This window comes from Xanthomonas sontii (genome assembly GCF_040529055.1).
Taxonomy (GTDB): domain Bacteria; phylum Pseudomonadota; class Gammaproteobacteria; order Xanthomonadales; family Xanthomonadaceae; genus Xanthomonas_A; species Xanthomonas_A sontii.
The window spans coordinates 3,934,464-4,165,149 of the sequence record NZ_CP132342.1 but is presented as its reverse complement, the minus strand read 5'-3'; the positions used below and the strand labels follow the sequence as shown (position 1 = coordinate 4,165,149).

The 230,686-nt window shown below is 68.3% G+C and carries 182 protein-coding genes, 3 tRNA genes and 4 pseudogenes (2 of these 189 only partly in view); 114 read left to right on the top strand and 75 right to left on the bottom strand.

Annotated elements, in window-relative coordinates; all coding sequences use genetic code 11:
- The 18 genes from RAB70_RS17485 to RAB70_RS17395 all read right to left on the bottom strand — a co-directional run.
- Positions 1–2,772, bottom strand: the 5' portion of a protein-coding gene (locus RAB70_RS17485) for an RHS repeat-associated core domain-containing protein (protein ID WP_225851653.1). It extends 1,986 nt beyond the left edge of the window; the window shows 2,772 of its 4,758 coding nt (coding positions 1–2,772); the start codon lies at positions 2,770–2,772; its stop codon lies off the left edge, out of view.
- A gap of 724 nt (positions 2,773–3,496) precedes the next feature.
- On the bottom strand, positions 3,497–5,767 hold the full coding sequence (locus RAB70_RS17480) for a helicase-related protein (protein ID WP_148829110.1): 2,271 nt from the start codon (positions 5,765–5,767) through the stop codon (positions 3,497–3,499).
- A gap of 137 nt (positions 5,768–5,904) precedes the next feature.
- Positions 5,905–6,222 (bottom strand): methyltransferase, encoded by a 318-nt coding sequence (locus tag RAB70_RS17475; protein WP_148829111.1) that lies wholly within the window; start codon positions 6,220–6,222, stop codon positions 5,905–5,907.
- Between the two features lie 38 nt (positions 6,223–6,260).
- Positions 6,261–7,370 (bottom strand): DUF6094 domain-containing protein, encoded by a 1,110-nt coding sequence (locus tag RAB70_RS17470; protein ID WP_148829112.1) that lies wholly within the window; start codon positions 7,368–7,370, stop codon positions 6,261–6,263.
- A gap of 74 nt (positions 7,371–7,444) precedes the next feature.
- A complete protein-coding gene (locus RAB70_RS17465) occupies positions 7,445–8,116 on the bottom strand; it encodes a hypothetical protein (RefSeq protein WP_148829113.1) in 672 nt (223 codons plus the stop codon).
- A 76-nt stretch (positions 8,117–8,192) separates the two neighbouring features.
- The gene (locus RAB70_RS17460; protein ID WP_148829114.1) at positions 8,193–8,453 is read right to left on the bottom strand and encodes a hypothetical protein; all 261 of its coding nucleotides are present in this window, start codon (positions 8,451–8,453) and stop codon (positions 8,193–8,195) included.
- Between the two features lie 16 nt (positions 8,454–8,469).
- Complete coding sequence (locus RAB70_RS17455) at positions 8,470–8,877, bottom strand: hypothetical protein (protein WP_148829115.1); 408 nt, start codon at positions 8,875–8,877, stop codon at positions 8,470–8,472.
- A 93-nt stretch (positions 8,878–8,970) separates the two neighbouring features.
- Positions 8,971–9,684 (bottom strand): DUF3275 family protein, encoded by a 714-nt coding sequence (locus RAB70_RS17450; RefSeq protein WP_148829116.1) that lies wholly within the window; start codon positions 9,682–9,684, stop codon positions 8,971–8,973.
- A 63-nt stretch (positions 9,685–9,747) separates the two neighbouring features.
- Positions 9,748–10,671 carry a DUF3577 domain-containing protein gene (locus RAB70_RS17445; RefSeq protein WP_148829117.1) on the bottom strand — a complete coding sequence of 308 codons (924 nt, stop codon included), beginning with the start codon at positions 10,669–10,671 and terminating at the stop codon, positions 9,748–9,750.
- 307 nt (positions 10,672–10,978) lie between these two features.
- Entirely contained in the window at positions 10,979–12,199 is a 1,221-nt protein-coding gene (locus RAB70_RS17440; RefSeq protein WP_148829118.1) for an ISL3 family transposase, read from the bottom strand.
- Positions 12,200–12,693: 494 nt separating this feature from the next.
- On the bottom strand, positions 12,694–13,380 hold the full coding sequence (locus RAB70_RS17430; protein WP_148829120.1) for a hypothetical protein: 687 nt from the start codon (positions 13,378–13,380) through the stop codon (positions 12,694–12,696).
- Positions 13,381–13,765: 385 nt separating this feature from the next.
- Positions 13,766–14,128 (bottom strand): DUF3085 domain-containing protein, encoded by a 363-nt coding sequence (locus RAB70_RS17425; RefSeq protein ID WP_148829121.1) that lies wholly within the window; start codon positions 14,126–14,128, stop codon positions 13,766–13,768.
- 49 nt (positions 14,129–14,177) lie between these two features.
- Positions 14,178–14,975, bottom strand: coding sequence for a GTPase (locus RAB70_RS17420; RefSeq protein WP_148829122.1), 798 nt, complete (start codon positions 14,973–14,975; stop codon positions 14,178–14,180).
- A 159-nt stretch (positions 14,976–15,134) separates the two neighbouring features.
- Positions 15,135–15,527, bottom strand: coding sequence for a hypothetical protein (locus RAB70_RS17415; protein WP_148829123.1), 393 nt, complete (start codon positions 15,525–15,527; stop codon positions 15,135–15,137).
- Positions 15,528–15,546: 19 nt separating this feature from the next.
- Complete coding sequence (locus RAB70_RS17410; RefSeq protein WP_148829124.1) at positions 15,547–15,759, bottom strand: hypothetical protein; 213 nt, start codon at positions 15,757–15,759, stop codon at positions 15,547–15,549.
- 339 nt (positions 15,760–16,098) lie between these two features.
- Positions 16,099–16,377, bottom strand: a complete 279-nt coding sequence (locus RAB70_RS17405; protein WP_225851654.1) for a HigA family addiction module antitoxin — start codon at positions 16,375–16,377, stop codon at positions 16,099–16,101.
- A 19-nt stretch (positions 16,378–16,396) separates the two neighbouring features.
- On the bottom strand, positions 16,397–16,675 hold the full coding sequence (locus RAB70_RS17400; RefSeq protein ID WP_148829126.1) for a type II toxin-antitoxin system RelE/ParE family toxin: 279 nt from the start codon (positions 16,673–16,675) through the stop codon (positions 16,397–16,399).
- Between the two features lie 399 nt (positions 16,676–17,074).
- Positions 17,075–18,646: an ATP-binding protein gene (locus tag RAB70_RS17395; protein ID WP_148829127.1), complete on the bottom strand. Its 1,572-nt coding sequence runs from the start codon at positions 18,644–18,646 to the stop codon at positions 17,075–17,077.
- 458 nt (positions 18,647–19,104) lie between these two features.
- Here RAB70_RS17395 and RAB70_RS17390 point away from each other — a divergent pair, with 458 nt between their 5' ends.
- Positions 19,105–20,091 carry a hypothetical protein gene (locus RAB70_RS17390; protein ID WP_148829128.1) on the top strand — a complete coding sequence of 329 codons (987 nt, stop codon included), beginning with the start codon at positions 19,105–19,107 and terminating at the stop codon, positions 20,089–20,091.
- A 583-nt stretch (positions 20,092–20,674) separates the two neighbouring features.
- Here the strand turns inward: RAB70_RS17390 and RAB70_RS17385 are convergent.
- The 8 genes from RAB70_RS17385 to RAB70_RS17350 form a co-directional block, all read right to left on the bottom strand.
- Positions 20,675–22,135, bottom strand: coding sequence for a DNA cytosine methyltransferase (locus RAB70_RS17385; protein ID WP_148829129.1), 1,461 nt, complete (start codon positions 22,133–22,135; stop codon positions 20,675–20,677).
- A gap of 481 nt (positions 22,136–22,616) precedes the next feature.
- Positions 22,617–24,659, bottom strand: coding sequence for a DNA topoisomerase III (locus RAB70_RS17380; protein WP_148829130.1), 2,043 nt, complete (start codon positions 24,657–24,659; stop codon positions 22,617–22,619).
- A gap of 164 nt (positions 24,660–24,823) precedes the next feature.
- Positions 24,824–25,210 (bottom strand): single-stranded DNA-binding protein, encoded by a 387-nt coding sequence (locus RAB70_RS17375; RefSeq protein ID WP_148829131.1) that lies wholly within the window; start codon positions 25,208–25,210, stop codon positions 24,824–24,826.
- 88 nt (positions 25,211–25,298) lie between these two features.
- A complete protein-coding gene (locus RAB70_RS17370) occupies positions 25,299–25,853 on the bottom strand; it encodes a DUF3158 family protein (RefSeq protein WP_148829132.1) in 555 nt (184 codons plus the stop codon).
- Positions 25,850–26,692, bottom strand: a complete 843-nt coding sequence (locus tag RAB70_RS17365) for a PFL_4669 family integrating conjugative element protein (RefSeq protein WP_148829133.1) — start codon at positions 26,690–26,692, stop codon at positions 25,850–25,852. Before RAB70_RS17365 ends, RAB70_RS17370 begins: the two co-directional genes overlap by 4 nt.
- A 322-nt stretch (positions 26,693–27,014) precedes the next feature.
- The gene (locus RAB70_RS17360; RefSeq protein ID WP_148829134.1) at positions 27,015–28,256 is read right to left on the bottom strand and encodes an STY4528 family pathogenicity island replication protein; all 1,242 of its coding nucleotides are present in this window, start codon (positions 28,254–28,256) and stop codon (positions 27,015–27,017) included.
- Positions 28,257–28,260: 4 nt separating this feature from the next.
- Positions 28,261–28,821, bottom strand: a complete 561-nt coding sequence (locus tag RAB70_RS17355) for a DUF2857 domain-containing protein (RefSeq protein ID WP_148829135.1) — start codon at positions 28,819–28,821, stop codon at positions 28,261–28,263.
- A complete protein-coding gene (locus tag RAB70_RS17350; protein WP_148829136.1) occupies positions 28,818–30,437 on the bottom strand; it encodes a ParB family protein in 1,620 nt (539 codons plus the stop codon). The genes RAB70_RS17355 and RAB70_RS17350 overlap by 4 nt, the downstream gene beginning before the upstream one ends.
- A gap of 398 nt (positions 30,438–30,835) precedes the next feature.
- On the opposite strand from RAB70_RS17350, the gene RAB70_RS17345 reads away from it, so the two are divergent.
- The gene (locus tag RAB70_RS17345; protein ID WP_265529881.1) at positions 30,836–31,780 is read left to right on the top strand and encodes an IS481 family transposase; all 945 of its coding nucleotides are present in this window, start codon (positions 30,836–30,838) and stop codon (positions 31,778–31,780) included.
- Here the strand turns inward: RAB70_RS17345 and RAB70_RS17340 are convergent.
- The 3 genes and pseudogenes from RAB70_RS17340 to mobH form a co-directional block, all read right to left on the bottom strand.
- Positions 31,775–32,566, bottom strand: a pseudogene (locus RAB70_RS17340) (ParA family protein); the annotation flags it as partial. The gene RAB70_RS17345 and the pseudogene RAB70_RS17340 sit on opposite strands and share 6 nt — an antisense overlap.
- Positions 32,563–32,790, bottom strand: coding sequence for an AlpA family transcriptional regulator (locus RAB70_RS17335; protein WP_148827832.1), 228 nt, complete (start codon positions 32,788–32,790; stop codon positions 32,563–32,565). The gene RAB70_RS17335 and the pseudogene RAB70_RS17340, both read right to left, overlap by 4 nt.
- Positions 32,791–33,677: 887 nt before the next feature.
- Positions 33,678–35,549: a MobH family relaxase gene (gene mobH, locus RAB70_RS17330; protein WP_148827831.1), complete on the bottom strand. Its 1,872-nt coding sequence runs from the start codon at positions 35,547–35,549 to the stop codon at positions 33,678–33,680.
- 357 nt (positions 35,550–35,906) lie between these two features.
- Between mobH and RAB70_RS17325 the strand changes: the two genes are divergently transcribed.
- Positions 35,907–36,980 (top strand): NAD/NADP-dependent octopine/nopaline dehydrogenase family protein, encoded by a 1,074-nt coding sequence (locus RAB70_RS17325; protein WP_309252724.1) that lies wholly within the window; start codon positions 35,907–35,909, stop codon positions 36,978–36,980.
- A 71-nt stretch (positions 36,981–37,051) separates the two neighbouring features.
- On the top strand, positions 37,052–37,930 hold the full coding sequence (locus tag RAB70_RS17320) for a DMT family transporter (RefSeq protein WP_211352209.1): 879 nt from the start codon (positions 37,052–37,054) through the stop codon (positions 37,928–37,930).
- Positions 37,931–37,977: 47 nt separating this feature from the next.
- Here RAB70_RS17320 and RAB70_RS17315 read toward each other — a convergent pair whose 3' ends face one another.
- Positions 37,978–38,874 (bottom strand): LysR substrate-binding domain-containing protein, encoded by an 897-nt coding sequence (locus RAB70_RS17315; protein WP_148827828.1) that lies wholly within the window; start codon positions 38,872–38,874, stop codon positions 37,978–37,980.
- Between the two features lie 135 nt (positions 38,875–39,009).
- Here RAB70_RS17315 and RAB70_RS17310 point away from each other — a divergent pair, with 135 nt between their 5' ends.
- The 8 genes from RAB70_RS17310 to RAB70_RS17275 all read left to right on the top strand — a co-directional run bounded on the left by RAB70_RS17310 (position 39,010) and on the right by RAB70_RS17275 (position 48,339).
- Entirely contained in the window at positions 39,010–40,383 is a 1,374-nt protein-coding gene (locus tag RAB70_RS17310) for an MmgE/PrpD family protein (RefSeq protein ID WP_148827827.1), read from the top strand.
- Positions 40,383–41,555: an FAD-binding oxidoreductase gene (locus tag RAB70_RS17305; RefSeq protein ID WP_148827826.1), complete on the top strand. Its 1,173-nt coding sequence runs from the start codon at positions 40,383–40,385 to the stop codon at positions 41,553–41,555. Before RAB70_RS17310 ends, RAB70_RS17305 begins: the two co-directional genes overlap by 1 nt.
- A complete protein-coding gene (locus RAB70_RS17300; RefSeq protein ID WP_148827825.1) occupies positions 41,548–41,850 on the top strand; it encodes a (2Fe-2S)-binding protein in 303 nt (100 codons plus the stop codon). Before RAB70_RS17305 ends, RAB70_RS17300 begins: the two co-directional genes overlap by 8 nt.
- Positions 41,850–43,235: an FAD-dependent oxidoreductase gene (locus tag RAB70_RS17295; RefSeq protein WP_148827824.1), complete on the top strand. Its 1,386-nt coding sequence runs from the start codon at positions 41,850–41,852 to the stop codon at positions 43,233–43,235. Before RAB70_RS17300 ends, RAB70_RS17295 begins: the two co-directional genes overlap by 1 nt.
- A 69-nt stretch (positions 43,236–43,304) precedes the next feature.
- Positions 43,305–43,640, top strand: coding sequence for a RidA family protein (locus RAB70_RS17290; RefSeq protein ID WP_211352207.1), 336 nt, complete (start codon positions 43,305–43,307; stop codon positions 43,638–43,640).
- Between the two features lie 20 nt (positions 43,641–43,660).
- Positions 43,661–44,662: a tripartite tricarboxylate transporter substrate binding protein gene (locus tag RAB70_RS17285; RefSeq protein WP_148827822.1), complete on the top strand. Its 1,002-nt coding sequence runs from the start codon at positions 43,661–43,663 to the stop codon at positions 44,660–44,662.
- A 390-nt stretch (positions 44,663–45,052) separates the two neighbouring features.
- The gene (locus RAB70_RS17280) at positions 45,053–46,813 is read left to right on the top strand and encodes an ATP-dependent endonuclease (protein WP_211352206.1); all 1,761 of its coding nucleotides are present in this window, start codon (positions 45,053–45,055) and stop codon (positions 46,811–46,813) included.
- The gene (locus RAB70_RS17275; RefSeq protein ID WP_148827820.1) at positions 46,810–48,339 is read left to right on the top strand and encodes a UvrD-helicase domain-containing protein; all 1,530 of its coding nucleotides are present in this window, start codon (positions 46,810–46,812) and stop codon (positions 48,337–48,339) included. Before RAB70_RS17280 ends, RAB70_RS17275 begins: the two co-directional genes overlap by 4 nt.
- A 635-nt stretch (positions 48,340–48,974) precedes the next feature.
- Here RAB70_RS17275 and RAB70_RS17270 read toward each other — a convergent pair.
- Positions 48,975–49,163, bottom strand: a complete 189-nt coding sequence (locus tag RAB70_RS17270; protein ID WP_148827819.1) for a hypothetical protein — start codon at positions 49,161–49,163, stop codon at positions 48,975–48,977.
- 603 nt (positions 49,164–49,766) lie between these two features.
- Here RAB70_RS17270 and RAB70_RS17265 point away from each other — a divergent pair.
- From RAB70_RS17265 to RAB70_RS17255, 3 genes are read left to right on the top strand one after another with little or no spacing between them, the layout of a single operon-like run.
- Positions 49,767–50,000: an AbrB/MazE/SpoVT family DNA-binding domain-containing protein gene (locus RAB70_RS17265; protein WP_148827818.1), complete on the top strand. Its 234-nt coding sequence runs from the start codon at positions 49,767–49,769 to the stop codon at positions 49,998–50,000.
- Positions 50,001–50,007: 7 nt separating this feature from the next.
- Positions 50,008–50,400, top strand: a complete 393-nt coding sequence (locus tag RAB70_RS17260; protein WP_225851541.1) for a PIN domain-containing protein — start codon at positions 50,008–50,010, stop codon at positions 50,398–50,400.
- Between the two features lie 20 nt (positions 50,401–50,420).
- Positions 50,421–50,783 carry a DUF3742 family protein gene (locus RAB70_RS17255; protein WP_148827816.1) on the top strand — a complete coding sequence of 121 codons (363 nt, stop codon included), beginning with the start codon at positions 50,421–50,423 and terminating at the stop codon, positions 50,781–50,783.
- 13 nt (positions 50,784–50,796) lie between these two features.
- Here RAB70_RS17255 and RAB70_RS17250 read toward each other — a convergent pair whose 3' ends face one another.
- Complete coding sequence (locus tag RAB70_RS17250) at positions 50,797–52,311, bottom strand: conjugal transfer protein TraG N-terminal domain-containing protein (RefSeq protein ID WP_148827815.1); 1,515 nt, start codon at positions 52,309–52,311, stop codon at positions 50,797–50,799.
- 160 nt (positions 52,312–52,471) lie between these two features.
- Positions 52,472–54,124: a recombinase family protein gene (locus RAB70_RS17245; protein ID WP_170268137.1), complete on the bottom strand. Its 1,653-nt coding sequence runs from the start codon at positions 54,122–54,124 to the stop codon at positions 52,472–52,474.
- A gap of 36 nt (positions 54,125–54,160) precedes the next feature.
- Here RAB70_RS17245 and rimO point away from each other — a divergent pair, with 36 nt between their 5' ends.
- Complete coding sequence (gene rimO, locus RAB70_RS17240; RefSeq protein ID WP_148827813.1) at positions 54,161–55,567, top strand: 30S ribosomal protein S12 methylthiotransferase RimO; 1,407 nt, start codon at positions 54,161–54,163, stop codon at positions 55,565–55,567.
- Positions 55,568–55,609: 42 nt separating this feature from the next.
- Here the strand turns inward: rimO and greB are convergent, their stop codons facing one another.
- Positions 55,610–56,116, bottom strand: a complete 507-nt coding sequence (gene greB / locus RAB70_RS17235) for a transcription elongation factor GreB (RefSeq protein ID WP_017911327.1) — start codon at positions 56,114–56,116, stop codon at positions 55,610–55,612.
- 108 nt (positions 56,117–56,224) lie between these two features.
- On the opposite strand from greB, the gene RAB70_RS17230 reads away from it, so the two are divergent.
- The gene (locus tag RAB70_RS17230; RefSeq protein WP_148827812.1) at positions 56,225–57,664 is read left to right on the top strand and encodes a rhomboid family intramembrane serine protease; all 1,440 of its coding nucleotides are present in this window, start codon (positions 56,225–56,227) and stop codon (positions 57,662–57,664) included.
- Between the two features lie 66 nt (positions 57,665–57,730).
- Here RAB70_RS17230 and RAB70_RS17225 read toward each other — a convergent pair whose 3' ends face one another.
- Positions 57,731–59,011, bottom strand: coding sequence for a hypothetical protein (locus RAB70_RS17225; protein WP_148827811.1), 1,281 nt, complete (start codon positions 59,009–59,011; stop codon positions 57,731–57,733).
- Between the two features lie 262 nt (positions 59,012–59,273).
- Between RAB70_RS17225 and nudK the strand changes: the two genes are divergently transcribed.
- Positions 59,274–59,876 (top strand): GDP-mannose pyrophosphatase NudK, encoded by a 603-nt coding sequence (nudK, locus tag RAB70_RS17220; RefSeq protein WP_017909111.1) that lies wholly within the window; start codon positions 59,274–59,276, stop codon positions 59,874–59,876.
- A 129-nt stretch (positions 59,877–60,005) separates the two neighbouring features.
- On the opposite strand, the gene RAB70_RS17215 is transcribed toward nudK, so the two are convergent.
- Both RAB70_RS17215 and RAB70_RS17210 read right to left on the bottom strand, forming a co-directional pair.
- Positions 60,006–60,458, bottom strand: a complete 453-nt coding sequence (locus RAB70_RS17215) for a GFA family protein (RefSeq protein ID WP_148827810.1) — start codon at positions 60,456–60,458, stop codon at positions 60,006–60,008.
- Between the two features lie 58 nt (positions 60,459–60,516).
- Entirely contained in the window at positions 60,517–62,022 is a 1,506-nt protein-coding gene (locus tag RAB70_RS17210) for a helicase HerA-like domain-containing protein (protein WP_148827809.1), read from the bottom strand.
- A 335-nt stretch (positions 62,023–62,357) separates the two neighbouring features.
- Between RAB70_RS17210 and RAB70_RS17205 the strand changes: the two genes are divergently transcribed.
- Positions 62,358–63,956, top strand: coding sequence for a transglycosylase SLT domain-containing protein (locus tag RAB70_RS17205; RefSeq protein WP_017915164.1), 1,599 nt, complete (start codon positions 62,358–62,360; stop codon positions 63,954–63,956).
- 448 nt (positions 63,957–64,404) lie between these two features.
- On the opposite strand, the gene asd is transcribed toward RAB70_RS17205, so the two are convergent.
- Together asd and RAB70_RS17195 are read right to left on the bottom strand one after the other, a co-directional pair.
- Positions 64,405–65,250 (bottom strand): archaetidylserine decarboxylase, encoded by an 846-nt coding sequence (gene asd / locus RAB70_RS17200; protein WP_148827808.1) that lies wholly within the window; start codon positions 65,248–65,250, stop codon positions 64,405–64,407.
- Positions 65,247–65,897, bottom strand: a complete 651-nt coding sequence (locus RAB70_RS17195; protein ID WP_148827807.1) for an SCO family protein — start codon at positions 65,895–65,897, stop codon at positions 65,247–65,249. Before RAB70_RS17195 ends, asd begins: the two co-directional genes overlap by 4 nt.
- A 79-nt stretch (positions 65,898–65,976) precedes the next feature.
- Here RAB70_RS17195 and prmB point away from each other — a divergent pair, with 79 nt between their 5' ends.
- The 12 genes from prmB (at position 65,977) to RAB70_RS17135 (ending at position 84,637) form a co-directional block, all read left to right on the top strand.
- On the top strand, positions 65,977–66,903 hold the full coding sequence (prmB, locus tag RAB70_RS17190; protein WP_148827806.1) for a 50S ribosomal protein L3 N(5)-glutamine methyltransferase: 927 nt from the start codon (positions 65,977–65,979) through the stop codon (positions 66,901–66,903).
- 10 nt (positions 66,904–66,913) lie between these two features.
- A complete protein-coding gene (aroC, locus tag RAB70_RS17185; RefSeq protein ID WP_017911319.1) occupies positions 66,914–68,017 on the top strand; it encodes a chorismate synthase in 1,104 nt (367 codons plus the stop codon).
- Complete coding sequence (locus tag RAB70_RS17180) at positions 68,010–69,047, top strand: D-glycerate dehydrogenase (protein WP_148827805.1); 1,038 nt, start codon at positions 68,010–68,012, stop codon at positions 69,045–69,047. Before aroC ends, RAB70_RS17180 begins: the two co-directional genes overlap by 8 nt.
- 100 nt (positions 69,048–69,147) lie before the next feature.
- Complete coding sequence (locus tag RAB70_RS17175) at positions 69,148–70,173, top strand: aspartate-semialdehyde dehydrogenase (protein ID WP_148827804.1); 1,026 nt, start codon at positions 69,148–69,150, stop codon at positions 70,171–70,173.
- A gap of 518 nt (positions 70,174–70,691) precedes the next feature.
- Positions 70,692–72,752, top strand: coding sequence for a FimV/HubP family polar landmark protein (locus tag RAB70_RS17170; protein ID WP_408068844.1), 2,061 nt, complete (start codon positions 70,692–70,694; stop codon positions 72,750–72,752).
- A gap of 220 nt (positions 72,753–72,972) precedes the next feature.
- Positions 72,973–73,746: a tRNA pseudouridine(38-40) synthase TruA gene (truA, locus tag RAB70_RS17165; RefSeq protein ID WP_017911049.1), complete on the top strand. Its 774-nt coding sequence runs from the start codon at positions 72,973–72,975 to the stop codon at positions 73,744–73,746.
- The gene (locus RAB70_RS17160) at positions 73,743–74,405 is read left to right on the top strand and encodes a phosphoribosylanthranilate isomerase (protein WP_010342993.1); all 663 of its coding nucleotides are present in this window, start codon (positions 73,743–73,745) and stop codon (positions 74,403–74,405) included. The genes truA and RAB70_RS17160 overlap by 4 nt, the downstream gene beginning before the upstream one ends.
- Before the next feature lie 233 nt (positions 74,406–74,638).
- Positions 74,639–75,319, top strand: coding sequence for a DUF1449 family protein (locus RAB70_RS17155; RefSeq protein WP_148829985.1), 681 nt, complete (start codon positions 74,639–74,641; stop codon positions 75,317–75,319).
- The gene (locus RAB70_RS17150; RefSeq protein WP_026143208.1) at positions 75,316–77,316 is read left to right on the top strand and encodes a flotillin family protein; all 2,001 of its coding nucleotides are present in this window, start codon (positions 75,316–75,318) and stop codon (positions 77,314–77,316) included. Before RAB70_RS17155 ends, RAB70_RS17150 begins: the two co-directional genes overlap by 4 nt.
- A 122-nt stretch (positions 77,317–77,438) precedes the next feature.
- Entirely contained in the window at positions 77,439–82,787 is a 5,349-nt protein-coding gene (locus RAB70_RS17145; protein WP_148829986.1) for a DNA repair ATPase, read from the top strand.
- On the top strand, positions 82,784–83,497 hold the full coding sequence (locus tag RAB70_RS17140; RefSeq protein WP_225851725.1) for a hypothetical protein: 714 nt from the start codon (positions 82,784–82,786) through the stop codon (positions 83,495–83,497). Before RAB70_RS17145 ends, RAB70_RS17140 begins: the two co-directional genes overlap by 4 nt.
- Positions 83,498–83,539: 42 nt before the next feature.
- Positions 83,540–84,637, top strand: a complete 1,098-nt coding sequence (locus tag RAB70_RS17135) for a toxic anion resistance protein (protein WP_225851726.1) — start codon at positions 83,540–83,542, stop codon at positions 84,635–84,637.
- A gap of 163 nt (positions 84,638–84,800) precedes the next feature.
- On the opposite strand, the gene RAB70_RS17130 is transcribed toward RAB70_RS17135, so the two are convergent.
- Complete coding sequence (locus RAB70_RS17130) at positions 84,801–85,703, bottom strand: LysR family transcriptional regulator (protein ID WP_148829988.1); 903 nt, start codon at positions 85,701–85,703, stop codon at positions 84,801–84,803.
- Between the two features lie 97 nt (positions 85,704–85,800).
- Here RAB70_RS17130 and trpB point away from each other — a divergent pair, with 97 nt between their 5' ends.
- The 9 genes from trpB (at position 85,801) to RAB70_RS17085 (ending at position 96,260) form a co-directional block, all read left to right on the top strand.
- Positions 85,801–87,018: a tryptophan synthase subunit beta gene (gene trpB, locus RAB70_RS17125; protein ID WP_148829989.1), complete on the top strand. Its 1,218-nt coding sequence runs from the start codon at positions 85,801–85,803 to the stop codon at positions 87,016–87,018.
- A 145-nt stretch (positions 87,019–87,163) separates the two neighbouring features.
- Positions 87,164–87,967 carry a tryptophan synthase subunit alpha gene (gene trpA, locus RAB70_RS17120; RefSeq protein ID WP_148828916.1) on the top strand — a complete coding sequence of 268 codons (804 nt, stop codon included), beginning with the start codon at positions 87,164–87,166 and terminating at the stop codon, positions 87,965–87,967.
- Positions 87,968–88,306: 339 nt separating this feature from the next.
- Positions 88,307–89,194, top strand: coding sequence for an acetyl-CoA carboxylase, carboxyltransferase subunit beta (gene accD / locus RAB70_RS17115; protein ID WP_148828917.1), 888 nt, complete (start codon positions 88,307–88,309; stop codon positions 89,192–89,194).
- 127 nt (positions 89,195–89,321) lie between these two features.
- Complete coding sequence (glmM, locus tag RAB70_RS17110) at positions 89,322–90,665, top strand: phosphoglucosamine mutase (RefSeq protein ID WP_148828918.1); 1,344 nt, start codon at positions 89,322–89,324, stop codon at positions 90,663–90,665.
- A gap of 117 nt (positions 90,666–90,782) precedes the next feature.
- Positions 90,783–91,721, top strand: a complete 939-nt coding sequence (locus RAB70_RS17105; protein WP_148828919.1) for an isopenicillin N synthase family oxygenase — start codon at positions 90,783–90,785, stop codon at positions 91,719–91,721.
- 223 nt (positions 91,722–91,944) lie between these two features.
- On the top strand, positions 91,945–92,580 hold the full coding sequence (locus RAB70_RS17100; protein WP_017909805.1) for a methylamine utilization protein: 636 nt from the start codon (positions 91,945–91,947) through the stop codon (positions 92,578–92,580).
- Positions 92,577–94,949 (top strand): bifunctional diguanylate cyclase/phosphodiesterase, encoded by a 2,373-nt coding sequence (locus RAB70_RS17095; RefSeq protein WP_148828920.1) that lies wholly within the window; start codon positions 92,577–92,579, stop codon positions 94,947–94,949. Before RAB70_RS17100 ends, RAB70_RS17095 begins: the two co-directional genes overlap by 4 nt.
- Positions 94,946–95,815, top strand: coding sequence for a DUF3034 family protein (locus RAB70_RS17090; protein WP_043095181.1), 870 nt, complete (start codon positions 94,946–94,948; stop codon positions 95,813–95,815). Before RAB70_RS17095 ends, RAB70_RS17090 begins: the two co-directional genes overlap by 4 nt.
- 13 nt (positions 95,816–95,828) lie before the next feature.
- Positions 95,829–96,260: a group 1 truncated hemoglobin gene (locus RAB70_RS17085; protein ID WP_082028751.1), complete on the top strand. Its 432-nt coding sequence runs from the start codon at positions 95,829–95,831 to the stop codon at positions 96,258–96,260.
- Positions 96,261–96,317: 57 nt separating this feature from the next.
- Here the strand turns inward: RAB70_RS17085 and RAB70_RS17080 are convergent, their stop codons facing one another.
- Positions 96,318–97,118: an SDR family oxidoreductase gene (locus tag RAB70_RS17080; RefSeq protein WP_148828921.1), complete on the bottom strand. Its 801-nt coding sequence runs from the start codon at positions 97,116–97,118 to the stop codon at positions 96,318–96,320.
- A 112-nt stretch (positions 97,119–97,230) separates the two neighbouring features.
- On the opposite strand from RAB70_RS17080, the gene tpiA reads away from it, so the two are divergent.
- The 25 genes from tpiA (at position 97,231) to pnp (ending at position 123,368) form a co-directional block, all read left to right on the top strand.
- The gene (gene tpiA / locus RAB70_RS17075; protein ID WP_148828922.1) at positions 97,231–97,992 is read left to right on the top strand and encodes a triose-phosphate isomerase; all 762 of its coding nucleotides are present in this window, start codon (positions 97,231–97,233) and stop codon (positions 97,990–97,992) included.
- Positions 97,993–98,054: 62 nt separating this feature from the next.
- On the top strand, positions 98,055–98,489 hold the full coding sequence (secG, locus tag RAB70_RS17070) for a preprotein translocase subunit SecG (RefSeq protein ID WP_043092570.1): 435 nt from the start codon (positions 98,055–98,057) through the stop codon (positions 98,487–98,489).
- Between the two features lie 51 nt (positions 98,490–98,540).
- A tRNA-Leu gene (locus RAB70_RS17065) sits at positions 98,541–98,625 on the top strand.
- 107 nt (positions 98,626–98,732) lie between these two features.
- The gene (locus tag RAB70_RS17060) at positions 98,733–99,089 is read left to right on the top strand and encodes an NADH-quinone oxidoreductase subunit A (RefSeq protein WP_010343005.1); all 357 of its coding nucleotides are present in this window, start codon (positions 98,733–98,735) and stop codon (positions 99,087–99,089) included.
- The gene (locus RAB70_RS17055; RefSeq protein WP_010343006.1) at positions 99,080–99,634 is read left to right on the top strand and encodes an NADH-quinone oxidoreductase subunit B family protein; all 555 of its coding nucleotides are present in this window, start codon (positions 99,080–99,082) and stop codon (positions 99,632–99,634) included. Before RAB70_RS17060 ends, RAB70_RS17055 begins: the two co-directional genes overlap by 10 nt.
- A 32-nt stretch (positions 99,635–99,666) precedes the next feature.
- Positions 99,667–100,416, top strand: coding sequence for an NADH-quinone oxidoreductase subunit C (locus RAB70_RS17050; RefSeq protein ID WP_026144075.1), 750 nt, complete (start codon positions 99,667–99,669; stop codon positions 100,414–100,416).
- Positions 100,413–101,720: an NADH-quinone oxidoreductase subunit D gene (locus RAB70_RS17045; RefSeq protein ID WP_017912135.1), complete on the top strand. Its 1,308-nt coding sequence runs from the start codon at positions 100,413–100,415 to the stop codon at positions 101,718–101,720. Before RAB70_RS17050 ends, RAB70_RS17045 begins: the two co-directional genes overlap by 4 nt.
- Entirely contained in the window at positions 101,717–102,244 is a 528-nt protein-coding gene (gene nuoE, locus RAB70_RS17040; protein WP_010343009.1) for an NADH-quinone oxidoreductase subunit NuoE, read from the top strand. The genes RAB70_RS17045 and nuoE overlap by 4 nt, the downstream gene beginning before the upstream one ends.
- A gap of 5 nt (positions 102,245–102,249) precedes the next feature.
- Entirely contained in the window at positions 102,250–103,593 is a 1,344-nt protein-coding gene (gene nuoF, locus RAB70_RS17035; protein WP_148828923.1) for an NADH-quinone oxidoreductase subunit NuoF, read from the top strand.
- Positions 103,590–105,839, top strand: a complete 2,250-nt coding sequence (gene nuoG, locus RAB70_RS17030; protein ID WP_148828924.1) for an NADH-quinone oxidoreductase subunit NuoG — start codon at positions 103,590–103,592, stop codon at positions 105,837–105,839. The genes nuoF and nuoG overlap by 4 nt, the downstream gene beginning before the upstream one ends.
- Positions 105,836–106,927, top strand: a complete 1,092-nt coding sequence (gene nuoH / locus RAB70_RS17025) for an NADH-quinone oxidoreductase subunit NuoH (RefSeq protein WP_017908129.1) — start codon at positions 105,836–105,838, stop codon at positions 106,925–106,927. Before nuoG ends, nuoH begins: the two co-directional genes overlap by 4 nt.
- A gap of 3 nt (positions 106,928–106,930) precedes the next feature.
- Complete coding sequence (gene nuoI, locus RAB70_RS17020) at positions 106,931–107,419, top strand: NADH-quinone oxidoreductase subunit NuoI (RefSeq protein WP_012915532.1); 489 nt, start codon at positions 106,931–106,933, stop codon at positions 107,417–107,419.
- Between the two features lie 9 nt (positions 107,420–107,428).
- Positions 107,429–108,076, top strand: coding sequence for an NADH-quinone oxidoreductase subunit J (locus RAB70_RS17015; RefSeq protein ID WP_017908130.1), 648 nt, complete (start codon positions 107,429–107,431; stop codon positions 108,074–108,076).
- Positions 108,073–108,378, top strand: a complete 306-nt coding sequence (gene nuoK / locus RAB70_RS17010; protein ID WP_017908131.1) for an NADH-quinone oxidoreductase subunit NuoK — start codon at positions 108,073–108,075, stop codon at positions 108,376–108,378. Before RAB70_RS17015 ends, nuoK begins: the two co-directional genes overlap by 4 nt.
- Positions 108,379–108,385: 7 nt before the next feature.
- Positions 108,386–110,533 (top strand): NADH-quinone oxidoreductase subunit L, encoded by a 2,148-nt coding sequence (nuoL, locus tag RAB70_RS17005; protein WP_148828925.1) that lies wholly within the window; start codon positions 108,386–108,388, stop codon positions 110,531–110,533.
- Between the two features lie 20 nt (positions 110,534–110,553).
- Positions 110,554–112,056: an NADH-quinone oxidoreductase subunit M gene (locus tag RAB70_RS17000; protein WP_017908133.1), complete on the top strand. Its 1,503-nt coding sequence runs from the start codon at positions 110,554–110,556 to the stop codon at positions 112,054–112,056.
- A 36-nt stretch (positions 112,057–112,092) separates the two neighbouring features.
- Positions 112,093–113,568, top strand: coding sequence for an NADH-quinone oxidoreductase subunit NuoN (gene nuoN / locus RAB70_RS16995; RefSeq protein WP_026143462.1), 1,476 nt, complete (start codon positions 112,093–112,095; stop codon positions 113,566–113,568).
- A 207-nt stretch (positions 113,569–113,775) separates the two neighbouring features.
- A tRNA-Met gene (locus tag RAB70_RS16990) sits at positions 113,776–113,852 on the top strand.
- A gap of 207 nt (positions 113,853–114,059) precedes the next feature.
- Entirely contained in the window at positions 114,060–114,665 is a 606-nt protein-coding gene (rimP, locus tag RAB70_RS16985; RefSeq protein WP_017912006.1) for a ribosome maturation factor RimP, read from the top strand.
- On the top strand, positions 114,662–116,173 hold the full coding sequence (gene nusA / locus RAB70_RS16980; protein WP_017908136.1) for a transcription termination factor NusA: 1,512 nt from the start codon (positions 114,662–114,664) through the stop codon (positions 116,171–116,173). Before rimP ends, nusA begins: the two co-directional genes overlap by 4 nt.
- Before the next feature lie 95 nt (positions 116,174–116,268).
- Positions 116,269–118,977, top strand: a complete 2,709-nt coding sequence (gene infB, locus RAB70_RS16975; protein ID WP_148828926.1) for a translation initiation factor IF-2 — start codon at positions 116,269–116,271, stop codon at positions 118,975–118,977.
- 113 nt (positions 118,978–119,090) lie between these two features.
- Positions 119,091–119,504 carry a 30S ribosome-binding factor RbfA gene (gene rbfA, locus RAB70_RS16970; RefSeq protein ID WP_148828927.1) on the top strand — a complete coding sequence of 138 codons (414 nt, stop codon included), beginning with the start codon at positions 119,091–119,093 and terminating at the stop codon, positions 119,502–119,504.
- A 200-nt stretch (positions 119,505–119,704) separates the two neighbouring features.
- A complete protein-coding gene (gene truB, locus RAB70_RS16965) occupies positions 119,705–120,631 on the top strand; it encodes a tRNA pseudouridine(55) synthase TruB (RefSeq protein ID WP_148828928.1) in 927 nt (308 codons plus the stop codon).
- A gap of 203 nt (positions 120,632–120,834) precedes the next feature.
- Positions 120,835–121,095, top strand: a complete 261-nt coding sequence (rpsO, locus tag RAB70_RS16960; RefSeq protein WP_003467392.1) for a 30S ribosomal protein S15 — start codon at positions 120,835–120,837, stop codon at positions 121,093–121,095.
- Between the two features lie 164 nt (positions 121,096–121,259).
- The gene (gene pnp, locus RAB70_RS16955; RefSeq protein ID WP_148828929.1) at positions 121,260–123,368 is read left to right on the top strand and encodes a polyribonucleotide nucleotidyltransferase; all 2,109 of its coding nucleotides are present in this window, start codon (positions 121,260–121,262) and stop codon (positions 123,366–123,368) included.
- 359 nt (positions 123,369–123,727) lie between these two features.
- Here the strand turns inward: pnp and RAB70_RS16950 are convergent, their stop codons facing one another.
- Positions 123,728–125,074, bottom strand: coding sequence for an EAL domain-containing protein (locus tag RAB70_RS16950; RefSeq protein ID WP_148828930.1), 1,347 nt, complete (start codon positions 125,072–125,074; stop codon positions 123,728–123,730).
- A 108-nt stretch (positions 125,075–125,182) separates the two neighbouring features.
- The gene (locus tag RAB70_RS16945) at positions 125,183–125,503 is read right to left on the bottom strand and encodes a DUF3175 domain-containing protein (protein ID WP_017907565.1); all 321 of its coding nucleotides are present in this window, start codon (positions 125,501–125,503) and stop codon (positions 125,183–125,185) included.
- Between the two features lie 544 nt (positions 125,504–126,047).
- Between RAB70_RS16945 and RAB70_RS16940 the strand changes: the two genes are divergently transcribed.
- The 6 genes and pseudogenes from RAB70_RS16940 (at position 126,048) to RAB70_RS16920 (ending at position 135,064) form a co-directional block, all read left to right on the top strand.
- Positions 126,048–130,391, top strand: coding sequence for a DEAD/DEAH box helicase (locus RAB70_RS16940; protein ID WP_148828931.1), 4,344 nt, complete (start codon positions 126,048–126,050; stop codon positions 130,389–130,391).
- 441 nt (positions 130,392–130,832) lie between these two features.
- Entirely contained in the window at positions 130,833–132,500 is a 1,668-nt protein-coding gene (locus RAB70_RS16935) for a methyl-accepting chemotaxis protein (protein ID WP_148828932.1), read from the top strand.
- 81 nt (positions 132,501–132,581) lie between these two features.
- Positions 132,582–133,064: pseudogene (locus RAB70_RS21350) on the top strand (CHASE3 domain-containing protein); the annotation flags it as partial.
- A gap of 294 nt (positions 133,065–133,358) precedes the next feature.
- Positions 133,359–134,264, top strand: a pseudogene (locus RAB70_RS21345) (methyl-accepting chemotaxis protein); the annotation flags it as partial.
- Positions 134,265–134,275: 11 nt separating this feature from the next.
- Positions 134,276–134,797 carry a chemotaxis protein CheW gene (locus tag RAB70_RS16925; RefSeq protein WP_017907720.1) on the top strand — a complete coding sequence of 174 codons (522 nt, stop codon included), beginning with the start codon at positions 134,276–134,278 and terminating at the stop codon, positions 134,795–134,797.
- 84 nt (positions 134,798–134,881) lie between these two features.
- Positions 134,882–135,064, top strand: a complete 183-nt coding sequence (locus RAB70_RS16920; protein WP_017913346.1) for a hypothetical protein — start codon at positions 134,882–134,884, stop codon at positions 135,062–135,064.
- Between the two features lie 193 nt (positions 135,065–135,257).
- Here the strand turns inward: RAB70_RS16920 and RAB70_RS16915 are convergent.
- Positions 135,258–135,333: transfer RNA gene (locus tag RAB70_RS16915), tRNA-Ala, on the bottom strand.
- A 232-nt stretch (positions 135,334–135,565) separates the two neighbouring features.
- Between RAB70_RS16915 and RAB70_RS16910 the strand changes: the two genes are divergently transcribed.
- Entirely contained in the window at positions 135,566–135,970 is a 405-nt protein-coding gene (locus RAB70_RS16910; protein ID WP_010344215.1) for an H-NS family nucleoid-associated regulatory protein, read from the top strand.
- Positions 135,971–136,073: 103 nt separating this feature from the next.
- Here the strand turns inward: RAB70_RS16910 and rnd are convergent, their stop codons facing one another.
- Positions 136,074–137,159 (bottom strand): ribonuclease D, encoded by a 1,086-nt coding sequence (gene rnd / locus RAB70_RS16905; RefSeq protein ID WP_148828934.1) that lies wholly within the window; start codon positions 137,157–137,159, stop codon positions 136,074–136,076.
- Positions 137,160–137,310: 151 nt separating this feature from the next.
- Here rnd and RAB70_RS16900 point away from each other — a divergent pair, with 151 nt between their 5' ends.
- From RAB70_RS16900 to RAB70_RS16890, 3 genes are all read left to right on the top strand, one after another.
- Positions 137,311–139,170, top strand: a complete 1,860-nt coding sequence (locus RAB70_RS16900) for a formylglycine-generating enzyme family protein (RefSeq protein WP_148828945.1) — start codon at positions 137,311–137,313, stop codon at positions 139,168–139,170.
- Positions 139,171–139,227: 57 nt separating this feature from the next.
- A complete protein-coding gene (locus RAB70_RS16895) occupies positions 139,228–140,139 on the top strand; it encodes a M48 family metallopeptidase (protein ID WP_017909672.1) in 912 nt (303 codons plus the stop codon).
- 115 nt (positions 140,140–140,254) lie between these two features.
- Complete coding sequence (locus tag RAB70_RS16890) at positions 140,255–140,713, top strand: DUF6491 family protein (RefSeq protein ID WP_017909671.1); 459 nt, start codon at positions 140,255–140,257, stop codon at positions 140,711–140,713.
- A gap of 288 nt (positions 140,714–141,001) precedes the next feature.
- Here the strand turns inward: RAB70_RS16890 and RAB70_RS16885 are convergent, their stop codons facing one another.
- The 4 genes from RAB70_RS16885 to RAB70_RS16870 form a co-directional block, all read right to left on the bottom strand.
- Entirely contained in the window at positions 141,002–141,280 is a 279-nt protein-coding gene (locus tag RAB70_RS16885; protein WP_017912227.1) for an oxidative damage protection protein, read from the bottom strand.
- Positions 141,281–141,324: 44 nt separating this feature from the next.
- Complete coding sequence (mutY, locus tag RAB70_RS16880) at positions 141,325–142,386, bottom strand: A/G-specific adenine glycosylase (protein ID WP_148828935.1); 1,062 nt, start codon at positions 142,384–142,386, stop codon at positions 141,325–141,327.
- 162 nt (positions 142,387–142,548) lie between these two features.
- Positions 142,549–143,928, bottom strand: coding sequence for a signal recognition particle-docking protein FtsY (gene ftsY / locus RAB70_RS16875; RefSeq protein WP_148828936.1), 1,380 nt, complete (start codon positions 143,926–143,928; stop codon positions 142,549–142,551).
- Between the two features lie 410 nt (positions 143,929–144,338).
- Positions 144,339–145,046: an AraC family transcriptional regulator gene (locus RAB70_RS16870; protein ID WP_148828937.1), complete on the bottom strand. Its 708-nt coding sequence runs from the start codon at positions 145,044–145,046 to the stop codon at positions 144,339–144,341.
- Between the two features lie 172 nt (positions 145,047–145,218).
- Here RAB70_RS16870 and RAB70_RS16865 point away from each other — a divergent pair, with 172 nt between their 5' ends.
- The 19 genes from RAB70_RS16865 (at position 145,219) to RAB70_RS16775 (ending at position 181,957) form a co-directional block, all read left to right on the top strand.
- A complete protein-coding gene (locus tag RAB70_RS16865) occupies positions 145,219–146,160 on the top strand; it encodes a 4-hydroxyproline epimerase (RefSeq protein WP_148828938.1) in 942 nt (313 codons plus the stop codon).
- On the top strand, positions 146,157–147,257 hold the full coding sequence (locus tag RAB70_RS16860) for an FAD-binding oxidoreductase (RefSeq protein ID WP_148828939.1): 1,101 nt from the start codon (positions 146,157–146,159) through the stop codon (positions 147,255–147,257). Before RAB70_RS16865 ends, RAB70_RS16860 begins: the two co-directional genes overlap by 4 nt.
- Positions 147,254–147,502 (top strand): (2Fe-2S)-binding protein, encoded by a 249-nt coding sequence (locus RAB70_RS16855; RefSeq protein ID WP_170268107.1) that lies wholly within the window; start codon positions 147,254–147,256, stop codon positions 147,500–147,502. Before RAB70_RS16860 ends, RAB70_RS16855 begins: the two co-directional genes overlap by 4 nt.
- Positions 147,495–148,865, top strand: a complete 1,371-nt coding sequence (locus RAB70_RS16850; protein WP_148828940.1) for an FAD/NAD(P)-binding oxidoreductase — start codon at positions 147,495–147,497, stop codon at positions 148,863–148,865. Before RAB70_RS16855 ends, RAB70_RS16850 begins: the two co-directional genes overlap by 8 nt.
- A complete protein-coding gene (locus tag RAB70_RS16845) occupies positions 148,862–149,767 on the top strand; it encodes a dihydrodipicolinate synthase family protein (protein WP_017909351.1) in 906 nt (301 codons plus the stop codon). Before RAB70_RS16850 ends, RAB70_RS16845 begins: the two co-directional genes overlap by 4 nt.
- Position 149,768: 1 nt before the next feature.
- Positions 149,769–151,361 carry an aldehyde dehydrogenase family protein gene (locus tag RAB70_RS16840; protein WP_148828941.1) on the top strand — a complete coding sequence of 531 codons (1,593 nt, stop codon included), beginning with the start codon at positions 149,769–149,771 and terminating at the stop codon, positions 151,359–151,361.
- Entirely contained in the window at positions 151,358–152,566 is a 1,209-nt protein-coding gene (locus RAB70_RS16835) for a Xaa-Pro peptidase family protein (protein ID WP_148828942.1), read from the top strand. The genes RAB70_RS16840 and RAB70_RS16835 overlap by 4 nt, the downstream gene beginning before the upstream one ends.
- 82 nt (positions 152,567–152,648) lie before the next feature.
- Positions 152,649–154,481 carry a DUF885 family protein gene (locus RAB70_RS16830; protein ID WP_148828943.1) on the top strand — a complete coding sequence of 611 codons (1,833 nt, stop codon included), beginning with the start codon at positions 152,649–152,651 and terminating at the stop codon, positions 154,479–154,481.
- Positions 154,478–156,310 (top strand): DUF885 family protein, encoded by a 1,833-nt coding sequence (locus tag RAB70_RS16825; protein WP_148828944.1) that lies wholly within the window; start codon positions 154,478–154,480, stop codon positions 156,308–156,310. Before RAB70_RS16830 ends, RAB70_RS16825 begins: the two co-directional genes overlap by 4 nt.
- Before the next feature lie 645 nt (positions 156,311–156,955).
- On the top strand, positions 156,956–158,527 hold the full coding sequence (locus RAB70_RS16820; protein ID WP_017916460.1) for an APC family permease: 1,572 nt from the start codon (positions 156,956–156,958) through the stop codon (positions 158,525–158,527).
- A gap of 139 nt (positions 158,528–158,666) precedes the next feature.
- Positions 158,667–160,979 (top strand): S9 family peptidase, encoded by a 2,313-nt coding sequence (locus RAB70_RS16815; protein ID WP_148830331.1) that lies wholly within the window; start codon positions 158,667–158,669, stop codon positions 160,977–160,979.
- Between the two features lie 626 nt (positions 160,980–161,605).
- A complete protein-coding gene (locus RAB70_RS16810; RefSeq protein WP_148829321.1) occupies positions 161,606–161,914 on the top strand; it encodes a flagellar basal body protein in 309 nt (102 codons plus the stop codon).
- A gap of 150 nt (positions 161,915–162,064) precedes the next feature.
- Entirely contained in the window at positions 162,065–164,431 is a 2,367-nt protein-coding gene (locus RAB70_RS16805; protein ID WP_148829322.1) for a Tat pathway signal protein, read from the top strand.
- A gap of 332 nt (positions 164,432–164,763) precedes the next feature.
- Complete coding sequence (locus RAB70_RS16800; RefSeq protein ID WP_173003399.1) at positions 164,764–167,592, top strand: TonB-dependent receptor; 2,829 nt, start codon at positions 164,764–164,766, stop codon at positions 167,590–167,592.
- A 164-nt stretch (positions 167,593–167,756) separates the two neighbouring features.
- Positions 167,757–171,938, top strand: coding sequence for an Ig-like domain-containing protein (locus tag RAB70_RS16795; RefSeq protein WP_225851674.1), 4,182 nt, complete (start codon positions 167,757–167,759; stop codon positions 171,936–171,938).
- Positions 171,935–173,536 (top strand): family 43 glycosylhydrolase, encoded by a 1,602-nt coding sequence (locus tag RAB70_RS16790; RefSeq protein WP_148829323.1) that lies wholly within the window; start codon positions 171,935–171,937, stop codon positions 173,534–173,536. Before RAB70_RS16795 ends, RAB70_RS16790 begins: the two co-directional genes overlap by 4 nt.
- A gap of 432 nt (positions 173,537–173,968) precedes the next feature.
- A complete protein-coding gene (locus RAB70_RS16785) occupies positions 173,969–175,777 on the top strand; it encodes an Svx/AvrXca family virulence/avirulence protein (RefSeq protein WP_148829337.1) in 1,809 nt (602 codons plus the stop codon).
- 384 nt (positions 175,778–176,161) lie between these two features.
- Positions 176,162–178,576 carry a glycoside hydrolase family 127 protein gene (locus RAB70_RS16780; RefSeq protein WP_148829324.1) on the top strand — a complete coding sequence of 805 codons (2,415 nt, stop codon included), beginning with the start codon at positions 176,162–176,164 and terminating at the stop codon, positions 178,574–178,576.
- 504 nt (positions 178,577–179,080) lie between these two features.
- Positions 179,081–181,957: a TonB-dependent receptor gene (locus RAB70_RS16775; RefSeq protein WP_148829325.1), complete on the top strand. Its 2,877-nt coding sequence runs from the start codon at positions 179,081–179,083 to the stop codon at positions 181,955–181,957.
- Between the two features lie 330 nt (positions 181,958–182,287).
- Here RAB70_RS16775 and RAB70_RS16770 read toward each other — a convergent pair whose 3' ends face one another.
- Positions 182,288–183,310 carry an Ldh family oxidoreductase gene (locus RAB70_RS16770; protein ID WP_148829326.1) on the bottom strand — a complete coding sequence of 341 codons (1,023 nt, stop codon included), beginning with the start codon at positions 183,308–183,310 and terminating at the stop codon, positions 182,288–182,290.
- A 364-nt stretch (positions 183,311–183,674) separates the two neighbouring features.
- Between RAB70_RS16770 and RAB70_RS16765 the strand changes: the two genes are divergently transcribed.
- Positions 183,675–183,965 carry a hypothetical protein gene (locus RAB70_RS16765; protein WP_148829327.1) on the top strand — a complete coding sequence of 97 codons (291 nt, stop codon included), beginning with the start codon at positions 183,675–183,677 and terminating at the stop codon, positions 183,963–183,965.
- A 416-nt stretch (positions 183,966–184,381) separates the two neighbouring features.
- Here the strand turns inward: RAB70_RS16765 and htpG are convergent, their stop codons facing one another.
- Positions 184,382–186,286: a molecular chaperone HtpG gene (gene htpG, locus RAB70_RS16760; RefSeq protein WP_148829328.1), complete on the bottom strand. Its 1,905-nt coding sequence runs from the start codon at positions 186,284–186,286 to the stop codon at positions 184,382–184,384.
- Between the two features lie 222 nt (positions 186,287–186,508).
- On the opposite strand from htpG, the gene rsmD reads away from it, so the two are divergent.
- The 6 genes from rsmD to RAB70_RS16730 all read left to right on the top strand — a co-directional run bounded on the left by rsmD (position 186,509) and on the right by RAB70_RS16730 (position 191,354).
- Complete coding sequence (gene rsmD, locus RAB70_RS16755) at positions 186,509–187,114, top strand: 16S rRNA (guanine(966)-N(2))-methyltransferase RsmD (RefSeq protein WP_148829329.1); 606 nt, start codon at positions 186,509–186,511, stop codon at positions 187,112–187,114.
- The gene (coaD, locus tag RAB70_RS16750) at positions 187,111–187,617 is read left to right on the top strand and encodes a pantetheine-phosphate adenylyltransferase (RefSeq protein ID WP_010342036.1); all 507 of its coding nucleotides are present in this window, start codon (positions 187,111–187,113) and stop codon (positions 187,615–187,617) included. Before rsmD ends, coaD begins: the two co-directional genes overlap by 4 nt.
- A 40-nt stretch (positions 187,618–187,657) precedes the next feature.
- Positions 187,658–188,152, top strand: a complete 495-nt coding sequence (locus tag RAB70_RS16745; RefSeq protein WP_010342035.1) for a hypothetical protein — start codon at positions 187,658–187,660, stop codon at positions 188,150–188,152.
- A gap of 223 nt (positions 188,153–188,375) precedes the next feature.
- On the top strand, positions 188,376–188,660 hold the full coding sequence (locus RAB70_RS16740) for a YfhL family 4Fe-4S dicluster ferredoxin (RefSeq protein ID WP_017908325.1): 285 nt from the start codon (positions 188,376–188,378) through the stop codon (positions 188,658–188,660).
- Positions 188,657–190,414, top strand: coding sequence for a gamma-glutamyltransferase (ggt, locus tag RAB70_RS16735; RefSeq protein WP_148829330.1), 1,758 nt, complete (start codon positions 188,657–188,659; stop codon positions 190,412–190,414). The genes RAB70_RS16740 and ggt overlap by 4 nt, the downstream gene beginning before the upstream one ends.
- Positions 190,415–190,460: 46 nt before the next feature.
- Positions 190,461–191,354: an MBL fold metallo-hydrolase gene (locus tag RAB70_RS16730; protein WP_148829331.1), complete on the top strand. Its 894-nt coding sequence runs from the start codon at positions 190,461–190,463 to the stop codon at positions 191,352–191,354.
- 15 nt (positions 191,355–191,369) lie between these two features.
- Here the strand turns inward: RAB70_RS16730 and RAB70_RS16725 are convergent, their stop codons facing one another.
- From RAB70_RS16725 to RAB70_RS16705, 5 genes are read right to left on the bottom strand one after another with little or no spacing between them, the layout of a single operon-like run.
- Positions 191,370–192,803 (bottom strand): heavy metal sensor histidine kinase, encoded by a 1,434-nt coding sequence (locus RAB70_RS16725; protein ID WP_148829332.1) that lies wholly within the window; start codon positions 192,801–192,803, stop codon positions 191,370–191,372.
- Positions 192,800–193,483 (bottom strand): heavy metal response regulator transcription factor, encoded by a 684-nt coding sequence (locus RAB70_RS16720; RefSeq protein WP_148829333.1) that lies wholly within the window; start codon positions 193,481–193,483, stop codon positions 192,800–192,802. The genes RAB70_RS16725 and RAB70_RS16720 overlap by 4 nt, the downstream gene beginning before the upstream one ends.
- Complete coding sequence (locus RAB70_RS16715; protein ID WP_148829334.1) at positions 193,480–196,632, bottom strand: efflux RND transporter permease subunit; 3,153 nt, start codon at positions 196,630–196,632, stop codon at positions 193,480–193,482. The genes RAB70_RS16720 and RAB70_RS16715 overlap by 4 nt, the downstream gene beginning before the upstream one ends.
- Positions 196,629–197,831, bottom strand: a complete 1,203-nt coding sequence (locus tag RAB70_RS16710; protein WP_265529753.1) for an efflux RND transporter periplasmic adaptor subunit — start codon at positions 197,829–197,831, stop codon at positions 196,629–196,631. Before RAB70_RS16710 ends, RAB70_RS16715 begins: the two co-directional genes overlap by 4 nt.
- A 3-nt stretch (positions 197,832–197,834) precedes the next feature.
- The gene (locus RAB70_RS16705) at positions 197,835–199,322 is read right to left on the bottom strand and encodes an efflux transporter outer membrane subunit (RefSeq protein WP_265529749.1); all 1,488 of its coding nucleotides are present in this window, start codon (positions 199,320–199,322) and stop codon (positions 197,835–197,837) included.
- 187 nt (positions 199,323–199,509) lie between these two features.
- On the opposite strand from RAB70_RS16705, the gene RAB70_RS16700 reads away from it, so the two are divergent.
- Positions 199,510–201,240: a glycoside hydrolase family 9 protein gene (locus RAB70_RS16700; protein ID WP_225851736.1), complete on the top strand. Its 1,731-nt coding sequence runs from the start codon at positions 199,510–199,512 to the stop codon at positions 201,238–201,240.
- 292 nt (positions 201,241–201,532) lie between these two features.
- On the opposite strand, the gene upp is transcribed toward RAB70_RS16700, so the two are convergent.
- The 9 genes from upp to RAB70_RS16655 all read right to left on the bottom strand — a co-directional run bounded on the left by upp (position 201,533) and on the right by RAB70_RS16655 (position 211,181).
- Positions 201,533–202,165: a uracil phosphoribosyltransferase gene (gene upp, locus RAB70_RS16695; RefSeq protein ID WP_017910423.1), complete on the bottom strand. Its 633-nt coding sequence runs from the start codon at positions 202,163–202,165 to the stop codon at positions 201,533–201,535.
- A gap of 124 nt (positions 202,166–202,289) precedes the next feature.
- On the bottom strand, positions 202,290–204,455 hold the full coding sequence (locus RAB70_RS16690; protein WP_148830590.1) for a methyl-accepting chemotaxis protein: 2,166 nt from the start codon (positions 204,453–204,455) through the stop codon (positions 202,290–202,292).
- Positions 204,456–204,786: 331 nt separating this feature from the next.
- Positions 204,787–205,119, bottom strand: a complete 333-nt coding sequence (locus tag RAB70_RS16685) for a non-heme iron oxygenase ferredoxin subunit (RefSeq protein WP_148827934.1) — start codon at positions 205,117–205,119, stop codon at positions 204,787–204,789.
- The gene (locus tag RAB70_RS16680) at positions 205,116–205,652 is read right to left on the bottom strand and encodes a GNAT family N-acetyltransferase (RefSeq protein WP_148827933.1); all 537 of its coding nucleotides are present in this window, start codon (positions 205,650–205,652) and stop codon (positions 205,116–205,118) included. The genes RAB70_RS16685 and RAB70_RS16680 overlap by 4 nt, the downstream gene beginning before the upstream one ends.
- Positions 205,653–205,805: 153 nt before the next feature.
- A complete protein-coding gene (locus RAB70_RS16675; RefSeq protein WP_148827932.1) occupies positions 205,806–207,056 on the bottom strand; it encodes a cysteine desulfurase in 1,251 nt (416 codons plus the stop codon).
- Positions 207,053–208,315 carry a Fe-S cluster assembly protein SufD gene (gene sufD, locus RAB70_RS16670; RefSeq protein ID WP_148827931.1) on the bottom strand — a complete coding sequence of 421 codons (1,263 nt, stop codon included), beginning with the start codon at positions 208,313–208,315 and terminating at the stop codon, positions 207,053–207,055. The genes RAB70_RS16675 and sufD overlap by 4 nt, the downstream gene beginning before the upstream one ends.
- Positions 208,312–209,079, bottom strand: a complete 768-nt coding sequence (gene sufC, locus RAB70_RS16665; protein ID WP_017909660.1) for a Fe-S cluster assembly ATPase SufC — start codon at positions 209,077–209,079, stop codon at positions 208,312–208,314. Before sufC ends, sufD begins: the two co-directional genes overlap by 4 nt.
- 185 nt (positions 209,080–209,264) lie before the next feature.
- On the bottom strand, positions 209,265–210,707 hold the full coding sequence (sufB, locus tag RAB70_RS16660) for a Fe-S cluster assembly protein SufB (RefSeq protein ID WP_017915889.1): 1,443 nt from the start codon (positions 210,705–210,707) through the stop codon (positions 209,265–209,267).
- A 15-nt stretch (positions 210,708–210,722) separates the two neighbouring features.
- Positions 210,723–211,181: an SUF system Fe-S cluster assembly regulator gene (locus tag RAB70_RS16655; protein WP_017913833.1), complete on the bottom strand. Its 459-nt coding sequence runs from the start codon at positions 211,179–211,181 to the stop codon at positions 210,723–210,725.
- A 196-nt stretch (positions 211,182–211,377) separates the two neighbouring features.
- Here RAB70_RS16655 and RAB70_RS16650 point away from each other — a divergent pair, with 196 nt between their 5' ends.
- Together RAB70_RS16650 and RAB70_RS16645 are read left to right on the top strand one after the other, a co-directional pair.
- Positions 211,378–211,845, top strand: coding sequence for an SET domain-containing protein (locus RAB70_RS16650; RefSeq protein ID WP_010342011.1), 468 nt, complete (start codon positions 211,378–211,380; stop codon positions 211,843–211,845).
- A gap of 97 nt (positions 211,846–211,942) precedes the next feature.
- Positions 211,943–212,488: a type 1 glutamine amidotransferase domain-containing protein gene (locus RAB70_RS16645; RefSeq protein ID WP_148827930.1), complete on the top strand. Its 546-nt coding sequence runs from the start codon at positions 211,943–211,945 to the stop codon at positions 212,486–212,488.
- A 136-nt stretch (positions 212,489–212,624) separates the two neighbouring features.
- On the opposite strand, the gene RAB70_RS16640 is transcribed toward RAB70_RS16645, so the two are convergent.
- From RAB70_RS16640 to RAB70_RS16620, 5 genes are all read right to left on the bottom strand, one after another.
- Entirely contained in the window at positions 212,625–213,221 is a 597-nt protein-coding gene (locus tag RAB70_RS16640; protein WP_148827929.1) for a DUF1439 domain-containing protein, read from the bottom strand.
- Between the two features lie 89 nt (positions 213,222–213,310).
- Positions 213,311–213,610: a DUF3861 family protein gene (locus tag RAB70_RS16635; protein WP_148827928.1), complete on the bottom strand. Its 300-nt coding sequence runs from the start codon at positions 213,608–213,610 to the stop codon at positions 213,311–213,313.
- A 94-nt stretch (positions 213,611–213,704) separates the two neighbouring features.
- Complete coding sequence (locus RAB70_RS16630; protein WP_148827927.1) at positions 213,705–214,271, bottom strand: M23 family metallopeptidase; 567 nt, start codon at positions 214,269–214,271, stop codon at positions 213,705–213,707.
- 4 nt (positions 214,272–214,275) lie between these two features.
- A complete protein-coding gene (locus RAB70_RS16625; protein ID WP_148827926.1) occupies positions 214,276–214,980 on the bottom strand; it encodes a tellurite resistance TerB family protein in 705 nt (234 codons plus the stop codon).
- Between the two features lie 143 nt (positions 214,981–215,123).
- The gene (locus tag RAB70_RS16620; RefSeq protein ID WP_026143706.1) at positions 215,124–215,522 is read right to left on the bottom strand and encodes an HU family DNA-binding protein; all 399 of its coding nucleotides are present in this window, start codon (positions 215,520–215,522) and stop codon (positions 215,124–215,126) included.
- A 288-nt stretch (positions 215,523–215,810) separates the two neighbouring features.
- Between RAB70_RS16620 and RAB70_RS16615 the strand changes: the two genes are divergently transcribed.
- Together RAB70_RS16615 and RAB70_RS16610 are read left to right on the top strand one after the other, a co-directional pair.
- Entirely contained in the window at positions 215,811–216,242 is a 432-nt protein-coding gene (locus tag RAB70_RS16615; protein WP_017910837.1) for an OsmC family protein, read from the top strand.
- Between the two features lie 233 nt (positions 216,243–216,475).
- Positions 216,476–217,081, top strand: a complete 606-nt coding sequence (locus RAB70_RS16610; RefSeq protein ID WP_017916410.1) for a glycine zipper 2TM domain-containing protein — start codon at positions 216,476–216,478, stop codon at positions 217,079–217,081.
- Between the two features lie 96 nt (positions 217,082–217,177).
- Here RAB70_RS16610 and RAB70_RS16605 read toward each other — a convergent pair whose 3' ends face one another.
- Both RAB70_RS16605 and RAB70_RS16600 read right to left on the bottom strand, forming a co-directional pair.
- Positions 217,178–218,056, bottom strand: coding sequence for a PhzF family phenazine biosynthesis protein (locus RAB70_RS16605; RefSeq protein ID WP_148827925.1), 879 nt, complete (start codon positions 218,054–218,056; stop codon positions 217,178–217,180).
- 166 nt (positions 218,057–218,222) lie between these two features.
- A pseudogene (locus tag RAB70_RS16600) lies at positions 218,223–218,464 on the bottom strand (PhzF family phenazine biosynthesis protein); the annotation flags it as partial.
- 91 nt (positions 218,465–218,555) lie between these two features.
- On the opposite strand from RAB70_RS16600, the gene RAB70_RS16595 reads away from it, so the two are divergent.
- The 5 genes from RAB70_RS16595 (at position 218,556) to RAB70_RS16575 (ending at position 225,382) form a co-directional block, all read left to right on the top strand.
- Entirely contained in the window at positions 218,556–221,165 is a 2,610-nt protein-coding gene (locus tag RAB70_RS16595; protein ID WP_148827924.1) for a bifunctional aspartate kinase/diaminopimelate decarboxylase, read from the top strand.
- Positions 221,149–221,601, top strand: a complete 453-nt coding sequence (locus RAB70_RS16590) for a hypothetical protein (protein WP_148827923.1) — start codon at positions 221,149–221,151, stop codon at positions 221,599–221,601. Before RAB70_RS16595 ends, RAB70_RS16590 begins: the two co-directional genes overlap by 17 nt.
- Entirely contained in the window at positions 221,598–222,953 is a 1,356-nt protein-coding gene (gene murL, locus RAB70_RS16585) for a UDP-N-acetyl-alpha-D-muramoyl-L-alanyl-L-glutamate epimerase (protein ID WP_148827922.1), read from the top strand. Before RAB70_RS16590 ends, murL begins: the two co-directional genes overlap by 4 nt.
- On the top strand, positions 222,934–224,370 hold the full coding sequence (gene murD, locus RAB70_RS16580; RefSeq protein WP_148827921.1) for a UDP-N-acetylmuramoyl-L-alanine--D-glutamate ligase: 1,437 nt from the start codon (positions 222,934–222,936) through the stop codon (positions 224,368–224,370). The genes murL and murD overlap by 20 nt, the downstream gene beginning before the upstream one ends.
- Positions 224,371–224,578: 208 nt before the next feature.
- A complete protein-coding gene (locus RAB70_RS16575; protein ID WP_148827920.1) occupies positions 224,579–225,382 on the top strand; it encodes a dienelactone hydrolase family protein in 804 nt (267 codons plus the stop codon).
- Between the two features lie 378 nt (positions 225,383–225,760).
- Here the strand turns inward: RAB70_RS16575 and RAB70_RS16570 are convergent, their stop codons facing one another.
- The 3 genes from RAB70_RS16570 to RAB70_RS16560 form a co-directional block, all read right to left on the bottom strand.
- Positions 225,761–226,705, bottom strand: a complete 945-nt coding sequence (locus RAB70_RS16570) for an IS481 family transposase (protein ID WP_353949534.1) — start codon at positions 226,703–226,705, stop codon at positions 225,761–225,763.
- A gap of 66 nt (positions 226,706–226,771) precedes the next feature.
- Complete coding sequence (locus RAB70_RS16565; RefSeq protein ID WP_265529709.1) at positions 226,772–226,900, bottom strand: hypothetical protein; 129 nt, start codon at positions 226,898–226,900, stop codon at positions 226,772–226,774.
- Positions 226,901–226,913: 13 nt separating this feature from the next.
- Positions 226,914–227,912 (bottom strand): polyprenyl synthetase family protein, encoded by a 999-nt coding sequence (locus tag RAB70_RS16560; RefSeq protein ID WP_148829044.1) that lies wholly within the window; start codon positions 227,910–227,912, stop codon positions 226,914–226,916.
- Between the two features lie 280 nt (positions 227,913–228,192).
- Here RAB70_RS16560 and RAB70_RS16555 point away from each other — a divergent pair, with 280 nt between their 5' ends.
- From RAB70_RS16555 to RAB70_RS16545, 3 genes are all read left to right on the top strand, one after another.
- Complete coding sequence (locus RAB70_RS16555) at positions 228,193–228,720, top strand: single-stranded DNA-binding protein (RefSeq protein ID WP_048489408.1); 528 nt, start codon at positions 228,193–228,195, stop codon at positions 228,718–228,720.
- An 858-nt stretch (positions 228,721–229,578) separates the two neighbouring features.
- Entirely contained in the window at positions 229,579–230,475 is an 897-nt protein-coding gene (locus RAB70_RS16550; protein WP_148829045.1) for a hydroxypyruvate isomerase family protein, read from the top strand.
- 30 nt (positions 230,476–230,505) lie between these two features.
- Positions 230,506–230,686, top strand: the 5' portion of a protein-coding gene (locus RAB70_RS16545; protein WP_043095703.1) for a GMC oxidoreductase. Its footprint extends 1,505 nt past the window's final position; only the first 181 of its 1,686 coding nucleotides appear in the window; the start codon lies at positions 230,506–230,508; the stop codon falls past the right edge of the window.

Sequence of the window (230,686 nt, the reverse complement as noted above, 5' to 3'; positions counted from 1 at the left end):
GGTGGTGTCCAGGCCTTTGGGGTCGGTGACCTTCGTGACGTTGTCCAATGCGTCGTAGCTGAACTTGGTTTCGGCTGCGATCCCTCCCACGTCTTGCAGGGTCCGGACAAGGCGGTTGAGTCCGTCGTAGTCGTTCTGCGTCTTGTGCCCCAGCGCGTCAGTGACAGTCGTGACATTGTCATTGGAGTCGTAGCCGAAGTCCGTCGGGTTGCCCTGCGCAGTGGCCTGCGTGGCGAGTTGGCCAAGCTGGTTGTACACCCGCGAGAGTGTGCGTTTGAGGGCCCCCGATGCATCCTTGGTGTCTTCCTTGACCCGGTTCCCAGCGCTGTCCAGCGTGTAGTGAAGGGTGTTGCCGGTGTTGTCCGCAATATCCGTCAAGCGGTGTGCGGCGTCGTAGGTGAATCGCGTGAGAGCACCGTCAGGCTGCGCCACCTGTTTGACCAAGCCGTTCGGCCAGTAGTCGATCACGGTAATGCGATCGTCGCTCTCCGTACTGTCGTCAGCGCCCCTCACCTTGGTGGCGGCGAGCCATCCCCGAGGATGGTAGGTGAAGTCAGTGACCAGACCGTTGGGATTCTTGACCGACAACACGCGGCCCGCGCCGTCATAGGCAAGGTATTCGGTGACCTGGCCGAGGGCGTTCGTTGCCTTCCACAGATCACCCTTGCGGTAGAGGCATTGCGCCTGCGACTTCTCGCAGCCGCTCGCGTTTGCGGAATAGTAGGAGAAGGTTGCAGCCAACGGCTGCGAATCCTTGTCCGTCCCTATGGAAAGAAGCGCGCCCAAGTAAGGGCAGTTGCCGGACTCGTAGTTCGATTGTGTGCAGCGTTCATAGCGCACCTGGCGCACCCCAGCAGGCGGAATGGCCTGGCTACCGCAGTTGTAGCCGCTGGCTGCGGAAACGGATGGATCCATGCGGCACTCGGCCGCCACCCTGCCGGAAGTATCGTATGAGCGCTTGGACAGCAAGCTGGTTCGATACCTACCACCATCCAGCAGCGAGGTTTGCCCGCCTATTTTGCGGCCCACCTCATCCCGAAAAATGCTCACGTCGCGCCTCTTGCCCGACGTCAGGTCCCCAATGTACTCCCTGGAGTCCGTCAGTAGCCCATTGTTGTAGAAATACTCGATCTGGTTCCCATTGCGGTCCGTGGAGGATGTCAGGTTGTCAAGGGTGTCGAAATTGCGAACAGTAGTTCCACGCGCGTCTGTCGTGGATGTGATTCGGCGGCTGAGCCCTGGTCCAACTACATAATTCTGTGTTCCCGCGCCATCGACAGAGACCTCAATATTATAGTCATCGAGATATTTCGCCGATGTCACTTCCACTTGCCCGCCTTGCCCATCTAACAGCATACTGGAGGACACTCTGCCGCGAATATCGTACGAGAACTTGGCGTAGTCCGAGCCAGTCTCATCCTTGATGCCTGTTAGCAAGGAGTCCTCTTGGTAGGAGTAGGACTTGATGAATCCGGCAACACTCGCGCCCGTCAGATCGCCATTGGTGTATGTATACTCAACGGAGTTTCCGTCGGGAAGGAAAATTTGGGCCAGCAGGTCGCCAGAGTAGCCGAAGAGCAGCTCTCTCCCGGTGTCGTCCATGGCGGACAATAGTTTGGTCGTGCCTTCATCGTAAGTGAGGCGTATATTGCCGCGCGTTTCCGAGCTGCTCTTTAGAGAAATGAGTCGCCCCCTGTAGTCGAACTCTCGGACGTCGCCATACTCATCGAACACCTTCCAGCCCGCCCCGAAGTTGTTGGGATCTCTCTGTATCACTCTGCCACTGACCGAGCCAGTTGCTGTTTTACTAGATGACGATGAGAATGTGTATAGTTCAATGTATCCGTATTCGTTCAGATAACGGAGCTTGTCGGCGCCGCTCGTGCTGATCGATTCCTGAAACGTGTGGGACCAGCCACGCGCCATGTTCGGCGCCGACAGTTGCCGCAGCGAGTGGTACGAGCGAGTGAATTTTCTGCCTGAAAAGGTGAAGTCAGACTCGAAGCGCGCCTTGTCTCCAGTCGATGGATAACACGGATTGGCGTTGGCTGCACATGATGCTACTTGCATCAGGCGAGCGATAATGAGGGCGTATCTACTATCGTTTTCCGGTTGGCAAAAATCTTTATTAGCCCAGCGCGCGATGAATTTTTCTTTTTCGTACGGAATTACCTCGTAGCCAGATGGGCAGCTGAAATCCTGCTTCTTGAATATGAAGACGAATCCGTTTTGTTGACTTCCGTTGGCGCAGGTGCGTTTGTACTCCAACTTTCTATTCTTCGAGTAGCTAACGGATCCATTTAATCTCGGTGGGGGAATCACAAAGTCCTCAAAGGGCTCTGCATAGTTGCCCGTCACCTGGAAGGACCCCGTAGAGCAATTTTCTTCTCCGTCGTGCTTGGATAGATCTCTTTCGAGGAATTTGACAATAGTCTCTTCGTTGTCACACCAATCTGATCCGCATGCGTTGTCCTCGGTCATATGGCCATGCGAATACTTGATGGGCTCGAAGATCGCAGCTTTGTCTGACGCCGCATACAGCATGTTCACCAAACCGTCGGGGTCAATGGATGAACTGCGATACTTCATATACTGGAATTTAGGGTGCGATCCGTCCGAATGCATGGCATTCTCCGCCTCTTTCAGGGATTGGTACCCCAAACCTTTGTACCAATAGGTCCACGGCTTATCCTGCGCCTTGGCATCGAAACCAAGAAGTGTGCCGAGAAAGGCAATTGCGCTGCAAAGAAAAAAAGTCTTAATCCTTGACATCTTTAACCCCTGTTAGATAATTCAATTGCATGATCGATAAGGGTCGGAATAAAGTTCTGGCCCTTCATGACGCACTAAGAAAAGTGGCTCTCTGGAATCTGCTCGTTGCCACAGGCACGCGGCTGTCAAGCGCTGCTTTCACGGACAGGCTCTGCGCCGCCCCCATCCTGAGTAATAGTGGGTGGATTGGTTGTAGCGGGAATCGGCCAAGCCGAAGCCCGTCTTGTCGGCAATCGCCAGACGGCGAGCGGTGCTACGGAGGACGCAAGCGCGCCCGCGTCGTGCCTGCTGGGCCGGAGGCTCGCCGATCCACGCCCGAGGCGATGCCGCCGAGTTGAGAGTCCCCCATTCATGCAATTCGACCTCCCTGTCGATTCCCGTTCGTCCTGCGGGTGAATATGGCTACGCGGCTTTTTTCCGGCGGTGCCGCCCTACGCGTAAGCGCCGGGGGCACGGCCGACTCTATCGATGTTTCCGTCGCAAAGTGTTAAGAACATCCCATTGCCAGCGTCCCGCTGATGATCAGAAAATGACGTGACCGCGCGTTCGGTGGCTCCATATGGGACGGCGGAATCAACTTAGGTGCTTCACGTAGCTTGCGATAAGCAGATTCGACGGGTACACAGCTCGTTACTCGAACCCTGCCGCAGTAGGGAACTCGTATGCCGAGGTAGGGGATGCAAAAATGCGGCTCCCGAGGGAGCCGCCGTGAATTGCCGAACGTTCAGGCCACCAACTGGCGCGCGAGCGCCACTTCCACCGAATCACCGTCCTGGTTCAGCACGTCGAGCCCACTTTCCGGGATGTCTCCCGACGTGCTCTGCGCCACCATGATTTTTTGTGCCATCAACTGCAGGCACGCCATCTGCGATGACGCCGCGTAGCCCAGGAAGATCACCCGGATGTCCTGCTTCTGGCCGATGCGCCAGGACCGGCGCGCCGCCTGCTGCAGCGAATACACGTTGTAGCCGGACTGCATGAAGACGATCGTCGGAAAGTCCAGCAGATCGAGCCCGGTCTTCACCAGCTCCGGGTTGGTGATGAGGACATCGATGCCGCGGTCCACCTGCTCGGCGATCCAGTCCTCGCGGCGGCTGGCATCGACGGTAGCCCGCAGTACAGCGACTTTGAAGCCCTCCAGTTCGAGCAGGCGCTTCAACCGCGAAGTGGTGTCGCGCTTGCCGGTGTACGTCGTATAGACGAGCGTCTTCCGGCCCTGGTCCTTCTCCTGCCGGCAGATCTCGATCAGCTCCTGTTCCTTGGGCATGACCTCCATGTCGTGGAACTGGGACGGAACGAACGCGAGGGTGGCGCGCGTGCGGGGATGCACGACGTTCTCCGCGCGAAAGCACGTGTCCGGCCACGCCAGCAACGTGTTGAGGACCACCCCCAGCAGAGTGGTGTCGCGGCGGGCCAGTGCCTGCCGCAACTCGGTGGTGAGTCGCACGGACAGCGCCGCATAGGCGGCGGCCTGCGGCGGTGTCATCGGCACCTCTCGGAACTCTTCGTCGTACGGCGGGAGCGCATCGCTGCCGATGTCGCGCAGCTTCAGGAAGATCGTGAACGGCACGACGCAGCGCAGCACGCCCTTCGGACCGAAGCCAGGTGCCTTGACTGTGCGCACGCTGACCTTGTTGCCCTTGGCGGTCTTGTGCGCCGTGCCCGCGCTCTCGGAGTAGATGTCCTTGAGGACGCCGTGGTCGCGCATGAACGCCATGGCCGCCGAGGCCATGCTGCCGCTCTTGGAGGGGCGGTAGCCGTCTTCGATCATCCGCCCGGGCAGGGCGCGGAACAGCAGGTAGAACAGGTCATCGCCGTAGCCCCCCATCAGCGTGCCGGTGAGCTCCAGCGACTTGCGGCACTTCGATGCGAGCACACCCATGGCCTGGCCCTGGGCGCTGCCTCCGTTCTTGTACTCGTGCGCCTCGTCGGCGATGAGCAGATCGAACGTGCCGTTCGGCAGGTAGCGTTTGACGAACTCCGAAGGCTGGTAGCCGCCCTCGCCGAAGCCGAACTCCATGTTGGCCATCGCGCGTTCCATGCGCGTGGCCTGGCGGTCGGAGAACACCAGCTCCCCGTCGCCATCCATCAGGTTGATGAACTCATGGATGTTGTCGCCCAGCATCGAGGCCAGGAAGCCATCGCCGAACTTGCGCATCAGCTTCTGGGCCGTGACCTCGCCGATGGTGGGGATGCGCTTGAGCGCCCTCAGCACGGCCGAGGACTGGTCGCTGCCGGACAGGGTGCGAGGACGCATCAGCGTCCACAGGGGGGCGGCGCAGTGGCTGCACTTCCTGCGGTACTCCTCCGCTTCCAGCGCGACCGGGCTGACCGGTTCGCCGTCGAGGTCGGTGATGACCGTGCCGCAGTCCGGGCAGGCGGCCACGTGGCCGTGGCGCGTACGCCGGGCGACGAAGGTGGGCTTCCAGTGGAAGCCCATCCGCATCCGCACCCGGCCCAGCACGAAGAACTCCTGGCCGCCGGGCTGCGCGCCCAGTTGCGCGCGCAGCTTGATGAGCTTGACCAGCGTATCGGGGCCGTTGAGCACCCAGACCTTGGCGCCTGCCACGGTTTCGAGGATTTCGCGGCGCCACTTGTAGACCAGGTGTGGCGGCGACAGGACCAGCGTGCGGCGGTAGCCTTCGGCGTGCAGCACGGCCGCGGTGGCGATACCCACCGTGGTCTTGCCGCAGCCCATCTCGCCGTTGATGAACGCGGCGCGCTCGCCGCGGTCGATCAGCAGCTCGGCGGCCGCGTGGACGACTTCCGCCTGGGCGGGGAAGAGGCGGCGCTTGAGGCTCGCGATGACGCGCTCGCGGTGCGCTCTCGGCTTGCCGGCATAGACCGGCGGGTTGGCGCGATTGAGCGATTTGAGGAGCTCGTCGCCGAATTCTGAGACGAACTCGGTGAGGCTCAGGGACAGGGCGGGTTCCGCATCGAGCAGTTCGCCCTGCACGGGCTCCGCATCGGCGGTGGTTTCCAGATCTAGAGACATGGTGATGCTCCAAAGCAATGGGGCATGCACCTCCCCCATGGGGCGATGGCATGCCCCGGGGTGGGAAGAAGACTTGGCTCGTGGCCGAGGGGATCAGAAGCTGCAGGCGCTCGCGGCCTGCGGGAAACGCCTGCGGGTCAGGTCACGGCCCGTTCCTCGGGCAGTTGCACGACGGTCTTGCCGTGGTCCCCGCTGGTGATGACGATCAGCGACAGCCGCGGCGTGATCGGAAACCGCGAGGTCATCGGAGCGCCGCATTCCAGTGCCATGTCGTTGGCCTGTCGCTCGGCTTCGCCCATCTGGCCCCAGTCGCCACGCACATGGCGCTGGACATACGGCAGCGGGTCGATGAGGCCATTGCTCGCGAGCCAACGCACTTGATCGCTCATTTGCAGCGTGCCAGGGATGAACAGCGGTTGCGTGCTCGGCTTGCGCCGCTGGAACAGTGGAAACATGGTGGTTCTCCTTCTGTAGTTGATGAGAACGGCGGGGCTCAGCGGATGGTCAGTACCTCGCCCAGCGTGGGAGAGCCTGGGGTCATGTCCCAGGCCCGGATCACCGGCACGAACTTGTCGGTGAGGATGCGCGTCTCGGCGATCGAGCCGTCTTCGCGTTCTGTGAACTCGCGTTGCAGCGCCTTGTCCTTGTGCGTGTCGCCCTTGACGATCAGCACGCGGCCCGCCTTGGAGCGCACCACGCCCGAGATCGCACCGGCGGCCAGCGCCAGGGCGAGATGCCACGGAGACAAGGCACGCGCTGGCGGGCGCGGCGACTGCTGCGCGGCGCCCAGGTGCGTATCGAGCATCGGCCAGAGGCCGCGCAGCCGGCCGACTTCGTCGGCGAACTGCTCGGGCTCCATGGTCACGCGGAAGAAGTGCTCCGGTGGCGACACACTCGCGGGAACGATGTAAGGCATGAACGGCCATTCGCTGGGCAGTTCATCGGGGATCACCTCGCCGTGCCCGATCTGCAGCAGAAGGGTGCGTGCGGCGGCTGCCGCATCGCCAGCCAGGTCGCGCTGCCGGATGCGCCGGCCGAAGATCACCACCTGCTTGAACTGCGTGTCCACCGCTCGGTAGATCCGCAAGTCGGCATAGTGGCGCGTGAGCCAGCCGACCAGCTCCGCGTCCAGCACGTAGCCCGGAACGATGAAGACGAGCACGCCGTCGTATTGCAGCAGCGGCAGGGTGCGCTGGTAGAACAGCTTTTCGAGGCGGGCGCGACCCTGGCCCTGGTAGCCGATGTTGCCGTTGACGTCCTTGGTCAGGTCGCCGTAGGGCGGGTTCAGCCACAGTAGCCCGAAGGCCTGCCTGGAGATCATCGTGTCCATCAGGTCGGCATGCAGGCAGTGATCGACCAGGCCGCGGGCATGGCGCGCCCGCTCCGCGTCGAACTCGACCGCATAAGCCTGCGCGCGCTCGCGTCCGAGGGCGCGGGCGACTTCGGCGATGGCGATGCCTTCGCCTGCGCAGGGATCTAGGATGCACATCGGCCCGTTGCCGGGTACCAGTGCCTGGAGGGCTCTTTCGAGCGTGGATTCGTCGGTGGGGAAGTACCCGTTCTTGATGAAGTTGCGGGCAAGCCGCGCGAACATGAGCGCCATGGAATGCTCCTTGGGATGGATGAAGGAATGCGGTCGTGCCGGCGGTTTTGCCGCCAGCACGACCGATGCGGAACTCAGGCCACCGCGTCGAGCGACAGCTGTGGCGCCCGTCCGATGGACTGCGGCAGACGCCGCGGCTCGACGCACAGAACTCCGCTGCGGATCAGGCCGCCGAGGGCCTGGGTGAGGACCGGAACGTCGATCGCGAGCCGATGGCCTTCGAGGGGCCCCAGGGCGAAGGGGAGGGGCGCCAGCATGTCCTCGCCCCGCAGCAGATCGAGTACCGGCTCACTCCAGTGGTCAAGCAGCGGCAGCGGGCAGGTATCGCGCACGAGCGACCAGAGACGGTCCAGCGTGCAGTGGCTGTCCTTCGGCAGCACGGCCAGGGCGCTGGCGTTTGCCTTGTCAGGCCTGACGCAGCGCCGGTCGAACAGCCACACGTTGGACAGGGAGCCGAAGAGCGTTCTCCGGTAGGCGCGGGTCATGCGCTTTTCCAGGCAATCCACGTTGCCGACAAACACCGGAACGCTGCCGCCCTCGGTTGTGATGACGTGGAACTGCTGCAGTCCCTGCTCGTCGCGGCCCAGGGTCAGGCGAGCGAGAAACTGCTGGACGGCCGTGTCGCGGGCCCAGATCGAGAGGAAGACGAGACCGCCCTGCTCGTCGCCAACGCACGCGTCGGCCATGACATCGGGGCATTCGTCGATGCGGTAGAGCGGGGAAGATCGGGAATCGGTGGTGGGCATGGTGATGTCCTCGGATAGGCGGGGACAGCACTGCCCGGTGGGGCGAGTGCAGCCCCCTGGGGTGGAGTGATGGCGTTCAGGCTGGCTCGAATCGCCGGCTGTACGGGTTGAAGCGCAGCACGTCGCCGGCTGCGGTGATGGGCGTGAAGCCGTCGAGGTAGATGTTGCCCAGGTACTGCGCGCGATAGGTCAGTGCCTGCCGCGCCTGGTCCTCGGTCAGACCGTTGGCGACGAAGTGCTCCAGGAGCTCTTCATCGGCGGAGGTCTCGTCGTTGGAGAGTTGCCCTTCGACGAAAGCCAGCAACGTCCGAGAGAGCGTTGAAAGAATCGGGTCCATGTCGGTTCCTCCCGGCTCAGGACACCAGAACCGCGACGGATGGCGCGGATGCGGTAGGGGTTCGCCGCCGTGCGTGGTAGGCGCGAACGCCTGCGCGCCAGTCGGCGGACTGCTCCGGCGCGAGGTCCAGATAGGACAGCGGGCACGAGTAGTAGTACGGGTGCATGGACTCGTCCAGCGGCTTGTGGCCCCACTGGCCACCGCTGCGTTCGAGAAGATCGCAGCGGATGTAGCGCAGGGATTGGCCTGCCGCCAGGTCATGACGTACGCCTTCGGCCTTGGCGGTCATTTCGACCACGGACCACAGCACGTTGCCGCGCAGAGCGTGAGCGATGACGTTCACGCTAGCGCGCTCCGTCTCTTTCGGAGCGATCAGTTCGGCGATCAGTTCAGACCGCGATCGGGGGGAGAAATACCAGCCCATGAGGGGCCTCCTGAAGAATGGAGCCGGACGCCTCCCAAAGGAGAGGCGCACCCGGCGGTTGGATGGGAAGCACCGCGGGTGCGGTGCGGGCGATCACGCGGCCTGGGTCACCGCGGAGCGGCTCCAGACCTGTGCCTTGATGTCCAGCACGTAGCCCAGCTCGCCCAGGCGGGCGATCTGCGCACGCAAGGTGCGCCGGTCGATAGTCGAATCGAGCTTCACGCCGTCCTGCAGCGGCCAAAGCAGGCCGAACAGCGCCGCGTCCTCGTTCTCAGGCGCACCCTGCGCCTGGCTGGCTGCGCTGTGTGCGGAAGAGGGCGTCTCCACGCCGAACGGTGTGGTATCGATCAGGGGATCCGCCGATGCCTGCGACATCGCGGCGCCAATGGACGGCGTCGCGGGCTTGGCTGGCGCTGCCGGAGTCGGCTGGCGTGCGGCGGAAGCAGTGGCCTGTTCTTCATCGAGGGGATCGACGTCCTGCGTGCCAAAGCTGCGCGCCTCGTCACGGCTCAGCTTGTCGATGCCGTGGAGCGTCATGCCGTCCAGGTTGGCGCGGATCTCGAACCGCATGCCGTCGCCAACGGGATAGGACTTGGGAAAGATGTAGCGGATGACGAACTCTCCGTCGTAGCGTCCCTCGGGGTACTGTTCCAGTTCCGCATCCTTGACCGCGAAAACGCCCAGGTGCGTGGTGAGCCGTCCGACGGTGAACGGACCATTGCGGCCGCGAATCGTGCGCAGCGTCAGCTGGCCCGGAACGATGATGGGCGAGGGCGCCGGGCGCTCGCCGGGTGTGGTGGTGTCCATGGTGATGTCCTTGCGTTCGCTCGGGAGAAGATGGGCGGGGCCCCGTGAGGGGCCCTGCCGGAGTCAGAACGACTCGATCGCTTCCGGCTCTCGTTCCTGCTCCTCGCTCACGGGCTCGCGTTCGGCGGGCTCGGGGGCTTGGACGGATGTCGAGTCGGAGGTGCCCTCGGCTTGGGACGCGGAGGCGTCCTCGGCCGGCGGCGCGTCGGGAGCCGGCGCGGCCAGCGGATAGACCTTCTGCCCATCGATCTTGATGAGTCCGATGTGGACCAGGTTGGCCTCCAGGGAGGCGGCGGCCTCACCGGCGCGTTCCCCCTTGGTGCGGAGGTACGCATCGATCTTCATGTCGTTCAGGAGGAACGAGATGAGCACCTTGCGTTCGGCCTCCACGGCCTGCACGCAACGCCGTACCAGGTGGGCTGCGGATTCCGTCTTCACCTTCGCCTCGATGTACCGGTACTCGGGCTCGTCGGTCGGCCCGGCCAGCGCTGCGATGCAGCAGGCGAGGAACGGATCTCCGTCCTTCGGACGGACGTCCTCGGGCCTGTTGAGATAGCCGATGCCGCGAGTGATGAGCTCGTGGGTCGCGATACGCATGAATTCGCCGCGATCGACCAGTTCGGCCTTCAGCAGACGGCCCTTGAGGCCCGCCGCCGCTTCGCCCTTGCGCTCCCCTTCAGTGCGGATGAACGGATCGGGCCAGAGGTCGCCGATGCGGAAGCGGACCAGAGGCCGCTTCCGGCGGTCTTCCACGCCCATGTAGCTTTCGACCAGTTCCTTGGCCTTGGCGCCGGAGACCTTCAGATCGAAGGTGCGGTAGATCGGGTCCCTTGCGCGACCGATCAACGCGTCGATCTTGCATGCGAGGAAGGGCTGCGCGCGGCGACCGCCGCGGACCGGAACCTCGCGGACGTTCTTCAAGTACCCGATGCCCGAGGTGTGGAGGTCGAAGTAGGACTTCGCGTTGGATGACGATGAGGTAGTCATGGTGGTGCTCCATTGGATGAAGCGGAGACACACCGACCCCATCGTGCGGGGAGAGGTGCGTAACCCCGCGGTGGGTTGAACAGGCGGATGCATCGCCACCGGAAACCGGTGGCCGTTCGCGCGATGGATGCGATGCGAACTGGTTCGGTCACGCAGCCTGGCGGCTGCGCGCAACCTCGAAGACCGAGGGTTGCCTGGCATGTCGCCAACTTCTGTCGGCAGGCATGCGCGGAGCGTCCTGCGTTCCGCCTCGCACTGCCAGCCAGAACCCGTACCGCTGTGCGACCGCATTGAGCAAAAAAAAGGTTCATCGAGGATTTCCGGGGAATGCGGCGCGGATCTTGAGGAAGAAGTAGTCCTCGTCGCGGTAGCCGTAGGCTCTGCGTTTGATGACCTTGATGGTGTTGTTGATCCCCTCGACCACGCTGGTGTTCAGCGGATGACGGCAGCGAGCGAGGATGCCGTGCCAATAGCTCTGCAGCCGCTTGGCAAAGAGCTGCAGCGCAGCAATCCCGCTTTCCTGGGCGTGCCCGCACCACTGTTCCCAAGCGCGAATGGCCCACGCGGGCTTGCGATAGAACCAGAGTTGCTTGAGCTGATCGCGCAGCAGGTACACGCACAACAGTGGCTCGTTGGCTGCCAACAGCTCCTTGAGTCGAAGCGATTGCTCGGGCGCGAGATTGCTGCGGTTGCGCAAGAGCAGCCAGCGGCTGGATTTCAAGACTCGCCTTGCCGGCCGGTCATGGCGAAGCTGGTTGGCTTGATCTACTCGAACACGATCAATCACCTCCCGCCCGTACTTGGCCACTACGTGGAACAAGTCGTAGACCACCTCGGCCTGAGGGCAGTGCGCCTTGATCTCCAACTCGTAGGCCGTCGTCATGTCGATGGCAACGGCTTGGATGCGTTCGGCCGCCCCCGGAGGCATTTGCTCGAAGAAGGCTCTGGCGGTCTCGCGTGAGCGGCCTGGGCCGATCCATAGCACTTGCCGGGCTATCGGATCGACCACGACCGTGGCGTAGCGGTGGCCCTTGTGCAGCGCGAATTCGTCCATCGCCAGATAGCGGATACCTGACCAGTCGGGCTCGAGCACGCGGGCCTGCAAACGCATCTTGTCGATGGACTTGACCGTATGCCAGCCCAAATCGTAGAAGGCGGCCACTGCCTGCACGCTGCTGGCTCTCAAGAGCTTCTCGCATGCGTCTGCGAATCGCTGCGTCACTCGCTGGTAGCGCCCCAGCCAGTCCAGCCTCTCCAGCCGAGGCCCCCCGCAGTGCTCGCACAGCACCCGTCGACGAGGGACGTGCAAAACCACCCGGTACTCGAACAGAGGCAGATCGCGAACCCGGCGCACTGTCGTCTCGTGAACCTGCCGGCACAGCGCACCGCACTGCTCGCAATGCATGACATTGCCCACTGGCCTGAGATACAGCGACAGCGTCCGACCATCAGCCTCTGGCCACTCCACCCGGTCTAGCTCATACCCTTTCCAGCACCCCAGTGACTGAAGTGTCTTGCGATCCAGCATCTCCCCTCCCGGCAACCTTCATGACAAGGGTGCCAGCATAGGGGGACCTTCTCCAAGTCCACGGAAATATCCGAAGAACCAAAAAAAAGCCCCCGTATGGCGGGGGCTGGGGACCAGATGAGGCTCAGTGGTGAAACAGCGTGCCTGCCGGGACAGGTCGTACCGTCAGCGGGCTGGGCTCCGCCGACAACTCCAGATCGAAATTGCCGTACAGGATGCATGCAAATACGGCATTTCGGGGGGCGAACGCCCTGCAGACGGGGGCGGCGCCCAGTGTGTCGCAGGCCCGCCCCCACCAGTGCTCGAAAGCATTCACCCGCGGGTCGCAGCCAAGCGCGTACGCGATCGGAGTGAGGTATCCGCGAGAGTGCGGCGGACTGCATGCGGCATGCCAGTACACGCCGTCACCCCGCTGCAGGACGACCGGGCAGCGCTCCCGGATGGCTTCGGCGAGGACTGGGCGCAGCTCGACGCCTCGGAAGCGAAGAGGCATGTCATTCCTCTCCCCGGTCAACGAGGTCTTCCAGCAACTTCCAGATGGCGGCGCGCTGCACCTGATCGCGCTGGACCGCGTCTCGGATGCCGGCAAGTAGCCGCAGCGCTTCGCGCGCAACGATGATCCCTGCGCTGGCGAAGTCTTTGCTCGACAGGGCGCTGCGGATCAGAGGGCCTAGTTGCAGTGCGTCGCTGGACGCACTGTCCAATGCGAACTCGCGGCTCATGTAGTGGCCCGCGCCACCGAACTCGAACAGACGAAGCTTGTCGAACCGGCAGCTGCCTTCGAAGCGGATCTCACGAAGGTGGTGCCCGTCATCGAAGCACGTGGCGAGCAGGAACAGGTCCTTCAGATCGGCGGCGTCCCCGAAGTCGTCCCGCTGGATCATGGAATCCAGCGCCGTGTTGCCGTCGGCGCAGAAGTGGTCGCTGAGCACCTGCAGCACCTCACCGATCGGCGTGAGGGTGTCCGGTGATGGGATGAGGGCGAGCGACCTTGCCAGGTCGGTCAGCGTCTCGCGCAGATCGTCCCAGTTGGGGGAACTGTCGGACCGGAGGGCGATGTACGCCTCGCCGTTGCCGGGATAATCGGCATCCAGCCGGAACTCGCTGAACAGCGCACGGATGACCGGAGTAACTTGGTTGAGAACGAGGACACCGGTGGCCTCGTAGTAGTTGTTCGCCATAGCGTGGCTCCTGGAAGGATCGCGGAGCCAGCCCCTGCGGACATGGCTATCCGCGAGGTGGACTGGAATCGGGGCACACCGGCCCGTCGAGCGGGAAAAGGTGCAAAGCCCCGCGCTGGGTTGAGTGGAAAGATGCATGCGCCCCCGAGGAATCGGAGGCCGTTCGCGAAGTGATGCGAAGCGAACTGGTCCGGCCACGCAGCGGGCGCTACGCGCAACCTCGAAGACCGGGGGTTGCCGGGCATGTCGCCGACATCTGTCGGCAGGCATGCACGGAGCGTCCTGCGGATCGCGTCGGCGAGCCAGCCTCAACGCGATCGACCGGCAGCCGCATTGCCGCAAAGAAAAAGCCCCCGCTTGGCGGGGGCTGGGAGGCAGAGCGAACTCAGTGCGTGCCTTCGGAGAGAACGGCCAGCATCGTGAGCTGCTCGGGTGTGGCAGACAGTTCGAGGTCATACCCGCCGGCCAGAACCTTTGCGAACACACCATCGTCCGGGTCGATGTGCTCAGCGAAGTCGTCGCCGCCTAGTTCAACATTCGCCGTGTGCCACCAGTCATCGAACGGGTCGGTGTTCGGATTGCAGCCCACCGCGTACGCGATCAGCTTCTGGCGGCCATCGCTGGTGCGAGCACCGCGCGCGGCGAGCCAGTACACGCCGTGGTCCTTCACCAAGACGATCTTGCAGCGTTGAGCGGCGGCTTCCGCGAGCACGAGGCGCAGATCGGCGCCCTTGAAACGAAGAGACATGATGTTCTTCTGAAAAGCGAATTTGAAAAGCTAACGTTGATCCGATGCTTCACGCCGATGAGCACGTCCTCGCTGGCAGCGGTGTGACGCGGATGCGACGCCAACTGCCATCGTCGAGGCGCGATTCCAGTACGCTTCCGAGCTCTTCGAAGTACACGTCTTCGACACGGTCAATGGGCTGGCCCACGGGAAGAAACTCGATCACGTAGGCGTCTGCGCCGCGGTCGTACAGGATGCGCAGGCCGCCATCGAACTTCGCCGCCGAGACCGTGAAGGTGATGGTCGGAGGCGTCTTGCAGATGTCCGACGGCTTCGGGTCCACCCAACTGAAAACCTTGGCACCTGCATCGACGAGCATGTGCGTGATGCGGCGGAAGCCGTCAGGCGCCGGAAGCTCCTCCAGTTGTTCGATCAGTGCGGCGAGCTCGGGGCATTGTGGTTTCGGGATGGGCAGCCTGGCGTGGGCGATGCCGAGCACCATCGTTTCCGAGACGAACTCGGTGCCGTCCGCCGTCCGTTCCGTCCGCCGCTCCGGTGTATCCGCACGCAGGCCGTCGAACCGGCGCCTTGCGTACGGCTCGACCAGCACATTGGCGCCCTCGTCGGGGTCCTTGGTGACCAGCGACCGGTCCAGTACGGCGAACTCGGCGCGGCCCGTCTTAACGACGATGGCCTCGGCCGTCTTGGCGACGACCTTGCCTTCGAATGGTGTGGGATCGAAGGTGATGCCGAGGGAAGAGGGCCTCGGCACGCCGTCGAGGATGCAGTAGGTGAACCTGCGCACGTTCGAGGGGATATGTGACCGCACCAGGGCGGGCATCTGGGCGCGAAGAATGGTGGGATCCATGGAAAGCTCCTTGATGAAGCACAAGGGGCTTCCCTCAAGGGAAAGGCTCCCTTGTGGGTGGACAGAAAAACGGGCGCACAGGGCGCCCGGTGAGGAAGGCGAGGACCGCACGGCGAGCCGTGGAGGTTCCTCGTGGCCAGGACCCTGGCCGGCGTGGACTTACCAGCCCACGTAGTTCAGCAGCAGATCGGCGATGACCTGTCTGCTTTGCAGATCGAGTCCCCCGAAATCGGCGAGGCCCTCGAACCGGCATTGGCGCAGCATGGCTGCACCTTCGCGAGCGTTGTAGAAGCTCACCATGGCGGAAAGAAACATCCGCTGGCCGCTGCTCAGCACGCGCAGTGCTTCGCCGATGGCAAGCAGGTTGGGCCGCAGGTCCCACTTGCTCGTGGCCTTGCGCATCCCTTCCATCGTGCCGTCGCCGAACCACTCGGGACCGGCAATCTCGACACCGCGCTTCCAGGCTTGGAAGAACGCTTCAGGTGCAGCAGCGAAGTGGATCTGTTCGCGCACGAACAGATCGGCCACCTCCGGGGGAAGAGTCAGGTTCATGATGGAATCCTTCACGGGATCAGGGGTTGGGCAACTGGGACCATCCACCGCGCTCCAGGGCGCGCTGGGCTGCTTTTTCGCTGCGGAAGTACTCGCTCGATTCACGGGATACGGGACCGTCGAGGTCGCGCGTGCCGATGTAATGGCCGGCGGCGCTGTGCAGCACCTCCAGGGGCAGCAACTTGCCGGCGTAGTGCAGGGCCAGGTGGCCGACGACAGATGGCGTTGGCATGGGCAGATCCTTATGGATGCGCGAGGCGCCACGGCCCAGTGCGGGCAGAGGCTCCCGCAGGACGTGGATGAAAGTGCATCGACGCCACGAGGGCGCTCGTCCGCGGACCGATGCGAAGCGGACTGGTGGATCGCGCGGGATGTGTCCCGCGGCAGCCCTGAGATCCAGGCTGCTGGCATGGCGCTGACGGCGTCAGCTACACATGCGTCCAGCATCCCGCCCCGATGCCCGGCGGTGGTCCGCCAATCCGATGCGGCCGCAGACCGTATTGCGGGCAAAAAAAAGCCCCGCATCGGAATGCGGGGCTTGGGGTGGGCGGGTAGAACTTGCGGAGAGAAACTAGGCCGGTTGCAACCGCGTGATGTGGGGGTGCTCGCGGTGTTCGGCCTGCCATAGGTCGTAGGCCGCCTGTTCGGCCAGGTATTGACGGGCGCTGCCCAGGCCCGCCAGTTCGAGCCGGTGGGCGAGGTCCGCGCTGATGGCCGCCCGGCCGTTCAGCACCGTGGAGAGCTGCCCGCGGGAATAGCAGATGTGCCGGGCCAGGGCCGACACCGACAGACGGGCTGCGGGAAGCACGTCTTCGCGCAACGCTTCACCCGGATGGGGAGGATTGTGCATAGCCACGAAGGCCTCCTGCTCAGTGATAGTCAAGGTAATCGACCAACTCCACGTCGGAGCTGTCGAAGCGAAAAATCACGCGCCAGTTACCGGAGACGCTGACCGACCAGTGGCCGGCGAGCTTCCCCTTCAAGGGATGCAGCCGGTTGCCGGGACGATCCATGTCGGACGGGATTCTGGCGACGTCTAGGGATGCTAGGAGGCGCCGCAGGCGGGCGACGTGATCGGCGCGAACGCCGGACGCATCTCCTCGCTGGTGCAGTGCCCGAAGTCCCTTGTGCCGGAAGGACCGGATCACGACGGACGAAGTGTAAGGTGATGCCTTACACCCTGCAAGGGTTGCAGTTGGAGGGGCATGGGTGGTTCTCCTGTGAAGAAGGCTTTCCTGTGAACACTTGCGGAATGGACGGATCGGGTCGATTGGCCCGGCTGAGATGTGGCATCGACGCTGCCAGAGCGCCTGTCCGCGGACCGATGCGAGGCGGACTGGTGGATCGCGCGGGACGAATCCCGCTGCAGCCCTGAGATCCAGGCTGCTGGCATGGCGCTGACGGCGTCAGCTACACAGGCGTCCAGCATCCCGCCCTGATGCCGGGCAGTGGTCGTCCAATCCGATGCGGCCCTGTACCGCATTCCGGGCAAAAAAAGGCCCCGCATCGGAGTGCGGGGCCTGCGTGGCGTGGTTATGGATCGACAGCTAGGAGGAGGTGACCGATGCCAACTTGCCTTCCGCATCGAAGGCGAGCCTCACGCTGGCACCTGCCAGTTTGGCCTGGGCTTTGAAGCGCAGCGCGTCAGGAAGCAAGGCTTCGACCACATGGTGCGGCGACGAGGAACTGCCCACGGCGATGAAGGTCCGGATGGTCTCTTCATCGTCGTCTTCGAGCTCCTCGTCGTAACGATCGTCCACGGTGTAGTCGCTGACCAGGCGCGTGACGCTGCCTGCCTCCGTGGTGACGTACAGCGTGCCATCCTTGCGGAGGGCTGGGACATCGTAGAGCTTGCTGCCTTCGAGAAGCCCGACCTGCAGCGAGTTGACGAGCTCCAGCGCGACCTCCCAGTCGGCCAAGCCTGGATGCTCAACCCGATGCCGTGATGCACCGACGTTGACCGCGATCTGTTCCGCGCTGAGCGGACGTGCCAGACGAAGAAGCCAGTGACCTGCATCCAGGTTGAGTTGTTCCAGCAAATAGGCGTCCGCCGCCTGCAGGTACACCTCAGACAAAAGCACATCGCCATCATCGTCTTCGATCCGCCAGACCCCGGCTTCCGACATGGCCTCTGCGGAAGTCACCCCATCGTCACCGTAATGTTCCCAATACCGGCAAACCCCGGCTGGCTGATCTTTCCAGTTGCGAAACCAGGCACGCGGCACGAAGGGAACATCGTTGAGGAGGTCGGCGTTGGAGGAAATGACGCATGCGTCGGCATACCACTCGGCGAACTCGTGACCGGCGAGTTCGGCCTTCGCGTCCATCAAGGCTTGGCGGTAGGCTTGATTCACAGCCGCCTGGATACGAGGAATATCGCTGGTTTCGTTGAGCAGATGCTGGCGATCAGGGAGCTTGGCGACCATGTCGTCGGGAAGCAGGACCACCTGCTTCGGCGCATGCGAACTTCCTGCTTGGATAGGCAGCCCCTGAAGGAAGCATCGCCACTGGTTCGTGGCGCCATGCAGGTCGATCAATACCTTGCCCATGGACGTTTCACGCCATCGAAGATTGGGCTTTGCCAGGGGCCTGGGGACTTCGACATCATTGACGTACACGCTGACCGGGAATGCCTCGCACAGTCGCCGCATTTCCGAGCGCACCCAGTCCGGCAGAAAGACGTGGCGATCTGGTGAGCGTACGCCGTCGAGCTGGATCTGCGTGCCCTGCCAGGCGCCATCTGCCGGGAGAACCTCGATCGGCTCTCCGGCAAGGATATCGGCGGTTCGTGCGGAAAAGGTCTTGTCGCGTGACCGCACCATCAGCCGTTCGCCGAAGTACAGCGTGGCGAGCGCTCCCATGCCGAAGGCGTTCTCACGCTCTCGGATGGATGCCTTCCAGCCTGATTCGGCGATGTGGATGAGCGATTGGAGGTCTTCGATGCCGCTGCCATTGTCGTGGACGGCAATGCAGTCGTCGGTGACGTAGACACGGATCTCGCTCGCCTGGGCGCGGCGGGCGTTCTGGAGCAGTTCTCCCAGCATCGAGCGCTGGTTGAAGGCATGCCGCAGGTTGGCGATCAGGCGGTGCTGATTGGTCTGAAGTCGAATGGTCGTCATGGTTGGCTCCTTGGAGGGAGTGCGCCGTGGCGCACGCGGGCGCGAGCCGGTCCGCTCGCATTAGCGGGCGAACAGGACGTTGGCCGGTGGAAAAGAAGTGGGCAGAGTGGCCCGTGGAAGGGATGGCATCAACGCCCCGGGAGGGGGCGGCGTCCGTTGGCGTGATGCGAAGCGGACTGGCGGATAGCGCGAGAGATGGCTCTCGTCGCAGCCCTAGGATCCTGGCTGCTGGCATGGCACTGACGAGGTCGTCAGCAGCGCAAGCGGCCAGCATCCGGCCGACTGCTAGGCCCTGGAGGCAATCAATTCGATATCGCAGCCCACCTTAAAGGGGACCGCTCCAGAACGGAGTAGCAAGGGTCGACGCAGTCACTTCTGCACCGCGGATGCGATGGGCGAGGAGTACCAAGCTCTGGCCGAAGACTAGACTTGCCCCAGAACAATGGGAGTAGTGCTTCATGAATCAATTCATGGCAGACCAAATTGACCAACTTGACTTGGCCATCGATCAACTGGCGGTTCGCGAAAGGAACTTTGACCGATTCGCTCTCATGCTTGTCGACAACGTCGTGGAACTGGTTCTGCACCAGTATGCGAAGGACAGTCTCATGCGGAGGAGGACTCTCGCAGGAGAGTTGGAGCCGGAACTGAAGACGGCAGTGGCTGCGACTGGTCGCGCTTTCGACGCCAAAGTGGCCTACGCGCGCGAGACACAAATGATCGCTGCGGCCACGGCAGATAGCATTCAGTACCTGCATTCCTTCAGAAATTCTGCCTATCATCAGGGCAGTCGTCATGAGGGCATTCTGCATTCCCTCGCTGTGTTCTACTTCCGAGCGGCGTGTGCCGTGCTCAAGGCCTACAAGCCCGCCTTCTACGGTATCTACTCCGGCGACCAGATATCGCATCGCGCCGTGAAGTACCTCGGCAGGCCCGGAATTTTTGACCAGAAGGATGCTTTCGCACGAGCATTTGACCGGCTCGCTGAGGTCGCCGAAGCGCTTGGCGAGAGCCTTATCGACGATCTCCAGGCAGATATGCTCGCGACAATCGATCAGGTCGATGACGGGCTCAACTTCATCGCCGACAACGCGCCCAACCGTCCAAGCAGGGACGAAGCAGTTCGGCATTGCCAAGCTTGGCCGTTCGCATGGACCGATCAGGCCAAGGCCTTTGTGAAAAGCAAAGGATTCAAGGCCTCGAACATGGGCGAAGTCGTCGAATGGTTAGGGCACAACTACAACTGGCAGGTGAAGACTGATCCGATTGCCAGTTGGAAAAGGCGGCACGCCTCGCTGAAGAAGGAGCGGGACGCGGATGCGGCGCTGAAAAAATACTGCGACTTCATGAATCAGACCGTGTCGTTTCGTGCTGCACTGGACGAAGGCGTCTCGCAGCTTGACGGCTACATTCAAGAGCAAATCGATCTCGCCCGCGGAAAGTAAGGGCGCATGCGTCATGTGCGGTGAAGCAGCGATGTTGAGATTCCGTAGCCGCCTGTTCTCACCCCCGCATCTTCCGCGCCAACCGCTTTTCCTCGCGGCTCGGCGCCGGTCCCGGAATCCTTCGCCGCGCGTTGGTCGCCAATTCGTGTAGAAGGCGCCCGGCGTGCGCGCACGCCCACCGCTCCACCGACCGCATCGCTGATCCCTGCGAGCGGAAGTAGGCGTGTGGGTAACTGGCTGTTCTTTCATCGTGCCGGTTCACGTGCGCGATCCACCGGCCGTCGGGGAACAAAGTACTGCTAACGCTCGCGACAATGGAGCGATGACACAGCAGCCAAGTCTTGCCCCACCGGTCCGTTTCCCACGCGAAGTGTTCTGGTAGCGGCATGCGGGCCATGCTATCCGGTGGCGTCTCATCGGCTGAGACGCCGCATGAACCGTTTGGCCGGATCGGCGCTGCTCGGGCGCCCCTCGGGTCGAGCGGCCAAAGGCCCCGGGTCGGCAGCGCCATCATCGCGCACCGGCCCGGGCTCCGGCCATCGGGAACCCGCCCTGCGACGGGTCGGGGTTTTCTGACGATGGGTCAGGGTGCTCCCGACAGGGCGCGCTGCAGCCGCGCGCCGATCCACGCGACGCACGGCACGGCCATCGAGTTGCCGATGGCCTTGTAGCGCGGCCCATCCGACGCAGGCTTGCCGCGGTAGGGCACCAGCGTGTGATCGTCCGGCATGCCCTGCAGTCGCTCACACTCGCGCGGCATGAGCCGCCGCACGCGCCAGCGCGAGCCCCAGCTGCCGTCGACTGAAGGCTCGCATACGAAGTGGTCTTCGTGGGCCGCCGCCTGCAGCACCATGGGGTGGCCCTGGCCGGGCTTCCCGCCGCCAGTGGAGAGCGTGCCCGCGATCCGGCCTTGGCCGCCCTCCCAACGCAGCTCATTGCGGGAGTTCTGCGCGAACACGATCGCCGGGACGACACCGCCGTTCGCATGGGCGGAGCGGTGGCCTCCGGCCCGCAAGGTCGGGCACCGCCCGCTGAGCGCGTCGGCGCCGCACCCCTGTGCAGTGAAGGCGATGATGGGCACGCCCTTGCCCGTGCCGTCCTCGCCGCATCCTTTGCCCCCGTTCGCGGTGTCCAAGGTGTGGCTGATCGCGCCGGCCACCGACTGGACCAGTACGGTTTCGGTAGAGAGATCGAACCGTGGCGGCGCACCCATCAGGCATGCCGCGAGCTCGGTCGGCTCCAGGCCGTTGCCGAACCCTACCGAGAAGCGGACTGGGCCGTACGGCGATTTCAGCCCTGATCTCCCGCCTGCTGTTGCAGCGCAAGTTCCAGCAGCGGAGGAATCGCTTTCCCGCGGCGCGCTGCCCGTCGCAGGATGCCGCGGCAGGCCTTCTCGCTCAAAAAGTACCTCGGCGGGATCGAGGTCGCTTCGACCACTTGCCACAAGAAACACGCGCTTGCGGCGCTGGGCGAGGCCGAAGTATTGGGCGTCGAGCACGCGCCAGGCGATGCGGCGCCGGGGGCCAGACACACAACCAGCGTGCGTCCACCGCTTCCCTGGCGGTTGGAGAGCACGGCCTTCGCCGGCCAGTGCGCCCAGCAGGCAGCCGAAGGCATTGCCCCGGTCGCTGAGCACGCCGGGAACGTTCTCCCAGACGACCGTCGCGGGCGGAAGGTGGGCGCGGGAACGGACTTGGTCGATGGCATTGGCGATCTCCACATAGGCAAGGGTGAGCGCACCGCGCGGATCGGCAAGCCCCTGGCGGGCTCCCGCAGTGCTGAACGACTGGCACGGCGTGCCGCCGACCAGGACGGCGGGTGCGGCGACCTCGCGCACGCGGATGCGGCGCGCCAGCAATGTCATGTCGCCGAGGTTGGGTACATGCGGGAAGCGATGCGCGAGAACGGCGCTCGCGAAGGCATCCGTCTCGGCAAACCATGCCGGTCTGAGGCCGAGCGGCTCCCACGCGAGGCTGACGGCTTCGATGCCGCTGCAGACGCTGCCGTAATCGATGGCCTCGGTGTCGGGGTGTGTGGGTTTCATGGGGTTCTCCTGTGCGTTGGGGGGGGCGGCAGGAGGAAGGCGCCGAAGACCGCGGGGGTCTCCGGCTGGCGAGGAAGTGGCCACCCGTGGAACGCATCGCACGCAGGTCGGCGTAAGAACCCCGTGCAGCGCAGATCACCCGGCCCGTGTCGTGGCTGGAGCCGAAATTCCTTGGCACGCATCCGCGCACAAAGGGAGCCCGTTGTTGCGCCGGTGGGCGCCGGCAAGGACTGCCGTTGACCCGACGGGTCTCCGGGCGGCCCGCGCGGTGCGCAGGGCGCCGGGAGACCCGTCGGCAACGGAAACACGCGATCAGTACGGGGCCGCGGCAGCGGCGTGCGGACGAATGGGCCTTCCGCCGGCGGGCATGGCCCTGCCGGCGGGCACGCATCGCAGAAGGCGGTGCATGCTGGGGGCCTCGCGGGGCGCGAGGCGGCCGCACCTGCGGTGCGGTCGGGTGATGGGGAAAGGGGCGCCGAGACTAGCCGTGCTTGCGCGCGGGGCGCGGCTTGCGCAGCCCGTTGCGGGGGCCTGATTTGGCAGAGTCGATCGCGACGGTGCCCTTGCAGTCAGGATAGCGGGAGCAGGACCAGAAGGCTCCGGTTTTGCCGGTGCGCTGACGCGTTACGGCACCGCACAGCGGGCATGGCGGACCCGCGGGAATGCGGATCGCGAGAGTGGCCTCCCGATGTTGTTCGACCAACTGCGAAACCCATGCGGCCTGCTTCGAGACGAACGATTCGAGGTCCATCTTGCGCGCCTCGATCATGTGCAGCGCCTGCTCCCAGATTGCCGTGGTGCCGGGGTCCGCGATCGCAGAGGGAACTGCGTCGATGAGCGTCATCGCGGTCTCAGATGCGCGGACCGCGCGGCCCTTGCGCACGAGGAACCCGCGCGCGAGCAGCCCGCTGATGATGTTCGCGCGCGTCGCCTCCGTTCCGATGCCGGTCGTCTCCCTGAGCGTTTGCTTCAGGCGCGGATCGGTGACGAGCTTGGCGACGGTCTTCATCGCCTTGACGAGCTCGCCCTGGGTGTAGGGGGGCGGAGCCTTGGTGTGCAGCGACTTCAGATCGAGCGACCTGACCTGGCAGGCCATGCCTTCCCGCAGCGCCGGAAGCGCCTGGTCGCGCGGAGCTTCGCTGTCCGTCTCGGCTTCGGGAGCCTCCGTCACTGCACCGGGGAGTGATGGGGCCGAGAACGCCAGCTTCCAGCCCGCGTCGATGACCTGCTTTCCGGACGCCTGAAGCGCTTGTCCGCCGCATGCAAGGCGCACCGTCGTCCGGTCGTACGCGTGATGGGGAAGGAACTGGGCCAGGTAGTGGGCGCGGATGAGCCGGTACACGGCCATCTCCTTCTCGGACATCGCCGACAGGTTGGCGGGCTCCAGCGTCGGGATGATGGCGTGGTGGGCCGCGATCTTGGCGTCGTTCCAGGCGCGGGAACGCTGGCCCACGTCGAGGTGTTGGATGAGCGGCTGCAGCGCCGGGTCCGTCTTCAACAGGCTCTGGATGACCGTGGGAACCTCGGCGAGCATGTTCTCTGGCAGATAGCCCGCGTCGGTACGCGGATACGTCGTCGCCTTGTGTGTCTCGTACAAGGCCTGGGCGATGTCGAGCGTCTCCTGCACGTCGAGGCAGAGACGCCGTGAACATACTTCCTGCAGCGTGCTCAGGTCGAAGGGAAGCGGAGGGCCTTCCTGCACACGCTCGGTATCGATGCCCGTGACCTGCGCGTGCCCGGCCGTGCGGATGGCAGCGGCCGCATGTTGAGCCGCACTCTGCTGCACGCACCGGCCTGCATCGTCCGCGACGGCTGCAGGTGGAGCCCAGTGCGCGGAGAATGCCTGTTCACCCGCCGAGAGCGAGACTTCGATGGACCAGAACGGGACCGGAACGAATGCTGCGATCTCCCGATCGCGGTCAATGACCAGCTTGAGGGTGGGCGTCTGCACGCGGCCCACCGAAAGCACCCCGTCGAAGCCGGCCTTGCGCCCCAGCAGCGTGAAAAGGCGCGTGAGATTGATGCCGACGAGCCAGTCCGCATGGGAGCGCGCGAGAGCGCAGTGGTACAGCGGAAACGTCTCGTGCGATGCCCGCAGGGAGCCCAGCGCTTTGCGGATCGACGCATCGTTGAGCGCGGAGAGCCATAGCCGTTGTATGGGGCCGCGGTATCCGCAGTACTCGACCAACTCGCGGGCGATCATCTCGCCCTCGCGATCGGCGTCCGTGGCAATGATGAGTTCGGACGCCTGTGCCAGCAGGCGCTGGACGACCTTAAATTGCGAAGCGGTGTCGGCTTTGACCACCCACCGCCACTGCTGTGGAACGATCGGCAGCGTCTCCAGCGACCAGCGCTGATAGTGCTCGCCGTAGGCCTCCGGAGGCGCAGCCTCGATCAGGTGGCCGATGCCCCAGGTGACCTTGATGCCCGGCCCGGCCAGGCAGCCCGCTTCGCGCTGGTGTGCGCCCAGGACCCTGGCGATGTCCTTGCCTTGGGACGGCTTCTCGCACAGAACCACGCGCATGAGAGAGGCCCTCCGGGAAAATGCATGACGGTCATCGAATGGCCGTCAGCATCGCGGGCCCGCTGGGCTGGCGCAGCGAACAAGGCGCGCGCCGCACGCTCCGGGTTGCTGGGTGCCGGAGCGCCGCCTGTGGCGCCATCGCGGGTGAAGGCGCCCAGCGATGGCTATTCGTCACCGGCACCGGGCTTGGGGCTGAGCTCAATCGAATCCAGCCGGTACGGCAGGATGGCGACGCTGCGGGCGTCCACCTTGTATGTCGTGCGCGGCTGGCCTTCCTCGTCCGTCCATGCGTCGCGAATCATGCGTCCACGCACGACGACCCGCATTCCTTTGGCGAACAGCCTTGCCCAGTGCTCCGCGTCGCGGTGCCACCAGTCCACAGGCGCCCAGAAGCCTCCGCGATCTTCGTAGGCGCCATCCTTGCCGGGCGTAGGATTGTCGAAGTACACATTGAGCCGCAGCACGCGCCGCGGCTCATCGTTGCCGTTCGGATACTCGTCGAATTTCGGGGGTGAGCCGATGTTGCCTTCGCCATGGAAATGGGTGCTCATGGTCTTCTCCGTCGTGGTGGTGGGAAATGCGCCAGCGAACGTCAGCGCAGGTGGGTTGGATCGAGCCAGAGGGATGCCCGTTGCCGCGTCACGGCGTCGGGTGGCCGCCGCGCTGGCAGCCCTCAGATCTCGGTGTGCTCCGGCGCAGGTAGACGGCCTCGGCGCTGGCAATCTTGCTGGCGCAGTCCATTGCCTGCCGCCCCAGGGTGTGCAGCAGGCTCACTTGCATGTTGAGCACCACCCGCTGCACCTCCATGGCGTGCAGATCGTCGATCAAGCCTTCCGGCGTCGCGGTGCTGGCCATCATCTGTTCCCACAGCGCCACACCCATCGCGGAGCGGTCGTGCCTGCGCCAGCGCAGGAAGTTCGTCCCTGCGCCAGTGGCCTGCTGGGCCAGATGGACGGGCAGCAGCAGATAGGGGTACTGGTTCGCCTGCGCCAGCACGCGCCGCTGCGCCATGGCCGTGAGCGCGTCACGCAGCGCATGGCATTCGCTGGCCCAGGCCTCCAGAGGCCCCTTACCTTTAAAAGGCTGTAAAAGGCCTTTTAGAGAGGCCGCCTGTCGTAGTCCGCGAAAGTCCGCCTGTTCCAGCGGTGCGAAGCGCCGCGAGCCGCCACTGGCGCAGGAAGTCGGCTCCGTCATGGCGCAGTGCCTTCGCCTTCGTGACCCTCGTCGCCGTCGGGTTCCCCGGCCGAGCTGTCATGGCTCGTGGCGTCCTTGCTCTCCGGCCCTGCGGCATCACCCGGCTCGGCAGATGCGATGTCGTCGGCCGCCGCAATGGTCGTGCGGGCCAAGCCGGAACGTCGGACGATGGGCGGCGCGTAGCGGGAGCGGCGGGTTCCTTCGAGCACATCCTGCGGCAGTTCGCCGTACTTCTCCACGGCAGCCCGGGCTGCGGCGTTCTTGGCGGCGAAGTCGTCCCGGGTGCAGCCGGAATAACGGTACTGCTGCGCCAGGGAGAACAGGCTTCGCAGCGCATGGGCTCCTTCGTTGAGCCAGCGCTCCAGCGTGGAGCGATCGATGAGCGCGGTGTGGTGGGCAAGGATGAGCTTGCGCGCCAGTTCGTCGTAGTCGGCCAGCAGGTACACGGCCATGAAGCCCAGCTGCGCATTGACGAACAGAGGCAGACGGATCGGCTGCACGTTGAGGTTCTCGCCCAGCGACAGCGCGGCCGGTACGCCGGTGAGTGCGCGGTCCACCTGCTCGCGCAACTGCCGCAGGGCGATGTCGGTCTGCGACAGCTTCTCCTCGATGCGCAGCATCCACCAGTCCGAGTACGGATCGTCCTGCTCTGCGCCGCGCTTCATCTTGTTCATCACGGCGATATAGCCATTGAGCCCGACGATGCCGGCCCGGCCCTCCGCCGGTGCGCGGCCATGCCAAATCCGGGATGCGTGGTGGGTGTGCAGCGTCAGCGACATCGCGCTGCGCAGCGACCCGAGGTTGAGCTGCAGGGCAGGGGTGTTGGGAGTTTCAGCCATGGATGACTCGCGATGGATGTACGAGCCGCTAGCGTCGCCGCGGGCCGGGAAGGCTGTCCGTCAACAACCCGCAGCCCGGAGCCGCCTGATTCGATCTCGGCCGGTGTGGTGGATAGACGGAGAGGGTTACGCGATCCAGCGAGGACCGCGGTGCGCAGACCTTGTCACCGCCGCTATACCCGGGGTATAGCCCGGAGCGATCAACCCTGTTCCCGCTTTAGAAGAACGCGCGCCTGTTGTGGCGCATCGGCTGTGCGGTCGTCACTGTGCTGCTTCTATACCCAGGGTATAGCGCTGCAGTTGCCCATCGCCCTCCATCGGCTCAGCCACCGCGCAGGATGGCGCGCAGCCGCTCCAGGTGTGCCCGTGCCACCTCCGGGCTCGCCGGCTTCGGTGCCGGGGGGGGCGGTCGTGCGGGCGGACGGGGCGGCGGTGGCGGTGGAATGTCAGGCGCGGGAGACTTGGCGACGCCGGCTCCGGCCCAGGCTTTGAACTCGCCGCGCATCGCGCGCTGGATGAGCCCGAAGAGGTAGCCCGCAGGGTTGCGCACTGCACTGTCGCGGCACCGCGCGGCCCATTCGTCCACCACGGCTTGGCGCTGCTCCTGGGCCACCTGTCGCAGGGCGACCAGCGCGCCCGATTGCTGCTCGTCCTTCAAGCTGAGGAACTCCGCCGGCAGCAGCAGGCCGTCCATCGCGCGCTCGCGCCCGCGCAGTACAGTACGTTCTCCTATACGAAAACTACCAGTACGGGCCTCCTTCGGATTCCGAAGGGAGCGGTCCGGCGCGGGTTTCCGGCCTGATTCGGATTCCGAAGATGGAGGCACGGGAATCCGAAGCAGGCTCGCCGGACCTCCTTCGGAATCGCCAGTGTGCGCATCCTGTGGGTAAATTTCTCCCTGCGTCTGCGGCTTCTGCGCACCATCGGCCAACTGCGCCGTGAGCACCTGCAGGCGAGTGGGCAGAACGCCGCCGCGCAACATGGGGTCGTCAGCAACCTCCTGCAGCACATGCTGTCCCACGGATTGCACGGCTTTGCTCGCATGGGTCAGCGCCTGGCTGACCAGCCCGAGGTAATCGGCATCCAGTTGCATCGCTTCAAAAGGGGTGAGCGGTGCGTCGTGCAGAACGTAGAGGTTGCCCATGATCCGGCCGCTGCGCGGGTCGCGGCGCCGGCGCACGAGGCTGAGCCAGCGCGTCAGCCTCAGCAGCGTGAGGGCGCGCGCGACGGTCTCCGTGGACGCCACGGGACCGCAGGGCATGACAGCGAGCAGGGGGCGCAACTGATCGTAGGTGGGCAGTGCCGTCAGGCCGTCCACGTTCAACTGCATCCGGATGACCTGCCATGCATTGCGTTCGAGCGGCGTCAGCCGCCGGTCCAGGAACAACGCCCGCGGCACGGTCTCGTGGCGATTGCCGCTGAACAGAAAGCCATCCTGCGTCCCGGGTTTGCCCGCCGGTGTCGCCGTGGGTGAGTAGGCCGGCTGCGCCTGTTCGCAGGCCGCGTCGAGCACGTCCGACAGCGAACGGGGGCCGGGCGGCCGCGGCTTCCCGGGCGCTGCCATGGGCTTAGACCAGACCTTGCGCGATCCAGCCCTGTATCGCGGCCCACACCACGGACAGCGGGATGCTCATTTCCTCGGCCAGGTCCATCGCGACGTCCAGCATCGCGAGGTCGTCGTGCAGATCGATGCCCCGCTCACGGATCGCAGGCTTCCACTTGCCCCACAGCTCCGCATCCTGTGCTTCGCTCAGCACGGGGTGTCGCCCCTTGCGCTTGGGCAGCGCCAGGATCTCGCGCCGCAGCGCCACTTCCTGGTGCGAAAGGCCGAAGAACGTGCTGACCATCTCCGTGCTGGCGCCCAGGCGCAACATGCGGTCCACGGTAGAAATCTCGCGCTCCACATCCTGGGTCTGTCCGAGCAGCCGGCGCACAACCTCGGGGTTCACCGTCACCGAACACCAGGACACCGAGGCGTTGAGTAACACGCTCACCAGATCGGGGCGCTTGAGGGCCGCGAGCTCCGCATCGCCGAAGCCCATCGACCGGGCGCGGCGCAATTGCCCGTTGCGCAGGTCATGCAGCGCTTGCGCGATCACGGCCTGGTTCAGCGGGTGGGGCGCGGTCATGGCATCGCCCCGGCGCCAGGCTGGAGGTCCGATAGCCGTCGGGCGAGGCGGATCAGCCGGAACAGTTTCACGAGCCCGCTGTCGCTGAGGCGGGCGATGGCTTCGTTGCCGCGCAATAGCAGGCCCAGCGCATCGGATAGCGGCTCCGGCGCTGACGGCACGCCGGACAGCGCTTGCAGAATCGCAAGCATGGCCCTGGCGAACGGGTTGTCGGCTGGCGAGTGGGTGGTTGGCGCTGCGCACGTATAGCCAATGCCCCGCTCCGAACCCTCCACACTGTCGGCCACGCCGCCTTCGGCGGCAATTTCCCGCGCGAATTGGGCGATATGCACGCGCAACCGGTCCGGCGTATCAAGGCCCGGGTCGATGTGCCACAGGTCGGTGATGGGGTAGAGGCCTCCCGCCTGCACCGGGATGGCATGCACAACGTTGTCGGCGAAAGAGCGCGCAGGCTCGCCGTGGTGGTCCGCGACCAGCTTCTGGATCGACTGTAGGCGCTCCGTCGTGGGAGCGGGCGATGCCGTGCGCTCGTCCGTGGGGTTCGATGCGGGCCGCGTCGATTCGTCTGCGGCCGTTGCGGTCGTTTCGCGTGGAACGCTGATCGGGTCGGCAGGCAGGGCAGGGGCGCCGCCGGTCGCGGTCCCAGAGGATCGCGGCCGAGGCAGTGGCTCGTGCGTTGCGTCCCGAGGCGACGAGGCCACCGGTGGCGCGGACGGGGCACTGAGCAGCACCCGCTGCCGGCCCTCTAGCCCGGCGATGTCCAGCGCGAGCACATCGTAGTCAGCACCCAGCACCTGCGACATCTGCCCGATCAGTTCGTCACGTACCCGGTCGAAAGAGAACTCATCCGGCGCGCCATCGAATCCTGAAAGGACGTCCTGAAAGAGATCGGCGAACGCGATCGCATCGGCGGATGTTCGCTGCGCCCAGACCTGCTCGGCACCGCGCCGCAGTAGCGACAGTCGCTCTACCTGGTGCCGGCCCATTCCCGCGTAGAGCACCGACGGGATCGCGGGCAGCAGGTACTGCACGGCGTCGCGCATGCGGCTGATGTGGGGTTGCGGCACGGGGTAGCCGTCCGCTGCCAGCCGACGTGCCAGCTCCATCTGGCTGATGGGTTTGCCGCCGTTCTCGCTCTCGTACAGTTCCCGGGCCTTCTCCACGCCCAGGGCTCGTTCGATGAATGTCAGCTTCCCATGGAGCTCCCCCTCCGCCAAGTGCCCTGTCAGCGCGATGATTTCCCCCCGCTGGGGCCACGGGCGGAACAGGCAGGGAATGCGGAAGAACCGCTCGTCCTTCGTTTCTGCCCACAGTTCGCGAAGGATTGCGAGGCGCGTGTTGCCGCCGTTGCGGATCATGTAGTGGGCCGCACCCGGCCGCCGCGTGATGGCGGGCGCGGCGTCCAGGCCACGCTCGCGGATCGACGCCTTGATCTCTGGGTACAGCGGGTTGACGGTCACCCGAGGATTGAGGTCGTAGGGTCGCAACTGGTCCAGTGTGACCACCATCGGCGTGTCCGCGATCGGGTCGGTAAGGGCTTGTGCGGAGGGGCCGCTGCGCTCGAAGGTCTCCGAGAGCAGCTGGCTCGCGATGTCGTGTGGGCCTGCCTGTGTCATCGCCGCACCTGTCCGACCTTGGTGCGACGCCCATCATCGGCCCCGGCATGTCCCGTTGGAGTGCTCCCACTGCGGAGCGCTTTGGGCGCACCCAGGTGGATCGGAGGCAGGCTCGGTTTGCACAGTCGCTTCAGGCGGCCGTTCGAGAAGACCGGCACCCAGCCGTCCGCCCGCGCGAACGCGATCAGGCGCAGCAACGCCGCACTCGCAAGCCGGCGGTCACGTGGCGCTGGCATGGCTTCGTCCCGTGACATGATCGAACCGGTCGCGCCACATCGGGAACAGCTCTCCCGCGAGCGCGCGCTGGCTCTCTAGCTGTGATCTCTCAGTAGGTTGTTCATCCGGGGCATCTCTGGAAGATGGGGGTTACCAAGCCAACCCAGCCCCAGGAGCCCCGGATGAACCTGCATAAACATGCCCGTTTGAGCCCTCGCGGTCGAGCCCTGCTGGTGGATCGCATCCTTGTTCATGGGCTGCGCGTGGAAGAAGCGGCGCATGCGGCCGGTGTGAGCGTCCGAACGGCCTACAAATGGCTCAAGCGCTTCAAGGAAGAGGGGGCGCAAGGGCTGAGCGACCGCACCTCCCGGCCTCACGACTGCCCCCATGCCACGCCTCGGGGCGTGGTGGATCAGGTCATCGCGCTGCGCCGTTCACGCCACACGTATCGGCAGATCGCCGAGCAGCTGCCTGTGGCGCCGAGCACCATCGCCCGGTTGCTGCGCCGCGCCGGCCTGCACCGGCTGGCCGAGCTGGAACCGGCGCTGCCGGACAATCGCTATGAATACGCCCAACCCGGCCAACTGCTGCATCTGGACATCAAGAAGCTGGCCCGTTTCCGCCAGCCCGGCCACCGCGTGACCGATGATCGGACGGTCACCTCCCGTGGCATTGGCTGGGAGTACGTCCACCTAGCCATCGACGATCACTCGCGCGTGGCCTTCGGCACCATCGAGCCCGATGAGCGCGGTTTCAGTGCCTGCAGGGCCCTGATGCAGGCGGTTCGCTACTACCGCAGCCTGGGCGTGCGCTTGGAGCGCGTGTTGACCGACAACGGCGCCTGCTACAAATCACGCCGCTTTCGACGCCTTGTCCGACGGCTCGGCCTGCGCCATCTGCGAACCCGACCCTACACGCCACGCACCAATGGCAAGGCCGAGCGGCTGGTGCAGACCAGCCTGCGAGAATGGGCTTATGCGCGCTCCTATATCGACTCCACGCAACGCGCCAACGCCTTCTCGGGCTGGCTGCATCATTACAACTGGCATCGACCACACGCCAGCCTCGGCTACAAACCGCCCATCTCCCGAATTCCACTGAACAACGTGGTGGGTTTACACATCTAGCGCCGCCGGAGCTAGCCGGCCGCGCGGGCGGCGTGGCTCCACGCGGTGGACGGGCAGCCGGCGCAGGGCCGCCGAGGGATAGGCCTCGATGGCCGGGATCGTCGTCTCCAGGACGTGTATCCCGGACGCCTGCTGCGACATCCCGCGCAGCGCATGCTGTATCTGCCGCCCGTTGACCGACATTGTGCGTGCCCGGTTGATGAGCAGGCGCAGCGGAGGTGGCTCGATGCCGAGGTGGCGATAGGGCGCGATGTCGTCCATCAGGCTGAGGGTGCCGCGGCGCAACTCCCGCGCGGCCAGAATCTCCGGGGTGACCGGCGACAGCGAGAAGTCCGACGCCAGGATAGCCATCTCCAACGTGACGCAGCGCGCTCCCTGTGTATCGATCAGCACCACGTCATACCGGCTCTGGAACATGCCCAGCAGGTTGCGCAGCCGCAGCCTGCCGTCCGCGGCATGCAGCAGCAGGGTACCCAACTGGCCTTTCCCATCGTTGGACAGCAGAAGATCAAGTCCGCTTATCGCGGTGGAGGAAATCAGTTGCCCGGGATCCTGCTCGTTGAAGGCGAGCAGTTCGTAGATTCCGCCAGGTGCGCGACGGTCGAGGGGGAAGTAGCTCGACAGCGTGGGCTGTATGTCCAGATCGAGCAGCAGCACGCGCATGCCGGCGTCCGCAAGGAAGCCCCCGAGGTTGGCGGCCGTGGTCGTCTTGCCGACACCGCCCTTGGTGGAAACGATGGAGACCACCAGTGGTGCTGGCGTGTCGCGGGCGGTGGGCGCGCTCATGCACGCTCCCGCTGGGCCAGCCACTCATCGATCTCGTCCTCGTACCAGCCGACCGCGCGCACGCCCAGCCGCACACGCTGCGGGAACTTCTTCTCCTTCATGAGGCTGTAGATGTGCGCGCGCTTGAAGCCGGTACGCTGCTCGACCAAGGGCCGCCGCAGGACGCGTCGGCTGGTCGGCGCATCGTCCACCTGGCTGGTGGTCTGGCTGGTTGCTGACGACATGGTGGTCGTTCCTGACGCTCGCTGGCGTTGTGTGGAAGCCAGCAGTTGATCGCGGTTCGCTCGGGGCGCGCACCGCAAATGCGGTATGCGCGACAGCGCATAGTTGCTGGTGCAGCAGGCATCGCCAACGGACGCCAGGCGTGCTCGCGGTCCATCGCGTAGGGGATGGACGCGGACACTTCGGACGGGCAGAAACGCCGTGGCCGGCGGCGCTACGCTATGCGGCGCTGCTTGGAGGTGGACCAGTACGGGGGCGATTTCTTGGGATTGGCATTCTAATTTTTGTATTACGCGCATTTCCGGAAGCAGCATCCTTCGCAACTCCTTTGCGAACTCAAGCCTCTTCCCCCCCATGACGCACCGCCGGGCCGACATGATTGGCCCGATAATCAACGAATAGGTGCGTGTCCAGTTCCTTGAAGCCGCGGCATGAGCGTCGAGCTTCTTGTTTACTTCATTAATTGAACATTGTGATTGGCGGCTGGCAGGGGAATCGCTGAGTTCTGCCAAAATAGGATTTTTCTTTCCGCCCTGTAGAATTGTGAAACGCGGATGTATTGACCACCCCACGCCGGTGGGAACCTTGTAACCGTGTGCTGTCGCACTGGTCTGTCGTGTGGTCCTGCGCGTGCTGCCCGCGTTGAGAAAGGTTGCATGGGTCGCGTTGCCGATTGCTCGAAAGTAGCTGGGCCGTCTATGCCCTCCTGTTCAAGGACGAAAATGGAGGCTCCTTCCCTCCGTCCTCCGAATATGGATGTGCATTTTTGAGATCGATTCAAGCGACTCCGTGAGGAATCGGTCAAATATGGCGGGTAGGGACTCGGATGTCTTCGTTCACGCCAAGCGGTGATCCAGGAATATCTGCTCCTTCGTGTGGCCCTCGGCAATCAGTTCGCAGGCTTCGACTTTGGGGACGGCTGTGGCTCGTTCAATTCAAGCAGGTGCAGATATGGGTTGTTCGGCAGTGTCTCGGGCAACGCCGCCATCGGATCGCGCAGCAGGTAGCCGTGCAGACGGCGTGTCTTGCGGGGTCCGGTCACTTCGCACGTCCAGATGTTCAGACCGTTCGCCTGCTTGCGGTGCAGCCGCAGTCGCTCGAACTGCTTTTGCACCCACTGCCAGTCCGCAAGTTGCTCGCCTTTCGCGAGCGCCCGGACTTCGGGATGCTCCTGCGCATAGCGCTGGAACACTCCCGGGCTCACGAGGTAGGCCGTGTCAGCCACGGTATGCACCAGGGCTTTGGCATCGTTGAGGACCAACCGGCGCTGCTGCAGGCCCAGCCTTAGCCAAGCCATGAAACCATGCCCAGACACAGCATTCGCAGGCGCATCTGCTTCATGCGGAGCCGTCGCGTCGGCCTCGCCGCCAGCGCCGTCGCCTGGCTGCACGGGTTGTGGAGGGATGGCCGCATCGGGGAAAGCCTCTTGGCCGGCGGAATTGTCCAGCTGCAGTAGGTCCAGCAGCGCTGCGGTGCCATCCTGCTGCGGCGGTGTCGCTACGTGACTGGGTGCTTGAGCCGGCGCTTCCAGCGGCGGAGCGGCGGCGGACCGTGGCGCGGGGGACACTTCGGGCTCGGCCTCGGCGTTTGACGCCACCTCCTTGACCGTCCCGGCGAAGGGGGCAGGGCGGTCGCCAGCGTCCCAGATCAGGCCGGGCGGCACGCGCAGGAACGTGAAGGTGTTGGACCAGCCGCTCTCGCTCGTTACGCAGGCCCTCCAGATGGCCTTGCCGTCCGGCGCCGGCAGGGCGATGCCGTGTTCCTGCAACACATCGAAGACGGCGGTGTTGCTTGAGGGGATGCCCTCCATTCCCTGGGAGAGCAAATGCGCACGCAGCTTGTCCGAGACGGTCTTGCTCACGAGCCACAGGGCATCGTGCGTCAGCCATCCATCCGATGCCTGGGGCTGGTTGAGTTGCAACTGCTCGCGCAGCAGGAAGCGCAGGCCGTCCAGCAGCTTGCGCTGCAGCGCATGCCTCGGCGCGGCCAGCGCCCGTGCCGGGTCCCCTCCCATCGCCTGCGCCACCGATGCCTGGTCTGCCTGGACCACCAGTTCCCCGAGGACGCCTGCGTGTTCGTGCTGACCAGCGAGCACGTACAGCAGGGGCGGCCACAGGTCGGGGTAGCCGCTCAGCCAGTCCAGGATGACTCGGTCGAGAATGTGCAGGTACAGCAGGCCACTCGCCGCCCCGTGCAGGCGGTACTCGCGGCCACGTCGATAGCGGAAGCGGTAGGGTCGCCGCAGCACCCCGTGCCATGCGTGCCAGCGCGAGCCGTCGTCCAGCTCCACTTCGAGGTCCACCGCGATCTTGCCAATGTCGTGCAGCAGCGCCGCATAGGCCACGCCCGCGGTCCAGGCTTCCGCCTGGGCCGCCTGCGCCTCAGGCGTGGCGCCAGCGGGAAGCAGATGGGACTGCCGCAGCTTGAGCGCGTAGGCCACGATCTCCAATCCATGGTCCAGCAACCCTCCAGGATAGGCGTGGTGGTGGCTCTCCGACGCGGGGAACAACTGCACGAACTCGGCGTAGCGCCGGATGGGTGCGAGATACAACTGCTCGAACTGGGCACGCGACAGCGAAGTGCGTTGCCAGATGTGCTCCAGAAGCCGCTGGCGGCGTGGCGGTGCAAGCAATTCGGGGGCCGACTGATGCGCGGTCCAGCCCTGGGGCGAGGTCGCTGTGGCGGCAGCCTGTGGCGCAGCCAGCGGTGTGCGATGCGTTGTCGATGCGGCGTCACCTGCGCGCCGAAATAGACTGAACATGGAGTGCTGGATGTCTTGGGGCGGGAACAGGCGGCCCTGCCTGCGCCGCACCCGTGGAAGAGGGGAATCGCAGGGTGCGGCATGCCAATCAGAACGTCATGCCGCAATAGGGTCGTGGCCTTGCCGGTATTGCGCTGTCGCCTCGGTCAGCCGGCAGTGCATGCACTGCAACATGAGCGCGCGAGCGAATCGCTGGTGGTATCCAGTGAATGACGAACGGGATCGCCGTTGCCCCCCCTACCTTGCAGCACTTGGTGCATTTGCTAGACCGATCTGGGTCTATGGAATCGCGCTCACGGAAACTGCGTTGGCTGGCGCTTTTGATGTGGCCCGTCCAAGAGCTCACAGATGCGCGTCATGGCTAACGAAATATCTGTTTCGATCATCGGGGCGGGCCACTGCGGCTGCGCCATTGCGGCGGAAGTTCTCGGCCGCGGCGGCAAGGTGCTGCTGTACGCGCACCCGGACCACAGCGCGGCGTTGCACGCCATCCTGCGCCGGGGCTATCTCGGCGTGTCGGGAAAGATGCGCGGTCGCTTCATGCCGGTGCTCAGCAACGACTTGGGCGAAGCACTCCAGTTCTCGGACTACCTGGTGCTGGCCCTGCCATCCTTTGCGCACGACGACATGATCGCGGCGCTCTCCGCGCATGACCTGGCTCGGCACGTCGTCGTGTGCATTGCCGGAAATTTCTTCTGCCTCGCGGCCCGGCGATCGCTCAGGGCCCACGCGATATTGGAGACCAGCTCGGCGCCCTATGCGTCTCGCTTGGTCGGCGCCAACGTGAAGGTGATGGGCGTCAAATCCCAGCTGCACATTGCTTCCCTCGCGCCCATCGGCGATCAGGGTACGCTGCAGGCGCTGGCGCGTCTGTTCCCTATGCCGCTGCGGTGGTACCGGAATGTGCTGGAGGCAGGGCTGTCCTGCATCAACGCCGTGCTGCATCCGGTGCCTGCGCTGCTCAACACGGGGTGGATCGAGTCCACGGCCGGCGACTTCCATTTCTACCGCCAGGGCATGAGCGCATCGGTCGTCCGGGTGATGCAGGCGATCGATCAGGAGCGCATGCGCATCGCCAGTCGGTACGGACTCTCCGTGCGTTCCGCGGTCGAAATGATGAACGCGTACTACGGGGGACGATTCGCCAATCTGCGCGACTTCGCGCGAGAGAGCGTGGAGCACAACCAGGAGAAGATGGCTCCTTCCAGTATGCGGCACCGCTTCGTCGAGCAGGACGTGCCGCTGGTGCTGGTTCCGTGGCACGAACTGGGCCTGAAAGCCGGCGTCGATGCGCTGACGATGCGCGCGATAATCCAGATCGCATCCATCGTGCGCCGCCAGCCTCCGCCGGCCGAGGGTTATGCGCTGCGGCGGCTCGGATTGTCCGGGCTCGACCGGCGAGGCATCCTTGCCGCGGTAGCCGCTGCTTGAGCGCGGGAAGCGCCGTGTCTCCACGATCCTCAGCGCCTGAACCCCGCCGGGGCGGCCCGCGGCGGACGCCGTTGCGCGCGATCGCGTACAAGCTCGCCTCCGCGCTGGTGCTGGCGTGCATGTTCGCGCTCATCAAGTCTCTGGGCAGCCGCTATCCCATCGGGGAAATCGTCTTCGCACGAAGCGCATTCGCCCTGCTGCCGATCATCGCTGTCGTCCATGCCCGGCGCCAATGGAGCGCACTGCGAACCTCGCGCCCGCTTGCCCATCTCCGTCGATCGGTCGCGGGCGTAGCATCCCTGTTCCTGAGCTTCGGCGCGGTCTCGCTGCTGCCGTTGTCCACCGCCACTGCGCTCACGTACTCCGCGCCGCTGTTCATCACCCTGCTGTCGGTGGCCTTGCTCGGTGAGCAGGTATCCCCCGGGAGGTGGGCCGCCGTCCTGGTTGGCTTCGCTGGAATGCTGATGGTCATCCAGCCCGACCTGCGCGCCGGACTGCCTTTGGGCAAGGTCTTCGGGGTGATGGCCGCCGTCGCGACCGCAGTGGCATTGGTGGCTATCCGGCAGATGGCCGAATCGGAGTCGGCGCTCGGGATCGCGTTCTACTTCACGCTCTTTGGCACGTTGGTGGGCGTCGCCACGCTGCCGCTGCAAGCGGTAGTACCCGACACCCCCGATGCGGTGCGACTGGTATCCGTGGGGGTGCTAGGAGGGTCGGCGCAACTGCTTCTCACGATGGCCTACAGGCTGGCACCTGCCTCCGTGCTCGCGCCTTACGAATACGCCACGCTGGTGGGCGCCATCGTCGTTGGATTCGTCGCCTGGCGTGAGATGCCAGGACCCCTCGAATGGTTCGGCATCGCCGTCATCGTCGGTGCGAACGTCGCCATGACAGTGCATGAGCGGTCGCGGACGCAGAGCGATTCAATATCTGGTGAGGCGACCAAGTGAACGAACGGGCGCTCCAAGCTTCGGCGCAGCTTCGCCGTTGCGCACCATCAGTCTTGTTCCATGCGCCCGCTCAGCAGGTCCGCGAATTCGTCCACCAGGGCGTTCTCCGGCGCGCCCGAAGGCGTGATGAGCCCGTATTGGGACCGGATCGGCTCGCGCAGAGCGATGGTCACGTAGCGCGGATCGTCCATCGGGGAAGGCACCCACCGCGACACCAGCGCAATCCCGGCCCCGGCAGCGGCGAGCGCGCACGCGATGGAAGATGTCGGTGTTTCAGCGACCACCTGGGCGGCGACGCCCCTCCGGTTAAAGACGTCATCGATCTGGTAGCGGATGTAGCTGTGCTGCGAAGGAAGGATCAGGCGCTCCTCGGCCAGCTCGTGAAGGGAGATCTCCTGGGCGGCCGCCCGTCGATGTCCTCTGGGAACGATGGCCACCAACGACGCCGAGGGCAAGGCACGCACTTCGATGCCCGCATGCGAGAGCGGCAGCTCGATTACCCCGGCGTCGAACTGGCGCGTCGAGACCAGTTCGGCGATCTGTCGCGAAGGGATCGATTGCGCGAAGGTTCTGACCTGCGGCCGGTCCTGCATGAACTGCGCAAGTGCATGCGGTACCAGCCATTGCGCGAGGGCCGGCAACACCGCGACCCGCAGCGCACCCGCACGGTGGTAGCGCAGGTCTTGCGCCACCTGCGCGATGCGCTCGATGCCGCCGTAGACCTGTTCGACTTCGCGGAAGAGTGCCTGCGCTGCCGCTGTCGGCACGAGCCTGCGGCCCTTGCGCTGGTACAGCGAATAGCCCAGTCGCAGTTCCATCTGGGCGATCGTGCGGCTCACCGCGGGCTGGGTGATGTTCAACAGTTCCGCCGCGCCGACGACGCTGCCCGCGAGCATCACTGCGCGGAAGGCTTCTATGTGCCTCAAGTTGAGGTCGGTCTTCATGCATAACCTTTCGGCATTTGCAGCCCCCGAGATGGCAATAGTCGATCGAGAGCGCTCTCCATACGATCAAAGCAACGAGCAGAAATTCCTTCGCCGCAGCAGGAGCGGCGCTGCGTTACTACAGAGGAACGGAATATGCCAGAGAGTTATATGTTCAGGAGAACTGAGGCGCCGGACGGATCGGCCGGCGGCGCTGCGCATGCGCTGGCTTCATTCATCGTCAACGCACGGGATCGGCAACTGCTGCCTGCGACCCGAGAGGTCGCGTTGAATTGCGTGCTGGACGCGCTGGGGTCTGCCGGCGCTGCCATGGATGTCCCCGGTGTGGTCGCCACCTGCGACGGCGCCAAACGCCTGCTCGGGCGTGGCGCGGTGCCTATCTGGTTCTCGGGTGGCAGTGGAGCAATGGGCGCCGCGCTGCTGGCCAACAGCGCGGCCACCGCCGCGCTGGACCTAGACGACGGCTACCGGCGCGCCCGTGGCCATCCGGGTGCCGCAGTCATTCCGGCCGCCTTGGCGATGCTCACGTTGCGGCCGTCCCTTTCTGCCGACGAGGTCCTCGGCGCGGTCGTCGCGGGCTACGAGGTCGCGCTGCGCGTCGCCATGTCGCGGCTGTCGTACGCCCCCTCCGGCGCATGGTCGGCATATGGCGTCATCGCGACGCTCGGGTACCTGCAGGGCACGTCGCTGGAATGTCTGGCCCACGCACTCGCCATCGGCGCGCAGGCCTCGCCCGCGCTGCCGGCCCTTGCGGGCCTTGCCGGTTCCGACGTGAAAGAGGGCATCCCGTACGGATGCCTCGCGGGGCTGGCGGCGCTGGAGATGGCTGCGGCCGGAGCGACCGGCCCCACCGACATATTCGACATCCCGACGCTGTTCGACGCGGATGTGGCGTTGGCCGACTTCGGCCCGGCACCACTGATCGAAGGCACCTACTTCAAACCTTTCGGCTGCTGCCGCCACATCCATGGAGCTCTCGATGCGCTGCTCCTGTTGCAGCGCGAACATGGCTTCTCCGTCGAGGACATCGACGGCATGGAGGTCGCGACCTACCGGGCCACGTTCAACCTCGCGAACCGGCCCGAGCCCATCTCGCTCACCGATGCGCAGTACAGCGTCCCGTTCTGTCTCGCGGCTGCGGCGATGGGTGGCGAGAGCGCGCTGCTTCCGTTGAAGCAGCCGATGTTGAGCGACCCCAGGATCGTGCGGCTCGCACATACCGTCGTCGTGCGGCCTGACCCGGAACTCGAATCGCTGTTTCCGGAACGTTCGCCATCGCGGCTCACGGTCACGCTGCAGACCGGCGAACGCCTCGTCTCGCCCGTGGTGGACCCGCGTGGAGATCCGGCGCGCCCGATGCACAGGCCTGAACTGGTGGCGAAGTTCAGGCAGGTGACCGCGCATACGTTGGGCCCGCAGCAGGAAGAGGTCCTGCAGGGCACGCAGCAATTCGAGCAGGGCGAGACGGCGCCGTTGGTGCGAGCACTCGGACTCGACTGGACGAAGTGATGTCGGCTGTGCAATACCCCATCAAGCTGCCGGCGGGCGGCGAGCACTCGCGTGCGCAACGTCCGGTCAAGCACCGCTTCAATGTACTGGTAGTCGGCGCAGGTGCCGTCGGCATGAGCGTGGCCTATGGGCTGGCGCGGCGCGGCCTCTCGGTCTGCGTGGCCGATGAAGGTGACATTGCGTTCAAGGCGTCCCGCGGCAACTTCGGCCTGGCCTGGGTCCAGGGCAAGGGGGCGAAGTGCGACGACTACGCCCACTGGTCTATCGACGCGGCCGGCATGTGGCCGGCCTTCGCTGTCGAGCTGCAGCAGGCATCGCGGGTCGATGTCGAGCTGTCCCAGCCTGGCGGCTTCACGATCTGCACCAGCGCGCAGGAGTACGAGGCGCGCGTCCAGATGCTCACGGGCATGCAGCACAGGCTGGCAGGCAAGTTCGCGTTCGAGGCACTGTCCGGGCCGGCGACGCAGGCCCGTCTGCCGCAGGCGAGTGCGCAGATCGCCGGCTCGACCTATTGCCCATTGGACGGGCACGTCAGCCCGTTGAAACTGCTTAGGGCACTGTTCACCGCGTTCAGCGGACACCGTGGTGTTCTGTGTCCCCACACGGCCGTGCGCTCGTTGACCGCGCGGCCACAGGGAGGCTTCACTGCGCGCACCGCGACCGGGACGATCGACGCGGACAAGGTGGTCCTGGCGGCCGGGCTGGGCAGTGCAGCGTTGGCCGCCGGCCTGGGCCTGGATGCGCCGTTGCACCCCATTCGCGGGCAGTTGCTCATCACCGAGCGAACGGAGCCGTTCCTGCGCTATCCGACGTTGCATGTCCGGCAGACCGCCGATGGAACGATCCAGATCGGCGATTCCAAGGAGGACGTGGGCCTCGATACGGGCACGACGTGGGAAGTGCTCGCACGGATCGCGCAACGTGCGCTGCTTTGCTTCCCGGCGCTGGCCGGGCTGCGCATGGTTCGCGGGTGGGGAGCGCTTCGCGTGATGAGTCCGGACGGCCTCCCCATCTATGACGAGTCGCTGCAGCACCCGGGCGCGTTCCTGGTGACGTGCCACAGCGGAATCACCCTGGCCCCGCAGCACGCTGGGCCGATAGCCGAGTGGATCGCCTCCGGTGCGAGGCCGGACGGCATAGGCGGTTTCACCGCAAGGAGGTTCCATGTTTAAGCCATTGGATGGCTCTCCGCCGGCTGACCTCGTGGACATCCAGGTGGACGGCGCCACCGTGCGTGTCGCGAAAGGCAGGACGCTCGCGATTGCGCTGCTGGAAGCAGGCCATTCCATCACCCGCAGCAACCACCGCGCTGAGCCCTGTGCTCCCTTCTGCCTCATGGGCGTGTGCTTCGAGTGCCTGGTGCATCTGGATGGGCAGAGCAACGTGCAAGCCTGCCTGGTCAGGGCTGAGGCCGGTATGCGCGTGCGCCTGCCGCAAGGGGGTGCCGCTCCCATCGGAGACGCGTGATGGACTACGACTTGGTGGTGATCGGTGCCGGGCCTGCCGGCATGACCGCTGCGACGCAGGCGGCAGGGCTCGGCCTCAAAGCGCTGCTGCTCGACGAGCAGGCCCAGGCCGGAGGTCAGATCTATCGGCGCGTGAAGGAAGCGGGGCCGCAGGCCTTACGCGTGCTCGGTGACGACTATGCAGCTGGTCGCGTACTGGTGGACCGGTTGCAGGCGAGCGGAGCCGAAACGTGCTTCGGCGCGCTCGTGGTCGACGTGTCGCGTCAGTTGGAGGTGTCCTTCCAGATCGACGGAGGCATCCGCCAGGCGCGAGCGCGGCAACTGGTCGTGGCCACTGGCGCAATGGAGCGTGCATCGCCGTTCCCGGGATGGACCTTGCCCGGTGTGATGCCTGCGGGGGCCGCGCAGATCGCGCTGAAGGCCGATGCTGTCATCCCCTCCGGACGCGTGGCCGTCGCCGGGTGCGGACCTTTGTTCCTTCTCGTATCGCAGCAGCTGCTTCGCGCAGGTGCCGACGTGGTGGCCATGATCGAGACCGGGGAGCCGGGCAATGCGTGCCGCGCGCTGTCCCATCTGCCTTCCGCGCTACGGTCACATCGCGACCTGCTCAAGGGCCTCTCCATGATGGGCGGCCTCTGGTGGGCGCGTGCGCCGTGGTTCAGGGGCTGCGATGCAGTACAGGCGATCGGCGACGAGCGGGTACGTGCAGTCCACTTCCGGCACCGCGGCAAGCCGACGGAAATGGCGGTCGATACCCTGCTGGTGCATCACGGCGTAGTTCCGAACCACCAGTTGTCGCGGCTGCTGGGCCTCGCGCACCGCTGGAGCAACGAACAGTCGGCCTGGCAGGTCGAGTGCGATCTCTACGGACAGACATCCGTGCCGGGCGTCTTCGTCGCCGGCGATGGCGCCAGCATCGCCGGTGCGCTGGCGGCGGCGGACCGGGGTGCCCTGGCCGCGCTGGGTGCCGCACGAGCGCTCGGGCGCATCGGGCCGGAAGAACTGCACCGGGCCGCGGCCGCGCATGTCGCCAAGCTCCGGCGCCATACCGGCATCCGCCCGTTGCTGGACACCCTCTATCCGCCTCCCGGGTGGCTGCTGGAGCCGGCCGACGACACCATCGTCTGCCGCTGCGAGCGCGTCAGCGCGGGCAGAGTACGGGACATGGCGGACCTGGGCTGTGCAGGGCCGAACCAGACCAAGTTCATGAGCCGCTGCGGCATGGGGCCTTGCCAGGGACGCACGTGCGGCACGCCCGTGACGCAGTTGATGGCGCAGCGCCTGGGTCTACCCCCCGACGAAGTGGGGGCCTACCGGGTACGGCCGCCCCTGAAACCGCTTCCCCTCTCCGTGATCGCCAACTTCAACAACGGCGGCCGGCCTTGAGCCAGGACGCTACCTCGTCCTCACCACATGACTGCTTTCGCACTGCATCGCTTCCACACCAATCCTCGCATGAGCAAGGTGGTGGCGTTTGGCCCCCTCGTGTTCCTGAGCGGACAGACCGCCAGCGGCTCGCCTGCCACATCGTTCGATGAGCAGGTCCGGGAAGTTCTGGATCGCATCGATGTACGGCTGGCCGAGGCCGGCTCGGACAAGGGATCGCTCCTGTCTGCGACGGTATATCTGCGAAACATGGACGACTTCGCCGCAATGAACGCCGCCTGGGAGCAGTGGATTTCCCCAGGGCCGGCACCAGCGCGCTGCGCCGTGGAAGCGCGCATGGCCTCCCCACACCTGCTGATCGAGATCTCCGCCATCGCCGCCGTGTCGGCGTCCATCCACCCCTAAGATTGAAACGAGGCATCCCCATGACCGAGATTTCCCACAACACACCCATCCCCCGGCGCGCATGGCTGCGCTGGTCTGCCGGCGCGGGCATGGCATGGCTCGCTGGTGGCGTCCATGCGGCCGACTACCCTTCCAAGCCAATTCGCCTGGTCGTGCCGGCCCCGCCCGGTGGCGGTACCGACATGATGTCGCGGCTGCTCTCGAACGCACTGAACTCCACGCTGGGCTGGACGGTGGTGGTGGACAACGTGCCCGGCGCAGGGGGAAACATCGGCCTGGACAAGGCAGCCAAGGCCGCGCCTGACGGCTACACCCTGGCGATGGGCGAGTCGAGCAACCTGACCGTGAATCAGGCGCTCTACAAGAAGATGCCGTTCGACGTCGCCCGCGACCTCGCACCGGTCGCGCTCATGGCCAAGGTCCCGCTGGTGCTCGTGGTCTCCGCCAAGGGGCCCTACCGTAGCGTGGCGGACCTGGCGGGCACGGCCAAGCGCAAGGCGGTGACCTTCGCGTCGTCCGGGAACGGAACTCTGGCGCATCTCTGCGGGGAGCTCTGGAAGGGCAAGGCCGGTCTCGACTTGGTGCATGTGCCGTACCGCGGCGCCGCACCAGCCATGACCGATCTGGCGAGCGGGCAGGTGGACATGTTCGCCGCGTCGATCACCGCAGCGCTGCCCATGATCCAGGCCGGCCTGCTGCGACCGTTGGCGGTCGCCTCCCCCATGCGGGTGGCGGCGCTCCCGAACATCCGGACCATGGCCGAATCGGGCTTCCAGGGCATCGAGGCGGCCGTGATCTTCGGCGTGGTGGCGCCCGCGGGCACGCCCGAACCCGTGGTTTCCAGGCTTAACCTGGAGATCAACCGTGCGCTCAAGCAGCCGCAGTTGCGGCAGTCGCTGATTGACCAAGGGGCGATCCCTGAATCCCTGGGCGGCACCGTGCCCGTGTTTGCCAGCCTCCTCAAGGAAGAGCGGGCGAAGTGGGGGCAGGTCGTCAAGGATTCCGGTGCTTCGGTGGATTGAGCCGGCACCCCGGTGCGATCGCCCGTAGCGGTATGCCATTTCTCAGGAATGGGACTTGACGTTGCTTGAACGCGGGGCGTGCTTTGGCTATCGACGCCATCGCATACTGCCGCAGGCGCCCGCGACCGCGCTTAGTCAGGGGTGGCCAGCCGGGCCGAGGTTTAGAGCGGCCGCTTTTGTTTGAAGGCGATTTTCCGCTTTGTTTCTCGCATCAATGGGTGATCTGCCGCTTGGTTTGGGTGCTGCTAAGCTAGGCGACGACTTGTACCTAGTTTTGATTGCAGAACAACAGGGATTAGTGAACCAGAGAGGGTAGTCAAATCTTGCTTCCCATGTGCGTCAATGGAGAACGGTTTGACTAGGTGCTCACTCCCTGTTACGGAGAATGAAATGAGCAAATCTTCCCGTATCTATAAGATCATCATTCAGCGCTTCAGGGGAGTTCACTCCTTTCAATGGATGCCTGCTGCGGGAATGAATTTCATCCTGGGAGGTGGTGACGTAGGGAAAACGACTGTTCTTGATGCGATCGCGCTGTTGCTATCTCCGTCGAATACTGTGGTCATCTCCGAGGCGGACTATTGGTCACGCGACAGCGCACAGGAATTCGTCATCGAGGCTGTCATGTCACTACCCGACGCCACCGGGATCGGCACACAGAACACCTTCGCCTGGCCATGGGTGTGGAATGGAAAAGATGCGGTAGCCCCGTCGGCCGACGGGGAGGGTGACCTCCCGGCGCCTGGCGAGCCGGTGTATCGCGTGCGCGTACGGGGGACCACGGAGTTAGAGCTTGCGTGGGAGGTCATTCAACCCAACGACGAGTACGACCATTTCTCGACGGCCGTTCGTCGGCGTATCGGACTGGTCCGAATGAGCGCTGATGAGCGCAATGATCGTGATCTGCGCCTTGTCTATGGTTCCGCCCTGGATCGGTTGTTGGCCGACAATGCGTTGCGGGCTCGTATCGGCAAGGAGGTGGCAGGCCTCAACTTGCACGACTCGCTCAACGACAAGGGCAAGCAAGCGATCGAGTCGCTGGACGGGCGAATGGCTGGTGCCGCGCTTCCCAGCGACTTGAAGCTCGGACTCACGACCAGCCAGGGACTCTCCATCGGAGCACTGATCGGCTTGATGGCGACCAAAAACGGTGTGGCTTTGCCTCTGAGCAGTTGGGGTGCCGGTACAAGACGAATGGCCGCGCTTGAGATCGCATCAGCCACCGATAAGGAAGCAAGCGTCACGCTCATCGATGAAATCGAGCGTGGGCTGGAACCATACCGTCTGCGCAAACTCATCAACACCCTAGCCAATCAGCAGGGGCAGATCTTCCTCACGACGCACAGCCCCGTCGCAATTTCGTGTGCAGAGGACGCGCACCTCTGGTATCTGGACAGCCAGGGCTCCATCGGTGCGCTGCCTCGGGACAAGATCGGTCCACAGCAGAAACGCGATCCTGAAACGTTCCTGGCGCGTGTGGCCGTCATTGCTGAAGGCCCCACCGAGGTCGGCTTCCTGCAGTACCTGTTGGAGAAGGCTTTCGAGGGCAACCCGCTCGACCACGGGGTGCGCGTTTGCGATGGCCAGGGCAATGGGGCGACCTTAGAGTTGCTAGAGACACTCGCGTCTTCCGGCTTGCTGTTTGCCGGACTGGCGGATGATGAAGGCACTGCCCCGGAGCGGTGGAGGAGACTGAAAGATAAGCTTGCAGGGCGCCTGCACCAATGGCCGAGGGGCTGCACCGAGGATCATGTGATCGGGGCGGTTCCCGAAGCAAATCTACTGGAGCTGCTGAAGGACGCCGAAGGTGAACTCGACGGTTACCGACTCCGGACTTTGGCGGATCGCCTTGGAATTCAACACAAGACGACCGACGCGATAGACGAGGCGCTGAAAGCCTCTGGCCAGACCTGGCGCGCTCTGATCGTTGCGGCCGCCACCGGGAGTAAGGTTGGCGCCCCTGAAGGGCAGGACAAAGCCTGGAAGAAGCATGCCCAGCAATGGTTCAAGTCCACAGACGGCGGCAAGGAACTGGCCCAGAAGATGGTAGCTCTGGGTGCGTGGGCGGACGTCCAACCGCAGTTGCTTCCGTTGGTCAACGCGGTACTGGCAGCTGTGGGACGTCCGCCCCTACAGAAGCTCGATCTATGAGCGACCAGGCCGTTGCCAAGCTTCTCCGCTCGCCCGAGCCACTGGTGATCATCGAAGCTGCAGCAGGATGCGGAAAGACCTATCAGGGGGCGGCTTACGCGCAAGACGTAGTCGGTGGACTCGGTGATGGCCGCCTGCTCATTTTGACGCACACGCACGCCGCGTGCTCCGTTTTCGCGGAGCGTACGAAGAAGGCCGGGTCACGTGTGGAGATCAAGACCATCGATGCCCTGATTGCGCAGATCGCGCTGGCGTATCACAAGCCACTGGAATTGCCGCGTGATTTGACATCCTGGGCTTGGCAGGATGGCGGACAAGGCTTCGAGATCATGGCGAGCAAGGTTGCAACATTCCTGCGCAATCAACCCATGGTGGCTCGTGCGCTGGTGCGACGCTATCCGGTCATCGTATGTGATGAGCACCAGGACTCCAGTGTCGATCAGCACAGCGTTGTCATGTCCTTGCTATCTGCTGGAGCCACGGTCCGGATCTTTGGTGACCCCATGCAGCGGCTTTACGGGGGCAGAAGCGACAGGGCTGCACGTGAGGACCGTGTTCGCTGGGATGCCCTGAAGGCGCAGGGAGCAGGAGAGAAACTGCTTACACCTCACCGTTGGAAAACCGGCTGTCCTTTGTTGGGAGCCTGGGTCATTGAGGCGCGGGAGAGCCTGGAGCGCGGAACGCCGATCGACCTGACTGCTGGGCTACCGCCTTCCGTCAAGGTTCTTGTCGGGAACAACATGTCCCAGATGCGAGCGATCTATCAGCTGTCGGGTGAAGACAGAAAGCCTATCGACAAGATGCTGAGAGACAACCCCAATCTGATGATCCTCGCGTCGCAGAACGACTTGGTCACTGCACTTCGCGCTTTCTGGGGTCGAAAAGTTCCCATCTGGGAAGGGCATACGCGCGAGGCGTTAGGGGCGCTTGTGCGAACACTGCGCAACGATCAAGGTAGCCCGGAGGCTCTTGCTTACGGCGTCATCACCTTCATGGGTAGCGTCGCAGCAGGGTTCAGTCCATCCAGCCATGGTAATCAGCTTCTTCAGGAGATCCGCACTGGGGCGGTGCGCGCAACCAGAGGAAAGCCGGCGAACATACAAGCGGTCGCGCGATGCCTACTGAACGATCCGTCGCATAGAGGTGTGTCGGAGGCCCTCGCGAAAATCACCGCCTTGGTGAAGGACGCTGCAGCGGGCTTCGACACGGTGAAGATCGACCACAGTTCCGAGTTGCGGGATGCCGTGCGCATCGGTCAGTTCGCAGGTCCCGACGAAGGTTTTGCGGAAGTGGCACGCATGCGTTCGTATTCCCATCTATCTCCGCCTAAGAAAGTGCTCAGCAGCATCCACAAGGCGAAGGGGCTGGAATGCGAGCAAGTGATGCTGATGGCCTGTGACAAGACACAGTTCACGTCGACGCTTTACGCGAAATCCAAGATGTACGTCGCCCTCAGTAGGGCGAAGAAGTCGCTTACCTTGGTAGTTTCAACGTCCAATCCCAGTCCCTTGTTCCGGCTTCGCTGAACGCCGATCCGATGATTTCTCCGAGGTTGGGTAGATGCTCCCGGAGGAAGACCCATTCGTGGGGAACGAGATTCATGGAAGCAGCAGGTCACTCCTAGGCTCCAGCCGCAGTGTCCTTTCAACACCGGGGCGGCTGTCGTACACTAGCGTCCGATTTCCGGCTTCGGTGCTGTGTCTACCACGGCGTTGTTCGGAGACTTCCTCAGCGGATGTCTGGTGTTGTTTGCTTCCTTCTTCATGGTGTTCGAGATCTCTGTGGATTTCGAGATTCAGCGAAAGGGGAAAAAATGAGGCTAAAGGTCAAGCTGAAAAGCAATCGAAAGGGCGCGGGGTTACTGGGGGTATGCGCACTGGACACTGCAGGGAAGTCACGGCTTCGTTTTGGAAGACTTAGGCCCTAAGAGTGCCCCATCCCCCGCCAATTTTGAAAAAGCGTCCTCAGGACGCTTTTTCTTTGTGAGCGTCCCGAGGCATTTCGTCAGTCGTTTGCTGACGTTTGGGTAGTGTTTCTCAGGAGGCACGCGCAGTCCGCGCGAGCGACTCCGAACACCAGTGCAGCAGGCGATGCAACCCAGGCACGAACGATTACAACGGGCCGAAAACCGACCTCCCTTAGCCAATGCGGCTTGAAGCTGTCATCGCCCCACTGGCGAGATCTCATACTTGAACACGACGTAGACGGTGCCGTGGGTACTGTGTGCGTCGGTAAGGGCTGAGGCGCCGTTGTAGAACGCGGTCAGCCGCCCCTCTTCAGCTGAAGGCGTCGTGGTGGTCTGCATCTCGAAGACCGCTGGCTTATTTGCCGTGAGCGTGTAGCGGACCATGACGCTGAAGCGCGCCTTGCTGTGGGCGAAAGAGGAGGCGGCAATGGGCTTGATGCGGTCTTAAGCACGTCGCGTTCTACGTTGCTCGCACAGGCCACGTCCGGGCTCATGTACTGGAAGTGGGTCAGCTGAATGTTGGGTGCTGGGGTGGTGCGTCGCTCGGGCAAGTAGATGCCCATCGCCTCGCTGCAGACTGCGGCGTCCGCCTGCGTGGCACTTTCGGCCTGAACGGGTGTAACCGCGAGAAGCGTTGCAAGGCCAAGTGCTAGCGGCATGGGGAGGTCTCCTGGGATGTGTGGGAGGGCATTGGTTTTCGACGACCGCGGATCGGTTGCCCGCAGCGGGCTGGAGGCGTCAGGTGCAGTGGGCATCGCCTCTTCAGTAGTAGCAGAACGCCATCGCCGCTGGCGCCAATGAGAAGGTGCTCCGAGTAGCCGCCTTTTTGTCTTTCCGGGTAGGGCCTTTGCCCTTGATCCCCCTTCCATTCCCCTTCCCATTTGCCGCGCACGCGCCCTTTGCTGCCGGAGCCGATGATGGGACTTGCGAAGCGACGCTAAGGGGTTAGGATATACAGCATCACATGTATATCATTTGGATCAAGTCATGCAAGTCGCGAAGTGGGGCAATAGCCTGGCGGTTCGCCTGCCGGCGAACGTAGTCGAGGCGCTGGAGCTGCGGGAAGGCGATGACATTGAAATCTTCGTCGATGATCCGCGGTCGTTCGCGGTGCGGAAAAAACCTGGGCCCGAGGCCATGTTGGAGCGGCTCCGCTCCTTCCGTGGCAAGCTGCCTGCGGACTTCAAGTTCAACCGGGACGAGGCCAATGGCCGCGGGTAGGAGCAAGGTGTTCCTCGACAGCAACGTGGTGCTCTACCTGCTGTCGGAGGATGCAGCCAAGGCGGACAGCGCCGAGGCGCTGCTGAAGCGTGGCCCGGTGATCAGCGTTCAGGTGCTCAACGAGGTCACCCACGTCTGCGTGCGCAAGCTGAAGATGGGGTGGAGCGAGGTGGGCCAGTTCCTGGCGCTGGTGCGGGAGTTCTGCAGTATTGTTCCGCTCACGGTCGAGGTGCACGACCGGGCCCGCGAGTTGGCCGCGCGGCACCAGCTGTCGTTCTACGACGCCTGCATCGTGGCTGCGGCCGCAGCCGAAGGCTGCCAGACGCTCTACTCCGAGGACATGCACCATGGCCTCATCATCGAAGAGAGCCTGTCGATCCGTAATCCGTTCAACGTTTGAAGCAGCATGAGGGCACCACCATGGCTACCTCGCAATCTGGAACGCCGCTGAGCCGTAGGGCAGGGCGCGCTGCTGCGGGCGCCTGGCGCTGGCTGCTGGTTCGGAATGCGCAATTCACTGGCTGGCTGATCGGGGCCGGGGTTCCCGCCAGCGTGGCGAAAGCGGTGGGTGTCTGTGCCTTGCTGCTGGTGGTGGGTGTGCTTCTCTATGGAGCTTTCTGGCTGGGCACGATGGTCCTCGCAGTGATCGCCGCTCTGTGGCTCATTGGCCGCATTGATGGTTTCGATGCAACGCCGGAACCGGAGTGGAAGGACGGGTGGGAGGGTTACGGGCTCTACAGGGGCGAGATGCGGATCGACCCGGGCGAGCAGGAAGACAGCTAAGCGATCGCATCGCTCACTTGGACCGCAGCGCGGCATTGAGTGCCGCGTCGCTCCCCTTGCTTCCAGCCGATCTTGCGCCGTCCGTGCCTGTGGCGAGCATGCGCGCCATCGTTCCCGCCTGCACCCCGACCCATCCAAGCGCGGCAACCCACACGCCGGGCAAGACGATGAACATGCTGGCCATGACGAAGTTCAGCAGCATGTCTCCGAACGCATTGTTCAGCCCCAGCAGCGGGTCGAGGTTGCTGTGCGGACCGCTCCATCCGTAGAGAGCATCGAGGATGGTGCTGTCGATCCATCGGGCCAGCTGGAACCAGAAGTCCACGAAGAAGAGGGCGAACTGCACGCAGCTCACGGTCACCACGGCCTTGAGGTCGTACGTGCCGAACAGCAGCACGAGCGGCACGCAGATCACCATCGCCATCTTGAGGAACGACAGCACCATCGGCAGCGCCTGGCGCATCACGTCCATGGCCGGGAAGAAGCCGACTGAGCCGGCGGCAAGGCCCACGTCGGCCGCTCCCCGCGTGACGATGTTGGGCAGGGTCATATCGACCTGTCCGCCGTAGTCGGCGTAGGCCTGGCCCTGGTTCATGGTCTGCTGGCGCGGCGCCGCGATGGCCCGGATGACGGCATCGTCCGCCTGCTGGCGCGAGACGAAGCTCGCCCAGCGCCCGACACGGGCCAGGAGACCTGAATCCACCTGGGCCAGCAGCCGGCCCCGCAGGCCGCGGTCGCCATCGGTCCACCACTGACTGCAGGTAGGGTATCCGCCCCCATTCGTGACCTGTGCCAACCCCGCGTCGCGCGTGGCGTCGTACGGCCAGGAAGCGCGGGCTGTCTGGGAGTGGTAGCTGTCGTAATACCCGCTAGTCCCCAAAAAGTAGGCGGATCCGATCCACGTCACGTCGTCCATCTGGGCGTCCGAGAGTTCGGGGCGGCCCATGAAGAGCTTCGCCCTCGCGGGCCCGTAGCAGTCCCGCGTGAAGTCGGCCACCTCCTGTGCCAGGACCGGATCGTTGATGCGGGTACTGTCGATCTCCATCCGCATCTGCCGTAGATCCGTTCCGCAGGGGATGGCGGCGACTGCGGCCCCGGTCACCGCCTTGGAAATCGCGTGCATGAAGAACCACCAGACCGGCACGCGCGCACTCTGGTTGTTGAGGGTGGTGAACGCGTTCGACCAACGCGTGTCCTGGGGGACGGCCACATCGACCTTGCATTGCTTGGAGCGGCTGGCATCGAACTGGATCGTGGAGAGATCCACGTCGATGAAGGGGATGCCTGCGAACAGGATGACCACCACGGCCACCCAGACGCGGTTCTCGATCCGGGCAGCCGACAGCACGCCTTTGTTGCCCTCGTCGGCCCCTTCACCCCTGGCGCGAAGCCATTCCTGCACGACGATCGCGACGAAGGGCAGGGCGAACGCTCCGCTCGCGACGAGGATGTTCCAGATGCCGTTCTGGACGATCCAGCCCACGAGCGTGAGGTAGTACTCCAGGTAGTCGGTGGTGTAGAGCGTCATGGGGCCTCGGCGTCACTTATGACCTGCCGGGCATGATGGCGGTCGCCGACTTGGTCGGCCCGAGGGAATCGGTTTGGCTCTGGTACCGCATACCAGTTGGCGAACGATACGGCGTGGCGTGGCGTAGCAGACGCCGATGGCCTTCGTCAGGTGCGGCGCGCTATGTTGGATGCCTGGGGGGTTCGACTTCGACAGCCTGCAGGTTCGCGACATCCTCGGCTTGGAGCAGATTGCCCTCCCGGTCGACCTGGAGCAGGCGTGAGTTGCCTCCGCGTCCCACCAGTACGATGTCTATGCAGTAGTCGCGTTCGCTGGCTTCTGGATCGGGTCGTATGCCACGGGCATAGATCACTATCCGCTCGAAGGTATCTGCGACCAACTGTCTTGCGCGCAGTCGGGCCTCGACATCCTGGGCTTCAACGCCAGCGGCTAGGTCGCGCCATGCCTGATCGGCCCCTCGCAGATCCCTGCGACTGATCTTTCCAAGCTCGAGTTCCGCATCCCTCAGGGCGCTCTCGGCATCGTGCAGATCTTTTTCCAAGGCGCGCGCGCGACGGGCGAATACCTGCGGAGTTCCTTCCGATGACGTTGCCAGCATGGCATCGGTTACCTTCTCCAGTTGCGCGTTGATCTCAGCCACCTTCGCGCGCGCGGAAGCAGCCCGGGCACGAGGTGCGTCGATGCCCTCGGTTCCAAAAAGCGCCTGCAGATTGATGATGTCACTGCAGTACTTCATGAGCGCCCGCTCTATCGGCGCCACGCTGGTGCTGGCCTTGACGCTACAGCCGTCGCCGTATGATGCGTTGGAAGCACACAGGAGCCTCCTGTACCCGTCTCTGATGCGTCCATCGGGCAGGCGCTTCTTGGATGCGAGGTTCTGTCCACACATGGCGCGGCCGCAGTAGCCGCAAGTGGTGATCCCAATTCCGGTGATGACGTGAGGAAGGTCGCCTTTGACGCGCCGTCGTCCGCTCTGGGCGCGGACCCGGCACAGCTCCTCCCATTCCGGGTGGCTGAGCACTCCGGGGTAGTACCCCTCCAACAGGAACTCCTCGCCGTCGACCCTCACGGGCATGTTGCCCACCAACTGGGGCATCTTTATCAGTCGGTAGAACTGTGGGGCGTGGTTTTTGCTGGTGGTGTAGAGCTCTAGACCCTCAGCGTCGAGGACCTGCATGATGCGCAGTCCACCTGCCCCTTGGACGTACAACGCCACGGCTCTGCGCACGGCCGCGACACGCTCGGGGACTAGTTCCCAACCGTTGTTAGGCCCGCCTGGCACTTCGCGCAGCCATTCGGGATCGTGCCCCTGGCGGATCCGGCCGCGATACGTCCCGGCCTGCCATCCCTCGCACAACCAGCGTATGCTCGCCTTGACCCGCTTGCTCTTGGTGTCGCTCTCTTCGTGGGCGCGGATCATCAGCAAGAGGCTGTAGACGAGGTCCATGGGGTTCGCCTTCAGTCGCTCCCTGCTGTAAGTCTTGCCGTCGCTGGCGGTGACTACCGTGATGCCGGCATTTACAATCTGGGCCAGTTGCGCCTGGGCCTGGATCGGCTCGGCGCGCGAAAGCCGGTCGAGCCCTTCGACCACCAGCACCGATCCCGCCTCGATCCGCCCGGCCTGTACCGCCGCCAGAAACGCCCCGAGCGCTCCTGACGTCACGTGCCGCTGGTGATAGGCTGACAAGCCTTCATCCAGCATCGTGAGCTTATTGTCCAGCTGCAGACCGTGTTCTGCCGCCCATTTTGACGCGTACGCCTCCTGGCGCTCGCGGCTATGGCCGGCTGCCTGGCTTGGGTCGGAAAAGCGCATGTAGCTATAGACAAGACCACTCACAGTTCACCCCACATGACAGAAACAACTTCACAGGCGGCCCGCCAGCCGCGTATAGGTATGGTAAGCCTTGGGTGCCCGAAGGCCCTTGTCGATTCCGAACGCATCCTCACCCAACTGCGCGTGGAGGGCTATGCGATCGTGCCCAGCTACGACGCGGCCGACGTGGTGGTGGTCAATACCTGCGGCTTCATCGATTCGGCGGTGGCCGAGTCGATGGAAGCGATCGGCGAGGCCATGGCCGAGAACGGCAAGGTCATCGTCACCGGCTGCCTGGGCAAGCGGTCGGAGCAGATCCGCGCGGCCTATCCGGACGTGCTGGCGGTCTCCGGTCCGCAGGACTACCAGAGCGTGATGGAAGCGGTGCATGCGGCGCTGCCGCCGCGCCACGACCCGTTCGTGGACCTGCTGCCGCGCGCGCGGGGCGCCGAGGACGACATCGGGGTCAAGCTGACGCCGCGGCATTACGCCTACCTGAAGATCTCCGAAGGCTGCAATCACCGCTGCAGCTTCTGCATCATTCCGTCGATGCGCGGCGACCTGGTGTCGCGCCCGGTCGACGAGGTGCTGCGCGAGGCCGAGCGTTTGGTCAAGGGTGGGGTGCGCGAGTTGCTGGTGGTGTCGCAGGACACCTCGGCCTATGGCGTGGACCTGAAGTACGCCGAGCGCGAATGGCGCGGCCGCAGCTACCAGACGCGGATGAAGGCGCTGTGCGAGGGGCTGTCGGAACTGGGCGCGTGGGCGCGCCTGCACTACGTGTATCCGTACCCGCACGTGGACGACGTGATCCCGCTGATGGCCGAGGGCAAGCTGCTGCCGTACCTGGACATCCCGTTCCAGCACGCCAGCCCGCGCATCCTCAAGCTGATGAAGCGGCCGGGCGCGGTCGAGCGCACCCTGGAGCGCGTGCAGCGCTGGCGCGCGCTTTGCCCGGAGATCACCCTGCGTTCGACCTTCATCGTCGGCTTCCCCGGCGAGACCGACGCCGAGTTCGAGCAGTTGCTGGAGTTCCTGGACGCCGCGCAGCTCGACCGCGTCGGTGCCTTCGCCTATTCGCCGGTGGAAGGCGCCAGCGCCAATGCGCTGCCGGATCCGGTGCCGGAGGAACTCAAGCAGGAGCGGTTGGCGCGCTTCATGGAGCGGCAGGCGGCGATTTCCGCCGCGCGCCTGGAAGCCAAGATCGGCACGGTGCAGGAGTGCCTAGTCGACCTGCTGGAGGACGGCATCGCAGTGGCGCGCTCCAAGGCCGATGCGCCGGAGATCGACGGCCTGGTGCATATCCAGAACGGCGGCGAGCTTGGGCTGAAGCCGGGCGATCTGGTGCAGGTGGAGATCACCGACAGCGACGAGCATGACCTGTTCGGCGATGGGCTGCCGGCGCAGGCGTCGTCGGCAACGCCGCTGGATCTGCGGGTGCTCTGACGCTGCAGGCGGCGGCATGCGTGGCGCCACGGCGCCGCGCGCTCACGGCGCGGCGTAGTCCACCGCCACCACCACGAAGCTGTGGCGGCCGCCGGGCAGCTGTGCTTCCACTTCGTCGTCGACGCGCTTCTTCAGCAGCGCACGCGCCAGCGGCGAATCGATGCTGATCCAGCCGCGCGCCGCGTCGGTCTCGTCCGGGCCGACGATGCGGTAGCGGCGCAGTTCGCCGCTGTCGGCATCCTCCAGTTCGATGTGCGCGCCGAAGAACACCGCCTGCGGGTCGGACGGCGCCTCGGCGACCACGCGCAGCGCTTCCAGGCGCTTGCTCAGGTAGCGCACGCGGCGGTCGATCTCGCCCAGTTGCTTCTTGCGGTAGGTGTATTCGGCGTTCTCCGAGCGGTCGCCCTCGGCCGCGGCCGCGGCCAGCGCCTTGACCACCTCGGGCCGGCGCACCCGCCACAGTTCCTCCAGCTCGGCCTTGAGCCGGGCATGGCCTTCCGGGGTGATCAGGGCGGTGCTTTTTTCGGCAGGGGGACGCCAGCGGCTCATCGGTGCGACTGCGGTGGAGCGGGGTGGCGATGCTAGCGCGTGCCTGCCGCTTGCGCACCCGCGGACGATGGCCGAAGCTGGCGCCGCCCCGCACATGGACGTCGTTCGATGTTGATCCTGCCGCTGCACAAGCCGCTGTCGCGGGACAATTTTCCGTTGGTCACGCTGCTGCTGATCCTGCTCAACATCGCGGTGTACGCGGGCTGGCAGCGCCACGACGCGGCGCCGCTGCGGCAGGCGCAGCGCTACTACCTGGACTCCGGTCTCGGTGCGCTGGAAGCGCCGGCCTACGCGCGCCATCTGGAACGCAGCGGTCAGCGCGAGGCGCTGGCGCAACTGCAGCAGGTACCGGCGGCGGAGCGGTCGGCCTTCGTCGGCGCCGCCACCGTGCACGACGTGCGCTTCGTGCAGGCCATGCGCGACGGCAGCGCCTTCGCCGATGCCGATGCACAGCAGGCGTGGACGCCGCTGCGCGCGCGTTACGACGCGCTGCTGCAGCGCGTGTTCACCCTGCGCCATGTGCAGCGCAGTTCGGAATGGGCACCGGCGCGCATGCTCAGCGCGGCGTTCCTGCACGCCGACGCCATGCACCTGCTCGGCAACATGCTGTTCCTGCTGGCGCTGGGCACGCTGCTGGAAGGTGCGATCGGCGGCTGGCGGTTCCTGGCGGTGTACCTGCTCGGTGCGTTCGGCGCCAGCGCGGCCAGCCTGTGCTGGCGCTGGGACGAGGCAGGGGCGGGCCTTGGCGCGTCCGGTGCCATCGCCGCGCTGATGGGGGCGTTCTGCGTGGTGTGGGGACGGCGTCCGGTGCGCTTCTTCTATTGGGTGGCGGTGCTGTTCGACTACGTGCGCGCGCCGGCCATCGTGCTGCTGCCGCTGTGGCTGGGCTGGGAGCTGTACAACCTGCTGTGCAACGGCGATGCCGGCATCGGCTTCGACGCGCATGCCGGCGGACTGATGGTCGGCGCGCTGCTCGGTGCCGTGCTGGTGGCGACCGGGCAGACGCGCGAGGCGTTCCTGCGCGACGATGGCGGGGCGCCGGCCGATGACCGCTGGGAGCGTGCGCAGGCGCACCTGGGGCGGATGGAGCACGTCCAGGCCGGCGCATTGCTGGACGCGCTGGCGGCGGAGGCGCCGCAGCGCTTCGATGTGGCGCTGGCGCGCTATCGCGTGGCCGCCAATGCCGGCCAGACCGCGACAGCGCGGGCACGGGCGCTGGAGCTGTTGCGCCTGTCGGCGGCATCAGCCCAGGAAGCGCGGCAGCAGGCGGGAGTGCTGCACGCGGCCGGCGATCTGGATGCACCGATGCGTGCGGCGTTGTTCGCGCGTTGGATGGCGCTGGGAATGCTGGCCGAGGCCGAGACACTGCTGGCGCAGGATACGCTCTCGCCGCGCGAGCAGCAGGCGCAGGCCTGGTTCCGGCTGGCGCTGGGCCATGGCGAACGCCAGGCCACGGCGGAGTGGCGGCGCGTGCTGGAGGGGGTGATCGTGCGGTATCCGGACCTGCCGCAGGCGGACAAGGCGCGGTTCCTGCTCGCCAATGCCTGAGGGCGCTGCTCGGCACGCGTGGGGTGCGCAGTGCCACCCCTCGTTCGGCACGCCGCGCAGGACGCGCTAGACCGGCGCGATCGTCACCGCGCGCAACGCCGCCTGCAGCTTGCCGCGTTGCACCTCGTCGTCGCAGCGGCTCAGCGCGTGTTCCAGCAGGCCGCGCGCTTGCGCGTCCTCGCCGAAGCGTTCGGCCAGCAGCAGGGCGGCCTGCAGCGACCAGGTGCTGTGTTCCGGTGCCTTCGGCCAGGCACGCAGCGCGGCCTGCAGGCCGTCGGCGGCGAGCCGGAACTGGCCGGCCAGCTGCGCGCGTTCGGCCAGCAGCGTGGCCTGTTCCGGGAGCAGCGGCACGAAGTCGGGATCGGCATCCAGCGCCTCGCGCTGCAGGGCCAGTGCCCGCCGTTCCTGCTTCTCCTGCAGCAGCCGGTGGATGTACTGGCGGGTGTGCTCGCGGCGTTCGTCCTGGCGCGCACTGCCGCGCAGCAGGCGCTGGTACAGCTCGTGCACGCCCAGGCTCACCGCGCGGGTGCGCACTTCGCTGCGCAGTACCTGCAGCGCGTCGTCGGTATGGCCGTCGCGCACCAGCTGTTCGGCCTCGTCGAGTACGCGCTGGTCCGGGGCGTGGCGGGTGAAGCCGCTCGCGGCGTCGGCGGCAGGTTCGTAGCCCAGCACGGCGTGATACTGGTAGACCAGATAGCCCATCAGGTGGAAGGCGGCGAACAGGCCCCAGATCGTCACCACGGTGACCGCCAGGTCGGCGACCAGCGGCGGCAGGACGCGCTGCAGCCAGGCGGCGGCGCCCAGCGCGCTGGCCTGGATCACGAACAGCAGGCCGAACGCGGCCAGGTACGGCCAGCCGATGCGCAGCGCCAGGCCGATCGACACCGCCGGGTTCAGCGCGCGGCGCAGGCTGCCGTCCATCGCCAGGGAAATCAGGATGCCCGGCTGCAGCAGCACCATCGCCAGCAGCATCAGCAGGCCGCCGACCGGGCCGGTCAGCAGCAGCGCGGCGAACACCGCCACGCCGAGCAGGATCATCATCGCCAGCAGCCGCAGCACCACGCCGTCGCCGATGTCGAAGCCGCGTTCCGGCGCGTCCAGGTAGCCGTCGGCGGTGTGCCGCAGGATCTCGAAGGCGTATTTGTAGATGGCCAGGGTGGTGACGATGCCCAGGATCCAGCCGATGCCGGGCAGCATGCCCAGCAGGCTGCACAGGGTCAGCGCGATCAGCGCGTACAGCGCGCCGCCGCGCAGCGGATACAGCGCGATGGCGCGGGTGCGCGCCCAGAACGGTTCGGGTGTGCTGCGGTGTACGCGGCTCGCGCCCGCGCGACGACGGTCTTCCATGACGCCCCCTGTCTACGAAGTGTGACGATTGTGCGGGTCGGCTGCGGCGCACGCAATCGGGAGGCTGGCTGGGGCGGCGGCGCGATGCGGACGGCGGCACCGAGGGAGTGTGGTCGGTTGCGCAAAGCGCACCCCGTGCCAGCGCGCAGGGGTGCGTGCTGGCTACACTGCCCGGTCGAACGGCGGCAGAGGTGTGGCGGGTGCCGCGCCTGCGGCCTGCCGTGATCCCTTGTCCCTTGTCCCTTGTCCCTTGGAGCTTCGCTTGGACCCTTCCTTCGTTTCCGGCAACCCGCGCGTGCGCGTCACCAACATCGAAGTGCTGTCGGACAACTGGTACGTGCTGCGCAAGGTCAGCTTCGATTTCCAGCGTCACGACGGCAGCTGGCAGGCGCTCACGCGCGAGGCCTACGACCGCGGCAACGGCGCGACCATCCTGCTGTACAGCCGCGCCAAGCGCACGGTGATGCTGACCCGCCAGTTCCGTCTGCCGACCCTGCTCAACGGCAACCCCGACGGCATGCTGATCGAGGCCTGCGCCGGCCTGCTCGATCGCCACGATGCGGAGACCTGCATCCGCAAGGAGACCGAAGAGGAGACCGGCTACCGGATCGAAAACGTGCGCAAGGTGTTCGAGGCTTTCATGAGTCCGGGTTCGGTAACCGAACGGCTGTACTTCTTCGTGGGCGAGTATGTCGATCGCGACAAGGTCGGCGCCGGCGGTGGCGTGGCCGCCGAGGGCGAGGAGATCGAGGTGCTGGAGCTGGCGCTCGATGCGGCGCTGGCGATGATCGACACCGGCGAGATCGCCGACGCCAAGACCATCATGCTGTTGCAGTACGCCAAGCTGCACGGTTTGCTGGCCTAGCGTCGCTTTATCGGTTTTTGTCTCTGCGGGTGGTATCGCCAGGATCGAAGGCCGCGCCCAACCGCGAATCCAGCGTTCTGAACGCTTCGCCTGTCGATCGCCGGTGACGACGGTGTGCGGCAGGCATGCTCAGGTGTCAGCGATGACCCATTGCACGTCCGGCACCCACGCCTGCCGCCATCGGGCCGTTTTTGCCTCGGCGTCCAGCCATTGCGGGGACACCGGTGCTGCGGCCCCCAACGCCGGCGTCTTGTTCAGACAGCCGGCATTGACGGCACCGTAAAGCCGCCCCTGATGCTCGAACGTGACCGCGACCAGCACCCCGCACTGGCGGCACAGCTGGAATTGCGCGGCCTCCGCACCCTGGCGATAACGATGCACGGCCTCGGCATGCGTGGCCGTCAGTCGCAGCGTGCCGGCGGGATCGGAAACGTATGCCGCACCATGCTTCTGGCAGAAGCTGCAGTCGCAGGCGCGCGGACGGATTTCTTCGGCCGGTTGATCCGTCGAGAACGCGACGGTCAGGCAGCCGCAGTGGCAGCTTCCCTGGAGCGTTGTCGGCTTGTCTTGCCGCGACATCATTGCAAGGCGCTCATCGCGTTCCTGTGCATGCTGGAGCTTCCTTTGGCGTCGGCCGCGCTCAGCGCTTGCCGCCGAAGATACTGCCGAAGATGCCGCGCACGATCTGCTGGCCGATGCGATTGCCGATGGTGCGCGAGGTCTGCTTGGCCATCGCCTCGAGCATGCCCTGGCGGCGCTTGGTGCCGAACACCGCGTCCTTGACCGCCTGGCCGAAGCCGCTGTCCTGCGCTTCGTCCTGTTCGCGGGTGCGTGCCGGCGGCGCGGCGCTGTGGTCGGCGCTCTGCTCGACCCGGCGCGCCAGCAGTTCCGCCGCCGATTCGCGATTGACCGGCGTGTCGTAGCGCGTGCCGACCGGGCTGCCGGCGCGCACCTGCGCGCGCTCGGCGTCGGTGATCGCGCCCATGCGGCAGCGCGGCGGGGCGATCAGGGTCTGCTGCACCGGTGCCGGCACGCCCTTGTCCTGCAGCGTGGACACCAGCGCCTCGCCGGTGCCGAGCTGGGAGATGGCCTTGGCCACGTCCAGCTTGGGATTGGCCACGAAGGTTTCGGCGGCGGTGCGCACCGCCTTCTGGTCGCGCGGCGTGTAGGCGCGCAGCGCGTGCTGCACGCGGTTGCCGAGCTGGCCGAGGATGCTGTCGGGCACGTCGTCGGGGAACTGCGAGCAGAAGTACACGCCCACGCCCTTGGAGCGGATCAGCCGCACCACCTGCTCGATGCGTTGCACCAGCGCCGGCGGCGCGTCGTCGAACAGCAGGTGCGCCTCGTCGAACACGAACACCAGCTTGGGCTTGTCCAGGTCGCCCACTTCCGGCAGTTGCTCGAACAGTTCCGACAGCAGCCACAGCAGGAAGGTCGAGTACAGCCGCGGCTTGAGCACCAGTTGCGCGGCGGCGAGGATGTTGATGGTGCCGCGGCCGTCGGGCGCGGTGCGCATCAGTTCGGCAAGGTCCAGCGCCGGTTCGCCGAAGAAACCTTCGCCGCCGTCCTGGGCCAGGCGCAGCAGCGCGCGCTGGATCGCCGCCACCGATTGCGCGCTGACCAGGCCGTATTCGGTGGAGATGTCCTTGCGCTCTTCCACCACCAGCGCCAGCAGCGCGCGCAGGTCGTCCAGGTCGAGCAGCAGCAGGCCGCGGTCGTCGGCCAGCTTGAACACGATGTCGAGCACGCCGGCCTGGGTGTCGTTGAGTTCCAGCACGCGCGCCAGCAGGGTGGGGCCCATCTCGCTGACGGTGGTGCGCACCGGATGACCGAGCTGGCCGTACAGATCCCAGAACACCACCGGGTTGGCGGCCGGGGCGTAGTCGGCCACGCCGATCTCCCGGGCGCGCTGCAGCACCTTCTCGCTGCCGTCGCCGGGCATCGCCAGGCCGGCCACGTCGCCCTTGACGTCGGCCAGGAACACCGGCACGCCGATGCGCGAAAAGCCTTCGGCCAGCGTCATCAGGGTCACGGTCTTGCCGGTGCCGGTGGCGCCGGCGACCAGGCCGTGGCGGTTGCCCAGGCGCGGTTGCAGCAGCACTGCGATGTCGTCGGTCACGCCTTTGCCTAGCAGGATCGGGTCCATATCGGGGTCCGCAATGAGATGCCCGGATTCTAGAACGTACGCGGCATGGCCGAACGCGTGCGAGCCACCGCGGGCGCGCTGCGCCTGCCTGCAACTGCCGGCACTCCCTGCCAGCCGCGGTCTTTGCGAGGTGTGGTCGTTTGCGGGTGCGGCACCGGCATGGTGGACGACATCGGTGGCACGGGAGCCAGCGCGCGCGGTACTTGTGCTGCGGTGCGGGATGGCCGCCGGCGATGAACCCTGGCCCCGCCGCGGGCTGGACCCTGGCCGCCGCGACCTTGCCGCGATGCGACGGCGGGGGCTACCCTGCGGCCTTTCCGTCGCCGCGTCCCACCATGCCCCTTCCGTTCCGCTTCACCCACGCGTGGCCCGTCGCGGCTGCCGTGGCGCTGACCTGCACCGCTCCTGCCGCCCAAGCCCGCGTGTCCGCCCGCGACCAGGCCGCCATCGCCGTCCTCGACCAGCGCCTGGCCGCCGCCGAGAAGCGCTACAACGACGCCCTGGTGCTGGTCGGCAACAGCGACCCCAAGGGCACCCAGGAAAGCGACGCCGCGCTGGAGGACATCGAGGACGTGATCCAGGCCTGCATCAAGCAGCGCGGCTGCGAGGTGGGCACCTATCTGGGCGCGTACAAGCGCCTGCTGAAAGCCAAGGCCGATGCGCAGGGCCAGGCCAGCGACACCGATGCCGCCGACGACGACTCGGCGCCGCTGCAGGCCGACCCCGACCACATCAGTCCGCTCGCCGCCGATGTGCCGGAAGCCGCGCGTGCGGCGCGCCTGCTCAACGACAAGCGCCACGCCTTCGATTCGATGGTGGAGTACAACCCGGCGGTACAGGCCGGCATCCGCCGCTGGCTCACCGACATGCGGCCGGCACTGATGAGCAGCTACGAGAACTACCAGAACCTGCGCGCGATCATGTGGCCGGAATGGGAGAAGCGCGGCCTGCCGGAAGCGCTGCTGTTCGGCATCATCGCCAAGGAGTCCAACGGCCGCGTGCACGCCAATTCGCGGGTGGGTGCGGCCGGGCTGATGCAGTTCATGCCGGCCACCGGGCGCCGCTTCGGCCTTGGCCCGGACGGTACCGGCTTCGACACCCGCTACGACGCGCGCAGCGCCGCCGAGGCCAGCGCGGTCTACATCAACGAGCGCATGGCCGAGCTCAATCGCAGCGTCGAACTGGCGCTGGCCGGCTACAACGGCGGCGAAGGCCGCGCCGCGCGCGTGTTCAACCAGATGCCCGGCCGCAGTTTCTGGGACGCGTCGGTGTACAACCAGTTCCCGGCCGAGACCAAGGACTACGTGCCGATGGTGATCGCCGCGGCGTGGATCTTCCTGCACCCGCAGCAGTACGGCGTGGCCTTCCCCAAGATCAATGCGCAGCCGGCCACGCTGCGTCTGGCCAAGTCCACCACCATCTACGAACTGACCATCTGCCTGGGCAGCGACGGTACCCGCGACGGCTACATGCGCGCGCTGCGCAACCTCAATCCGCGCTACGAGCCGGACGGCTGGATCCCGGCCGGGGTGACCATCAACGCCACCACCAAGATCGTCGGCCTGTACAACCGCTACTGCGTCAGCGGCCCACGCGCCGACCTGGCGCGCGCGCTGATCACCGCCGACGTCACCTCCGCCGTGCGCAGCGGCAGCCCGGCGCCGGCCGCCGACCTTACCGGCAATGTCGCGGTGGGCGACGTCAGTCCGGTCGCCGGCGTCCCGACCACGGTGGCCACCGGCCGTCCCGCGCCGGCCAAGCCCAAGCAGAAGCAGGTGCGCAACTACCGCGTGGCCAAGGGCGACACCCTGGGCCGGATTTCCGACCGTCACGACTGCGACCTGAAGGAGCTGGCCAAGGCGAATGGCTTGCGTGCGCCGGGTTATGCGCTGAAGCCGGGGCAGTCGCTGAAGCTGGTGGGCTGCGAGAAGTAGGGCGCTGTCGCTCCGTTCTCCCTCCGGGGCCATGGCCCCCTTTTCGGGGGAAGGTGGCGCGCAGCGCCGGATGAGGGTGCGGCTGCCGCAGTGTTGGGCGTGCGGCTTTTCGGTCATCCATTGCGGGTTGGCGGTCTGTCACCGTCCATGCGTCGGGACTGAAGTCCCTCCCACAGTGGGTGCCGTTGTATCTCGCGGGTCGCTAGCTGAAGCTCCGGCCGCGAGACCCGAGCGCGGCCCATCCCTTCTCCCCCTGGGACCATGGCCCCCTTTTCGGGGGAAGGTGGCGCGCAGCGCCGGATGAGGGTGCGGCTGCCGCAGTGTTGGGTGTGCGGCTTTTTCAGACATCCATCGCGAGCTCGCGGTCTCTCTGTGCCAATGCGTCGGGACTGAAGTCCCTCCCACAGAGACACGCCCCGCAAAGGGCCGCGCCGCGGCCCTGCGCACCTCAGCGCACCAGCCGCGCCAGCGCCTGTCCCAGCCGCACCGGCGATTCCGCCTTCAGCGTCGGGTCGAACGCGGCCACGCCGGGCGGCAGCAGCACGATCACCGTGGAGCCGTAGTTGAAGCGCGCCATCTCCTCGAACCGCTGCAGGGTAATCCCCTTGCCGCGCCAGTCCTTGCGGGTGATGCGGTCGGCGTAGCGCGGGATCTCCACGCCGCTCCACACGGTTTCCACGCCGGACACCAGCAGCGCGCCGACCATCACCGAGACCATCGGGCCGAAGTCGGTGTCGAAATGGCAGACCAGGCGCTCGTTGCGCGCGAACAGGCGCGGCACGCTGCGCACCGCATCGGTGCCGACGCTGAACAGCCGCCCCGGCACGTGCACGGTTTCGCGCAGGGTGCCGGTCCAGGGCATGTGCACGCGGTGGTAGTCGCGCGGCGACAGGTACACGGTGGCGTACAGGCCGTTGGCGAACGGCGCCGCGGCGGCGTCGTCGCCGAGCAGTTCGGCGGCGGTGAACGACTGCCCCTTGGCCTGGAAGATGCGTCCGTCCTCGATCCGGCCGAGCTGGCTGATGCGGCCGTCGGCCGGCATCAGCAGCGCCTGCGGGTCGGGGTCGGCGACGCGCGCGCCCGGCTTCAGCGCGCGGGTGAAGAAGGCATTGAAGGTCGGGTAAGCGGTCGCATCCGGCTGCGCGGCCTCGCTCAGGTCCACGCCGAAGCGGCGCACCACCGTGTCGATCAGCCACTGCTTGAGCCCGGGCCGCGACGAATAGGCCAGGCGCCGCGCCAGCGAGGACAGCAGCCGGTGCGGCAGCACGTAGGTCAGGCGGGTGGTCAGGCTCATGGGGCGGTGGCCTTGGTCAGGGCCTGCAGGTCGGCGGCGATCGCCGCGGCATCGAACGGCGGGCGGATCAGCCCGGCCTGGCGGCCCTGCGGGTCGAGCACCGCGATCGCGGCGGAGTGGTCCATGCTGTAGTCGTTCGGGTTCTCGGCGTAATGCTTGCCGGGCACCTTCTGGAACACGAAGCCCAGCGCGGTGGCGAAGCGCTCCAGCTCGGGCACGTCGGCGGTGGCGGCGATGGTGTCCTTGTGGAAGGCGTGGGCGTACTCGCCCAGCCGCGGCAGGGTGTCGCGCTGCGGGTCGACCGAGACGAACAGCACGCGCGGGCGCAGCGTGTCCGGCAAGGTCTCCCATTGCTTCTGCGCGCGCGCCAGGTTGGCCAGGGTGGTCGGGCACACGTCCGGGCAGGCGGTGAAGCCCAGGAACACCAGGGTCCAGTGGCCCTTGAGCTCGCCTGGCACCAGCGGCGTGCCGTCGGTCTGGCGCAGGTGGAAGTCGGGCAGGGGCCGCGGCTGCGGGTACATGCGCACCGTGCGGGTCTCCGGCCAGGCCGGGGCGGCGCTGCCGCCGAAATACTTCTGGGCCAGCAGCAGCCCCAGGCCGGCGGCCAGGGCAACCACCAGGACGATGCCGAAGGTGCGGTTGAACATACTGATTTCCCATGCAACGAACGCTCATCATAGCGGCCGGGCCTCTATAATCGGGGGCCGAATTGCCTTGCCTGTTGCCATGACTGCCGACGCGGCCGCCGAACTCCACACGATCATCGACCTGATCCGCTACGGCACCAGCCGTTTCAACGCCGCCGGGCTGAGCTTCGGCCACAGCTACGACAACGCCCTGGACGAGGCCACGCAACTGGTGCTGCACGCGCTGCACCTGCCGCACGACCTCGGCCCGGCCTACGGCAGCGCGCGGGTCACCACGCCGGAGAAGGCGCAGGTGCTGGCGCTGTTCGAGCGCCGCATCGCCGAGCGCATCCCCGCCGCCTACCTCACCGGCGAGGCCTGGTTCGCCGGGCTCAGCTTCAAGAGCGATGCGCGCGCGCTGGTGCCGCGCTCGCCGATCGCCGAGCTGATCGAGGCCGGCTTCGAGCCGTGGCTGGCCGGTCGCCCGGTGGAGCGCGCGCTGGACCTGTGCACCGGCTCGGGCTGCATCGCCATCGCCATGGCCCACTACAATCCGAACTGGCAGGTGGACGCGGTCGACATCAGCGACGACGCGCTGAGCCTGGCCGCCGAGAACAAGGAGCGGCTGCTGGCCGACAACGTCGAACTGGTCAAGTCCGACCTGTTCGCCGGGCTGGGCGGGCGCCGCTACGAACTGATCGTCACCAATCCGCCCTACGTCACCCACGCCGAGACCGACGCGCTGCCGCCGGAATACGCGCACGAGCCGGAGCTGGGCCTGCGCGCGGGCGACGACGGCCTGGACCTGGCGCTGAAGATCCTGCGCGACGCGCCGGCGCACCTGAGCGAGGACGGCCTGTTGATCTGCGAGGTCGGCGAGTCCGAGCGTGCACTGGCGCAGTTGCTGCCGGAAGTGGACTTCGCCTGGGTCGAGTTCAAGGTCGGGCAGATGGGCATCTTCGCGGTGGAGCGCAGCGAATTGATCGCGCATCACGCGCGCATCGCCGCGCTGGCCGCGGACCGGTGACGCAAGCGACATGAGCGCGAACAGTTTCGGCAAGCTGCTGACCGTCACCACCTTCGGCGAATCGCACGGGCCGGCGATCGGCTGCGTGGTCGATGGCTGCCCCCCGGGGCTGGAACTGGACGCCAGCGAATTCGCCCACGACCTGCAGCGCCGCGCCACCGGCAAGAGCCGGCACACCTCGGCGCGACGCGAAGCCGATGCCATCGAGATCCTGTCCGGGGTCTACGAGGGCCGCACCACCGGCACTCCGATCGGCCTGCTGATCCGCAATACCGACCAGCGCAGCAAGGACTACACCGACATTGCCCGGCAGTTCCGCCCGGGCCATGCCGACTACAGCTATTGGCAGAAGTACGGCATCCGCGATCCGCGCGGCGGCGGCCGCTCCTCCGCGCGCGAAACCACCATGCGCGTGGCCGCCGGCGTCATCGCCAAGAAGTGGCTCGCGCAGCGCTACGGCGTGCGCGTGCGCGGTTACCTGTCGCAGCTCGGGCCGCTGCTGCCGCAGGGCTTCGCCTGGGACGCGGTGGAGGACAACGCGTTCTTCTGGCCGCACGCGCCGCAGGTGCCGGAGCTGGAGGCGTACATGGATGCGCTGCGCAAGTCCGGCGATTCGATCGGCGCGCGCGTGACCGTGGTCGCCGACGGCGTGCCGGCGGGCTGGGGCGAGCCGATCTACGGCAAGCTCGACGGCGAACTGGCCGCGGCGATGATGAGCATCAACGCGGTCAAGGGCGTGGAGGTCGGCGACGGCTTCGCCGCGGTGACCCAGAAGGGCACCGAGCACCGCGACCTGATCGCGCCGGACGGCTTCCAGTCCAACCACGCCGGCGGCGTGCTCGGCGGCATCGCCACCGGCCAGCCGGTCGTCGTCTCGGTGGCGTTCAAGCCCACCTCCAGCCTGCGCCTGCCCGGCGCCACGGTGGATGTGGACGGGCAGGCGGTGGACGTGATCACCACCGGCCGCCACGACCCCTGCGTCGGCATCCGCGCCACCCCGATCGCCGAGGCGATGATGGCGCTGGTGCTGATGGACCAGGCGCTGCGCCACCGCGCGCAATGCGGCGACGTCGGCACGGTGACCCCGCGCATCCCCGGCGGTGGCGATGGCTGAGTCGCGGCCGCGGGTGTGGGTCAGCCAGCCGCTGTTCGACGATGTCGTCGCACGGCTGGGCGAGTATTGCGCGCTGACCACCACCGCGGACGTGACCAGGTATTCGCCGCAGGACCTGGCGCAGGCGCTGGCGCCGCTGGACGGCGCCCTGGTCACTCTCAACGAACGCATCGGCGCCGCCGAAATCGCTGGCGCGCCGCGGTTGCGCGCCATCGCCAACGTTGGCGTCGGCTACAACAATCTGGACCTGGACGCGCTCAGCGCGGCCGGCATCGTCGCCACCAACACCCCCGACGTGCTCACCGAGACCACCGCCGATCTCGGCTTCGCCCTGCTGATGGCCGCCGCGCGCCGCGTCGGCGAGGCCGAGCGCTGGCTGCGTGCGGGGCAGTGGCAGCAGTGGTCGTTCCAGACCATGCTCGGCGCCGATGTCCACGGCAGCACCCTCGGCATCCTCGGCATGGGCCGCATCGGCCAGGCCATCGCGCGCCGCGCCGCCGGCTTCTCGATGCGCGTGCTGTACCACAACCGCAGCCGCCTGCCGGCCGAGGTGGAGCGCGCGCATCGCGCCGAGTACGTCGGCTTCGACGACCTGCTGGCGCGCGCCGACCACCTGCTGCTGGTGCTGCCGTACAGCGCGCAGTCGCATCACATCGTCGACGCCGCCGCGCTGGCGAAGATGCGGCCGACCGCGACGCTGGTGAACATCGCCCGCGGTGGCCTAGTGGATGAAGTCGCACTGGCCGACGCGCTGGCCAACGGGCGTCTGGCCGCAGCCGGACTCGACGTGTTCGAAGGCGAGCCGGCGATCCGTCCGGAGCTGCTGGCGCTGCGCAACGTGGTGCTGACCCCGCACATCGGCAGCGCCAGCGTGGCCACGCGCCGCGCGATGGTGTCGCTGGCGGTGGACAACCTGCTCGCCGCGCTGGGCATCGGCGCCGACGCCGGGCGCCCGCCCAACGCGCTGAACCTGGACGCGATCTCCGCGGCCGGCGGCGGCGCGCGGGCGATCGCGGACAAAAAACGATAGGGAGCCTGCGGCGCCGCGCGCGACGCGCACGGCAGGTTCCCCGAATCCACGTGGCAGTGCGGCTGTTCCTCCCCTTCTTTTTCTGCGGATCGAATCTTCCATGAGCAATGCAACCCGTCGTTTCAACGTCGCCGTCGTCGGCGCCACCGGTGCCGTCGGCGAGACCATGCTGAGCATCCTCGCCGAGCGCGATTTCCCCGTCGCCACGCTGTACCCGCTGGCCTCCGAGCGCTCGGCCGGCGGCCAGGTCGAGTTCAAGGGCCACAAGGTCACCGTGCTCGACCTGGCCACGTTCGACCCGAGCGGCGTGGATATCGCGCTGTTCTCGGCCGGCGGCGGCATCTCCAAGGAGTACGCGCCGAAGTTCGCCGCGGCCGGCGCGGTGGTGATCGACAACTCCTCGACCTTCCGCTACGACGACGACGTGCCGCTGGTGGTGTCGGAGGTCAATCCGCACGCGCTGAAGCAGCGTCCGCGCGGTATCGTCGCCAACCCCAATTGCTCGACCATGCAGCTGATGCCGGTGCTGGCGCCGATCCACAAGGAATACGGCATCGAGCGCATCAACGTGGCCACCTACCAGTCGGTGTCCGGCGCCGGCCGCTCGGGCATGGAGGAGCTGGGCAAGCAGACCGCGCAGTTGCTGGCGTTCCAGGACATCGAGCCGCAGAAGTTCCAGGCGCAGATCGCCTTCAACCTGATCCCGCACATCGACGACTTCCAGCCCAACGGCTACACCAAGGAAGAGATGAAGCTGGTGTGGGAGACGCAGAAGATCCTCGAGGACAGCAGCATCCTGGTGAACCCCACCGCGGTGCGCGTGCCGGTGTTCTTCGGCCATTCCGAAGCGGTCAACATCGAGACCAAGCGCAAGATCACCGTCGAGCAGGCGCGCGCGCTGCTGGGTCAGGCGCCGGGCGTGGAAGTGGTCGACGAGCACAAGGCCGGCGGCTATCCGACCCCGGTGACCCATGCCTCCGGCAAGGACCCGGTGTTCGTCGGCCGCATCCGCGAGGACTTCTCGCACCCGCGCGGCCTCAACCTGTGGGTGGTGGCCGACAACATCCGCAAGGGCGCCGCGCTCAATGCGGTGCAGCTGGCCGAGCTGGTGGCTCAGGAGGGCTGAAAGCCGGGACCCGGGACCGGGGACCCGGGTCCCGCGGTTTCATGGCGTGGCGGCGTGGCTGGCCGCGCGGCCTGATCGTGCGGCGGAGTGGAGCGAAGGCCGGGGCGCGAGCCCTGGCTTTTTGTTTGGAAAATGGAAGTCGCAGGTATCCGCGCTCGCCCCGTTGTGGGAGGGACTTCAGTCCCGACGCGAGATCCCGCACACCGCGTTATGAAGCGCGGTCCCTGTCTCGGATTTCCGAGTCTCCAGCCTCCCCACGGGGGCTTTTCCGGGCCCGGATTTTTTGGGAACTTCAGTCCCGACAGCGGCCGCACCTCGCGTCGGGACTGAAGTCCCTCCCACAGTGGCGTGCCTGGGCTTTCCTGCTGCAGTGTGTTCTTGCGTCGTGGATTTCAGCAGTGCACCAGCAACGCGGTCCCTGTCTCGGCTTTTCCGGACCCCGGGTCCCCGGTCCCGGCTTCCTATATATTGCACGCATGATTCCAAGGGGCAGGGGCGGGATGCGCCTACAACCACGTTTGTTCCGTCGCCGTCGCGGCGATGCGGTGTCCGCCGTGCGCGGGCTGCGCCATGTCTGTCGCGCTGCCACGGCGCTGTTGCTGCTGGCCTGCAGCCAGGCCGCGCTGGCCCTGGGCCTGGGCGATATCCGCGTGCTGTCCAAGCCGGGCGAGCCGTTCCTGGCCGAGATCCCGGTGATCTCCAACGAGCCGGGCGAACTGGAGCGGGCGCGGGTGGCGCTCGCCTCGCCGGCGACCTTCGCGCGGGTCGGGCTGGAGCGCCCGCAGGGCCTGGTCAGCGATCTGCAGTTCCGTTTCACCCAGACCCGCAAGGGCCGCGCGGTGATCCAGGTCAGCAGCCGCATGCCGGTCGACGTGCCGTCGCTGAGCTTCCTGATCGAGGTCGATTGGGGCCAGGGGCGGCTGATCCGCGAATACTCCGCGCTGATCGATGCGCCCAACACCGCCGCCGCGATCGATGCACCGGCGATCGATGCGCCGGCCGCGGCGCAGCCGTCCGACCGCATCGCCCGCGAAACGTCCACCGCGGCGCCAGCGCCTGCCGCCGCCGCCACGCCGGCGACGCCGAGCGCCAGGCCGGCCGCGACGCCGCGTCCGGCGCCGGCCCCCGCGGCCGCGCCCGGCGATGCGCTGGCGCCGGTGCGCGCCGGGCAGACCCTGTCGCAGATCGCTGGGCAACTGGCGCGCGGCAACGGCCATTCGCTGGACCAGACCATGGTCGCGCTGCTGCGCGCCAATCCGGACGCCTTCATCCGCGGCAATCTCAACCTGCTCAAGCAGGGCGCGGTGTTGCGCACCCCGCGCGAGGAGGACCTGGCGAGCCTGGATGCCGCCGCCGCCGAGGCGGTGGTGCGCGAGCAGGCGGTGCAATGGCGCCAGGCGCGTGCGCCGGTGCCGCAGCCGGCACAGGCGCAGCAGGACGCGGCGACGGCGCAGACTGCGCCCAAGCCGGCCGCCGCGGCGCCGGCCGCCGCCGCTGGCGCACGCCTGGAAATCGCGCCGGCGGTGCCGGCGACGCGCCGCGAGGCGGGAACCAAGTCCGGCACCGGTGCCGGCGACGAAGGAGACATGGTGGCAGCCCAACAATTGCAGCAGGTGCGCGAAGACCTCGCGGCACGCGATGCCGAGGTCCAGGAACTGCGTTCGCGGGTGGAGCAGCTCGAAAAGCTCAAGTCCCAGCAGCAGCAACTGATCGCGTTGAAGGACAGCGACCTGGCTGCGGCGCAGAAGCGCCTGGCCCAGGCCGGGAAGGCGGCGCCAGCGGCCGCGCCCGCGCAGGCGCCGGCCAATGACGGGTTCCCGCTGTGGCTGTGGGGCGGGCTGAGCCTGCTGGTGCTGGGCCTCGGTGCCTGGCTGCTGTCGCGCCGGCGCAAGCCCTCGCCGCTGCCGCCGTTGCCGCGCGACGATGACGCCGCGCTGGCGGCGAGCGCCGCGGTGCCGGTGGTCGCGCACCGTGATGTCGATGCGCCGGAACTGCCGCCGCTGGAGCCGGCCGAGCCGCTGGCCGAGGAGGAGACGGTCGCCCGCGACCACGAGGCGTTGGAAGAGTGGTCGCGCGCCGACCATCTGGACCACGCTGCCGCCGATCACGCCGATCACGCCGATCACCACACCGCGCTCGACGACGACGCCTTCGAGCGCGTGCTGGCGCAGCAGTCGCTGCGGCAGGCGCCGGCCGATGCGCCGCTGTCCGCGGACAACGACGACGACCATTCCGCTGGCGTGTCCGATGCCCATTCGGAGGCCGCACCGGCTGCCGAGGCGCCGTGGCGGCAGCCGTCGCCGGTGGTCGCAGTGCCGGGCGGCGACGCCCATGCCGACAAGGACGCCGGCGGCGGCCGGCAGGAGCCGACCTGGCATCAGCCTGCCGCGCCGGCCCCGGCCCCGGTCGAAGCACCGTCGCCGTATCCGCCGGCGGGCCGCGAGCGTCTGGAACTGGCGGTGGCGTATATGGATCTGGGCGACAACGAGACGGCACGTACCCTGCTGACCGAGGTCGCGGCCAGTGGCGATCCGGCCGCACGCGCCGAGGCGCTGCAATTGCTGGGACGGCTGGACTGATGGCAGCAGGCGGCGCGCGGCGCGCTCGCCGCGGCCGTCCGGCCTGGATCGGGACGGCCCAGCGGCATTCTGCGCATCGGCGACGGGCGCGCGCCGAGCGCGCGCTTCCGGCCGGGCAGGGGCACTGCCGCGATGGCGTTGCAGGCGCCCCGTGTTGGTCCCTGCGCGCGTCGGCCGCAGCGCGCGCCGAGGGAGACGCCGCACTGCGACGGAGGTCCGCATGCGCTACGCGCTAGGCGTGGAGTACGACGGCAGCGAGTTCCAGGGCTGGCAGCAGCTCGGCGAGAGTGGCGGCCCCAGCGTGCAGGCCACGCTGCAGGCGGCGCTGTCGTCGGTGGCCGACGCCCCGGTGAGCGTGGTCTGCGCCGGCCGCACCGATGCCGGCGTGCACGGCGAGTGCCAGGTGGTGCATTTCGATTGCGATGCGCCGCGCCCGGCGCGCGGCTGGATGCTGGGCGCCACCGCGCGGCTGCCGCCCTCGGTGTGCGTGCGCTGGTGCGTGCCGGTGGCCGACGACTTCCACGCGCGCTTCTCCGCCCGCGCACGCCGCTACCGCTACCGCCTGCTCAACCGCCAGGTGCGCCCGGCGCTGTACCGGCAGACCCTGAGCTGGGAGCGGCGGCCGCTGCAGGCCGACGCCATGCACGCGGCGGCGCAGGCGCTGCTGGGCGAGCAGGACTTCAGTGCCTTCCGCAGCGTGCAGTGCCAGGCCCTGCACGCGCGCCGCGAGCTGCAGTCGATCGCGGTGACCCGCAGCGGCGAGCTGGTCGAGATCCAGGTCCAGGCCAATGCATTCCTTCATCACATGGTGCGCAATATCGTTGGTTCCCTTGTCATGGTGGGAACGGGCGAAAAGCCGGTGTCCTGGATTGGCGAACTGCTCGCGGGACGCGACCGCCGCGTCGCTGGTCCGACGGCACCGCCGCAGGGCCTGGTGTTCGTCGGTCCCCTCTATCCCGCCCACTGGACGCTTCCGGACGAGGTCACGCTATGAATCGCACGCTGTATCGCACCCGCATCAAGTTCTGCGGCATGACCCGCGCCGGCGACATCCGCCTGGCAGGCGAGTTGGGCGTGGATTCGATCGGGTTCGTGTTCGCCCATGGCAGCCCGCGGCGGGTGGCGCCGGCCGAGGCGCGGGCCATGCGCCAGGCCGCCGCGCCGATGGTGGACGTGGTGGCGCTGTTCCGCGACAACCCCAAGGACGAGGTGCGCGAGGTGCTGCGCACGGTGCGTCCGACCCTGCTGCAGTTCCATGGCGACGAGGACGACGGCTTCTGTCGCAGCTTCAACCTGCCGTACCTGAAGGCGGTGCCGATGGGCGGCGGCGAGGTGAATGCGCGCACCCTGCAGCTGCAGTATCCGAACGCGGCCGGCTTCCTGTTCGACAGCCATGCGCCCGGCGAAAGCGGCGGTTCGGGCAAGACCTTCGACTGGTCGCGGCTGCCGACCGGCCTGCACCGGCCGTTCCTGCTCGCCGGCGGCATCAACGGCGACAACGTGTTCGACGCGATCATCGGCACCCTGCCGTGGGGCGTGGACGTGTCCAGCGGCATCGAGAGCCAGCCCGGGATCAAGGACGGCCACAAGATGCGCAAGTTCGTCGAGGAAGTGCGCCGCGCCGACTGCCACGAGTTGAACACCAACTGCTGAGCGCTGCCGGCTGGCACGCGCCGCCGGGAGCAGCCCGCTGCCGGGTCCGGGCCGGCGCCGGCCGCCGCAGGTGCCGCCGCTTCGGCCCGCGCTGCGGGCCAACCGCCGCGACTTTCACGTATCATCCGGCTCTAGAACCTGCCGGCGGTCCGCCGCGCGCCGTGCGCGCAGGCCGGCGGGATGACGCGAGCCCATGATGGGACGCGCCGTCACGGCACAGCAAGGATGAGGGGATGGCCGAGTTCCTGAACGTCGCACTGGGATTTCCGACGTTGCCGTACAGCATCCTGTTGGCATTTTCCGCGCTCTACTGGGCGCTGGCCGCCTTCGGCATCGGCGACCATGCCGCGCCGGACGGACATCTGCATGTCGACGGCGCCGACCATGGCCTGCACGGCGTGTCCGCCGTCTTCGCGCGGCTGGGCCTGGGCGGTGCGCCAGTGATGCTGGTGGTGGCGCTGCTGTCGTTCTGGGGCTGGCTCGGCACCTATTTCGTCCATCTTTTCCTGCTGCAGTCCCTGCCGGCCGGCCTGCGCTGGGGCATCGGCAGCGGCGTGGCGCTGTTGGCCCTGTTGCCTGCGCTGCCGCTGACCTCCTGGATGCTGCGGCCGCTGCGCCGGCTGTTGCTGCGGCTGCGGCCGGTGGCGCAGACGTCGTTGCTCGGCAAGGTCGGCGTCGTCGCCTCGCCGCGTGCCGACGCGGACTCCGGCTACGCCACCGTCGACGATGGCGGCGCCGGCCTGGTCCTGCAGGTGCGTGCCCAGGCCGGCCAGGTCTACCCGCGCGGCGAGCGCGTGGTGCTGGTCGAGTACGTGCAGGCGCACAACCACTATCTGATCGCCCGCGAGCAGGATCTGCCGGGTTTGCCGTTTCCACATAGCCTGATTGCGGGCGATAAGGAGATCCACCGATGAGTTTTGCGACGATGGCGCCGTTTCTGATCGGCGTCGGCATCCTGCTGGTGCTGCTGCTGGGGCTGGCCGGCCTGTTCCGCGCGTTCTACCGCAAGGTGGATCAGGGCGTAGCGCTGATCGTCAACGACATGAGCGCCACGCCCAAGGTGCACTTCACCGGCGCGTTGATCGTGCCGGTGCTGTACCGCGCCGAGCTGATGCGGATCAGCCTGATCACCCTTCAGGTCGACCGCCGCGGCAAGGAAGGGCTGATCTGCCGCGACAACATGCGCGCCGACATCGCCGTGGCGTTCTACCTGCGGGTCAACGAGACCCAGGCCGACGTGCTGCGCGTGGCCAAGGCGATCGGCGCCGACCGCGCCTCGGACAAGGACGCGGTCGACGAACTGTTCAACGCCAAGTTCTCCGAGGCGCTCAAGACGGTGGGCAAGAAGTTCGAGTTCACCGAGCTGTTCGAGAAGCGCCAGGAGTTCCGCGACGAGATCATCGCGGTGATCGGCAACGACCTCAACGGCTACGTGCTCGAGGACGTGGCGATCGACTACCTGGAGCAGACGCCCAAGGCGCTGCTGGATCCGCACAACATCCTCGACGCCGAGGGCATCCGCAAGATCACCGAGCTCACCGGCACCCAGAACGTGGTCACCAACGAGCTGGAGCAGAACGCGAAGCTGGCGATCACCAAGAAGAACGTGGAGGCGCGCGAGGCGATGCTGGCGCTGGAGCGGCAGCAGGCCGAGGCCGAGGCGCGGCAGAAGCGCGAGGTCGACACGATCCGCGCGCGCGAGCAGGCCGAGACGCTGAAGGTGCAGGAGGAGCAGCGCCAGTTGGCGGAGAACGCGCGCATCGAGGCGCAGCAGCTGATCGACATCCGCGAGCAGAACCGCCTGCGCGAGGTCGAAGTGGCCGAACAGAATCGCCAGCGCGCGGTGGCCATCGAGGTCGAGCGGGTCGCGCGTGCGCGCCAGCTGGAGCAGGTCACCACCGATCGCGAGGTGCAGCTGCAGGGCGTGGAGCGCGACAAGGTGGTCGAGAACGGCAAGATGGACGTGGCCAACATCACCCGCGAGCGCATCGCCATCGACAAGACCGTGGCGCAGGAAGAGGAGCGGATCAAGGAAGTGCGCCAGGTCGCCGAGGCCGACCGGCTCAAGCAGGTCACGATCCTGGAAGCGGAGGCCAAGGCGCAGGAATTGCTGGTGCGCCAGGTCAAGGACGCGCAGGCGCGCGAGACCGCGGCCAAGCACCGCGCGGTCGAACTGACCACCCTGGCGCAGGCCGAACACGAGGCCGCCGGCAAGCAGGCCGAAGCCAAGAAGCTGCTCGCCGACGGCATCCGCGCCGAGAAGGCCGCGCCCGGTCTGGCCGACGCGCAGGTCAAGGAAGCCTCGGCACTGGCGATCGAGAAGGTCGGTATCGCCGAGGCGCGGGTGATCGAGGCCAAGGCCGATGCCAGCCTCAAGCAGGGCAGCAACGAGGCGCGCGTGCTGGCCGAGACGCTGCAGGCCAAGGCGCAGGGCGAAGAGCAGATGGGCAAGGCCAAGGCCAGCGCCGCCGAGTCGATCGGCATGGCCGAGGCGGTGGTGGTGGAGAAGCGCCTGTTGGCCGAGGCCGACGGCCTGACCCGCAAGTTCGAGGCGATCGGCGCGCTCAGCGACAGCGCGCGCGGCCACGAGGAATTCCGGATGCTGCTCGACAACAGCCTCAAGCAGGCGCTGGCGTCGATCGAGGCCGGCAAGGAAGTGTCCAAGGAGAACGCCGAGGTCATCGCCAGCGCCCTGCGCAATGCCGACATCGACCTGGTCGGCGGCGACGGCGGCATGTTCGACAACCTCATCAAGGCGGTCTCGCTCGGCAAGTCGATCGAAGGCCTGGCCGACAAGAGCCCGATCGTGCAGGACCTGATGCAGCGCTATCTCGGCGTGCAGCGCGGCGCGGCGGCGCCGTCGCGGCTGGCGCCGGACGCGGCTGGCCAACTGCCCGTCGCCGAGCCTTGAGCGCGGCACTGGACTGACTGCGCAGGCGGCGCGCGGCCGGCGACGGTGGCGCGTCGCCGCAACCCGTGGCGGGCGCGCGGCGCGATGCGCCGATCCCCCGCAAGCCGGCAGGAGCCGCGACGATGGCAACACCCCCCCAATCCCAGACCGATCCCCAGCCCGAGGGCGAGGCGCCCAGCCAGGTCGACCAGGCGGTCGCCCAGGGCGGCGCCTACGACGTGCTGCGCAAGCGCTTGGTCGAGCAGGGTGCGCGGCTGCAGGACGCGGTCGAGGCGCTCAACCGGCAGCGCCTGCAGGAGTTCGGCGACAGCCGTCTCGAGGTGGACGGCCGCTTCCGCATCCGCACCGAGCACAATTGCGTCGGCCGCGACATCGTGCAGGTCGGGCCGGACCTACTGCTGTTCGGCTACAACGTGTTCCTCGGGCTCAAGAACCAGACCCGCGTGCAGGACGTGTTCGGGCTCTACCGGCTGGTCGAGGGCGCCGACGGCTACGACGTCAGCCCGATCGACCTGGCCGGCAGCTTCCTCGGCCAGGCCGGCTTCGTGCACGACTTCGGCGAGCTGTACGCCTACTACAAGCACGCGCGGCTGCTGCAACTGATCGTCATCGGCGGCAAGCTGCTGGCGGCGTTCCAGATCGGCGAGCGCAGCAGCGACGTGCGCGTATTCCGCTGGGCGCAGGACAGCGACGGCGCGCTCACCTACATCGATGCGCGCGGCGAACGCGACATCGCGCTGCCGCCGCCGTTCGACTTCGAATGGACCCGCGCCACCCGCGAGATGGCGGTGAACGGGCGCCATTCGCATCTGAACATCCTCGATACCCTGTTCGTGGAGACCATCGGCGGCGATCTGACCATCAAGGTCGAGAACAACACCGAGACCGGGCAGGGCATCTACAGCGAGCCGGTGGAGGATAAGACCCAGTCGCTGGACGATGCGCAGTTCGATTTCGCGCGGGTCGGCAGCCTGGTCCTGCTCAAGGTGCTGCCGTATCGCGAGACGCAGTGGCGCGGGCTGATCTACAACACGCTCAGCGGCCGCATCGTGCGCAACGACGCCATCGTGCAGGCCTGCGTGCAGCTGCCCGAGGACCACGGCATCATTTTTCCCGGCGGCTATTACCTGCAGAACGGCGATCACAAGGCGTTCGACGCGGCGATGGACGGGATGCAGTTCAAGCGCGCGATCCGCTCGCCCAACGGCGAGGACGTGCTGTACATCTTCTACGAGCGCGAGGGCGGCAAGTCCGCGCTGTTCGTCTACAACACCATCCGCCGCGCGCTGCAGAACCCGGTGTTCGGCCATGGCTATGCGTTGCTGCAGGACGGGCGCATGGTGCTGTTCCATGCCGAGGGCAGCGAGCCGACCCGGATCCATCCGATGCAGGTCTGGCAGACTCCCTTCAGCAGCGACGAGTTCGCCGCCAGGCGCCCGCCGAGCAACACCTTCCTCGGCCGCATCGGCAATGCCGAACTGGTGCGCGGCATCTCCAGCCTGTTCGGGCTGGCGCGCGCGATCGACCGCGACGAGGTCTCGGTGCAGCGCTACCAGTTGCTGGTGGAGGACGCGCGGCGCCTGTTCGACGCGCACCATTGGCTGGAGGACGCGCACTGCGGCGACCTGGCCGGCGTGCTGCGCGGCATCAGCGCCACCGGCGAGGCGGTGCTGGACGAATACGAAAAGGTGCTGTCGATCCGCCAGCAGTCCGACCAGGCGATGGCCGAGGCCACGGCCGCGCACAAGGCGCTGCTGGCGCGGTTGCAGCCGGAGAACTGGAACAGCATCCAGGAGTTCGTCGAACCGCTCAACGCCATCGCCGCGCAGCGCGGTCATCTGCTGACCATCCGCGAGTACCGCTACATCGACACCGATGCGATCGATGCGATGGGCGCGACGCTGCAGCAGGCCCACGACACGGTCGGCGCCGCCACCGGGCGTTTCCTCGGCAGCGAAAGCGCGCTGGCGCCGTTGCACGCGCGCCTGGCCGAGCTGGACGCGGCGGCGCAGGCGGCGGCGACCGCGCGCGCGCTGTCCGAGCAGGTGCAGGCGATGCAGGCGATGTCGGCCGACCTGGACCTGCTGTCGGAACTGATGGCCGGGCTCAAGGTCGACGACGCCACCGAGCGCACCCGCGTGGTCGAGGCCCTGTCCGAAGTCTATGCGCGGCTCAACCAGGCGCGCGCGCGTGCCGAGCAGCGCCGCAAGAGCCTGGGTTCGGCCGAGACCGTGGCCCAGTTCGGCGCGCAGTTCGCGCTGTTCGGCCAGGCGATCACCAGCGCGCTGGCGCTGTCCACCGATCCCGAGCGCGCCGACGAGCAACTGTCGCGGCTGATGGTGCAACTGGAGGAACTGGAGAGCCAGTTCGGCGAGCACGAGCAGTTCCTCGGCGACATCCTCAGCAAGCGCGAGGAACTGGTCGAGGCGTTCGAGACGCACAAGCAGGCCTTGCTCGACGACCGCCAGCGCAAGGCGCGCTCCTTGCTGGACGCGGCCTCGCGCATCCTCGACGGCCTGCCGCGGCGCACCGAGCGCTTCGCCAATGCCGACGAACTCAACGCCTTCTTCGCCGGCGACCCGCTGATTCTCAAGCTGCGCGAGCTGGCCGAGCGGCTGCGCGGCTACCGCGACAGCGTCAAGGCCGACGACGTCGAGGCGCGGCTGAAGGGCGTGCGCGACCAGGCGGTGCGTGCGCTGCGCGACCGCAGCGAGCTGTTCGAGGCCGGCGGCAACGTGGTGCGGCTGGGTCCGCGGCACCGCTTCAGCGTCAACACGCAAGCATTGGACCTGACCCTGCTGCCGCGCGAGGACGGACTGGCGCTGCATCTGACCGGCACCGACTACCTGGAGCCGCTGCAGGACGCCGCACTGGACGCCACCCGCGCCTACTGGCAGGTGACGCTGGATTCGGAATCGCCCACGCTTTACCGCGGCGAATACCTGGCCGGGCGCATGCTGGAAGCGGCGCTGGCGGGCGAGGAGGGGCTGAGCCTGGATGCGCTGGCGCAACTGGCGGCCACACCTGACGCGCTGGCGCGCAGCGTGCGCGACTTCGCCGCGCCGCGCTACCGCGAGGGCTACGAGCGCGGCATCCACGACCACGACGCCACGCGCATCCTGCAGGCGCTGCTGCCCTTGCAGCAGGCCGCGGGCACGCTGATGCACGCCCCGGCCGCGCGCGCGCTGGCGCTGGCGTTCTGGGCCGAACGCCAGCGCGAGGAGGAGGTGGCCGCGTGGGTCGCGCGCCAGGCCGGCGTCGATGCGATCGCGCGCCTGTTCGGCGCGCGCGACGGCCGCGACGCGCTGCAGGCCGAGATGGCGCAGGCCATGCAGCGCTTCGCCGAGGACGCGGGGCTTGCGTTCGATGCCGCCCAGGCGCGGGCGGCCGCCGCCTACCTGGCGGCCGAACTGGCGCAGGGCGAACCGACTTTCCCGTTCAGCCGGCATGCGCGGGAACTGCTCGATGCGCTGCATGCGCGGCTGGCCGAGGCCGGGCTGCGCGAGCAGTTCGAGCAAGGCCTGGAACGCGTGCGCGGCAAGCTCGGCGCCGCCTGGACGCAGGCCAGCCAGTGGGTGCAGGGCCTGTGCCACGATCCGCGCTTCGCGGTCCACGCCGGCTACGCGCCCGAGGCGGTGGCGATCGCGCTGCTGGCGCCGCGGCTGCGCAGCCGCGCCAGCGAGGTGGCGTTGATGGCCACGGTGGAGGGCCTGCTCGGCGAACATCCGCGTATCGAAGGCGGGCGCCTGCGCCTGGCCATCGACGATTTCCTGGCGCGCCTGCGCCACCACGAGCAGGTGTTCGTGCCCGGCTTCCGCCAGTACCAGGCACTGCGCCAGCAGGTCATCGCCCGCGAGCGCGAGCAGTTGCGCCTGTCCGAGTTCAAGCCGCGGCCGCTGTCCTCGTTCGTGCGCAACAAGCTGATCAATGAGGTCTACCTGGGCGTGATCGGCGACAACCTGGCCAAGCAGATGGGCACGGTCGGCGAGAACAAGCGCAGCGACCTGATGGGCATGCTGATGCTGATCTCGCCGCCCGGCTACGGCAAGACCACGCTGATGGAGTACGTCGCCAGCCGGCTCGGCCTGGTCTTCATGAAGATCAATGGTCCCGCGCTGGGCCACGCGGTGCGCTCGCTGGATCCGGCGCAGGCGCCGGACGCCACCGCGCGACAGGAATTGCTCAAGCTCAATCTCGCGCTGGAGATGGGCAACAACACCATGCTTTACGTCGACGACATCCAGCACACGCACCCGGAATTCCTGCAGAAGTTCATCTCGCTGTGCGACGGCACGCGCCGCATCGAGGGCGTGTGGAAGGGGCGCACGCGCACCTACGACATGCGCGGCAAGAAGTTCTGCGTGGTGATGGCCGGCAATCCGTACACCGAGTCCGGCGAAGTGTTCAAGATTCCGGACATGCTCGCCAACCGCGCCGACATCTACAACCTGGGCGACGTGCTCGGCGGCATGGAGGAGGCGTTCCTGCTCAGCTACATCGAGAACGCGCTCACCTCCAATCCGGTGCTCGCGCCGCTGGCCACGCGCGAGCTGGCGGACCTGTACCTGCTGGTGGATCGCGCGCGCGGCAAGGAGATCTCCAGCAACGCGCTCAGCCATGCCTACAGCGGCGCGGAGATCAACGAGATCGTGGCCACGCTGCAGCGCCTGCTGCGCGTGCGCGAGGTGGTGTACAAGGTCAACCAGCAGTACATCGCCAGCGCTGCGCAGGACGACCGCTACCGCACCGAGCCGCCGTTCCGGCTGCAGGGCAGCTACCGCAACATGAACAAGCTGGCGGAGAAGGTCTCGCCGGTGATGAACGAGGCCGAGTTGCAGCAGCTGATCTCCGACCACTACCTGGGCGAGGCGCAACTGCTGACCAGCGGCGCCGAGGAGAACCTGCTCAAGCTGGCCGAGTTGCGCGGCGCGATGGGCGCCGAGGAACAGGCGCGCTGGGACCAGATCAAGCGCGACTTCCTGCGCAACAAGGCGATGGGCGCCGACGAGGCCGATGTCGGCGGGCGCATGGTGGCGCAGCTGGCGGACATCGCAGGCGGCCTGCAGGGGCTGCGTGCCGAGCCGAGTCCGGAACCGGCACGCTGGGAGCAACTTCTTGCGCTGCTGCGGCAGGTGCTGGCCGAACGCGAGCGCGAAGCGCCGCCCGCCACGCCTGTGACCACGCCGGCCGCGCCTGCGCCGACGGACGCATCGGTCACGCCCGCGCTGCAGCCCTTGCTGGACGCACTCGCGCGCTCGCACGAGGGCCAGGCGCAGGCCGGGCAGGCGCTGACCGCGCTGGCAGAGGCGCTGAGCGCGTCGTGGCGCGAGCCGTCCGCGCCGGAAGCGGAGCCGCGCGTGCGGCGGCCGCGCACGCTGGCCGAACGCCAGCTCGACGAAGCGCTGGCGCGGCATTTCTATGGCGACGCGGGCGCCGCGCGCAGCGACGATCCCGAACCCGGCCCGGCGTGAGCGCGCGCGCCGCTCCTGCGCTGCCCGAGCCGCCGGTGTCGCCGCCCGCGGCGAACGACGCGCAGGTCGCGTCCGGCTACGCGGCGCCGCTGCTGGAGGCGGTCGCAAAGGCGCTGGCCGCGCGCGCCGCCGCGCCGGACGCCGGCGCGGCACTGGTGCAGGAGCTGGAGCGCATCCAGCACGCACTGCAGGCGCGCGATCCGCGGCGGATCCGCCGCGACAGCAGCCTGCTCGGCCGTCTGCTCGGCCGCGACCTGGAGCGCCAGGCCGAGGCCGAGACCCTGCAGGCGCAACTGGGCGTGGTCCTGTTGCGCGCCGATGCGCATGCCCAGGCGCTGCGGCACGCGGGCCAGGCATATGCCGAAAGCGCCGGCGTCGCCGAGGCCGGCGTGGCCGCGCTCGAGCGCTGGATCGCCGCGGCGCCGACGCCCGACCCGGCGTTGGCGCAGGCCTGGAACCAGCGACTCGACCACTTGCGCCGCCTCGCCGCCGCCTGGCGCCTGGAAGCGGCGCAATGGCGGTTGCTGCAACAGCAGGTCGAGGACCTGCTGCAACGCTACAGGAACATCCGCGACGTGCTGCTGCCGGCCTGGCGCCAGGCCGCCGTCACGCCGCAGGCAGCGCAGGGCAGGGACCACGTGGCCCGCGCCGCACAGGCGCAGCAACACATCCTGGCCGAACTGCAGGCCATGCGGGCTAGACTGCGCTGAGCCTGCGCCGCCGCCGCGAATCGCTATCGAAGGAGAACCATGATGACCCAGGAACACCCGCTGACGCCGCAGAGCCTGCCGCTGCAACCCGACGAAGCCGAGCTCAAGGCGCTCGGCCTGGTGCCGGACGATCGTGCGCAGATCGCGGCGCTGGCGCAGGGCCTGCGCGAACTCACGCCCGGCAGCCTGCACCTGTTCGGCACCGAGGTCGCCGCGCAGACCGCCGCGTTCTCCAGCCAGTTGCTGGACCAGGTCCGCAACCGCGACCTGGAGGCCAGCGGCGACAAGCTCGGCGAAGTGGTGCGGATCGCGCGCGCGCTCAAGCTCGACCAGCTCGGCGAGCGCTCGCGGGTGCCGCTGATCGGCGGCCTGATCGATCGCCTGCGCGCGTCCAAGGACGAACTGGTGCAGAAGTTCAGCGATACCAACCGGCAGATCGAACAACTGCTGCGCGACGTCGGCACGCAGCAGGCCAACCTCGGCCAGCGCGTGGGCGAATTCGACCGCATGCACCAGATGGTGCAGGCCGAGCGCCGCGAACTGGGCCTGCACGTCGCTGCCGGCAAGCTGCGCCTGGCCGAACTGCAGCAACAGCACCTGGCGCTGGCGGGCCAGGACGATCCGCAGGCGCGCGGCCAGCGCGCCGAGATCGACACCGCCCTGCGCCTGCTCGACAAGCGCGTCGGCGACCTGCAGGTGATGCAGCACGCGGCCGAGCAGGCGCTGCCGATGATCCGGCTGATCCAGGCCAACGCGCTGCAACTGATCGAGAAGTTCAACACCGTCCGCGACATCACCATCCCGTCGTGGAAGCGCCAGTTCGCGATCCAGCTGTCGCTGCACGAGCAGCAGAACGCGGCGGCGCTGTCCAACGCCATCGACGATGCCACCAACGACATCATGCGCCGCAACGCCGACCTGCTGCGGCAGGCCTCGGTGGACACGGCGCGCGCCAACCAACGCGCGGTGATCGACATGGACACGCTGCGCCACGTGCACGAGCAACTGATCGCCACGGTGGAGGAGGTGCGCGAGATCCACCGCGACGGTATGCAGCAGCGGCGCGCGGCCGAGGTCGAGCTGAGCCGGCTGCGCGACGACCTGCAGCGGCGCCTGGCCGCGCCGGCGCAGCCGGGCTGACGCGCGCGCCCGCCGATGGGCGCTCGACGCCCCACGCACCCATGTAGAGCGGCTTCAGCCGCGACAGACACCTCCACTCCCGCGCACGCCAGGCGTCGCGGCCAAGCGTCCTGTACAGCGCGGTTGCGCCGCGAATTGCCAGCGAACAGGCCAGGCAATACGCCTAGCCGAGATCCTCCCGCAACTCGCCGGCCAACCACCCGGCCAACGCCTCCACCCGTGGATCCTGCTGCTCCCGCCGCGCGCACAGCGCCCACTGCCCGCCGGTGTCGACGAAGCCCCACGGCGCCAGCAGGCGGCCATTGGCCAGGTCGTCGGCGACCAGCGGCTGCGGCGCGATCGCCACGCCGATCCCGGCCAGCGCCGCCTCCAGCAGGTAGTACAGGTGCTCGAAGCCGGTGCCGTAGCGCAACTGTGCCGGCGCCAGGCCTTGCGCCTCGGCCCAGGCCGGCCAGGCCTGCGGGCGCGACACCGTATGCAGCAGCGGCAGTCCCTGCAGTGCCGCCGGCGCGGCCGCGGTCAGGGCCGGTGCCTGCGGCAGGGCCGGGCTGAGTACCGGGCCGATCCGCTCCGGCGCCAGCACGCGCACCTGCCAGTCCGCCGGCCATGGCGCCTGGCCCAGCAGCAGCGCCGCATCCAGGCCGTCCAGATCGGCGGCGAAGTCGCCCTCGTGCGCGGACAGGTGCAGGGTCAGCGCCGGCAGGTCGCGCTGCAGCGCCTGCAGCCGCGGAATCATCCAGCGGGCGAGGATGCTGCCGGGGCAGCCCAGCACCAGCGCGGCCGGGCGCGATGGGCGGCGCAACTCCGCCACCGCGTCCTGCAACTGCGCGAAGGCGCTGCCGGCCGCCTCGCACAGGTGCGTGCCGGCGGCGGTCGGGCGGATGCCGCGGCCGTCGCGCTGCAGCAGCGGCAACCCCAGTTCCTGCTCCAGCAGCCGCACCTGACGGCTGACCGCGCCATGGGTGACATGCAGTTCCGCCGCCGCGGCGCCGACGCTGCGCAGCCGCGCGGCGGCCTCGAACGCACGCAGGGCGTTGAGCGAGGGCAGGCGGCGCGTGCTGGTCATGTGAGTTTTCCTGACGGATTGCGTCAGACTTTATCGGTTTTTCTGTGGGAACGTGTGCGCTAAAGTGCAGGCCTGTCCTGTTGCCCCCGGTTGCGCCATGTCCTCTGTCCCCGTCAGCGACTTCCACGCCTATCCCGACGCCGCCGGCCATTTCGGCCGCTACGGCGGCCGTTTCGTCGCCGAGACCCTGATCGGCCCGCTGCAGGAACTGGCCGCCGCCTACGACGCCGCGCGCCAGGATCCGGCCTTCATCGCCGCCTACGACAAGGACCTGACCCATTACGTCGGCCGGCCCAGCCCGATCTACCACGCCGAGCGGCTCAGCCGCGAAGTGGGCGGCGCGCAGATCCTGCTCAAGCGCGAGGACCTGAACCACACCGGCGCGCACAAGATCAACAACACCATCGGCCAGGCGCTGCTGGCCAGCCGCATGGGCAAGACCCGCATCATCGCCGAGACCGGCGCCGGCCAGCACGGCGTGGCCAGCGCCACGGTGGCCGCGCGGCTGGGGCTGGAGTGCGTGGTGTACATGGGCGCCACCGACATCGAGCGGCAGAAGATCAACGTCTACCGGATGAAGCTGCTCGGCGCCACGGTGGTGCCGGTGCATTCCGGCTCGGCCACGCTCAAGGACGCGCTCAACGAGGCGATGCGCGATTGGGTGACCAACGTGCAGGACACTTTCTACATCATCGGCACCGTCGCCGGCCCCGATCCGTATCCGCGCATGGTGCGCGACTTCAACGCCATCGTCGGCCGCGAGGCGCGCGCGCAGATGCTGGCCGACTACGGCCGCCTGCCGGATGCGATCAGCGCCTGCGTCGGCGGCGGCAGCAACGCCATCGGCCTGTTCCATGCCTTCCTCAACGACGCCTCGGTGAAGATCTACGGCGCCGAAGCCGCCGGCGACGGCATCGGCAGCGGCCGCCACGCCGCCTCGATCGCCGCCGGCCGCCCCGGCGTGCTGCACGGCAACCGCACCTACGTGATCTGCGACGACGACGGGCAGATCGTCGAGACCCACTCCGTGTCCGCCGGCCTGGACTACCCGGGCGTGGGCCCGGAGCACGCGTTCCTGGCCGACAGCGGCCGCGCCATCTACCAGGGCATCACCGACGACGAAGCGCTGGCCGCGTTCCACCTGCTGGCGCATACCGAAGGCATCCTCGCCGCGCTGGAGTCGAGCCACGCCGTTGCACAATCGATCAAGCTGGCGCGCGAATTGCCCAAGGACGCGCTGGTGCTGTGCAACCTGTCCGGCCGCGGCGACAAGGATGTGCACACCATCGCCGCGCGCGAGGGGCTGACGCTGTAACGCTTTGCCCTTCTCCTTCGGGAGAAGGTGGCGCGGAGCGCCGGATGCGGGTGCGGGCGCAGCCACGTACTCACATTCCGCACCGCTTCGCCTCTTCCCCTCACTCCAACCCCTCTCCCGGTGGGAGAGGGCGCATAGGTCCCCCATGAACCGCCTCGCCGACACCTTTGCCCGACTCGATGCCCAAGGCCGCAAGGCCCTGATCCCCTTCCTCACCGCCGGCGATCCGTCGCTGGAGGCGACCGTGCCGGCGATGCACGCGCTGGTCGAGGCCGGTGCCGACGTGATCGAACTGGGCGTGCCGTTCTCCGATCCGATGGCCGACGGCCCGACCATCCAGCGCAGCTCCGAGCGCGCGCTGGCGCGCGGCGCAGGCCTGCGCTACGTGCTGGAGACGGTCAGCGCGTTCCGCCGCGACGACGCCACCACGCCGGTGGTGCTGATGGGCTACCTCAACCCGGTGGAGATCCACGGCACCGCGCGCTTCGCCGAGGAAGCGGTGGCGGCCGGCGTGGACGGTGTGCTGCTGGTCGACCTGCCGCCGGAGGAGTCGGCCGAGACCCTGACGGTCTTCGCCGACGCCGGCCTGGACCTGATCGTGCTGGCCTCGCCGACCACCAGCGATGCGCGCATCGCGTTGTTGTGCGATGCGGCGCGCGGCTATCTGTACTACGTCAGCTTCGCCGGCGTGACCGGCGCCGACCGGCTGGATACCCGCGCCGCCGGCGATCGCCTGCGCCAGTTGCGCGCGCGCTGCCCGGTGCCGGTGGTGGCCGGCTTCGGCATCAAGGACGCCGCCAGCGCCAAGGCCATGGCGGTCGATGCCGACGGCGTGGTGGTCGGCAGCGCGCTGGTCGCGGCGCTGGCCGAGGCCGGCAGCCCGCAGGCCGCGCGCGAGGCGGCCCTGGCGTTCCTGGTGCCGCTGCGGCAGGCGCTGGACGCGGGCTGAGCCACGCCCGGTGTGTGTGCGAACGCCCGCCTTGCGCGGGCGTTCGCGTTTTGCCGCAATGCCGCAAATGTGGTGCGTGCGGATCATACGGTACATGCATCGTTGGTCGGACCGCACGCGCCGTCGCTGGCCCCCGCTTGCGTGTCGACGATGCGGGATGGCGGCGACGCTACCGCACGTCCCGCGTTGCGCGGCCGCAGCAGGCGTCCTGGCGGCAGCCGCGCCGCTACCGGCCGGCCTGGCCGCTCCATGCGCCACCGTCTGCAGGCCAGCGGGGGACCGAGTTAGACTGTCGCCCCTCTGCGGCTCTCGCGGCCGCCCAATGGATCGTCACATCGCATGAGTTGGCTCAGCAAATTGATGCCTTCGGGCATCCGCACCGACAGCACGCCCAGCAAGAAGCGCAGCGTTCCCGAAGGCTTGTGGGAGAAATGTCCCAACTGCAGCGCCGTGCTGTACCGGCCGGAACTGGAGGAGAACCTGGAGGTGTGCCCGAAGTGCGGCCACCACATGGCGATCCGCGCGCGCGCGCGCCTGGCCGCGCTGTTCGACGCCGACACCGCGCCGACCGAGATCGGTGCGCGCCTGGGTCCGACCGACGCGCTCAAGTTCAAGGACCAGAAGAAGTACGGCGAGCGCATCAAGGCCTCACAGAAGAGCACCGGCGAATACGACGCGCTGGTGGCGATGCAGGGCCTGCTCAAGGGCCAGCCGCTGGTCGCGGCTTCGTTCGATTTCGCCTTCATGGGCGGCTCGATGGGCTCGGTGGTCGGCGAGCGCTTCGCCCTGGCCGCGGAGACCGCGCTGAAGATCGGCGCACCGTTCGTGTGCTTCTCCGCCAGCGGCGGCGCACGCATGCAGGAAGGCCTGTTCTCGCTGATGCAGATGGCCAAGACCTCGGCCGCGCTCGGCCGCCTGCGCGAGGCCGGCCTGCCGTACGTGTCGGTGCTGACCCATCCCACCACCGGCGGCGTCTCGGCCAGCTTCGCCATGCTCGGCGACATCAACATCGCCGAGCCGTACGCGCTGATCGGCTTCGCCGGCCCGCGCGTGATCGAGCAGACCGTGCGCGAGACCCTGCCGGAAGGCTTCCAGCGTTCGGAGTTCCTGCTCGAGCACGGCGCCATCGACCAGATCTGCGACCGCCGCGAACTGCGCGATCGTCTCTCCGAACTGCTGGCGCTGATGATGCGGCAGCCGGCCCCGGCGAAGACGGAGGTGATATGAGCATTTCCGATCTACAGCTGCGCTTATTAAGCCGAATCCGACATTTCACGTCGGCGCGTCTTTGCCATTCCTTCCAGAAGCCGGCCATTTGTCGAGAGCTTGCTCACAGCTTACTGGTGTGTGCTGCATGAGCGCCCGTAAGTACTTTGGTACCGACGGTATTCGTGGCCGGGTCGGACAGGGTGTGATTTCCGCCGATTTCGTGATGCGTCTCGGTAATGCGCTGGGGCGTGTGCTGGCGCATAACGGTTCTGCACATCCCACCGTGGTGATCGGCAAGGACACGCGCATCTCCGGCTACATGTTCGAGTCGGCGCTGGAGGCCGGGCTGGTCGCGGCAGGCGCCAACGTGCAGTTGCTCGGGCCGATGCCGACTCCGGCGGTGGCGTTCCTCACGCGCACTCTCGGTGCCGACGCCGGCATCGTAATCAGCGCCTCGCACAATCCGCACTACGACAACGGCATCAAGTTCTTCTCCGCCCACGGCGAGAAGCTCGACGACGCCACCGAGCAGGCGATCGAGGCCGCGCTGGACGCGCCGTTCGCCACGGTCGAGTCCGAGCGGCTGGGCAAGGCGATGCGCGCGCGCGAGGCGATCGGTCGCTACATCGAGTTCTGCAAGGCGAGCGTGCCGCGCGGCTTCGACCTGCGCGGGCTGAAACTGGTGCTGGACTGTGCGCACGGCGCGACCTACCACATCGCGCCGCTGCTGTTCCGCGAACTGGGCGCGGAGGTGATCGCGATCGGCGCCGCGCCGGACGGGCTCAACATCAACGCCGGCGTCGGCTCGATGCACATCGACAACCTCGCCGCCAACGTGCGCGAGCATGGCGCGCACCTGGGCATCGCCTTCGACGGCGACGGCGACCGCGTGCTGATGGCCGACGACCAGGGCAACCCGGTCGACGGCGACGGTCTGCTGTACGTGCTGGCCTGCGGCTGGCAGGCCAGCGGCCGCCTGCACGGCCCGGTGGTCGGCACGCTGATGACCAACTATGGCCTGGAACGGGCGCTCGCCGCGTTGCAGGTGCCGTTCCTGCGCGCCAAGGTCGGCGACCGCTACGTGCACCAGGCACTGGTGGAACAGGGCGGGGTGCTCGGCGGCGAGGCCTCCGGGCACATGCTGTGCCTGGATCGCGCCACCACCGGCGATGCCATCGTCAGCGCGCTACAGGTGCTGGAAGTGCTCAAGCGCTCGCGGCAGACCCTGCGCCAGGCCTTGGCCGGGCTGCAGAAGGTGCCGCAGCAGACGGTCAACGTGCGCCTGCAGCCGGGCGTGCGCCCGCTCGAGGCCGATACCGTGAAGGCTGCGCTGGCCGCGGCGCAGGCGGCGGTGCAGGGGCGCGGGCGCGCCTTCCTGCGCGCCTCCGGCACCGAACCGGTGGTGCGGGTCACGGTCGAGGCCGACGATGCCGCGCTGATGCGACAGACCCTCGACGCGCTGGCCGAGGCGGTCCGTGACGCGGCGTGAGTCGATCGCCATTGCCATCTTCGTGATCGTCGCCAAGGCGGTCACGTTCTACCTGCTGTATCGCCTGCTGCGCTGAGCGCGGCGTTTGCTTCCTCTCACGAGATGACGGTTCCTGCCATGACTGCGCGCATTCCCACCCTCGACATCACCCGTTTCGATACCGACCGCGAGGCCTTCGTCGCCGAGCTGGGCGCGGCCTACCGCGAGTGGGGCTTCGCCGGCATCCGCAACCACGGCATCGCGCAGGCGCAGATCGACGCGGCCTACGACGTGTTCAAGGCGTTCTTCGCCCTGCCCGAGGAGACCAAGCGCACCTACCACCTGCCCGGCAGCGGCGGCGCGCGCGGCTACACCGCCTTCGGCGTGGAGACCGCCAAGGACTCCAAGCACTTCGACCTGAAGGAGTTCTGGCACATCGGTCGCGAGATTTCCGACGACTCGCCGTACCGCGCGGTGATGCCGCCGAACCTGTGGCCGAGCGAAGTGCCCGGCTTCCGCGCCCACGGCTACGGCCTGTACCAGGCGCTGGATGCGCTCGGCGCGCGCGTGCTGTCGGCGCTGGCCCTGCATATCGGCCTGCCCGAGCACTACTTCGTCGACAAGACCGATTCGGGCAATTCGATCCTGCGCCCGATCCACTACCCGCCGATCACCGCCGACGACATCCCCAACGTGCGCGCCGGCGCCCACGAGGACATCAACCTGATCACCCTGCTGGTCGGCGCCAGCGCCGCCGGCCTGGAAGTGAAGTCCAAGCAGGGCGAATGGGTGCCGTTCACCTCCGACGCCGACACCATCGTGGTCAACATCGGCGACATGCTGCAGCGCCTCACCAACCACGTGTACCCCTCGACCACCCATCGCGTGGTCAACCCCCCGGGCGAGCAGGCGCGCCAGCCGCGCTACTCGGTGCCGTTCTTCCTGCACCCGAACCCGGACTTCGTGATCGACGTGCTGCCGTCCTGCGTCAGCGCCGACAACCCCAGCCGCTATCCCGAGCCGATCACCGCGCAGGGCTACCTGGAAGAGCGCTTGCGCGAGATCAAGCTGAAGTAAGTGGCGCCCGCAACGCTGCGTGCCGCCGCCGGGACGCCCGGCGGCCGGGACCGGCCTCAAGCCGGGTCCATTCACTGCCGATATCGCTTGCAGGTCGCCCTCGACGCGCCGTCCGGGAGGTCCGGGCGCTGCCAGCCGGGCCCGTAGCGAGGGTGCGATGACAAGGCGAACAGGATCGTTCTGGCGGCAAGGCCGCTGCCGTTGGCTTGCCGTGGTGCTCGCGATGGCGGCGTTGCCGGCCGCGGCCACGCCGGTCACGGTGCTTGTGGCCGACGCCGCCGGTCCGCTGGCCGATGCCGTGGTCAGCCTGCAACCGGCCGTGCCGGCGCGCCCGGCCGCGACGGCCTCGGCGACGGCGACGATGGATCAGGTCAACTCGCAGTTCGTGCCCGCAGTGCTGGCGGTGCAGGCCGGCAGTTGGGTGCGCTTTCCCAACAGCGACCAGATCCGCCACCAGGTCTATTCCTTCTCGCCCGCCAAGCGCTTCGAACTGCCGCTGTACCAGGGCAGCACCGCCAAGCCGGTGCGCTTCGAGCAGGCGGGTCTGGTCACGGTGGGCTGCAACATCCACGACTGGATGGTCGGCTACGTGGTGGTGCTGGATACCCCGTACTTCGCGGTGACCGGCGCCGACGCGCAGGTGCGGCTGGAGGTGCCGCCCGGCGCCTACGAACTGCGGGTGTGGCATCCGCGCCTGAGCGGCGCCGGCTACGCGCAACCGCTGCAGGTAGCGCGCGCGCCGCTGCGCCAGGCGGTGCAGTTGGCCACGCGCGGACCGGCGCCGGTCGTCCCGGAAGATCCGCGCATCCGCGCGCTGCAGGACAAGTTCCGCCGCAGCCAGACGGCGCCGACGCGATGAAGCCGTGGCGGTTGCACACCCGCATCGCCGCGCTGCTGGTGCTGGTGGTGCTGGCGGCCCAGGCGCTGACGTTCCTGGCCGTGCACGTGGCGACCCGGCGCAGCGTCGCCGCGCAACTGGACGACGAACTGCGCACGGGCGAGCGCGTGTGGCAGCGCATCGATCAGCGCCGCGACGAGCAACTGCTGCAGGCCGCCTCGGTGCTGGCCGACGATTTCGGCTTCCGCGCCGCGGTGACCAGCGGCGACGTGCCGACCATGCAGTCGGCACTGCGCAACCACGCCGCGCGGGTGCGCGCGCCCAGCGCGCTGCTGCTGTCGGCTGACGGCCAATTCCTGGCCGGGCTGTCGGCGCTGCCGCAGGCGCAGCAACTGCGTGCGGTGCAGCCGCTGCTGCGGCAGGCGCAGCGCAACGGCAGTGCGGTCGGCATCGTGCTGCTGGACCGGCGCCTCATGCGTCTGGCGCTGGTGCAGGTGCTGGCGCCGCAACGGGTCGGCTGGGTCGCGATCGGCGGCGAATCCGGCGACGAGCTCGGCCAGGATTTCGTCGGCACCACCGGGCTGGACGCGACCTTCTTCACCACCCAGGGCGCACCGCAGGTGCTGGCCTCGACCCTGGATCCGCTGCGTGCCGCGCAGTTCCAGCAGCAACTGCGGCGCACGCCGCTGGCGTCGGCGGCCGCGCAGCCGCTGCAGTTGGGGCCGGCGCGCTACCTGCTGCGGGTGCGGCCGGCGTCCGACGACGGCCGGGTCATGGTCGCGCTGCAGGCCTCGCTGGACCGCGCCGACGCGCCGTACCGTCTGCTGAAGCTGCGCATCCTGATCCTGGCCGGCGTGGCCACGCTGGCCGCGCTGGTGGCGGCGATCTTCCTGGCGCGCGGGGTCAGCCGCCCGGTCGCGCAACTGGTCGCGGCGACGCGGCGTATCCAGCACGGCGACTACCAGGCGCTGCTGCCGCTGCACGCCGGTGCCGAACTGGCCGAGCTGGCCAGCAGCTTCGGCGCCATGCAGCGCCGCATCGCCAGTCGCGAGCAGGACATCCTGCACCAGGCGCGGCACGATGCGCTGACCGGGATGCCCAACCGCACGGCGCTGCTGCAGCACCTGCAGTCCGTGGTCGAGGCCTGCCAGGCCGATGCCAGTTCCGCCGCGGTGCTGGTGCTGGACCTGGAGCGCTTCAAGGAACTCAACGACAGCTTCGGCCACGATTTCGCCGACCAGGTGCTGGTCCACACCGGGCGCCGGCTGGAGCAGGCGGTGCGCGCGCCGGACCGGGTCGGCCGGCTCGGCAGCGACGAATTCATGGTTGTGCTGGCGCACGCCGATGCCGCCGCGGTGGAGGCCTATGCCGACGAACTGCTGGCGCAACTGAGGCACCCGCTGAGCCTGCCGCAGGCGCGGATCCTGGCCGACGCCAGCATCGGCATCGCGCTGATTCCCGCGCATGGCGCCGATGCCGACACCCTGTTGCGCCGCGCCGACATCGCCCGCCAGCAGGCGCGGCAACACGGCGGCGGCGCATCCGTGTACCGCGACGGGCAGGACGAGCAGCACCTGCGCCGCCTGCGCCTGACCGGCGACCTGCGCCAGGCGATCGCGCGCGGCGAGATGTCGCTGCGCTTCCAGCCGAAGATCTGCCTGGCGCGCGGCGCGGTCGAACAAGTGGAGGTGCTGCTGCGTTGGCGGCATCCGCTGCTCGGCCCGATCGGGCCGGACGAGTTCATTGCGTTGGCCGAGCACTCCGGCGCGATCCAGCAACTCACCCAGTTCGTGCTCGACGAGGCGATGCGCCTGCAGGCGCAGTGGCGCGGCCAGGGCCTGGATCTTGGTCTGGCGGTGAACCTGTCGGCGCTGGATCTCAACGATCCGGGGCTGCCGGCGTTCGTCAGCGGCTGCCTGGCGCGGCACGGCCTGGCCGCGCCGCGGCTGACCCTGGAACTGACCGAAAGCGCGCTGATGCGCGACGTCGAGCACGCCCTGCACATGCTGCAGCAGCTGCGCCGCTGCGGTGTACGCCTGTCCATCGACGACTTCGGCACCGGCTATTCGTCGTTGGCGCAGCTCAAGCGCATGCCGGTACACGAACTGAAGATCGACAAGAGCTTCGTGTTGCAATTGGCCGCGGGCAGCGACGACGCGGTGATCGTGCGCAGTACCATCGACCTGGGCCACCACATGGGCTTGCAGGTGGTCGCCGAGGGCGTCGAGCACGCCGCTGCGGAGGCCTTGCTGCGCAGCTACGGCTGCGACGTGGCGCAGGGCTATCTGTACGCGCCGCCGCTGGATGCGCCGGCGCTGCTGGCCTGGTGCGCGCGCCGCGCGGCGGCCGGCGCGGCCACGCCGGCCCTGACCGAGGAGACGCCCCGATGACCCGGCCCCGCTCTCCACGACGCGCGCTGCTGGCGGCCGCGGCCTTGCTGCCGGGGCTGGCATGCGCCGGGCAGGGGCGGCTGCTGGCCACCGGCGGCGCCTCCAGCGTGGAAGGCAGCGGCGGTGGCGGCATCGTGCCGTGGGCGGCCCTGTCCGGCTACGGCACGCGCGATCAGGACGGCGCGGTGCTGTTCGCCACGCACGTGGACAGCGGCGATTACCGGCTGGACGTGCAGGGGGCGGCGCTGACCCTGGGCAACCGCCTGGAGCTGTCGCTGGCGCGGCAGCGCCTGGACCTGGGCACGTTGCAGCGGCGGCTGGCGCTGCCGTGGCATGCGCTCGGTCAGGACGTGGTCGGCGCCAAGCTGCGGCTGGGCGGCGACCTGATCTACGGCGCCGCGCCGCAGGTGGCGCTGGGGGTGCAATACAAGCGGCTGCGCGACGGCGCCTTGCCGTTGGCGATCGGCGCGCGCGCCGACCATGGCACCGACATCTATCTCAGCGCCGCCAAGCTGTGGCTGGACGCGGCCGGTGGCTACCAGTTGCTGGTCAACGGCACCCTGCGCGCCACCCGCGCCAACCAGACCGGGCTGCTCGGGTTCGGCGGCGATCGCGGCAATACCTACCGGCTGGTGGCCGAGGCCAGCGTCGCGGTGGTGCTCGACCCGTCCTGGGTGCTGGGCCTGGAATACCGGCAGAAACCGGACAACCTCGGATTCGCCCGCGAGGACGCCTGGGCGGATGCGTTCGTGGCATGGTTCCCGAACAAGCGCGTGTCCGTGGTCGGCGCCTGGGCCGACCTCGGGGACGTCGCCACCCTGCGCGACCAGCGCGGGCCCTATCTCTCCCTGCAGGTGGCGTTCTGACATGGCCAGGCCGATGCGCGTCCTGATCCCGATTCTGCTGGCGACGGCCGCGCTGCTGGCCGGCTGCGCCAGCGCCCCGCGGCCGCCGCGCACGCTGTACGCCGACCTGGGCGGCCAGCCCGGCATCGAGGCGCTGGTGGAGACGCTGCTGTCGCGCATCGCCGACGACCCGCGCATCGTCCAGCACTTCGCCCGGGTCAACATCGTGATGCTGGACCAGCGCCTGGTGCAGAAGTTCTGCCACCTCAGCGACGGGCCATGCGCCGACACCGCCAAGCCGATGAAGCAGGCGCACCAGCATCTGCCGATCCACGAGGCGGACTTCAACGCGTTGGTCGAGGACCTGGTGTGGGCAATGGACCAGCGCGGCATCCAGCGCCGCGTGCAGAACCGGTTGCTGGCCAGGCTGGCGCCGCTACACGGCGATATCGTCAACCAGCCCTAGCGGCCTGCCGCGCGGCGCGATACCCGGACCCCGCTCGCAGGACCGGCAGGGCGCGGGCTATTCCACCGACCTGATCCGATGCGAGCCGCGCCCCATCATCCGCAGCAGCAGGGCATTGGGCAGTAGTGCCGTGAGGCCGAGCAGGACGCGGTAGACCGCGTCGGGGACCACCCGCACCTTTCCGTGTTCGGCGCCGTCGATGCCGGCGCGGGCCACCGCGGCGGTCTGCAGCCAGAGCCAGCGCGGCAGGGCGTCCATCTGTTCGCGGGTGCCGGTGACGTCGTGGAACTCGGACCAGGTGAAGCCGGGGCATAGCGCGCAGACGCCGACGCCGCGGTCGGCGTTCTCCAGCGCCAGCGATTCGCTGAAGCGCAGCATGAAACTCTTCGCCGCCGCGTACAGGGTGTGGCCGTCGGCGCCGGGCACCAGGGCGGCGAACGAGGCGACGTTGAGGATGCGGCCGTGGCCGCTGGCGCGCAGCGCCGGCAGCAGCCGCCAGGTCAGTTCGCACACGGCGCCGACCATCACCTGCAGGAATGCCGCGTGCACCGCCCAGTCCTGGGCGATGTAGCGGCCGGGCACGCCGTAGCCGGCGTTGTTGACCAGGATCCGCACCGCCAGCCCGCGCCGTTCGATCTCGGCCACCAGCGCGGCTGGCGCGGCCGGATCGGCCAGGTCCGCGACCAGTACCTCCACCGGCACCTGCGGCCGCAGTTCGGCGGCCAGCGCCTGCAACTGCGTCTCGCGGCGCGCGCTCAGGATCAGCGGCACGCCGCGGCGGGCGTATTCGCGGGCGATCTCGCGGCCGATGCCGCTGGAGGCGCCGGTGATCAGGGCGTAGCCGGGAAGCAGGGTCATGACGGTCTCTGGGCGTGGAGCGGGGCGGGGGAGTGTGGAACGGCAGGGACGATGCCGGCGCTTCGCGGCGCATCGGCTATCCTCTCGGCACTTTTTCGCCGGAGATGCGCCGATGCGACGCAAGATCGTAGCCGGAAACTGGAAATTGCATGGCACCCGCCACTTCGCCGCCGACCTGGTACGGGAGATCGTCACCGGGCTGCACGAGGCCGAGCACGACGTGGAAGTGGTGATCCTGCCGCCGCTGCCGTACCTGGGTGACCTGATCGAGCATTTCGAGGACCGGCTGCTGCGCTTCGGCGCGCAGGACGTCAGCAGCAACGAGAAGGGCGCCTACACCGGCGAGGTGTCGGCGGCGATGCTGGTGGATGTCGGGGCCGACTACGGCCTGGTCGGGCATTCGGAGCGGCGCCAGTACCACCAGGAGAGCAGCGAACTGGTCGCGCGCAAGTTCGCCGCCGCCCTGCACGCCGGGCTGGTCCCGATCCTGTGCGTGGGCGAGACCCTGGAGCAGCGCGAGGCCGGGCGCACCGAGGCGGTCATCGCCGCGCAGCTGGCGCCGGTGCTGGACCTGGTCGGCGCCGAGGGCTTCGCCCGCGCGGTGGTGGCCTACGAGCCGGTCTGGGCGATCGGTACCGGCCGCACCGCCAGCCCGGCGCAGGCGCAGGCGGTGCACGCGTTCATCCGTGGCGAAGTGGCGGCGCGCGATGCTAGAATCGCGGATTCGTTGCCGATCCTGTATGGCGGCAGCGTCAAGCCCGACAACGCCGCCGAGCTGTTCGCGCAGCCGGATGTCGATGGCGGGCTGGTGGGCGGCGCCTCGCTGGTCGCCGCGGAATTCCTGGCCATCGTGCGAGCGGCGGCCACCTGTTGAGCGAACGGCCGCCGCTGGCGGCCGTTCGTCCCCCAAGTCGTACTGTCCGGACGGATTTCGAAATGCTGATGGTCATCCTCAATGTGGTCTACGTGCTGGTGGCGATCGCGATGATCGCGCTGATCCTGATGCAACGCGGCGCCGGTGCGGCGGCGGGTTCCGGGTTCGGCGCCGGCGCGTCCGGCACCGTGTTCGGATCGCGCGGCGCGTCCAACTTCCTGTCCAAGTCGACCAAGTGGCTGGCGGTGGTGTTCTTCGCCATCAGCCTGTTCATGGCCTGGTACGCCGGCCACAGCGCGCGTCCGGCCGACGCCAATCTGGGCGTGATGTCGCAGTCGGCCACCCCGGCGCCGGCTGCGCCGGCAGGCGAACTGCAGGTCCCGCAGGCGCCGTCGGCCGCCGCCGCGGCGCCGGCTGCCCCCGCCGCCGCCCCGTCCGCCCAGCAGGCGCCGGAAAAAGCGCAAGAAAAGTCGCCTGCCCCGTCGCAGAAAGACTGAAGGCGGTTACAATATGCTGCGCGGCGGGATTGCCGCGCAGGTTTTACGCAAGCCCAGGTGGCGGAATTGGTAGACGCACTACCTTGAGGTGGTAGCGACTTAGGTCGTAGGGGTTCGAGTCCCCTCTTGGGCACCATTGTTTGGCTACGGTTTCTGCGCGAAGGCATCACGCCCTCGCACGGAGAATCGTCTATCCCATGCCTGCGTGGCACGCGCGCGGGCACAGGCAAGAGAGAATCGCGAGTGCTGGCCGAATATTTGCCGACCCTGCTGTTTCTGATCGTGGCCACCGGTATCGGCGTCGCGCTGATGCTGGTGGGACGGTTCCTCGGTCCCCGGCGTCCCGACCTGAAGAAGCTCTCGCCGTACGAGTGCGGCTTCGAGGCCTTCGAGGACGCGCGCATGAAGTTCGATGTGCGCTACTACCTGATCGCCATCCAGTTCATCGTCTTCGATCTGGAAATCATCTTCATCGTGCCGTGGACGCAGGTGTTCATGGACCTGGGCGCTCGCTCCCTGGTCACCATGGGCCTGTTCGTCGGCATGCTGTTCCTCGGTTTTGTTTACGTGTGGAAGAAGGGAGCGCTGGAATGGGAGTGATTCAGACCCTGGATCGCCTGATGACCAACCCGATCCCGGAAGGGCGGGTGGACGACATCCTGCGTCCCGAAGGCGAAAACCCGCTGCTGGAAAAGGGTTACGTCACCACCAGCGTCGATGCGCTGCTGAACTGGGCGCGCACCGGCTCGATGTGGCCGATGACCTTCGGCCTGGCCTGCTGCGCAGTCGAGATGATGCACGCCGGCGCCGCGCGCCTGGACCTGGACCGCTACGGCGTGGTGTTCCGCCCGTCGCCGCGCCAGTCCGACGTGATGATCGTCGCCGGCACCCTGGTCAACAAGATGGCCCCGGCGCTGCGCAAGGTCTACGACCAGATGCCGGACCCGAAGTGGGTTATCTCGATGGGCAGCTGCGCCAACGGCGGCGGCTACTACCATTACTCGTATTCGGTGGTGCGCGGCTGCGACCGCATCGTGCCGGTGGACGTCTACGTCCCGGGCTGCCCGCCGACCGCCGAGGCCCTGGTCTACGGCATCCTGCAGTTGCAGAAGAAGATCTGGCGAACCCAGACCATCGCGCGCTGATTCCTCTTTCCTCGAGAGCACGCCAAGCCCCCATGGCAGAGCAAGCATCTTCCTTTAGCGACCGACTCGGCGCCCGTTTCCCCGGCAGCCAGGTCTTCGTGGCCCTTCCGCGCGGCGAAGTCACCCTGGAAGTTCCGGCCGACGCCTGGCACGCCACCTGCCTGGCGCTGCGCGACGAGTTCGGTTTCGAACAGCTGTCCGACCTGTGCGGCGTCGATTACCTCGGCTACGGCAGCGACGAGTGGGATACCTCCGACGTGTCCTCGCACGGCTTCAGCCGCGGCGTCGAAGGCAAGGCCGTGGGCCGTTTCGCCTGGGGCGAGTTCCCCAGCGGCGAGGCTGCCGGCGGCGCCCAGCCGTTGCCGGTCCCACAGCAGCGTTTCGCGGTGCTGGCGCAGTTGATTTCCTACCGCCACAACCAGCGCCTGCGCGTGCGTTGCTACGCGCCGAACGAAGACCTGCCGGTGGTGGCCTCGGTCACCGACATCTGGCCGGGCGCGAACTGGTTCGAGCGCGAGGCGTTCGACCTGTTCGGCGTGGTCTTCGCCGGGCACCCGGACCTGCGCCGCATCCTCACCGACTACGGCTTCGTCGGCCATCCGTTCCGCAAGGATTTCCCGCTGATCGGCAACGTCGAAGTGCGCTACGACGAAGAGAAGCAGCGCGTGATCTACGAGCCGGTGACCTCGGTGGAGCCGCGCGTGGGCGTGCCGCGCGTGATCCGCGACGATGCGCGCTACCAGACCGCGGCGGGCGAAGCACAGAAGGAGTCCGCCAAGTGAGCGAGTACCACCAGGCGCACGACGGGTTCGCCAGCAATCCTGCCGAAGCCAAGCAGGAAATCCGCAACTACACGATGAACTTCGGCCCGCAGCATCCGGCCGCGCACGGCGTGCTGCGTCTGATCCTGGAAATGGACGGCGAGACCGTGGTCCGCGCCGATCCGCACATCGGCCTGCTGCACCGTGGCACCGAGAAGCTGGCCGAGTCCAAGCCGTTCAACCAGTCGATCGGCTACATGGATCGCCTGGACTACGTGTCGATGATGTGCAACGAGCACGCCTACGTGCGCGCGATCGAGACCCTGATGGGGATCGAGGCGCCGGAGCGTGCGCAGTACATCCGCACCATGTTCGACGAGATCACCCGCATCCTGAACCACCTGATGTGGGTCGGCTCCAACGGCCTGGATCTGGGTGCGATGGCGGTGATGCTGTACGCGTTCCGCGAGCGCGAAGAGCTGATGGACGTGTACGAGGCGGTGTCGGGCGCGCGCATGCACGCGACCTACTACCGCCCGGGCGGCGTCTATCGCGACCTGCCCGACCGCATGCCCAAGTACCAGGAATCGCGCTGGCACAAGGGCAATGCGCTGAAGCGGCTCAACGCCGCGCGCGAAGGCTCGATGCTGGACTTCCTGGAGGAGTTCACCAACACCTTCCCGGCGCGCGTGGACGAGTACGAGACCCTGCTCACCGACAACCGCATCTGGAAGCAGCGTACCGTCGGCATCGGCGTGGTCACCCCGGAACAGGCCTACGCCTGGGGCATGACCGGCGCCATGCTGCGCGGTTCGGGCATCGCCTGGGACCTGCGCAAGAAGCAGCCCTACGCCAAGTACGACAGCGTCGATTTCGACATTCCGCTCGGCACCAACGGCGACTGCTACGACCGCTACCTGGTGCGCGTGGCCGAGATGCGCGAGTCCAACCGCATCATCAAGCAGTGCGTGCAGTGGCTGAAGGCCAACCCGGGCCCGGTCATGGTCGAGAACTTCAAGGTGGCGCCGCCCAAGCGCGCCGAGATGAAGGACGACATGGAAGCGCTGATCCATCACTTCAAGCTGTTCAGCGAAGGCTACTGCGTGCCGGCCGGCGAGACCTACTGCGCGGTCGAGGCGCCGAAGGGCGAGTTCGGCTGCTACCTGATGTCCGACGGCGCCAACAAGCCGTTCCGCGTGCACCTGCGCGCGCCGGGCTTCGCCCATCTGTCGTCGATGGACGCGATCGTGCGCGGCCACATGCTGGCCGACGTGGTGGCGATGATTGGTACCTATGATCTGGTGTTTGGTGAGGTCGACCGATGAAGGCGACAGGTAATTTCGAAGCGGCGCGCGACGTCGATCCGATGGTGGTGCTGAGCGACAAGACGCGCGCGCACATCGATCACTGGCTGAGCAAGTTCCCGCCGGACCGCAAGCGCTCGGCGGTGCTGCAGGGCCTGCACGCCGCGCAGGAACAGAACCAGGGCTGGCTGACCGACGAACTGATCGCCGGCGTGGCCAAGTACCTGGAGCTGCCGCCGGTGTGGGCCTACGAGGTCGCCAGCTTCTACTCGATGTTCGAGACCGAGAAGGTCGGCCGCAACAACGTCGCGTTCTGCACCAACATCAGCTGCTGGCTCAACGGTGCCGAGGATCTGGTCGCGCACGCCGAGAAGAAGCTCGGCTGCAAGCTGGGCCAGTCCACCGCCGACGGCCGCGTCTACCTCAAGCGCGAGGAAGAGTGCCTGGCCGGTTGCGCCGGCGCACCGATGATGGTCATCAACGGCCACTACCATGAGCATCTGACCAAGGACAAGGTCGACGAATTGCTGGACGGGTTGGAGTAACGGCAATGGCACAGCATCCCCACGCCCCCACCGGTCCGGTCGGCCCCGCGCCGCAGCCGCACCAGGTGGTGTACACCACGCTGCACTACGACACCCCGTGGTCCTACGAGAGCTACCTGAAGACCGGTGGCTATGCCGCGCTGCGCAAGATCCTCGAAGAGAAGATCCCGCCGGAGCAGGTGATCGAGATGGTCAAGCAGTCGAACCTGCGCGGCCGTGGCGGCGCCGGCTTCCCGACCGGCCTGAAGTGGTCGTTCATGCCCAAGGGCGCGCCGCAGAAGTACATCCTGTGCAACTCGGACGAATCCGAGCCGGGCACCTGCAAGGACCGCGACATCCTGCGCTACAACCCGCATTCGGTGGTGGAGGGCATGGCCATCGCCTGCTACGCCACCGGCTCCACCGTGGGCTACAACTACCTGCGCGGCGAGTTCCACCACGAGCCGTTCGAGCATTTCGAGCAGGCCCTGGCCGATGCCTATGCCAATGGCTGGCTGGGCAAGGACATCCTCGGCAGCGGCATCGACATCGACATCTACGGCGCCCTCGGTGCCGGCGCCTACATCTGCGGCGAAGAGACCGCGCTGATGGAGTCGCTGGAAGGCAAGAAGGGCCAGCCGCGCTACAAGCCGCCGTTCCCGGCCAACTTCGGCCTGTACGGCAAGCCGTCGACGATCAACAACACCGAGACCTACGCGTCGGTGCCGGCGATCATCCGCAACGGCCCTGAATGGTTCCTGGGGCTGAGCAAGACCAAGAACGGCGGCCCGAAGATCTTCTCGGTCTCCGGCTGCGTGCAGAAGGGCGGCAACTTCGAAGTGCCGCTGGGCACCACCTTCGACGAACTACTGGAAATGGCCGGCGGGCTGAAGCCGGGCCGCACCCTCAAGGGCGCGATCCCGGGCGGCGTGTCGATGCCGGTGCTGAAGGCCGAGCAGCTCAAAGATCTGCAGATGGACTACGACACCCTGCGCGCGCTGGGCACCGGCCTGGGCTCGGGCGCGATCGTGGTGCTCGACGACAGCGTCTGCTGCGTGAAGTTCGCCTGCCGCATCTCGCAGTTCTTCCACAAGGAGTCCTGCGGCCAGTGCACCCCGTGCCGCGAAGGCACCGGCTGGATGCATCGCGTGCTGGAGCGCATCGTGGCCGGCAAGGCCACGATGGAAGACCTGCACCAGCTGCGCACCGTCGCCGGGCAGATCGAAGGCCACACCATCTGCGCCTTCGGCGAAGCGGCGGCCTGGCCGATCCAGGGCTTCCTGCGCCAGTTCTGGGACGAATTCGAGTACTACATCGTCAACGGTCATTCGATGGTTGACGGCAAGAAGCTGGAGGCAGCCGCCGCATGAGCGCGCAACCCAACAATCCCGGCGCGACCCCCGCGGTCGTGCCGGAAGGCCATGTGACCGTCGAGATCGACGGCCAGTCGCTGGTCGTGCCGAAGGGCTCGATGATCATCCAGGCCGCCGACAAGGCCGGCATCCCGATCCCGCGCTTCTGCTACCACGAGAAGCTGCCGATCGCGGCCAACTGCCGCATGTGCCTGGTCGATGTCGAAAAGTCGCCCAAGCCGTCGCCGGCCTGCGCCACGCCGGTCATGGACGGCATGAAGGTGCAGACGCGCAGCGACAAGGCGCTGAAGTACCAGCGCAGCGTCATGGAATTCCTGCTGATCAACCATCCGCTGGACTGCCCGATCTGCGATCAGGGCGGCGAGTGCGAGTTGCAGGACGTGTCGCTGGGCTACGGCCGTTCGGTCAGCCGCTTCAACGAGCGCAAGCGCGTGGTGCCGGACGAGGACATCGGGCCGCTGGTCGCCACCGAGATGACCCGCTGCATCCAGTGCACGCGCTGCGTGCGCTTCACCGCGGACATCGCCGGCACCTACGAGCTGGGCGGCATGTACCGCGGCGAGAACCTGCAGATCGGCACCTACGACGGCAAGCCGCTGACCACCGAGCTGTCCGGCAACGTGGTCGACGTGTGCCCGGTCGGCGCGCTGACCAACAAGGTGTTCCAGTTCCGCGCGCGGCCCTGGGAACTGGTGGCGCGCGAGTCGCTGGGCTACCACGACGCGATGGGCTCCAATCTGTTCCTGCACGTGCGCCGCGGCGAAGTGCTGCGCACCGTGCCGCGCGACAACGAAGCGGTCAACGAGTGCTGGCTGTCCGACCGCGACCGCTATTCGCACCAGGGCCTGTACGCCGAGGACCGCGCGCTGCGGCCGATGCGCAAGGTCGACGGGCAGTGGCGCGAGGTGTCGTGGGCCGAAGGGCTGTCCGCCGCGAGCGAGATCCTCAAGGCCAACCGTGGCGACGCGCTGGGCGTGCTCGCGCATCCGTCCACCTCCAACGAGGAGGGCGCGCTGCTGGCGCGCCTGGCCGACGGTCTGGATAGCGGCAACCTCGATCACCGCGTGTACAACCGCGACTTCTCCGACGCCGCGCTGGCCGAGCCGTTCGCGCTGCCGCTGGCGGAGATCGAGCAGGCCGACGTGGTGGTGATCCTGGGCAGCAACCTGCGCCATGAACTGCCGCTGCTGCATGCACGCCTGCGCAAGGCGCGGATGCAGCGCCAGACCAAGGTGTACTCGATCAACCCGGTCGATTTCGACGTGGCCTTCGACCAGGCCGGCCGCCAGATCGTGGCGCCGTCGAAGTTCGCCGAGGCGCTGGCCGACGCCGCGCTGCGCGACGCGGTGCAGGGCGCCGGCCGTGCGGTGCTGATCGTCGGCGCGCTGGCCGAGAACCATCCGCAGGCCGCGGCGCTGCGTGCCGCCGCGCGCGACTTCGCCGCCGCCACCGGCGCGGCGCTGTGCCGCATCCCGCAGGGTGCCAACGCGCTGGGCCTGTCGCGCTACGGCGTGCTGCCGCGCGGTCGCAACGTCGCCGCGATGCTGGCCGAGCCGCGCAGCGCCTATGTGCTGTACGGCCTGGAGCCGGGCCTGGACTTCGCCGACGCCGCCGCCGCGCGCAGCGCGCTGGCCGGCGCCAAGGTGGTGGCGTTCAGTCACTTCGCCTGCGCCTCCACCCGCGACGTGGCCGATGTGATCCTGCCGATCGGCGCGCTGCCGGAAATCGAGGCGACGCTGACCAACCTCAACGGCAGCGACCAGCGCACCCGCGCCGGCGGCAAGCTGCCGGGCGAGGCCCGCGAGGGCTGGCGCGTACTGCGCGCGCTCGGCGGCGAGCTGGGCCTGCCTGGCTTCGAGTTCATCGACCTGGCCGGGCTGCGCGACGGCCTGCAGCCGCGCGAGGTCGCCGCGGCGAGCTCGGCGCAGCCGGCACGCCAGGACGAGGGCCTGGAACTGGCCGCCAGTCCGGCGATCTACCGCACCGATGCGGTAGTGCGCCGCGCGCAGGCGCTGCAGCAGCATCCGCTGAACCGCGCGCCGGGCATTGCGCTGCATCCGGACGAGGCGGCGCGCCTGGGCCTGAGCGACGGGCAGATGGTCAAGGTCGGCACCGCGGCGGGTAGCGCCACGTTGCCGCTGGCGACGGACAAGCGGGTCGCGCCGGGCGCGGCCTGGATCGAAACGGGCCACGGCGCGACCGCGCCGCTGGGCGCCGGTCGGGTGACGGTGGTGGCTGCATGAACGAGATGCTGTTGAACGTGGTCGACCCGCTGCACCAGTGGTTCCTCGGCCTGGGCGCCCTCGGCGTGGTCCTGTGGATCGTGCTGAAGATCCTGCTGATCGCCATGCCGGTGATCATCGCGGTGGCGTTCTACGTGGTCTGGGAGCGCAAGCTGATCGGCTGGATGCATGTGCGCCACGGGCCGATGTACGTGGGCATGGGCATCTTCCAGGCCTTCGCCGACGTCTTCAAACTGCTGTTCAAGGAAATCATCCAGCCCAGCAGCTCGCACAAGGCGATGTTCGTGATCGCGCCGCTGATCACCCTGGCGCCGGCCTTCGCCGCCTGGGCGGTGGTGCCGTTCGACGCCAAGCTGGTGCTGTCCAACGCCAACGCCGGCCTGCTGTACCTGCTGGCGATGACCTCGCTGGGCGTGTACGGCATCATCCTGGCCGGCTGGGCGTCCAACTCCAAGTACGCCTTCCTGGGCGCGATGCGCTCGGCGGCGCAGGTGGTCAGCTACGAGATCGCGATGGGCTTCGCCCTGGTCGGCGTGATGATCGCGGCCGGCAGCCTGAACCTGAGCACGATCGTGCAGGCGCAGGCCGGCAGCTCCGGGTTCTTCGACTGGTTCCTGATCCCGCTGTTCCCGCTGTTCATCGTGTACTGGGTGTCCGGCGTAGCCGAGACCAACCGCGCGCCGTTCGACGTGGTCGAAGGCGAGTCGGAAATCGTCGCCGGCCACATGGTCGAGTATTCGGGCGGTGCGTTCGCGCTGTTCTTCCTGGCCGAATACGCCAACATGATCCTGGTCAGCTTCCTGGTCTCGATCTTCTTCCTGGGCGGCTGGCTGAGCCCGATCCAGGGTTGGGTCACCGCGGACATCTCGCCGTGGGTCAACTGGATCTGGACCGGCGGCTGGCCGTGGCTGCTGATGAAGGTGCTGTTCTTCGCCAGTGCGTACATCTGGTTCCGCGCCAGCTTCCCGCGCTACCGCTACGACCAGATCATGCGCCTGGGCTGGAAGGTGTTCATCCCGCTGACGATCGTGTGGATCGCGGTGACGGCATTGATGGTGTTCTACGGCGTGATCCAGAAGGGCGTGTAAGCGATGAATAAAATCACCCATTACTTCAAGAGCCTGCTGCTGCTCGAGCTGCTCGGCGGCCTGTGGCTGACCTTGAAGTACACGTTCCGTCCCAAGTACACCGTGCTGTACCCGATGGAGAAGTTCCCGCAGTCGCCGCGCTTCCGCGGCCTGCACGCGCTGCGCCGCTATCCCAACGGCGAAGAGCGCTGCATCGCCTGCAAGCTGTGCGAGGCGGTGTGCCCGGCGCTGGCGATCACCATCGACTCGACCAAGCGCGAGGACGGCACCCGCCGCACCACCCGCTACGACATCGACCTGTTCAAGTGCATCTACTGCGGCTTCTGCGAGGAAAGCTGCCCGGTGGATTCGATCGTGGAGACCCAGGTGCTGGAGTACCACTTCGAAAAGCGCGGCGAGAACATCGTCACCAAGCCGCAGTTGCTGGCGATCGGAGACCGGCTCGAGGCCGAGATCGCCGAGCGCCGCGCTGCCGACGCTCCCTTCCGCTGAGGTTCCGAAATGGATTGGGTCAATATCGCTTTCTGGATCTTCGCCACCATCGCCGCGGTCGCCGCCGGCGCGGTGATCAGCGTGCGCAACCCCGTGTACGCAGTGCTGTGTCTGATCCTGACGTTCTTCTCCATCGCCTGCGTGTGGCTGCTGGTGGGCGCCGAGTTCCTCGGCGTGACCCTGGTGCTGGTCTACGTCGGCGCGGTGATGGTGCTGTTCCTGTTCGTGGTGATGATGCTGGACATCGACACCGCCCGCATGCGCGAAGGCTGGGTGCGCTACCTGCCGGTGGGCCTGGTGGTGGCAGTGGCGATGCTGGTGCAGATGGTCACCCTGATCGGCGTGAAGGCGCGCAGCGCGGCGCCGTTCCCGGCCGACAACGCCGCGGCGCAGGCCGCCGACACCTCCAACATCACCTGGCTGGCCAAGACCCTGTTCACCCAGTTCCTGCTGCCGTTCGAGTTCGCCGCGATCATCCTGACCGTGGCGGTCGTGGCCGCCGTGATGCTGACCCTGCGCAAGCGCACCGGCATCAAGACCCAGAACCCGGGCGACCAGTCGCGGGTCAAGGCCGGCGACCGTCTGCGCATGGTCAAGATGGCCGCCGAAAAGCCCACGCTCCACACTCCGCCGGCATCGCAGGAGGGCCAGCCATGATCTCCCTAGGCCATCTGCTGGCGCTCGGCGCGGTGCTGTTCTGCATCGCCCTGGCCGGCATCTTCCTCAACCGCAAGAACGTCATCGTGCTGCTGATGTCGATCGAGCTGATGCTGCTGTCGGTCAACATCAACTTCGTCGCCTTCTCGCGCGAGCTCGGCGACGCCGCCGGCCAGTTGTTCGTGTTCTTCATCCTGACCGTGGCCGCGGCCGAAGCCGCCATCGGCCTCGCGATCCTGGTGACGCTGTTCCGTACCCGCCACACGATCAACGTGGCCGAAGTCGATTCGCTGAAGGGCTGACCTGCAGATGGAAATTACGCTCTCCAAGAGTCTGCTGATCGCGGTGGTGCTGGCCCCGCTGGTCGGCAGCATCATCGCCGGCCTGTTCGGCCGTCAGGTCGGCCGCAAGGGCGCGCAGTTCGCCACCATCCTCGGCGTCGCGGTCAGCTGCGCGCTGTCGTGCTGGACCCTGTACCAGTTGGTCGGGCAGGGCGCCTCGCCGTTCAACCAGAACCTCTACACCTTCTTCGAGGTCGGCCACTATTCGGCCCACGTCGGCTTCATGGTCGACCGCCTGACCGCGATGATGATGGTGGTGGTGACCTTCGTGTCGCTGCTGGTGCACATCTACACCATCGGCTACATGGCCGACGATCCGGGCTACCAGCGCTTCTTCAGCTACATCTCGCTGTTCACCTTCTCGATGCTGAGCCTGGTGATGAGCAACAACTTCCTGCAGCTGTTCTTCGGCTGGGAAGCGGTGGGCCTGGTGTCGTACCTGCTGATCGGCTTCTGGTTCAAGCGCCCGACCGCGGTGTTCGCCAACATGAAGGCGTTCCTGGTCAATCGCGTTGGCGACTTCGGCTTCATCCTCGGCATCGCCGGCGTGCTGCTGTGGTTCGGCACGCTGGACTACGCCAGCGTGTTCGCCAACGCCACCGCGGTGCTGGGCAGCGATGCCGCCGGCGGTCTGGCACAGGTGCAGCTGTTCCAGGGTCATGCCTGGAACGTCTCCACCATCATCTGCGTGTGCCTGTTCATCGGCGCCATGGGCAAGTCGGCGCAGGTGCCGCTGCACGTGTGGCTGCCGGACTCGATGGAAGGCCCGACCCCGATCTCGGCGCTGATCCACGCCGCGACCATGGTCACCGCCGGCATCTTCATGGTGGCGCGCATGTCGCCGCTGTTCGAGCTGTCGCAGACCGCGTTGAACTTCGTGCTGGTCGTCGGCGCCACCACCGCGTTCTTCACCGGCCTGATCGGCATCGTGCAGAACGACATCAAGCGCGTGGTCGCCTACTCGACGCTGTCGCAGCTGGGCTACATGACCGTGGCGCTGGGCGTGTCGGCGTACTCGGCGGCGGTGTTCCACCTGATGACCCACGCCTTCTTCAAGGCGCTGCTGTTCCTGGCGGCCGGCTCGGTGATCATCGGCATGCACCACGAGCAGGACATGCGCAAGATGGGCGGCCTGCGCAAGTACATGCCGATCACCTACTGGACCAGCGTCATCGGCACCCTGGCGCTGGTCGGCACCCCGTTCTTCGCCGGCTTCTACTCCAAGGACACCATCATCGAGGCGGCGCAGCACCACGCGCACACCTCGCATGGCTGGATCGCGACCTACGGCTACTGGGCCGTGCTCGGCGGCGTGCTGATCACCAGCTTCTACAGCTTCCGCCTGCTGTTCCTGACCTTCCATGGCCAAGAGCGCTTCCGCGATGCGCATGCGCACCACGATGCGCATCATGACGACGCCCACGGTGCGCATGCCCACGACGATCACGCGCACGACGATCACGGCCACGGCCACCACGGCGCGCACGAACCGCACGAGTCGCCGTGGGTGGTGACGGTGCCGCTGATCCTGCTGGCGATCCCGTCGATCGCGATCGGCTTCTTCACCATCGGCCCGATGCTGTTCGGCACCGACTGGGCGGGGCACCATGCCGCGGCGGCGATCAAGGGCCAGGCCGTCAGCTTCTTCACCGGCATCGTCGACTTCTACGATCCGGCGCGCGACACCGTCGGCGCGCTGGCCGAGGAGTTCCACGGCCCGGTCGCGTTCGCCCTGCACGGCCTGACCCAGCCGCCGTTCTTCCTGACCCTGGCCGGTTTCGCCCTGGCCTGGATCCTGTACCTGTGGAAGCCGGAACTGGCGGCGAAGGCGCGCAAGACCTTCTCGGTGCCGGTGTGGATCCTCGAGAACAAGTACGGTTTCGACAAGCTCTGGATCGGCGGTTTCGCCGGCGGCGGCGTGCGCCTGGGCAAGGTGTCGCGCGCGGTGGATACGCATGTCGTGGACGGCTTCATGGTCAACGGCACCGCACGCGTGATCGACCTGGCGGCCAATCTGCTGCGTCGCACGCAATCCGGTTTCCTCTATCACTACGCCTTCGCGATGATCGTCGGTCTCATTGCCCTGCTGGGCGTGCTGATGCATTTCTGGCGTTGACCTGTACGGAATAAGAACACGTGTCGAACTGGCCTCTACTCTCCATCCTGATCTGGCTGCCGATCATCGGCGGCGCCCTGGTGCTCGCCCTGCGTGATGCGCGTGCGGCGCGCTGGGCGTCGCTGCTGGTGGCGTTGCTGACCTTCGCGCTCAGCCTGCCGCTGCTCACCGGTTTCGACTACGCCAGCGACGCGCTGCAGTTCGTTGAGACCCATGCCTGGATCCCGGCATACGACATCGGCTACAACCTCGGCGCCGACGGCATCGCGGTGGCGCTGATCGTGCTGACCACGCTGGTCACGGTGCTGGCGCTGATCGGCGCGTGGACCTCGATCGACAAGCGCGTCAACCAGTACGTGGCCGCGTTCCTGATTCTGGAAGGCGTCACCGTCGGCATCTTCTCCGCCACCGACGCGATGCTGTTCTACGTGTTCTTCGAGGCGATGCTGATCCCGATGTTCCTGATCATCGGCATCTGGGGCGGCCCGCGCCGCATCTACGCCGCGGTCAAGTTCTTCCTGTACACCTTCCTCGGCTCGGTGCTGATGCTGGTCGGGTTGATCTACCTGTACCTGAAGGGCGGCAGCTTCCAGCTCGCCGACCTCTACCAGCTGTCGCTGACCTCGAAGGAGCAGACCTGGCTGTTCTTCGCCTTCCTGATCGCCTTCGCGGTCAAGGTGCCGATGTTCCCGGTGCACACCTGGCTGCCGGACGCGCACGTGGAAGCGCCGACCGCCGGCTCGGTGATCCTGGCGGCGATCGCGTTGAAGATCGGCGGTTACGGCTTCCTGCGCTTCAACCTGCCGATCCTGCCCGATGCCAGCAACGAGTGGGCGTGGCTGGTGATCGCGCTGTCGCTGATCGCGGTGATCTACGTCGGCCTGGTCGCCCTGGTCCAGGACGACATGAAGAAGCTGATCGCCTACTCGTCGATCGCGCACATGGGCTTCGTCACCCTCGGCACCTTCGTCGCCTTCGCCCTGGTCGGCTTCGGCAGCACCGATGCGGCCCGGTTGGGCCTGCAGGGCGCGATGGTGCAGATGATCTCGCACGGCTTCGTGTCCGGCGCGATGTTCTCCTGCGTCGGCGTGCTGTACGACCGCATGCACACCCGCCGCATCGCCGACTACGGCGGCGTGGTCAACGTGATGCCGTGGTTCGCGACCTTCGCGATGCTGTTCTTCATGGCCAATGCGGGCCTGCCGGGCACCAGCGGCTTCGTCGGCGAGTTCATGGTCATCATGGCCAGCTTCCAGGCGCACCCGCTGCTGGCCTTCGGCGCGGCGACCACCCTGGTGATCACCGCTGCCTACACCCTGTGGCTTTACAAGCGCGTGTTCTTCGGCGAGGTCGCCAATGCGCACGTGGCCGAGCTGAAGGACATCAACGGCCGCGAGGCGCTGGTGCTGGGCGTGTTCGCGCTCGGCGTGCTGGCCCTGGGCCTGTATCCGAAGCCGTTGACCGACCTGATGGAGCCCTCGATCGCGAAGCTGGCGGCGCAGATCGCCACCAGCAAGCTGTAAGCGGCCGTCGAGCGTATTGATTCCAGAGATTTGATGATGACCACCCCTGCGCTGCTGCCTCTGACCACCGTCGACCTGCCGCCCCTGCTGCCCGAGCTGGTGCTGACCGCCGGTGCCTTCTTCCTGCTGATGCTCGATCTGTTCATCAGCGAGCGCAACAAGGCCTGGACCCACATCGTCTCGGTGGCGATCCTGGTCGCGGTGTTCGCGATGCTGCTGGCCGGCGTGGGCGGGCAGGGCGAGGTGTTCAACGGCATGTTCGTGCGCGATGCCGCCGCCGACGTGATGAAGACGGTGATCGTGGGCCTCAGCGCGCTGACCCTGATCTACGGCTGGAGCTACCTGCGCGAGCGCAAGCTGTACCAGGGCGAGATTCCGGTGCTGGTGCTGTTCGCCACGGTCGGCATGATGATCCTGGTCTCGGCCGGCAGCCTGCTGATGGTCTACCTGGGCCTGGAACTGCTGGCGCTGTGCTCCTACGCGCTGGTCGCCTCCAACCGCGACAACGGCATGGCCACCGAAGCGGCGATGAAGTACATCGTGCTCGGTTCGCTGGCCTCGGGCCTGCTGCTGTACGGCATGTCGCTGATCTACGGCGCCACCGGCACGCTGAGCCTGAGCGGCATCCACGAGGCGATCGGCAACGGCCGCGAGCACATGCTGCTGCTGACCGGCACGGTGTTCATGATCGCCGGCGTTGCCTTCAAGCTGGGCGCGGCGCCGTTCCACATGTGGTTGCCGGACGTCTACCAGGGCGCCCCGGCGCCGATCGCGCTGTTCATCAGCTCGGCGTCCAAGCTGGCCGCGTTCGGCATGGCCTACCGCCTGCTGGAAGTGGGCGTGGGCCCGCTGGCGGCGCAATGGCACTGGGTGATCGGCGGCCTGGCGGCGCTGTCGCTGGTGGTCGGCAACCTGATGGCGGTGGCGCAGAGCAATCTCAAGCGCATGCTGGCGTATTCCACGGTCTCGCACATCGGCTTCCTGCTGCTGGGCGTGGCCGGCGGCGGCGAGCGCGGCTATGCGGCGGCACTGTTCTACGCGATCTGCTATGCGGTGATGTCCACCGCCTCGTTCGGCGCGATCATCGCGTTGTCGCGCAAGGGCTTCGAGGCCGAGAACATCGACGACTTCAAGGGCCTGAACGCGCGCAACCCGTGGATGGCGCTGCTGGTGCTGTGCATCATGGCCTCGCTGGCCGGCGTGCCGCCGTTCCTGGGCTTCTGGGCCAAGCTGGCGGTGCTGGGCGCGGTCGTCGCGGTGCCCGACCAGAACCTGTGGTGGACCGGCCTGGCGGTGCTGTCGGTGCTGTGCGCGGTGATCGGCGCGTTCTACTACCTGCGCGTGATCAAGGTGATGTATTTCGACGAGCCGGTCGGCACGCCGCTGCCGGCCAACGACGACCGCGTGCTGGGCGTGGCGCTGGGCGTCAACGCGCTGGGCCTGCTGGCCTTCGGCCTGGCCTGGAGCCCGCTGATGGCGTGGTGCCAGCGCGCCTTCGCGCACCTGGCCTGATCGCGAAAGGGCGGTTTTCCCGCTGTTTTCCGCCAACGCCGCCGCAAGGCGGCGTTGGCGTTTTTGCATTCGGCGATGCGATTGTTGTTTCGTTTTCCATCGTTTGCGGTTATCATGGCGTCCTTCGAACGGCAGCGTCGCTACCGCATCGAGATGAAAATCAGGGCTTGCAATCGACGCACTGATTCTTCATAATTCCGCTTCTGCTGCGGGGTGGAGCAGTCTGGCAGCTCGTCGGGCTCATAACCCGAAGGTCGCAGGTTCAAATCCTGCCCCCGCTACCATCTTTGTCTGCAGCGGCAACCAGTGCATCGGTTGTCTGCGGCAGGGAAGTTTGGGCTTCGCGATGACGCATGTTCCCGTCGTCGCAACCGGAATCCAGCGTGACCGGAGTTTTACCGGACAAGGGGCCCAGAGGGCCCTTTGTCGTATCCGGGGTCCGGGAAATGCACGCAATCGACTTTTCAACCTTTTCAGATGCAAGGCAGGCTGTGAGCGACAAGGCAAACGAAATCGCGACTCTGCTGGGCCCGACCGTGGACGCGTTGGGCCTGGAACTGCTGGGCGCGGAATACCTGCCGGCCCCCGGCGGCGCCACGCTGCGCCTGTACATCGACGTGCCGCTGGCCGAGCAGCCCGAGCGCATCGTCAACATCGACGATTGCGAGCGGGTCAGCCGCGAGGTGTCGGCGCAACTGGACGTGGAAGACCCGATCAGCGGCAACTACACGCTGGAAGTGTCCTCGCCGGGCGTGGACCGGCCGTTGTTCAGCGCCGAACAGTTTTCCCGCCATGTGGGCGAATCGGCCAAGGTGGTGCTGAAGTTGCCGCAGCAGGGCCGTCGGCGCCTGCAGGGGCGCATCGTGCAGGCCGACGCCGCTGCCGGCCGCATCACCTTCGAGGTCGACGGCGCCGAACTGGCGGTGGACTTCGACAACATCGACAAGGCGCGGATCATGCCCGACTGGGCGGCGCTGGGTCTGGCGCCGACCAAGCCGGGCAAGGGCCCGAAGCCGGCCGGCAAGAACGCAAAATCCAATAAGAAACCATCCAACGAACCGGCGGCCGACGAGGCTGCGCGCGGAGCGAAAGAATGAGCAAGGAACTGTTGCTGGTAGTCGACGCGGTGGCCAACGAAAAGGGCGTGCCGCGCGAAGTGATCTTCGATGCGATCGAGGCCGCATTGGCGTCGGCGGCGAAGAAGCGCTACCCCGACCAGGACGTGCTGACGCGCGTCACCATCGACCACAAGGACGGCACCTACGAAACCTTCCGGCGTTGGGAAGTGGTGGCCGACGATGTGGTGATGGAATCGCCCGACCGGCAGATCCGCCTGATGGACGCGGTCGACGAGGCCGAGGGCGTGGACGTCGGCGACTACATCGAAGAGCAGATCGAGAATCCGGACTTCGGCCGCATCGCCGCGCAGGCCGCCAAGCAGGTGATCGTGCAGCGCGTACGCGAGGCCGAGCGCCAGCAGGTGGTGGACGCGTGGAAGGATCGCGTCGGCGAGCTGGTCACCGGCGTGGTCAAGCGCGCCGAGCGCGGCAACATCTACGTGGACCTGGGCGGCAACGCCGAGGCCTTCATCCCCAAGGACAAGGGCATCCCGCGCGACGTGCTGCGCGCCGGCGACCGCGTGCGCGGCTACCTGGCCGAAGTGCGTTCGGAGCCGCGTGGCCCGCAGCTGTTCATCAGCCGCGCCGCGCCGGAATTCATGATCGAGTTGTTCAAGCTGGAAGTGCCGGAAGTGGGCCAGGGCCTGGTCGAGATCAAGGCCTGCGCGCGCGATCCGGGCGACCGCGCCAAGATCGCGGTGCTGGCGCACGACACCCGCACCGACCCGATCGGCGCCTGCATCGGCATGCGCGGTTCGCGCGTGCAGGCGGTGTCCAACGAACTCAACGGCGAGCGCGTGGACATCGTGCTGTGGAACGACAACCCGGCCAACTTCGTCATCAACGCGATGGCGCCGGCCGAGGTGCAGTCGATCATCGTCGATGAAGAAAAGCACTCGATGGACCTGGCGGTGGCGGAAGACCGCCTGGCCCAGGCGATCGGCAAGGGCGGCCAGAACGTGCGCCTGGCCAGCCGCCTGACCGGCTGGCAGCTCAACGTGATGACCGCCGAGCAGGTCGCGGCCAAGTCCGAGGCCGAGCAGGCCGTGGCCCGCCAGCTGTTCATGGACAAGCTGGAAGTGGATGAGGAGATCGCCGCGATCCTGGTCGCCGAGGGCTTCAACTCGGTCGAGGAAATCGCCTACGTGCCGGTCGGCGAGCTGCTGGCGGTGGAAGGCTTCGACGAGGACATCGTCGAGGAACTGCGCGCCCGTGCCCGCGACGCGCTGCTCAACGAGGCGCTGGCCGCCGAGGAGAGCGACGACGACGGTGTGCCGGCGGCGGACCTGCTGTCGCTGCCGGGCATGGACGAAGCCACCGCCTACGCGCTGGCCGGCCATGGCGTACGTACCAGCGAGGACCTGTCGGATCTGGCTGCCGACGAAATCCTCGAGTTCGGCATCGAGGACCTGGACAAGGACCGCGCCGCGGCCCTGATCCTGGCCGCCCGCGCCGAGGAGATCGCCCGCCTGGAGCGCGGCGAATGAGTCAGCGATGAATGCCGCCCTGACCCGATCAGGGCTTAGAATCCGCGCTACCTTCGCACGCGGCGAGGGGGCGCCAACCAGATCATAGGATCCGAATGTCGCAGCAAACCACCATCCGCAAGCTGGCCGAACTGGTGAACACGCCGGTCGAGAAACTGCTGGTTCAACTGGCCGACGCCGGGATGAAGTTCAGCGGTCCCGACCAGGTCGTCACCAGCACCGAAAAGATGAAGCTGCTGGGCTTCCTGCGCCGTACCCACGGCAAGACCGACAAGCCGGTCGAGGAAGAGGCCCAGGCCGCGCCGAAGAAGATCACCCTGAACCGGCGCAAGCTGCAGGAAGTGACGGTCAGCGCCGGGCGCAGCAAGACCACGGTCAACGTCGAGGTCCGGCAGAAGCGCACCTACGTGAAGTCGGCCGAGGACTTGGCCGCCGAGCGTGCGGCGCCGTCCGCGGGCGGACGGGTGGACGACGAGCGCGCCGAGATCCTGCGCAAGCTGGAGGAATCCAAGCAGCGCAATCTGGCCGAACAGCAGAAGCTCGCCGAGCAGGATCGCGCGCGCGCCGAGGAAATCGAGCGCAAGCGCAAGGCCGAGCAGGAAGCGCGCGAGCGTGCCGAGGCCGAGCAGCGCGCGGCCCAGGCCGCGCTGGACGCCGAGTCGGCACCGCCGGCTGCGGCGCCGTCCGCGCCTGCCGCCGACCGCAACGCCGCCGCCGCGCCGCGTCCGCCGCGTCCGCCGATGGCGCCGCGTCCGGCCGGTGCCGCGCATCCGGCCAAGCCGGCCGCGCCGCGCAGCGACGACCGCAACAATGCCGCCAACAAGCACAAGACCCGCGGCTCGCACGTGATGGTCGCCGGGGTCGAGGACGACGACAGCACCAGCCGCTTCGCCGGCCAGTTGCACCTGTCCGCGGCCGACCGCGCGCGCCGTTCCAACGTGCGCGGCAAGCCGCGCGGCGGCAGCCACAGCGGCGGCCGTCGCCAGGCCGAACCGTCGCGCAGCGGCGGCGGCGCGCACGGCTTCGAGCGTCCGACCGCGCCGGTGGTGCGCGAAGTGGCGATCGGCGACACCATCACCGTGGCCGACCTGGCGCAGAAGCTCGCGCTGAAGGGCGGCGACGTGGTGAAGGCGCTGTTCAAGATGGGCGTGATGGCCACCATCACCCAGACCATCGACCACGACACCGCGGCGCTGGTCACCGAAGAACTCGGCCACAAGCCGGTGCGTGCGGGCAGTGCCGACGCCGAGGACGCGCTGCTGGCGCACACCGAGGACGCGCAGGGCGAGAAGCTGCCGCGGCCGCCGGTGGTCACCATCATGGGCCACGTCGACCACGGCAAGACCTCGCTGCTGGACTACATCCGCCGCACCAAGGTCGCCTCGGGCGAAGCCGGCGGCATCACCCAGCACATCGGTGCCTACCACGTCGAGACCGACCGTGGTGTCATCAGCTTCCTGGACACCCCGGGCCATGCAGCGTTCACCTCGATGCGCGCGCGCGGCGCCAAGCTCACCGACATCGTGGTGCTGGTGGTCGCGGCCGACGACGGCGTGATGCCGCAGACGGTCGAGGCGGTCAAGCATGCGAAGGCGGCCGGCGTGCCGCTGATCGTGGCGGTCAACAAGATCGACAAGTCCGGTGCCGATCCGCTGCGGGTCAAGAACGAGCTGCTGGCGCAGGACGTGGTCGCCGAAGAATTCGGTGGCGACACCCAGTTCGTCGAACTCTCGGCCAAGACCGGCCAGGGCATCGACGTGCTGCTGGACGCGATCTCGCTGCAGGCCGAAGTGCTGGAACTGCGGGCGGTGGCCGAAGGCCGCGCCAGCGGCGTTGTGATCGAGTCCTCGCTGGACAAGGGTCGCGGCCCGGTGGCGACGGTGCTGGTGCAGCAGGGCGCGCTGAAGAAGGGCGATTACCTGGTGTGCGGCATCCAGTACGGCCGCGTGCGTGCGCTGTTCGACGAGACCGGCAAGCAGCCCGATTCGGCGGGTCCGTCGATTCCGGTGCAGGTGCTGGGCCTGTCCGGCGTGCCGGATGCCGGCGACGACTTCGTGGTCGTCGACGACGAGCGCCTGGCCAAGGACGTGGCGCAGCAGCGCGAGACCAAGCGCCGCGAGTCGCGCCTGGTGTCCTCGGCGGGCAGCCGCATGGAAGACATCATGTCGCAGCTCGGCAAGGGCGAAGGCCAGCTGTCGCTGAACCTGGTGATCAAGGCCGACGTGCAGGGTTCGGTGGAAGCGCTGAAGCAATCGCTGACCGCGCTGTCCAACGAGCAGATCCGCATCAACGTGATCCACTCCGGCGTGGGCGGCATCACCGAGTCCGATGCGAATTCGGCCCTGGCCTCCAAGGCCACGGTGATCGGCTTCAACGTGCGTGCCGACGCCTCGGCGCGGCGCATCATCGAGACCAACGGCATCGACCTGCGTTACTTCTCGATCATCTACGACGTGATCGACCAGGTGAAGCAGGTGGCGTCCGGCCTGCTGGGCGTGGAGATCCGCGAAGAGATCATCGGTATCGCCCAGGTGCGCGACGTGTTCCGCAGCTCCAAGTTCGGCGCCGTCGCCGGCTGCATGGTCGTGGAGGGCGTGGTCAAGCGCAACAAGCCGATCCGCGTGCTGCGCGACAACACCGTGGTGTTCGAGGGCGAGCTGGAATCGCTGCGTCGCTTCAAGGAGAACGTCGACGAAGTGCGCAACGGCACCGAGTGCGGTATCGGCGTGAAGGCCTACAACGACGTCAAGGCCGGCGACCAGATCGAGTGCTTCGAGCGCATCGAAGTGCAGCGTACGCTGTAAGAGCTGGGATTCGGGAATCGGGAGTGGGGAATGGGAAGAGCGGGGCGCTGCAGGTGCGTCGCTCGTCCCAGACCCTTCCCGATTTCTTTATTCCGAACAGAGAGATTTTCGCTATGCCCACCAAATCCTTTCACCGTACCGATCGTGTGTCCGCGCAGATCCGGCGCGACCTCGGCACGATCGTGCATGCGGCCGTGCGCGATCACGGCCTGCCGTCGGTCAGCGTGTCCGACGTCGAGGTCACCCGCGATCTGGCCCATGCCAAGGTGTTCGTCACCGCGCTGATGCAGGAACGCTCGGCCGAGGCGGTCAAGGGCCTGAAGGAACTGGCGCCGCAGCTGCGCAGCGAGCTGGCGCGGGCGATGAAGCTGCGCCACGTGCCCGAACTGCATTTCCACTACGACGATTCGGTCGATCGCGGCGAGCGCATCGACAATCTGCTGCGCGACATGCCGGAATTGCAGCAGGCGCAGGACGACGACGGCCATGCCGCCGACGACGCCGACACGGCGCCGCGCAAGGACTGAGTCCGCTGCCGACGCCGTGGCGTCGGCGTCCAGTGTTTGAGTGCGGGCGCCCAACGCGAGCGCCCGTTTCGCAGTCGCGATCGCGGCGCTCTTTCATCCGTCTGGCGTCACGCTGTTCCATGCGTGCCGTTCGCCCGCGCCATGCCGGGGTCGGATCCGCCAATCCCGAATCCCCAATCCCGAATCCCCGCCCAACCCCCATGCCCGTCTTCGGCCCGCGCCTGCCTCGTATCGTCTTCCGTCGCCTCGACGGCATCGTGCTGCTCGACAAGCCGATCGGCATGAGTTCCAACGCGGCGCTGCAGGCGGCGCGGCGGCTGTTCCGTGCGGAGAAGGGCGGTCACACCGGCAGCCTGGATCCGCTCGCCACCGGCCTGCTGCCGCTGTGCTTCGGCGAGGCGACCAAGCTGGCCGGGCTGCTGCTCGGCTCGGCCAAGGCCTACGAAGCGGAGGTCGTGCTCGGCGTCACCACCGACAGCGACGATGCCGAGGGCGCGGTGCTGCGGACCCGACCGGTGCCGCCGCTGGACGCAGCGACCCTGGAGGCGGCGCTGGCGCCGTTGCGAGGGCGCATCCGCCAGCGTGCGCCGATCTACTCGGCGCTCAAGCAGGGCGGCGAGCCGCTGTACGTCAAGGCGCGCCGCGGCGAGGCGATCGAAGCGCCGGAGCGCGAGGTCGAGGTGCATGCGATCGACGTGCTCGCCCACGCCGGCGACCGCCTGCGTCTGCACGTGGCCTGCGGATCCGGCACCTACATCCGCAGCCTGGCCCGCGACTTGGGCGAGGCGCTGGGCTGCGGCGCGCATATCGCCGCGTTGCGGCGGCTGTGGGTGGAGCCGTTCCGGACGCCGCAGATGGTCACCCTGGAGCACCTGCAGCACCTGGCCGCGCAGGATCCGGCGGCATTGGACGCGCTGGTGCTGCCGCTGGCCGCCGGGCTGGCCGATTTCCCGCCGCTGCGCCTGGAACATGCTGCGGCGCAGCGCTTCCGCATGGGCCAGCGCCTGCGCGATCCAGCCTGGGCGCCCGGCCTGGCCGCGGTGTTCGACGCCGACGGCGTCCCGCTGGGCCTGGGCCAGGTCGATGCGAGCGGGCTGCTGGCGCCGCAGCGCATGTTCAATCCGTGACCGCGCAGCGGTCGCGCCGGGTGTTACCTGACTGTCGTTCAGTCATGACGCGGTCTTAACGCCTTGTTCCTCTGGGCCGAGGCCGGTACAATTTCGCGGCCTTTCCGGCACGCTGCGCTCCGGCGCAATCCTTCGCAATCGGCGAGCCAGGCGGTGCGTCCTCTGCACGTTCCTGCCGGCCCCGCATCTCAGAGAAAAATCCCATGTCCATCGACACCCAGAAAGTCATCGAAGAAAACAAGCGCGGCGCTGCCGACACCGGTTCGCCGGAAGTCCAGGTCGCCCTGCTGACCGCCCGCATCGAACTGCTGACCGGCCACTTCAAGACCCACAAGAAGGATCACCACAGCCGCCGCGGCCTGCTGCAGATGGTCAACCGCCGCCGCAGCCTGCTCGACTATCTGAAGAAGAAGGATGGCGAGCGCTACAAGGCGCTGATCGAGAAGCTCGGCCTGCGTCGCTGAGTCAACGAACCCCACCGCGGCGCAGCGATGCGCCGCGGTTTTGTTTTGGGTAGTACCGTGGCCCGGGGATCGCTCCGCGCCACCGGCCGGATCCTCCCGGCCACCCGCCAGCGGCATGGGCCGTCAGCGGTCCATTTGCAGACAGCATCATCCAAGGAAACCCCGTGGCAAAAATCACCAAAACCTTCCAGTACGGCAAGCACACCGTCACCCTCGAAACCGGCGAGATCGCCCGCCAGGCCGGCGGTGCCGTCATCGTCAAGATGGACGACACCGTACTGCTGGTCACCGCCGTCGCCGCCAAGAGCGCGCGCGAAGGTCAGGACTTCTTCCCGCTGACGGTCGACTATCAGGAGAAGTTCTACGCCGGCGGCCGCATCCCCGGCGGCTTCTTCAAGCGCGAGGGCCGTGCGACCGAGAAGGAGACGCTGATTTCGCGTCTGATCGACCGTCCGATCCGTCCGCTGTTCCCGGAGGATTACAAGAACGAAGTGCAGATCATCGCCACGGTGATGTCGATGAACCCGGACATCGACGGCGACATCGCCGCGCTGATCGGCGCCTCGGCCGCCCTGTCGCTGGCCGGCACCCCGTTCAAGGGCCCGATCGGCGCCGCCAAGGTCGGCTACAAGAACGGCGAATACATCCTCAACCCGACCGTGTCGGATCTGAAGGAGTCGCAGCTGGAGCTGGTCGTCGCCGGTACCGCCAACGCGGTGCTGATGGTCGAGTCCGAAGCCGCGCTGCTGTCGGAAGAAGTGATGCTGGGCGCGGTCACCTTCGGCCACCGCGAGATGCAGAAGGTCATCAACGCGATCAACGAGCTGACCGTCGAAGCCGGCACCAAGCCGTCCGACTGGGTCGCCCCGGCCAAGAACGAGGCCATGATCGCCGCGCTGAAGGAAGCCGTCGGCGAGCAGCTGGCCGCCGCGTTCCAGGTGCGCGACAAGCTGCAGCGCCGCGATGCGATCTCGGCGATCAAGAAGGACGTGCTGGCGCAGCTGGCGCCGCGCGCCACCGCCGAGAACTGGGTCGCTGCCGACCTGGCCAAGGAATTCGGCGAGCTGGAATACCAGACCATGCGCGGTTCGGTGCTGAGCACCAAGGTGCGCATCGACGGCCGTGCGCTGGACACCGTGCGCCCGATCAGCGTGCAGGCCGGCGTGCTGCCGCGTACCCACGGCTCGGCGCTGTTCACCCGCGGCGAGACCCAGGCGATCGTGGTCACCACGCTGGGCACCGCCCGCGACGGCCAGGTGATCGACGCGGTCTCCGGCGAGTACAAGGAAAACTTCCTGTTCCATTACAACTTCCCCCCGTACTCGGTGGGCGAGTGCGGCCGCTTCGGCGCGCCCAAGCGTCGCGAAATCGGCCACGGCCGCCTCGCCAAGCGCGGCGTGCTGGCGGTGATGCCGACCATGGAAGAGTTCCCGTACACCATCCGCGTGGTCTCGGAAATCACCGAATCCAACGGTTCCTCGTCGATGGCTTCGGTCTGCGGTTCGTCGCTGGCGCTGATGGACGCCGGCGTGCCGGTGAAGGCGCCGGTGGCCGGTATCGCCATGGGCCTGGTGAAGGAAGGCAACGACTTCGTGGTGCTGTCGGACATCCTGGGCGATGAAGATCACCTGGGCGACATGGACTTCAAGGTCGCCGGTACCGCCGACGGCGTGTCCGCGCTGCAGATGGACATCAAGATCGAAGGCATCACCGAAGAGATCATGAAGCAGGCCCTGGCCCAGGCGAAGGCCGGCCGTCTGCACATCCTCGGCGAGATGTCCAAGGCGCTGACCACCCCGCGTGCGGAGCTGAGCGACTACGCGCCGCGCCTGCTGACGATCAAGATCCACCCGGACAAGATCCGCGAAGTGATCGGCAAGGGCGGTTCGACCATCCAGGCGATCACCAAGGAAACCGGCACCCAGATCGACATCCAGGACGACGGCACCATCGTCATCGCCTCGGTCAACGCGATCGCCGCGCAGGCGGCCAAGTCGCGCATCGAGCAGATCACCTCGGACGTCGAGCCGGGCCGCATCTACGAAGGCAAGGTCGCCAAGATCATGGACTTCGGCGCGTTCGTGACCATCCTGCCGGGCAAGGACGGCCTGGTGCACGTCTCGCAGATCTCCAGCGAGCGCGTGGAAAAGGTCGGCGACAAGCTGAAGGAAGGCGACGTGGTCAAGGTCAAGGTGCTGGAAGTCGACAAGCAGGGCCGCATCCGCCTGTCGATGAAGGCCGTGGAAGAAGGCGAGGGCGCGTCGGCCGAATAAGCCGCACGCTGCCAGCGTCGTTCCAGGAAAAAGCGGGCTTCGGCCCGCTTTTTTCTTGCCTGGCGTTTGCCCAGGCGCGACGCGGCGTCAACGGTGACGTCCTGTCGCGGCTGGCGCCGCTCCTGCACAGGATGACGGAGCATTTGGCCCGCGACTTGGCCGAGGCTAGCGATCGCTGGAGAGCATCTGCAGATGCGCTGACAGCGGCCCGGGGTCGGCGAGGGTGGGGGGCGCGCGTCCGTAGCGCACGCTTTCGCAGGAGCGGCTTCAGCCGCGACCAGGCCGGCATGGCGATCTTGGGAATGCCTGGGGGGATGATCCCGAACCGGGGACCAGCGCCGCGCCTGCGGTGGGCGTTCTCAGCCGCTGCTGTCGTCTTCGATCGCCGGATAGCGTGCCAGATGCGCCGACAGCGGTCCGGGGTGGGCGAGCTGGTAGCCCTGGCCGTAGCGCGCGCCCAGCGCCTGCAGCGTCGCCAGTTCGCTCTCGGTCTCGATGCCTTCGACGACCACGTCGGCATTGGTTTCCGCGGCGAAGGAGAGGATGGCCATCGCCAGCCGCTGCCGGCGCGGTTCGGCGTCGATGCCGCGGGTCAGGGTCAGGTCCAGTTTGATGATGTCCGGCGCCAGGTGCAGCAGATGGCGCAGGCTGGCGAAACCGGTACCGGCGTCGTCCAGGGCGATGCGCAGGCCCTGTCGCTGCAGCAGGCCGATGTGCTCGGACAGGCGTGGATAGTCCGGCGCCTGCAATTGTTCGGTGATTTCCAGCACGATCCGCGACAGGTCGTGGCCGTGCAGCAGCGCCTGCAGTTGCGGATGTAGCAGCGTCGGTGCGGACACGTTGATCGCCAGATACAGCGGCGCCGGCAACTGCGCCAGCAGCTCCAGCGCCTTGCGCGCGGCGGCCAGCTCCAGATCCAGGCCCAGCCCGACCCGGCTGGCATCGTCGAACCAGCGCAGCGGCGGCAGCGCAGGATTGGCCGGAAAGCGCGACAGTGCCTCCACCCCGACGATGCGTTGCGATGCCAGCGCCAGCACTGGCTGGGTCACGATCTGCAGGCGCGTCTCGGCGATGGTTTCGCGGATGCGGGTGGCGATCGCCGCCTTCTCGCGAAATGCGTGTTTCTCCATATCCTGGCGGCGCGCGATGTCGGTCTGCAGTGCGGCGCGGTCCATCGCCAGCGCCAGCGTCGCGCCGACCAGGGTCGCCAGCAATTCCAGCGTGCGCACGTCCTGTGCGCTGTAGGCGTTGGGGTGCGGCGCGAGGACCTTGAGCACGCCGATGCTGCGGTCGCCGTAGCGCAGCGGCACCACCAGCATCGAGCGCAAACCGATGCGCCGGCAGGCCGCGCGGTCCACGCGCGGATCGACTTCCGAATCGTCGCAGCGCAAGACCTCGCCGGTCCGCATGCACAGCCCCGACAGGCTGCCGTTGCTGGGCAGGCGCAGGCCGAGGTGGCGCTCGGCGACGCCGCTGGCCGACCAGTACAGCATGTCCTTGCCGTCGCACATCTCCACTACGGCGCCATTGGAGCGGGTCAGCTCCTGCGCGCGGCGGGTGACCACGTCGACCACCTGCAGCGGATCGCCGCCGGCCGCGGCGATTTCGCCCTGCGCCAGGATGATGCGCGACAGCAGCGCCGCGTCGTCCTGGGTCGCGGCGGCGGCGTGCTGGATGAGGTCCGAAATGTCGGATGCCTTGGCCATGTCCGCATCATGTGGCAGTGCGTCGGAGGACGGCAATCGCGCGGCGCGCGCTTCGCCCAGGCAGCGTGCGGAACTGATCGCTCCATCACGCTGCGCGCGTGTGCGTGCTCAGTCGCCAGCGCCACCCTTGCGCGGCTTGCCGTACAGGCTGCGCAACTCGTCCTTGGCCTGCTCCAGGATCTGGCGGCGCTGCGCCGGCAACTGGTCGCCGGCGCGATTGATGTAGAAGGTCAGCATCGACATGGCCGAGCGATACGGACCGGTGCGGCGGCGGGCGTGCAGGTCGGCCGACTGCTTGAGCGCGCGTGCGATCGCGGCCGGATCGTTGCCTTCGAACACGTTCGGCGCGACGCCGAGCGACTGTTGCGCGTCGCTGCCGCGGCGCTGGTTGAGGTCGGTGCTGGAGAGTGACGGGCTGCTCTGTGCCATTGGTGATGCTCCTTGGCGATGGCGGTGGAGAGGTACAACGCATGCGCAGTCCCACAGTGCAGGACCCGATGGCGGATGCCGCCGCCATCGCTGCCGCGCGCCGCGAGGCGACGGCAGTTCGACGTCGAAGGGAGACGGAGGCGGACGCGGCGCGAACGCGCGCCGCCGCGATCGCGTGTGCGGGTCGTGGAGCGTCCCGCGCGCGTGATGGGCGATGCCGTTGTTCGCTGGTGTTGCCGTGCCGCATTCCGTTCCCAGAAGCGAAGCTTGTGCGTGATGCGCAAACGCTAGGCCGGGATACGTGACGCCGTCGACAACATAACCGCGCTACGCGGAGCGAGTGGTAGACATTATGTCGTTCGATGAACGCTTAATGGAAAACCCCCTAAAAACAGGGGTCGCGCGAGGTTGCGCTTGATTGCCTGGATAACGTCACCATTTTCATTGCCGAGAAAATGGCGCAAGACATCCAGCTGGACAATCCGCACAGTCGGCATCGTCGGCGCGCCCCAGGTTGGTTGCGACGCTGACACCAGGAGATCGCATGTCGTTGGCGCAGGCGCGCTTCCATCCCGCCGTTGCACGCTGGTTCGAGCAACGTTTCGCGGCGCCCACGCCGGCGCAGGCGGCCGCGTGGCCGGCGATCCAGGCCGGACGGCATACGCTGGTCGCCGCGCCGACCGGCTCGGGCAAGACCCTGACGGCATTTTTGGCTGCGCTGGATGCGCTGGTCCGCGAAGGCCTGCGTGAAGGCGGCCTGCAGGACCGTACCCAGGTGTTGTACGTGTCGCCACTGAAAGCGCTTTCAAACGACATCCAGCTCAATCTCGAGGCGCCGCTGCAGGGCATTCGCGCCGAACTGGCGGCGCTGGGTTTGCCGGATGTGTCCATTCGCACCGCGGTACGCACCGGCGACACCCCACAGCGCGAGCGCGCGCAGGCGCGGCGGCGCCCGCCGCATGTGCTGGTGACCACGCCGGAGTCGCTGTACGTGCTGCTCGGCTCGGTGTCCGGGCGCGAGACGCTGCGCCATGTGCGCACGGTGATCGTCGACGAGATCCATGCGCTGGCGGCGAACAAGCGCGGCAGCCATCTGGCGCTGTCGCTGCAGCGCCTGCAGCAGCTGTGCGAGGTGCCGCCGCTGCGCATCGGCCTGTCGGCGACGCAGAAGCCGATCGAGGCGGTCGCGCGTTTCCTGGTCGGCAGCGCCGCGGTGCACGACGGCGTTGCCGACTGCGCCATCGTCGACATCGGCTATGCGCGTGCCTGCGACCTGGCGCTGGAGGTGCCGCCGACGCCGCTCAGCGTGACCATGTCCGCCGACCAGTGGCAGCAGGCGTATACGCGCCTGGCCGAGTTGGTGCGCGCGCACCGCACCACCCTGGTGTTCGTCAACACCCGGCGCATGGCCGAGCGCACCGCGCGGCACCTGGGCGAACTGCTCGGCACGCAGGCGGTGGCGGCGCATCACGGCAGCCTGGCGCGCGAGACCCGGCTGCTCGCCGAGCGTCGGCTCAAGGCCGGCGAGCTGCAGGTGCTGGTGGCCACCGCCTCGCTGGAACTGGGCCTGGACATCGGCGACGTCGACCTGGTCTGCCAGCTCGGCTCGCCGCGTTCGATCGCCGCGTTCCTGCAGCGCGCCGGCCGCTCCGGGCACGCGGTGGGCGGCACGCCGAAGGCGCGCTTGTTTCCGCAGTCGCGCGACGACCTGGTCGAGTGCGCGGCCTTGCTGGATTGCGTGCGCCGCGGCGAACTGGATGCGCTGCGCATGCTCGATGCGCCGCTGGACGTGCTCGCCCAGCAGCTCGTCGCCGAGGTGGCCTGCCAGGAGTGGGAGGAAGACGCGCTGTACGCGCTGGTGCGTGGCGCCTGGCCGTATGCGGCGTTGCCGCGCGCGCAGTTCGACGCGGTGCTGCGCATGCTCAGCGAAGGCTTCAGCACGCGGCTGGGGCCGCGCGCCGGCTACCTGCATCGCGATGCGGTGCATCGCCGCGTGCGCCAGCGCCGCGGTGCGCGGATGGCGGCGCTCACCTCCGGCGGCACCATCCCCGAGACCGGCGACTACAGCGTGGTGCTGGAGCCGCAGGCGCAGACCATCGGCACGGTCAACGAGGATTTCGCGGTGGAGAGCCTGGGCGGCGACGTGTTCCAGCTCGGCAACGCCAGCTACCGCATCCTGCGCGTGGAAGCGGGGCGGGTGCGGGTGGAGGACGCGCGCGGCGCACCGCCCAACATCCCGTTCTGGATCGGTGAGGCGCCCGGGCGCAGCGATGCGTTGTCGCTGGGCGTGTCGCGGCTGCGGGCCGAAGTCGCGCAGGCGCTGGAGCAGGGCGGCGCGGCGCAGGCGCTGCAGTGGCTGTGCGGCCCGCTGGCACTGGACGCCGCCGCCGCGCAGCAGATCGTCGATTATCTGGGCCGCGCGCATGCGGCGCTGGGCGCCTTGCCGACCCAGCAATGCATCGTGCTGGAACGCTTCTTCGATGCCACCGGCGGCACCCAACTGGTGATCCACAGCGTCTATGGCAGCCGCATCAACCGCGCCTGGGGCCTGGCCCTGCGCAAGCGCTTCTGCCGTACCTTCAATTTCGAGTTGCAGGCGGCCGCGACCGAGGACGCGATCGTGCTGTCGCTGTCGACCCGGCACAGCTTCGCCCTGGACGAGGTGGCGCGCTATCTGCGCGCCGCGTCTGCGCTGGACGTGCTGGTACAGGCGCTGCTGGACGCGCCGCTGTTCGGCGTGCGCTGGCGCTGGAACGCCACCAACGCGCTGGCGCTGCCGCGCTTCACCGGCGGGCGCAAGGTCGCGCCGCAACTGCAGCGGATGAAGTCCGAGGATCTGCTGGCCACGGTGTTTCCCGACCAGGTGGCCTGTGCGGAGAACCTGGTCGGCGAGCGCGAGATTCCCGAGCACCCGCTGGTGGCGCAGACCCTGCGCGACTGCCTGGACGAGGCGATGGACAGCGATGGCTGGCTGCAGCTGCTGCGCGGCATCGAGGCCGGCGAGGTGCGCGTGCTGGCGCGCGAACTGACCGCGCCCTCGCCGCTGGCGGCCGAGGCGCTCGACGCGCGGCCCTATGCCTTCCTCGACGACGCGCCGCTGGAAGAGCGGCGGACCCAGGCGGTGCACAGTCGCCGCTACCAGGATCCGCACAGCGCCGACGAGCTCGGCCAGTTGGACCCGCAGGCGATCGCCGCGGTGCGCGAGGAGGCCTGGCCGCAGCCGCGCAGCCGCGACGAGATGCACGAGGCGCTGCTCACGCTCGGGGTGGTGAGCGTGGACGAGGCCGCCGCGCAGCCGCAGTGGCGGCAGTGGTTGGATGAACTGGCTGCCGACGCGCGCGCAACCTGCCTGCACGGCGTCGACGGCGCCGCGGCGGCGTTGTGGGTGACGGCCGAAGCGCAGGCGGCGGTGGCGCCGCTGTACCCGCAGGCCAGCGCGCGGCCGGCCATCGCCAGTCCCGAGGGCTACGCGGTGGCCGACTGGGACCGCGAGAGCGCGCTGCGCGAGTTGCTGCGCTGCCGGCTGGCAGGCCTGGGGCCGGTCACTGCGGCCACGCTGGCCGCGCCGCTGCACCTGCCGCTGCGCGAGGTGCAGGCCGGGCTGCTCGCGCTGCAGCAGGACGGCTATGTGCTCGGTGGTCGGTTCAGTGCCGACGCCGATGCCGAGGAGTGGTGCGAGCGGCACCTGCTGGCACGCATCCACCGCTACACCCTTGGCCGCCTGCGCCGCGAGATCGAGCCGGTGGCGCCGCGCGACTACGCGCGCTTCCTGTTCCGTTGGCAGCATCTGGACGCACAGGGCCAGGTGGAGGGCGCCGGAGCGCTGGCCGCGGTACTGGCGCAACTGGAGGGCGTGGAGGCCGCGGCGCCGCTGTGGGAGGCGGAACTGTTGCCGGCGCGGGTGCGCGACTACCGCCCGGCCTGGCTGGACGAGGCCTGCAGTGCCGGCCGCACGCTGTGGACGCGGTTGCGCCCCGGCGCCGGCGGCGCCGCGCCGACGCTGCGCAGCACGCCGATCCTGCTGCTGCCGCGGCGCAGCGCCGGGCAGTGGTCGCGGCTGTCGCCAGCGCCGGAGGCCGATGCGCTCGGCTCGCGCGCGCACAAGGTCGCCGACCATCTCGCGGCGCATGGCGCCTCGTTCTTCGACGAGATCGCCGCGGCCACCCGCCTGCTCTCCACCGAACTGGAGGTGGCGCTGGCCGAGCTGGTCGCCGCCGGTCGGGTCCATTGCGACAGCTACGCCGGCCTGCGCGCCTTGCTGGTGCCGGCATCGAAGCGCCCGTCGGCGCTGTCGCGGCGGCGGCCGCGCATGGCGCTGTACGGCGGCATCCAGGATGCCGGGCGCTGGGCGCTGTTGCGGGCCGGCGCCGAGGCCGACGACCCGGCCGCGCGCAGCGAGGCGGTCGAGCACGTCGCGCTGACGCTGCTGCGCCGCTACGGCGTGGTCTGCTGGCGCCTGCTCGAGCGCGAGGCGGCATGGCTGCCGCCGTGGCGCGAGCTGTTGCGGGTCTACCAGCGCCTGGAGGCGCGTGGCGAGATCCGCGGCGGGCGCTTCATCGATGGCCTGTCCGGCGAACAGTTCGCCCTGCCGGAGGCGATCGGTCTGCTGCGGCAACTGCGCCGCCAGCCTGGCGACGGCACCTGGGTGTGCGTGGCCGCCGCCGATCCGGCCAATCTGCTCGGCAGCGTGCTCCCGGGCACGCGGCTGCCACGCGTGGCGGGCGCGCGCGTGCTGTACCGCGACGGCGTGCCGATGGCGAGCTGGGTCGGCGAGCGTTTCGAGGCGCTGCAGGAGCTCGATGCCGAGGAACGCGTGCGCGCGCAGCGCTTGTTGCGCGGAGCCACCGCGGCGGAACGACGCACGGTCGCGGCGCTGCCGATGGTGTGAAGACGCGGCGCCATGCATGCGCTCGCGCACTGCGAGGGCGGGCATATCGGCGCCGCTTTCACATTCTGTCTACAAATTAGAGGGGTTGGTATCCCACTTCGCCTTCGGTGCAAAACCGGGGTCATCTGCCGTTGCAGAACAACTGCGGCATCCGCGCCGCAGATGGCCAGGCGCCTTCTTCACACGCGTCGAGTGCTGCGCCGCAATGCCCGTTGCGCATTCATGCAACGTCGCCGCAGCGCTTGCGCTATGCGGAATTCCGCAGTTTTCACGCGATTTAAAGGCGCTGTCGATGACGCCGATAGCCCTCACGCACAGACGTTGCGGCGCAGCGTCCTCGCTCTCCTCAGAGCGAGTGTGTCCACTCCGCGAGGCGTTGCGGAAGACGGCTGGAGGCGCTCACTTGCGCAACCGGACGCACACAAAGAATCGGGGTACACCATGTTGGGCAATATGAAAATCGGAGTCAGGCTGACGGCGGCGTTCCTGATCGTGGCGGCGATCGGCGCGTGCATCGGCTGGGTCGGCATCCGCAACTCGGGCCGGATCAACGACTACGCCACGGTGCTGTACGAGCGCGAGCTGCTCGGCCTGTCGCACCTGAAAGAGGCCAACATCAATCTGATCAACGCCGGCCGGTCGCGCGCCAACCTGCAGTTGGCCAGTACGGCGGAGGATCGCGCCAAGCACATCGCCAGTCTCGACAAGTACACCGCCAAGGTGGTCGAGCACATGGACAAGGCCAGGACCTCGTTCGACGACCCGGCCACGCTGGCCAAGCTGGCCCGCTTCGACCAGGTGTGGAAGACCTACCTGGAGCGGCGCGGCCAGTTCGTCGACTCGGTGATGCGCGAGCCGCTGCCGCAGGGCAATGCGCAGCTGGCGGACCTGTCGAAGGGCGTGCGCAGCAGCTCCGACGAACTGGATGCGCTGATGTCCGAACTCAGCGAAACCAAGGAAGCCAACGCGGCGCGTGCCAACGACGCCACCGACGCGATCTATGCCAGCAGCACCCGCACCATGCTGGCCATCGTGATCGGCGGCGTGTTGCTCGGGGTCGGCCTGGGCTGCTGCATCAGCCGCAGCGTGACCCGGCCGATCGACAAGGCGGTCAAGGTGGCCAATGCGCTGTCCGAGGGCGACCTGAGCATGCAGATCGAGGTCCGCGGCAGGGACGAGACCGGGCAATTGCTGCTGGCGATGCAGCGCATGGTCGAGAAGTTGCAGCAGGTGGTCGGCGAGGTCAACGCCAGTGCGCAGAGCCTGGCGGGTGCGTCGGAAGAAGTCAGCGCCACTGCGCAATCCTTGAGCCAGGCTTCCACCGAGCAGGCCGCCGGTGTGGAAGAGACCAGCGCCTCGCTGGAGCAGATGACTGCCTCGATCGCGCAGAACACCGACAACGCCAGGATCACCGACGGCATGGCCGCGCAGGCGGCGCGGGAAACCCTGGAGGGCGGCGAGGCGGTAGTGGCCACGGTGGCGGCGATGAAGCAGATCGCGCAGAAGATCGGGATCATCGACGACATCGCCTACCAGACCAACCTGCTGGCGCTGAACGCGGCGATCGAGGCCGCGCGCGCCGGCGAGCACGGCAAGGGCTTTGCGGTGGTCGCCGCCGAAGTGCGCAAGCTGGCCGAGCGCAGCCAGGTGGCGGCGCAGGAGATCGGCGAGGTCGCCGGCTCCAGCGTGGAACTGGCGGAGAAGGCCGGTCATCTGCTGGAGACCATCGTGCCCAGCATCAAGAAGACCTCGGACCTGGTGCAGGAGATCGCTGCCGCCTCGCAGGAACAATCGTCCGGCGTCGCCCAGATCAATGCGGCGGTGGTGCAGCTGAGTCAGATCACCCAGCAGAACGCGACCGCCTCCGAAGAGCTGGCGGCCACCGCCGAATCGATGAGCACGCAGGCCGTGCAGTTGCAGGACAGCATGGCGTTCTTCCAGTTGTCCGCCGGCACGCGCCGCGCCACGCACGCGCTGGACGACGGCGAGGCGGTGGCGCCGCTGCGTGCGGCTGGCTCGCGCTGGGCGCCGCGTGCGCCATCCGTCGCCGCGCGCCGTTCCGTTGCAGGCAATCGCGACCGCAGCGAAGCGCTGCTGGGCCGCGCCTGATCCATTCCCTGGCGGCGCCTGCCGCGCCGCCAGTTCCGTGTCGCTGTCGTTGTCACAACTGCCCATTGTCGGGAGAGTGCCGTGCTGAAGAATCTCAAAATCGCAACCAAGCTCTACGGCGGCTTCGCCGTGGTCCTGTGCATCCTGCTGGCCCTGGCCGGCGTGGCCTACTTCAACGTGTCCGCGTTGTCGCAGGCCAATTACTGGAACACCCACACCTACAAGGTGATCGCCGAAGTCGATGCCGCGCTCAGCAGCCTGATCAACATCGAGACCGGCACGCGCGGCTTCTCGCTGACCGGCGAGGACGCGTTCCTGCAGCCCTACCGCGACGGCGTCGCCAGCTTCGAAAGCCACCTGCGCACGGCGCAGGAGCTGACCGCCGACAACCCCAAGCAGCAGGAGCGCCTGAACGCGCTGAAGCAGACCCAGGCGCAATGGCTCAGCCAGGCGGTGCATCCGCAGATCGCGCTGCGCAAGAACGTCAACGATGGCCAGGCGACGATGGAGGCGCTGACCGCTGCGGTGCGTGCTTCCAAGGGCAAGGCCTACATGGACGCGATGCGCGATCGCATGGCCGAAGTGCGTCGCGCCGAGAGCGAGTTGCTCGCTGCGCGCGCCACCGAGGCCGAGCAGTTGCAGCAGCGCACCAACCTGACCCTGATCGTCGGCAGCCTGGTCGCGGCGCTGTGTGCCTCGTTGATCGGTTTCCTGATCGCGCGGTCGCTGATGAGCGAACTTGGCGGCGAGCCGAGCACGGTGATGGAAGTGGCCTCGCGGATCGCGCGCGGCGATCTCACCGTGCAGGTGCCGACCCGCGCCAACGACAGCACCAGCGCGATGGTGGCGCTGCAGGCGATGGTCGAGCGACTGGCGGAGGTGGTGGGCGAGGTCAATGCCAGCGCGCAGTCGCTGGCCGGTTCCTCCGAGGAAGTCAGCGCCACCGCGCAGTCGCTGAGCCAGGCTGCCACCGAGCAGGCCGCCGGCGTGGAGGAGACCAGCGCCTCGCTGGAGCAGATGACCGCGTCCATCGCGCAGAACACCGACAACGCCAAGGTCACCGAGGGCATGTCGGCGCAGGCGGCCAAGGAAGCGGTGGAGGGCGGCGACGCGGTGCTGGCGTCCACCCAGGCGATGAAGCAGATCGCGCAGAAGATCGGGATCATCGACGACATCGCCTACCAGACCAACCTGCTGGCGCTGAACGCGGCGATCGAGGCCGCGCGCGCCGGCGAGCACGGCAAGGGCTTTGCGGTGGTCGCCGCCGAAGTGCGCAAGCTGGCCGAGCGCAGCCAGGTGGCGGCGCAGGAGATCGGCGAGGTCGCCGCCAGCAGCGTGGGCCTGGCCGATCGCGCCGGCAGCCTGCTCGGCACCATCGTGCCCAGCATCAAGAAGACCTCGGATCTGGTGCAGGAAATCGCCTCGGCCTCGCAGGAGCAGTCCTCCGGCGTCACCCAGATCAACCTGGCGGTGTCCCAGCTCAGCCAGACCACACAGCAGAATGCGGCGGCCTCCGAGCAACTGGCGGCCACCGCCGAACAGATGAGCACCCAGGCCGAATCGCTGCAGCAGGCGATGGGATTCTTCCGCCTCAGCCGCGAACAGGACCTGGCCGCGCCGCGCCGTGCCGCGCCGGTGGCGCCGAGGCCGGCCGCCACCCGGCCGCTGCGCAACGCCGGCAAGGCCCTGCGCCCGCGTGCGCGCCCGGTGCCGGCCTACGCGCTGGCGGATGCGCCGGACGAAGGCCAGTTCGTCAACTTCTGAAGGGGAAGAACATGCACAACGATCGCTACGAGAGCGCGGCCGAGCACGCGCCGCAGGGTGGCTGGCAGTTCCTGACCTTTCAGCTGGACCGCGAACTGTTCGGGCTCAACATCGCCGGCATCCACGAGATCATCGAGTACCGTCCGCCCACCCCGGTGCCGACCATGCCGGCCTGCGTGCGCGGGGTGATCAACCTGCGCGGCGCGGTGGTGCCGGTGGTGGACCTGCAGTCGCGGCTCGGCCGCGGGCCCAGCGAGGTCACCCGGCGCAGTTGCATCGTCATCGCCAGCGCCGCCACCGACGAGGGCGGCGGCGCGCAGTCCTTCGGCCTGCTGGTGGATGCGGTCAACGAGGTGCTGGAACTGCCGCCGCAGCAGATCGAGGCGCCGCCGGCCTTCGGCAGCGATATCCGCCGCGACCTGCTGCAGGGCATGGGCAAGCTGGAGGATCGGCTGGTGATCCTGCTGGACCGCGCGCGGCTGCTGCGCAGCGACGACATCGCCGAGGCCGGCGCACCGGCGCTGGCGGCGTGACGTCAGGTAGGCCGTGATCCATGCATCACGGCGGCCTCGCTAGGGTGGCGGCGAACGGGCATCCGCCCCAGCGAGGTGCAGACCATGGCAAACGACGAGACCACCCAGTCCGGCAAGCAGCAGGGCATCCACGAGGGCCGGCAGGACCGTGCCCAGGACGACACCGCCAAGCAGCGGCCGGGCCTGGAAGATCAGAAGCTGCGCGAGGCGCACGAGCGTGGCCCGCGTTCCGGCCAGGATGAGCCGGGGCAGGACGGGCACGACTGAGCGATGCGGCGGGAAGGAGCGGAGTGCATCCCGCTTCCCGTTCCGTCAGGACGACGGCCAAGGACTGCCTGACGCGCCAGCGGACGGCGCCCCCCGCGCGATCGAGCGCGGCCAATCCCAAGATCGGCCAACAAAAAAGGCCAGAGAGCCTGGTGGCTGTCTGACCTCGTTTGCACCGTCGAAGACGGCAAGATGGTGGAGCGGAAGGGGATCGAACCCTCGACCTTCGCATTGCGAACGCGACGCTCTCCCAGCTGAGCTACCGCCCCACATCAGACGCGTAGTGTAACTGGGCACGGGGCCGCGTGCCAAGGGGGCAGTGCAACATCGGCGGCGCCGGGGCAGGGGACCGGTCGGGCCGGAAAACGTGTTCGCCTTTTGTCTACAGCGCGCGCATGGAGTCGATATACTCGACGGCCGAAATCCCCCGCGGTGATTTCGTTCCGGACGAAATATACCGTCCGCCTCATACCTTTTTACCTAAAGACAGGTCTTTTACACATGACGGAAGTTCGCAACTTGCAACAGATCGCCGAAGCCAAGGCCAAGCTGCAGGAAGAAATGCGCAAGCTGGAAGAGCAGGAGCGGCAGGCGCGCGAGGGCGAAACCAATGCGGCGCACGCCAACGTGCTGTCGCTGCTGGAGCAGTTCGCCGAGTTCTTCAGCGCCAAGCAGCGCAACGAGATCGCCGCCTACGTGACCAGCGCGGCGCCCAAGCCGGCCAGCAGCAAGTCCGCCGGCGGCCGCAGCGAGGTCAAGCCGAAGTACCAGTTGCCGCACACCGGCGAAACCTGGTCCGGCCGCGGTCGCACGCCGAAGGCGTTCGCCGCCTGGGAAGGCACCGCCGCCTACAACGAATGGAAGGCGCGCCACCCGGATCTGAAGTTCCCGCTCTTCAAGTACTGAGCGAACGAAAAAGGCCAGGAATTCCTGGCCTTTTTTTATGCCCGATCGTTGACCCGATCGCGCTGCGCGGACGGGGCGGCGCGATCGGCCCGGCCGCGCCCGCTCAGCGTGTGGCCGCCAGCAGCGGCTGCAGCCGCGGTTCCAGTTCGCGCCGGCGCCAGCCCGCCAGCGGTGCTGGCCATTGCGCGCTTTCCAGCAGGGCTTCCAGGTGCTTGCGCGAGGCGAGCAGGCCGTCGGGCAGGCCGAGTTCGGCGCTGCGCGCGGCCACCGCGTCCTGCAGCCGCTTCAGCGCGGCCTTGTTGTCGTCGCTGGCGGCCAGCGCCTGCGGGGCGTCGGCTTCGTCGGCCAGCGGCGTGGTCAGCGCCTGCCACACCGCATCGCTGAGCTTGCGCGGCGCCTTGGGGTGTTTGTCGAACAGCGCCAGCATGGCCGGTTGGTCCTGCGGCGGGAAGCGCGCCAGGGTGGCGGCCAGTTCGTTGTCCAGGATCCAGCTGCGCGGTTTGTCGTTGTGCCGCGCCTGCGCGTCGCGCCAGCGCAACAGGCGCAGCAGGCGCAGTTGCGCGGGGCGGTCCATGAACTGCGCCGAGCGCATGCCCAGGTGCGGCCAGCGTTCGCCGTCGTCGTGCTCGACGGTGCCGAGCAGGCGTTCGCCGTCCTCGTGCAGCCAGTCGCCGCGCTCCAGGGTCTGCAACCGCGCCTGCAGGTTGTCGTGCAGCGCGAACAGATAGCGCACGTCGTCGGCGGCGTACTCCAGCTGCGCCGGCGACAGCGGGCGGCGCAGCCAGTCCGAGCGGGTCTCGCCCTTGGCCAGGTGCACGCCGGTGATCTCCAGCACCAGCTTCTGGTAGCCCATGCCGGCGCCGAGCCCGGCCAGGCCGGCGGCGATCTGGGTGTCGAACAGCGGCCGCGGCAGGGTGCCGCAGGCGCACTTGAAGGCGACCAGGTCTTCGCTGGCGCTGTGCATGATCTTGAGGATGTCCGGGTCGCTCAGCCACGGCGCCAGCGCCTGCGGCATGCCCGGGATCAGCGGGTCGATCAGCAGGATTTCATCGCCTACGGCCATCTGCACTAGCGCCAGTTGCGGCCAATAGGTGCGTTCGCGGACGAATTCGGTATCCAGGCCGATGCGGGCCGGTCGCTGCGCCAGCCGTTCGCTCAGCTCGGCAGGTTGCTTGATCCAGTAAGGCACGTGATTTCCGTTGACTGCAGGGTTTGCTCAGGCAGGCGAGAATAGCCTAACGTCGCTCCGCCGGCCGCACGGCGCGCCGGACGGGATGGCGTCGCAAGGTCCATGGTTCGGAGGAAAAGTGCGCAGCAGCGGCGTTGTGATGGTCTGGAGCATGCTTGCGGCAGCGCTGGTCGGCTGTGCGCGGCAGCCGTCGGCGCCGGCCGCCGAGACCGCGCCTGCGACCGCCGCTGCCGCTGCCACCGCTACGGCGCAGTCGGCGCCGGCCAAGCCGGTGCAGGCGCCCAGCGTGACCATCGGCGGCGAGGATGCGGCCGAGACCGTGGCGCGCTGGCAGCCGCCGTTGCCGACCCTGACGCGCAGCGGCCTGCCGCAGGCGCGGCGCCAGGCGGCGCGCGCGCTGGCCGAAGATCGCCTGTTCGAGGATGCGCAGTCGGCGATTCCGCTGTACCTGGCGATCCGCAGCCTGGCGCCGAACGATCGCGTTGCCCAGGACGGCCTGCGCAAGGCGCGGCGGCGCCTGTTGCAACTCGGCGCGCAGGCGCTGGGCGATCCGGATCTTTCCGAACGCACGCTCGAGCAGGCCGCGCGCATCGCGATGGTGGCGCTGTGGCTGGATGCCGATGACCCGGCGGTGCGGCGCCTGCAGCAGCGGGTGGAGACCGCCTCGCGGGTGCTGGCCTACAACCGCGCCGGCGAGGACGACCTGCGCGGCGGCCGCCTGGGCGAGGACGGCAACGGCGCCCTGGCCAATTTCCGCGAGGCGTTGCTGCTGGATGCGGACGATGCGCGCGCGCGGCAGGGCGTGGCGGCGGTGGAAAGCGCGCTGATCCGTCGCGCCGAGACGGCCGCGGCGGCCTCGGATTTCGCCGCCGCCGGCAGTTGGCTGGCGCGCGCGGCGCGGGTGCGCGAGGACGCGCCCACGGTGCACGACGCGCGCGAGCGCGTGGAGCAGGTGCGGGTGGCGCGCATCGCCGCCTTGCGCGATGCCGGCCTGCGCGATCTGGCCACCCCGGCCGGATTGAAGTCGGCGCGCGAGCGCCTTGGCGACGTGCTGCGCATCGCCGATCCCGGCGACCCGGTGGCGGCGATGCTGCGCGAACGCATCGACCTGGCCACCCACTACGGCAGCTTCCGCCCCGGCCAGGTGTTCACCGACGGCATGCACGACGGCGGGCGCGGCCCGCAGATGATCGTGGTGCCGCACGGCGGCTTCCGCATGGGCGCGGCCGAGACCGAACCCGGCGCCTCGCCGGCGGAGATGCCGCAGCACTACGTGCGCTTCGACCGCGGTTTCGCCATGTCGATCACCGAGGTCACCGTGGCCGAGTTCCGCCGTTTCGTGGAGGCGACCAATGCGCGTCCGCGCGCCACCCGCCGCGGCCACTCCACCGTCTACGACGAGCGCAGCGGCAACTTCGTGCGCCGCAACGGCGTTGACTGGCAGTCCGATTACCAGGGCGCGCGGGCGGCGCCGAACAGCCCGGTGATGCACGTCAGCGTGCGCGACGCCGAGGCCTATGCGGCCTGGCTGTCGCAGCAGACCGGGCGGCATTACCGGCTGCCCAGCGAGGCCGAGTTCGAATACGCCCTGCGCGCCGGCGGCCGCGGCCGCTATCCCTGGGGCAACGCCGGCACGCCGCCGCGCGGCAGCGGCAACTTCACCGGCGGCGGCGACGTCTCGCCCAGCGGGCGGCACTGGCGCAATGCCTTCGTCGGCTACACCGACGGCTTCTGGGGCCCGGCCCCGGTGGCCAATTTTTCCGCCAACGCCTGGGGTCTGCACGACATGGCCGGCAACCTCAGCGAGTGGGTCGCCGACTGCTGGCACGCCAGCTATCGCCGCGCGCCGGCCGACGGCGCGGCCTGGTACAACCCGGGCTGCCGCTCGCGGGTGGTGCGCGGCGGCAACTGGGCCAATGCGCCGGAGCAGACCCGCGCGGCGTGGCGGCTGATGCAGGATTCGGACAGCACCAGCGCACGCGTCGGCTTCCGCCTTGTGCGCGGCATTTGACGCCGCCGCGCCGGTGCCGGCGCTAGATTGCCTCACCAGTCAGCGAGGGGGAGTGCGATGAACCAAGTCTTCGGCCGCCAGGGCGGCGAACCGGGCGGCGGCCGCCGTGGACCGCTGGGCGGGGTGCGCTGGCTGGTACTGCTGGGCTTTGCCGTGTATGCCGGGTTTTACTGGTTCTCCAACCGCAGCGAGGATCCGTACACCGGCGAACAGGTGCTGATCGACCGCTCGTTGAATGTGGAGGACGAGAAGGCGCTGGGTCTGCAGGCGTACCAGGAGATCCTGGCGCAGGAACATCCGGTCGATCCGCAGTCGCAGGTGGCGCAGCAGGTGCGTGCGATCGCGCAGCGGCTGATCGCCAAGGTCGACGTGGTCGAGGACGCGCTGGCCGCCGAGCACGGCATGCAGGCCAAGCATTACGCGCGCGGCTTCGACTGGGACGTCAACGTGATCGAGTCCGACCAGGCCAATGCGTTCTGCCTGCCCGGCGGCAAGATGGCGGTCTACACCGGGCTGCTGCCGGTGGCCAAGAACGCCGACGCGATGGCGGTGGTGATGGGTCACGAGATCGCGCATGCGCTGCTGCGGCATGGCGCGCAGCGCATGGCCCAGCAGAAGCTGACCCAGATCGGGCAGATGGCCGGCGCCGCCGGCGGCCTGGATCCGCAACAGCAGCAGATGGCGATGGCGGCGATGGGCTATGGCTACCTGCTGCCGTACGCGCGCAGCCACGAGACCCAGGCCGACGAAGTGGGCCTGATGCTGGCCGCGGCGGCCTGTTTCGACCCGCGCGAGGCGGTGCCGCTGTGGGAGCGGATGAGCGCCAGCAGTGGCGGCCAGGCGCCGCCGGAGTTCGCCTCCACCCATCCCAATCCGGGCACCCGCATCCAGAACCTCCAGGCGCTGATGCCCAAGGCGCTGGAGTACCGGCAGCGCTTCTGCGAGTCCGCGCGTGGTGCTTCGCAGTAAGCGCTGCCGCCGTTGCACGCGTTGGCTGCCTTGTCGCTGAACGCCGCGCGCTTATCCACGCTCGCGTGCACGGCGGCGGGCGCATGATGCGCTCCACACCATCGGGAGCACTGCCATGAAACGCCTGCTGCTGTCCTCCCTCGTCGCCACGGCCGTGCTGGCCGGCTGCGCCACCAACCGGCTCAGCGACGACGAGCGTCTGACCCTGTACCGCGCCCACGCCGGTGCGCCGGTGCGCGACTTCCAGTACTTCAACCGGCTCAGCGGCTGGACCGCACTCGGCGACAGCGCGCTGGCGGTGTGGACGCGCCCGAACCAGGCCTATCTGCTGGAATTCGCCGGCACCTGCCAGGACCTGGATTTCGCCCCCAGCATCGCCATCACCCATTTCGGCAGCCAGGTCTCGGCGAAGTTCGACGATGTGCTGGTGCTCGGCGGCGGCCCCGCCGCGATTCGCCTGCCGTGCCGCATCGACAGCATCCGCCCGCTCGACGTCAAGGCGCTGCGCACCTCGGAGAAGGAACTGCGCGAGGCCAAGGTGCAGGAACGGGCGCAGCAGGCGCCTGGGAGCTGACGCAGTGCCGGGATTCGGGATTCGCGAGGCGGCGCGCGCGGTGGTGCGGCTAGTGTGATGTCGCGCTGTCGCTTGCTGGTGCAGCCTGTTGCGTTAGGTGCACTGCAAGGTGCTGTGCGGCACGCCCTTATGGCCCCGGGGCGCACGCTTCAGCCGCGACGGGTATTACCGGTAAGGCCGTGTCGCGGCTGAAGCCGCTCCTGGAGGTCGGGTGAGGTGCGACGAACGCAGGCGCTTGGCAGTGTCTGAGCGTCGGTGCGTGGGAGTGACGCGACGACGCGGTGGTGCTCAGGAGGCCTGGTCGGGCGCCACGTAGCCGTCGGGCTTGTCGGCGCCGCCCTGGAACAGGAACTTCTCCAGTTCCGCTTCCAGGAACGCGCGGTGCTTGGGATCGCGCGGCGACAGCCGGTTCTCATTGATCAGCATGGTCTGGTGCGCCAGCCAGGCCTGCCAGCCGGCCTTGCCGATGTGCGCGAACACGCGCTTGCCGAGCTCGCCAGGATAGGGCACGTAATCGAGCCCTTCGGCGTCGCGTTGCTGGTACTGGCAGAAGACGGTGCGGGACATGGCAACAATTCCTGGCGGTGCGTGCGGCCGCGCGCGCTGGCGCGCTAGAGGCCGTCGAGCAGTTTGCGGATCGGTGCGGGCAGGCCCAGCGTCGACAGGTCGGCGCGCGCCACCCAGCGCAGGTCGTCATTGTCGCCCAGCGCATCGCCCATGGCGACCTTGCGCAGGCGCAGTGGCTGCAGGTGCAGGCGGTAATGGCTGAAGGTGTGCACGATCGGCGGCAGCGCTTCGGCGTCGTCGTAGGCGCGCCCGCGCATCCAGCGCGCGTACCAGGCGCGCAGCTCGCTGTCGGTCTCGGCCTGCGGCAGGGTCCACAGCGAGGCCCAGATGCCGGTCGGCGGTCGCCGCTGCAGCAGCAATTCGCCGGCGGCGTTCTCCAGCAACAGCGCCAGCGCCTCGCGCTCGGGCAGGGTCTTGCCCGGCTTGGGCGTGGGCAGCGCTTCGACCAGGCCGTCGCGGCGCGCCACGCAGTCGTCCTGCAGCGGGCACAGCACGCAGGCCGGGTTGGCGCGGGTGCACAGGGTGGCGCCGAAATCCATCTGCGCCTGCGTGTAGTCGGCCATGCGCCCGTCCGGCACGGCGGCCACGTGGTCGTGCGCGAGCGCCCACAGCGGCTTTTCCACCGCCGGCAGGCCGGGATAGCCGGCGATGCCGTGGTAGCGGGTCAGCACGCGCTTGACGTTGCCGTCGAGGATCGGGAAGCGGTCGTTCCAGGCCTGGCTGAGGATCGCGCCGGCGGTGCTGCGGCCGATGCCGGGCAGCGCATGCAGGGCCTCGAAATCGCGCGGCAGCTCGCCGCCGTGCAGTTCCACGCAGCGCTTGGCGGCGGCGTGCAGGTTGCGCGCGCGAGCGTAGTAGCCGAGCCCGGCCCATTGCGCCATCACCGCGTCGTTGTCGGCGGCGGCCAGTGCCGGCAGGGTCGGGAAGTGCTGCAGGAAGCGCAGGAAATAGGGGATGACCACCGCCACCTGGGTCTGCTGCAGCATGATCTCCGACAGCCACACCCGGTACGGACTGCGCGGATGCTGCCAGGGCAGGTCATGCCGCCCGTTGCGGTCGAACCAGGCGAGCAGGCGGGTAGGGAAGGTGTCGGGTGGCTGGCGCATGCTGGCGTCGAAGTTCCTTCTCCCCTCGGGAGAAGGTGGCCCAAAGGGCCGGATGAGGGTACGGGCGAAGCCTAGTGCGGTTTGAGTAGCGCCAGCGCCTGCATGGTTGGCTCCGCCGCACCCTCACCCCAACCCCTCTCCCGGAGGGAGAGGGGCTCAATCTCACGCACCCAAGGCGTCGGGCAGCAACGCGTCGACGAAGGCTTCGGCGTCGAACACGCGCAGGTCTTCGGGGCGCTCGCCGATGCCGGCGAAGCGGATCGGGATGCCGAATTCGCGGGCCAGGGCGAACACCACGCCGCCCTTGGCGGTGCCGTCGAGCTTGGTCACCACCAGACCGGTGACGCCGACCGCGGCGTGGAACTGGCGCAGCTGCGACAGCGCGTTCTGGCCGGTGGTGCCGTCGATGACCATCAGCACCTCGTGCGGCGCGCTGGGGTCGAGCTTGCCGAGCACGCGGCGGATCTTGCCCAGTTCGTTCATCAGCCCGGTCTGGGTGTGCAGGCGGCCGGCGGTGTCGGCGATCAGCACCTCGGTGCCGCGCGCCTTGCCGGCCTGCAGCGCGTCGAAGGCCACCGAGGCGGCGTCGGCGTTCTGGCCCTGCGCGATCACGGTCACGCCGTTGCGCTCGCCCCAGGCCTGCAGCTGCGCCACCGCGGCGGCGCGGAAGGTGTCGCCGGCGGCCAGCATCAGGCTGTGGCCCTCGTCCTTGAAACGCTTGGCCAGCTTGCCGATGGTGGTGGTCTTGCCGACGCCGTTGACGCCGACGGTCAGCACCACGAAGGGCTTGGCGTTGCGGTCGATCTGCAGCGGCCTGGCCACCGGCTGCAGGATCGCCAGCAGGTCGGCGCGCAGCGCCTGCTGCAGCGCCCTGGCGTCGGCGAACTCGCGCGCCTTCATGCGCTTGCGCAGGCTCTCGATCAGCGCGGTGGTGGCGGGGATGCCGACGTCGGCGGTGATCAGCGCGGTCTCGATCTCGTCAAGCAGGTCGTCGTCGAGCTTGGGATTGCGCGAGAACAGGCTGCCGACGCTGCGCGCGAAGCTGCTGTTGCGCAGCCGCTCGCGCCAACCTGGCTTGCCGGCCGGGGCGGCAGGCAGCGCGTCGCTGCGCACCAGGTCGGCGTCGGTGGACGCAGTAACCGGCGAGGTCACGGACACCGCGACGGGCGGCTGTGCAGGGGCGGGCGTCGGCTGCGGCACGCTCGGCGCCGGCGCAGCGGCCGGCGTCGGCACATAGGACTGCGGCGGGGGCGCGGGCGCTGTGGGCGGCAGCGGCGCGGGTTGCGGCTGCAGGACCGCGACCGGGGCGGGCGCCTGCACGTTGCGTTCGGCGACCGGCGCGGGCGTCGGTTCCGGGGTGGTGGCGGGTACGGGAGCGGCAGGCGCTGTCTCAGCGATGGGCGGCGCCGACGGCGCAGGCGCAGCGGGTTCGGCGCTTGCCGGCTTGGGGAAGGCGGCGGCCAGTTCCTCGATGCTGTAGCGCTGCGTGCGGCTCTCGCCGGCGTTGTCCTGGGGCTTGTTGCGGCGGAATAGGCTGACCATGGATGACGCGTGGACCGGAAACGAAGAATGCTACCACTTGCGACCTGAGCGGCCGGTGCAGTGGGGGCGGGCTGGGATGGTTGGCAAATTGGGCTTCGGGCGTCGCGACTGCGTGTGTCGCGCCAGGCGCGGGTCCTGGCCCTTTGCGGGATCAGCCGCGACAGGCGGGTGCCCACTGAAGCACAGTCGCAGGGTGCAGTTGCGGAATTGCCATGGTTTTTCGACGTAATGGCTCCGCCGCACCCTCACCCCAACCCCTCTCCCGCAGGGAGAGGGGCTTGTCACTGTGGGCGCGGGTGTTCCTGGGGAGTCGAAACTGCTCCTGCGACAGCCTCAACAGGGTCGCGATCCCAACGCCCGCATTCAGCCAAAAAACCAATCCCGATTCCCCATTCCCCATTCCCAGCTCTTCACAGCTTGCCCTTCATCGACCGGTAATCGCGCGGGGTCATGCCCACGGTGGCCTTGAACTGGCGGGCGAAGGCGCTCTGGTCGGCGAAGCCGCAAAACTGGCCGATGCTGGCGATGCTGTCGTCGCCGTGCAGCAGGCGCATCGCCGCTTCGATGCGCATCTTGGTCAGCAGTTGCTGCGGAGTCAGCTGGAACACGCGGCGGAAGTGCCGCTCCAGTTGCGCCACCGACAGCTCGGCCAGATCGGCCAGGGTCTGCACGCGCAGGTTGTCGCCGTAGTGCGCCTGCATGTGTTCCATGGCGCGGCTGATGCGCTCGTAGGCGGAATGGCGGCTGTCCGGCTGGCCCAGGTCGCGGGAGATGCCGACCACGCCGATCACCTCCTCGCCCTCGCACAGCGGGCGCTTGAAGGTCAGGCACCAGCCGGGGGTGCGGTTCGGGAACAAGTGGACTTCGAGCTGGTTCTCGATCACCTCGCCGCACAGCACGCGCCGGTCCTGCATCAGGTAGCTGCCGCCCAGCGGCAGCGGGAACACGTCCGCGGCCGACTTGCCGATCAGGTCGGCGCGGTACTTCTTGCCCAGCCGCCGCACCAGGGTCAGGTTGACGTGGGTGTAGCGGCCGTCGCGGTCCTTCACGAAGAACACCACGTCCGGCAGGGCGTCGAACAGCGTCTGCAGTTCCAGTGCCGAAATCAGAGTGTCCATGGCGTTCACCTGCGGAAGTGGGCGGCGGTGCGGGCGCGCCGCCGCGCGTCCCCCGAATGCCGATGCTAGCCTAAGTCGGCGCCCTGGGGCGTGGCCGGGTTGTGCGAACTTCCGCATTGGCGACAGGCAAACGCTGCTAGCCGGCGACGGTGCCGAATGTGAGCATGGCCCCATGCATACACTCGATGTCATCGACTCGCACAGCGCCGGCGAACCGACCCGTGTCGTCGTCTCCGGCTTCCCCGATCTGGGAACCGGTTCCCTGGCCGAGCGCCGGGAGCTGTTCCGCACGCGCTTCGACCGCTGGCGCAGCGCCATCGCCTGCGAACCGCGCGGCTCGGACACCATGGTCGGCGCGCTGCTGCTGCCGCCGGTGGCCGCCGAAGCCTGCGCGGCGGTGATCTTCTTCAACAACGTCGGCTACCTGGGCATGTGCGGCCACGGCACTATCGGCCTGGTGCGCACGCTCGCCGAACTGGGCCGGCTGAGCGCGGGCACGCACCGCATCGAGACGCCGGTGGGCACGGTCGGCGTGGAACTGCACGCCGACGGCCGCGTCTCGGTCGACAACGTCGAGAGCTACCGCCACGCCACCGGCGTCGAAGTGCAGGTGCCCGAGTACGGGCGCGTGCGCGGCGACGTCGCCTGGGGCGGCAACTGGTTCTTCATCACCGAACAGACCCCGTGCGCGCTGGACCTGCGCCACCAGCGCGCGCTGACCGCCTACACCGAGGCGGTGCGGCTGGCACTGGAGGCGGCCGGCATCCGCGGCGCCGACGGCGGCGAGATCGACCACATCGAGATCAACGGGCCGGCGCCGGACGCCAGCGCCGATGCGCGCAACTTCGTGCTGTGCCCGGGCCTGGCCTACGACCGGTCGCCCTGCGGCACCGGCACCAGCGCCAAGCTGGCGTGCCTGGCCGCCGACGGCAAGCTGGCGCCGGGCCAGGTGTGGCGGCAGCAGGGCATCCTCGGCAGCGTGTTCGAGGGTAGCTACACGGCCGGTGCGCGCGGGGTACTGCCGCGCATCACCGGGCAGGCCTACATCACTGCGCGCGCGCAGTTGCTGATCGATCCGCAGGATCCGTTCGCCTGGGGCATCGGCGCCGCATGAGCGGTTTCGACCTGATCGTCGTCGGCGCCGGCATCGTCGGCGCGGCCTGCGCCGATGCGGCGGCGGCCGCCGGCCTGCGCGTGGCGATCGTCGAGTCGGGCAGCATCGGCGGCGGTTCCACCGCCGCGGCGATGGGGCATTTGGTGGCGATGGACGACGATCCGGCGGAACTGGCGCTGTCGGCGTACTCGCTGCGTTTGTGGGAAGAATTCGCGCCGCTGCCCGAGGCCGAGTTCAGCCGCTGCGGCACGCTGTGGGTGGCGCGCGAGGCACGCGAACTGGAGGCGATTCCGGCCAAGATCCAGCGGCTGGCCGCGGCCGGCGTGCACGCCGAAGCGCTCGATGCGCAGCGCTTGTACCAACTGGAGCCGGCGCTGGTGCCGGGCCTGGCCGGCGGCATGCGCGTGGCCGCCGAGGCGGTGGTGTATCCGCCGCGGATGGCGCGCTACCTGGTCGAGCGTGCCTGCGCCGCCGGCGCGCAGCTGTACGCCGGGCGTCGCGCCACTGCGCTGGCCGATGCCGGCGTGCGTCTGGACGACGGCAGCGCGCTGCATGGCCCGGTATTGGTCGCCACCGGCTGCGCCGTGCCGGAGCTGTTGCCGGAACTGCCGATGCGTGCCCGCAAGGGGCAACTGGTGATCACCGACCGCTATCCGGGCTTCGTCGCCCATCAATTGCTGGAACTGGGCTATGCCGACAGCGCGCACGGCAGCGACGGCAGCAGCGTGGCGTTCAACGTGCAGCCGCGGCCGACCGGGCAACTCCTGATCGGCTCCTCGCGCGAATTCGATGCGACCGACCGCACGGTGTCGATGCCGATGCTGCAGCGGATGCTGGAGCGCGCCTTCGCGTTCCTGCCGGGCCTGCGGCAACTGCAGGCGATCCGGGTGTGGACCGGCTTGCGTCCGGCCACGCCGGACGGGCGCCCGTACCTGGGCGCGGTGCCGGAGCGGCGCGACGTGTGGGTCGCGGCCGGCCACGAGGGCCTGGGCGTGACGACGGCGCTGGGCAGTGCGCGCCTGCTGCTGGACCAGTTGCTGCAGCGGCCCACGGCCATCGACGCGGCGCCGTACGCGCCGGCGCGGGCGCTGGCATGAGCGCGCGCATGTTGCGCCTGCAGGTCGACGGCCGCGATGTCGAAGTGCCTGATGGCAGCAGCGTGGCCGCAGCGGTGGCGCAGGTCGCCACGCATTTCCGCCGCTCGCGCAGCGGCCAGCCGCGTGCGCCGCTGTGCGGCATGGGCGTGTGCGCCGAGTGCCGGGTGCGCATCGACCGCGTCGGCCAGTTGCGCGCCTGCATCACCCCGGCGCGCGACGGCATGCAGGTGTGGACCGATGGCTGAGCCGCGCGTCCACTACGACGTGCTGGTGATCGGCGCCGGCCCGGCCGGGCTGGCGGCGGCGCTGGCCGCGGCCGGGCATGGCCGCCGCGTCGGCCTGGTCGATCTGCAGGCGCGTGCCGGCGGGCAGATCTGGCGCCACGACGTGGCCCAGGCGCCGCCACGCCTGGCCGCGCGCACGCTGGCGCAACTGGCGGCCAGCGCCGTGACCTTCCTGCCGCAGACCCAGGTGCTGCTGGCGCAGGACCGGCAACTGCTCACCGATGGACCCGATGGCCCGCGCTGGCTGGGCTACGACGCGCTGGTGCTGGCCACCGGCGCGCGCGAATTGCTGTTGCCGTTCCCGGGCTGGACCCTGCCCGGGGTGACCGGCGCCGGCGGCGCCCAGGCGCTGGCCAAGCAGGGTTGGCCGCTGACCGGGCGGCGCGTGCTGGTTGCCGGTAGCGGGCCGCTGCTGCTGGCCTCGGCGGCGACACTGCGCAAGCACGGCGCGCAGGTGCTGGGCATCGTCGAACAGGCGCCGTGGCGCGCGCTGGCCGCGTTCGCCGCGCAGCTGCCGCTGCGCTGGCCGGACAAGGCGCTGCAGGCGCTGGCGTTGCGCACGCAACTGGCCGGGGTCGGCTACCACGCCGGCAGCGTGGTGCTGGCCGCGTACGGCGAGGGCCGCGTGCAGGAGGTGGAACTCGACGGCCCGCGCGGTCGCCGCCGTCTCGCCTGCGATCATCTGGCGGTGGGCTACGGCCTGGTGCCGAACGTGGAACTGGCGCAACTGCTCGGCTGCCGGCTGGGCCGCAGCGGCGCGCATCCGTGCGTGGCGGTGGATGCGCAACTGCGCACCAGCGTCGACAGCGTCTATGCCGCCGGCGAGGCGCTGGGCATCGGCGGGCGCGATTGCGCGCGCGTCGAAGGCGCGATCGCCGGCCACTTGGCCGCCGGCCAGGACGCCGCTGCGCAGGCGCTGCAGCCGCAGCGGCGACGTGTGCGCGCCTTCGCTGAACTGCTGCAGCGCCAGTTCGCGCTGGACCCGCGCATCCATGCGCTGGCCGCGCCGGATACGCTGGTGTGCCGCTGCGAAGACGTGCCGCTGTCCGCGCTGCAGGGCCATGCCGACCTGCGCGACGCCAAGCTGGCCTCGCGCTGCGGCATGGGCGCCTGCCAGGGCCGCATCTGCGGCAGTGCGCTGACCGAACTTGGCCTGGCCGCGCGCGCCGCCGATTTCTCCGACGACGGCCGCCGGCCGCCGCTGTTCCCGGCGCGGCTGGACGCGCTGGCCCATCCCTGTCCGGATCCCGGTCCGGACACCGCTTGCGCCGCGCCGTCGCGCGCGGCCTCCCTTCGCAACTCTCCACAAGGTGTACTTCCATGAGCAAGGCTTCCTTCTGGTACGGCGTGCTGCCGGCCATCACCACCCCGTTCAACGCCGACGGCAGCATCGACCACGCGTTCCTGGCCAAGCATGCGCAGCTCATGATCGACGCCGGCTGCACCGCGATCGTGCCGCTGGGCTCGCTGGGCGAGGCGGCCACGCTGAGCTTCGACGACAAGCTGGCGATCCTGAAGACCCTGGTGCAGGCGGTCGACGGCCGCATCCCGGTGGTGCCGGGCATCGCCGCGCTGTCCACCGACGAGGCCGTGCGCCTGGCGCAGGCGGCCAAGCAGGTCGGCTGCGGTGGCCTCATGGTGCTGCCGCCGTACGTGTATTCCACCGACTGGCGCGAAATGGGCGCGCACATGCGCGCGGTGATCGCCGCCACCGACCTGCCGGCGATCCTGTACAACAACCCGATCGCCTACAAGACCGATTTCAGCCCGGCGCAGATCGCCGAGCTGGCTGCCGAATTCCCGAACCTGCAGGCGGTCAAGGAATCCTCCGGCGACGTGCGCCGCTTCGCCGCGCTGGGCGAGCTGCTCGGCGACCGCCTGGTGCTGCTGGTGGGCATGGACGATGCGATCGTCGAAGGCCTGAGCATGGGCGCCAAGGGCTGGATCGCCGGCCTGGTCAACGCCTACCCGAAGGAGTCGGTGAAGCTGTTCGAGCTGGCCCGCGACGGCGGCTACCCGGCGGCCAAGGCGCTATACGACTGGTTCCTGCCGCTGCTGCGCCTGGACACCGTGCCCAAGTTCGTGCAGCTGATCAAGCTGGTGCAGGAGAAGGTCGGCCTGGGCAGCGAGCGCGTGCGCGCGCCGCGGCTGGTGCTGGAAGGCGCCGAGCGCGAGGCCGCGCTGAAGGTCATCGACCACGCCATCGCCACCCACCCTGGGCACTGAGATGAGCACGCAACCGCTGTTGCTGGCCGGCCATTGGCAGGCCTCGCTGGAAGAGCGCGGTAGCTTCCGCGCCGAGGACCCGCGCGACGGGAGCGAGTTCGGTCCGTCGTTCCCGATCAGCGGCGCCGCCGACCTGGAAGCGGCGCTGAGCGCGGCGGCGCTGAGTGCCGATGCGCTGGCCGCGGCCGCGCCGGAACGCATCGCCGCGTTCCTGGACGCCTACGCGGACGCGATCGACGCCGACGTCGAGCGTCTGGTGGCGCTGGCCCATGCCGAAACCGGCCTGCCGGTGGAGCCGCGCCTGGCCAAGGTGGAACTGCCGCGCGCCAGCGGGCAGTTGCGCCAGGCCGCACAGGCAGTGCGCAGCCACAGCTGGGCGCAGCCGGTGATCGACACCGCGGCCGGCCTGCGCGCGCAGCTGGGGCCGCTGCACAAGCCGGTGCTGGTGTTCGGCCCGAACAATTTCCCGTTCGCGTTCAACGCGGTGGCCGGCAGCGATTTCGCCTCGGCCATCGCCGCACGCAACCCGGTCATCGCCAAGGCGCATCCCTCGCATCCGGCCACCAGCCAGCGCCTGGCCCAGCTCGCGCACCAGGCGCTGTTGGCGCATGACCTGCCGGCGGCGACGGTGCAGTTGCTCTACCACTTCGACAGCACGCTGGGCCTGGAGCTGGCCGGCGATCCGCGGCTGGGCGCGATCGGCTTCACCGGCAGCCGCGCCGGCGGGCTGGCGCTGAAGGCCGCCGCCGACCGCGCCGGCGTGCCGGCCTATGTCGAACTGTCCAGCGTCAATCCGGTGTTCCTGCTGCCGGGCGCGCTGGCCGAACGCGGTGCGGCGCTGGCGCAGGAGTTCTTCGCCTCCTGCACCATGGGCAGCGGCCAGTTCTGCACCAACCCGGGCATCGTGGTGGTGCCCGAGGGCGAGGCCGGCGATGCCTTCGTCGCCGCGGCCACCGCGCATTTCGCCGCGGCTGCGCCGGCGCTGCTGTTCTCGCGCGGCGTGCTGGAGCATCTGCAGCGTAGCGTGGACACGCTGCGCGATGCCGGCGCCACGGTGCTGGCCGGTGGCGAGGCCGATGCAGGTCCCGGCTATCGGCATGCGCCGACCCTGCTGCAAGTGTCGGCCGAGGCCTTCCTGCAGCAGCCCGAGGCGCTGCAGACCGAGGCGTTCGGCCCGGTCAGCCTGATCGTGCGCGGCGGCGGGTTGGGGCAGTTGACCGCCCTGGCGCGCAGCTTCGAGGGCAATCTCACCGGCACGCTCTATCGCGCCGCCGATGGCAGCGACGACATGGCCTTCGCCGCGCTGGCCGCGGCGCTGCGTCCGCGGGTCGGTCGCCTGATCTGCAACAAGATGCCGACCGGCGTGGCGGTGAGCCCGGCGATGAACCATGGCGGCCCGTATCCGAGCACCGGTCATCCGGGCTTCACTGCGGTCGGCATGCCCGCGGCGATCCGCCGCTTCGCCGCGCTGCACAGCTACGACGGCGTGCCCGACGCGTTGCTGCCGCCGTTGCTGCGCGACCGCAATCCCGGCGGCGTGCAGCGCTTGATCGACGGCAGTTGGAGCACCGCCGACGTGGAGCCGCGCGCATGAACGAGCAGGCCCAGATCGGCGGGTTGACCCTGGAGCAGGCGCACGCGCAACTGGCGCCGTGGCCGCATCGCGCGCCGGCAATCCAGCAGCAGGAGTACCGGCAACGCCTGGCCACTGCGCGTGCGCTGATGCGTGCGCACGGTGCCGACGCGCTGCTGATCGGCGCCGGCGCCTCGCTGCGCTATTTCACCGGCGTGCCGTGGGGCGCCAGCGAGCGCCTGGTGGCGATGTTGCTCACCGCCGAAGGCGATCCGCTGCTGATCTGCCCGGCGTTCGAGGAAGGCTCGCTGGACGCGGTGCTGTCGGTGCCGGTACGCAAGCGCCTGTGGCAGGAGCACGAGGACCCGCACGCGCTGGTCGCCGAGGCCTTGCTGGAACTGGACGCGCAGAGCCTGGCGCTGGACCCGGGCGTAGCCTTTGCGGTGCACACCGGGCTGACGGCGGTGCTGGGGCGGATCGCGATCCGCGATGCGGCGGCGATCGTCGACGGCTGCCGCATGCGCAAGTCGCCGGCGGAACTGGCGCTGATGCAGCAGGCCTGCGACATGACCCTGCACGTGCAGCGGCTGGCCGCCGGGCTGGTCCGCGAGGGCATCACCACCGCGGAACTGACCCGCTTCATCGACCAGGCGCACCGCGCGCTCGGCGCCGACAGCGGCTCGACCTTCTGCATCGTGCAGTTCGGCCACGCCACCGCGTATCCGCACGGCATTCCCGGCGTGCAGGCGCTGCGCCCGGGCGAACTGGTGCTGATCGACACCGGCTGCACGGTGCAGGGCTACCACTCCGACATCACCCGCACCTACATCTTCGGCGAGCCCAGCGAGAAGCAGCGGCGCATCTGGCAACTGGAGCACGACGCGCAGGCGGCGGCCTTCGCCGCGGTGCGGCCGGGCGTGGCTTGCGCGGTGGTGGACGAGGCCGCGCGCAAGGTGCTGCAGCGTGCCGGGCTCGGCCCGGACTATCAGCTGCCGGGGCTGCCGCATCGCACCGGCCACGGTTGCGGCATGAGCATCCACGAGGCACCGTACCTGGTGCGCGGCAATGCGCTGGCGCTGGCCCCGGGCATGTGCTGCAGCAACGAGCCGATGATCGTGGTGCCGGGCGAGTTCGGCGTGCGCCTGGAGGATCATTTCTACGTCACCGAGGACGGCGCGCAGTGGTTCACCCCGCCGTCGCCGGCGATCGACCGGCCGTTCGCCTGATGCGCAGGGCGGCCGCCTGCCACGTTTGCGCGGCGGCCGCCGCTGTGTGTCACGGGCGCGTGCTGCCCTGCGGAGTTCCTCGATGAAGCACATACGTCTGCCCGTCGTCGGCATGCTGGCACTGGCCCTGCTGAGTGCCTGTCAGCCGCCGGCACCGTCGGCGCCTTCCACGCCGGCCGCAACGGCGCCGGCCAAGGCAAGCACCTCGCCGTCGCAGGCCTTCGCCGCGCTGCTCGACGCGCAGTGGCAGTATCAGCTCGAACACCATCCGGAGTTCGCCAGCATCATCGGCGACAGCCGCTACAACGATCGCTGGAGCGACTATTCGCCGGCCGCATTGGAAGCCGAACGCCAGGCCACTGTTGGGTTCCTGGCGCGCTTCGATGCGGTCGATGCCAAGGCGCTGTCGGCGCAGGAGCAGTTGAGCCTGCAGATGATGCAGCGGCAGTTGCGCGACCGGCTGGAGGCGATCGCGTTGAAGAACGACGAGATGCCGCTGGAGCCGGTCGGCGGCATCCAGGTGGCGTTGCCGGGCTACGCGCAGGCGTTCCCATTCGCCAGCGTCAAGGACTACGAGGACTACATCAAGCGCCTGCAGGCGATCCCGGCGCTGCTCGACCAGGTGGTGGCGCTGTCGCGCGCCGGCGCCAGGGACGGGCTGGTACAGCCGAAGTACCTGCTCGAGCGCATTCCCGCGCAGGTGCGCGAGATCGCCGCGCCGGCCGGGGCCGACAGTCCGTTCGCCGCGCCGCTGCAGCAGTTCCCCGCGGCAGTGCCGGAGGCCGAGCGGCCGCGCCTGCGCGCGGCGATGATCGCGGCGATCGACCAGCAGGTGCGCCCGGCCTATCGCAAGCTCGCCGACTTCGTCGCCGACGAATACGCGCCGCAGGGCCGTGCCCACGAAGGCCTGTGGTCGCTGCCCGATGGTGCGCGCCGCTACCGCTTCGCGATCCACACCCAGACCACCACCGATCAGTCGCCCGAGCAGATCCACCAGACCGGCCTGGCCGAGGTCGCGCGCATCGAGGGCGAGATGGGCGTCATCGCCAAGCAGCTCGGCTATGCCGATCTGGCTGCGCTACGCAAGGCGGTGGCCCATGATCGCAAGTTCTTCGCCACCTCGCCCGAGCAGATCCTGCAGCGCTACCGCGACGACATCGCGCAGATGCAGCCGAAGCTGCCGACGTTGTTCGGTACGCTGCCGAAGACGCCGCTGGAGGTCCGCGCGATGCCCGCGTTCCGCGCCACCGCGCCCGGTGCCGAGTACTGGCAGAGCGATGCGCAGGGCAGCAAGCCGGGGCTGGTGATGGTCAACACCAGCGATTACGCGCACCGCACCCTGGTCAACATCGAGGCCACCGCGTATCACGAGGGCGTGCCCGGTCATCACCTGCAGATCTCGCTGGCGCAGACCCTGCCGTTGCCGCCGTTTCGCCAGCAATCCAGCTACAACGCCTACGTGGAAGGCTGGGCGCTGTACGCCGAGAAGCTGGGCAAGGAGGTGGGCTTCTATCGCGATCCGTACAGCGACTACGGCCGCCTGGCCGGCGAGCTGCTGCGCGCGAATCGGCTGGTGCTGGATACGGGCGTGCACTACAAGCGCTGGACGCGGCAGCAGATGATCGACTTCTTCCACGCGCATCCGTCCGACGACGAGCCCAGCATCCAGTCCGAGACCGACCGCTACATCGTCTGGCCGGGCCAGGCGCTGGGCTACAAGCTCGGCGAACTGGACATCCTGGCGCTGCGCGAGAAGGCCAGGCGCGCGCTGGGCGAGCGCTTCGACATCCGCGCCTTCCACGATGCCATCCTCGGCGGCGGCGCGATGCCGCTGGACCTGCTGGACGCGCGCATCGACGCCTGGATCGCCCAGGTCCAGGCCGGCACCCCCGCCACTCAGGAGACTTCGCGATGACCTCCCGTTCCCGACTGCGCACGGCGCTGGCCCTGGCCATCGCGTGCACCCTGGCCTGGCAGGGCGCTGCCGCCGCCGCGCCGGCAAAGACCGCCGCGCCGGCGGCCGCTGCCCCCGCCGGCGATGCCGGCGCGCGCTTCAAGGCGCTGTACCAGCGCGAGTGGAAATGGCGCCAGGAGCAGTTCGCCGGCGCCGACGACGAGGATGCGCAGGGACAGGCCGCCGATCACCTGCCCAAGGTCGATCCGGCCACCCAGGCGCAGCGCACCGCCTACTGGCAGCAGACGCTGCATGATCTGGATGCTATCGACCCGGCGCAGTTGTCGGCGCAGGACCAGGTGAACTACCAGGTCTATCGCCAGCAACTGCAGGTGCTGCTCGACCAGCAGCGGTTCCGCGCCTGGGAAATGCCGTTCAACAGCGACACCGCGTTCTGGAGCGACCTGGGCTTCACCGCGCGCGCCACCCTGCGCAACCGCGAGGACTACCAGCGCTACCTCGGGCAGCTTGCCGACATCCCGCGCTACTTCGACGAGCAGATCGCCAACATGCGCGCCGGCCTGGCGCGCGGTTTCGCCCAGCCCAAAGTGACCCTGCAGGGCCGCGACCAGTCGATCGCCGAGGTCGCGCAGGCGCCTGGCGAGACCAATCTGTTCTATACCCCGTTCAAGCAGATGCCGGCGACGATCCCGGCGCCGCTGCAGGCGCAGTTGCGCGCGCAGGCGCGCACGGCGATCGCCCAGCAGGTGGTGCCGGCCTACGCCAAGCTGCTGCGTTTCATGCGCGAGGAATACCTGCCCAAGGCACGCCCGGCGCTGGCCGCCGAATCGCTGCCCGACGGCGCGGCGTACTACCGCGCGCAGATCCGCGAATACACCACGCTCGACCTCAGCCCCGAGCAGATTCATGCGGTGGGCCTGAAGGAGGTGGCGCGGCTGCGCAAGGAGATGGACCAGGCGATCGCCGACAGCGGCTTCAAGACCCCGCCGGGGCAGCAGACCTTCCCGGCGTTTCTGCACTATTTGCGCACCGATCCCAAGTTCTACGCCAAGACCCCGGAAGAACTGCTCAAGGACGCGGCGTGGATCGCCAAGCGCGTGGACGGCAAGATCGGCGACTACATCGGCCGGCTGCCGCGGCAACGCTTCGCCATCGAGCCGGTGCCGGCGGACCTGGCGCCGTTCTACACCGGCGGCCGCGGTGGCCCCGGCATCTACCTGGTCAACACCTACGACCTGCCGTCACGGCCGTTGTACAACCTCGCTGCGCTGACCTTGCACGAGTCCTCACCGGGCCATGCGCTGCAGATGCCACTGGCGGCCGAGCAGGACAACCTGCCGGATTTCCGCCGCTACACCTTCATTTCCGCCTATGGCGAGGGTTGGGCGGTGTACTCGGAATACCTGGGGCAGGAGATGGGGATGTACGACACCCCGTACGACCGCTTCGGCTACCTGACCTACCAGATGTGGCGCGCGTGCCGGCTGGTGATCGACACCGGCATCCACCACGACGGCTGGACGCGGGAGCAGGCGCAGGCGTTCCTGCGCGACAACACCGCGCTCAGCGAGCACGAGGTGACCACCGAGGTCGACCGCTACATCGCCTGGCCCGGCCAGGCGCTGTCGTACTACCTGGGTGAGTTGAAGATCCTGGAGCTGCGGCGCAAGGCGGAGCAGGCGCTGGGCGAGAAGTTCGACATCCGCGCGTTCCACGACGCGGTGCTGGAGACGGGCTCGGTGCCGCTGCCGGTGCTGGAGCAGCGCATCGACCGGTTCATTGCCGAGGGTGGGAAGTCGCCTTGGTCGAAGGAGGCGGCGAAGCAATAAGCCCCTCTCCCCCCGGGAGAGGGGTTGGGGTGAGGGTCGGGCGCGAAGCGCATGCGGTGTTTCAGCTGCATGAGGCTTCGCTCGTACCCTCATCCGCCCCTTCGGGGCACCTTCTCCCGGGGGGAGAAGGGAGCAATAAGTCCCTCTCCCTCCGGGAGAGGGGGGTGAAGGTCGGGCGCGAAGCGCATGCGGTGTTTCAGCTGCACGAGGCTTCGCCCGTACCCTCATCCGCCCCTTCGGGGCACCTTCTCCCGGAGGGAGAAGGGAGCAATAAGCCCCTCTCCCCCCGGGAGAGGGGTTGGGGTGAGGGTCGGACGCGAAGCGCGTGCGGTGTTTCAGCTGCACGAGGCTTCGCCCGTACCCTCATCCGCCCCTTCGGGGCACCTTCTCCCGGAGGGAGAAGGGAGCAACAAGCCCCTCTCCCTCCGGGAGAGGGGTTGGGGTGAGGGTTCGGACGCGAAGCGCATGCGGTGTTTCAACTGCACGAGGCTTCGCCCGGACCCTCATCCGCCCCTTCGGGGCACCTTCTCCCGGAGGGAGAAGGGAGCAATAAGCCCCTCTCCCTCCGGGAGAGGGGGTGGGGTGAGGGTAGGGAACGCCGCAGATCATCGAATCGCCAGTGACACCAATCCAGCGGGAGACGCCATGGCCGCACAAGGCAAGTTCCACAAGCGCTTGAGCCTCACCGATCTGACCTTCATCGGCTTGGGCTCGATCTTCGGGTCCGGTTGGCTGTTCTCGGCCAGCCACGTCTCGGCGATCGCCGGGCCGGCCGGCATCGTCTCGTGGATCGCCGGCGGCGTGGCGGTGCTGCTGCTGGGCCTGGTGTACTGCGAACTCGGCGCGGCGTTGCCGCGCGCCGGCGGCGTGGTGCGCTACCCGGAGTACTCGCACGGTGTGCTGCTGGGCTGGCTGATGGGTTTCATCACCCTGATCGCCTTCTCCAGCCTGATCGCGATCGAAGTGGAAGCGGCACGCCAATACGCCGCGGCGTGGTTCCCCTGGCTCAACCAGGCAGGCAGTACCCATCCCAGCGTCGCCGGCTGGCTGCTGCAACTGGCGCTGCTGGTCGCGTTCTTCCTGCTCAACTACTACAGCGTCAAGACCTTCGCCACCGCCAACAACATCGTCAGCGTGTTCAAGTTCCTGGTGCCGGTGCTGGTGATCGTGCTGCTGATGGCGCACTTCGATGTGCGCAACCTGCACGTGCAGGGCTTCGCGCCGTTCGGTGCGGCCGGGGTGGAGGCGGCGATCTCCGCCGGCGGCATCATCTTCGCCTACCTCGGGCTGACCCCGATCGTGTCGGTGGCCAGCGAGGTGCGCGATCCGCAGCGCAACATCCCGATCGCGCTGATCCTGTCGGTGGCGTTGTCCACGGTGATCTACGTGCTGCTGCAGCTCGCCTTCCTCGGCGGGGTGCCGGCGCAACATCTGGCCAACGGCTGGGGCGGCATCGACAAGGCGTTCTCGCTGCCGTACCACGACATCGCCCTGGCGCTGGGCATGGGCTGGCTGGCGGCATTGGTGATCTGCGACGCGATGATCTCGCCCAGCGGCACCGGCAACATCTACATGAACGCCACGCCGCGGGTGGTCTACGGCTGGGCGCGCAGCGGCGGCTTTATGCCGGTGCTGACCAAGGTGGACGCCGCCTCCGGCATCCCGCGTCCGGCGCTGTGGCTGAGTCTGGGCCTGTCGGTGTTCTGGACCCTGCCGTTCCCCTCGTGGGAGGCGCTGATCAACGTGGTGTCGGCGGCGCTGGTGCTGAGCTATGCGGTGGCGCCGGTGACCGTGGCCGCGTTGCGGCGCAGCGCGCCGGAGCTGCCGCGGCCGTTCCGGCTGCGCGGCATGGCGCTGCTCGGGCCGCTGTCGTTCATCGTCGCAGGCCTGATCGTGTATTGGTCGACCTGGAACACGCTGTCGTGGCTGCTCGGCCTGCAGATCGCCATGTTCGCGCTGTACGTGCTGTACCGCCTGCCCAACGCCGCCGGCCGTGCGCGGCTGTGGCGGCAGGTGCGCGGCGTGCTGTGGCTGATCGTGTTCTTCGCGCTGGTGCTGGTGGTGTCGCGCCTGGGCACCTTCGGCGGCAGCGGCTGGATCGCGCATCCCTGGGACACGCTGTGCGTGGCCGCGATCGCCTTGGGTTGCTACCACTGGGGGGCGCGCAGCGGCCTGCGTCCGGAGGAACTCGCGTTGGAAGAGGATGACGGGGAGTAGCCGTTGCGTGTGTGGAGAGGCGTAGGACGTTTCTTGTCCCTTTTTGTGGGATTGGCTGCGGCAGACGTCAACGGGAAAGCCCGTCGCGGCTAAAGCCGCTCTACGGGAAACAGCGCGACATGAGATTTTTGGAAACCGAATGAACAAGTTCGTCGTATCGATCGTCATGGCACTGGCCTGCTGCGCCGGCGCCGCCCAGGCCGCGCCCAGCGTCGCCGACTACCAGCGCTCGCTGGGCCTGCGCGAGGCCTGGATCGGCCTGACCGAGAACGTGACCTGGCCGGCGCAGTGGCGCGACGACGGCGCGTTCTACTACCGCAAGACCGTGCCGGGCGGCTTCGCCTTCGTGGTCGAGGACGTGGCCAGCCAGCGCAAGCAGCCGGCGTTCGACCAGCAGCAGTTGGCGCGCGCGTTGAGTGCGGCGACCGGCACCACCTATCCGGCGCTGCGGCTGCCGTTCGCGCGCTTCGCCTACGTCGCCGATGGCGGCCAGCCGCAGGCGGCGATCGCCTTCGAGCTCGATGAGACGCCGTGGCGCTGCACCCTCACCACCTACGTCTGCGCGCGTGCCGACAGCGGCCCCCAGCCGCGGCCGCGCGGTTTCGGCGTGGTGCGCGATCTCAGCGTGCCGGCCGACGCCACCCCGCGGCGCTCGCCGGACGGGCGCTGGGACGCCTATGTCGACGGCAATGCGGTGATGCTGCGCGCAGTGGCGGACGGCCACACGCTGCGCCTGGCCGAGGATGGCCGCAGCGACGATTTCTACGATCCGGAAACGATTGCCTGGTCGCCGGATTCGCAGCGGCTGGCGCTGTACCGGGTGAAGCCCGGCTTTCCCCGCCGCGTCACCCGGGTGGAGGCGGCGCCGCCCGGCGGCGGCCAGCCGATCGTGCGCACGCAGCTGTATCCCAAGCCCGGTGATGCGGTGGACATCGAACGGCCGGTGCTGTTCGACCTCGGCGCGCTGGCGCGCGGCGGTGCGCCCAAGCGCCTGGTCATCGACGACGCGCTGTTCGCCAATCCGTACCAGCTCTCGCCGATCCAGTGGCGACGCGACAGCGCCAGCTTCGTGTTCGACTACGTGCAGCGCGGCTTCCAGCGCATGCGCGCGATCGCGGTGGATGCGGCCACGGGCAAGGCGCATGTGGCGGTGGGCGAGGACGCCAAGACCTTCGTGTACGCCGACCGCAGCTACCACCACGATGTCGACGGCCTGGGCCAGGAAATCCTGTGGATCTCCGAGCGCGACGGTTGGCGCCACCTGTACCTGTTCGACGGTGCCAGCGGCCGGATCAAGGCGCAGATCACCAAGGGCGAGTGGATCGTGCGCGATGTGCTGCGCGTGGACGATGCACAGCGGCGCATCTGGTTCACCGCCAGCGGCATGGATGCGGGCAAGGATCCGTACTATCGGCAACTGTTCGCGGTGGATTTCGACGGCGGCCACCTGACCCGGCTGACCCAGGCCGATGCCGACCACGACGTGGCCATCGCCGACGACGGCCGTCATTACGTGGACGTGTATTCGCGTCCGGACATGGCCCCGGTGATGGAACTGCATGCCATCGACGGGCGCCTGCTGCAGGTGGTGGAGCGCGGCGACATCCGCAAGCTGCAGGCCGCCGGCTGGCGCGCGCCACAGACCTTCGTCGCCAAGGGCCGCGACGGCAAGACCGACATCTGGGGCATGGTGGTGCGCCCGCGCGACTACGACCCGCACAAGAAGTACCCGGTGATCGAGAACATCTACGCCGGCCCGCACGACTCCTTCGTGCCCAAGACCTTCTGGCCGTTCGGCTATCACTCCGGCGGCGACAAGCAGATCGGCATGCAGGCGCAGGCGGACCTGGGCTTCATCGTGGTGATGATCGACGGCATGGGCACGGCCAACCGTTCCAAGGCCTTCCACGACGTGGCCTGGAAGAACCTCGGCGATTCCGGTTTCCCCGACCGCATCGCCTGGCACAAGGCGCTGGCCGCGCAGGATCCGTCCTACGACATCGGCCGCGTCGGCATCTACGGCGCGTCGGCCGGCGGGCAGAGCACGCTGGGCGCGCTGGAGCGGCATCCGGACTTCTACAAGGTGGGCGTGGCCTATGCGGGGTGCTACGACAACCGCATGGACAAGATCAGCTGGAACGAGCAGTGGATGGGCTGGCCGGTGGATGCCAGCTATGCACGCGCCTCCGGTGTGGACAATGCGGCCAAGCTGCGTGGCGACCTGCTGCTGATCGTCGGCGAGCAGGACAGCAACGTCGACCCGGCCTCGACCGCGCAGGTGGTGGACGCGCTGATCAAGGCCAACAAGGACTTCAACCTGCTGGTTGTGCCCGGCGGCGAACACACCGTCGGCCGCTCCACCGGTCCCATCGATTACGTGCAACGGCGCCAGTACGACTTCTTCGTGCGGCATCTGTTGGGGGAGCCGACGCCGGCGTGGAATCGGTTGTAGGTGGGGCCGGGATTTGGGATTGGGGATTCGTAAAGGCGCGGTGGTTCCTGGTCCTGCGGGGTTCGGCTTTTCCCTTCTCCCGTCGGGAGAAGGTGCCCCGTAGGGGCGGATGAGGGTACGGGTGGTGCACTGGCGTTCCGGAGGCATCGCGGCTCCCGGACCCTCACCCCAACCCCTCTCCCGGTGGGAGAGGGGCTAGGCTTTTCCCTTCTCCCCTCTGGACCATGGCCCCCTTTTGGGGGGAAGGTGCCCCGTAGGGACGCATGAGGGTACGGGGGGTGCACTGGCGTTCCGGAGGCATCGCGGCTCCCGGACCCTCGCCCCAACCCCTCTCCCGGTGGGAGAGGGGCTAGGCTTTTCCCTTCTCCCCTCGGGACCATGGCCCCTTCGGGGAGAAGGGGCCCCGCAGGGGCGGATGAGGGTGCGGGCGATGCACCAAGTTTTGGGGTATCGCGCGGCTCCGTACCCTCACCCCAACCCCTCTCCCGAGGGGAGAGGGGCTTCAGATCATCGCGCCGACGCGCCCGCTCTTGCCAATCCCCAATTCCAACTCCCCAATTCCCCCACTCAAGACCCCGCCAACTCCGCCGATAACCCGGCAAGTCTCCCTGCGCCCCAGGCCCGTCATGACCGCCATCGCCCCCAGTTCCTCGATCGCGCTCTCCGGCATGCGCGCGGCGACATCCGGGCTGCAGGTGCGCGCCAACAACATCGCCAATCTCGCCACCGACGGGTTCCAGCGCTCGGTGCCGGTGAACCAGGCGAGCGCCGGCGGTGGCGTGGTCGGGCAGTTGCAGCAGGCCGGTGGGCCGGGCAGCGATCTGGTCGACGACATGGTCGGTACGCTGACCGAGCGCACCGCGTTCCAGGCCAATGCGCGCGTGCTGCGCGCGGCCGACGACAGCATCGGCAGCCTGCTCGACGTGCTCGCGTAAGCCGTCGCCGACGCGTTGCGTTCCCGCAACGCAACATCGCCGCGACCTCGCGGCTATGCGATTTTCCGCATCGATCCTCGGCACAGCGCACAAGACGCTGCGGCGCGCGCAGCGCACGATGCGACGATCGCATTGCATCGGGGACGGTAGATGGATCGGAGAGATTTCCTGCGTCAGGGCCTGGCCGTCGGCGCGGTTGCCGGCGTGGAAGCGCTGGCCGGGCGTGCCGCCGCGGCACCCACAGCGGCCAGCGCCGCGCGTGCGCCTGCACCGCCGCAACTGCAGCCGCTGCCGGCCGACGCGCTGGCCGGGCACACCCTGCAATGCCGTTTTGTCGAGGCCGGCGCCACCTGGGAGGTGTACGAAGACCTGCGCCAGCCCGACGGCGATCTGACCCTGCGCGGGCCGGGCGGGGCGCTGGTGCTGGGCAAGCGCACCGAAGCGGTGTTCCCTGCCGCGCAGGCGCCGTATTTCGGCATGGCCCTGGCCGAGGTGGCGATGGCCGATGCCGACCTGCTCGCCGACCGCCTGCTGCGCGATGGCGACCCGCGCGCCGACGAGGTGCGCGACGTCGCGCCGCCGCCGGCCTCGCAACTGGATCCCAAGGACTACAACGGGCGCCTGCCGTGGACCACCTTCGTCGGTACCCGCGAGTGCGCCGACACCATGCCGGTGTACCCGGACGGGCGCACCCGCTGCTATCGCGCGATCCAGGCGTTCCCGGAGCTGGGCAAGGACGAACTGGTGCGGCGCCGCAGCGAAGGCCTGCTTGGCGGCTGGATGCCGGCGGTGCGCAAGGTGGTGCCGGCCGGCGAGGGCCGCTACTACGACATCCTGCTGTTCGCCGACGTGCTGGCCGAGGACCGCTTCGTGGTGCAGACCTGGCACCGTAGTGCGCTGGTCGAGCACGGCAAGGTCAGCAAGGTCGTGTACGGCTACAGCTATCCCGACTACCCGCCGCGGCGCGGCCCGCGCAGCGCCGAGGACTTCTACCGCGGCCTGCTCGCCTTCGCCGGCTACTGGCAGGCGCAGCTCGCCGACACCGTGCAGGCGCAAACCCCGGATGCGAGTTGGCGCGACATGGCGCGCTTCGCCTTCGCCCGCGAATTGGTGGTGCGTCCGGGCGGCACCTATCCCAAGTACGGTGCGGTGGACCGCGACTATTACGGCAACGAGTACGACGGCTTCCAGGACACCTTCACCAGTTCGCTGTACGCCAACCTGGAGTGGGGCCGCTTCGCCCAGGCCGCGGCGGTGCTGGACGGCTATTTCAGCGATTTCGTGCAGGCCGACGGCATGGTCAACATGCGCGGCCCGGAGACCGGCCAGTTCGGGCTGACCCTGTCGCTGCTGGCGCGCTACCTGCGCTACACCGGCGATGCCGCGCTGCTGCGCAAGCACCGCGACAAGATCGCCGCCACCGCGCAGGTGCTGGTCGAACTGCACGACGCCAGCCTGCGCCTCCCGGCATCGGCACCGGGGCACGGCCTGCTCCACGGCTGGAACGAATCCGATGCGTGCCTGTTCCCCGATCCGCAGGTGTGGTGGAAGCCGTACTACGCCAACAGCGCGCTGACGGTGCGCGGCTGGCAGGACCTGGCCGCGGTGTGGCCCGGCATCGCCGGGCCCGGCGGGCAGGCCGCCGCGGCGCAATGGCAGCGCCGCGCGCAGCAACTGTCCACGCAATTGCTGCGCACGCTGCGTGGCAACATCCGTCGCGATCTGCAGCCGCCGTATATCGGCCCGTTGCCGGGGGTGAAGCTGACGTTCCGCCAGTCGCTGCAGCAGGAGCATCCCAGCGAGCAGGGCTGGCCGCACCGCGCCTATGCCGAACTGCTGCAGGCCGACGTGCTGCCCGACGACCTGGCGCACCTGGTCATCGACTGCGTGCGCGGCCACGGCGGCACCAGCCTCGGTGTGGTCGGCAACATCACCGCGCCGACGCCGGAAGCGCGCGACCTGCTCGGCTTCATCTCCTACGGCTACGCGCAGCAGTTGCTGCGCCTGGACCGGATCGAGGAGTACCTGCTGTTCCTGTACGCGCACCGCTACCACGTGCATACCCGCGGCAGTTGGACGGCGGGCGAGGTCACCGGCATCACCGGCGGCATGCCGCTGTTCTGCATCCCCGCGCAGCTGACCATTCCGCTGCTGCTGCGCTGGATGCTGGTGTTCGAGGACAGCGCCGGCGAGGAGCTGTTCCTGGCGCGGGCGGTGCCGCGCGACTGGCTGGGCAGTGGCGAGACGATCGCGATCGACGCGGCGCCGACGCGCTGGGGCAGGGTGTCGCTGGCGCTGCACGCGGATCCGGCGCGCAAGCGCATCGACGGCCGCGTGACGCTGCCGGCGCAGCGGCCGGCACGCACCTGGCTGACCCTGCGCGTGCCGGCCGGCACCCGCCTGCAGGAGGTGCAACTGGACGGGCAGCCGGCGGCGCTGTCCGGGCCGCGCAACGAGCGCGTACTGTTGCCGGCCGGCAGCGCGGCGACGGTGGCGATTTCGGCCGTCTACGGCTGAGTGGCGAAAAAGTCGGAAACGTCCCGCCTGCCTGCGGGGCAGTGCGGTATTCCGCACGTTTTCCCGATAAATACGACAAGACGCCGTGCGCGTCCTACGCGCACATTGTGACCGTGCAGTGAATGTCCAGGGGGAGATTCCTGCACGCCACCGGGGACGCAGCGCATGGGTCGTGCGCGTCGCCGTGCAGGCGGCGTCGGGATCGTCCCGTCCGGCGGCGCATGCGTGGACACGTCCGTTTTCGTATCCGCCACACGCGCTGGCGACGGAGCGGCCGCCTGGGGAAGGGCGGCGCTCCGACGAACGCCAGGCTGCCGCTCAGGAGATTTCCGATGCCGTCTTTGCTCGAACGCGTTGCGCCGCTGCTCCCGTGTTCCTGGCGCGCCGCGCCGCAGCCCGGTCCGCTGGCCGCGGCCATCTGCACCGCCCTGGCCCTGCTCGCGCCGGCAGCGCAGGCGCAGGATGCGCAGACCCAGGACACCCAGGCGACCACGCTGGAACGCGTCAGCGTCACCGGCAGCCATCTGCGCCGGGTGGATGCGGAAACCGCCAGCCCGGTCATCACCATCGACCGCCAGCGCATCGAGGATAGCGGCCAGGACACCCTCGGCCAGTTGCTGCAGCAACTGCCGGCGATGGCCGGCAACATGCCCAACGTCGCGCTCAACTCCGGCTTCAGTCACGGCCGCGCGCTGGTGTCGCTGCGCAACCTCGGCCCGGAGCGCACCCTGGTGCTGGTCAACGGCCATCGCATGGCCGGGCCGGCCAGCAGCGTCGCCGCCGCGCCCGGCGTGGACGTCAACGCGATTCCGGCGGCCATGGTCGAGCGCATCGAGGTGCTCACCGACGGCGCCTCGTCGGTGTACGGCTCCGACGCCATCGCCGGCGTGGTCAACATCATCCTCAAGGACAAGTACGACGGCTTCGCCGCCACCGCCGACTACGGCCTGAGCACGCACGGCGACGGCAACCGGCGCTCGCTCGGCCTGGAGTGGGGCAAGACCTGGGACCGCGGCGGGCTGATCCTGGGCGTGAGCCGCAGCTCGATGAACGCGCTGTACGACAGCGATCGCGACTACGCGCGCACCGCGCAGAACTATCTCAAAGGCCAGGTGGTGGAGCGCCGCGGCAACGGCACCCGCGCCTTCCTGCGCAATGGCAGCGTGCTGACGCCCAATGCCGACCTGGCGCCGGGCCAGGTCACCGCGAGCGACTTCCATACCTACAGCCAGGCGGTGGAAGGCTACAACTCCTACACCGGGCAGTACCTGATCACCCCGGTGCAGCGCACCAACGCCTCTGCGCACGCCACGTTCGATTTCACCCCGAACGTGCAGGGCTACCTGGACATGTTCTGGACCCGCAGCGAGACCACCTCGCAGCTCACCGCCTACGGCCTGGAACAGCCCAACGCCGCGCAGAACTACTACAACCCCTTCGGCGCCCAGCTCAGCCGCTACCTGCTGCGTTCGGTGCCGGCCAACACCCGCGTCTACACCTCGACGATGTACCAGACCAACATCGTCGCCGGCTTGCGCGGCAAGTTCGGCGACAGCAGCTGGCAGTGGGATGCGGCGGCCGGCTACGCGCACTACAAGGACACCCTGGTGCGCAACGGCTTCTCCATCACCTCGGCGCTCAACAACGCGGTGGGTGCCTCGTTCCGCGACAGCGACGGCACCATCAAGTGCGGTACGCCCGGCAACGTCATCGCCGGCTGCACCCCGATCAACGTGTTCAACCCGGACGATCCGGCCACCATCGCCGGCATCAAGGCCACCCAGAGCGCGGTCGACCTGATCGACGAGAGCACGATGAAGTTCGCCGAGGCCAGCGTCAACGGCGACCTGTTCGCGATGCCGGCCGGAGCGGTGCAGGCCGCGTTCGGCCTGTCGTTCCGCAAGAACGGCTTCTCGCAGGGCACCAGCAATCCGGTGGCGGCGGCCGATGCGGACGGCAACTGCGACTACAACGACGGTTGCATCATGAACCAGGGCCACGACGAGACCATCAAGGAGGCGTATGCCGAAGTGCTGGTACCGCTGCTCAAGGGCGTGACCGGTGCGCAGGCGCTGAACCTCAACCTGGGCACGCGTTACTCGCGCTACGACTACTGGGGCAGCACCACCAACAGCAAGGTGGCGCTGGAATGGCGCCCGATCGACAACCTGCTGATCCGCGCCACCGGCTCGCAGGTGTTCCGCGCGCCGGCGCTGGGCGACCTGTATGGTTCGCCGTTCAACACCGTGGTCGACGACGTCGCCGACTACACCGATCCGTGCAACGGCTACACCGGCGGCGGCAATCCCGCAGCCTGCGCCAACGTGCCGACCAGCGGCCGTTTCGTCAACAACTCCACCTTTACCGTGCTCACCACCGGCTCGGCCAACGCGGGCTTTGCGATCAAGCCCGAGCAGGGCCGTTCCTACAATATCGGCGCGGTGTACGACCCGGGCTGGGCCGAGGGCCTGTCGCTGAACCTGGATAGCTGGCGCGTCACCCTCGACGACATGATCAATGGCAGCGGCCTGAATCAGGTGCTGCAGAACTGCTACGACGGCCAGAGCGCCTACTGCCCGCTGATCAAGCGCGGCCCGACCGGGCAACTGGTCAGCGTCACCGTGCCGTTCGCGATCAACAGCGGCAAGGTCGACATCCGCGGCGACGACGTCGGCATCAAGTACGCCTTGCCGGAGACGGCATGGGGCCGCTTCCGCGCCGGCGTCGATGCCACCTACCTGGCCAGCTACACGTTCAGCGGCGATCCGCACAACTACGTGGGCGAACAATCTAGCTACGGCAACATGCCGCGCTGGCGCGCCAACTTCACGCTCGACTGGGACAACGGCCCCTGGCACGCGAGCTGGAACACGCGCCTGATCGGGCGCACCACCGTCGGCAGCGCCTACGAGGACTTCTGCGTCAACACCGCCGCCGACGGCAGTTGCGTGTACTTCCCGGTCGGCACGGTGACCTATCACGACGCCAGCGTGAGCCGGAAGTTCGAGAGCCTGCATACCACCCTGGCGCTGGGCGTGAACAACCTCGGCAATCGCACGCCGCCGCGCTACTACGGCTATGCCAGCGCGGCCAACACCGATGCGTTCACCTACGACACGCTGGGGCGTTACTTCTGGGCGCGGATCAGGACCGAGTTTTGAGTCGCACGTCTGCACCCGGTGGCGCCGCATCGCGCGTGCGGCGCGGCGCCATCGCGCTCCTGGTTGGACTGTCGTTCGCTGCGAGTGCGGTGGCGGCGTCAGCCGCCGTCGGCGACCTCGACCGCGACGGCGAAGGCCTGCAGCCCAGCAATGCCGCGATCGGCATGCCGCACTTCAAGGGTGATGCGCATCCCTTGCCGGATAGCGGCGTGGCGTTCGCGCCGGGCCGGGGGCAGGGCCAGTTGCAGCGCGTGTTCGCCGCCGACCTGGCGGCGGGCGCCGGCCGCGCGCCCGGCCGCGATTTCTGGATCGACCGCCTGCTCGCGCGGCAGGGTACCGGCGGCGGCTTCGGCGACAGCAACAACTGGCTGTTCACCCGCGGCCGCGCCGCCTACCTGTACACGCACAAGCCGGAGGAGCCTGGCTTCGTCGGCGACGTGGCCTACGTGCACAAGACCGGCCACGACGCGCTGTTCCGTCTGCAACTGGAGCGCGACGGCGTGCCGATCGCGCTGGTCGAGGACAGCGCGCAGCGGCGGCAGACGCCGAGCTATTTCAGCAGCGCGTATGCCGGTGGCGGCGTGCGCCTGCAACTGGTCAAGTTCATCAGCGAACAGAACGTGGCGGTGGCCGAAGTCACCGTGTCCAGCACCGACGGCGCGGCGCATGCGCTGACCGTGCGTGCGGTCTCGCCGATGGCCACGCATCCCGACAGTGCCGAGTTGACCGGCGCCTTCGTCACCCATAACGCTATCACCACGCTGTTTCCGCGCTTGTCCGGCGACGGCTTCGCGGTCGATGGTGCGAGCATCGCGCGGCCGCTGGCGGTGCCGGCGCACGGCACCGCGCCGACACTGAAGGTGCAACTGGGGCTGATCGCGCGCGAGCTGCCTGCCTCGCTGCAGGAATACCGGCGCATCGCCGCGCAGTCGCCGCAGCAGGCCTACCGCGACCATGTCGTCGCCTACAACCGCTGGTGGGCCGACAACCTGCCGTACCTGGACACGCCCGAGGACAATCTCGACAAGACCCTGTTCTACCGCTGGTGGCTGCTGCGCTTCAATTTCCTGGACGCGGCGGTGCCTGGCAACGACTACCAGTTTCCAGTGGCGATCGAAGGCGTGCTCGGCTACGACAACGCCATCGTGCTCACCACCGGCATGTTCATCGACGACCTCAAGTACCTGCGCGATCCGCTCTACGCCTACGGCTCCTGGCTCGGCGCCGGCGAGACCGCCGGCGGCGGCAAGTACGTGGACAATCCCGGCGCGCCGGAGAACTGGTCCAACTCCTACGCCCAGTACCTCAGCGCTGCCGCCTGGCGCGCCTACCAGGTGCACGGCGGGCCGCCGGCGATCGCCGGGCAACTGGCGCGCTACGCCAGCGATGACGTGGACACGTTGTTGCGCGCCTACGACCGCAACGGCAACGGCCTGATCGAATACGACTGGGCGGCGATGACCGGCAACGACGCCGACGCGGTGTCCTTCGACTGGGCCAAACACCATGGCGCAGCGCGCATGGACCGCAGCGAGAGCGCGTACGTGTACGCCAACGCGCTGGCCGCCGCACAGGCCGCGCAACTGGCCGGCGACGCCGCCACCGCGGTGTGCATGCAGGCGCTGGCGGCGAAGATCCGCCGCGCCGTGCTGGACGTGCTGTGGCAGGACCACAGTGCACAGGCCGACGGTATGGGCCTGCACGGCGACCTGCTCAAGCAGCGCCAGGCCGATGGGCCGCGCCTGCCGGTGGACTGGAAGGAAACCAACAACTACTACCCCTTCAGCGTCGGCCTGATGCCCAGGCACGGCGATGCCGACGACGACCCCAAGTACGTGCGCGCCCTGCGCCTGTTCGCCGATGCGCGGCAGTTCCCGCTGTTCCCGTTCTACACCGCCAACCAGGCCGACGCGCAGGCGCGGGGCGCCGGCGGCAGCAACAATTTCTCGGTGATCAATTCCACCGTGGCGTTCCGCCTGCTCGGCAGCGTGTTGCGCGACTACCCCAGCCCATACCTGGATGCGTCCAGCTACCGCAAGCTGCTGTACTGGAACGCGTGGGCGCACTACATCGACGGCGACAACCGCTACCCGGATCAGAACGAATTCTGGGCGCAGGGCAGTGCCGCCGATGGCGGCCGCATCGGCTACCGTTCGTGGATCCACCACACCCAGCTCGGCGCCACCAACTTCACCGTGATCGAGGATGCGATGGGCCTGCGCCCGCGCAGCGACGCCCTGATCGAGCTGTATCCCATCGACATCGGCTGGGACCATTTCGCCGCCGACCGCCTGCGCTACCGCGACCGCGACCTGAGCATCGTCTGGGATCGCGACGGCCGCCGCTACGGCGGGGCCGCGCCGCAGGGCTATTCGCTGTACCTGGACGGGCATTTGGCTTTCACCGTCGATCGCCTGGCGCACGTGCTGTACGACCCCGCCAGCGGCCGCGTGCAGGTGTTGCCGGATGTAGTCAATGCCGGTGCCGCGCAGATGCAGGTGCTGGCCGCGCATCGGCTGGCATTGCAGGCGCCGCAGCAGGTGCGGTTTCCCGGCACGGCGCGAATCGGTGCGGTCCTCGCCGACGCGGGGCTCGACATCGCGTTGCCGCCCGGCGCGCGCAACCTGGCGCAGGGCGCGGCAGTCAGCGCCAGCTACGCGACCGACGGATTCCCGGCCACGGCGGCGGTCGACGGCAGCACCGCCAACGAACCGTTCTGGGGGACCGTCGGTTCGCCTGCCGCCAGCGACTGGCTGGAGCTGGATCTGCAGCGCCCGCAGACCCTGGACGACGTGCGCGTGTACTTCTATCGCAGTTCCTCGCCTCCGGGTGAACAGCACGGCTTCCCGTCGGGCACGCGCGCCGGCTACGCGCCGCCATGGCTGTACGTGCTGCAGTACTTCGACGCCGGCGTGTGGAAGACCGTGCCGGGCCAGGTGCGCGATGCACCGATCGCGCAGGGCAACCGCAACCGCATCCGTTTCCCGCCGCTGCGCGCGCAGCGCTGGCGTCTGCAAGTCACGCATGCCGGCGCGCTGCGCACCGGGATCAAGGAGCTCCAGGCCTATGCCAGCGGCGCCGCCGTGCCGGCGGTGCACGGCAACCAGGCGCCGCAGGTCGAGGCCTGGCAGGAAGACGGCAGCAGTGCCGGTGGCGTGGTGCGCCTGGCCGGGCGGGTCGGCGACGACGCGCTGCCGAACGGCACGCTTTCCCTGCACTGGCGCATGCTGCAGGCGCCGCCCGGTGGCGCGGCCTTGTTCGAGCAGCCGCAGGCGGCCACCACACAGGTGCGCTTCACTGTGCCCGGCGCCTACACCCTGCAGTTGCAGGCCGACGATGGCGCATTGCAAGGGCACGCCGAGGTCAAGGTGATCGCGGCGGCGGCTCCGGCCGGTCAGACGCTGCAGGTGCAGGGCGAGGCTACACCGAGCGCGCAGTTCACCGCCGGCCATCACCGCCTGCAGGCGCTCAACGATGGGCTGCTGCCGGCGCCGGACCAGGTGCCGGCCGCCGACCGCCGCTGGGGCAGTTGGGGACGCGCGCAGCCGGCCTCGGTGTGGGTGCAGTACGAGTGGCCGCAACCGCAACGGCTGAGCGCCACGGCGCTGTATTTCTGGGACGACCAGCCGCAGGGCGGGGTGGCGTTGCCGCGCGCGTGGACGCTGCAATACCGAGACGGCACGCAGTGGCGCGACATCGCCGTGCGCGGCGGTTATCCGGTGCACGGCGATGGCGCGCCGAGCCGGGTGGCGTTCGCGCCGGTGGTTACCACGGCCTTGCGCGCGGTGCTGCAGACCGCGACGCAGGGCGAGGGCCACTACGCGGTCGGGCTGGACGAATGGCAGGTGTTCGCCGAGCGCGCGGTGGCGACCGAAGCGGTGGACGTGCGCATCGCGCCCGGGCAGGCGCTGACGCTGCCGGCACGCATCGCCGGCTACTTCGCCGACGGCAGCTGGGCCTGGCTGGGCGTGCGCTGGTCGCAGGTCGATGCGGCGGCGCTGGCCGGCGAGGGCCGCGTGCAGGTGCAGGGCCTGGCCGACGGCGGCGTGCCGGTGACGGCCAGCATCTGGGTCCGCGCGACCGCGCCGGGCCAGCTCACCACCGTGCAGGCGCCGCCGCCGCTGCACATGCCTGCGGGGCAGGCGCCGGCGCTGCCGGAACTGGTCTCCGTGCAGTACAACGACGGCTCGCGCGAGCGCGTGCCGGTACGTTGGGCGCCGCTGGCGCCGGCCGCCTATGCCAAGCCCGCACGCCTGAGCGTGGTCGGACAGGCGCAGGGCCGCGATGGCGCCGGGACGCTGCCGGTGCGGCTGGAGCTGGTGATCGAGGCGGAGACGACGCCATGAACCGCCATCCCGTGCGCCGTGTCGTCGCCTGCCTGCTGGTGGCCTGCGCTGCCTGCATCGGCATTGCCGCGACCATCGCCGCGACACCGGCGGTGCCCTGGTCGCGGCAGGTACATGCGTCGGGCAATCCGATCCTGGCCGACGGACGTGCCTATTCGGCCGACCCCGCGCCGCTGGTTGCCGACGGCAAGCTCTACATCATCGCCGGCCGCGACGAGGCGGCACCCGAGGTCAACGACTTCGTGATCGACCGCTGGCAACTGCTGGTCACCGACGATGTCGGCCGCGGCGACTGGACCCATTACCCGACGTTGCTGCGCCCGCAGCAGGTATTCGCCTGGGCGGCGCCCGGCCACGCCTACGCGGCGCAGATCGTGCAGGGTCCGGATAAACGCTACTACCTGTATGCGCCGGTGCAGGAAGCACACTCGCGCAATGCCGATCCGTTCGCGATCGGGGTGGCGGTGGCCGACAGCCCGCTGGGGCCGTGGCGCGATGCGCATCCGCAGGGACCGATCCTGTCGCAATCGCTGCCGACGCCCAACGCCATCCAGAACATCGACCCGACCGTGCTGGTCGACGACGACGGCCGCGTGTATCTGTACTGGGGCACCTTCGGCAAGCTGTTCGGCATCGAACTGGAACGCGACATGGTCACGCCGAAGGGGCAGGCGGTGGCGGTGACCACGCTGGACGGCTACTTCGAAGCGCCGTGGCTGTTCAAGCGCAATGGCACCTACTACATGGCCTACGCCGACAACCATGCCGGGCCGGAGTCGGACTGCACGCCGACGCTGTACCACGCGTGCATCGCCTACGGCAGCGCGCCCTCGCCGTTGGGGCCATGGACCTACCGCGGCGTGATTCTGCCGCCGGTGTCCTCGACCACCTCGCATCCGGGCATCGTGCAATTCAAGGGCCAGTGGTACCTGGTCTACCACACCGCCGACGCCAAGGGCGGCGGGCATTTCCGCCGCAGCGTGGCGATCGACCGATTGCAGTGGGACGACACCCGGCAGCCGGCGCGGATCCTGCCGGTGGTGCCCACGCAGCGGCCGCAGCCGCCGTTGCCGCCGCAGCGCAACCTCGCTCGTTATGCGCAGGCCAGTGCGTCCAACGGCCCGGACATCCCGCACCAGTACTGGATCGCCGCGCTCAACGACGGCCGGGTCAAGCGCAATCCGTTGCCGCCGCAGCTATGGGGCAGTTGGACGCCGCACAACCCACCGCAGCAATGGCTGCAGTACAGCTGGGCGCAACCGGTGACGCTGCAGGGCAGTCGCATCCTGTTCTGGGCCGATCATCCGCCGGGCGCGGACAGCGGCGTGGCGCCGCCGGCGCGCTGGCGGTTGGAGTACCGTCGCGACGGCCGTTGGTGGCCGCTGGCAGAGAGTACGCGCGCACCCGTCGCCGGCCGCTGGCAGACGCTGCGCTTCGCGCCGGTGACCACGCGCTGCGTGCGCGCGGTGCTGGACGCATCCGGCGGCGGCGAGCGCTACGCCGCACTGGCGGTGCAGGAGTGGGAGATGTTGGCGTCGCAGGCGCAGCGCCTGCCGCAGGCGACCGCGGCGGATGTGCAGCGCTGCGACATGCCTTGAAGTGAGGCGTGCATGCCGATCGAGCCGACCTCGCCGACCTTCGCAGGCGCTTCGGTTGCAGCACCCGCCGCTGATGTCGGCGGCAGGTGCCGGCCGCATCATGTTCCTGCCGTGACGTCGGTTTGATTTTCGGACTCTGTGCGGAATTATCCCGATTCCATGAGGATAAACGTCGGGTGCATGGCGTTTTGGTGGATTAGTCTGGCGACGCATTGCCGATATGCGAGTGGCTGCCGTGCGGCGTGTTCCTGGCGTTTCGCCGGAGGCGAACCTGGATCCGCATGCCGTCGGGGTGGCGGCGGATGCCTCAATCACTGCAGGCTGGTGCGGCGGAACGCGCGTCGATCGTCCTATTCATCCAATGTCGTCGGACAAGAGGAGTGTAGAGCCGTGAAACCTGCTGCTTCTCGATACGTGCGTCTGGTCTCCACGATGTGCCTGTCGGCCGTTCTGGCCCTGGCTGCGCAGCATGCGCATGCGGCGGCCGCGGCGGTCTGCAGTGCCGGCCAATGGCTCGCCAATCCCGGCGATACCGACATGCCGGCCGTTCGCTACGAAACGCAACACTTCGCGTTCCGCTGGAAGGACGGACAAGCCTTGTCGCAGGACGATGTGACCTCCGCAGCCAAGGAGCTGGAGCTGATCTGGGACGACTACATGGGGCGCGTCGGGTTTCCCGAGCCTTACTGCAACACGGCGACGAAGTACAAGGTCAGCGTCTACCTGGACCACAGCTTCGGCCTGAACGGCGGTACCTCCGCCAGCGGCGGCATGGGCATGTGGATCAATCCGGACCAGTTGGGCTATCACTGGGGCCTGGCGCATGAATTGACCCATGGCTTGCAGGGCAGCACCGGCGGCTTGCGCGACTCGCCGTACGTCGGCTGGATCTGGGAATCGCATGCCAACTGGATGGCGCATCAGTATTTCCACGACGACGTGCAGTGCTCGGAGATGTTGGTGAACTACCCGCATCTCTATCTTGGCTCGACCCGGGATCGCTACTGCAACTGGCAGTTCATGGAGTACCTCAAGGATCGCTTCGGTTACGCGATCATCAACGATCTGTGGGCCAAGGCGCCCAAGCCCGGCGATTCCCGCCAGGCCGATGCCGATCCGTTCTCGATCATCCGCGACAACATGGGGTGGAGCCAGTCGCAGCTCAACGACGTGCTCGGCGACTGGGCCATGCACAACGTGCAGTGGGACTACACCGACCCGGACGGCCGCGACCATGGCGCCGTGATGCGCCAGCAATACGGCAGCAATACCGCATTCGATCCGGAAAACCTGGCCGATGAGACCAATCGTGATCGCGCACTGCGCCTGACCCAGCTGGATCCGGTGCAGGGCCAGGCCGGCGGCTACCAGGTGCCGTTCGACTGGGCGCCGCAGCGGTGGGGCTACAACCTGGTCCGGCTGGTTCCCACCGTGGGTGCGAATGCGGTCGTGGTGAAGTTCCATGGCAATGTGCAGCAGCAATCGGCGGTCGACACGTTGCCGGGCCTGGCCAACGATCCCGATCGCATCGGCACGCCGGACTCGGATTGGCGCTGGGGCGTGGTCGCGATCGATGCCAACGGCAAGCCGCGCTACAGCGCGCTGCAGCGAGGCGCCGATGCCGCGCTGTCGTTCCAGGTGCGCAGCGATGACAGCGACCTGTATCTGGTGGTGATGGGGACGCCGAGCAAGATGCAGAAGATCAAGTGGGATCAGTCCTACTATTCGGTCTACCGCTACCCGTGGAGCGTCACGCTGGAGAACGCGTATCCGTCGGGCCAGCAGCCCGGGGCGCCGACGCCGACGCGCGTGGGCGGCCGTCACCCCAACGGCGGTGGCTGGGTCGCCCAGAACGCGTATGTCGCGTCCACCGCCTATGTCGGCCCGCATGCGCGGGTGCTGGGGGGCAAGGTGCTGGGCGATGCGCGCATCGAGGATCATGCGACGATCCTGGGCGGGCAGGTGCAGGACGGCGCCCTGGTTGGCGGGTTGAGCCTGCTGCAGGATGGCGTGACGGTGAAGGATCGCGCCCAGTTGCATACGGTGTTCAAGCCGGCGGGGGCGTTCGGCGGGTTCACGCTGTCCGGTTCCGGGCAGTTGCGTGGCGACGTCGAACAACGCGGCGCGTCGGCCAGCAAGGGCGTGTTCTACGGCTACGTCGATGCGGATACGGTGACCAACCCCGATTATGGCGCCGACCTGACCGACGCGGTGCCAGAGGTCACGGTGAAGCCGCAATGATCGACCGGCAATGACTGCCAGGCGGTGTCGTGGCGGATGCACGGTGCATTCGCTGCGACACCACCGCGGTGTCGCGATCCCGGCATGACGCGACGCGTCGTGCAGGTGGCGCATGGGCCGCAGCGCATTGGCGTGTCGGCCGCGTTCGCCCACGCTGTCCGCAGGGGCCTGGTCGCCAGCGCCGGGTCGGCACGGTAATTCGGCAGAAATCCGCATCTGCACGCATCAGTGTGGACAAGACGCGCTGTCACCCGGATGACACAGTGACCATGGATCCGCTGGTCGTTGCCCTGCGGCGTCGGCGTCCCGACATCTCACACAGGAGCAGTCCATGCCTCGATGCGTTTCTTTCCCGCATGCCGCCTCGCACGCGGGAGGCCGGCGATGAGCGGGCAGGGCATGCATCGGCATGGCGCCGCCTGCGCGCACGCAGCTGCCGACGCGGCCGGCGCCGCGCTGGATCCCTCGCGGCGCCGCTTCCTGCAATGGAGCGCACTGGCGGTGGCCGCCGGGCTGCTGCGCTTCCCGCTGGACGCCGCCGCGTCCACGCCCGGACGGGTGCAGGCGCTGCCCTTGCAGCAGGTCACGCTGAAGCCGTCGCTGTTCCTGGACTCGTTGCAGACCAACCGCCGCTACCTGCTGGAACTGGAGCCGGACCGCCTGCTGCACAACTTCCTGCAGTACGCCGGCCTGCCGCCGAAGGGCGCGGTGTACGGCGGCTGGGAGGGCGACACCATCGCCGGCCACACGCTGGGCCACTACCTCAGCGCACTGGCGAAGATGCACGCGCAGACCCGCGATCCCGCACTGCGCGAGCGCATCGACTACATCGTCGCCGAGCTGGCGCGCGCGCAGGCCAAGGACGCGGACGGCTACGTCGGCGGGCTCACCCGCAAGAACGACAACGGCGCCATCGACAGCGGCAAAGTGGTGTTCGAGGAAGTGCGCCGCGGCGTCATCAAGGGCAGCAAGTTCAATCTCAACGGTAGCTGGTCGCCGCTGTACACGGTGCACAAACTGTTCGCCGGCTTGCTCGACGCGCAAGAACTGGCCGGCAACGCACAAGCGCTGCAGGTGCTGTTGCCGCTGGCCGGCTATCTCGCCGGTGTGTTCGACGCGCTCGACCATGCGCAGATGCAGACCTTGCTGGATACCGAGTTCGGCGGGCTCAACGAGTCCTACATCGAACTGGGCGCGCGCACCGGCGATGCGCGCTGGATCGCCATCGGCAAGCGCCTGCGCCACGAGAAGGTGATCGACCCGGCCGCGGCCGGGCGCGACGCACTGCCGCACATCCACGCCAACACCCAGGTGCCCAAGTTCATCGGCGAGGCGCGCCAGTTCGAGGTCGCCGGCGATGCCGATGCGGCCGCGGCGGCGCGCTTCTTCTGGGAGACGGTGACCGCGCACTACAGCTATGTGATCGGCGGCAATGCCGACCGCGAGTATTTCCAGGAGCCGGACACCATCGCCGCCTTCCTGACCGAGCAGACCTGCGAGCATTGCAACAGCTACAACATGCTCAAGCTGACCCGGCACCTGTACCAGTGGACGCCGCAGGCACGCTACTTCGACTACTACGAGCGCACGCTGCACAACCACACCATGGCCGCGCAGCATCCGGCCACCGGCATGTTCACCTACATGACGCCGATGATCAGCGGCGGCGAGCGCGGCTTCTCCGACAAGTTCGATTCGTTCTGGTGCTGCGTCGGCAGCGGCATGGAAGCGCATGCGCAGTTCGGCGATGCGATCTACTGGCAGGACGCCACCTCGCTGTACGTGAATCTCTATATCCCCTCGCGGCTGGACTGGAGCGAGCGCGACCTGTCGCTGGAACTGGACAGTGGCGTGCCCGACAACGGCAAGGTGCGCCTGCAGGTGCTGCGTGCCGGCGCACGCGCGCCGCGGCGGCTGCTGTTGCGGGTGCCGGCCTGGTGCGAGGGCCGCTATACCCTGCGCGTGAACGGCAAGCCCGCGCGTGCTGCATTGGCCGATGGCTATCTGGCGCTGGAGCGCGACTGGCGCGCCGGCGACGTGATCGACCTGGACCTGGCCACGCCGCTGCGGCTGGAACACGCCGCCGGCGATGCGGACACGGTGGTGGTGATGCGCGGTCCGCTGGCGCTGGCCGCCGACCTGGGGCCGGTGAGTACGCCGTACGACGCGCCGGACCCGGCGCTGGTGGCCGCGGCCGATCCGCTGCGCGGCTTCGTCGAGCTGCCGCAGCCCGGCCATTTCCTGGCCAGCAGCACGCAACCGACGGGCCTGACCTTCGTCCCGTTCTACGCACAGTACGAGCGCCGCAGCGCGCTGTATTTCAAGCGTATGGATCCTGCGCAGTGGGCGCAGGAAGCGCAGCGGCGGGCGCGGCGCCAGGCCGAGCAGGACAAGCTGCGTGCGATCGCGGTGGACATGATCCAGTTCGGCGACGAGGCCTCCGAGCAGGCCCACCAGTTGCGCAGCGATACCTCCTTCGGTGGCGCCTACCGTCGCCAGCAGTGCCGCGACGTGCGCGGCAAGGGCTTCGTCGAGTTCCGCATGCGCGGCAGCGCGCAGCCACTGGCGCTGCGGCTGCGCTTCTGGGGCAGCGACAAGGGCCGTTTCAACATCCTGATCAACGGCAAGCTGGCCGTGGAAGTGGCGGTGGAGCGCGGCCAGGTGATCGATTTCGTCGACCGCGATTACCCGCTGCCGCCGGCGCTCACCCGGGATGCCCAGCCGTTGGTCGTGCGCATCGAGCCGCAGCACGGCGACACCGCCGGCCCGCTGTTCGGCGGCTGGCTGATCCCGGCGTGACGCGGCATGGCGCGACTCGTTGCCATCGCCGCGCACGGTCGATTGCAGTGTGTGCCTGTCGTGGTCGTGTTCGCGCGACACTGCGCCATGCCGCGGCACGTTGCCACGTGCAGGCGCGGAGCCCCACATGACCATGCGTGATTCCGCATGCGAAACCGCGAATCGCGACAAGACGCGGGCGTGCGCACACGGCACAGTGTGACCGCGTGATGAAAATCTGATCGCATCGTCGTACCGGCCGTGGCGCCGGCGCGCGCCACCGGAGCGCCGCCATCGTCGTCGGACGTCATCGCAGGAGCGGGGAGCCGCGCACCGGCCGTGCGCGCAGGAGATCGGCCTCCCCGTTGTGCGCCAGGCCGTCGTGGTCCGGTGCAGGCACGCCGCCGCAGGCGCCGCGCAGGCGCCACCGTCCAGCAGGTCCGTCCGTCGGCATGGCGCCGGCATGGCGTCGTTCGGCCTGCGTTTTTCGCTGTCTCGTCTCGCCACCTTCCAGGAGCCCGCCCCATGTCGTTTCCGCAGCCACGCCCTTCCTTCCGTCATGCCGCGACGCCGCTGGCGCTGGCAGTCGCCACCGCCCTGTCGCTGGGGAGCGCAGGGGCGGCACAGGCGCAGGAGGCGAGCGCCGACAGCACCACCCAGACGCTGGACAGCATCGTGGTCACCGGCTCGCGCCTGCGCCGCGTCGACACCGAGACCGCCAATCCGGTGGTGACCATCAGTCGCGCGCAGATCGAAGCCACCGGCAAGGCCACGCTGGGCGATCTGGTGCAGGAACTGCCGTCGATCGCCGGCAACGCCACCAACCCCAATACCAACAACGGCGGCGGCACCGGCGCCTCGGTGATCTCGCTGCGCGGCCTCGGCGACAAGCGCACCCTGGTCCTGGTCAACGGCACGCGCCTGGCCAGCAACGACGTCAATGCGATCCCGGCGACCATGATCGAGCGGGTGGAAGTGCTCAGCGACGGTGCCTCGGCGGTGTACGGCTCGGACGCGATCGGCGGCGTGGTCAACTTCATCCTGCGCAAGGGCTTCGACGGCATCGAGGCCAGCGCCGACTTCGGCACCAGCTCGCGCAGCGACGGCAACCGCCGCAACTTCTCGCTCACCGCCGGCAAGACCGGCGAGCGCGGCAGCATCGTCGCCGGCCTGTCCTACCACGACATCGACCCGGTCTCGGCGGGCGCGCGCGCCTACTCCAAGGACGCGCTGTCGCTGATCGACGGCGTCGGGGTGAAGCAGGGCTCCTCGGCCACGCCGACCGGCAGCATCAGCTTCAACGACGGCTCTGCCGCGGCCAAGGCGCTGGCGGCCAGCAACGGCTGTTCGCGGGTCACCTTCAACGGCGGCAGCAGCAGCCCCACCAACGCCAGCCAGTACCACTGCTACGTCGCTTCTACCGATTCCTACAACTACCAGCCGTACAACCTGCTGCAGACCCCGCAGGAACGCACCAACGCCTTCGTGCTCGGCAGCTATCGCTTCAACGATCACCTGGAAGGTTACGTCAACACCTATTTCAGCAAGACCACCTCGTCCTCGATCATCGCGCCGATCCCGATCTTCGCCAACGGCGACAACTTCCTGGTCTCCTCCGCCAGCTACTACAACCCGTTCGGGGTCAACTTCGGCACCGACCGCGGCACCGGCACCTCGTACAACAACTTCAACACCCGCGCCACGGTGCTGGGCAACCGCCGCTACGAGTACAACACCTACAATTTCCAGATCAATCCCGGCCTGCGCGGCAGCTTCGGCGACAGTTCCTGGCAGTGGGACGCCAGCCTCAACTACGGCAAGGTCAAGCAGAAGTCGATCAACTACGGCTTCCTCGACTACGCCGGCTTCAACGCCGCGGTCGGGCCGTCGTTCCTCGCCGCCGACGGCACGGTCAAGTGCGGCAGCGCCGGCACGCCGATCGCCGGCTGCACCCCGATCGACGTGTTCAACCTCAACGCCGCCAGCAACAAGGCGGCGCTGGAAGCGCTGGTGGTCAATCCGATCGTCACCAACGTCTATACGGTCAAGCAGTTCGAGGCCAACGCCAACGGTGAGCTGTTCGCACTGCCGGCCGGCACCGCGAGCCTGGCCGTGGGTGTCTCCTATCGCAAGGAAAGCACCAGCACCGCCGCCGATCCGCTGTGGACCGGCGACGAGAACGGCATGTGCGGCGTGATCGAGTTCTGCGCCTCGGTGCTCGGCGGCAGCTTCAGCGTCAAGGAAGCCTATGCGGAAGCGTTGTTCCCGCTGCTCGCCGGCCTGCCCGGCGTGCACTCGCTCAACCTGACCGTGGGCAGCCGCTTCTCCGACTACGACACCGTCGGCAGCAAGACCAACAGCAAGATCTCGCTGGAGTACCGCCCGATCGAGAACCTGCTGCTGCGCGGGACCGCCTCGCAGGTGTTCCGTGCGCCCAACATCGGCGAGCTGTATGCCGGCGTGGCCGGCGACTCGCCGTCGGTCACCGACCCGTGCAATGGCTATACCGGCGGCCATGCCGCGGCCTGCGCCAACGTGCCCACCGACGGCAGCTACCAGCAGGCCGACAACCAGGTCGGCGCCAAGGCGTCGGGCGCGGCGGTGGCTGGCTACCAGCTCAAGCCGGAGACCGGCATGTCCTACGACTTCGGCGTGGTCTACGACCCGGGTTGGGTCGAGGGCCTGTCGATGAGCGCGGACCTGTGGAAGATCAACCTCAAGGACACCATCACCCAGGTCTCGGCGCAGACCGTGCTCAACCAGTGCTACGCCAACGACGCCAGCGCGTTCTGCGCGCTGATCCACCGCAACGACAACGGCACCGTCAACTACATCGCCGAGCCCACCGTGAACCTCGGCAAGCTGTGGGCCAGCGGCGCGGACTTCAGCCTCACCTACCGCCTGCCGGACACCGCCTGGGGCAACTTCAGCGCCGGCCTCAACGGTACCTACGTGATCCGCTACGACATCAATCCCGACACCACCGACGCCAGCACCGTCACCATCCACAACGCCGGCAAGTACACCTACGCCTACGGCAACTTCCCGCGCTGGCGCGCGCTTGGCACGCTGAACTGGAACCTGGGCGACTGGAGCGCGTCGTGGCGCGTGCGCTACATCGGCCGCACCGAGATCGGCAGCGCCGATACCCGCCAGAGCCTGTCGGCCGATGCCGACCAGCCCGCCGTGGTCCGCGATATCGGCGCCTACGTCTACCACAGCGTGCAGGTGGGCTATCAGGTCAAGCCGTGGAACACCCGCTTCGAGGTGGGCGTGGACAACCTGGCCGATCGGCAGCCGCCGCTGTACTACGCCAACAACGTCACCAACGCCAACACCGACGTGGCCACCTACGATCTGCTCGGCCGCTACTACTGGGCGCGGGCGACGGTGAAGTTCTGAGGCGGAGCCTGATTGCGCAGGCGAGTAGGTGACAGTGCCGTGGCGGGTAGAACCCGCCGCGGTCCGCACGGCCAGGCGCGATTCCACCTGCTAGCGGGATTCCACGTCGGCGCTAATGCCGTTCCTGCCCGCGGATCGTGCGGGCGGGGCGCTTGCTCACCCGCATCTGGCGCGCGCATGACACGAGCACACGATGCGCTGAAGCTCAATTGTAGAAGCGACTTTAGCCGCGACGCCTCACCAGTAATGCCGGTCGCGGCTGACGCCGTCTCTATGCGACAACGGCATGTCCCGCTGAGTCACGTTGAAGCGCGTTACCAATAGTCTTCTTCAGTCGAGCAAGGCCAGCAGATCCTGATGCAGGGCCTGCGGAATCCGCACGCCTTCGCTGCGGCTGCGTTCCCGCGCCTGGTAACGGCGTTGCGACGGCAAGCGTGCCCCGGTGGCCTCGTAGGCCGCAAAAAAGGCTTCCGCACGGGCCAGGTGTGCGGCGCGATCGGCGCCGAGAAAGCGCGCCGGATCCAGCGCCAGAATCAGTTCGCCGTGGTAGGGCGCCGCGCCGGTACCGGCGTCGTGCGCCAGCGATTCGGCGCTGGTGAGGTCGCCGATCAACGGCCCGGCGATCAGTTCGATCATCGCCGACAGCGCCGAGCCCTTGTGGCTGCCGAAGGTCAGCATCGCGCCGCCGTCGGCGACTGCGGCCGGATCGGTGGTCGGCGCGCCCGCCGCGTCCACACCCCAGCCTTCTGGAATCGGCTGGCCGGCGCGGCGGCGCAGCTCGATCTCGCCGCGCGCCACCGCGCTGGTGGCGAAGTCGAACACGAACGGCGGCGCATCCGCGCGCGGCCAGCCGAACGCCAGCGGGTTGGTGCCCAGCAGCGGCGTGCGGCCGCCGGCCGGGGTCACCCAGGCATGACTGGGGTTGCAGATCAGCGCGACCAACCCAGCGTCGGTGATGCGTTCGACTTCCGGCCACAGCGCAGAGAAATGCACGCAATGGTTGATCGCCAGCGCCGCCAGGCCATTGGCACGGGTCTTCTCGATCAACAGCGGCAGCCCACGCTCGAACGCCAGCAGCGAGAACCCGCCGCGTGCATCGACCCGGACGATGCCGGGCGCATGATCGTGCACGGCAGGCTCGGCATCGCCCACCACCTTGCCGTTGCGCAGCGTCGCCACGCAGCCGAGCGTCCGGTACAACCCGTGCGAGGCGCAGCCGTCGCGTTCGCCGGCGACGATGGTGTGGGTGAGCGCCTGCACGTGCGCCGGGCTGAAGCCGGCGTGGGTCAGGATGCGTTCGACCAGGGTGGTGGCCTGGTCCAGGGACAGCGTGAGGGTGGGGTTGCTGTTCATCGAGGAGGGTGGCCAGGAAGTGACGCGGATTCTCGCCTGCGCGGCGCTTCGCGAAAAGCCTGGCAGCGGCAGGTCACCAGGCAGCTCTACCAGCGTGCCGGGCAGGTATCTTGCATGCCTGCACTACATCCGAGGTAGCGTCATGACTGATCCCTCGGGATTGCGCAACTGATCAGACTGACGACGTCCAACGTTTCAGCTAAGCGGGAGACCGCTCATCGGGCGCGTGGAATTTCCTTGACGGCCAGCCCTGAGCGCATTCGATAATTCAACAAGGTCAGCCGGTCCTGCAAGGGATGTTGGTTTGGCTTGGTAGTGTGGAGCCTTCAACGCATGCTGGTGCGCAATTGATAGTTGGTGATCAATGAAGACTAAGGTTGCAAGATTTTTCGTAATTCCGAGTTTTCTTGCTGGCGCTGCCATGGTTTTTATTGGCGAGCCCTACATTGCCAGGGTAGTCATTTCGGGTAGTCCCAGCGTTGCAAATTATTCGATTGGCAAGATCTACCAGTATAACCAGCATGGCCATGTGGTGTTTTTGAGCTGGTTTGATCTTTTTTTGATGAATGCTGTGGCTGTTGTTGGCCTTTCTCTCCTCTTGATTTGCGGCATTTTGTTGAAATCGATAAATAGAGTTGATGTGCAGTTCAAGTAAATTTAAGGCAGGGGATTTTCTGTGTCTGTTTTGTGCTGCTAATGCTGGCATTATTTATTTCGATCGCTATCGCGTATCTTTGTTTGTGGTAGATAAACAGCTGGTCAGCGTGAAGAAGTGGTAGGCAGTGTCAAGTGGGGTAGGCAGTGGATGGTATGGCGGCACACAGTGTCGAGCTGCACGCCAGAGCGCCTTGTCCCATCGGTGCGCGCGTTTGCGGGCTGAGAAGGACATGGCTGTGATCACGCCGGCCGGTTCGAACTGGTGCCCACGCCATGTTCTGCCTTGAGCCAACAACCGTAACGCGGAACCGGAATCCTGCAAGGTTGTTGGGCTTCGGGTACTCGGAGGGCCGTGTAAAAAAACAAAGCCGGCGCATGCCGGCTTCGTTCTTTTCGCGACCACATGTCTCAGGCTTACACCGACAACTCCAACAACAGCTTGTTGAGCCGACGCACATACGCCGCCGGGTCCTTCAGGCTGTCGCCAGCCGCCAACGCCGCCTGATCGAACAGTACCTTCGCCAGGTCGCCGAAGCGCTCGCCGTCGGCTTCCGCGTCCAGCTTCTCGATCAGCGGGTGCGCGGGGTTGAACTCGAACACCGGCTTGCTCTCGGGTAGCTTCTGGCCGCTGGCTTCCAGGATCTGCCGCATCTGCAGGCCGAGGTCGCCCTGGCCGATGGCCAGGATCGCCGGTGAGTCGGTCAGGCGGTGCGAGACGCGCACTTCGGAGACGTCTTCCTTGAGTACGTTCTGGATGCGCTCGACCAGGCCTTGCTTGGCCTTGGCGGCTTCTTCCTTGGCCTGCTTCTCTTCCTCGCTGTCGAGCTTGCCCAGGTCCAGGTCGCCGCGCGCCACGTCGACGAAGGACTTGCCGTCGAACTCGGTGAGGTAGCTCATCAGCCACTCGTCGATGCGGTCGGTGAGCAGCAGCACTTCGATGCCCTTCTTGCGGAACACTTCCAGGTGCGGGCTGTCCTTGATCTGCGCGTAGCTCTCGCCGGTCAGGTAGTACAGCTTGTCCTGACCGTCCTGCATCCGCGCCACGTAGTCGGCCAGCGACACGTTCTGCGCGCCGTCGCTGCCGTGGGTGGAGGCGAAACGCAGCAGGCCGGCGATCTTCTCGCGGTTGCTGAAGTCCTCGGCCGGGCCTTCCTTCAGCACCTGGCCGAAGTTCTTCCACACGCCCTGGTAGCGCTCGGCGTCGTCCTTGGCCAGCTTCTCCAGCATGTCCAGGGCACGCTTGGTCAGCGCCGACTTCATCGAGTCGATCACCGGGCCGGACTGCAGGATCTCGCGCGAGACGTTCAGCGGCAGGTCGCTGGAATCGACGATGCCCTTGATGAAGCGCAGGTACAGCGGCAGGAACTGCTCGGCCTGGTCCATGATGAAGACGCGCTGCACGTACAGCTTGAGCCCGCGCGAGGCGTCGCGCTGGTACAGGTCGAACGGGGCGCGGCCGGGCACGTACAGCAGCGAGGTGTACTCCAGCTTGCCCTCGACCTTGTTGTGGCTCCACGACACCGGGTTCTCGTGGTCGTGGGCGATGTGCTTGTACAGCTCCTGGTATTCCTCGTCCTTGATCTCGGTGCGCGGGCGCGTCCACAGCGCGCTGGCGCGGTTGACGGTTTCCCATTCCGGGGTCTCGGGCTTGTCCTTGTCTTCGCCGTAGTGTTCCTTGTGAAACTCGATCGGCAGGGCGATGTGGTCGGAATACTTGCGCACGATGCCGCGCAGCTTCCAGCCGTCGGCGAAGTCCTTCTCGTCGTCCTTCAGGTGCAGCACGATGCGGGTGCCGCGCTCGGCCTTCTCGATGGTGGCGACCTCGAACTCGCCTTCGCCGCGCGAGGACCAGTGCACGCCTTCGCTGGCCGGCAGGCCGGCGCGGCGGCTGTAAACGTCGACCTGGTCGGCGACGATGAAGGCGCTGTAGAAGCCCACGCCGAACTGGCCGATCAGGTGCGAGTCCTTCTTCTGGTCGCCGGACAGGTGCTTGAGAAACTCGGAGGTGCCGGACTTGGCGATGGTGCCCAGGTGCGCCACGATCTCCTCGCGGCTCATGCCGATGCCGTTGTCGTCGATGGTGACGGTGCCGGCGTCCTTGTCGAAGCCGATGCGGATGCGCAACTGCGCGTCGCCGTCCAGCAGCTCCGGCTTGACCAGGGCTTCGAAGCGCAGCTTGTCGGCGGCGTCGGAGGCATTGGAGATCAGTTCGCGCAGGAAGATCTCCTTGTTGGAATACAGCGAATGGATCATCAGCTGCAGCAGCTGCTTGACCTCGGTCTGAAAGCCCAGGGTTTCTTTTTGGGTTTCCACGCTCATCGGTAGGTGCTCCATGAAGGATGGGCGGCCGCGCGGAGGAGAGCGCGGCTCTGCCGGCCGACATGGTGGCGGCCACCGCCGGCTTCAAGCGCCTCGCCGCGCATACGCGCGACACCGCGCTGGTCTATGATCCGGACCCCGTTTCCGCGCCGCCCACTGCCCGCCGCCCATGCCGTTCCTGCGTTCCCCGTTCCGCCTGTCCCGGTCCCTGCGAGGCCGCCGATGAGCCGTCCCGGCGGCGGCCAGGTGCGGATCATCGGCGGGCGCTGGCGCAATACGCGGCTGCCGGTGCCAGACCTGGCCGGGCTGCGCCCGACCTCCGACCGGGTCCGCGAGACCCTGTTCAACTGGCTGCAGCCGGTGCTGCCCGGGGCGCGGGTGCTGGACCTGTTCGCCGGCAGCGGCGCGCTGGGGCTGGAGGCGGTGTCGCGCGGCGCGGCCGGCGCGGTGCTGGTCGAACGCGATCCGGGCCAGGCGGCGCAGTTGCGCGCCACGGTCGCGCGGCTGCAGGCGCAGGACCAGGTGCAGGTGGTGCAGGGCGATGCGCTGCGCTGGCTGGCCGAGGCGCCGGCCGAGGCCCTGGCGGACATCGCCTTCGTCGATCCGCCGTTCGCCGCCGGGCTGTGGGACGCGGTGCTGCAGCGCCTGCCGGCGCGGCTGGCGGCCGATGCCTGGCTGTACCTGGAGTCGCCGGCCGGGCAGGCGCCCGCAGTGCCGGCGTCCTGGGCGCTGTACCGCGAGGGCGGCAGCCGCGAGGTCCGCGCTGCCCTGTACCGGCGCACCGCTGCTACACTTCCCGGCGACCTTCACGCGGTACCCGACGCATGACCGTGGCCCATAGCCGCATCGCCGTCTATCCCGGCACCTTCGATCCGATCACCAACGGCCATATCGATCTGGTCAACCGTGCCGCACCGCTGTTCGAGCAGGTGATCGTGGGCGTGGCGCAGAGCCCCTCCAAGGGGCCGACCCTGCCGCTGGACCTGCGCGTGTCGCTGGCCCGCGAGGCGCTGGCCGGGCACCGCAACGTGGAAGTGCTGGGCTTCGACACGCTGCTGGCGCATTTCGTGCGCTCGGTCGGCGGCGGCGTGCTGCTGCGCGGCCTGCGCGCGGTGTCGGACTTCGAATACGAGTTCCAGATGGCGAGCATGAACAGGCATCTGATCCCGGAGGTGGAGACCCTGTTCCTCACCCCGGCCGAGCAACACAGCTTCATTTCGTCCTCGTTGGTGCGCGAGATCGCGCGCCTGGGCGGGGACGTCTCCGGCTTCGTGCCGCCGTCGGTGGTGCAGGCGCTGGTCCAGGCCCGCCAGGCCGCCGCGCAGCGCTGAGCCGACCACCATTCACTGACGACACAGAGGGAGCCGTTCCATGAACACCACCGCACGCGCGTTGCTGATCGCTTCGCTGGCCCTGGGCTTCACCGCCTGCAAGAAGGAAGAGGCCGCCAAGCCGGCCGCCGACGCGCAGCCCGCGCTGACCGCCCCGGCCAAGGACGACGATGCCGGCTGGAAGAAGTACCTGCAGGAAGTGGCGATCCAGAACATGGGCAACGTCACCAACAGCCCGTTCCTGTACTACCTGCCGCCGGAATCGGATCCGGAGTTCCAGGCCAAGTACGAGCGCCAGGTCGAAAGCGCCACCACCGCCATCGGCCGCGGCATCCAGCCGGGCAACATGCTGGCGTTCGGTTCCTCGGCCTCGGCCAAGATGGCCGACCTGATCGCCGCCGCGTTCGCCAAGGTCGAGGCCAACAGCATGAAGGGCGTGCGCGTGGTCTACATCGGCGCTCCGGCCGACAACGCCCGCGTCGAAGCCGTGGTCAAGCCGACCGGCGCCGACTACATCTTCGTCGAAGCCAAGTAAGCCCCGTGCGGACCGGCGCGCCGATGCGCGCCGGTCCCGCCATCCCGCGCCGCCCGCAACGGGCGGTTGCGCTGCGCAGTTCTGCTGTGTGCCGCGCCACGTCGCGGCAGTTGCCCAAGCCGCCTTGCGCTGCATTACAGCGTTCCGCGCCCCGGCGCCGCCTTCGCAGGGCCGTCCCGTCCCGATCCGGTAAACTGCCCGGGTCAGTGCCGAAGTGCGCCACATGTCCCTCAAGATCAACGAGCTCTGCGTCAACTGCGACGTCTGCGAGCCGGCCTGCCCGAACCAGGCCATCGCCATGGGCGAGACGATCTACGTGATCGACCCCGCCCGCTGTACCGAATGCGTCGGCCATTTCGACGAGCCGCAGTGCGTGGTGGTGTGCCCGGTGGAGTGCATCGACCCCGACCCGGCCATCCCGGAGACCCACGCCCAGTTGCTGGCCAAGCTGCAGCGCCTGCAGCGCGACCACCCCGAGTTGTACCCACAGGAGCCCCCCGCCGCATGAGAAGCCTCGTCCGCCGTGTCCTGCTGCTCGCCCTGGTCCTGACGCCGTCGGCGTGGGCCGAGGCGCCGGTCGCCGAGGCGACCGCCACCGCCCCGGCCGCGCATCCGCCCGGCGCCGCGATCGCCAGCGGCCATCGCCTGGCCACCGAGGCCGGCCTGCAGATCCTGCGCGAGGGCGGCAACGCCTTCGACGCCGCGGTGGCGGTGTCCTCGACGCTGTCGGTGGTCGAACCGATCAGTTCCGGCCTCGGCGGTGGCGGCTTCTTCCTGCTGCACGACGCCAAGACCGGCAAGGACGTGATGCTGGATGCGCGCGAGACCGCGCCGGAATCGGCGACGCCGGCCGCGTTCCTGGACGCCAAGGGCGAGCTGGACCGCGATCGCTCCATCAACGGCCCGTGGTCGGCCGGCATTCCGGGGTTGCCGGCGGCGCTGGTGGAACTGGCGACCAAGCACGGCCGGCTGCCGCTGCGGCAGTCGCTGGCGCCGGCGATCCGCATCGCCCGCGACGGCTTCCCGGTCTACGCGCGCATGGCCGAGGGCTACCAGTCGCGGCGCAAGGTGATGGAGCGCTATCCCGGCACCCGCGAGGTCTACCTGCGCAACGGCCGGCCGATCGCGGTGGGCGACGTATTCAAGCAGCCGGAACTGGCCAACACGCTGCAACTGCTGGCCGACAAGGGCTTCGACGGTTTCTACCGTGGCGCCACCGCCAAGAAGCTGCTGGCCGGCGTGAAGCAGGCCGGCGGGCGCTGGACCGCGGAGGAACTGGCCGGCTACACGATCAAGGAACGCACCCCGATCCGCTTCGACTACAAGGGCTGGACCATCACCACCGCGCCGCCGCCGTCCTCCGGCGGCATCGCCCTGGCCAGCATGCTGCAGATCCTGGAGGGCTACGACCTCAAGACCATGGACCCGGTGCACCGCGTGCACCTGACCGTGGAGGCGATGCGTCGCGCCTACCGCGACCGCACCTTCTTCCTGGGCGATCCGGATTTCACCCACGTGCCGCAGCGCATCCTGCTCAGCAAGGACTATGCGGTGGGCCTGCGCTCGACGATCAACCCGGAGAAGGCCACGCCCAGCGACCTGCTGTCCGGCCAGCCGACCCCGCTGGAAGACGACGAGACCACGCATTTCTCGATCATCGACGGCGAGGGCAACCGCGTCGGCGCCACCCAGACGGTCAACCTGCTGTACGGCTCCGGGCTGATCCCCAAGGGCACCGGCGTGCTGCTCAACAACGAGATGGACGATTTCGCGCTGCGTCCGGGCACGCCCAACGCCTTCGGGGTGATGGGCTACGCGGCCAACGCGCCCAAGCCGGGCAAGCGCCCGCTCAGTTCGATGTCGCCGACCTTCATGGAGAACGCGGACAAGGCGATCGTGCTCGGCACCCCGGGCGGCAGCCGCATCATCACCATGGTGCTGCTCGGCATCCTCGGCTACGACGACGGCCTCACGGCGCAGCAGGTCGCCGCGCTGCCGCGCTACCACCACCAGTGGCTGCCGGACGTGATCGAGGCGGAGACCGGCACCTTCGACGCGGCCACGGCCAAGGGCCTGGAAGCCATGGGACACACGCTCAAGCTGCCTGGCGACACGGCCGAGGACGGTCACGGCTCCAGCCACGTCTGGGGCAACCTGCAGACGGTGGAATGGGACAAGCGCCGCAACGTGCTCAGCGGCGGCAGCGACCCGCGCAACGAAGTCGGCAGCGCCGAAGTGCTGCAGACCGCGCCGGCGCCCTGACGCCCGCGTTTGCGAATCCCCAATCCCGACTCCCGAATCCCCGCCCATGAAACTCTGGTCCATCCAAGGCAACTCGCAGAAACTCGACGGCGGCGCGATGTTCGGCAACGCGCCCAAGGCGATGTGGCAGCAATGGGCCGCGCCCGACGACGGCAACCGCATCGCGCTGGCCTGCCGCGCGCTGCTGGCCAGCCCGCTGGTCGGCAAGACCGTGCTGTTCGAAACCGGGATCGGCGCGTTCTTCCCGCCGGCGCTGCGCGAGCGCTACGGCGTGCAGGAGGCGCGCCACGTGCTGCTGGATTCGCTGCAGGACGCCGGCTTCGCGCATACCGACATCGACGTGGTGGTGCTGAGCCATCTGCACTTCGATCATGCCGGGGGCCTGTTGGCCGCCTACCGCGAGGGCGCCGCGCCGGAACTGCTGTTTCCCAACGCGCAGTTCCTGGTTGGCGCGGCGCACTGGCAACGCGCGCTGCACCCGCATCCGCGCGACCGCGCCAGCTTCATTCCGGAACTGCCCGGCCTGCTCGAGGCCAGCGGCCGGCTGGAGCTGGTCGACGGCGAGTATTCGCGTACGCTCGGCGAGGCGGTGCGATTCCGCTTCAGCGACGGCCACACGCCGGGGCTGATGCTGGCCGAGATCGTCGGCCCCGGCCACGGCGAGGATGGCCAGGCACACGGCGGGGTGGCGTTCTGCGCCGACCTGATCCCGGGCCGCTCGTGGGTGCACGTGCCGATCACCATGGGCTACGACCGCAACGCCGAACTGCTGATCGACGAGAAGCGCGCGTTCCTGGAAGACGCGCTGGCGCGCGACGTGCGCCTGTTCTTCACCCACGATCCGGACTGCGCGCTGGCGCAGCTCCAGCGCGATGCCAAGGGCCGTTTCGTCACCGCGCACGAACTGCCGGCGCTGCAGGCGCGCGCACTGGCCGCCTGAGCGCGGCGCTGCGGCTTACCAGCGCAGCGCGGCGTGCGCCGGCACGCCGGTAGCGGCGCCGTCCAGCGCCACCGAAAACCCGATCGTGGTGATGCCGTCGCGGTGCTGCGCGAACACGCGCCCGCCGTGCATGGTCGCTACTGCCTTGACGATCGCCAATCCCAGGCCGTGGCTCTCGCGGCTGTTGGCGCGGGCGGCGTCGCCGCGGTAGAAGCGGTCGAACAGGCGCTGCAGATGCTCCGGCGCCAGCGCCACGCTGGGGTTGGAGAAGGCGATCAGCGCCTCGCCGCCGCGCTGCACGATCTCCACCACGATCGGCGCGTGACCGGCCGAGTGCTGGATGGCGTTGTGCAGCAGGTTGGACAGCGCGCGCCGCAGCAGCGACTTCTCGACCGGCACCACCACGTCGCCGCGCACCTCCACCTGCAAGCCGGCCTCGTCCAGCAGCACCTCGAAGAACTCCACGGTCTTGCCGACTTCCTCGGCCAGCGACGCGTCCTCGCACTGGCGCGCACGCTGGCCCTGCTCGGCGCGGGCCAGGAACAGCATGTCGGCGACGATCGCGCGCAGCCGTTCCAGTTCCTCCAGGTTCGACTGCAGCACCTGGCGCAACTGTTGCGCGTCGCGGTGGCGGGTCAGCGCCACCTGGGTCTGGCCGATCAGGCTGGCCAGCGGCGTGCGCAGTTCGTGGGCGACGTCGGCATTGAAGCTTTCCTGCTGCGCATAGGCCGCATCGAGCCGGTCGAAGGCCGCGTTCAACGACGCGCCCAGGTCTTCCAGTTCGCGCGGCAGCCGCGGCAGGTCCAGGCGCCGCCGGTCGTGCGGGCCGATGCGCTGCGCATCGGCCGACAGCCGCTGCACCGGGCGCAGGCCGAGCTTGGCGGTCCAGTAGCCCAGCGCGCCGACCAGCGCAGTGCCGGCCAGCGTGACCAGCGCCAGGGCGATGTCGAAGCGGCGCCGGGTGAGCGCGAACGGGGCGCTGTCCATCGCCGCGATCAGTTGCACCGGCGGGCGCACCGGCGTGGCCGGCAGCGCCTGGCCGATGGCCTGCCACGATAGCGGCTGCGCGTCGGCGATGCCCAGCGCCTGCGGATCGCCGATGCGCACCAGCCCGCTATGGCCGCGCGTGGCCGCCGCCATCGCCTCGGCGCCGCGCCCGTAGCGGAACGCCGGGTCCTCGCTCCACAGCCAGAAGCGCAGGTCCGGCGCGCTGGAGACGCTGGCCAGGCGCGTGCGCGCATGTGCGGCCAGCTCCGGCGAGCGGCTGTTGACCAGCATGTACCGCACCGCGTCCATGTGCGAGCGCAGTTCCTCGCGCTGGTGCCGGCGCAGTTCGTGCTCCAGCACCTGATGCAGCACCAGCCCGATCAGGGCGAAGCCGAGCAGCGCGGTGGCCGCGAACAGGCCGGCCAGGCGCAGCGCGATCGAGGGCCGCGCCGGCGCGCTCACCCGCTCGCGTCCTCGCGTTCTTCCAGCACGTAGCCCATGCCGCGCACGGTGTGCAGCAGCGGGGCGTCGAACGGCACGTCGATCTTGGCGCGCAGGCGCTTGATCGCCACTTCCACCACGTTGGTGTTGCTGTCGAAGTTCATGTCCCAGACCATCTCGGCGATCGCGGTCTTGGACAGGATCTCGCCCTGGTGCCGGGCCAGCACCGCCAGCAGCGCGAACTCCTTGGCGGTCAGGTCCAGCCGCTGCCGGCCGCGCATGGCCTTGCGGCTGATCATGTCGATCTGCAGCTCGCCCACGCGCAGCAGCGTGCTTTCCTGGACGCGGCCGCGCCGTGCCAGCACCTGCAGCCGCGCCAGCAGTTCGATGAAGGAGAACGGCTTGATCAGGTAGTCGTCGGCGCCCTCGCGCAGGCCCTTGACCCGGTCCTCCACGCTGTCGCGCGCGGTCAGCATGATCACCGGCGTGCTCTTCACCGAACGCAGCGAGCGCAGGATGGCGAAGCCGTCCAGGCCCGGCAGCATCGCGTCGAGCACGATCACGTCGAAGTCGTAGTGCAGGGCCAGGTGCTGGCCGTCGATGCCGTCGTAGGCCACGTCGACCGTGCAGCCCTGTTCGCTCAGTCCCTGCTGCAGGTAGTCGGCGGTCTTGCGCTCGTCCTCGACGATCAGCACCTTCATGGCTGCAGCGCCTCCGGCGCGGCGGTGCGTGCGCGACGTGCCTGGCGCCGCTGCAGGTACCAGCCGTGCAGGCGGTCCAGGTACAGGTACACGATCGGCGTACTGAACAGGGTCAGCAGTTGCGACAGCAGCAGCCCGCCGACCATCGCATAGCCCAGCGGCCGCCGCAGTTCCGACCCGGCGCCGTGGTTGAGCATTAGCGGCAGGCCGCCGAGCAGGGCGCACAGGGTGGTCATCATGATCGGCCGGAAGCGCATCAGGCAGGCCTCGAAGATCGCATCGCGCGAGGACAGCCCGCGTTCGCGTTCGGCATGCAGGGCGAAGTCCACCATCATGATCCCGTTCTTCTTGACGATGCCGATCAGCAGGATGATGCCGATCATCGCAATCACGCTCAAGTCGTAGCCGCCGGCCATCAGGATCAGCAGCGCGCCGACGCCGGCCGAGGGCAGGGTGGAGAGGATGGTCAGCGGGTGGATGTAGCTCTCGTAGAGCAGGCCGAGCACGATGTAGACCGCGATCAACGCCGCCAGGATCAGGTACGGCTGGGTGCGCAGCGAGGCGCTGAACGCCTGCGCCGTGCCCTGGAAGCTGCCGCTGAGCGTGGCCGGCACCCGCAGCTGCGCCTGGGCCTGCTGGATCGCGTCCACCGCGTCGCCCAGTGCCGCGCCCGGCGCCAGGTTGAAGGAGATGGTCACCGCCGGGAACTGGCCCTGGTGGCTCACCGACAGGTAGCCGGTCTTGCTGGTGTCGAGCGTGGCGAAGGTGGACAGCGGCACCTGCTTGCCAGTCAGCGGCGAGGTCAGGTACAGCCGCTGGAACAGCGACGGATCGCCCTGCAGCGCCGGCGTCACTTCCAGCACCACGTGGTAGCTGTTGAGCTGGGTGAAGTACTGCGCGACCTGGCGCTGGCCGATGGCGTCGTTGATGGTCGCGTCGATCTGCTGCGGGGTGATGCCGAAGCTGGCCGCGCGCTGGCGGTCGATGGTCAGGCTGGCGATCGGCGCGGCGTTCTGCTGGTCGGAGGCCACGTCGGTCAGTTGCGGCAGCGCCCGGAACGCCTTCAGCAACTTCGGCGCCCAGGTGTTGAGCTCGTCCAGGTTGGCGTCGGTCAGGGTGTACTGGTACTGGGTGCGGGCCAGGCGGCCGCCGACGTTGATGTCCTGCCCGGCCTGCATGAACAGGGTGACGCCCTGCACGTGCGCCAGGTGCTTGCGCAGCCGCGCGATCACCTGGTCGGCGCTGGCGGTGCGGCCCGAATCCTTGGGCTTGAGCGCGATCGAGAAGGTGCCGGAGTTGAAGGTGCTGGCGCCGGCCTGCATGCCGAAGGACAGCACGTCCGGATCGCGGCGGATGATGTCGGCCAGTTGCAGCATGCGCGTGCGCATCGCCGCCGAGGACGAATCCTGCGCCGAATCGGCGGTGCCGGAGATGAAGCCGGTGTCCTGCTGCGGGAAGAAGCCCTTGGGCATCACCACGAACAGCGCCACGCTGGTGGCCACGGTCAGCAGGAAGCTGGCCAGGGTCAGCCGCGGATGCCGCAGCACCGTCTCCAGGCCGCGCCGGTAGGCCGCCAGCAGCGCGTCGAAGCCGCGCTCGAACGCGCGCGCCAGGCGCCCCTGCGCCTGCCCGGCGTGTGGCTTGAGCAGGCGCGCGCACAGCATCGGGGTCAGGGTCAGCGACACCAGCAACGACACCAGGATGGTCAGGCTCACGGTCACCGCGAACTCGCGGAACAGGCGGCCGACGATGCCGCCCATCAGCAGCAGCGGGATGAACACCGCCACCAGCGACACCGAGATCGAGACCAGGGTGAAGCCGATCTCGGCCGCGCCCTGCAGCGCCGCCTGCAGCGGCGCCATGCCGTCCTCGATGTGCCGGTAGATGTTCTCCAGCATCACGATGGCATCGTCCACCACGAAGCCGACGGCGATGGTCAGGCCCATCAGCGACAGGTTGTCCAGGCTGTAGCCGAGCACGTACATCAGCGCGGCGGTGCCGAGGATCGCCAGCGGCACGGTCAGGCTCGGGATCAGGGTGACCACCGCGCTGCGCAGGAACACGAAGATCACCGCCACCACCAGCACGATCGACAGCAGCAGGGTGAACTCCACGTCCCTGACCGAGGCGCGGATATTCTGCGTGCGGTCGGCGAGGATCTTGACGCTGACGCTGGGCGGGATCGACGCCATCAGCTTGGGCAGCGCGGCCTTGACCTGTTCCACCGTGTCGATGACGTTGGCGCCGGGCTGCTTGGTGATGGCGATCATGATCGCGCGGCCATCGACGATGCCGCTGTCGGCCGGTGCGGCGGCGCCAGCGTAGCCCCAGGCGGCGATCTTGGCGTTCTCCGGCCCGTCCACCGCGGTGCCGACGTCGTGCACGCGGATCGGCGCGCCGTTGCGCCAGGCCAGCACCGCGTCGTTCCAGGCCTGGCTCTGCAGCAGTTGATCGTTGGTGGAGACAGTGAAGGCCTGGCGCGCGCCATCGATCGAGCCGGTGGCCGCGTTCACCGTGGTGGTGGCGATCACCGAGCGGATGTCCTCCAGGCTCAGGCCAAGCGCCGCCAGCTTGGCCGGATCCACCTGCACGCGCACCGCCGGCTTCTGCGCACCGTACAGGTTGACCAGGCCCACCCCGGAGATGCGCGAGATCTGCTGCGCCAGCACGTTGTCGGCGTAGTCGTCGACCTGGGTCAGCGGCAACACCCGCGACTGCACCGCCAGGATCAGCGACGCCGATTCGGCCGGGTTGATCTTGCGGAAGCTCGGTGCGCTCGGCAGCCCGCTCGGCAACTGCCCGGACGCGGCGTTGATCGCGGTCTGCACATCGAGCGCGGCAGCGTCGATGTTGCGGTCCAGGTCGAACTGCAGCGTCACCTGGGTCGAGCCGAGCGCGCTGGTCGAAGTCATCTGGCTCAGGCCCGGAATCAGCGACAGCTGCCGCTCCAGCGGCTGCGCCACGTTCGAGGCCATGGTCTGCGGGCTGGCGCCGGGCAGGCTGGCCGAGACCTGGATGGTGGGGAAATCGACCTGCGGCAGCGGCGCCACCGGCAGCAGCGGCCAGGCCACCAGGCCCAGCAACAGCAACGCCATGGCCAGCAGCGAGGTGCCGATCGGGCGTTTGATGAAGGCCGCCGAGACGCTCACGCGTGCGCTCCCGCCGCGGCCGGTTTGGCGTGCCTGGCCGGCTTGGCCTCCACCACCTTCGCCCCCGGATGCAGCCGGTACTGCCCATCCACCACCACGCGCTGGCCGGCCTGCAGGCCCTGGCCGATCACGCTCTCGCCATCGGCCTCGTCCAGCACCTGCACCGGCTGGTCGCGCACGCTGCCGTCGCTGCCGACCACGTACACGAACTCGCCGTCCTGGCTGCGCTGCACGGCCGCGCTCGGCACCACCAGCGCGCCGCTGCGCATGCCCAGGGTGATGCGCGCATCCACCGTCTGCCCCGGCCACAGCGTGTGCCCGGAATTGGGGAAGTGCGCCTTCATCGCGATGGTGCCGGTGCTGGTGTCGATCTGGTTGTTGAGCAGGGCCAGCGTGCCGTGCGCCAGCACCTGTCCGCTGCCGTGCTCGACCGCGTCCACGCCCACGCTGGCCGGTGCGGCCTGCAGTGCGCGGTTGATCTGCTGGAACGTGCTTTCCGGCAGGGTGAACTGCACGGCGATCGGGTCGATCTGGTTCAGCACCACCAGGCCGCCGGCATCGCTGGCGTGGACGATGTTGCCCGGATCGACCAGGCGCGCGCCGGCGCGGCCGTCGATCGGTGCGCGGATGGTGGTGAAGTCCAGTTGCACCCGCGCGTTGTCGATCGCCGCCGCATCGCTCTGCAGGGTGGCGCGCAGTTGCGTGACCAGCGCCTTCTGCGTGTCCAGGGTCTGGCGGGTGGTGGCGTTGTCCTGCAGCAGTTGCGTGTAGCGCTGCAGGTCGGCCTGCGCATTGCCCAGCTGTGCCTTGTCCTTCGCCAGTTGCGCGGTGGCCGCGGCCAGTTGCGCCTGGTCGGTGCGCGGATCCAGCCGCGCCAGCACCTGCCCGGCCTTGACGTCCTGGCCTTCGCTGAAGCCCACGTCGATCAGTTGCCCATCGATGCGCGAGTGCACGGTCACCGAGGCGATCGGCAGCACCGTGCCGATCCCGGTCTGGCGGATCGGCACGTCCTTGCGCAGCACCGGCGCGCTGGTCACCGGCACCGGCGGCGTGGCCTTGGTCGGTGCATGGCGCGGGCGCAACCACACCGCCAGCAGCAGCGCGACCAGCACTGCGGCGGCGACGAATGGCCAGCGCCGCCGTGGCATGGCATGGCGCGGTGGCGGATCGGCAGGGCGGGTGGGCGCGGCGGTGGACATGGGCTACTCCGGGAGGACAGGAGCCGGCGTGGCGCCCGGCGAGGCGCCGCGCACGGCGGGGAGACGGGCGCTGTCCCAGTCGCCGCCCAGCGCGACCAGCAGCGCGACCTGGGCGCCGAACTGGCGCGATTGCACCTGCAGCAGGGTGCGTTGCGCGTCCAGCGCGTTGGCCTGCGCGGTGATGACGGCGCTGTACAGCGCAGTGCCGGCGCGGTACTGGTCCATCAGCACGCGTTCGGCCTGTTGCGCGGCGTCGGCGGCGCTGCGCTGTTGCTGCTGTTCGCGCGCCAGTTCGCGTGCGGCGGCGAGCTGGTCCTCCACGCTTTGGAACGCGCTCAACACGGTTTGCCGGTAGCTGGCCGCGGCCGCATCGAAGCTGGCTTGCGCCTGCGCGCGTTGCGCGTGGCGGGCGCCGCCGTCGAACAGCGTGCCGGCCAGCGCCGCGCCCACCGCCCAGACTTGGTTCGGCACGCTCAGCAGCGAGGCCAGCCCGGCGCCGTCGTAGCCGCCGCTGGCGCTCAGCGACAGAGTCGGGAACCACGCCGCCACGGCGATGCCGATGCCGGCGTTGGCCGCGGCCATGCGCCGTTCGGCGCCGGCGATGTCCGGGCGCCGCTGCAGCAGCATCGAGGGCAGGGCCTCCGGCGTCGGCGGCAGCGCCGGCAGCGGTGCGTCGCTGGCCGCCAGCGAGAACTCGGAAGGGGTTCGGCCGAGCAGCACCGCCAGCGCGTGATCCAGTTGCCGTCGCGACAGCGCCAGATCGGTCGATGCGGCTTCGGTGCTGTGCAGGGTTGCTTCGGCCGCGGCCACATCGGCGGCGCTGGCGACTCCCGCGCGCACACGGGCCTGGGTCAGCCGCAGCGCGTCGCGATAGCCGGCCAGGGTGCGCTGGTACAGCGCCAGGGTCTGGTCGTCGAAGCGCAGCTGCAGGTAATCGGCGACCACCGCGGCCTGCAGCGACAGCCGCGCCTGCGCCAGGTCGGCGGCGCTGGCCTGGGCGTTGTCGCCGGCCTGTTCGACGCTGCGTCGGACCTTGCCCCAGAAGTCCGGCTCCCAACTGGCGCTGAGCCCCAGCGTATCGGCGTCGCGCAGCCCCGGCTTGGGGGTGACGCTGCGCTCGCGCGTGGCCGCGGCCTGCACGCCCAGCGACGGCGCCTCGGCCGCCCGCGCGCTGCCGACCAGCGCCTGCGCCTGCCGATAGCGCGCCTCGGCCTGGCGCAGGGTCTGGTTGGCGCGGTCGGCCTGTTCGACCAGGGTGTCCAGCTGCGGATCGCCATAGCGGGTCCACCATGCCACTTCCGGGTCGGCCGCGGCCGGTGCGGCGGGCGTCCAGCGGCCGTCGGCCTCTTCGAACGGCTGCTGCGCGGCGGCCGGCGGCGCCGGGCGCACGTAGTCCGGGCCGACCATGCAGCCGCCGAGCAGCAGCACACTCAGCAGCGGCACGAGCGGTACCACGCGGCGGGAAACGGGCGGTGGGGGCAGGGCGGTCACGGGGCGGCGCCGGCAGCGGGGACAGGCCGTCACCGTAGGCGCCGCATGGCGACCCCACGCTGACGCCTCACTGACGGCGCTGTCAGAAACGCAGCATGCGGCCGTCCAACGCCGCGTCTTGAACCGCTGCCAGCGCGTCCGCAACGTGGCGCTTGCAGCCGTCATCATGGCCGGCCAGTATCGGCGCATGAAGCTGCCCCATGCCCTGTCCTGCCTGTTCCTCGCCTGCCTGTTGCTGGGCGGCTGCACCTCGCATGCCGACACCACCGTGCCGTCGCCGATCCGCCTGAACCAGGTCGGTTTCCTGCCTGCCGCGAGCAAGCTGGCGGTGGTGCCGGATGGGCATGGCGACGCGTTCTCAATTGTGCGCGCCGACAGCGACGAGGTGGTGCTGCGCGGCACCCTCGGCGCCGCCGCGGCATGGCCGCCGGCGCAGCAGACCGTGCGCATCGCCGATTTCTCCGCGTTGCGCACGCCGGGCCGCTACCGCCTGCAGGTCGACGGCCTGCCGCCCTCGGATAGCTTCGCCATCGGCGAAGACGCCTACAACGCGCTGTCGCGCGCCGCGCTCAAGGCCTACTACTACAACCGCGCCAGCACCGCGCTGGACGGCACTTACGCCGGCCGCCACGCGCGCGCTGCCGGCCATCCCGACGACCGCGTGCTGGTGCATGCCTCGGCGGCCTCGCCGGAGCGCCCGGCCGGCACCGTGATCGCCGCGCCCAAGGGCTGGTACGACGCCGGCGACTACAACAAGTACGTGGTCAGCTCCGGCATCACCGTCTATACCCTGCTGGCCGCCTACGAACAGTTCCCCACCTACTTCAGCGCGCACCCGGAAGGCATTCCCGACAGCGGCGGCGACGTGCCGGACATCCTGCGCGAGGTCGACTGGAACCTGCAGTGGCTGCTGGCGATGCAGGATCCGCACGACGGCGGCGTGTACCACAAGCTCACCAACCTGGACTTCGCCGGCATGCAGATGCCGGACCAGGCGCGCGCACCACGCTACGTGGTGCAAAAGAGCACCGCGGCCACGCTCGACTTCGCTGCGGTGATGGCCCAGGCCAGCCGCATCTACGCGCCGTACGACGCGCAGTTCGGCGGCATCTCCACGCGCATGCTGGAGGCGTCGCGGCGCGCCTGGGCCTGGGCGCAGGCGCATCCGGACGTGGCCTACCGGCAGCCGGACGACGTGCACACCGGCGCCTACGACGACACCGAGTTCGACGACGAGTTCGCCTGGGCCGCGACCGAGTTGTATCTGGCTACCGCCGACGACGCCTTCTACGAGGCGGCGATGGCGCGCAAGGTGCCGGCCAGCGTGCCCGACTGGCGTCAGGTCGGCGGGCTGGCGTGGATGTCGCTGGCGCAGCACCGCGCGCGGCTGACCCCGCGTGCCGACCAGGCGCGCATCGCCGACGAGATCGAGGGCCTGGCCGATCACCTGGTGCAGGTGTGGCAGGGCTCGGCCTGGCGCGTGACCATGCGCGACGCCGATTTCCACTGGGGCAGCAACGCCACCGCGATGAACCAGGCCATGATGCTGCTGCAGGCCTACCAGTTGCAGCACAAGCCCGAATACCTGCAGGCCGCGCAGTCGCAGCTGGACTACGTGCTCGGCCGCAACCCGCTGGGCATGTCCTTCGTCACCGGCATCGGCGCGCGCTCGCCGATGCACATCCACCATCGCATCTCCATCGCCGACGGCGTCGCCACGCCGGTGCCGGGATGGCTGGTGGGCGGTCCGCAGCCGGGGCAGCAGGACGCCGACGCGTGCAAGCACGCTTACACGTCGTCGCTGCCGGCGCTGTCGTACCTGGACAAGGAATGCAGCTACGCCACCAACGAAGTGGCGATCAACTGGAATGCGCCGCTGGTGTACGTGAGCGCCGCGCTGCAGGTACTGCAGCGCTGATGCTGGACGGCGCGGATGGCGCCGCTTAGGGCGTGTCACCGATTCCCGAGTATGCCGCGTTGGGTCTGGCAGGCGCGCTGCCGGCGTTGCGTGGCGCAGCGCCTGACTGGCCGTCAGGTCAAGCCGCGCGGCGCCGGCAGCGCGCCTGCCAGGCCCAACCCGAAGGGCCGCGATTGCGCGCGCCCATGGCCGGGTTATCGCTCGGGCGTGGACGCACATCCACTTCCTCGTTCTTCCTTGCCACAGGCATGCGCAACCGCGGCGCGGCATGCTCGGGGATTGATGACACGCCCTAGCCCAGGCGGGTGCCGAAGATGCGGTCGCCGGCGTCGCCCAGGCCTGGCAGGATGTAGCCCTTCTCGTTGAGATGGTCGTCGATGGCGGCGGTGTACACCTCCACGTCCGGATGCGCCGCTTCCAGCGCCTGCAGGCCCTCCGGCGCGGCGACCAGGAAGATGCCCTTGATCCGCCGCGCGCCGGCGCGCTTGAGCATGTCCACGGTGGCGATGAGGGTGCCGCCGGTGGCCAGCATCGGATCCAGGATCAGCGCGTCGCGCTCCTCCAGTCGTCCGGTGAGACGTTCGAAGTAGGGCACCGGTTGCAGTGTCTCCTCGTCGCGCTGCAGGCCGACCACGCTGACGCGTGCCGCGGGAATCAGCGCCAGCACGCCGGGCAGCATGCCCAGCCCGGCACGCAGGATCGGCACCAGGGTGATCTTGGCGCCGGCGATGCGCTGTACCTGGGTCGGGCCGGCCCAACCCTCCATGGTGTGGGTCTCGGTCTCCAGGTCGGCGGTGGCCTCGTAGCCGAGCAGGGTGCCCAGCTCGGTGACCAGTTCGCGGAAGCCCTTGGTGCTCAGCGCCGCGTCGCGCAACAGGCCGATCTTGTGCTGTACCAGCGGGTGACGGACTTCGACGATCTTCATGGGCGCGCTCGCAAGGGGGAGGCGCACAGTGTGCCGCAGCCGGCTCCGGCGCCGCCAGGTGTGGGCGCCAGCGCGCGGCGGGTGACGCGCCGGGAAGGCGCATCACCCGCCGTGCCGAGGCGACTCAGGCCGCGGGGTCGAGCACGTCGGCCGCGCGCGTGCGTGGCGCTGCTGCGCTGCGCGTCGCGGTACTGCGGGTGTCGATCTTGAACAGCGCCACCGCCTGGGTGAGTTGGCCGGCCTGGTCTTCCATCGAGCGCGCCGCCGCCGTGGCTTCCTCCACCAGTGCCGCATTCTGCTGGGTGGCCTCGTCCATCTGGGTGACGGTCTGGTTGACTTGCTCGATGCCCGCCGACTGTTCCTGCGACGCCGCCGAGATCTCGCCCATGATGTCGGTCACCCGCTGCACCGAGCCCACGATCTCCTGCATGGTCTTGCCGGCCTGGTCGACGAGAGCGGACCCCTCGGCGACGCGGCCGACCGACTCGTCGATCAGCGTCTTGATCTCCTTGGCGGCGTTGGCCGAGCGCTGCGCCAGGGTCCTGACTTCGGTGGCGACGACCGCGAAGCCGCGGCCCTGGTCGCCGGCGCGGGCGGCTTCGACCGCGGCGTTGAGTGCCAGGATGTTGGTCTGGAAGGCGATGCCGTCGATCACCGAGATGATGTCGGCGATCTTCTTCGACGAGGCCTCGATGCCGCTCATGGTTTCGACCACCTGGCCCACCACCATGCCGCCCTGCGAGGCCACCGAGGCGGCACCGACCGCCAACTGGTTGGCCTGGCGGGCGTGTTCGGCGTTCTGGCGCACGGTCGAGGTCAACTCTTCCATCGAGGCCGCGGTTTCTTCCAGGCTGGCGGCCTGCTGCTCGGTGCGGCGCGACAGGTCGTCGTTGCCGCTGGCGATCTCGCCGGCGGCCGCGCTGATGCTGCTGGCCGCGGTCTGGATGCGCGCGACGATGCCGGTCAATTGGTCGGTGGTGGCGTTGGCGTCCTCGCGCATCCGTGCGAACACGCCGTGGAAGTCGCCATGCATGCGGGTGGTGAGGTCGCCGGCGGCGATGGACTGCAGCAATGCCGACAGCTTGCCCAGATTGACGTCGCTGACCTCCATCATCGCGTTGAGGTCCTGCACCATCAGCCGGAAGTCGTGCTGGAAACTGGTCGCATCGCCGCGGGCGCTGAAGTCGCCGGCCGCGGCCGCTGCGGCCAGGCGCTTGATCTCGGTATTGATCGCCAGCAGGCTGGCCTTGGCCGCATCCATCGATTCGTGCAGCACCGCGCGGCTGCCGGGCAGGCGCCGGGCGTCGCGGCGCAGGTCGCCGTTGGCGTATTCGTTGAGCACGCCGATGGCATCGACGATGGCGTCCAGGTGTTCGAACATCATGGTGTTGATGCCCTTGCTCAGCTCGCCGTACACGCCCGGGAAGTCCTGCGGCATGCGGTGGGACATGTCCTTGTCGGCATGCAGTTCGATCATCAACGCGGTTTCGCTGGAGAAGCGCTGCAATTGGGTCTGCATGCGGCCCATCGCGACCAGCAGGCGGCCGGGTTCGTCGCGCGCCTCGGTGGCCACGTCGTTGTCCAGACGGCCGTCGGCGATGGCTTCGGCGGCACGGGTGGCGCGGGCCAGCGGCACGGTCAGGCTGCGGGTGATCAGCCAGGCCAGCAGGCTGCTGACCAACACCACGGCCAGGCCGCCGGCGATCAGCAGGAAGCGGCCGCGCGCCATCACCGCGGTCGCATCGGCGTAGGCCTGTTCACCGTTGTTGCGTTGCCAGCTGGCGTAGGCGCTAATCGCCTCGCGCCAACGTTGAGTCGCCGGCGCGGCCTGCTGCAGCAGCACCTTCATCGCGTCGTCGGACTTGTAGGTCAGGCCCAGTTCCAGCACTTGCTGGTTGACCTCGCTCGCCTGCGCGTAGGTCCGGTTCATCTGCTCGCGCAAGGCGCGATCGCGCGCGCTGGTGGCGGGGATGGCGAACAGCTTGGTGCAGTATTCGCGATAACGGCGCAGTTCCGTCACCATGATCTTGGCGAAGGCGATGTTCTCTTCCTGCGTGGTCGGCAGCACGATGTTGCGCAACTGGATGCCGATGTCCGAGCTGGCATCGAGCATTTCGTTGGTATAGACGATGCTGGACACGGTGCGGCGGGCGACGGTGTCCAACTGGCTGCGCGCCTGCGACAGGGTGACCAGGCCGCCGACCACCAGCCCGCAGGACAGCAGGATGAGCAGGCCGAACGCGATGGAGAGGCGTCTGGAGACGTTAAAGCGGTGCAGAAGAGCGGTCATGCTCTGGTCCTAGCAAGGGGAATGGGAGTACCAGGGGGGGGGCATAAGTAACCGATACGAAATGCAACGGATATTTCACGTAATCGTGACGAAGTTGCATATCCGTCTACATCGTCTCCCCTTATCGGCCGAGGGATCGGGATCTTGAATCGGATCGATCGAGATGGCCTTTCCATCCCGGTTGCCGCCTTGCCGGCGCGCACGCGCAACGTGCCAGCAAGCGTTGCGCTTGCTGCAGGTAAGGGCGCTTGATGTGGCGATCGCCGTGAGCGGCGCTGCAGAGATGACGAAGGACGCGGTTAGCGCCGGTTCGCGACGAAGACGCGTGGCCTCAACCGCGGTCGTCGCGCGTCCACAGCCCGCCGTGTTCGGACTTCACCGGGAACTTCGGCACCGGGCCGTAGGCCGGCGCGCACAGCGCGCGACCGTCGCGCACGTCGAAGCGGGCGCCGTGCAGCACGCACTCGATGCTGCCGGCGGCGGCATCGAAGGTGCCCGGCGACAGCTCGTAGTCCTCGTGGCTGCAGCGGTCTTCCAGCGCATAGAACTGGCCATCGAAGTTGAACACCACGATCGGCGTGTCGGTTACTTCGTCCCACACCGTCTTCATTTCGCCGGGCGCCAGTTCGCCGTCGGCGCAGACGAAGGTCCAGGTCTCGCTCATGCGGCACCGCCCAGCGGCTTTTCCAGCACCTCGAAACGCAGGTCGTCGCGGCGGGGCAGGCCGAAGCGCGCATCGCCGTACGGAAACGGCTTCTTGATGCCGGTGCGACGATAGCCGCGGCGCTCATAGAAGGCCATGAGTTCCTCGCGAAGATCGATCACGGTCATCCGCATCAGCGGCAACCGCCATTCCTGCCAGGCGATGCGTTCGGCCTCGGCCAGCACGGTCTTGCCCAGGCCGCTGCCCTGCGCCTGCGGCTGCACCGAGAACATGCCGAAATAGCCGGCGCCGTCCTCGTCGGCGACATGCGCGCAGGCGATCAATTCGCCATCGCGCTCGGCCAGCAACACCAGGCTGCGCGGACGCAGGATGTCGGCGCGCAGCACCTCGCGGTCGATGCGGTTGCCGTCGAGCAGGTCGGCTTCGGTGGTCCAGCCGACGCGGCTGCTGTCGCCACGATAGGCCGACGTGACCAGCGCGGCGATGGCGTCGAGATCGTCGACGGTGGCGGTGCGGAAGGTGAGCGTGTGCATGGGCCGATTCTAGGGCGTGCCGCCGGGAATGGGGAATGGTGAATCGGGAATCGAAATGCGCGCTCTCAAGGAGGCGAGGACACCTCTTGCCCGCCAGGCACAGTCCGTCGTGGAGCGCTTTGCCGATTCCCTGCTCCCGATTCTCGGCTTCAATCACCCCAACAGCTTGCGTACCTTCAACAGTGCCGCCACGAAACGCTCGATCTCGGCATGCGTGTTGTAGAACGCCAGCGAGGCGCGGCAGGTGGCGGCGACGCCGTAGAACTGCAGCAGCGGGTGCGCGCAGTGCTGGCCGGAGCGCACCGCCACGCCTTCCAGGTCGAGCAGGGTCGCCAGGTCGTGGGCGTGGGCGCCCTCGATCAGGAACGAGACCACCGCGGCCTTGCCCGGCGCGGTACCGAACAGGCGCAGGCCGTCGATCCGCTGCAGTTCCTCGGTGAGGTGCGCGAGCAGTTCGGTCTCGCGCGCTTCCACGTGCTGCAGTCCGATCCCCTGCAGATAGTCCACCGCCGCGCCGAGGCCGACGAAGCCGGCGATGTTGGGGGTGCCGGCCTCGAACTTGTGCGGCGGGTCGTTGAACACGGTGCCGTCGAAGCTGACTTCCTTGATCATCTCGCCGCCGCCCAGGAACGGCGGCATCGCCTGCAGGTGCTCGCGCCGCGCCCACAGCGCGCCGGTGCCGGTCGGGCCGCACATCTTGTGGCCGGTGATGGCGTAGAAGTCGCAGCCGATCGCGGCCACGTCCAGCGGTCGGTGCGGCGCAGCCTGCGAGCCGTCGATGACGCTGACGATGCCGCGCTTGCGCGCCTCGCGGCAGATCTCGCGCACCGGGTTGACCGTGCCCAGCACGTTGGAGACGTGCGCCAGGGCCAGCAGCTTGACGTCGGCGGTCATCGCCGCGCGCAGCGCGTCCAGGTCCAGCGCGCCGTCGGCGGTGATCTCGGCGACCTTGACCGTGGCGCCGGTGCGCTGCGCGACCAGTTGCCAGGGCACGATGTTGGCGTGGTGTTCCATGCGCGACACCAGGATGGTGTCGCCGGCGCGCAGCCGCGGCAACGCCCACGAGTACGCCACCAGGTTCAGCGCGAAGGTGGCGCCGCTGCACAGCACCAGCTCGTCGGCGCGCACGTTGAGGAAGCGCGCCAGCCGGGTCCGTGCGCCTTCGTAGGCCTCGGTCGCCTCGCTGCCGAGCGCGTGCACGGCGCGGCTGACGTTGGCGTTGTGGCGGCGGTAGAACGCGTCGGTCGCCGCGATCACCTGCAGCGGCTTCTGCCCGGTGTTGGCGTTGTCGAAGTACACCAGCGGCTTGCCGTGCACTTCCCGCATCAGCAGCGGGAAGTCGCGGCGGACCGCATCCCAGTCCGGCGCCTGCGGCGTGGCGCTGTGCGCGGCGGGCCCGTTCATGCCACGCCTGCGGCGCTCAGCGCCCGCTCCAGCCGTGCCAGCAGGCCTTCGCCCAGCGCCGGCGCCAGCGTGCCGACCGGCTCGCGGCAGAACGCGGCGGTCAGCAGTTGCTGCGCGCGTTCCTGCGGCAGCCCGCGCGAGCGCAGGTAGAACAGCGCATTGGCATCGAGCTGGCCGACGGTGGCGCCGTGCGCGGCCTTGACCTCGTCGGCATCGATCACCAGCACTGGCTGGGTGTCGATTTCGGCGTCGGCGGACAGCAGCAGGTTCTTGTTCGACAGCGCCGCGTCGGTACCGTCGGCGCCGTGGCGGATGCGGATGCCGCCATGGAAGGCCACGCGGCTGCGCCCGGTGGCGACACCGCGCCACAGCAGCTCGCAGGCGGTGTCGCGGGCGATGTGCTCGATGCCCAGGCGGGTGTCGAGCTGGCGCCGGCCGTTGCCGAGCAGCACGCCGTTGGCGACGAGCTTGGCGTTGTCGCCCTCCAGGCGCACGTTGAGTTCGTGCCGGGCCAGCGCGCCGCCCAGTTCCAGGTCCACACGCCGGTACTGCGCGTCGCGCGCCAGCACCGCATCGGTACGCAGCAGCGCGGTGACGCCGGCCGCCTCGTCCTGCACGCGGGCGTGGCTCAGTTGCGCGCCGGCGGCCAGGTGCACGTGCGCCAGGCTGTTGCTCAGGTGCGCGGCATCGCTGCCATGCAGATGGTGCTCGACCAGCGCCAGCGTCGCGTCCTGGCGCAGTTCGATCAGGTGGCGGTGGTGCCAGGCCAGGTCGGCCTCGGCGGCGGTGGAGACGAACACCAGGTGCAGCGGCTGCTCCACGCGCACGCCGGCGTCCACCCGCAGCACGCAGCCTTCGTCGGCGAGGGCGGCGTTGAGCTGGGCGAACACCTCGTCGCTGCGTTCGAAGCGGCGGCCGAGGAAGCGCATGGCAGCGTCGCCGCTGCGCAGGATGGTCGACAGCCGCTGCAGCTCCACCCCGGCCGGCAGGCCGCTCAGATCCGACAGCGCATCGCTGGCGCGGCCGTTGACGAACACCAGGCGCGGCGCCGGGATACCGTCGAGCAAGGCCGCGTCCACCGCCGGCGCGTTCTGCGGTGCAGGCGCGAAGCTGCGCCGTTCCAGTGCGCGCAGCGAGGTGTACTTCCAGGCTTCGCTGCGCGTGCCGGGCAGGCCGTCGCGCAGCGCCTGCTCCAGCGGCGCGCGGCGTGCGGCATCGCCGTGGAACGCGGCGGCCAGCGAGTCGAGCAGGGCGCTCATTGCACTGCCGCCTCGGGCGCCACGCGCTCCTTCAGCCAGGCATAACCGTGCGCTTCCAGCTCCAGCGCCAACTCGGGGCCGCCGGTCTGCACGATGCGGCCGTCGGCCAGCACATGCACCACGTCCGGCTTGATGTAGTCGAGCAGGCGCTGGTAGTGGGTGATCACCACGAACGCGCGCTCCGGCGAGCGCAGCGCGTTGACGCCTTCGGCCACGGTCTTGAGCGCGTCGATGTCCAGGCCGCTGTCGGTCTCGTCGAGGATCGCCAGCTTCGGCTCCAGCACCGCCAGCTGGAAGATCTCGTTGCGCTTCTTCTCGCCGCCGGAGAAACCCTCGTTGACGCCGCGATGCAGCAGTTCGTCCTTCAGGTGCAGCACCGCCAGCTTCTGCCGGACCAGCTTGAGGAACTGCATCGAATCCAGCTCGGCCTCGCCACGCGCCTTGCGCTGCGCGTTGAGCGCGGCGCGCAGGAAGTAGGTGTTGTTCACGCCGGGGATTTCCACCGGGTACTGGAAGGCCAGGAACAGGCCGGCAGCGGCGCGCTCCTCCGGTTCCAGTTCGAGCAGGTCGGCATCGTCGAAGCGCACGCTGCCGTTGGTGACTTCATAGCCGTCGCGGCCGGCCAGCACGTTGCCCAGGGTGGACTTGCCGGCGCCGTTGGGGCCCATGATGGCGTGCACTTCGCCCGGCTTCACCTGCAGCGACAGGCCCTTGAGGATGTCCTTGCCGGCGACGGAGGCGTGGAGGTTTTCTATGGTGAGCATGGGATGGTCCGTCAGAATTCTTTGGTGTAGCCCCTCTCCCACCGGGAGAGGGGTTGGGGTGAGGGAGCGGTGCGAAGCATCTCGCGGGTTTGGGTGTGCGAGGCTGCGCACGTACCCTCATCCGGCGCTTCGCGCCACCTTCCCCCGAAAAGGGGGCCGAGGTCCCAGAGGGAGAAGGAAAGGCGTCAGCCGACCGAGCCTTCGAGCGAGACTTCCAGCAGCTTCTTGGCTTCCACCGCAAACTCCATCGGCAGTTCGCGGAACACCTGCTTGCAGAAGCCATCGACGATCATCGACACCGCGTTTTCCTGGTCGATGCCGCGGGCGCGACAGTAGAACAACTGGTCGTCGCTGATCTTGGAGGTGGTGGCCTCGTGCTCGACGGTCGCGGTCGGATGCTTGACCTCGATGTACGGGAAGGTATGCGCGCCGCACTGTTTGCCGATCAGCAGCGAGTCGCACTGGGTGTAGTTGCGCGCGCCCTCGGCACTGCGCTCCACCTTGACCAGCCCGCGGTAGGTGTTCTGCCCGCGGCCGGCGCTGATGCCCTTGCTGACGATCTTGCTCTTGGTGCGCTTGCCGACGTGGATCATCTTGGTGCCGGTGTCGGCCTGCTGGCGGTGATGGGTCAGCGCCACAGAGTGGAACTCGCCCACCGAATCGTCGCCCAGCAGCACGCACGACGGGTACTTCCAGGTGATCGCCGAACCGGTCTCGACCTGGGTCCAGGTGATCTTGCTGCGCGCACCGCGGCATTCGCCGCGCTTGGTCACGAAGTTGTAGATGCCGCCGCGGCCTTCCTCGTCGCCCGGGTACCAGTTCTGCACGGTGGAATACTTGATCTCCGCGTCTTCCAGCGCCACCAGCTCGACCACCGCCGCGTGCAGCTGGTTCTCGTCGCGCATCGGCGCGGTGCAGCCTTCCAGGTAGGACACGTAGGCCTTGTCCTCGCACACGATCAGGGTGCGCTCGAACTGGCCGGTGTGGCCGGCGTTGATGCGGAAATAGGTGCTCAGCTCCATCGGGCAGCGCACGCCCTTGGGGATGAACACGAAGCTACCGTCGGAGAACACCGCCGAGTTGAGCGCGGCGAAGAAGTTGTCGCCGACCGGCACCACGCTGCCCAGGTACTGCCTGACCAGCTCCGGGTGTTCCTTGATCGCCTCGGACATCGAGCAGAAGATCACGCCCTTCTCGGCCAGTTCCTTGCGGAAGGTGGTGCCGACCGAGACCGAGTCGAACACCGCGTCCACCGCCACGCCGGCCAGCTTGGCGCGCTCGTGCAGCGGCACGCCGAGCTTGTCGTAGGTGTCCAGCAATTCCTTCGGCACCTCGTCCAGCGAGGCGTACTTCGGGCCCTTGGGCGCGGAGTAGTAGCTCAGCGCCTGGAAGTCGATCGGCGCGATGTCCAGCTTGGCCCAGTGCGGCATCGGCATCTTCAGCCAGTGCCGGTAGGCGGCCAGGCGCCACTCGGTCATCCATTCCGGCTCGTCCTTCTTCACGGACAGGGCGCGCACGACGTCCTCGTTCAGGCCGGGCAGGAACGAATCGGATTCGATGTCGGTGACGAAGCCGGCGTCGTAGCGACGTCCCAGCCGTTCCAGGATTTCAGCGTTTTCGGTGGCCATGGGGCTGCCTACAGGTCAGGTGGTCGCGAACCGCACGGCGATAGGACGCCGTTTCGGATCGCCGGAGGGGGGGAGGGGATGAAGCATCTGCGCCAGGGTCACGCCGCGCAGCGCGTCGGCGACCACGTCGTTGATCAGCCGCCAGTTGGAACGCACGCCGCAGGTCTGGGCGATGCTGCACTGGCTGCCGTGGTGGCTGCATTCGGTGATCGCCAGCGGGCCTTCCATCGCCTCGACGATCTGGATCAGGGTGATGGCGTCGGCCGGACGCGCCAGCCGGTAGCCGCCGCGCACGCCGCGCAGGCCCTCCACCAGGCCGGCCTGGGCCAGCGGCTTGAGCAGCTTGCTGACCGTGGGCGGCTCCAGCCCGGCCTGTTCGGCCAGTTCGGTCGCGCTCAACACTTCGTTCGGACGCGCGGCGAGCACGGTCAGCACGACGGTGGCGTAATCGGTGAGCTTGGTGACGCGGAGCATGGCGACGCGGTGGTTTTTCAATGCGGACCGAAATTGTACTCTTTTGCGCCGCAGCGTCCAACCGGGCCATTCATCTTTTCTTTCGATCGCGGCGATTGGGCGATCGCGGCGGCCGCGGTCGCCGGACCGGGAGGCGTGGACTTGGGATCGCGGGCGATGTGCGCCAGAATCTAGGCTTTCCTGTCCGGATCGCCGCATGCCCCGCAAGATCGCCGCCCGCAAGTCCCGCATCCATGGCAACGGCGTGTTCGCCGTGCTGCCGCTCAAGAAAGGCGAGCGGGTCATCGAGTACAAGGGCCGCCGCCGCAGCCACGCCGAGGTCGACCGCGACGAGGCCGGCGACGTCGAGACCGGGCACACCTTCCTGTTCACCCTCAGCGACGACTATGTGATCGACGCCAACTACGAAGGCAACGACGCGCGCTGGATCAACCACAGTTGTGCGCCGAACTGCGAGGCGGTGATCGTCGAGGCCGAGGGCGATGACCGCCGCAAGGACAAGGTGGTGATCGAGGCGCTGCGCGACATCAAGCCTGGCGAAGAACTCACCTACAACTACGGCATCACCCTGGCCGAACGGCACACGCCGCGGCTGAAGAAGATCTGGGAATGTCGCTGCGGCGCCAAGAACTGCACCGGCACCATGCTGCAGCCCAAGCGCTGAGGTCGCGTCCAGCCGTGCACGCCGCGCCGACGCGCGGTTCACGGCACTGCCACCGGCGCGTTTCTACGGTGGGGCTCCCCTACTCGAGGAGTGTCCGATGAGCGCAATGCCTTCCCTTGCCGGCAAGCAGGTGGCTGTCCTGGCCACTGACGGTTTCGAGCAGTCGGAACTGCAGGAACCCAAGCGTCTGCTCGAATCCTGGGGCGCCCAGGTCGACGTGATCGCGCCGGGCGATGCCGACAGCATTCGTGGCTGGAACAAGAAGGACTGGGGCGACAGCGTGCCGGTGGACAAGCGCCTGCAGCAGGCCCAGGCCGGCGACTACGACGCGCTGGTGCTGCCGGGCGGCGTCATCAACCCGGACAGCCTGCGCACCGAGCCGACCGCGATCGCCTTCATCCAGTCCTTCGCCAGCGCCGGCAAGCCGGTGGCGGCGATCTGCCACGGGCCGTGGCTGCTGGCCGAAAGCGGGCTCGTGCGCGACCGCCAGGTGACCTCGTGGCCGTCGCTGAAGACCGACCTGTCCAATGCCGGCGGGCGCTGGGCGGATCAGGAGGTGGTGGTGGATGGCAACCTGATCACCAGCCGCAAGCCGGACGACATCCCGGCGTTCGCGCAGGCGGTGGCCAAAGCGCTGGGCTGAGGCCTGGCGATTCGCCTGCGCCGCCGCGATGGTGGCGGATGCGGGAGCCCCCCAGAAACAGAAACGGCGGCCGAGGCCGCCGTTTCTACGTGCGCTGCTGGTGGCGGCTGCCGCCGCACCCCGGACGTCGCGTGGGTCACTGCGCGGGAAGCATGCCCGCCGGCACCAGCTTGCCGATGTCCTGGTTGAAACGCACCACCAGCGAACCGTTTTCCACGCCGGCCGACTGGATCTGCACATCGCCCAGCATCGCGGTCAGGCGCGGATCGAGCTTGTAGATCGGCTCCTTGCGCGCGTAATCCTCCAGCCAGGCATTGAGCAGCTCACGCGTATTGGCGTCGAGCTTGCCGCCATTGGCAGCCGGGCGGAAATCATCGATGGTCGGGGACTGCAGGTGGAAGCTCTGGCTCTGCGGGTCATAGCGCAGGGCGCTGGTCAGCAGGACCTGGCCCAGTGGCGTCGGCGTGCCGCCGCCGGTGGCCATGCTCAGGTCGAACTGCATCTTCAGGCGGTCGCCCGGCGGCAGGCTCAGCTTCGGATCGCGGACGGTCATCTTGAGCAGCCCGCCCAACGCCTTGTGCGTCTGCGGGAAGCTGCTGTCCAGGTAATGCTGCACGTCGGCGGCACCGACGCTGACCTGGTGGCCCTGGATGGTCGGCTCGGCCTGGGCCTGGGTGGCGACGGCGAGCGCCAGCAGCGCCGCCGCGCGCAGGGTGAACTTGCGGAAGATCATCGGGAAGCCCTGGGCGAACGAGAGGAATTCACCATAACGGTGGCCGGTGAATGCGCGATTAGCGGAACCGGCGGCGCGGGAGTCGTCGCTCAGGCGGCCGGCAGCGCCAGCCGTGCCAGTAGCGCGTCCAGCGCCGGCTGCAGCGGCGCCAGCAGTTCACGCGCCTCTCCCTCGCTGCGCTCGCCCAGGCCGCGCAGCAACTGCGTACCGACGATCAGTGCGGCGTGCTCGTCGCCGCGCAGTCCGGGCTGGCGCTGTGCCGCCTCGAGCAGGCGCATCCAGTCCTGCCGACAGCGCGCCTCCAGTTCGATGGTGCAGCGGCCCTGGCAGGGCAGGCCGTCGTCCTGGATCGGGGTGACGGTGACGCGGTAGCGTTGGGAGGCGGTCATGGCAGTGGCGCACGCGGGGTGTGCCTCCAAGATAGGCGCGCGCGAGCGGCACCACGAGCCTGTCGCTCGCGACGCTCTGTTCCAGTGCGTCCGTTCAGCGTGCCGCGCGCAGCAGCGGCAGCGGATCATAGGCGCCGCCCTCGGCGTAGACGCCATAGTGCAGGTGCGGCGGCGTGCCGCGCGCGTTGCCGCTGTCGCCCACCGCGCCCAGCGGGTCGCCGGGCTGCACCAGGTCGCCCACCTGCAGCCCCGGTGCCCACGTTTGTAGGTGCGCGTAGTAGTGCCGCTGCCGGGCCGGGCCCAGCACCCAGACCTGGCGGCCGCCGAGGCCGCGGTCGGCGATGGCCACGACGATGCCGCGTGTCGCCGACACCACCGGCGTGCCGCGTCTGGCGAAGATGTCCACGCCGGCGTGCTGGCGGTCGCGCCCGCGCGGCGCGCCGAAGGTGGCGGCCACGCGCCGCGGATCCACGCCTTCGACCGGCATGTGCAGGGCCGTCGGCGCCGGCGCGCGCGCCAACTCCCAGCCGACGCGCAGGCGCTGCGCCCACGGATGCCGCCAGGCCCAGGCGGCGGCGAGCGCCAGCGCAGCCAGCAACGCCGCACGCAGCAGGTCGCGGCGCAGGCGCTGTGCTGGCGAAAGCGTGGGCGTCGCGGCCATGCGCTCAGTCCGCGTGCAGGGCAGCCGCCTGTTGCTGCAGGCGCTGCTTCAGGGTGTCGTCGATGCCGAGCTGCCGCGCCAGTTCGTCCAGGTAGCTGCGCTCCATGAAGCCCTGTTCGTCGGCGGCGAGCAGGCTGGCCAGGTACATTTCCGCGGCCATCTCGGGACTGGTCGACGCGCGCGCCACCTCGGCCGGATCCAGCGGTTTTTCCAGTTCCGCATGCAGCCACTGCTGCACGTCGGCATCGTTGCCGTGGAGGCGGGCGAACTCGCCTTCGATCAGGCGGCGCTCGTGCTCGTCCAGATGGCCATCGGCCTTGGCCGCGCCGACCAGTGCGCGCAGCACCGCCTGGCTATGCTGCTCGACGTCCAGCGGCGGCAGCCGGTCCAGCGTCTGCGGTTCGGGTGCGGCGGCGCCGAGTTGCTGGCGTCGGTAGTCGCCGTAGGCGCGATAGGCCATCAGCCCCAACGCGGCCAGGCCGCCGTAGGTCGCCAGCTTGCGCGTGGTGCGGTGTTTGCCGAGCAGCAGGCCGAGTGCGCCGCCGCTGAGGGCTCCCTTGCCGAAGTCGGCGTTGAGCAGGCCGCCCAGGCCGCCGGCGCCGGCGTGCGCCGGTGCGGCAGGAGCGGCGGTGCCAGTCTTGCCCATGGTCTGGCCGGCGGCACCCTGCGCCGATTGCAGCAGTTGGTCGAGAAAGCCCTGTAGTTTCATGCAGGTGATCCTGTCGAAGGGAATCACCGGTATAGCGGCCGTCGCCTTAGCGGGCCGTCAACCCAAATGCGCAGCAGACACAAAAAAAACGAGACGGCCGGGGCCGTCTCGTCGGTGTGCTTGCCTGGATCAGGCGACGCTGCTCAGAGCGCGGCGTCCTTGAGCTTCTTCAGCGGGCGCACCTTGAGCTTGGTGGTGGCCGGCTTGGCGGCGAACCACTGCTCTTCCTTGGTGAACGGGTTGATGCCCTTGCGCTTCGGCTTGGCCGGCACGCTGACGGCGGTGATCTTCAGCAGGCCCGGCAGGGTGAACGAGCCAGCGCCCTTCTTGCTGACCGAACCGGCCACGGCGTGCTCCAGCGAGGCCATCACGGCGCGCACGTCCTTGGCGATCACGCCGCTGGTTTCGGCGATGTGGGCGACGAGCGCGGACTTGCTCAGCACGTCCTTGATCGGCTTGGGAGCGGCCGGCTTGGCGGCAGCCTTGGTCGCTACCTTCTTCACTGCCTTCTTCGGGGCAGCCTTTTTTGCGGTCTTTGCCATGATGTCCTGATTCCGTATTTGGTGGTTTGGGTCGCGCCGACCCCGTCGGCATGGCGAAATGTAGGGCATGTGCTACGCCGCGCCAATAGGCCGGAAGCAAAAAACGCGAATATTCGCCGCGACCGACGCCTTTTTTGCCGAGGACGGCGCCGATGCCGGCACATCCGCGGCGATGCGCCAGGGCATTTTCGCTGCCGCGCGCCGCCGCCGCCGCCTTCGCGCGGAAGCACAAGCCCGTAACGCCGCCTCCCCTATGGTCCGCGCTCCACTCACCGACAGGAGCCTCGCATGGGCATTTCGCGTCACGCCACCGCGCATTGGGAAGGCGATCTCAAGACCGGCCAGGGCCGGTTGAACACGCCGCAGAGCGGCCTGCTGGAGAACACCCGCTATGCGTTCAACAGCCGCTTCGGCGACGAGAAGGGCACCAATCCGGAAGAACTGATCGCCGCCGCGCACGCCGGCTGCTTCACCATGGCGCTGTCGGCCAAGCTGACCGAAGCCGGCTTCCCGCCGACCGCGCTGGACACCCGCGCCGATGTCGACCTGTCGATGGAAGGCGGCCCCCAGCTTTCGCAGATCCGGTTGAAGGTCAAGGCCGTGGTGCCCAACATCGACGCCGCGCGCTTCCGCGAAGTGGCCGACGACGCCAAGCAGAATTGCCCGGTGTCCAAGGCGCTGAGCGCGGTGCCGATCAGCCTGGAAGCGGAACTGGGCTGAGGAATCCCCGGCGCGGCCCGGCGGCATGCCGGGCCGCGCGCGTGCGGCGCACCTGCGCCGCCGCCGATGGCAGACCAGGACGCGTTGCGCCTCTGCACCGTCCCGTGTGGCTCGATCGATCGCTAGCTGTCGCGCCACTAAATGTGCGCGCCACAGCCGTCCCTATTCAGTCTGGTTTCACCGCATCGGATCGAGCATGCAGTCGCGCGATCCACGCGCTTGGAACCATCGCCATGAACAAGCTCTCGACCCGTCTGTTGACCGCTGCGCTCGCTGTCGGCGTCATCGGCTCCGCCGCCGCGCAGGATTACGGTTACACCCGCTACGACGACTACCGCGACCGTGGCTACGCGTCCGGCACCTACGAATATGCGCGCGTGGTGCGCGCCGATCCGATCATGGTGCAGGTCAACGGTCCGCGCGAGACCACCGAGCGCTGTTACGACCGCCCGGCCTCGGGCAGCTACGCCAGCGACTACGGCTACCGCGGTACCGATGGCGGCCGCACCGCCTCGTCGGTGGTCGGCGGCATCGCCGGCGCCGTGCTGGGCAGCCGCGTCGGCGGCGGCAATGGCCGCTTCGTCGGCACCGCCGTCGGCACCATGCTCGGCAGCCTGGCAGGCCGCTCGATCTACGACTCCAATACCCGCGGCTATGGCGGCGGCTACGGTGGCGGCGTGGTCCGCGAATGCGACCCGGTGTCGTATCGGACCGAACGCTACGACCGCGTCGACGGCTACGACGTGACCTACGAATACGGCGGCCGCTACTACCACACCCGCACCGCCTCGCCTCCGGGCGATCGCATCCGTGTCCGCGTCGACGTCCTGCCCGACTGACGTATTGCCCGACTAAAACAAAGGGCGCCTCCTTGCGAGGCGCCCTTTGTTGTTGCGCGTGCGTTCGCGCCCGCGGTGCGGGGCGGCGGCCGGCGATCAGGGCCAGTCGATGCGGCCTTCGATCACCGTCTGCACCTGTCCGCCGGACCACACCTCGCCGGCCTCGTCGACGCACAGCGTCAGCAGCGCATCGTGGCCGACCTCGCGGCCCTGGCTGGCGACGTAGCGGCCACCCTGGCCGGGCAGGGCCTTGCTGTGATCCAGCCATGCCGCCAGCACCGCATTGGCCGCGCCGGAGGCCGCATCCTCGAAGCGCCGGCCGTTGCCGACGAACGCGCGCACGGCCACTGCATAGGCCTGGCCGCTGGCGCGCGCGTAGGCGAACACGCCCATGCTGGCGGTGCTTTCGGCCAGGGCGGCGATCGCATCCCAGTCCGGCGTCAGCGCGCGCAGCGCGGCTTCGTCGGCCACTTCGACCAGCCACCAGCAGCGGCCGCCGTCCATGCGCACCGGCGGCAGCGCGCCCAGCGTCCAGCCGCGCAGCGCCGCCTGCAGGCGTGGATCCGCGGCATCGGCGATCTCGGCCAGCTGCGCGCGCGGGGTGCGGATGGCGATGCTGCGCACTCCGCCATCCACGTCGACCCGCAGCGGCAACAGGCCGGCGATGCCGTCCTGGGTCAGCACGCCATCGCGCGGGCTGGCGATGCCCGCTTCCAGCGCGACGTGCGCGGTGCCGACGCTGGGATGGCCGGCGAACGGCACTTCCTTCTGCGGGCTGAACATGCGCAGACCGTAGCTGGCATCCGGCCGCGTCGGCGCGAACACGAAGGTGGTTTCCGGCAGGCGCGTCCAGCGCGCGATGGCCTGCATCGTGGCGGCGTCCAAGCCATCGGCATCGAGCACGACGGCCAAGGGATTGCCGTTGCCGGCGCGGGCGGAGAAGACATCGACCTGGAAGAAGCGGCGTGCGGCCATGAGGGGAAACTCCGGACTGCGGTGGGGGAGGCCGGAGCTTACCAAGCGATCTTGCCAGCGATCACCGCTTGCACCAGGCCGCCGATCCACACGTCTTCGCCATCGACCAGGAGTTCGACGCGGCTATCGCGCCCGAGTTCGCGTCCCTGGCTGGCGACGTCGCGCCCGCCGCCCAGGCTGCGCCGACGCTGGGGTGGCCTGCGAATCGCAGTTCGCCCTGGGGGTGAAGATGCGGATGCGGTAGTTCGCGCCCGCGCCGCGCGTCAGCAAGAAAACCGTCTCCGACAGGTTCGGCCAGGCCGCCAGGCGCTGCATGCGCGGGGCGTCCAGGTCGGCGGCATCGAGGGCCGCGCACGGTGGAGTGCCCACCCCAGGCTGGCGGAAAAGACGCCCGGTTGCGGCCAGCAGCGCGCGCTCATCCGCGCTCCGTTGGCAGTAGAATCGGGGGTTCCGCCCGCGCATGCAGGCGTTTTCCCCACATTCCAGACACCCCCACTCCATGTCAGCTTCCTCTCCTGTCGATCGCTGGATCGTCCTCAAGTTCGGCGGCACTTCGGTGTCGCGTCGTCATCGCTGGGACACGATTGGGACGCTGGCGAAAAAACGCGCGGAGGAGACCGGTGCGCGGGTGCTGGTGGTGGTGTCGGCCTTGTCCGGGGTCACCAACGAACTGACCGCGATTGCCGACGGCAGCGCCGACAGCGCGCAGCGCGTCGCCGCGCTGGAGCAGCGCCACCGCGACTTTCTGGCCGAACTGGAGCTGGACGCCGAGGCGGTGCTGGGCGAACGCCTGGCGGCGCTGCGCGGCCTGCTCGCCGATCCGCGCGCCGCCGAGCGCACGCTGGACTGGCAGGCCGAGGTGCTGGGGCAGGGCGAGTTGCTGTCCTCGACCCTGGGCGCGGCCTACCTGCGTGCCAACGGCCTGGACATGGGCTGGATGGACGCGCGGCAATGGCTGGACGCGCTGCCGCCGCAGCCGAACCAGAGCGCCTGGTCGCGGCGCCTGTCGGTGTCGTGCCAGTGGCAGTCCGATCCGCAGTGGCGCGCGCGCTTCGTCGCCCAGCCCTCGCGCATGCTGATCACCCAGGGCTTCATCGCCCGGCACGAGGACGGCGGCACCGCCATCCTCGGCCGCGGCGGCTCGGATACCTCGGCGGCGTATTTCGGCGCGCTGCTCGGCGCCAGCCGGGTCGAGATCTGGACCGACGTGCCGGGCATGTTCAGCGCCAATCCGCGCGAGGTGCCGGACGCGCGCCTGCTGACCCGCCTGGACTACTACGAGGCGCAGGAAATCGCCACCACCGGCGCCAAGGTGCTGCACCCGCGCTCGATCAAGCCGTGCCGCGACGGTGGCGTGCCGATGGCGATCCTGGACACCGAGCGCCCGGAGCTGCCCGGCACCAGCATCGACGGCAACGCCCGCACCGTGCCCGGGGTCAAGGCGATCAGCCGCCGCAACGGCATCGTGCTGGTGTCGATGGAAGGCATCGGCATGTGGCAGCAGGTCGGCTTCCTGGCCGACGTGTTCGCGCTGTTCAAGAAGCACGGGCTGTCGGTGGACCTGATCGGCTCGGCCGAGACCAACGTCACCGTGTCGCTGGACCCGAGCGAGAATCTGGTCAATACCGACGTGCTGGCCGCGCTGTCGGCCGACCTGGCGGAGATCTGCCGGGTCAAGATCATCGTGCCGTGCGCGGCGATCACCCTGGTCGGGCGCGGCATGCGCTCGCTGCTGCACAAGCTCTCGGACGTGTGGGCCACGTTCGGCAAGGAGCGCGTGCACATGATCTCGCAGTCGTCCAACGACCTGAACCTGACCTTCGTCATCGACGAGACCGACGCCGACGGGTTGCTGCCGATCCTGCACGCCGAACTGATCGACAGCGGCGCGATGCCGGTGGAAGAGACCGAGGTGTTCGGCCCGCGCTGGCGCGAGATCGCCGGCACGGTGCGGCCGCGGCCGGTGCCGTGGTGGCAGGGCGAGCGCGCGCATCTGCTGCGCCTGGCCGAGGCCGGCACGCCGCGCTACGTCTATCACCTACCGACGCTGCGCGAGCGCGCGCGTGCGCTCAAGGCGATCGCGGCGGTGGACCAGCGCTACTACGCGATCAAGGCCAACGCGCATCCGGCGATCCTGCAGACCCTGGTCGAGGAAGGCTTCGGCCTGGAGTGCGTTTCGCACGGCGAGCTGCGCCGGGTGTTCGAGATCGTGCCGGAGCTGTCGCCGCGCCGCGTGCTGTTCACCCCCAGCTTCGCACCCCGCGCCGAGTACGAAGCCGCGTTCGCGCTGGGCGTGACCGTGACCGTGGACAACGTCGAGGCGCTGCAGCGCTGGCCGGAGCTGTTCCGTGGCCGCAGCCTGTGGCTGCGCATCGACCTGGGCCATGGCGACGGCCACCACGAGAAGGTCAACACCGGCGGCAAGGCCTCCAAGTTCGGCCTGTCGGCGACCCGCGTCGACGAGTTCGTCGAGGCCGCGCGCGCTCTGGACATCCGCATCGTCGGCCTGCACGCGCACCTGGGCAGCGGCGTGGAGACGGCGCAGCACTGGCGGCGCATGTGCGACGAGCTGGCCGGCTTTGCCCGGCGCATCGGCAGCGTCGAGGTCATCGACATCGGCGGCGGCCTGCCGATCCCGTACAGCGCCGACGACGAACCGTTCGACCTGGAGACCTTCGCCCAGGGCCTGGCCCAGGCCAAGGCCGTGCATCCGGCGTTCCGCCTGGCGATCGAACCGGGCCGCTATCTGGTCGCCGAATGCGGCGTGCTGCTGGCCCGCGCCACCCAGGTGATCGAGAAGGACGGGATCCGCCGGGTCGGCCTGGATGCCGGCATGAACACCTTGATCCGCCCGGCGCTGTACGACGCCTGGCACGACGTGGCGAACCTGAGCCGCCTGGAGCAGCCGGCCGAGACCGTGTTCGACGTGGTCGGGCCGATCTGCGAATCCAGCGACGTGTTCGGCAAGCGCCGGCGCCTGCCGGCGGGCACCGCGCCCGACGACGTGATGTTGATCGCCGACACCGGCGCCTACGGCTACAGCATGGCCAGCACCTACAACCAGCGCGAACTGCCCCGCGAGGAGGCGATCGATGGGCACGCAGATTGAATTCGTCGCGGGCAGCGCCGCGGCCGGCGCGCTTGCGATGGTGGCTGCCACCGCGGTGTATCAGTCCGGCACCTCGCTGCCGTGGACCGACAGCCTGAAGTGGGCGTTGCCGGCGTTGGCCGCCGCTGCCATCGGCGCATGGTTGGCGGTGCGCTGGCAGCGCCGCGGGCCCGCGGCGAGCACCGGCGCGCTGGCCCTGCGCACCTCGCTCCTGGCCGCGTTGGCCTACGTGCCGGCACTGGCGCTGTATGTGCTGGTCGCCGTCCTGGCCTCCGCCGCGTCGGTGCCGGCCGGACAGCACTGGCAACTGCTGCTGATGGCGTTCGTATTCGGCTGCCTGCCGCTGCTGTGGGCCGCCTTGCCGTTTTCGATGCTCGAATTTCTTCTGTGCCGCCGCTACTTGCGGCACACCCGTGTGCTTGCAGGACGTCCATGACCGCTTTCGACAAACAGCAGATCGCCACCTTCCGCTTCGTGCGCTGCGGCTTCGACGCCGACAGCGGCGTGGCGCGCCTGGTCTATGCGTTCGACGACGGCCCGGAGCTGGTGGAGACCATCACCGTGCCCGGTGCGCCGTTCGCGCTCGACCCGGCGCGCGCGCAGGCGGCGCAGCGCGCGCTGCGCCTGCTGCACCTGATCGCCGGCGTCAGCTACTACAAGGCGGCGGTGCCGCCGCGCATCGTCATCGACGACTACGCCATCGATGCGGAGACCGCCGCGCTGCTGGACAGCGTGTACCTGCATGGCCTGGGCGAGTTCGCCTATCGCAATGGCCTGGACCTGCGCGGGCGCATCCGCTTCCCGGCGGCGGAGGCCGACGCGGCCGATGCGGCGGCGCTGGGCCTGCGCGACCAGGCGCTGGTGGCGATCGGCGGCGGCAAGGATTCGCTGGTCAGCATCGAAGCGCTGCGCGCGGCCGGCGTGGCGCAGACGGTGACCTGGATCGGCGGCTCGCAGTTGATCCGCGCCTGCGCCGAGCGCACCGGGCTGCCGACCTTGAACATCGGCCGCACGCTGGCGCCGGAGCTGTTCGAGCTGAACCGGCAGGGCGCGTGGAACGGGCATATCCCGGTGACGGCGGTGAACTCGGCGATCCTGGTGTTCGCCGCGGTGCTGCACGACGCCGGCCAGGTGGTGTTCTCCAACGAGCACTCGGCCAGCTACGGCAGCCAGATCGCCGGCACCGGCGAGGTCAACCACCAATGGTCCAAGGGCTGGGCCTTCGAGCAGGCGTTCGGTACGCAGGTGCAGCGCTACGTGGCCGCGGACCTGCGCTACTACTCGCTGCTGCGTCCGCTGTCGGAACTGGCGGTGGCGCGGCAGTTCGCTAAAACCGACCATTACGACGCGCATTTCTCCAGCTGCAACCGCAATTTCCACATCCTCGGCGAGCGCCCGGCACACCGCTGGTGCGGGGTCTGCCCGAAGTGCCATTTCGTGTTCCTGGCGCTGGCGCCGTTCATGCCGAAGACGCGGCTGGTGCGCATCTTCGGCCGCAACCTGCTCGACGACGCCGGCCAGGCCGGCGGCTTCGACGCGCTGCTGGAGTTCCAGGACCACAAGCCGTTCGAGTGCGTCGGCGAAGGCCGCGAGTCGCGCGCGGCGATGGCGGCGCTGGCGGCGCGTGCGGAATGGAAGGAGGACGCGCTGGTGGCGCGTTTCATCCGCGAGATCCAGCCGCAGCTCGACCCCGCCGACCTGCGCGTGGAGCCGCTGCTGGAACTGGACGCGCAGCACCGCATCCCGGCCGATCTGTGGGAACGCGTGCGTGCGAATTTCGCAGCTTGAGTCGCAGCGCGTCGCGCTGTGGGGCTGGGGTCGCGAGGGCCGCGCGGCGTATGCGGCCGTGCGTGGCTGGGAAGCGGGAATCGGGAACGGGGAAGCGAGACGTGCGCTGCCGCTGACGGTGTTCTGTTCGGCTGAGGAGGCCGCGGAGATCGCCGCGCTGCACGATCCTGCGTTGCATGTCGAGACCGAGGCCACCGCCGAGCGCCTGGCCGCGTTCGATGTGGTGATCAAGTCGCCCGGGATCAGTCCTTACCGGCCCGAGGCACAGGCCGCCGCGGCGCGCGGCACCCGCTTCATCGGCGGCACCGCCCTGTGGTTCGCCGAACACGCCGGCGCCGACGGCGTGGTGCCCGGCAGCGTCTGCGTCACCGGCACCAAGGGCAAGAGCACCACCACCGCGCTGCTGGCGCACCTGCTGCGCGCCGGCGGCCATCGCACCGGCCTGGTCGGCAACATCGGCGTGCCGCTGCTGGAGGTGCTGGCGCCGATGCCGCCGCCGCAGTACTGGGCGGTCGAACTGTCCAGCTACCAGACCGGCGACGTGGCCCGCAGCGGCGCGCGGCCGCAGCTGGCGCTGGTGCTGAACCTGTTTCCCGAGCATCTGGACTGGCACGGCAGCCAGGCGCGTTACATCGCCGACAAGCTCGAACTGGTCACCCATGCGCGGCCGCGCATCGCCCTGCTCAACGCCGCCGATCCGCAACTGGCCGCCCTGCAGCTGCCCGACAGCGAGGTGCGCTGGTTCAACCGCGAGGACGGCTGGCACATGCGCGGCGAGGTGGTCTACCGCGGCGACAGCGCGGTGTACGACAGCGCGCAGGCGCCGCTGCCGGGCCGGCACAACCGCGGCAACCTGTGCGCGGTGCTGGCCGCCGTGGAGGCGCTGGGCCTGGATGCGGCGGCGCTGGCGCCGGCGGCCGATCGCTTCCGGCCGCTGCCGAACCGGCTGCAGACCCTGGGCACGCGCGACGGCGTGACCTATGTGAACGACTCGATCAGCACCACCCCGCATGCCAGCCTCGCGGCGCTGGAGTGCTTCCGCGGGCGGCGCATCGCGCTGCTGGTGGGCGGTCACGACCGCGGCCTGGACTGGCAGGACTTCGCCGCGCACATGCGCGATGGCGGGGCACCGCTGGAGATCGTCACCCTGGGCGCCAACGGCCCGCGCATCCACGCGCTGCTGGCGCCGCTGGCCGCCGCCGCCGGCTTCGGCCTGCATGCCGCGGCCGACCTGGCGGAGGCGGTGGCGCTGGCGCGCGCGGCGCTGGGCGAGCAGGGCGGCGTGGTGCTGCTGTCGCCCGGTGCGCCCAGCTTCGGCGCCTACCGCGACTACGTGGCGCGCGGCCGCCATTTCGCCGCGCTGGCCGGGTTCGACCCCGATGCGATCAGCGCCATTCCGGGGCTGGGCATCGCCTGAGCCTCGGCGCGGCGTCGGCGCACGCGGTGCGCTGATGTCGCTGTCCGTCGTGGGTGCTGCGGAAAGAGCATGCCCGGAAGCATTCGCCGGGCCGCCATGCGACGGCGCTGTGCGCCTTGTCCCATCGCCATCGCCGGCCGCCGTCGCCCTCACCTCGACGTGCATGGCACGTTCTAGACTGCCGCCTGGTTTCCACGGGAGAAGGGCGATGCGCATACGATCGATGCTGCGGTGGGCCGGTCTGCTCGGGCTGGCCTTGGCGCTGCCGCTGCCGGCCTGGGCGGCGATGCAGGCCAAGCCGGTGGAGTGGCAGGTCGGCAAGGACACCTTCAGCGGCGTGCTGGTCTACGACGATGCCGACCACGACACTCGCCCCGGCCTGGTGATGGTGCCGAACTGGCGCGGCGTCAACGACTCCGCGGTGGAGAAGGCCAAGCGCCTGGCCGGCGACGACTACGTGGTGCTGGTGGCCGACGTCTACGGCAAGGGCAAGCGGCCGGCCAACGATACCGAGGCCGGGCAGTTCGCCGGCGCGTTGAAGAAGGATCCGGCCACGCTGCGCGCGCGGGCGTTGGCGGCGGTGGCGGCGCTGAAGGCGCAGGCCGGCAAGGCGCCGCTGGATCCGGCCCGGATCGGCGCGGTCGGCTTCTGCTTCGGCGGCACCACGGTGCTGGAACTGGTCCGCGCCGGTGCGCCGCTCGCCGGCGTGGTCAGCCTGCACGGTGGCCTGGTCACGGCGGCACCGGCAGCCGCAGGCAGCGCCAAGGCACCGGTGCTGGTGCTCAATGGCGCCGACGACAAGAGCGTGAGCCGCGACGATATCGCCGCCTTCGAGCAGGAAATGAACGGCGCTGGCGCCGACTGGCAGTTCGTCAACTTCAGCGGTGCCGTGCATTGCTTCGCCGAAGCCGACGCCAACAGCCCGCCGGGCTGCCAGTACAACCCGCGTGCGGCCAAGCGTGCCTACCGGATGCTCGAGGATTTCTTCGAGGAGCGGTTCGGGCGGGAGTAGGGAGGGGCTTCCGGGATTCGGGAGGTGCCTCGCGCTGCGCGCTTGGCGGGATTGGGGATTGGTAAAAGCGGACCGTCGGCGCCGCCCAACTGATCGGTTGGTGTGGCGAGCCCGTAGCGCTTCAGGCGTCAACCAAGCCGCCGTCGCGAATCCCCAATCCCGAATCACCAATCCCCTCCGGCGCGCGGCTGCGCGCCGATGGCGGCTAAATGGGCCCAATAGGCCCTTAAGGTGTCTTGGCGGAGTGCTTGAGCAAGTGCGCCTGCGCCGCGGCGATGGCGCCGCTCATGGCCGCGCGCGCTTGCGGGCTGTTGCGCCAGCAGGTGGAGCCGAGCAGCGCCGCGGCCTGTTCGGTGAGTTGCCGTGCATCGCAGGCGGCTAGCTGTGTAAACCCACCACGTTGTTCAGTGGAATTCGGGAGATGGGCGGTTTGTAGCCGAGGCTGGCGTGTGGTCGATGCCAGTTGTAATGATGCAGCCAGCCCGAGAAGGCGTTGGCGCGTTGCGTGGAGTCGATATAGGAGCGCGCATAAGCCCATTCTCGCAGGCTGGTCTGCACCAGCCGCTCGGCCTTGCCATTGGTGCGTGGCGTGTAGGGTCGGGTTCGCAGATGGCGCAGGCCGAGCCGTCGGACAAGGCGTCGAAAGCGGCGTGATTTGTAGCAGGCGCCGTTGTCGGTCAACACGCGCTCCAAGCGCACGCCCAGGCTGCGGTAGTAGCGAACCGCCTGCATCAGGGCCCTGCAGGCACTGAAACCGCGCTCATCGGGCTCGATGGTGCCGAAGGCCACGCGCGAGTGATCGTCGATGGCTAGGTGGACGTACTCCCAGCCAATGCCACGGGAGGTGACCGTCCGATCATCGGTCACGCGGTGGCTGGGCTGGCGGAAACGGGCCAGCTTCTTGATGTCCAGATGCAGCAGTTGGCCGGGTTGGGCGTATTCATAGCGATTGTCCGGCAGCGCCGGTTCCAGCTCGGCCAGCCGGTGCAGGCCGGCGCGGCGCAGCAACCGGGCGATGGTGCTCGGCGCCACAGGCAGCTGCTCGGCGATCTGCCGATACGTGTGGCGTGAACGGCGCAGCGCGATGACCTGATCCACCACGCCCCGAGGCGTGGCATGGGGGCAGTCGTGAGGCCGGGAGGTGCGGTCGCTCAGCCCTTGCGCCCCCTCTTCCTTGAAGCGCTTGAGCCATTTGTAGGCCGTTCGGACGCTCACACCGGCCGCATGCGCCGCTTCTTCCACGCGCAGCCCATGAACAAGGATGCGATCCACCAGCAGGGCTCGACCGCGAGGGCTCAAACGGGCATGTTTATGCAGGTTCATCCGGGGCTCCTGGGGCTGGGTTGGCTTGGTAACCCCCATCTTCCAGAGATGCCCCGGATGAACAACCTACTGAGAGATCACAGCTAGCGCCTGCAGCGAATGCACGCCCAATTGTTCCAGGCGCGCGACCACGGTGGGACCGACGCCTTTCACCGCCAGCAATACGGAGCGGTCCTCGGCGTCAAAGGCGATCATGCCTGGGCAGCGCTCAATGTCTGCGCTCGACCGCGTAGCGGGCCAGGCCGCGCAGGGCGGCCACCGCCTCGTTCTCCGGCAGGCCGTCCAGGGCGCGCTCGGCGGCGGCGGCGTAGTCGGCCGCGCGGCGGCGGCTGTAGTCGATGCCGCCGCTGGCCTCGATCGCGGCCAGCACCTCTGGCATCGCGCTGGCGTCGCCCTGTTCGACGATCTGGCGCAGGCGCGCGCGGGTGACGTTGTCGGCATGCGCCATGGCGTGGATCAGCGGCAGCGTGGCCTTGCCCTCGGCCAGGTCGTCGCCCAGGTTCTTGCCCAGGTCGGCGGCGTCGGCGGTGTAGTCGAGCACGTCGTCGGCGATCTGGAACGCATAACCCAGCTGCATGCCGTAGTCGTACAGGCGCTCCTGCACCGCCTCGCTGGCACCGGAGGCCAGCGCGCCAAGCCGGGTGCCGGCGGCGAACAGCACCGCGGTCTTGCGCTCGATCACGCGCAGGTAGGCGGCTTCGTCGGTGTCGGGGTTGTGCACGTGCAGCAGCTGCAGCACCTCGCCCTCGGCGATGCGGTTGGTGGTGTCGGCCAGCAGGCGCATCACCGCCATGCTGTCCAGCTCCACCATCAGCTGGAAACTGCGCGAATACAGGAAATCGCCGACCAGCACGCTGGGCGCGTTGCCCCACAGCGCATTGGCGGTGCTGCGGCCGCGGCGCAGGTCCGACTCGTCGACCACGTCGTCGTGCAGCAGGGTCGAGGTGTGGATGAATTCGATGATCGCCGCCAACTGGTGCTGCATCGGCCCGCCGGCGCCGCAGGCGCGGCCGGCCAGCACCACCAGCATCGGCCGCAGGCGCTTGCCGCCGGCGGAGACGATGTGGTCGGCGATCTGGTTGATCAGCACGACGTCCGAGGACAGGCGGCGGCGGATCAGGGCGTCCACCTCGGCCATGTCCGGCGCGGCGAGCATCTGGATCTGGGGCAGGCCCAGGGCGGAGCTGGGGGATTCGGCGATGCTCATGCGGACAGGACTGGAAACGTGCGCAAAGTATAGGCTGCGCGGCCACATCCGTCCCGTTGTGGGCCGGGGCAGGGGGCGGAGAGCTTGCCGTGCCTGGGTTTGCAGCGCCCGGCGGGAGGCGTGCCGGCAGGATTCCGACAGCCCAATGCGGCGTTTTCCGGGGCGCCCGCGGGCGCCTGGCGCAGGCCGGTCCGGCCCGGCGATGTTAGGATTGCTCCCCGAAATCTTCTTTACCGCTCTGCGCGCCCCTGGCCGCGGAGACCCCAGACGGAAGCAGCTCATGGCCCGCGGCATCAACAAAGTCATCCTCGTCGGCAACCTCGGCAACGATCCCGACACCAAGTACACCCAGGCCGGCATGGCCATCACCCGCATCAGCCTGGCCACCACCAGCGTGCGCAAGGACCGCGACGGCAACCAGCAGGAACGCACCGAGTGGCATCGCGTGGTGTTTTTCGGAAAGCTCGGTGAGATCGCCGGCGAGTACCTGCGCAAGGGCAGCTCGGTCTACGTCGAAGGCTCGATCCGCTACGACAAGTACACCGGCCAGGACGGCGTGGAGAAGTACTCCACCGACATCGTCGCCGACGAGATGCAGATGCTCGGCGGCCGCGGCGAGGGCGGTGGCGGCGGCATGGGCGGCGGCGACCGTCCGCAGCGCTCGGCGCCGCCGCGCCAGGAACGCTCCGGCATGGGCGGTGGCGGCGGTGGTGGCGGCGGGCAGGATTACGCGCCGCGCCGGCAGCAGCCGGCCCCGCAGCAGTCCGCGCCGATGGACGACTTCGCGGACGACGATATTCCGTTCTGATCTTTCGTCGTTCCTGCGATGCAAACAGACCCCGGTAAGCCATTGTGCTTGCCGGGGTTTTTTCTGTTTTGGCGAGGTGTTTTCCTTTCTAGCGCGAGTCTGTCCGGTCCTCCAACGCAGGCGATATGAAGCCAGACGGTATCGGTCGACTGGAGTGGTCACACGTACCGTGCTTTTCACCGCTGGCGATTGGGGGCGGAGCGTGCGTGCAAGCGGCGAGTGCCCCGCTGTTCTTGCCTTCAAAACGGGGTCGGTCGCCAAGCGTCGCGTCGTGCCCGGTCGCCTCGGCAACGCCTTGGCGCGGCTTTCGTGCCGAGTCCATGCTATCGCTCAACGCCGGCCGACCCCGCTGCAACGGGGAAGGTGTCGTAGGGGCTGCTTTAGCGGCGACAGGCTTTCCGATGAAAGCCATCGCGGCTAAAGCCGCTTCTGCGGAAAGCACATTGGCGTCGCTCGCCGCTACACCACGATCCTCACCACATGAATGCGCATGGCAACGCGGCGGAGGTGTCCTGAAGCTCCAGGTCCGACCTCCCATCCCCGCCGCCTTGCAGGCGATTTAGCGCCTTAGTCCCAGGGAGGAACCACGGGTCCGTCGGTATCTCGCCATGCGTCGCCTGCTTGAGGAGGTTCACCAAATACCCGTTTGTTTGTCGCTCTACGTCTCGCTGCACAACTCCGTACGTCACCCGAGAATCCATCACCGTCATGACGGCTGACACCACAGGCGTTGTGCCCTGCAGCATGTGTTTTCGTGCAGTGCGTCTTGCAAAAGCGCAATTCACTGCTCTATGGTTCAATCGATTGAATTGCGGCGAATCGTCAGCGTTTGAGACCGGTTGGGAGGCCGGAAGGTGGATGTCTATCCATTCGATCGGATCGGCGCCGGCCTCGGGCTTCACGAGGCGCGACGCGCTGCGCATGGCGGTCGCCGGGAGCCTTGGCCTTGGGGCAGTGGGCATGTTGCCGGCACTCGCTGCCGCCACGCCGCTCAAGGGCAACCTGAAGCAGTCTGTCGCCCGCTGGACGTTTCCGCAGCTGTCGACCGCACAGCTTTGCCAGGTGGTGAAGGGCCTGGGGTTCGCCGCCATCGATCTGGTGGGCCCGGCGGATTGGCCCACGCTGAGGGCGCATGGCGTGTACAGCGCGATGTGCAATGGCGCGGAACTCGGCCTGGACAAGGGCTTCGCCGGCAGCCAGTTCCACGATGAGCTGGTCGCGCGCTACACGCGGCACATCGATCTGGTGGCCGATGCCGGCTATCGCAACCTCATCTGTTTTTCCGGCAACCGGAATGGCATGGATCCCCAGGAGGGCATGGCCCACGCCGAAGTCGGACTCAAGCGCATCCTCGGGCATGCCGAGAAGCGCGGGGTCGTGCTGGTGATGGAACTGCTGAACTCCAAGGTCGATCATCACGACTATCTCTGCGACCACTCCGCCTGGGGCGTGGAGCTGTGCCAGCGGATCGGCTCTGACCATTTCGGCCTGCTGTACGACATCTACCACATGCAGATCATGGAGGGCGACATCATCGCCACCATCGGCAAGCATCACGCGTGCTTCAAGCATTACCACACCGCCGGCGTCCCGGGCCGGCACGAGATCGGGGACGCTCAGGAGCTCCACTATCCCGCCATCTGTCGCGCGATCCGCGATACCGGTTTCGATGGCTATCTGGCGCAGGAGTTCATTCCTACCGCGCCGGATCCCGTCGGCTCGCTGCGCGAGGCGATCCGCCTCTGCGATGTCTGAAACGCTATCCACCGAGGTGAAGTAGAACCCATGGCAGACAATCATTACGACGCCATCGTCGTTGGCTCGGGCATCAGTGGCGGTTGGGCGGCGAAGGAGCTGACCGAGAAGGGACTCAAGGTCCTGATGCTGGAACGCGGACGCAACATCGAGCACGTCAAGGACTACGTCAACGCGATGAAGGAGGCGTGGGATTTCCCGCATCGCAACC

Bases quoted from the DNA above. Each gene is read 5' to 3' on its own strand.
- RAB70_RS17245 (WP_170268137.1), bottom strand. From the start codon at position 54,124: ATGCGCTTTTCCGACCCAAGCCAGGCAGCCGGCCATAGCCGCGAGCGC.
- RAB70_RS17455 (WP_148829115.1), bottom strand. From the start codon at position 8,877: ATGGGCTGGTATTTCTCCCCCCGATCGCGGTCTGAACTGATCGCCGAA.
- RAB70_RS17130 (WP_148829988.1), bottom strand. From the start codon at position 85,703: ATGACCAGCACGCGCCGCCTGCCCTCGCTCAACGCCCTGCGTGCGTTC.
- RAB70_RS17425 (WP_148829121.1), bottom strand. From the start codon at position 14,128: ATGTCTCTTCGTTTCAAGGGCGCCGATCTGCGCCTCGTGCTCGCGGAA.
- RAB70_RS17050 (WP_026144075.1), top strand. From the start codon at position 99,667: ATGGCAGAGCAAGCATCTTCCTTTAGCGACCGACTCGGCGCCCGTTTC.
- RAB70_RS17275 (WP_148827820.1), top strand. From the start codon at position 46,810: ATGAGCGACCAGGCCGTTGCCAAGCTTCTCCGCTCGCCCGAGCCACTG.
- RAB70_RS16565 (WP_265529709.1), bottom strand. From the start codon at position 226,900: ATGATCGCCTTTGACGCCGAGGACCGCTCCGTATTGCTGGCGGTGAAA.
- RAB70_RS16720 (WP_148829333.1), bottom strand. From the start codon at position 193,483: ATGAAGGTGCTGATCGTCGAGGACGAGCGCAAGACCGCCGACTACCTG.
- RAB70_RS17015 (WP_017908130.1), top strand. From the start codon at position 107,429: ATGGATTGGGTCAATATCGCTTTCTGGATCTTCGCCACCATCGCCGCG.
- truB (WP_148828928.1), top strand. From the start codon at position 119,705: ATGCCCGTCTTCGGCCCGCGCCTGCCTCGTATCGTCTTCCGTCGCCTC.
- RAB70_RS16925 (WP_017907720.1), top strand. From the start codon at position 134,276: ATGCACAACGATCGCTACGAGAGCGCGGCCGAGCACGCGCCGCAGGGT.
- RAB70_RS16800 (WP_173003399.1), top strand. From the start codon at position 164,764: ATGCCGTCTTTGCTCGAACGCGTTGCGCCGCTGCTCCCGTGTTCCTGG.
- RAB70_RS17280 (WP_211352206.1), top strand. From the start codon at position 45,053: ATGAGCAAATCTTCCCGTATCTATAAGATCATCATTCAGCGCTTCAGG.
- RAB70_RS16825 (WP_148828944.1), top strand. From the start codon at position 154,478: ATGACCTCCCGTTCCCGACTGCGCACGGCGCTGGCCCTGGCCATCGCG.
- RAB70_RS16685 (WP_148827934.1), bottom strand. From the start codon at position 205,119: ATGAGCGAGACCTGGACCTTCGTCTGCGCCGACGGCGAACTGGCGCCC.
- ggt (WP_148829330.1), top strand. From the start codon at position 188,657: ATGAGAAGCCTCGTCCGCCGTGTCCTGCTGCTCGCCCTGGTCCTGACG.
- RAB70_RS17445 (WP_148829117.1), bottom strand. From the start codon at position 10,671: ATGACTACCTCATCGTCATCCAACGCGAAGTCCTACTTCGACCTCCAC.
- sufC (WP_017909660.1), bottom strand. From the start codon at position 209,079: ATGCTCACCATAGAAAACCTCCACGCCTCCGTCGCCGGCAAGGACATC.
- RAB70_RS17450 (WP_148829116.1), bottom strand. From the start codon at position 9,684: ATGGACACCACCACACCCGGCGAGCGCCCGGCGCCCTCGCCCATCATC.
- RAB70_RS16950 (WP_148828930.1), bottom strand. From the start codon at position 125,074: ATGGCCAAGGCATCCGACATTTCGGACCTCATCCAGCACGCCGCCGCC.
- RAB70_RS16635 (WP_148827928.1), bottom strand. From the start codon at position 213,610: ATGACCGCCTCCCAACGCTACCGCGTCACCGTCACCCCGATCCAGGAC.
- rimO (WP_148827813.1), top strand. From the start codon at position 54,161: ATGACAGAAACAACTTCACAGGCGGCCCGCCAGCCGCGTATAGGTATG.
- RAB70_RS17405 (WP_225851654.1), bottom strand. From the start codon at position 16,377: ATGCACAATCCTCCCCATCCGGGTGAAGCGTTGCGCGAAGACGTGCTT.
- RAB70_RS16885 (WP_017912227.1), bottom strand. From the start codon at position 141,280: ATGTCCCGCACCGTCTTCTGCCAGTACCAGCAACGCGACGCCGAAGGG.
- RAB70_RS17475 (WP_148829111.1), bottom strand. From the start codon at position 6,222: ATGTTTCCACTGTTCCAGCGGCGCAAGCCGAGCACGCAACCGCTGTTC.
- RAB70_RS17095 (WP_148828920.1), top strand. From the start codon at position 92,577: ATGAAGCCGTGGCGGTTGCACACCCGCATCGCCGCGCTGCTGGTGCTG.
- RAB70_RS16645 (WP_148827930.1), top strand. From the start codon at position 211,943: ATGAGCGCAATGCCTTCCCTTGCCGGCAAGCAGGTGGCTGTCCTGGCC.
- RAB70_RS17175 (WP_148827804.1), top strand. From the start codon at position 69,148: ATGAGCAATGCAACCCGTCGTTTCAACGTCGCCGTCGTCGGCGCCACC.
- rbfA (WP_148828927.1), top strand. From the start codon at position 119,091: ATGCCCACCAAATCCTTTCACCGTACCGATCGTGTGTCCGCGCAGATC.
- RAB70_RS17420 (WP_148829122.1), bottom strand. From the start codon at position 14,975: ATGGATCCCACCATTCTTCGCGCCCAGATGCCCGCCCTGGTGCGGTCA.
- RAB70_RS17290 (WP_211352207.1), top strand. From the start codon at position 43,305: ATGAGCAAGGTGGTGGCGTTTGGCCCCCTCGTGTTCCTGAGCGGACAG.
- RAB70_RS17350 (WP_148829136.1), bottom strand. From the start codon at position 30,437: ATGACACAGGCAGGCCCACACGACATCGCGAGCCAGCTGCTCTCGGAG.
- RAB70_RS16740 (WP_017908325.1), top strand. From the start codon at position 188,376: ATGTCCCTCAAGATCAACGAGCTCTGCGTCAACTGCGACGTCTGCGAG.
- RAB70_RS17440 (WP_148829118.1), bottom strand. From the start codon at position 12,199: ATGCTGGATCGCAAGACACTTCAGTCACTGGGGTGCTGGAAAGGGTAT.
- RAB70_RS17315 (WP_148827828.1), bottom strand. From the start codon at position 38,874: ATGAAGACCGACCTCAACTTGAGGCACATAGAAGCCTTCCGCGCAGTG.
- RAB70_RS17295 (WP_148827824.1), top strand. From the start codon at position 41,850: ATGGACTACGACTTGGTGGTGATCGGTGCCGGGCCTGCCGGCATGACC.
- nuoK (WP_017908131.1), top strand. From the start codon at position 108,073: ATGATCTCCCTAGGCCATCTGCTGGCGCTCGGCGCGGTGCTGTTCTGC.
- RAB70_RS16785 (WP_148829337.1), top strand. From the start codon at position 173,969: ATGTGCCTGTCGGCCGTTCTGGCCCTGGCTGCGCAGCATGCGCATGCG.
- RAB70_RS17105 (WP_148828919.1), top strand. From the start codon at position 90,783: ATGACTGCGCGCATTCCCACCCTCGACATCACCCGTTTCGATACCGAC.
- aroC (WP_017911319.1), top strand. From the start codon at position 66,914: ATGAGCGCGAACAGTTTCGGCAAGCTGCTGACCGTCACCACCTTCGGC.
- RAB70_RS17335 (WP_148827832.1), bottom strand. From the start codon at position 32,790: ATGTCGTCAGCAACCAGCCAGACCACCAGCCAGGTGGACGATGCGCCG.
- RAB70_RS17230 (WP_148827812.1), top strand. From the start codon at position 56,225: ATGTTGATCCTGCCGCTGCACAAGCCGCTGTCGCGGGACAATTTTCCG.
- rsmD (WP_148829329.1), top strand. From the start codon at position 186,509: ATGAGCCGTCCCGGCGGCGGCCAGGTGCGGATCATCGGCGGGCGCTGG.
- murL (WP_148827922.1), top strand. From the start codon at position 221,598: ATGACCGCTTTCGACAAACAGCAGATCGCCACCTTCCGCTTCGTGCGC.
- RAB70_RS16575 (WP_148827920.1), top strand. From the start codon at position 224,579: ATGCGCATACGATCGATGCTGCGGTGGGCCGGTCTGCTCGGGCTGGCC.
- RAB70_RS17210 (WP_148827809.1), bottom strand. From the start codon at position 62,022: ATGGACCCGATCCTGCTAGGCAAAGGCGTGACCGACGACATCGCAGTG.
- nuoE (WP_010343009.1), top strand. From the start codon at position 101,717: ATGAAGGCGACAGGTAATTTCGAAGCGGCGCGCGACGTCGATCCGATG.
- RAB70_RS16625 (WP_148827926.1), bottom strand. From the start codon at position 214,980: ATGAAACTACAGGGCTTTCTCGACCAACTGCTGCAATCGGCGCAGGGT.
- RAB70_RS16845 (WP_017909351.1), top strand. From the start codon at position 148,862: ATGAGCAAGGCTTCCTTCTGGTACGGCGTGCTGCCGGCCATCACCACC.
- RAB70_RS17430 (WP_148829120.1), bottom strand. From the start codon at position 13,380: ATGGCGAACAACTACTACGAGGCCACCGGTGTCCTCGTTCTCAACCAA.
- RAB70_RS16640 (WP_148827929.1), bottom strand. From the start codon at position 213,221: ATGATCTTCCGCAAGTTCACCCTGCGCGCGGCGGCGCTGCTGGCGCTC.
- secG (WP_043092570.1), top strand. From the start codon at position 98,055: ATGCTGATGGTCATCCTCAATGTGGTCTACGTGCTGGTGGCGATCGCG.
- RAB70_RS17325 (WP_309252724.1), top strand. From the start codon at position 35,907: ATGGCTAACGAAATATCTGTTTCGATCATCGGGGCGGGCCACTGCGGC.
- RAB70_RS17395 (WP_148829127.1), bottom strand. From the start codon at position 18,646: ATGACGACCATTCGACTTCAGACCAATCAGCACCGCCTGATCGCCAAC.
- RAB70_RS17250 (WP_148827815.1), bottom strand. From the start codon at position 52,311: ATGACGCTCTACACCACCGACTACCTGGAGTACTACCTCACGCTCGTG.
- RAB70_RS17370 (WP_148829132.1), bottom strand. From the start codon at position 25,853: ATGACGGAGCCGACTTCCTGCGCCAGTGGCGGCTCGCGGCGCTTCGCA.
- RAB70_RS16900 (WP_148828945.1), top strand. From the start codon at position 137,311: ATGCTTGCGGCAGCGCTGGTCGGCTGTGCGCGGCAGCCGTCGGCGCCG.
- RAB70_RS17415 (WP_148829123.1), bottom strand. From the start codon at position 15,527: ATGAACCTGACTCTTCCCCCGGAGGTGGCCGATCTGTTCGTGCGCGAA.
- RAB70_RS17135 (WP_225851726.1), top strand. From the start codon at position 83,540: ATGACCCAGGAACACCCGCTGACGCCGCAGAGCCTGCCGCTGCAACCC.
- nuoI (WP_012915532.1), top strand. From the start codon at position 106,931: ATGAATAAAATCACCCATTACTTCAAGAGCCTGCTGCTGCTCGAGCTG.
- RAB70_RS16795 (WP_225851674.1), top strand. From the start codon at position 167,757: ATGCCGCACTTCAAGGGTGATGCGCATCCCTTGCCGGATAGCGGCGTG.
- mobH (WP_148827831.1), bottom strand. From the start codon at position 35,549: ATGTTCAGTCTATTTCGGCGCGCAGGTGACGCCGCATCGACAACGCAT.
- RAB70_RS16865 (WP_148828938.1), top strand. From the start codon at position 145,219: ATGCATACACTCGATGTCATCGACTCGCACAGCGCCGGCGAACCGACC.
- RAB70_RS16650 (WP_010342011.1), top strand. From the start codon at position 211,378: ATGCCCCGCAAGATCGCCGCCCGCAAGTCCCGCATCCATGGCAACGGC.
- RAB70_RS16710 (WP_265529753.1), bottom strand. From the start codon at position 197,831: ATGTCCACCGCCGCGCCCACCCGCCCTGCCGATCCGCCACCGCGCCAT.
- upp (WP_017910423.1), bottom strand. From the start codon at position 202,165: ATGAAGATCGTCGAAGTCCGTCACCCGCTGGTACAGCACAAGATCGGC.
- prmB (WP_148827806.1), top strand. From the start codon at position 65,977: ATGACTGCCGACGCGGCCGCCGAACTCCACACGATCATCGACCTGATC.
- accD (WP_148828917.1), top strand. From the start codon at position 88,307: ATGAGTTGGCTCAGCAAATTGATGCCTTCGGGCATCCGCACCGACAGC.
- RAB70_RS16690 (WP_148830590.1), bottom strand. From the start codon at position 204,455: ATGACCGCTCTTCTGCACCGCTTTAACGTCTCCAGACGCCTCTCCATC.
- RAB70_RS17460 (WP_148829114.1), bottom strand. From the start codon at position 8,453: ATGGACCCGATTCTTTCAACGCTCTCTCGGACGTTGCTGGCTTTCGTC.
- RAB70_RS17265 (WP_148827818.1), top strand. From the start codon at position 49,767: ATGCAAGTCGCGAAGTGGGGCAATAGCCTGGCGGTTCGCCTGCCGGCG.
- RAB70_RS17215 (WP_148827810.1), bottom strand. From the start codon at position 60,458: ATGATGTCGCGGCAAGACAAGCCGACAACGCTCCAGGGAAGCTGCCAC.
- coaD (WP_010342036.1), top strand. From the start codon at position 187,111: ATGACCGTGGCCCATAGCCGCATCGCCGTCTATCCCGGCACCTTCGAT.
- RAB70_RS16890 (WP_017909671.1), top strand. From the start codon at position 140,255: ATGAAACGCCTGCTGCTGTCCTCCCTCGTCGCCACGGCCGTGCTGGCC.
- RAB70_RS16945 (WP_017907565.1), bottom strand. From the start codon at position 125,503: ATGGCACAGAGCAGCCCGTCACTCTCCAGCACCGACCTCAACCAGCGC.
- RAB70_RS17255 (WP_148827816.1), top strand. From the start codon at position 50,421: ATGGCTACCTCGCAATCTGGAACGCCGCTGAGCCGTAGGGCAGGGCGC.
- greB (WP_017911327.1), bottom strand. From the start codon at position 56,116: ATGAGCCGCTGGCGTCCCCCTGCCGAAAAAAGCACCGCCCTGATCACC.
- infB (WP_148828926.1), top strand. From the start codon at position 116,269: ATGTCGCAGCAAACCACCATCCGCAAGCTGGCCGAACTGGTGAACACG.
- sufD (WP_148827931.1), bottom strand. From the start codon at position 208,315: ATGAGCGCCCTGCTCGACTCGCTGGCCGCCGCGTTCCACGGCGATGCC.
- RAB70_RS17385 (WP_148829129.1), bottom strand. From the start codon at position 22,135: ATGAAACCCACACACCCCGACACCGAGGCCATCGATTACGGCAGCGTC.
- RAB70_RS16615 (WP_017910837.1), top strand. From the start codon at position 215,811: ATGGGCATTTCGCGTCACGCCACCGCGCATTGGGAAGGCGATCTCAAG.
- RAB70_RS16560 (WP_148829044.1), bottom strand. From the start codon at position 227,912: ATGAGCATCGCCGAATCCCCCAGCTCCGCCCTGGGCCTGCCCCAGATC.
- RAB70_RS16910 (WP_010344215.1), top strand. From the start codon at position 135,566: ATGACGGAAGTTCGCAACTTGCAACAGATCGCCGAAGCCAAGGCCAAG.
- RAB70_RS17345 (WP_265529881.1), top strand. From the start codon at position 30,836: ATGAACCTGCATAAACATGCCCGTTTGAGCCCTCGCGGTCGAGCCCTG.
- RAB70_RS17270 (WP_148827819.1), bottom strand. From the start codon at position 49,163: ATGGTCCGCTACACGCTCACGGCAAATAAGCCAGCGGTCTTCGAGATG.
- RAB70_RS17055 (WP_010343006.1), top strand. From the start codon at position 99,080: ATGGGAGTGATTCAGACCCTGGATCGCCTGATGACCAACCCGATCCCG.
- RAB70_RS16590 (WP_148827923.1), top strand. From the start codon at position 221,149: ATGGGCACGCAGATTGAATTCGTCGCGGGCAGCGCCGCGGCCGGCGCG.
- nuoN (WP_026143462.1), top strand. From the start codon at position 112,093: ATGACCACCCCTGCGCTGCTGCCTCTGACCACCGTCGACCTGCCGCCC.
- glmM (WP_148828918.1), top strand. From the start codon at position 89,322: ATGAGCGCCCGTAAGTACTTTGGTACCGACGGTATTCGTGGCCGGGTC.
- RAB70_RS16730 (WP_148829331.1), top strand. From the start codon at position 190,461: ATGAAACTCTGGTCCATCCAAGGCAACTCGCAGAAACTCGACGGCGGC.
- RAB70_RS17160 (WP_010342993.1), top strand. From the start codon at position 73,743: ATGAATCGCACGCTGTATCGCACCCGCATCAAGTTCTGCGGCATGACC.
- RAB70_RS17470 (WP_148829112.1), bottom strand. From the start codon at position 7,370: ATGGCGCTCATGTTCGCGCGGCTTGCCCGCAACTTCATCAAGAACGGG.
- RAB70_RS16805 (WP_148829322.1), top strand. From the start codon at position 162,065: ATGGATCGGAGAGATTTCCTGCGTCAGGGCCTGGCCGTCGGCGCGGTT.
- truA (WP_017911049.1), top strand. From the start codon at position 72,973: ATGCGCTACGCGCTAGGCGTGGAGTACGACGGCAGCGAGTTCCAGGGC.
- RAB70_RS17180 (WP_148827805.1), top strand. From the start codon at position 68,010: ATGGCTGAGTCGCGGCCGCGGGTGTGGGTCAGCCAGCCGCTGTTCGAC.
- RAB70_RS17090 (WP_043095181.1), top strand. From the start codon at position 94,946: ATGACCCGGCCCCGCTCTCCACGACGCGCGCTGCTGGCGGCCGCGGCC.
- RAB70_RS16810 (WP_148829321.1), top strand. From the start codon at position 161,606: ATGACCGCCATCGCCCCCAGTTCCTCGATCGCGCTCTCCGGCATGCGC.
- RAB70_RS16895 (WP_017909672.1), top strand. From the start codon at position 139,228: ATGAACCAAGTCTTCGGCCGCCAGGGCGGCGAACCGGGCGGCGGCCGC.
- RAB70_RS17285 (WP_148827822.1), top strand. From the start codon at position 43,661: ATGACCGAGATTTCCCACAACACACCCATCCCCCGGCGCGCATGGCTG.
- trpB (WP_148829989.1), top strand. From the start codon at position 85,801: ATGTCCTCTGTCCCCGTCAGCGACTTCCACGCCTATCCCGACGCCGCC.
- asd (WP_148827808.1), bottom strand. From the start codon at position 65,250: ATGAGCCTGACCACCCGCCTGACCTACGTGCTGCCGCACCGGCTGCTG.
- tpiA (WP_148828922.1), top strand. From the start codon at position 97,231: ATGCGACGCAAGATCGTAGCCGGAAACTGGAAATTGCATGGCACCCGC.
- nuoL (WP_148828925.1), top strand. From the start codon at position 108,386: ATGGAAATTACGCTCTCCAAGAGTCTGCTGATCGCGGTGGTGCTGGCC.
- rpsO (WP_003467392.1), top strand. From the start codon at position 120,835: ATGTCCATCGACACCCAGAAAGTCATCGAAGAAAACAAGCGCGGCGCT.
- RAB70_RS17380 (WP_148829130.1), bottom strand. From the start codon at position 24,659: ATGCGCGTGGTTCTGTGCGAGAAGCCGTCCCAAGGCAAGGACATCGCC.
- RAB70_RS17155 (WP_148829985.1), top strand. From the start codon at position 74,639: ATGGCCGAGTTCCTGAACGTCGCACTGGGATTTCCGACGTTGCCGTAC.
- trpA (WP_148828916.1), top strand. From the start codon at position 87,164: ATGAACCGCCTCGCCGACACCTTTGCCCGACTCGATGCCCAAGGCCGC.
- RAB70_RS16780 (WP_148829324.1), top strand. From the start codon at position 176,162: ATGAGCGGGCAGGGCATGCATCGGCATGGCGCCGCCTGCGCGCACGCA.
- RAB70_RS16940 (WP_148828931.1), top strand. From the start codon at position 126,048: ATGTCGTTGGCGCAGGCGCGCTTCCATCCCGCCGTTGCACGCTGGTTC.
- RAB70_RS16550 (WP_148829045.1), top strand. From the start codon at position 229,579: ATGTCTATCCATTCGATCGGATCGGCGCCGGCCTCGGGCTTCACGAGG.
- RAB70_RS16555 (WP_048489408.1), top strand. From the start codon at position 228,193: ATGGCCCGCGGCATCAACAAAGTCATCCTCGTCGGCAACCTCGGCAAC.
- RAB70_RS17100 (WP_017909805.1), top strand. From the start codon at position 91,945: ATGGCGGCGTTGCCGGCCGCGGCCACGCCGGTCACGGTGCTTGTGGCC.
- RAB70_RS16830 (WP_148828943.1), top strand. From the start codon at position 152,649: ATGAAGCACATACGTCTGCCCGTCGTCGGCATGCTGGCACTGGCCCTG.
- RAB70_RS16935 (WP_148828932.1), top strand. From the start codon at position 130,833: ATGTTGGGCAATATGAAAATCGGAGTCAGGCTGACGGCGGCGTTCCTG.
- nusA (WP_017908136.1), top strand. From the start codon at position 114,662: ATGAGCAAGGAACTGTTGCTGGTAGTCGACGCGGTGGCCAACGAAAAG.
- RAB70_RS17355 (WP_148829135.1), bottom strand. From the start codon at position 28,821: ATGACCGCGCCCCACCCGCTGAACCAGGCCGTGATCGCGCAAGCGCTG.
- RAB70_RS17480 (WP_148829110.1), bottom strand. From the start codon at position 5,767: ATGTCTCTAGATCTGGAAACCACCGCCGATGCGGAGCCCGTGCAGGGC.
- RAB70_RS17300 (WP_148827825.1), top strand. From the start codon at position 41,548: ATGTTTAAGCCATTGGATGGCTCTCCGCCGGCTGACCTCGTGGACATC.
- sufB (WP_017915889.1), bottom strand. From the start codon at position 210,707: ATGGCCACCGAAAACGCTGAAATCCTGGAACGGCTGGGACGTCGCTAC.
- RAB70_RS16790 (WP_148829323.1), top strand. From the start codon at position 171,935: ATGAACCGCCATCCCGTGCGCCGTGTCGTCGCCTGCCTGCTGGTGGCC.
- htpG (WP_148829328.1), bottom strand. From the start codon at position 186,286: ATGAGCGTGGAAACCCAAAAAGAAACCCTGGGCTTTCAGACCGAGGTC.
- RAB70_RS16630 (WP_148827927.1), bottom strand. From the start codon at position 214,271: ATGGCCGCGACGCCCACGCTTTCGCCAGCACAGCGCCTGCGCCGCGAC.
- nuoH (WP_017908129.1), top strand. From the start codon at position 105,836: ATGAACGAGATGCTGTTGAACGTGGTCGACCCGCTGCACCAGTGGTTC.
- RAB70_RS16855 (WP_170268107.1), top strand. From the start codon at position 147,254: ATGAGCGCGCGCATGTTGCGCCTGCAGGTCGACGGCCGCGATGTCGAA.
- RAB70_RS16595 (WP_148827924.1), top strand. From the start codon at position 218,556: ATGTCAGCTTCCTCTCCTGTCGATCGCTGGATCGTCCTCAAGTTCGGC.
- RAB70_RS17205 (WP_017915164.1), top strand. From the start codon at position 62,358: ATGCCCCTTCCGTTCCGCTTCACCCACGCGTGGCCCGTCGCGGCTGCC.
- RAB70_RS16745 (WP_010342035.1), top strand. From the start codon at position 187,658: ATGAACACCACCGCACGCGCGTTGCTGATCGCTTCGCTGGCCCTGGGC.
- RAB70_RS16770 (WP_148829326.1), bottom strand. From the start codon at position 183,310: ATGAACAGCAACCCCACCCTCACGCTGTCCCTGGACCAGGCCACCACC.
- RAB70_RS16870 (WP_148828937.1), bottom strand. From the start codon at position 145,046: ATGGACACTCTGATTTCGGCACTGGAACTGCAGACGCTGTTCGACGCC.
- RAB70_RS16675 (WP_148827932.1), bottom strand. From the start codon at position 207,056: ATGAACGGGCCCGCCGCGCACAGCGCCACGCCGCAGGCGCCGGACTGG.
- RAB70_RS17150 (WP_026143208.1), top strand. From the start codon at position 75,316: ATGAGTTTTGCGACGATGGCGCCGTTTCTGATCGGCGTCGGCATCCTG.
- RAB70_RS17465 (WP_148829113.1), bottom strand. From the start codon at position 8,116: ATGCCCACCACCGATTCCCGATCTTCCCCGCTCTACCGCATCGACGAA.
- ftsY (WP_148828936.1), bottom strand. From the start codon at position 143,928: ATGGTCAGCCTATTCCGCCGCAACAAGCCCCAGGACAACGCCGGCGAG.
- RAB70_RS16820 (WP_017916460.1), top strand. From the start codon at position 156,956: ATGGCCGCACAAGGCAAGTTCCACAAGCGCTTGAGCCTCACCGATCTG.
- RAB70_RS17145 (WP_148829986.1), top strand. From the start codon at position 77,439: ATGGCAACACCCCCCCAATCCCAGACCGATCCCCAGCCCGAGGGCGAG.
- RAB70_RS16840 (WP_148828941.1), top strand. From the start codon at position 149,769: ATGAGCACGCAACCGCTGTTGCTGGCCGGCCATTGGCAGGCCTCGCTG.
- RAB70_RS16680 (WP_148827933.1), bottom strand. From the start codon at position 205,652: ATGCACACGCTCACCTTCCGCACCGCCACCGTCGACGATCTCGACGCC.
- RAB70_RS17390 (WP_148829128.1), top strand. From the start codon at position 19,105: ATGAATCAATTCATGGCAGACCAAATTGACCAACTTGACTTGGCCATC.
- RAB70_RS17085 (WP_082028751.1), top strand. From the start codon at position 95,829: ATGCGCGTCCTGATCCCGATTCTGCTGGCGACGGCCGCGCTGCTGGCC.
- RAB70_RS17375 (WP_148829131.1), bottom strand. From the start codon at position 25,210: ATGAGCACCCATTTCCATGGCGAAGGCAACATCGGCTCACCCCCGAAA.
- RAB70_RS16610 (WP_017916410.1), top strand. From the start codon at position 216,476: ATGAACAAGCTCTCGACCCGTCTGTTGACCGCTGCGCTCGCTGTCGGC.
- RAB70_RS16700 (WP_225851736.1), top strand. From the start codon at position 199,510: ATGAAGCTGCCCCATGCCCTGTCCTGCCTGTTCCTCGCCTGCCTGTTG.
- RAB70_RS17360 (WP_148829134.1), bottom strand. From the start codon at position 28,256: ATGGCAGCGCCCGGGAAGCCGCGGCCGCCCGGCCCCCGTTCGCTGTCG.
- RAB70_RS16765 (WP_148829327.1), top strand. From the start codon at position 183,675: ATGAAGACTAAGGTTGCAAGATTTTTCGTAATTCCGAGTTTTCTTGCT.
- RAB70_RS16655 (WP_017913833.1), bottom strand. From the start codon at position 211,181: ATGCTCCGCGTCACCAAGCTCACCGATTACGCCACCGTCGTGCTGACC.
- RAB70_RS16775 (WP_148829325.1), top strand. From the start codon at position 179,081: ATGTCGTTTCCGCAGCCACGCCCTTCCTTCCGTCATGCCGCGACGCCG.
- RAB70_RS16570 (WP_353949534.1), bottom strand. From the start codon at position 226,705: ATGAACCTGCATAAACATGCCCGTTTGAGCCCTCGCGGTCGAGCCCTG.
- RAB70_RS16850 (WP_148828940.1), top strand. From the start codon at position 147,495: ATGGCTGAGCCGCGCGTCCACTACGACGTGCTGGTGATCGGCGCCGGC.
- RAB70_RS17195 (WP_148827807.1), bottom strand. From the start codon at position 65,897: ATGTTCAACCGCACCTTCGGCATCGTCCTGGTGGTTGCCCTGGCCGCC.
- RAB70_RS17305 (WP_148827826.1), top strand. From the start codon at position 40,383: ATGTCGGCTGTGCAATACCCCATCAAGCTGCCGGCGGGCGGCGAGCAC.
- RAB70_RS16605 (WP_148827925.1), bottom strand. From the start codon at position 218,056: ATGGCCGCACGCCGCTTCTTCCAGGTCGATGTCTTCTCCGCCCGCGCC.
- nuoF (WP_148828923.1), top strand. From the start codon at position 102,250: ATGGCACAGCATCCCCACGCCCCCACCGGTCCGGTCGGCCCCGCGCCG.
- RAB70_RS16835 (WP_148828942.1), top strand. From the start codon at position 151,358: ATGAACGAGCAGGCCCAGATCGGCGGGTTGACCCTGGAGCAGGCGCAC.
- RAB70_RS17410 (WP_148829124.1), bottom strand. From the start codon at position 15,759: ATGCCAACGCCATCTGTCGTCGGCCACCTGGCCCTGCACTACGCCGGC.
- RAB70_RS17310 (WP_148827827.1), top strand. From the start codon at position 39,010: ATGCCAGAGAGTTATATGTTCAGGAGAACTGAGGCGCCGGACGGATCG.
- RAB70_RS17225 (WP_148827811.1), bottom strand. From the start codon at position 59,011: ATGGAAGACCGTCGTCGCGCGGGCGCGAGCCGCGTACACCGCAGCACA.
- RAB70_RS16815 (WP_148830331.1), top strand. From the start codon at position 158,667: ATGAACAAGTTCGTCGTATCGATCGTCATGGCACTGGCCTGCTGCGCC.
- RAB70_RS16860 (WP_148828939.1), top strand. From the start codon at position 146,157: ATGAGCGGTTTCGACCTGATCGTCGTCGGCGCCGGCATCGTCGGCGCG.
- RAB70_RS17365 (WP_148829133.1), bottom strand. From the start codon at position 26,692: ATGGCTGAAACTCCCAACACCCCTGCCCTGCAGCTCAACCTCGGGTCG.
- RAB70_RS16920 (WP_017913346.1), top strand. From the start codon at position 134,882: ATGGCAAACGACGAGACCACCCAGTCCGGCAAGCAGCAGGGCATCCAC.
- nuoG (WP_148828924.1), top strand. From the start codon at position 103,590: ATGAGCGCGCAACCCAACAATCCCGGCGCGACCCCCGCGGTCGTGCCG.
- RAB70_RS16620 (WP_026143706.1), bottom strand. From the start codon at position 215,522: ATGGCAAAGACCGCAAAAAAGGCTGCCCCGAAGAAGGCAGTGAAGAAG.
- RAB70_RS17080 (WP_148828921.1), bottom strand. From the start codon at position 97,118: ATGACCCTGCTTCCCGGCTACGCCCTGATCACCGGCGCCTCCAGCGGC.
- mutY (WP_148828935.1), bottom strand. From the start codon at position 142,386: ATGCGCCAGCCACCCGACACCTTCCCTACCCGCCTGCTCGCCTGGTTC.